The organism is Bradyrhizobium sp. 23AC (assembly GCF_054863025.1).
The window spans coordinates 1-198380 of sequence record NZ_JAVAYN010000018.1 but is presented as its reverse complement, the minus strand read 5'-3'; the positions used below and the strand labels follow the sequence as shown (position 1 = coordinate 198380).

Here is a 198380-nt window from a genome sequence, read left to right as displayed (position 1 = left end):
CCTCGTTCAACGCACCGATCTACGCGAACCTGTTCAACGACGAGGACGGCGACGGCTTCAGCCTGATCTGGTCCCGGCCCCGTAAGAACGGCGACTGAGGTCGCCAAAAAGCCCCGTCCGGTCTGCCGGGCGGGGCTTCTCTCAGGTGCGCATCAAAGCATTGTTGAGGCCACTGCGCTTCGGCGCCTCTCACTGGTCGCCTTTCGCGGTCATTTCCGTGAACGTCGTCCGGCATACGTCGTCGGGATTTTAGCTATCGTCGCGGTTGGCTCCAGCGGGAATCTATTCAGCGCCCGGAGGGGTAGCCACGCCCAGTGTGCGATGTCTGCCTTTCAACGCAATTCGACTGGATCGAAGCATCCGGGGAAACGTCCATAGCTGGACGCGAACGCATCCTGCCTTCCTGCCAGTTTTCAATCCAGACCTCCCCCTATGTTCTGGTCACGGTCGATCTTGAAGAAGGACCCCGCATGAACGCGCGCCTACGTTGCGATGGACAAGACCCTGCGATCGGCACTCGTTGTCTGTCGATTTGAGGTGCATGAGGAAAGCTGGACGTTTCCGATTTTCGTTCTGGCTTAGCGTCAACGCCGGCTGTCGATACAACGTCCATCTGGGGATCCCTGCGATTCCATTCCGCATGGGATCGAAACTTGATTCCGAAATTCTCCTGCAGTCGGTTGTAGAGGTGAGCAGAAACTCACGCAGTACAACGCGGTCAGAATCATTCAAGCCTGAACCGCTTGCCGCATCCTCGTTGGATTCAACATTGCTGCATCGAAGTGCGACTTCGAATCATTTGGTAGTTGGGAGATGCTTGTCCCAGCAATGGGCTTATTCGCCGAGTCCAGATTATCGATGCCAGTCGCCACTACCGAGACACGGACGAGACCCTGCAGCCGTTCATCGAAAGTGGCGCCGACGATGACGTTAGCGTCCGGGTCGGCTCCTTCGCGAATGCGGCTAGCAGCTTCGTCGACCTCGAATAGCGTCAGGTCCTTGCCGCCGGTGATCGAGATTATGAGGCCACTGGCGCGCTTGATCGAGGGGGCCTCGATCAATGGATTGGAGATCGCGGCCATAGCGGCGGTGAGCACGCGCTTCTCGCCAGAAGCCTCACCCCCGCCCATCATGGCTTTGCCCTTCTCGCGCATGACGGAGAGAACGTCGGCAAAATCGAGATTGATCAAACCTTCTTTGACTATAAGGTCGCTGATGCAGGCCACACCCGAATAGAGAACTTGATCGGCGATGGCGAAGGCATCGTTAAATGTGGTCTTCTCATTGGCCACTCGGAGCAGATTCTGGTTTGGGATGATCAGCAGGGTGTCAACCGCGTTCAGCAGTTCCGCAATGCCCGCTTCAGCAACGCGCATACGGCGCTGGCCCTCGAAGTCGAAGGGCTTGCTGACGACGCCGATGGTGAGAATGCCAAGTTCACGCGCGATCCTGGCTATAACAGGCGCCGCCCCAGTTCCCGTACCGCCGCCCATGCCAGCGGTAACGAACACCATGTTTGCGCCGGTCAAATGATCCTGGATCGCATGAACTGCCTCTTCGGCCGCGGCGCACCCTACTTTGGAGTTCGAGCCGGCGCCAAGGCCTTCGGTCACCTTTGTGCCTAACTGGATGAGGCGCTTGGCCTTGGACATGCTGAGTGCTTGTGCGTCGGTATTGGCGACGACGAAGTCGACGCCTTCCAGCCCGGCCGCGATCATGTTGTTGACGGCATTGCCTCCGGCGCCACCGACTCCAAACACAATAATACGCGCTTTCATCTCGCGAATGTCGCTGATGTCGGTCACTTTTACCTCACGATTTCTTCGGCACGTTGGGATAGCGGACCCGGATTGCTACCGACGAACCTTGTGGTCTGTCTCTACCAGGAGCGCAGCTAGATAGCCTAGTCGACGTGCGGCCTGTCCGTGGCTGTCGATCGAGGCGCCAACTCGGTCACCGGTCCGTAGAGCCGCTGCCTCGTCCTCAAGCCGCGCTGTCGCCTCTCTAGCGGCATGGTCTTTGCGGTCGCCTGCAGCACTTCAACCATCAGGCGTTCGGCGCGCTCGCGTTTGCGCTCGAAATCCGCGCCGTAACCGGCCGCCCTTGCGTCGAGCTGCACAATTTCCGTCTGCGACGCCTCAATGTTTTCCACTAATGGGACAATGTCGCCCGCGCGACGACCACCTCGTGGGCAGGGAGTATGCCTGACTTCAGCGAGATCAACGCTCACTAGCGCTTTGCTATTATCCGAAAGCGAGCGCGGCAATCTGAGTCGCTTGGCAACCGATCGGGCGGCCTCAGGTGAGATTTTCGGCCGGGCACCAAGTGCGACATATGTCTGGGCCTCAATGGGCATCGACTGTTCTCCTAGAACGAACCGGGAGGCAATCGGCTGTTAACCGAAAAGTAACCGCAAGGTAGGCTGCGTTGGTTAACAAGTCGTTAACAGCTCCGGCGAAGAAACAGGTCGCGTATCCATGCGGACTGACTTTTCAAAGCAGGTGTTCCGCAACGAGTCGTGATCTGATCAAAAGGCTATTGCGGACCATTTTCGCGTACCTTCTTTCCGCGGCTGGGTTTCATGTTTCGCCAGTGATGCGTCGTTCCAAGCCGAGCGGCACGATCCAGCCGCCTGCGCGGTCGTACCGGGCAAATTCATCAGGATGTACCGCAGCCAGGCGATTGCGCACGGCGTTTGGGTCTTCGTCGATGGCTGCGCGAATGAGATCGCGCTCGATCCCGACAAAGACCGGCCGGAGGTTGAGGCGAGCGAGCGCTTCCTGGTCGACGGGGGTGACATCGGCGTCGGTGACTGGTCCCGCGCGGGTAACGATGCCGCCGACAAGCCCTCCGATGGCGCCTGTCTTTTCCACTTCCCTTACCGCGGCGGCGTCGAGCAGCGCTCGCGGGCGTGCGAGATCGTCCTAGAGCCTTCGGGCAAAAGGTTGATGCGTGAGACGATGGAGAACGCCCGCCAATTCGGCATGTCCGAGCGGCTTGATCAAGTTGGCGACATGCAGCCGAAGAAGGCCGATGAAGAGCGCGTTTTTCTCTTCGGAAGCGATGGGCTCGCCTTCATCGACGGGATCGCGGACCGAGAGATGGACATCGGCTGGACCAGCTACAGCCATTCCCCAGCGCGTTGCGATCGCGATGCGCTTCAACGTGACTTTGCGGCCTTGGGCCGTGACATCGATCCGTGCAGCTTGCGTCCATGCGCGATCCAGGGCCTTCGCGGGTCCTCCCACATCATGGCAGCCTTTCGCCTCGGCGACCGTCAGGGAGGATAGGTCAGAGGCGCAGGCGATCCAATCGGGCAGGTCGCCGCGAAAAAGGCGCTTGACCTTGAGCTGCCTGCGGCGGTCCAGGTCGATGGTTCGGCTACCGAGATGCGCAAAGATCGAAAGATTGAAGTGTCGCTCGAGATAGGCGCGGGCGACGAAGCGTCCAAACAGGCCTGAGAGCGCGACTTTGACTTCGCGCGCCTGCCCAAGCGGCTCCCTGAAGATGAAAGGCGTTCCCGCGCCGGTCGGCGCCAGCAGCGCGTCGAGAATAGACCACGCGCCATGGGCGGCGCCGGGTGTCTGCAGCACCTCCCGAATGCCGGCATCCTCGATATCGGAGACTTCAAGGTCGACGGTCGGGCCGGCGATGGGGCTCTCCGCCGCAGGATCGAAGCTATGAAGGAATGTCCGTGTCAAAGCGCCAGCGCTCGTTTGAGATCATCGTGCTCGAAAGCGCTGGCCATGCGATTGATCTCGGCCGCGTGGGTGCCGACTGCTTTGGCCGTGTCGCGCCAGGTCGCGGTCGCTGTCGCGACTTCCTTAATGATCGCGCGGGCCTGCGGCAGCGTAAGCCCAAAATATTCCGACGCGGCCTCAAGCAGGTCGAGCGAGCAGGTGCCTTCGTCGAGGTCGATGTTCGTCGTCAGCACCCGCGCCTTCACATCGGTAGGCACGGGATTGAGATCGTAAGCCGGAGAGAGCGACCATCCCGCCTTTCCCAACCACAGGAAACCGTGGTTGCGCAGATGATCATCGACATTGGAGATCAGCACATTGAAGACGACGCGCCTGTAGAGGGCATGGGCGTCCGTCTTTCCTTGCGCACCATGTTGCGAGAGAGCGTCGACAATCTCCGGGTAGCTGCCGCGCTCGCCGTCTTTGGCGCCCATCATCGCCATGGCGGACAGGAACGGGATGCGGACGGCGTCATTGCGATCGAAGCGGCGCGACAGCATGACGGCCTTGCCGGCCACCTCGATCAGTTCGTGTTGCGGGGTGGCGATGCCGGCCTTGCTGGCGAGCCGCAGCGCAATCTCCTCCCAGGTCTCCATGCTGTAGTCGTCGGTCTCCTTTGGAAACTTGGCGATCGAGAGATTGCCGTGTTGATCGATGACCGAGGCCTTCGGCCGCCCGCCACCGAGGGAGGAGCCGGGCGCGAAGATGAGCTGAAGATCTTCGTCCGTTTCCTCGTCGCGGAGAATGCGCTCGGTGATCTGGAGCAGCCGCCCGAGTTCGATGAGGGCCGGTACATCAGCGCGGGTCGGCGTCTGGAAAGTTTCGTCGCCGACCCAGCGGAAGCGAAGTGCGCCAAGTCGCGTTTCGTCGGCAACACCCAGCAAATAGTCGCTTTCTGCAAGCGTGCGAACAGCGCGGCCTTCGCGGTCGGCGAGGCGGCGTTCGGCGCGCTGCATGAGGCGGCGGCCCCAGGTGTCAGGCGCGGAGTCGCCAATGGAACCGAAAGTCGCCAGTCCGGCAGGAGGAGCAAAGGCGCCGCGCGTCAGGGCGAGGGCGGGTTCCAGAACCGGTCCGAGTCATTAAGCCATGCGCCATCGTACTCGAAGAGGATGGTCTCCGAGCCTCGAGCACGGTTGCTCCTCGCCAGTCCGATGCGGCGCGTGCGGCCGCCGAGATCGATATGCACCTCGAAGTCAGCCATCACGTGAGGCCCCGGTCTTGCGTTTGAGGTGGATATGTTTGGGCAGCTCGGCGCTGGCGAGCGCTTGGCCGACGCTGTCGTTGCTGATGTCGGCGAGCTTGATCAGGCCGTCGAGCAGGCCGAGCGCCTGGAGGACGCCGGCATAGATGCCGATGCTGACGTTGGTGTCGCCGGCTTCGACTCTCTGCAGCGTCGAGCGGGACGTGAAGGCGCGCTCGGCGACGACTGCCATCGGCAGCCGCCGACGCCGACGGGCATCGTGGATGTCCGCGCCGAGCTTGCGCAGGGCCCGCCGAACAGCGGCAGGGGGATTGTGGGGGGTAGGCATTTGTGGCCTTCATACTACATATTTGACGAATATGTAGCACGAAGATTACAAATTTTCTAGCACATTAGGGTCGGTACCTCAGTATGGGGGACGGCTAAGCCTTCACCCGAGTCCCCGAAGAATGCGCGCAAGACCCCGCACAGTGAGGCGGCGATCGAAGCTTATGCGAGCGTCGACGCCAAGTTATCTTACAGAATCTGGTGGTCGAACCGGAGTTGGACAGAGAAGGGCGGCCACGGGGTTTTCAGACGGCCTGCCCGGCTTCTGAGAATGAAGGAGATCAACAAGACCGAGCCGAACCGCAGCATCATCGATACTGCGAACGATCCGCACGAAATCAGCCTAGACGAGAATGTCACGCGGGAAAATGTGGATCCCGCCGATCAGTTCGAGGCCTTCAAGAAGCTAGCGGAAAAGCGCGGTTTTGGTGCGGAAGAATTGCCGCCCGCTTCGGCATGACGTCGCATGTTGTCATGCGGCTCGGCGCGGTCTCCCCGAAACTGATGCAGGTCTATCGCGATGGCGATCTGACCCTTGAACATCGTCGAAACCGTTTTGGGCGAAGCACATCGCAAGCCGGAAAGCAGTTTTGATTTCGTGCAAGGCACGCGCCTTGACCTGGAAGGCAAAGCAAAGCGCTTGATGGACTGTCTGAACTTGGGCCGCGTAGCTGGGGCGCCGGTTGCGCGGCCTTGAATCCGGGCCGCATGCGCCGCCGCCGATCCGGCTTGCCGGCAGCGACGCGCGGTCCGCGTCCGGCGCTCGCCGGGCCATTGGCCCGGCTCGCGGATTGTGCCGCGCTATTTGGCGCGACCTTTCTTTGCCGTCCGTTTTAGGAACTCATCAGGCTCGACTTCGAGCTTGTCGGCAAGGCGGCCAATGACCTTTATGCTGACGTAGTACACGCCCTTCTCGAGCTGGCTCAGATAGCTCCGGCTTATCTCAGCCTCCAAGGCAAGTTCATCTTGAGACCATCCCCTCGCATTGCGTAGACGACGCAAGTTAGTGGCGAATGTCTCCCGCAAATCCATGCGGGCAAAGATGCCGCTTGTTCAGTATATTGCACCTCGATATACTTAACAAAGTGCGGCCCATGAACCGTTAGACAGTAAACTCCGCGACCGTGAGATCATGCAAATGCCGCCGCTCGATCCTAACGTGGTTGACCTTGCTCCCAGCGGGCCAGTGTTGACATCCTACGACGAGGAGCACGTTGTCACGTACATTCGCCTTTTGCAGGCGGAGGGTCAGGGAGCGGACTGGCAGGAGGTCGCTCGAATCGTCTTGCACATCGATCCGGATCGAGAGCCGGACCGTGCGCGGACTGCATACCAGAGTCATCTTGCGCGCGCAAAATGGGTGACCGAGCAGGGGCGCCTCTTACGCGGCGCCAGCTCAAAATAGACGAAAATCGCCGACTAGAGACCTGCAGCTAAAACGATTTTCTCCCGCGAACCGGTGGTCATTCTCATGCACCACGTTGTGCCAAACTAGAGGCTTCCTACAACCGCTTCATTCATAACTATTGCGCCGCAATCATTGTTGGCTGCGTGCAATGGGATGGAAGCAATGCCTGAATTCGACTGGCGATCGCCAGATTCGTTTAAGAGCCTGGAGAACGCTGAGATCACTCACATCGCCTGGGAAGGCCTTCGTATGAACGTGGACTATCAACGCGACTACGAAGCGATGATTGCGAATAGCCCAGATGGCGAAGTGACCGAGGAATTCAGGAGGAGGTGGGGTATCTGCTTTCGCCCATGACCCGCAAAAGTCCTCCAAACAGCAGGCAATCTTTTGGACACCTGAGGTTCTGGCGTCCGTTGTCCCCGTGACAAGTGCGCCGGCGGTTTCTCACAGGTCAGCGTCTTCGGCACTGCTCGACTTCACTGCCGGACAGGTGTGCCGCGCCCCCGACGGTTGGCACGCGGTGCTGCACATCGGCTCGGTGGAGCATCGCATCTGGTCAAAACAGCCGCTGACCGCAGGCACTTACTATGCGGCCGAGTTGCCGCTTGACCGCGATTTCGAAGCGCGCGCGCACGCTGCCACGCGGCTATGGCGCACGATGAATGGACGCGCGCCAGGACCTGCCTTCCGTCGCTTGTCAAAACAGCGGCGCGAACGAATATGCGCAGCCCTTCGCGCAGTCGCCGCGTATTTCGCCGGCGCGACCTATCGCAGCATCGCAGAGGCTCTGTTCGGCGAAAAGCGCATGCCGGATCGCGTCTGGAAAACGCACGATTTGCGCAGCCGAACAATCCGCCTCGTACAAAGCGGCCTTGCGCTCGTGCGCGGAGGCTATCGCAAACTTCTGCGGCCCGGGCGCAGGGACAAGTAGCGCTGCCACCGGGGGTGCCGAAAATCCGCCCCCCGATATTCGGCATCCTCCTCCGAGAACTTGCTTCTCCATGATGACCGCACACACGCCGGTGCCGCCATCCGCAGTTCGCTGTCCTCTTGGAGTTCTCAAATGCCCGATCCGATGGCCGGTCTGCCCCCGCGCTTCCTGCGTACATCGGAGGCCGCGCGTTATCTTGGCCTTTCCGGTCGCACGCTGGAGAAGCACCGCACGTACGGCACCGGGCCGACGTATCGGAAGATTGGCGGGCGTGTCGTCTACGCCGTAGATGACCTGAAAGCATGGGCTGATCTCGGCGCCAAAACCTCGACCTCCGATCCCGGCAAAGGGACTGTGCTGCCCGCAAAGAAGCACCCGACGCTGCGCCCCTATGCGGGCCAGGAACGTCGCTGATCCCTGTTTGAGAGCGATGGTCATGCGACGCAAACACCATTCCGAGCGCAACCAGCTTGAGCTCTTCCGCGCACTGCCCGGTGATCTGGCGCCCCGCGACGCGCAGGATCTGATGGCTTATCCATTCTTCTCGCTCGCGAAAACAAAGCGCATTGTGCCGATCGATTTTCGTACCGGTGCGATCACAATTCGCGTCGAAGCGGTGCCGGAACACGGCATGGCGACCATTTGGGATGCGGACGTCTTGATCTGGGCCGCTTCCCAGATCGTCGAGGCCCGTGACGCTGGCTTGAAGACGTCCCGCTTGATGGCTGCAACGCCTTACGAGATTCTGACGTTCGTCGGCCGCGGCACCAGCTCGCGCGACTATGACCGCCTGAAGGCGGGGCTCGACAGGTTGCAATCGACGACCGTGTTGACGTCAATTCGCCAGATTGCAGAACGACGGCGGCATCGCTTCTCCTGGATCAACGAATGGAAGGAGACGGCTGACGCAAACGGGCGCCCGTTCGGGCTCGAACTGATCCTGCCCGATTGGTTCTATTCCGGCGTGATCGATGACGCGCTCGTGCTCACGATTGATCGCGCGTATTTCGATCTGACGGGCGGACTTGAGCGCTGGCTTTACCGGCTCGTGCGCAAGCATGGCGGCCGGCAGCAGGGCGGCTGGAGTTTCGATCTTGTGCATCTCCATGCCAAGTCCGGCAGTCTCTCGCCTCTCAAGCATTTTGCATACGACGTGCGTCAGATTGTCCAGCGCCAGGCATTGCCTGGCTACCAACTCGTGCTCACGCGCGATCGCGATGGCGCCGAGCGGTTGAAGTTCGCGCCCGCGCTCATCAATCCATTCACCGAGAGACTTCGCAAGCGCGGTCTCCTTCCGAAATCGGGAGGCAACCTGTGAATCAGCTCGTGCTATCGGGGACCGCAACCCTCGTGCCATCAGGGACCCGACCCTCGTGCTATCGGGGACCGGAATCGGATCGAAGTCCTTGTTCTTTAGCGCTTTTCAGCCGCCGTAACTCTTCTAACCAGAAATCCTTCGGATTTCTTCTAACGGACCACGCCTTCGGGCCTGATGAGGATAACCACCACGGTCCGCCTGTTCTGCCTCGCCACAGTGAAGGCGAGAGCGAGGACGCGCTGTCGCAATTCCGCTCCCGCCAGGCAACCAGAACCTTTCTGTACTCGGAGCGCACCATGAACAATTTCACTGAAGTCGAACTCCTTTGGCTCGAGAAGCGCATTGAGAACCGCATCCGGTTCGGCCACTCCGTCGAGGAGAGAATCCTCGATCGCCGCCGACGCGTGCTGTCCTTTGCGCCCGGCAGCATCTTCGCGTTCGTACGCTGGACATCAAACGACTTCGGAACGGCAATCTCACGGATCGATATTCTGCGCGCGGTCGTACCGGGACAACGATGCTCCACGGTGCCCTATGTGAAGCCCGGCGGGGACATTCTCCTGCGCCTATCCGGCTGGCCCAAGGTCGAACGGGTGCTTCAGTTGATCGACGCTGTCGAGGCACTCGACATCGATCCCGCGGACGCTGCGCCCGATTACTGGCATCATGTTCATAACCGCATGTCGGTCAATGAAAACCCCCGCCCCTACACGAAAGCGAGACACCAGGCGTGGCTTCAACGGCAGAGGACCATGCGATGACAGGTCGGTGGAAGACCTTGGTCACGATGTTCGGCGGCGCTGCTGCTCTTCTCGTACCGATAGTTCTCGACCTGACACCACTCTACGTCTGGAATGCATCTGACAGCGTGCCAATCGGCCTGTATCGCTTGCAACCTGCGGAAAAGCTGTTCGTGACCGAGTTGCTCGCCGTTCAGCCGCCGGAGCCGCTTGCAACCTTCCTTGACGCGAGCGGCTATCTGCCGGCCGGGATACCAATGCTCAAGCGCGTGCTGGCGCTTCCGGGGCAGACCGTCTGTAGAACCGGGCTCGCAGTTACCGTCGACGCGATCGAAATGGGCGAGGCAAGGGATCGCGATGGCCGCGGCCGTCCCCTCCCGAAATGGCAGGGTTGCCGCGTCGTCGGCGAGGGCGAACTCTTTGTCATGAACTGGCAATCCGCCGACTCGCTGGACGGAAGATACTTCGGCTTTCTGCCGGCATCCGCCGTCCTTGGGCGTGCGCTCCCCGTGTGGACCTGGGAGGACTGAGCGTGCGGGTGTTGGGATTCCGATCTGCTATTTCGCTGTTCGACCGAATGTCGCCCCATTCCTCCGTCCCGGCCAACGATCGCGGAGCCCTCGCGCGCAGGGCCGGTCCAGCGCCCGCCCCGGACTTCGTCCGTGGGCGGCCGATGGGCCGGCGCCAGGCGACCTTAGCCCGGAGGAGCACGAACACAAGGGCATGCTGGCGTTCAGTCGAAACAAGCCTTCGCTCCGTCGTGCCGTTGTTCCTTGCGCTGACGATCAGTGATGCTGCGGCTTTCGCCGAGACACGATCGGCAGAGCATACAGCGAACTCTCAAACCAGCGAAGCGTTTGCACCGATCATTGACGAGGCCTCGCGCCGCTTCGGCTTACCAGTGTACTGGATACGCGCCGTCTTGGAAGTCGAGAGCGCTGGAGACGTGTGCGCCAAATCCCCGAAAGGTGCCATGGGGCTGATGCAGATCATGCCGCAGACTTGGGCCGAGCTTCGCCTGCGATACCAGCTTGGCAACGATCCCTACGATCCCCACGACAACATCCTTGCTGGTGCGGCCTATCTCCGGGAACTGCAGGACCGATACGGTTCGCCGGGCTTCCTCGCAGCCTACAATGCGGGACCTGGTCGCTACGAAGAACATCTCGCTGGTCGAGCATTGCCAGCTGAAACCCGAGCTTATTTGCAGAAGCTTGCACCAACGATCGGCAGCGATATTTCCGTTCCTGGGGCGGTCGCCAGGTTGCAGCCGTCGGGAACGACGCTATTCGCTGTGCGGTCCGAAAGCCTCAAGAGCACCACGTCGGCGCAGCGCGGCCTCATGCTGGATCACACTCCGATCGCGGGCGTTGCACACGACATTTCAGCCATCGTACCCCAAGCAACCGGGCTTTTTTCCGCGAGCTTTGTTGCGGGAGGTCGGCGATGAGCGAATGCATAAGCGCGCATGCATTAGCGTTCCGTAGAGAGAAATGGGCGGAAAGGAGGGGACGGTCGGAAGACACGAGTAAGCGTTCGGCGGCTGCACATCGGGCAGCTCGTGATATCAGTCGTCAGTTTCCACGTCGCGGGCGCCCCGTGACGGACATTCGGTTTACATTCGAAACGCCGCAACACGATCATGACGCTAAGACGTTCGGGTTTGCTACTGAAGGACCCTCGCTCACGCGGCAAGAGTTCGCTGAGGAGTGCGATAATAACGTGCTGATGGCATACGGGCGATGCCTTCGGCCCGCGCTCTACTCGTCGCTTCGCTCCTCACCGAGCCACCCTACGGGTGTCTCGGCCCTTCGGGTAACGATCGCTATCGCAAACGCTCGCAAACAGTGGGGGCTTCGCAAGTCAACTGCGAAGTCGCGGCGGCTCTTTCGCAATGAATCGGCCACCAGCCGAGGTGTTCGGGCAGGCGCTATTAGAGGATCCACCGCAACGACCCGAACTGCATTTTGTCGCAAACCGCCGCGAGCACCGACAGCCTGTTGGCTTGGAAGTTGGGCCCTGGGAATCAGGGACCGGGAGAACATGAGCATGACGGCAGGACGGCCGCCCGTAATCGGTCTGCGCCGGGAATTCCGGCTGCTGACGTGGCCGGCCGGCCGAATAACCCGCACACTGCGCCGCCTCAGCAACGCGGGAGGCGTGTGATGGAATTCTTCTGTGGTCTGGATGTCGGCATGGACGAGACAGCGATCTGTGTGGTGGACGCCGCCGGCAAGGTGATGCTGGAGACGGTGGTGGTGACCGATCCGGAGGCGATCAAGGCGGCGCTTGCGCCGTATCTTGGCCGCTTGCGGCGGCTCGGCCACGAGGCGGGCTCGCTGTCGCCCTGGCTGCACCCGGAACTGTTGCAACGCGGTCTGCCGGCGGTCTGCCTGGAGACCCTGCACGTGCGCGCGGCGCTGAAGGCGCAGCGCAACAAGACCGACAAGGCGGACGCGCTCGGCATTGCCCACATCATGCGCACCGGCTGGTTCCGAAAGGCCCACATCAAGAGCGCGGCGTGCTACCGGCTGCGGCTGTTGTTGACGCACCGGCGCAATCTGAAGCGCAAGTTCCTGGATCTCGAGAACGCGATCCGGCATTCGCTGAAGGTGTTCGGCATCCGGCTGAACCGGGTCGGCCGCGGCGGTTTTGCGCAAGCCGTGCGCGAGGCGGTGGCCAGCGATGCGCTGGTCAGCGAGCTGATCGACGCCATGCTGAACGCGCGCGCGGCGCTGTGGAAGGAGTATGGCCGGCTGCACGATCTGGTGGTGCGCCTGGTTGCCGGGCACGAGCTGTGCCGGCGCTTCATGCAGATTCCAGGCGTCGGTCCGATCGCAGCCTTGAGCTTCATGACCGCGGTCGATGATCCGTCGCGCTTCAAGCGCTCGCGCGACGTCGCGGCGTATTTTGGCCTGACCTCGCGGCGCTGGCAGTCCGGCTCCTCGGTCGACGTCAAGGGGCGGATCAGCAAGGCGGGCGACGGCGACGTGCGGCGGGCGCTGTACGAGGCGGCGAGCGCGCTGCTGACCCGCTACAAGAAGAAAGACAAGGTCAAGAGCTGGGGGCTGGCGCTGGCCAGGCGCTCCTCGCACCGCAAGGCGACGGTCGCGGTGGCGCGCAAGCTCGCCGTGATCATGCACGCGATGTGGACCAGCGGCACGTTCTACTGCGGCGATCCGGACGTCGCGGCGGCCGACGTCAGCGCGCGGGCCGCGGCCAAGGATCACCGGCTGCTGGGAGCCTGGGCATGACCAGCGCAAGGGATTTGCACGTCGGCGGCACGATGATCGCCACGTATTGAACACGGAGCTCCGCGCGAGCGGATGAGGACTGGTGCAGCACAACGACGACGGAACGCACGTTATCTTGCCTGCGACGGTGCATCTTCGGATGGCCGATCGCGCCGGATTGCCTGTGATGTGGCTCCGTCATCCCGATGGAAAGATGCGCCGCGACGGCGTCCGCGCTGCCTTGCTGCAGCGACCTTGTGCCGTCGATGAGCGCGGAAGACTGCACGGCGCATCAGGACTCATGACCATTGCGGCGCATCGTGTCATGGCGTGGATCAGAGCGGCTTGTCGCAAACGAGAAAGGAAGCGAGAATGGCTGAGACGAGAGAGACGACACGACCGATTAAGACGGCTAGATAAAAGGGGCTCGCCGGTCGAACCGCAAGCCATTGACATGGCTTGGGTTCTGGCGTGCCGGTCGGTCGGGGCGCGTGCCGCGCCGTACATTTTGAACAGCGCAATCAAGCAGATTTTCGGCACTGTAGCTGCCTTGGCGCCTTTCGAGGTCCGGCAATGACCCTGCGTGACAGCGATCTGCGCATTCGGCCCGGGCGCATCCGCAGCACCCGCGCGCCCAAGCCGAAGAGCTTCATCAACCAGGTGCTACGTGCCGCGAAGAAAGCCGGACACACGTCGGGTCAGGGCAGGTTTGGCAGGCGTTCTGCGGCCTATGGGCGCTCGACGTTTGGCCGCGGCCGGCTGTCCTTTGGTCGCAGCCGGTTGTTCAGTCCGACGCGGCGCGTTGTGGTGAAGGCGCGCATCGTGCGTCACAAGGGACGTTCGTTCCGCTCGGCGCCGCTGACGGCTCATCTTTCATACCTCAAGCGCGACGGAGTAACCCGGAACGGCGAGCGGGCCGAGATGTTTGATGCTGGCAGCGATCGAGCTGACGGTGCGGCCTTCGCAGAACGCTGCGAGGGCGACCGCCATCATTTTCGATTCATTGTCTCGCCCGAGGATGCCGCCGACATGACTGACCTCAAGGCCTTCACCCGTGATCTGGCCAAGCAGATGGAGATCGATCTCGGAACGCAGCTCGAATGGGTGGCCGTCGATCACTGGAATACGGACAACCCTCACATCCATCTTCTCGTTCGGGGAGTCGATGAGACAGGCGCAGACCTCGTGATCTCCCGCGACTACGTCAGCCGCGGCCTGCGCTCACGCGCCGAGGAGTTGGTCGGCATCGAACTGGGTCCAAGACCTGAGCATGAAATCCGCAATGCGCTGGAGAGAGAAGTCACGGCAGAGCGATGGACGCGGCTCGACCGGGAGATCTGGCAGGTCGCCGACGAAACCGGCTATATCGATCTTCGCCCCGACAATCCCGGCAGCTCCGATCCCGAAATCCGGCGCCTGATGGTCGGCCGCCTTCAGCACCTGGAGAAGATGGGCCTTGCTGCGTCAGCTGCGCCAGGGGAGTGGATGGTCGGGCTCGAGGCTGAACGTAATCTCCGCGACCTCGGCATGCGCGGCGACATCATCAAGACCATGCATCGCGCCTTCAGCGAGCGTGGGGAAGCGCGTGGCGTGTCCGACTACGTCATCGAAGGTGGACAGCCAAGCTCCCAGATTATCGGACGACTGGTCGATCATGGATTGCATGACGAGCTCACCGGCGAGGCCTACGCCCTGATCGACGGAACAGACGGGCGCGCGCACCACGTCCGGTTCCGAGGAATCGAAGCTTTCGAACATGCGCCATCCGTCGGCGGTATGGTCGAGGTCCGGCGCTTCGGTCCGGCCGATGATCCGCGCCCGACATTGGTCCTTGCGGCCCGTTCTGATCTCGATCTTGGCGAGCAGGTCGCCGCGAAAGGCGCCACCTGGCTCGACCACCGGCTGGTTGAATCCAACCCCATGCCGCTCGCCATGGGCGGCTTCGGTCGCCAGACGCGCGACGCTCTCGAAGCTCGCACAGAGCATCTGGTTCGGGAAGGTCTGGCGCGACGGCAGGGCCAGCGCATCACATTCCAGCGTGATCTCCTGAACACGTTGCGCCGACGCGAGCTGGACGAGGTGGCGGCAAGAATCTCGGCGCAGACCGGCCTGCCTCACGTGAAGGGCGCCTCGGGCGAGCACGTAGCGGGCACGTATCGTCAGCGGTTGACGCTCGCCTCGGGGCGTTTCGCCATGATCGACGACGGGCTCGGATTTCAGCTGGTGCCCTGGTCGCGCGAGCTTGAGAAAAGGTTGGGCCAGCACGTTGCCGGCACCACGAAGGAGGGCGGCGGGATCGAATGGAGCTTCGGCCGGAAGCGCGACCTCAGCCTGTAGCTATCTTGTCAATTGCTCGAAAGGTGTTCGGGATGACCGGAACCAAAATCCTATGGGGACAGGTGATTGTCGTCGGCCTGATCGTCTTGCTCGCCATATGGGGTGCGACCGAGTGGACAGCCTGGCGCCTCGCCTATCAGCCGGAGCTTGGGCAGCCGTGGTTCGAGTTGTCGGGCTTCAAGATCTACTACCCGCCCGTCTTCTTCTGGTGGTGGTTCGTCTACGACGCCTATGCCCCTCAGGTCTTTGTCGAAGGTGCATTCATCGTGGCCTCGGGGACCTTTGTTTCGATCGCGGTCGCGATCGGCATGTCGGTCTGGCGGGCGCGCGAGGCCAAGAATGTCCAGACCTACGGCTCGGCGCGGTGGGCCGATCCGCGGGAGGTGCAGGCGGCCGGACTTTTGGGTGGGGACGGGGTCGTGCTTGGCAGGCTGGCGGAGGATTACCTCCGCCACAACGGACCGGAGCATGTGCTCTGCTTTGCGCCGACCCGGTCCGGCAAGGGCGTTGGCCTTGTTGTTCCTTCCCTCCTCACGTGGCCAGACTCGGCAATCGTGCACGACATCAAGGGCGAGAACTGGCAGCTCACGGCCGGGTTTCGGTCCCGACATGGCCGGGTGTTGCTGTTCGATCCGACCAATCCAAAATCGTCTGCCTACAACCCACTTCTCGAAGTACGCCGCGGCGAATGGGAGGTTCGGGACGTCCAGAATGTTGCGGACGTGCTGGTCGATCCGGAAGGGTCGCTCGACAAGCGGAACCACTGGGAGAAGACCAGCCATTCGCTGCTTGTCGGTGCCATCCTGCACGTCCTCTATGCAGAACTTGACAAGACGCTCGCCGGGGTCGCGGCCTTTTTGTCGGACCCGAAGCGCCCAATCGAAGTCACGCTGAAGGCAATGATGACAAGCTCGCACCTTGGTGAGCAGGGTCCACATCCCGTTGTCGCCTCAACCGCGCGAGAACTGCTGAATAAGTCTGAGAACGAACGCTCTGGCGTGCTCTCGACCGCGATGTCGTTCCTTGGACTCTATCGGGATCCGGTGGTGGCGCAGGTGACAAGCCGATGTGACTGGCGGATCGCGGACCTGATTGCCGAAGCTCGTCCGACGACGCTCTATCTTGTCGTGCCTCCGTCCGACATCTCCCGGACGAAGCCGCTCATACGTCTCGTGCTCAATCAAATTGGCCGTCGCATCACCGAAGATCTGCAAGCCAACAACCGCCGCCACCGCGTCCTGATGATGCTGGACGAGTTCCCGGCACTGGGACGTCTCGATTTTTTCGAGTCGGCGCTCGCGTTCATGGCCGGATACGGGATCAAGGCCTTCCTGATTGCACAGTCGTTGAACCAGATCGAGAAGGCCTACGGCCCCAACAATGCGATTTTGGACAATTGCCATGTCCGCGTGAGCTTCGCAACAAACGACGAGCGGACCGCAAGACGCGTTTCGGACGCGCTTGGGACTGCGACCGAGATGCGAGCCATGAAGAACTATGCCGGCCATCGGCTGAACCCGTGGCTTGGCCATCTGATGGTCTCGCGGCAGGAGACCGCACGCGCCTTGCTCACGCCCGGCGAGGTGATGCAGCTTCCTCCCACCGACGAAATCGTGATGGTGGCCGGGACGGCGCCGATCCGAGCCAGGAAGGTGCGCTACTACGAAGACAGACGGCTTACCGAGCGCATTCTCTCACCGCCAGAGCCGGCCAGGCTGGGGCGGTCTTCCCGGGAAGATAGTTGGTCCAGCCTCAAGCTCCCCGCGCGGAATGGCGCAACCGTCCAGACCGAAGACTCCGAAACCGATGCCGCCAACAGCGGTCTGCGCCGGGAACCCGAACTTCCTGACCACGTCGCCATCGTCAAAGAGACAACCGATGTGACGCCGACAGAAGAGTTTGCCGTCCTGGACGACGACGATGAGGCCGTGCGTCAAGCCCGGCTTCTTCGCCAGCAGATGCGGGGCGTGGCCCGCCAGGCGGCGCTTGACCCGAACGATGGCATTGATCTCTGAGGTCCCATGCGCAACCGCATGAACGTGTATTTCCCCCCGGAGCTTCTGAAGCAGATTTCCGACCTTGCCGATCGCAAAAAGCTCTCGCGATCGGCCATCGTCGAGGCGGCCGTCATCTCGTTTCTGTCACCGGATGGAGTCGATCGCAGAGAGGCGGCGTTCGCCCGCCGGCTGGACCGGTTGTCCCGGCAAGTGCAGAGACTTGAGCGGGATGTCGGGCTGACAGCCGAGACCCTGGCCCTGTTTGTTCGGTTTTGGCTGACGATCACGCCTCCCTTGCCGAACGAAGCCCAGGCCGCCGCTCAGATCAAGGGACGTGAGCGCTTTGAAGGCTTCGTCGAGACATTGGGCCGCCGCCTGCAAAAGGGCCAAAGCTTCTTGCGGGAGATTCCGGACGATGTCGTTCATGGAGCGCCCGAGGATTCCACCAAATGATTGCGCCGGCCTTGCTGGTTGCTCCGGCCTTTCTCTTTCTACGCCAGACTACGACGGAGATGATCGCCTGGTTGCAGGAAGGTCGTTGGTGGTTTTTCTAATCATCCCCATCCGAGGGCGCTGCTTTAGCCCTCGATCGGTGGGGGGCAGGCAGTGGCAATCCATTCTCTTCAGTCGGAGGCGATCTCGCGTGGCGCGCGGATGCTCCGCAGCGCGCTGGGGCTCGCCATCGCGCGCTACCTCGAAGACGATGCGATCGTCGAGGTCATGCTGAACCCTGACGGCCGGTTGTGGATCGACCGGCTCTCCAGCGGACTGACTGATACAGGTGAACAACTCTCCGCCGCCGATGGCGAGCGCATCATTCGCCTGGTGGCACATCATGTGGGGGCCGAGGTCCACGCCGCCGCGCCCCGTATTTCTGCTGAATTACCCGAGACCGGAGAGCGCTTCGAAGGCCTATTGCCTCCTGTCGTCGCGGCACCAGCGTTCGCCATTCGCAAGCCCGCCGTCGCCGTCTTCACGCTCGACGACTATGCCAAGGCGGGCATCATGACGGCCGATCACGCCATGGCACTGCGCCAGGCCGTCGCCTCGCGCAAAAACATCCTGGTCGCTGGCGGCACATCAACGGGCAAGACCACGCTCACAAACGCATTGCTTGCCGAGGTCGCGAAGACCAGTGACCGGGTCGTGCTGATCGAGGACACCCGCGAGTTGCAATGCAAAGCACCGAATCTGGTCGCGCTGCGCACCAAGGATGGCGTGGTCTCGCTCTCGGATCTCGTGCGCTCCTCACTTCGACTGCGTCCAGACCGCATTCCCATTGGCGAGGTGCGGGGCACTGAGGCGCTTGATCTGCTCAAGGCCTGGGGAACCGGTCACCCCGGCGGTATCGGCACCATCCATGCGGGCACTGCGCTCGGCGCTTTACGCCGGCTGGAGCAGCTCATCCAGGAAGCCGTGATGACCGTGCCGCGCGCCCTGATTGCCGACACCATCAACGTCGTTGCGGTCCTGTCCGGGCGCGGTGCCGAGCGCCGGCTTGCCGAACTCGCGCGCGTCAACGGCCTCGGAGCGGCCGGGGATTACAGCCTTTCACCAGCAGGAGACCTCACATGAGCAATCGAAACATGAGCAATCGAAACCGAGTTCCGCATTGGAGCGTTTCCCTCGCCGCGCTGGGTGCGGTCCTGCTCATAAGTCCGCCCGCCTGGGCCGCCGGCTCCAACATGCCATGGGAGCAGCCGCTCAATCAGATCCTGCAGTCGGTTGAAGGACCGGTCGCCAAAATCATCGCCGTCATCATCATCGTCGTCACGGGCCTGACGCTTGCCTTTGGCGATTCCTCGGGCGGCTTTCGCAGGCTGATCCAGATCGTGTTCGGGCTTTCGATCGCGTTCGCAGCTTCGAGCTTCTTCCTGTCGTTCTTTTCGTTCGGCGGCGGCGTGGTGGTGTGATGGACGAGCCCGTCGCAGGATTTATCGCGCCGGTGCATCGGGCTCTGACTGAGCCGATCCTGATGGGCGGAGCACCCCGGTCGGTCGCCATCGTTAACGGGACGCTCGCCGCAGCCCTTGGGCTGGGATTGCGCTTGTGGATCGCCGGTCTCCTGCTCTGGGCCATTGGGCACGCGGCGGCTGTATGGGCTGCCAAGCGAGACCCCGCATTCGTCGAAGTGGTGCGCCGTCACCTGCGCGTCCCAGCCCATCTCAACATCTAGAGCTCTTTCCATGATGAATCTCGCGGAATACCGCCGATCGAGCACGCGGCTTGCCGATTTCCTGCCTTGGGTGGCCCTGGTCGACGCGGGCATCGTCCTGAACAAGGACGGCTCATTCCAGCGAACGGCCAGATTCCGCGGACCAGACCTCGACAGTGCCGTTCCGGCCGAGCTCGTGGCCGTGGCCGGTCGTCTCAACAACGCTCTGCGCCGCCTGGGATCCGGCTGGGCCGTCTTCGTGGAGGCGCAGCGCCATTCCGCAGGAGCGTATCCGCCCAACGCTTTTCCGGACGTCGCATCCGCGCTGGTTGATGCCGAGCGCCGGGCGCAGTTCGAGGAAGAGGGCGCCCATTACGACTCGAGCTATTATCTGACTTTCGCTTACCTGCCGCCGGCCGAGGATGCGGCCAGGGCGGAGCGGCTTCTTTATGAAGGCAGCAGTCGCACGCCAAGTGCCGACGCGCGCGAGGTGCTCAGCGGCTTTGTCGACCGAACCGACCGCGTGCTGCAGCTTGTCGAGGGCTTTATGCCTGAATGCGCCTGGCTCGACGACGAGGAGACGCTGACTTACCTGCATTCGACGATCTCGACCAAACGGCATCGGGTTCGTGTGCCCGAGATCCCCATGTATCTCGACGCGCTGCTCGCTGACCAGCCGTTGACCGGCGGTCTCGAGCCGATGTTGGGCACAGCGTACCTGCGCGTTCTGACCGTCGTCGGATTTCCGACAGCGACCACGCCCGGAATTCTCGATGACCTCAATCGTCTCGCTTTCCCGTACCGCTGGTCGACCCGGGCGATCATGCTCGACAAAACGGATGCGACAAAGCTCCTGACGAGAATCCGGCGGCAGTGGTTCGCCAAGCGGAAGTCAATCGCCGCGATCCTGAAGGAAGTGATGACCAACGAGGCCTCCACGCTTCTCGATACCGACGCTCACAACAAGGCGATGGATGCGGACGCGGCGCTTCAGGAGCTTGGTTCGGACCAGATCGGAGAGGCCTTCGTGACGGCGAGCGTAACCGTTTGGGGCCGGGATGCGCGCTCGGCCGACGAGAGATTGCGACACGTCGAGAAGGTCATTCAGGGGCGCGACTTCACCTGCATGATCGAGACGGTGAATGCCGTCGAAGCTTGGCTCGGCAGCCTGCCTGGACATGTGTACGCCAACATCCGGCAGCCGCCCCTCTCGACCCTCAACCTTGCTCACATGATTCCGCTGTCGGCGGTATGGTCCGGAGAGGCGCGTGATCATCATTTCAACGCTCCGCCCCTGTTCTTTGGCAAGACGGAAGGGTCAACCCCCTTCCGTTTCGCGCTTCACGTCGGCGACGTCGGACACACGCTTGTGGTTGGCCCGACCGGTGCGGGCAAGTCGGTGTTGCTGGCGCTGATGGCGCTCCAGTTCCGCCGCTATCCCCGGTCTCAGGTTTTCGCCTTTGATTTTGGAGGCTCAATCCGGGCGGCAGCCCTCGCGATGGGCGGCGATTGGCACGATCTTGGCGGCGCGCTTTCGCAAGACGCGTCCGAACCGGTCGCGTTGCAGCCATTGGCCTGGATCGACGACACGGCGGAACGGGCCTGGGCTACCGACTGGGTTGCCTCGATCCTTGCCCGCGAGAAGATCGAGATCACGCCGGAGGTGAAGGATCATTTATGGTCCGCGCTGACCTCCCTTGCCTCAGCGCGCCTCCCGGAGCGGACCCTGACAGGGCTGTCCGTTCTGCTCCAGTCGACGACCCTGAAACGCGCGTTGCAACCCTATTGCCTCGGTGGGCCCTATGGGCGGCTGCTCGATGCAGAATTCGAACGAATTGGCGAGGGGGCGGTCCAGGCGTTCGAGACCGAAGGACTGATTGGAACGGATGCGGCGCCCGCGGTGCTGGCCTATCTGTTCCACCGCATTGGCGACCGCCTCGATGGCAGGCCGACGCTCATGATCGTCGACGAAGGCTGGCTTGCGCTTGATGACGCGGATTTTGCCGGCCAGCTCCGCGAATGGTTGAAGACGCTGCGCAAGAAGAATGCGTCTGTGGTTTTCGCCACACAGTCTTTGTCGGACATCGATGGATCTGACATCGCTCCTGCCATCATCGAGAGTTGCCCGACGCGATTGCTTCTTCCGAACGAGCGGGCGATCGAGCCTCAGATCACCGCGATCTATCGCCGTTTTGGGCTCAACGATCGCCAGATCGAGCTCTTGAGCCGCGCGACGCCGAAAAGGGACTACTACTGCCAATCCCGCCGCGGCAACCGCATGTTCGAGCTCGGGCTCGGTGAAGTCGCGCTCGCCTTTGCGGCTGCATCATCCAAGACAGACCAGGCCGCAATCGACCGATTGGTCACAGAGCACGGCCGCGAGGCCTTTGTGCCTGCTTGGCTCCAGCACCGCGGAGCCGGTTGGGCCGTGGACCTCATTCCCAATCTTGGCAATCTGGAGAAGTCGCAATGAGCCGTCGTCGTCTCGGTCTGGCGATCAGCATCGTTGCTGTCTCGCTTCTGGCAACCGCGCCCAGCCGGGCGCAATGGATCGTCTTTGATCCCAACAACTACGTCCAGAATGTCCTGACGGCGGCACGAGAGCTGCAGCAGATCAACAATCAGATCACCTCGTTGCAGAACGAGGCGCAAATGTTGATCAACCAGGCGAAGAACCTGGCAAGCTTGCCATATTCCTCGCTGCAGCAGCTTCAGAGCTCGATTCAACGCACCCAGCAGCTTCTCAGCCAGGCCCAGCGCATCGGCTATGACGTGCAGCAGATCGATCGGGCCTTCGCCACCAGCTACGGACCGGCAACCGCCAGCCAATCCGATTCAGCGTTGATCGCAGGTGCGCAATCGCGCTGGCAGGACTCAGTCGCGGGATTTCAGGACGCGCTTCGTGTGCAAGCCGGCGTTGTCGGAAATCTCGACACAAACCGCATTCAGACCTCAGCACTGGTGAGCTCAAGCCAGGGTGCAAGCGGGGCCCTGCAGGCCACGCAAGCCGGGAACCAGATCCTCGCACTCCAGGCGCAGCAGCTCGCCGACTTGACCGCTTCCGTGGCGGCGCAAGGCAGGGCTCAATCGCTCGAATCTGCGCGACGCGCCGCTGCTCAGGACCAAGGTCGCGAGCAGCTTCGCCGCTTTCTGACGGGTGGTCAGGGCTATCAATCCTCCAACGTGCAGATGTTTCATTGATGAGCAATCAAAAGGCTTTCCAAGCATTGTCGCTCGCCATCACGGCGATTGGCGGAACGGCGCTCATCGTCGCATGCACGATCCAGCTACGCGGTCCGGACAGAGTCACGGGTCCGAAGCCATCGAGCGCAACAGCCAGCAGCCCAATGGAATCCGATCTCACCCGCTGCCGTACTGTGACGTCAGAGCATTCTCCGGCGTATCAGGATTGCCAAAGGATCTGGGCCGAGAACCGGCGCCGGTTCTTCGGCCAAGGGGTGAGCTCGACCAGTCCCGCTGTCAATGATCCAGGCAGTTCACCATTCATGTCAGCGCCGAAAGATCAGAGCCGAATACCTCAAGGCTATCCCTCCGTCGCGTCACCCGAGGGAGGTGACCAATGAGCGGCACGGGAATTATCGATCAGTTCCTCGAGACCTTCACCCGCTACATCGACAATGGCTTTGGGCTTCTTGGCAGCGAGGTGGGCTATCTTGCGACAACGCTGGCTGCGATCGATATCACCCTGGCCGCCCTGTTCTGGAGCTGGGGCACGGATGAGGACATCGTCGCGCGGCTCGTCAAGAAAACCCTGTTCGTCGGTGTCTTCGCCTACCTGATCGGCAATTGGAATAATCTCGCCCGTATCGTCTTCGAAAGCTTCGCCGGTCTCGGATTGAAGGCCTCAGGTACGAGCCTTTCGGCAGGCGATTTCGTTCACCCTGGAAAAATTGCACAAGTCGGGCTCGATGCCGGCCGGCCGATCCTGGATTCGATCTCAAACCTGATGGGCTACATCAGCTTTTTTGAGAACTTTGTCCAGATCGTGGTCCTGCTGTTCGCCTGGGCCGTCGTCCTGCTCGCCTTTTTCATTCTGGCGATCCAGCTCTTCGTCACACTGATAGAGTTCAAGCTGACGACGCTGGCAGGGTTCGTGCTGCTTCCGTTCGGGCTGTTCGGCAAGACGGCGTTTGCGGCCGAACGCGTCCTTGGCAATGTCGTGTCGTCCGGCATCAAGGTGCTGGTGCTGGCCGTGATCGTCGGTATCGGCTCGACCTTGTTTTCCCAGTTCACCGCCGGCTTCAATGGCGGTCAGCCGACGATCGAAGATGCCATGACTCTGGTCTTGGCCGCATTGTCGCTTCTGGGTCTTGGAATCTTTGGACCCGGAATCGCGAACGGTCTGGTATCCGGTGGTCCGCAACTCGGAGCGGGCAGCGCGGTCGGTACGGGACTTGCGGCCGGCGGGATGGCGGCAGCAGGAGCCGGTCTGGCTGCCGGCGGTGTCGGCCTCGCCGGCGGAGCGATCGCAGGTGCGGCGCGGGGCGGCAGCGCGATCGCAAGCGGCGCGGCGGCCGCGTACCGGAGCGGCGGCATAGGTGGTGTTGCCGAGGCAGCTGCTTCAGCTTCTGTCAGTCCGCTCCGCAGAGCCTCCGCGGCGATCCACAGCGGCAGCCGGTCCACCAGCACGACCTCTGCCAGCTCGGGCGAAGGTCCGCCGGATTGGGCGCAGCGCATGAAGCGCGCGCAGACAATCAGCCATGGAGTTTCGGCGGCAACTCATGCCGTCCGGTCGGGAGATCATGGTGGAAGTGGCAGTTCGATCGATCTGTCTGACGGAGGGCGCTAGATGTCAAAGTGCCCGTTCGCTGAGAAGCCGCGCGAATACGCCCACAGGACTGACCAGCCAAGTTCAAGCGCGCGCCCTGGTCGGCGCACCTGGCATGGTCCGGCTTGGCAAGCTCTGGTGCTGGTTTCTCAAGCCCTCTCGTTGAGCCTTACGCCCGCGCTTCTCTGGCAGGCCACGCATGACCCGTCCGCGTCGCTGAGAGCGCCACTGCACGAGAGCCAACAAGTGTTCGAGATGTCGGCCATGCAAGATCGGCCGGACGCCTTCGTTACGCTGCCTCTCGTGCATTTGCTGCCTGACCTCCGGGGTTTGAGCTCAAGCGTTCGCAGACGGCAATGCAGGGCCTGCCGTGTCTCGCGCTGCCTTTGCGTGTTCAGACACCTCGTCCGCGTCGAGCAAGCAACGTGATTGCAACCCTCCGCACTCGCCGCCTGGCCATCGAGCAAAATGCAAGTCTCAATTTTGGTTTCTTGGGGAAATGACTGATGTTCAAGAGGTCTTCGGTTCACTACGGGCGAACGCCCGCGCCCGTGACGCCCTATCAGAAGGCGGCGCAAGCGTGGGACGAGCGCATCGGCTCAGCACGTGTGCAGGCCAGAAATTGGCGGCTGATGGCATTCAGCTGCCTGACGCTCTCGTGCGGCCTCGCAGGAGGGCTGGTCTGGCAATCAACGCAAGGAACAATCACGCCGTGGGTCGTCGAAGTCGATCGTCTCGGCCAGGCCCAAAGAATAGCTCCCGCGACCTCCGATTTCGAACCCAGCGATGCTCAGATTGCCTATCACTTGGCTCGCTTTATCGAGGACGTCCGCGGTCTGCCGGCAGATGGCATTGTCCTGCGCCAGAACTGGCTCAGGGCGTACGACTTCACCACTGACCGCGGGGCCGCCGCTCTGAACGAATACGCCAGGAGCAATGATCCCTTCGCAAGGCTCGGAAAGACGCAAGTCTCAGTCGAGGTCTCGAGCGTGATCCGCGCCTCAACCGAAAGCTTCCGCGTCGCCTGGGTTGAGCGCGGCTACGAGAACGGATCGCTTGGTTCAACGGAGCGCTGGACCGCCATTCTGACGATCGTCATCCAGGCCCCTCGCGATGCCGATCGGTTGCGCAAGAATCCTCTCGGCGTCTACGTCAATGCAATCAGCTGGTCGAAGGAGCTCGGGCAATGAAGCCGCAATCCTCTCAACGCGTGACCGGCATCTCTCCAGGGTTATCGGGCAGGGCGGCCGTTTCAGTGCTCGCGGTCCTCGCGTGCATGCTTGGCGCCTGCTCGACCTATATTCCGCCCCAAATCATCTACGACTCCGACGTGCCGCCACTGCCGCCGCTACCCGCCGATGTCGATGATCGGAGCCGTCCACTCCACGTCCCGCCCGCCTGGAAGGCGGCGCTCGGCGGCAAATCGGGGGCAAAGGAGGAGGCCGAGCCGGTCGACAGGGTCGAAGCGGCCAATAGCGCAGCTCGCGTCCAGCCACGCAAACGCGGGTATTTCAACGCCGCGCAGATCTACAGCTTCAGTCCCGGTGCCCTGTACCAGGTCTATGCAGCGCCGGGTCAAATCACGGACATCGCGCTGGAGGAGGGCGAACAGCTGGTCGGGTCCGGCCCGATCGCGGCTGGCGACACGGTGCGTTGGGTCGTAGGGGATACCGAGAACGGAAGCGGCGACACCCGCCGCGTCCATGTCCTGGTGAAGCCGACGCGCGCGTCGATCGAGACGAACCTCGTCATCAACACGGATCGGCGCACCTATCTGATTGAGCTTCGCGCGCGCGAAAAGCCCTACATGCCGTTGGTTGCGTGGTACTACCCGCAAGATCGGCAGGGGAAAAGACAATCGGCACCTTTGACACCTGCTTTGCCGGACATCACGCAGCGCAGGTTCCGTTACCGAATCGAAGGTGACAACGCTCCCTGGCGTCCCATTGCGGTCTATGATGATGGTCGCAAGGTCTACATCGAATTCCCGCAAGGCATCGTACAGGGGGAAATGCCGCCCCTGTTTGCCCTCGGTGCTGACGGCAAGACCGAGATCGTCAACTATCGGGCCTATGGCAATCTGCTGATTGTCGATCGGCTGTTCGCAGCCGCCGAACTCCGCCTGGGCGGAGAGCACCAGCAGAAGGTCAGAATTGTCCGGACCGACGGGAGCTCGACATGACCGATCGTCAGGATGAAGAACAACCGGCCGGCACGCAGCGACCGCCTCAGGAGCAGACAGAGCCGTTTCGGCTCCGCCCAGAATACCCGCGCGTGACTCGCCTTTCGCGCAAGGTCCTGTTGACCGGAAGCTCGCTGGCAGTATTCCTTGTTGCTGGTGCGACCTTCTGGGCGCTGCAGAAAAATCAGGCACGCGGTCCACGGCCAGAAGAGCTCTACAGCACGGATCACCACAATGTTGCGGAGAGTATCACTGCGCTTCCGCAGGATTACACGATGGTGCCACGCCAGGTGCCGCAGTTGGGGCCGCCGCTTCCAGGCGATCTTGGTCGCCCGATCCTCGCTGCTCAGGGGCAGCCGGCCGGTCCCGCGACAGGTTCGGCCGATCAGGAGCGGCAACGCGAGAGCCAGGAGGCTGAGGCGGCGCGTATCAGCCGTCTGTTTGCCTCCACGAATACGCGAGAGGCCTCAAATCGGATAGGCGCCGGGCAAGCAGTTGATCGCGCGAACATGGCTGCGCCGGGGGTCAACAACGATGAGGGAACTGCGCAGAATGCGCAGGACCGGAAGCTTGCGTTCGTGAATGCTGCCGTGGACAGGCGCACCACGAGTCCGGATCGGATCACGAAAGCTGCTTCACCTTATGTGGTGCAGGCAGGAACGGTCATTCCCGGAGCTCTGATCACGGGCATCCGCTCCGACCTGCCGGGACAGATCACGGCTCAAGTCACCGAGCACGTGTATGACTCGCCGACGGGGCGCTTCCTGCTAATTCCGCAGGGTGCGCGTCTCATAGGGGTCTATGACAGCCAGATCAGCTTCGGCCAGTCACGCGTGTTGCTTGTCTGGACGCGGCTGATCATGCCCAACGGGCGCTCCATTGTCCTCGAGCGGCAACCCGGTGCGGATCCATCGGGGTATGCAGGGCTTGAAGACGATGTCGACAACCACTGGGGCGAACTCTTCAAGGCAGCCGCACTCTCAACCTTGCTGGCCGTCGGCACAGAACTGGGAGCTGGCTCCGACACAAACAGCAACGATAGTGCGATCATTCAGGCGTTGCGACATGGCGCATCGGATTCGCTCAACCAAACTGGACAGCAAGTGGTTCGGCGCAGTCTCAACATCCAGCCCACACTCACTGTCCGGCCAGGGTTTCCGATCCGCGTCAACATCAATCGTGACCTCGTTCTGGAGCCATATAAAGGGTGATTACACATGTCAAAACTCAAAATCGGAGCGATACCAGATGAAAAACCCGTCAAGATCAGTCTTGATCTGCCGGCGTCCGTGCATCGCGATCTTGTCGCCTATGCCGAGACCCTTTCGCGTGAATCGAGCCAATCTGTAGATCCCGCCAAGCTGATTGCGCCGATGCTGGCACGGTTTATGGCCACCGATCGCGGTTTCAGAAAGCTTAGGCGTTCAAGTCATCCCTCTGCTGTTGAAGGCGGTGAAGGATAGCGTTCGGCCAAGAGATCAAGGAAGCGCGTCAGCGCCGGGTTCTCATTGTCCTTACGCCAGTACGCGTTAAAGCCCATACGGCTTGGTCCAGAACCGTCCTGGATTTCCCGATAGACCACGCCGGTGAAGTTGGCTCCCACGTCAGCTTCAAGGACCAGACTTATTCCAAGCCCCAAACTGACGAGGCTCTTGATGATGCCTCGGCTGACATCATGCCGCTCGATCTTTGGCCGCCTCTCATTGGCAACCAGCTTTGAAACCAGCAGCTCCTTTAAATCGCTTCCAGGATCACGTTGGCTTAGCAGAACTGTCTCGTTGTGAAGGTCGGTCCAGTGGATAGCGTTGCGGCTGAGCAGAGGATGATCCTTTGGAAGCACAATGAGAATGCGTTCGCTCCAAACCGGCAGACTCTTCTGACCAGATAGCGTACGTCCTCCAGGCACGACGGCGACATCGGTCGTGCCACTGCGAACAGAATCCATCAGACGTGTGCGCGACTGTTCGGCTGTGGTGAGTGCGACCATGGGAGTTCGCTTCCTGAACTCCGCGAGGGTGGCACGTAGATTGCCTGCAGATATTGAGGTGCAGAAACCCACGGAAAGGTGGCCTGCCTCGCCGCGGCCGCTGGAGCGGCCCGTTGCGACCAGTGTGTCGACCTGCTCAAGGATCATTCGCGACATTTGCAGGATCGTTCGTCCGGCGGGCGTTGGCGCGACTCCGCCGGTCGAACGGTCAAAGAGAGCCACTCCGACCAGGTGCTCAAACTGACTGATCGAGCGACTGAGCACCGAATGCTGCACAGCCAGCGATTCGGCCGCCTGTCGAAAGCTTCCGCAGTCCGCCGCAGCGACCGCCGATCGCAAATGATGAAGACTGATATTGGTTGATTGAACAGGGCGAGACATGTCTCTTGAGATCGAGGCCGCCAATTTTGGGGAGGTTGAGGGGTTGAACATGCGAGATCTCTACGCAGCTTTCAGCGCCGGTTCCCAGAGCACAGGTGAGCGAAGTGTTCCGGTGTCGCGGACCCGGGACAGTGCGGCCGCGGAAATCTCGAGATAACCAGCGACTGCTTGGGTGTTTCCCAATATCCTTGCCTGGCCCGCCCGTCGCAAGGGCCACCCAGCGCGTCGCAAGATGCGCTCCATCCGGGCGTCGGTCACCGTAATAATTTCTGTTAGCCGCCTCGAAAGGCCGAATTCGATCATGCCAGCGAAGAGCTCGTAGGTCGCGCTGGTCAGCCCGCGCATCGTTCCGCGCGCTCCAGCGTCAACATCCAGCGCAAAACGGCTGCTTTCCCAGACCGAAGGAGCCGCTTTAAAGGGTTGTCCATCGAGCAGCACAGGGAAGGTATCGCGCAACATCGTCGGTCCGGTAGATGGAAGCAGTCGTACGCAGCCCTGAACACTATAGTTGCTCGATCGCTGAATCAGGTAGACGGGACCGAGTGCATCAAATTCATCGATTTCCATGTCCCCGCTGGTCTGAACGTCCCATGCGAGTCGTTCCTTGAAAACCCTGTATCTAAGTCGGTGCATCTCACAAAGGTCTTCAGCAAAGGCTCCATAGAACTCCTGTGTGATGATCTGCATCATTGATTGTGCCTCCAAGCCGCAGGGCGGGTATTGAAGGGGAATTGCTGGGGATGTGCAGCCTCCTCAGTTAAGGAGGGTGCGATACCGAAATCCGACGCACGCATCCGGCGACCCCGGAATAGCAGGATGGTGCCGCGCGAGCATATTTATTCGGTCTTCGCCCGTGGTGTCGCCGCCGAACATCCTCAGAGCACTATCGACGAGTTTTTCCTGCCGGCCTATATGGAGTGGCTAGAACCGGGAACGAGACCTAGAGTTTTGAGGGGACACTCTATCGAGGATGACACACACCATGTCAGAAATCTCATGGCGACAGGATGGGGTCGATCCTGGCTGGTTCATCGCTGAGGGCATCGGATCAGTCCGAAGCACGGCCAGCTACGGACGACCATGAGGCTGGTGTTCCTTCCTGCCTGGTTGCCTGACACTGAAGAGAACGACATCGGACCATTCAGGACAAAAGCTGCAGCATTAAAAGAAGCCGAACGTCTGGCTGCCGCCCAAGATCAAATCGCCGGGAATTAGTCGCGGTTTGCAGCTCGGGGGTGATGCCGGAACATCGTTTACCCTCGTTAGCTCATCTTGGTCGGCAAGCTGATGAGCTCAAGAGCTGATGGACTCAAGCCGCATGGGCGACGCTCTGAGGGCGCGAATTCCAAGGTCGAAGTGCTGGATGCGCTTGGGGGGATGACCCGGCAGACGGGCCAGCATGCGTGCGAGCCAGGCCTGGGGATCGATGTCGTTGAGCTTGGCGGAAGCGATGACGGTGTAGATGGCCGCGGCGCGCCGGCCGCCCGCATCTAGGTCTTTCGGCCAGCGGCAACAAAACGCGCGACGGCCTGGATCGTCGATCGAACGCCCAGCTTGGTCCTGGCGTTGTCCAGGTGAAATGCGACCGTATAGTGAGAGATGCCCATGATGCGGCCAATTTCCCAGGAAGACTTGCCCTGAGCGGCCCAATTCAGGCATTGGATCTCCCGCCGAGAAAGCGAGACACCATCAATCTGATCGCAGGCACGCAGCTTACGTTGTGCATGTGCATGGAAAACCGTTGCCATAAAAGGAAGTATACGAGCATGCCGCCGTAGGGAACGTCCGAAGGACGCAGCTCGTTCGCTGGCGGCAAATGTGACCGTGGCAACAGCGACGCCGCTCTCGTGAATCGGAACGGTGAAGCCGCAGCGAATGCCAAATCGGGCGGCCTCCTCGAAAACCTGGCGGGCATGCTCCGAATGTACTTCTGGTCCAAGACCAAGGCCCCACTCAAAGGCCTTGTCCCGGCGAAGGGATTGGATAATCACGGGGTCGAACCGATGATACTGCTGCTGGACGTAATGCGAAGTCCAACTTGATGGATAGGTCGAAATCAGAAGCGGCTGCGCGTCTGGTCTGGAAGGTAAAGCGAGGTAGGCGAAACAACACAGATCGAGCGCGGCAGCAGTTTCGGCCATCCCCAGCCTAAGGTCGTCGACGTCAGTACTTTCGATGAGTTGATCGATGAAAGCTTGGAAAACGTAACGCATTGTCCTTCTCGCTGCAGGCACTCGAAAAATCACACGTTTGACTTTCGCCTCAATCGGTAAACTCAGACATAGGGCTCTTACGCCTTATCGCTTCATGCCGCACGGACAACGCCTGGATGCAACCCGGATAATGCGCGATTGCGGTGAAATCTGAGCGCTTGCCTCCAATGATGAGATCAAGTCGTACAAGGTCAAGTCGTGCTTGATATCTTGTGATTGTTTTGATGCGGCGTCCCATAGCCGCGCGATCGCAGTGGCAAACAGTTTCCGCTCGACACGAGAATTCGGTCTGGTCATTCGCCACTTACGCCGGCTCATCGACGATTGCCATGTCGGTCTCGTTCGCTTCTTTGAAATCCTGCGTGATTGCACAAAGAATCGCGGAATTTCAGCGTGACTTGGCTCCACTTTCGCAAGTTTGGACCGCGATTCCCACTAGAAGGGAGGCCGTCCAAGAGGAGATTCCAAATGAAGGTCGGTGTTCCCAAGGAGATCAAGACGCACGAATACCGCGTGGGCCTGACTCCTGGGGCTGTCCGCGAATATGTGGCCGCAGGCCACAGCGTGCTGATCGAGACCACGGCTGGCGCTGGCATCGGCGCAACAGACGACCAGTACCGCAAGGCTGGCGCGACGATTCTCGGGTCCGCTCACGATGTATTCGCATCGAGCGAGATGATCATCAAGGTCAAGGAGCCCCAGCCTTCGGAATGGACCCAGCTGCGAGAGAACCAGATCCTCTTCACATATCTGCATCTGGCGCCGGACCCGGAGCAGGCTAAGGGCCTCATAAAGTCCGGATGTACCGCCATTGCCTACGAGACCGTGACTGGTCCGGCTGGCGGGCTTCCGCTGCTTGCGCCGATGAGCGAAGTTGCGGGCAGGCTTGCGATCGAGGCCGCGGGTGCGGCGCTGAGGCGGTACGCAGGCGGGCGGGGGCTGTTGATCGGCGGCGTGCCCGGTGTGCAGCCGGCCCGTATCGTTGTGATCGGAGGCGGGGTTGTTGGTGCACATGCCGCACGGATGGCGGCGGGACTGGGTGCCGAGGTCACGATCCTCGATCGTTCGATTCCCCGGCTTCGCGAACTGGACGAACTATTCGAGGGGCGCGTTCGCACCAGGTTCTCGACCATAGAAGCCGTCGAGGAGGAAGTCTTTGCAGCGGACGTTGTCATTGGGGCGGTGCTGGTTCCCGGCGCCAGCGCGCCGAAGCTGGTCAGTCGCGGCATGTTGAGCTCGATGCGCAAGGGCTCCGTCATCGTGGACGTCGCTATCGATCAGGGCGGATGCTTCGAGACCTCGCGCCCGACGACGCATGCGGATCCAACCTTCGAGGTGGACGGCGTCATTCATTACTGCGTCGCCAATATGCCCGGAGCTGTCCCGCTCACCTCAAGCCAGGCATTAAACAATGCCACGCTGCCCTTTGGTTTGGCTCTCGCCAACAAGGGATTTGCAGCCGTGCTCGAGAATCCGCATCTGCGCGCAGGCCTCAATGTCTATCGGGGCCGGCTAACTTATAAGGCCGTGGCCGAGAGTCTTGGCCTACCCTTCTCACCGATCGAACAGGCCGCGGCCTGATCCCCAGAGGCTCCTTAGGGGGCGTTTTCCTCCCTCACTTGGGCCACTCCTTCGGAGTGGCCCTTTTTTGAGGGAGGAATGGCACAAGTCTACGCAAAGCAGTGTGACATGTCCTCCGAAGGCAAAGGTCACACGTTCGAATCGTGTCGGGTGCGCCAGCGTTTCTCTCGATGTACCAACGTCTTAGAGCGTTGGTGGTAGCTCCTCAAACGCTCTTCAGACCGGCCGGTCACAAGCTGGTCACACACGAGGAGCTTTTTGAATGGCGAGCCTACGGTTCAGAAACGGCAAGTGGCAGGTCCAAGTCAGACGCCACGGACACTCACCACAAGCCAAGTCCTTCCAATCCAAATCCGATGCACAATGTTGGGCGCGGCAGATCGAAGCCGAGCTAGACCGGACGTTGATCCCCAACGACGTACGATCTCTCAATACAATCACCGTTGCACAGCTTCTCACGCGCAATCGCGACAACGTCACCCATAAGAAGCGTGGGCTTATTCCTGAGCGCAAACGGATCGAAGTGTTCCTTCGTCAACGATGGAGCGCCTTACCGCTCGCAAAAATCGATGCAGCGCTCTTCAGCAGGTACCGCGACACGCGTTTGAAACACTGCAGCCTGGTACCGTGATCAGGGAGTTGGGGCTGTTACGCTCCATCTTCGAGATGGCGCGCCGGGAATGGGGCTAAGCCACACCGCCTAATTGCTCTTAATTGCCCAGCGCTAGCCTCGCAACTTTACGCCGCGTAGTTTATAGGTACTCTTTTCTGATGGCCTCATTACGCGATAGTGAAACCAGATTTAGCCGGGGGGATAACGGTGATTGGGGCGATAAGCCGGAGATTGTGGTCGCGTCTCGGAGTAATATGGGTTTTATCTCACACCATCATGGTCCTGCTAGGAGCTCTCTTTCTAGGGACATGGTCGCGCTCCTGGATGGGAACTGGGCTCGCGGAGGGCATAGGTGGCTCCTTGATAGCCTCGGGCATAGCCGGAGTGTCGCTATTCCTCTACGTATCATTTACCGATACTCTGCGGGCGCAACTTGAAACGCTTAGTAAGGCCGGTCTTTTTGCTATTTATCCGGGCCGTTCCGTTCAAATTCGAGATGCATATCAGCATCGGCTCAATGTCGCCCGAAAGATTGACCTGATCGGATACGGGCTATCCTCCTTCAGACAAGATTTCCTTGAACATTTTGTCGATTGGTCACGACGTGCTCAAGTGCGTGTTTTGCTAATTGACCCCGATTTTCCGACTTCAGAACACAGCCTCGTAGATCAGCGTGATCGCGAAGAGCACCATTCTCCGGGAAAAACCCGGAGCGACATTCTTGCATTTGAAGACGCGGTCTCGAAGCTCCCCGGTCTAAGGCGCGGCCAGTTTAAAGTGCACAGGGTGGCCTGCATCCCTGCGATCAACGTACTTCGTATAGATGATGAGATTTTTTGGGGACCGTATTTGCTGCACCAACAGAGCCGTAACACCCCGACGCTCCTGGTGTCGCGTGGTGGCTTTCTATTTGATTCTCTTGATAAGCACTTTGAGGCGCTATGGAGTTTAAGCACGCCCTCACCTCTGCGATGAAGCACGTTATTGCACGTCCTCGTGTCCATATCGGCTTGGCCGATATGGGGCATGCATCGCTCCGTTCATTTGGCGGAGTGGGCTTCTCGCTCGACTGCGAACCGACCGTCATTGAGTTTGAGGGCTGTCAGACAGTCAAGATTGGCGGAGCAGAAGCGCTTGATACAAGAGCACAGCTTGAACTCTTGGAGCTTATTGAGAGATTGAAGTCTGTTCGAAAAAACGTGGGCTTTAGGGCTACGATCCGACGCGTTCCTCGGCAGCACGTTGGCTTGGGCAGTAAGACGTCGCTAGCGCTCTCGATCATTGCCGGCGCCAATGCAATCAATGATCTTGGTTTCTCAACCGACGAAATGCAGCAGCTTAGCGGTCGAGGAGCGGCTTCAGGTGTGGGACTTCATGCGTTCTTTCAGGGTGGTCTAGTTTGGGATGCCGGACACCGCTTTGCGCCCGGAATGCACCTGTTGCCCTCGAGCGCGAAGATCGCGACGGATATTCCGCCGCTGCTGGCACGAATACCGTTTCCGACAACGTGGCGCGTTGCTCTCCTTCTACCTGACGAGCCAACGATGTCGGGAGACGATGAAGCCACATTCTTCAGCCAGAATGCTCCCGTGCCAAAGGGCGAAGCGCTTGAAACGATGGCTATACTTTATCACGGCGTGCTCCCATCGTTCACGCTTATCGATTACGACGCGCTCGGCTCGGCATTGCGAAGTCTCCATCACGTGGGTTTCAAGATGCGGGAATTGCAGAGGTGTAGCGCGCGAACTCGGTCTTGCTTGATGGCACTTTTTGATCGCGGCCTTGCGGCTGGGATGAGCAGCGTTGGACCTTTGCTGTACATCATCCTGCCCTCGTCGGACCGCGAACGCCTGGATCAGGTTCGATCAGTTGGATCAGATTGTGGCATTCCGATACTAGGCGTGGCTTCCGGCTGGAATACTGGTTACGAGGTACGGGCAGGGACATGGTCATGAGGCCGCAATACGGAAACGCCTTGCGATTTGATCGCGTGCTTACCGTCTATTTCTACACGTCGAACGCCGACAAGCTGCTTCAGGCGAAGCTGATGTTCATGCGGCATGGATATGCACTCCGGCATTATACCGGTCGTAGAGAGCCATATGATGAGGACTACTCGCTTGAAACAAGACAGCTGCTAGACCGCGCCATAGAGCAAGTAAATGCGGAGTTCGGCGTACGCTCCATATTCTTCGTTGAAGACACCTCTCTAAGGATTGAAGCTCTAAGCGAGGGCGCGGCTGATTATCCGGGGTTGGCAGTGAAAGAGTGGTTTTCCTCAGCTTCATTTGAAGCGCTGGATCGTGAACTTAGGGGAAAGGGCAATAACAGAAGGGTCGTAGTCAAATCCGATATCGCTCTCTACTTGCCAGCTCTTTCTCGCAAGATTTTCTTTCATGGAGAAACGGAAGGGGCAATCGCCACCTCTCCGCCCGAATTTTCACCCTCGGCTCAGTATCCCTGGTTGACGCCCGATACTTTTAATGGATGGTTCATTCCTCAAGGCGCCACAAAGCGGTTAGGAGAGATGGAATTTGAAGAATCTTTGACCTTCGATTTCAGAGCAAAATCCTTGTCTGCTCTCGTCTCTCGTCTTGAGGAGCTTAACTCGGCGCTGAACATTGCGCCCAACTTTTACGTCGTTCGGCGGCCCGCATCGCCGCCCGTTGCCGAGCAGCAATTGTTGTTCAAAGAGCTACTGATGTTAGAAGATAAGCCCTCCCAGGTATTGGTCGTCATCGGTAATAAGTGCGCTGGAAAGACCACGCTGAGTGATTACCTTATCGCAAGAGACGATGTCATGGTCTTTGAGGCGAGCTCTGTGTTGCGGAGCCTTGCGAGTGAGGCGGACGAACAGGTCGAAACAGCTGACGACGCATACAGGTTCTTGTGTGCGCACGGCTTGGATTGTGTCGCGCATACGATCGCAAAATACATTGAGCGCAGTCCAGCAATTCTAAATGTGGTAACCGGCCTGCGAACAGTCGAAGAAGTCTCGCTGCTAGTTGAGCGCTTTCCCCGCGCGCGCATTGTATTTGTTGATGCCGACGTTCGGACTCGATTTGAGCGCCACGTCCGCCGTGCGAGAGATAAGGACGTGAAAGCGTTCGTTGATTTTGAGAAGCAGGACGAACAACAGGCGCGCTTTGGCGTGCTGAGGGTCCCTACAGAAATAGCAACCGATGTCGTTCGCAACGACGGCACGCTTGAGCTCTATAAAGAGAGGATCGATTCGCTTATCGCGACTATGACTGATAAGGATGAGGCGCCCCCTCAGTCGCGCGGTCATAAGAGCGAACTTCATCGCACATTAAATGCGCTTAGAGCGATCGGCTCGGCCGCGACGTGCGCTGCAATCTCGGAGAAGGCAGCAGAACTGGGAACTCCGGTTCGCAAGTACAATACTAACCGCGCGCTCAAGGCCGTCCCGGAGTTTGCGGAAAGAGTAAAGCGATCAGAGCAACTGCTGAGCTACAAGTTGACCGCACGAGGGGAAGCGCTTCTTCAGCTATTGGAGAAGGTTGATCATTTCCAAAGTGACGAGGACCGCACTTGAAGCCTCGCCAGGAACATCTTGTAGACGAATAAGACGCTCCCACTGGGCTACCAGAGCCTTAGAGGCGAAAAGCTTGTCGATTTTATCGATGAGCAGATACGCAGCGAAAAGACATCCGCAGTACGGAAACTGCTATGTTGCTTCATTCTGCTCGAAGTTGAAGCGCCGCTGGCTATATCGAGGATTACCGAGTTCTATGGTCGGCAGGTACGCCAAGATGGGTAACAGCCGTTATCACTCAACGGATGTATAGCTACTACCAGCAACGACCGTTGGCTGGAATGATGCGCACGAACTTCGAGGATCTTGTCGTGAAACTCGAAGTGAGGTTGGCGGGTGAATCTCGGCCGAAAGCGAGAGGAAACTATCTTTCCGCCCTCAAGAAGAAGGCATTCAAAGAACCAACATTCTGAGTCTCGAATTGAATTTTACCGCGCAAGGCGCGAACGGCATCTCAGTGAGCGGCAACGGCTCATGGATAGTAATATTTCAGGAGCACGGAGCGGCTACCTTCCTACCTTCCTACCTTCCATCGCACGCTCGGTCCAACCTTGGATTCGCTCTCCGTAGCGTTGCGGCGAGCATGGCTCAGGGGGTCACACCCTGGTCACAGCTAGACTAAGCAATAGAAGGAATTGCGTAGCTCAGAAAAGGTCGTAAGCTGCGTAAGCAGTTGATGGTCGCGACCGATCGAGCGAGCGAAGCCGGGCGTCTGGATAGAGCGGTTGCCCCAGGCTGCTATTTCACACACCCATCATCGCTGATGGGGCCGCCGGGCGTTGGCGTCAGGCCAGAAGCGGTGGACCCGTTCGCGCCCGAGCGTCATTGCTTGCGACGAGATCGAACCGCTGCCGAGCCAGTCACACCGGTCCGGCAGGTGGCTCGATCTTGGCCCAGGAAGCCTCCGTCAGGCGCAAGAAGTTCATGAGCAGCACGTGCCCTTGTTCCGTGAGTATCGATTCCGGATGAAACTGCAAGCCAAATGTTGGTTGGAAGCGATGTGCAAGCGCCATGACCTCGCCTTCGTCCGAACGCGCTGTCACCGCAAGATGCGGGGCGCGAGCCTCATCGAGCTCAACAACAAGAGAATGGTAGCGCCCAACGCGAAGTGGGGATGGGAGCTCCTTGAACAGCCCTCGACCATCATGCGTGACATACGAGGACCGACCATGCATAGGGCGACGTGCACGCGCCACGCCTCCGCCGAAAGCGCTTCCGATACATTGATGTCCGAGGCAAATGCCGAGAAGTGGTACGCGACCGGAAAGCTCGCGAACGACGGCCGTGGATATTCCGGCCTCAAGTGGAGTGCAGGGACCCGGTGAGATGACCACTGCGCGCGGCTTCAAGCCAACAAGGTCCCTGACGCTGATCTCGTCGTTCCGGACTACCTCCGTTGCCTCACCAAGGTTGCGGAAATAGCGGGCAATGTTGAAGACGAAGGAATCGTAGTTGTCGATGATGACAATCAAACAGCACCGGATCGTTCAGCACGAAACGCATCGAAGATGCGCTTCGCCTTGGCCAGCGTCTCCTCGCATTCGGCCTCCGGGTCCGACATCGCCGTTATCCCGCTGCCTGCATGAAAGACAGCCACATCGCTGGCGATCGTTACGGTGCGAATCGCAATGTTTGTGTCCATGTGCCCGTTAAAGCCGATGAAGCCGATCGCTCCGCAATAGACCTCGCGTGCCACGCGCTCGATTTCCGCTATGATTTCCATCGAGCGCACCTTTGGCGCTCCGGTAATGGACCCGCCGGGAAAGCAAGCGCGAAGTAAGGTAACGGCGTCCTGGTCTCCTGCAAGTTCACCCGTAACGACCGACACGAGGTGGTGCACCGAGGCATAGGATTCGAGGTTGCACAGTGCTGGAACTTCGATCGAACGCGCAGTGCAGACACGTGACAGATCGTTGCGTAGGAGGTCGACGATCATTACGTTCTCTGCGCGGTCCTTTTCAGACGCAACGAGGATTTCAGCCCGGCGTTGGTCTTCCTTCCAATCAGCGGAGCGCGCGATCGTGCCCTTGATGGGGCGTGTTTCGATCCGACCTCCACCAAGCTTCAGGAAACGCTCCGGCGAGCTCGATGCGACGGTCAGCTTGCCATAGCGCAGGAGCGCCCCAAAGGGTGCGGGGTTCGATGATCGTAGCTGGCTGTAGAAGGTGAGGGGGTCGAAGGAAGTCGGCACCCTGGCGCTGAAGCGCTGCGCAATGTTGGCTTGGAAGACGTCTCCGGCCAGAATTAAGCCGACGACGCGCTTGACCGCCGCAACATAGTCCTCGCGGCTGAAGTTCGAATGCCAGGCGCCCACGTTGCCGGAGGATGTATCCCGCGGCGTCTCTGGGTTGGCAAGCAGTGCTGCAAATTCGTCGGCTCGACGGCGTGCACGCTCTACGCGACGTACAGGATCCTGCTCCGGCCATCCTGTGGAAATAATCCAGCATTTGTTGTGCCGGTGATCATAGCTCACGACTACGTCATAGAAATGCAGGAGCGATTGGGGCAATCCCTGACCGGGAATTGCGGGCGTCGGCAAGTGCTCTAACGTCCTGTTTAGATCGTAAGCAAGGAAGCCGGCTGCGCCTCCCTGGAACGGGGGGAGATCGGAGCGATGCTCTTGCGAATAGTTGGCGAGAAGGGCGCGAAGAGCTTCCCACGGGTCGCCTTCAAGAGGCTCTCCGTTCCAACTTGCCTGTCCGTCCGCGACCATAAAGGTACTGAACGGATCGCAGCTCAGATATGAATAGCGGCCGAGCAATTCATGCTTGGCCGCGCTATCGAGAAACGTAAGCTGCGGGCGATGCGCCAGACATCGCATCGCCATGACGGGCTCGATCCACGGCAGCTCGCGGACGTGCACTGGGCTGTCAGTCACCGATGACTTGCCTGCTGTGAGATGTGTTCAGATTGTGATCCCGAGTCGACCGAGAGCGCTGGTCTGGGACCCGGGGACCCTTGAGGCCGACTGTCAGGTTAGCCCCCGCCAGTCGGCTCGAGGCGCCGAGCAACTTGACCTGTTGCAGCCGTTGAGGCCAAGCGCGCATCCGTCGATACGGTGTAATCGGCCGCAAACCGCAGCTCGCGGAGCGGTCGCACCCGGCTAATCGATTCCTGGTATAGGTCGTGAGCCCTGTAGGCTGCGAGTTCCCTCTCATTGTCGAACTCACCGTAGACCACTACGTCGATATCGTTGCCGAACTGGTCGGTCTTGCGATTGCGACCAACCTCGAGCAGGCGTGCATGTGGGATTGTGGTGAGAACTGACAGGCCTTCGATCATTTCGTCGATCTGGGCCTTATCCTTGGCGGTAAATAAAACGATGTGACGAATCATGATGGACCTGGGGTGATAGGGAAGTAGGCGCATAACTATCTTGGCCTTGAGCGCGCTGCAACATTACCGCAGCGGGGCGCAATCGCCGCAACGGCCTTGCTGCTAGAGCTTCTGCCCGCGGTCAAGCGGGGCGCCATTTGCGGCAGGCCCAGCGCAAGCCAGATCCCGCGACGTGAGGCGCCGGCACTCGGGCGGTCATCGTTGCCTCGGTGTCAGGGTGAAACCGCCCTCAAACCCAGCCACACGTCATCGGTGTTGCAGGTTTTTTGTCGGGATCTCCGTAGACGAAGGTGCCCCGTGAATTCGTCGTTCGTCCATGCCCGTAGCGGTAGTCAACAGCACAATCGGCTCTCCCGGGAGGCATGTGGTGCAACTCACATCGGCGTTTTGAGGCGGTTGATGGTCGCGGCATGTGAGCGCTCCAGCTTTGTCGAGACGGCGTCGCGATCGGGCCGGCCACGACCTAGGCGACACGCTCAAGACGTCGTCCTCAATAGGCCCGTCACGCGCAGCCTCTCTAGGGGGTGCAGAAGCACCTTTGGGCGACCGATTTACGATCGGGCTGAGCTGGTCGGATGTCAGCCGATCGTCCCTCTGCGGTAAGGCCGCTATGCCGGACCAATAGTCGATTTCTGCGATGAATTTCTGCGCTAAATAGAGAAACGTCGCATGACGTATGCGCTGGCAGGAAGGAGATTGGCGAATTTCTTCTAGAACAAAGAGATAAACTTCGCGCTTATCGACGGTGCCCGATCGAACGGTGGGCAGGTCAAGGTCAAAGCAACGAGTGCAGGCGGAAATGGATACCGCAGCGCGACGCGGATTGAGCTACGTCGCGCCCCGCCGCTCGTCGCAAGCCTGAGCCCTCCAACGCGCAATGGGAGATGCAGGAATTGGAGACGGACATGTCCAAAGACCATCAAAAACTTCAGCGCAACACCGTCAAACGGTGCGCCATTTGCGCCGGAAAGTTTGGCCTTATTCGTTACTACTCTTCGCGAACCGCCCTCTGCTCAAAGAGGTGCGTTGAACACTTCAAGTCGCGTTGCGAAGCGGACAGCAATTGGTTACGGCGATTACCAGCCGCCTGAGCGGTCATCGGCGGCTGAGACGGCGCCCGACTCGGAGTACGCCTCCTACTGCGGTCCGGAGTGCCGCAAGTTTACTGCTGCGCCGAAATCGTTGACGTCGAACAGCGCGCGACAATCTCGCAAACTGCGCACCGACCGCAGGGAAGGCGTGGATCTCCATCATGAAGTTTGTATTGGTCAATCACAGGGCCCCGCTCAAGAGGGCGGTCTGCACCGCATGCGCGGACGTTCTCGGCACCGGATACCTGCGGGACGTGTCGACGCAGAGGCCGTACTGTGGTTACGATTGCTACCTTCGCTACGAAGCCAGGAGCCTGCTGATGCCCTGGCTGAAAACGTCATGTGCCGAAGCGGATGCCTCGAAGCGCCACGCTTCGCCGCTCGAACTCATGACGTCGTTTGTCGCAGCATCCTACTGGTATTCGATGTCACTTGCAGCCTTGCGGGTGGGGGAGCTGATGGCCGCAGAGGTGTCCAACACTGTGCGCGAGGGAACATGGACGTTTGGTTCGTCCCCGTGGCGCGGCTACGGAGGTGGCCCCAGCCCACCGCAATGAGGTCCGCCGAGCTTGATGCGTCGACACAGATACCAAGAAGCAGCTCCGTTATTGCAAGCTGGTTTCAGGAATACCAAAAATGGCGGAGCATAGCTTCTGGCGCTTCTCGCGAACGTTGCATCGCGCGATCAATGACCGGCATTTTGAGGACATCGAGGCCCTCCTCGACGAGGAGGTCGACTGGGCGCTCTATGGTCCGATCGACATGTTTCCATTTCTCGGCGCTCGGCATGGCAAGCACGCCGTGCTCGACGTCATCCGGGAGATCTCTGACAATGTCCAGATTCGCCGTTTCGACCGCGAGAGGACTATGCTCGGCGTCGATTCCGCAGCCTCCATGCTGCGCTGTTCCCTGGCGGCGCGCAAATCCGACAAGTCCATCTCGCTGCGCGCGGCGCAGTTCGCTCAGTTCAAGGCCGGCGGCCTCATCAGCATGCGTGTGCTCGTCGACACCTTTGATCTCGTCGAGCAGGCACTTGGCCGGAAAATTCATCTTCCGAAAATGGCAAACTGAGGTGAGGGGCGCCTGTGGGTCTCTCCCTCCCTTGGGGTCGACGATGGCGCGTGCGCGATGCTTACGCTGGACGCGATCGCGTCTTCACGGTGATGATGGCGATCGGCGTCAACGTAGACAACTTCGTCGACGGACCGGAAGCCTCTTCCAGTCAAGAGGCGGGAAGGGCAAGGCGCTCAATGGTTTGAATGTGACGCACGAGCAGGTTGCAGGCTTGATCGACGTTGCGGGCCCGCAGGGCCTGCAGAATCAGCCGGTGATCCTGGTTGGACCGCGGTCGCCAGCCGGCACTTCGCGCCATTGCGAACACCAACCGCGAATTTGCAAGCTGCAGTCCATCGAGACTAGCGAGCAGGCGCGGCATTGCGCAGGGCGAAACCAGCGCGTGGTGAAAGGCGCGGTTGGCCATTTCAAACTCCTCAATTGTCTCGGCATTGTCTCCTTCAATAAGGGCGAGCTCGATCCGTGCCAAATGAGCCGATGTCAGCTTTGGAGCCGCATTGCGCAATGCGACCACTTCGAGCGCGGCGCGCATCTCGGCGATCTCCTTCACCGCCTTGGTGTCGAGAGGAGCAACCCGTACGCCGCGACGGGGCCGAGCTACGACAAGGTGTTGGGCTTCCAGCTGCCGAAAGGCCTCGCGGACCGGAACGTGACTGGAATTGAACTGCCGCGCGACATGATCCTGCCGGAGTGGAGCGTCTGGCTGCAGCACGCCGGAGATAATGCGTTCGCCGATCGAGTCAGCGATGCGGCCGGCAACCGTCGTGTTCTCGTCCATCACCATAGATTATCTACCAGAAAAACGAATGCGTTCACTTAGAACATCCTCTAGCATTCGTCGAGGCTCGTTATCATAGATAATCGCTCACATTATCTATGACTGATCGCAAATGGGGGCGCGGCTCTTATGGTTGCTGCTGTGGACGTGAAGCGAAGCGACGGAGGCAATAGCGCACAGGTCCGTCGAGACTGGAAGCCGGCCGAGGCTGAAGCACTCTATGGCCTGCCGTTTGCCGAGTTGATGTTTGAGGCGCAGAGCGTTCATCGCGCCAATTTCGATCCAAACCACGTCGAAACCGCAAGCCTGCTCAGCATCAAGACCGGCGGCTGTCCGGAGGACTGCGGCTACTGCTCGCAGAGCGCGCACTACGACACCGGTCTGAAAGCCACCCGCCTGATGAGCCGCGCGGATGTGATCGCGACCGCGCAGCGTGCCAAGGACGCCGGAGCGACCCGCTTCTGCATGGCCGCGGCCTGGCGCAGTCCAAAAGACCGCGATCTTGATCAGGTCTGCGACATGGTGAGTGCGGTCAAGGGGCTCGGCATGGAGACCTGCGTCACGCTCGGTATGCTGACGCCGAAGCAGGCTACGCGCCTCTCAGAGGCCGGGCTCGACTTCTACAACCACAACGTCGATACCTCGCCGGACTTCTACGGCAAGATCATCACCACGCGCACCTTGCAGGACCGCATCGACACGCTTGCACATGTGCGCGAGGCTGGCATCAAGGTCTGCTGCGGCGGCATTATCGGCATGGGCGAGGGCGTCGAGGACCGCCTTTCCATGCTCGTCCTGCTCGCCAATCTCTCCCGTCATCCGGAAAGCGTGCCAATCAACCTGTGGAACCAGGTCAAGGGCGTGCCGGTCGATGAAATGGCAGAGCGTCCCGATCCGATCGCGCTGGTGCGTCTGGTCGCAACGGCCCGCATCATGATGCCGAAGAGCGTGATACGTCTGTCGGCCGGACGGCAGTATATGACGGACGAACTGCAGGCGCTGTGCTTTTTGGCTGGCGCGAATTCAATCTTCCTCGGCGACGTGCTGTTGACCACGAAGAATCCGAAAGTCGACCGCGACGCCAATTTGCTGCGCCGGCTCGGCATTGCATCCGGGCTGTCTTGAGTGAAACGGTTCGGCGAGCGCGGCTGAGCAAAATTAAAATGTAGGTGAGACGCATGCAGATTACGTTGATGAAAGGAAAAATCCATCGCGCCTCGGTCACTGAAGCCGATCTGCACTATGAAGGATCGATTTCGATCGATCGCGCGCTGTTGGACGCTGCGGGACTCCTGATCAACGAGCGCGTCGAGATCTTTAACATCGACACCGGCGCACGCTTTGCCACCTATGTGATCGAGGCACCCAAGGGGTCCGGCATGATAGGCCTCAATGGTGCGGCCGCGCGACTTGCGTTGCCTGGAGATAAGGTCATCATCGTTGCCTATACCTCCCTTGATGAGGTGGAAGCAAAGACGTTCAGGCCACGCGTTGTGCTGGTTGACCGGGAGAACCGCATCTTACCGGGTTGAAAGGAGACGGGCCGATGCCGGAGCCATTGTCCTGGCGGCCGATGAAATTTGCATGATTTATGGCGACCCTGGGAGGGGTGAATGAGCTCAATCCATACGGCCAAAGTCGCCGACTATGTCGCGGCGTTGCATGCCCTGAAAGAGGATGACCGGCTGCGCCGCCTTAGGCCCCGCGAAGGCATCGATTTTGTATCGAACGACTATCTTGCGCTTGCGAGCGCACCGCGCATGAAAAAGGCAGTTCTTGCGGCGATCGAGGCCGGCACTCCGATCGGAGCGGGTGGGTCGCGGCTTCTGCGCGGCAATTGCGAGGAGCATGAACGTCTGGAAGCAGAAGCGGCTCGGTTCTTTCGGGCGGAGACGGCGCTCTTCTTTGGCGGCGGTTATGTCGCAAATTTTGCGGTTTTGACAACGTTGCCGCAGCGCGGCGATCTGCTCGTTCTCGATGCTCTCGTACACGCAAGCATCCATGAAGGTGCGCGGGCTGGCCGGGCCGACTTTCGCATAAGTGCCCATAACGACCCTCAGTCGGTCGAAAGCACAATCCGCGACTGGCGTACCGAGGGCGGAATGGGCCGTGTCTGGATCGTGGTTGAAAGTCTCTACAGCATGGATGGCGACTTTGCGCCGCTCGAAGACCTCGTCGCGATCGCGGACCGGCACGACGGGTTCCTGATGGTCGATGAGGCCCATGCCACAGGCGTCTACGGGGAGCTGGGACGAGGACTCGCCGCCTCCTATGAGGGGCGAGGAAATCTGTTGGTCGTTCATACCTGCGGCAAGGCGCTGGGCGCTGCAGGCGCGCTCGTCACTGCCTCAATGGCCATGCGCGACTTCATGGTCAATCGCTGCCGCCCGTTTATCTTCGCCACAGCGCCCTCACCATTGATGGCCGTTGCCGTGCGGGAGGCCCTGTTCATCCTGCAGCAGGAACCCGAGCGGCAGCAGCGTCTGGCCAAGCTTGTCGCGTTCACGCATCGGGAGATCGGCGTGCGCGGCGGGCAAATTCCTTCGGCCTCGCAGATCGTGCCCTATATCGTTGGCGACAACGCGCGGGCGATGCGGCTCGCATCGAGACTGCAGGCGCGCGGTTTCGATATCCGCGGAATCCGGCCGCCAACCGTTCCCGCGGGCACGGCCCGTTTGCGAATTTCACTGACACTCAACGTCGGGGAGGATGACGTGCGTGCAATGCTCGATGCGCTGTTCGAGGAGACGAGAGGTGAAGTCCGATGAGCCAGCAGATCGTCGTGACAGGCACAGATACCGGCATCGGAAAGACGGTCTTTTCCGCGGGCCTCGCCAATCTCCTCGGCGCGAATTACTGGAAGCCGATCCAGGCCGGCCTCGAGGGAGAGACCGATACGGAGGTCGTAACCCGGCTGGGCAGTATCTCAGCCGATCGCATCGTGCCGGAGGTTTACCGCCTTCGGACGCCGGCTTCTCCGCACTATTCCGCCGAAATCGACGGAGTTCGCATCGACACAGATTCGCTCCATGTGCCGCAGACTGGCGAGCGACCGCTTGTGATCGAGGGTGCCGGCGGGCTAATGGTGCCACTGAACGGCAGTACACTTTATATTGACATCTTCGAGCATTGGCGGCTCCCTGTCCTGCTTTGCGCCAGCACGCGACTAGGGACGATCAATCACTCGCTGCTCTCGATCGAGGCTCTGCGAAAACGCCAGATCCATATTCTTGGGATAGCATTCATTGGCGAAAGAAATGCAGAAACTCAGAGTGCAATTCGCGAGATGGGTCGGATGCGTTGGTTGGGGCGACTGCCCTGGCTTTCGCCGCTCACACCAGACACGCTGCAGGACGCGTTCAAGAGCTCATTCCGGGCCGACGATTTCAGGCCATGATGCCAATCAACATGACCTCAACCCAAGAAGTCGTCGATCTGGCATCGGTTCACGCAGTACTGGATGACAGCTTGGTTTCAAAGAAGCTGGTCTGAGTCTCGGCTCATGGTCATAGACCCTGCAAATGGTGAAGCTCGTCGCGTCCCCTTCAATCCGCCGCTCGAAGCAAGGTACATGTCGGTTGACGACTGCTTCGCAGGCAACTGCCTCGTTCTGAACACGGGCGAGGATGGCGCTCTCCTTGAGAATATTCCACCAACGCTGGATGAGTTCTTTTTGATCTTCACTTCAGCGGCTAGGCCGGTTTTCCGACGATGCAAGAGAGCATGGGTTCGGGGCAGCAAGATGAACGTCGATTATCAGCGCTAGCTTCGCAAGGCATATGTAGGAAGCAAGTAGAGGAGCAACAATGCGCCGCATCTACGACGACCAGATCAATGCCTTCATGGTGGAAGCGATGAATGAGCACGATTTGCGAGAGCGATCGGGTGTGCGTTGGCGAGGGGCGAGTGCCCGGGCTGTCCCCTCTCATTGCAAACACACCAAGGCCCGCGTCCAAGGCCTCATTCCGTGCTGATGATTTCAAGCCATGACGCTAAAGAAGAGGTCGGCGATCTGGCATCCGTTCACGCAACATGCGCTTCAGGGCGAGATGACAAAGATTCTGCGTGGCGATGGTGCTTATCTCTACACCGCGGATGGCCGCCGTATCATCGATGCAATCTCGTCCTGGTGGGTCGTCACCCACGGTCATTGCCAACCGCACATTGTCAGTGCGATTCAGGAACAGGCGGGCAAGCTCAACCAGATCATCTTCGCCGGCTATACCCACGATCCGGCTGAGGAGGTTGCGGCGCTACTCTTGAAGCTCGGACCCCCTGGGCTCGACCATGTCTTCTTCTCCGACAGCGGCTCTACCAGCGTGGAAGTCGCCTTGAAAATGGCGATCGGCTATTGGAATAATATCGGCGAGCCGCGGACACGCGTTGTCGTGATGCAACATTCCTATCACGGCGATACAATTGGCGCGATGTCGGTGGGAGCCCGGGGCGTGTTTAATGAGGCATACGGGCCCTTGCTGTTCGACGTTACCGCAATTCCGTTCCCTGCGGAAAGCCGTGAGCAGGCAACCCTCGATGCGCTCGCCTCCGCATGCCGAAACGAAAGTCCCGCAGCCTTTATTGTGGAGCCTTTGATCTTGGGGGCGGGTGGGATGCTGATGTACCCCGCTTGGGTGCTAAGACAAATGAAGCGGATCTGCGAGGCCTCTCGGGTCCTGTTCATTGCCGACGAGGTCATGACGGGCTGGGGCCGTACCGGAACACTATTCGCCTGCGAGCAAGCCAATATCACTCCAGATATCGCCTGCTATTCGAAGGGCCTCACCGGAGGGGCGCTCCCACTGGCAGTGACGCTCTGCCGCGCGGATATATTCGATGCGCATTACTCAAAAGATCGTACGCGTACGTTCTTTCATTCGAGTTCATATACAGCGAATCCGGTAGCCTGCGCCGCCGCGAAAGCGAATCTGGATCTGTGGCAAGATCAGGAATCTCGCCGGCGCGTCGCCGCTGTCGCCACGATGCAAGCGCATGCAATCGAGCCATTCCGCGCCGACCCGCGCTTTGCGAACGTCCGTCGGACCGGCACCATCACAGCGCTTGATCTGAAAACGAGCGATCCGGGGTATCTGGCAAACATCGGTCCGAAGCTTCAGGCCTTCTTCGAGCGCCGAAATCTCCTGCTGCGACCACTCGGCAACACGATCTACGTGATGCCACCTTATTGCGTCACGGCGGTAGATCTTGATCAGATCTACGCTGGTGTCAGGGATGCTGCCGATGCGCTGGCTTGAAAGTGCGGCTCGAGCGCGAGCTAATGGAACCCAGCTGCTGCCGTAAGATGAATATGCTGGCCGAACCTGAACCTGCCGGTAGCTTTGGCAAAGCATCCGAGCCGCTGTCGCAGATATGCCAATGCTGGGCCCGGCAGCAACTCGCCAGATGTGAGAAGAGTCGGTAGCGCGCTGTCGCGGTGGGGGCCGGCGCGATGCAAAGTCGCTCCGCATAAATGTGGTGGTTGAAAAGCCTCCGCTTCTGATGATTGCGCAATCATTAGACGTTTCTATCTGTCCGCCGCTAGCTTTGGAAATGTGCTTTTCCGTTTCGCCTCCACCATTGACAGTGTTCTCTCAGCTTCCGTAGGTAGCCCCGAGTCCGGGGATGCGGGCGGTGGAGCGATCGGGATCTAAAGATGAGCCACATTTCAGAGCAGCCTGTTGAACGTGTCACGATTCCAGTTCTGCAGCGATGCAAGGAGGAGGGGCGCCGTATCGTCATGACCACCGCTTACGACGCGGTTACGGCGCGCATCGCCGATCCCATCGTCGATGTCATCCTCATCGGGGACAGTGTTGGCAACGTCTGCCTCGGATTTGACAACACGCTGCCGGTCAGTATGGCCATGATGAACCATCACCTGGATGCTGTTGCGCGCACGAGAGCTCGTGCCTTGCTCGTTGCCGATATGCCCTTTCTCAGTTTTCACCTCAGCATTGAGGAGACGATACGCAACGCCGGGGGCTTTCTGCAGCGAGGCGCGGCAGCGGTTAAGCTCGAAGGCGGAGCGAAGCGCATCGAAATGGTCCGTGCCCTGGTCGATTGCGAAATTCCCGTGATGGGTCATCTGGGCCTCACTCCGCAGAGCGTCAATGTCATGGGTGGTTTCAAGGTGCAGGGACGGAAGGCCGACGACGCTCTACGCCTGCTCGACGACGCCCACCGACTGCAAGAGGCCGGATGCTTCGCTCTGGTTCTGGAGGGCGTCCCGGCGGAGCTCGCCGCGCGCGCGACGGAATTCCTGACGATACCGACCATTGGAATTGGCGCGGGTCCCAGTTGCTCGGGCCAGGTGCTCGTGTTCCATGATGTGCTCGGATTGACTGAAAGTCATCGGCCTAAATTCGTTCGCGCCTATACAGAGGGCTTTCAGCTGTTGCAGGAGGCGCTGTCGCGCTGGGCCGCAGATGTCCGCAGCGGTGCGTTCCCGGGACCGCAGGAATCCTACGGGCTTCCCCAAGGTCTTGGCGAAACCATCGCAAACTGGGCTCCCACCTAACCTGATGTGCAGCAAAGCAATGCAGACAATCACGACAGTCGCCGAACTTCGTCGCGCTCTTTCAAACGCCCGCAGGGCCAGTAAACGCATCGGATTCGTGCCGACCATGGGCTATCTGCACGACGGCCATCTAGCGCTGGTCGAGGCAAGCCGGGCGCAATCTGACGTCACCGTTCTCAGCATCTTCGTGAATCCCACTCAATTCGGACCGAACGAGGATCTCAGCACCTATCCGCGGGACTTCACGCGCGATGAGAGGCTGTGCCGCGATGCCGATGTTGCCATCGTCTTTGCGCCGGATGCCGGCGAAGTCTATCCGCCCCAATTTGAGACCTTCGTCGAGCCGGGCGACCTGGCAAAGCCACTCTGCGGAGCGTTCAGGCCTGGGCACTTTCGCGGTGTCGCGACGGTCGTCTGCAAACTGTTCAACATGGTGCAGCCGGATGTCGCGTTTTTCGGGCAGAAGGATTTTCAGCAATGCGCGGTCGTGCGTCACATGGCACGCGATCTCGATCTTCCGATCGCGATCGTTACCGTGCCGACGGTCCGGGAAGCGGACGGGCTCGCGATGAGCAGTCGCAACCGCTATCTCAGCGAGGAAGAACGTCGGCGGGCTCGTGCCATCAGCCGTGGACTGTTCGCCGCAGCGGACAAGTGTCGCTCAGGAGAACGCGACGTCGAAAAGCTGCTTGCAATCGCAAAAGGGCATTTGAATGAGATCGATCGGCTACAATACCTTGAGCTTGTCGACTATGACACGCTCAAGGCCGCCGAAAGTCCGCTACTCCGCCCGGCGGCACTATGCGCCGCAGCCTATGTAGGCTCGACGCGGCTGATCGACAATGTGATACTGGCGTGACCGACCTCCTAGCACCAGCAGAGCGGATTAGGTGCGCTGAAATCCGTCGGTAAATTCGCGCGAACGCGGAATTTAAGCGCCGAGTCGAGATAAGTTGCATTAATCAGCATCCAGATGTCCTTACCATGCAGGGTTAGGCGCAACCCCGTTTTACGAGCCGACGTTTGGCGGGCCGGCAACAATGACGTGGTCAAATCCCTCTCAATTCCGGTGACGCGGCATAGGAGCAGGACATGGCAAGCCATTTCTACCGGTTCCGCATGGGCGCGTATGCCGAGACATTGTTTCAGCGCAGCAAGCGCGAGAAGCAACAAATGATGTACAGCTTGATGCGGCTCGGGAGTGAAGTCGTGCGATCCGAGCACTGGTCCATCGCGGCGGAGCAGCCAGTTCGGCATGAACAGGGCGCGGCCAAAATCGCCCGTAGAGGTGAGACGACCCTCGACGACCTCAAACAAATCGGCCGCGAAGCGCTTCCCGAAGCGCCGACCATATGGCGGCAGGCGTGAACGATAGCAAGTTGTCGTTCTCTGAACATCCTGATGAGCGGTCCACTGGGCCAAACTCCAACGTCTTCATGTTCTCCGACACAAACCGATCATGCAGAGAGTTGTAACGCGACCGGCTGCGTCGTGCCCGTGCTGCTGGAAGAAAAGTGTGTGTCTATAAACGCGAATTCAGAATTCCGAAATCAATCTAAATTAGCAAGCCACTCATCGACGAGCAGAGCACGCCAGCTCTAATTCTGCTCGATACTGAATAATCGCTCATCGGATCAGCGGCAACCAGCACCCTACCGGGCGCATAAAACTCATCACGGGGTACAATGACCGGAGCAGCGAGCAGACTTATCGGGCAGTTGAGGAGTTGCCGGGGCTTCCGCATTGGGTTGCGCGGCCAAATGGCACTGCTCGGGATTTCGGGAGTTCTTGTCACGGGTGCACTCTGCGCTGCCGCCCTGAAGTACGCGAGCCTGGTCCAGAGCGATGCGAATGACAGCAATACGTTCAAAGCTCATGTCGCATCGTTGTCACAAAGCTTCCTGGAGTCACGACAATTTACGAGCGACTTTCTGCGCAAGCCCGGCGAAATGGCGATCGCGAAGTATGCGAAGAGTCATGAGGAGCAGCTAGCAGACCTGAGCTGGGTCGAAGCTTTTGTGTCGGCTCTGCCCGACGACGACCCACGGAAGGAAGCGACCGCGTTGCGATCTGTGATCAATCTCTATGCGACGCGCTTTCGAAACGTGGTCGCGGCGCAACGCAACCTCGGCTTCAACGAAGATGATGGATTCCAGGGCAAGCTGCGCAAGGCCGTGCACGCCGTCGAGGAACTTCTAGCCGACCTGAACCAGCCACGCCTCACGATCTTGATGCTGACGATGCGCCGGCACGAGAAAGACTTCATTCTCCGTGGCGAAGACAAATATGGCGATCAACTGGCCGAACGGGAGGCGGGATTCGAGACCGCGCTTGCGCAGGCGAGCCTACCCGCGGAGATAAAATCCCAGATCCTCGAACTGATCCGCGCATATAAGTCGAGCTTTGTGTCCTTCATGGTGACGCAGCAGGCGCTGAGCGATCAGGCCGACGATCTCGGACAAATTTACGACCGCATCAGCCCGGCGCTCGCGAAGATTATGGCCGCCGCTGACATGCGCTCGCGGGCTGCGGAAATGCAAGCTGAACAAATTCAGCGGAGGCTGATTTGGCTGATCGGGTTTGCAACGTTGCTCGTTGGCCTGCTCGCGTTGCTGTTCGGCCGGCGGGTCGCAAAGACAGTTACTTCGATGACGGCGGCCATGCGCCAGCTCGGCGACGGCCGGTTCGACGTCGTTCTCCCAGGCCTTGGCCGTAAGGATGAACTTGGCGAGATGGCCGAAGCGGTCGAACTGTTCAAGCTGAAGGCGCGCGAGAAGGCGCAAGCCGAAATCGATGCAAAGACCGAACAGGATCGTGCCGCCGCCGAGCAGCGGAAGGCCGATGTCGCTCGGATCGCCGGCGAATTCGAAACCGCAGTGGGCAAGGTTATCGATACGGTCTCCTCTGCCTCCTCAGACCTTGAAGCCTCCGCCCGTAGCCTTACCTGCACGGCTGATCACAGCCGGCAGCTCTCGGTCGAAGTCGCCAGCTCATCGGAACAAGCATCTGGCAATGTTCAGCTTGTCGCGACAGCGACGGACGAAATGGCGGCAACGATCGCCAACATCGGCCGGCAGGTCGAAGAGGCCGCCGATATCGCGCGCGAAGCGGTTCGCAGGGCCGAACTCAGCGACCAGCGCATGGTCGGTCTGGCGGCTGCGGCGGAGCGGATCGGCAGCGTGGTCCAGCTGATCGCCACGATTGCGCGGCAGACCAAATTGCTCGCGCTGAACGCGACAATTGAAGCGGCGCGCGCCGGCGATCTCGGCAGAGGTTTCGCGGTTGTCGCTGATGAAGTGAAGTCTCTCGCAACGCAAACGGCGCACGCGACTGTCGAGATCAGCGAGCACATTCACGGCATTCAGGCGGCAACAACTGACTCGGTCGGCGCAATTGCCGACATCGGCGTCATTATCGGTCGCATTTCGAACATCGCCGTGACCGTGGTCAACTCCATCGCAGAGCAAGGGGCGACGAGCAGGAATATCGCGTCCAATTTGCAGGAAGCGGCAGCCAGAACCAGCCAGGTGGCGGCGAGCGCCATTGAAGTGACCAACGGCGCAAAGGAGACAGGAGGGGCTTCGATGCAGGTGCTGATGTCTGCCGAACTGTTGTCTGGGGAAAGCGCGCGGCTGAGGCGCGAGCTCGGCAGTTTCCTCGGGAGGGTCCAGGCGGCTTAAGCTGGCATCACGAGCCGCCGGAGCCGGAACATCGATGCGGTTTCGAAGATTGCTTCAGTTGCTTAAGGCAATGGCGCGAGCGAAAGCGTCGTCACGTGCGCGGCCAAAGCCGTCGCACGTCGTGTCCTTCGATAACCGCCTGCGCAGGAGATGACCCGTAGCTCCTCTCATCGTGGTCCATGTTCCATGTTTGATCGCTCCTGCTGCAGAGCTTCCATACCGTTTCGATGCAGCCAAAGAAGCGCTCTTGCGAGCTGACGGAGATCGTTTCGGCTCGCACCAACGGGCAGTCGTCGTGCCCGACGAAGAGCATCCGCAGCTTGCTTCTCCAATCGCGATAATTCCCGCTCTGTCATCGTCACTTGACCGATCTACACTCAATCATGCCGCACGCTGCTGGGTTGGCCCAACGGCACTTATGCCCGGACTCGGACGAGCCTCAGATCTCAAGTATGCCGGCAGTCCAATCTGCGCCCGTGCCATTTCGCAGGCTAGGGGACGTTGACGGCTGGCATGGGCGTGGTCGGCCCCGGCACGAAACCATCCTGGTGTCGGCCATGGACCGCGAGCGCAATTGCAAAGGTCACAAGGAGAATGATGAGCCCACGCATGGCAAAAAGCTTACTCTGGTAGCAGTATCGGATTTATGAAACACCTCGCACTCCGGGATGCTTGAGGATCGGCGTGCAAACCCCGTGACCTCTAAATCAGACGAGCATGTCGGGCCGCAGTGACAGACCGGCTTAGGCTCGACCTTCCGGATTCTCAACGCCTTCTTGTTGCAAAACGGCGCGCGATCACCTCAGCGCGCTGGAAAAAAGCATGTCTTCCTGACAACAGCAGGAATAGTGCACGCGATTCGCATAATCATTTATGCGTTCGCCGGTCAAACCGCGAAGGCAGCAATGGGGCTCATGGTCTTCGCCGCAACTGAAAGCGATGTATGCCCAATCACGACTTCGTCTCGGGTAGCCTCCTAGCACTGACCGCGGCCGGCGTTGCGCTGCTCTGCTCGAGCCTGCTTGCCTTGGTCTTGATCTAAAGCCAGTGCGCCGGCTTTGGTTTCGTGCCTTTGCGCATGCGGCGTCGTGATCGGACGTCTTTCGATGCGAATCTGTTGGTGAACTCGGCCGGTCAGCTGCGAATGACTAAGGTTATAACGAGACAACAAGTTCGTTGAATGTATACGGCGGAGGAAAAATGATCAGATCAGTATTCGCTGCGTGTTTGTTGACGTGGTCCGTTGGTGCGGCGCAAGCGCAATACCTCGGTACGGGTTCTAACCCAAACAGCCACGGCGTCTCAGGTTACACTCGCAGCAATGGGACTTATGTGCAGCCATACACGGCGACAAATCCGAAAGCACTCAGCGCGACAACTACGGCACCAGGGGCAACTATAATCCGAACACTGGCACATTTGGCCATCGCTCGGCGCGCTACTGACGAAAGTCGCCGCGATGGCCAAGTCATCGCGTAACACCGGCAAGCCTTGGCGGCGCCAGGACCATCCGGCAGCTCAAAGAGCTGGCAAAAGGCAACGCACCCACGCGCGTTATCGGGCTCAAGCTCGGCCCGACCGAGACCGCAATCTACGGGAAGGCGTCATCCGAGGGCATCTCCCTCAGTCCCACAAACCAAAACCCCTACAATCGCAAGAAATGATGGACTTCGCCGGTATGCTCCAGTGAGCGCATTCAGCCTTGAAGCACTTGGGCCGAGCGCAATGGCAAAGTTGCGCCTGCACAAGGCGGCTTCACGGCTCGTCGGCGCTACGACGGCGCTGCTCACTGGGATTGCCGTGGCAAACGCGGCCGATTGCTCACGCAAGGATGCGCTTGGCACTTCGCGTGTGCTCGCTGTCGATGCAAAAACCTATCCCCGCGTCGGCTTGAAGAGCTTTCCGCAGACCTTGCCGTTAGCCGATCATGAGGTCGTGCTCACGTTCGATGACGGGCCGAGGCCCCCAAACACGCAGAAGGTGCTGGCCGCGCTCGCGCAAGAGTGCGTACGAGCCACCTTCTTTCTCGTCGGCAAGTCCTCCGCCGAACTTCCCGAACTTGTCCGGCGGATCGCCGCTGAGGGTCACACCGTCGCGCACCATAGTTGGTCGCATCCGATGATGTCTCAGATCAGCTTCGAGCAGGCGAAGGAAGACATCGAGCGAGGAATCGCGGCCGATGAGATGGCGCTCAACGGCGTGTCGACCCAAGTGCCCTCGACGCCGTTTTTTCGCTTTCCCTATTTCGACTCGACGCCTGCGACGCTCGATCTTCTGCAGTCACGTGGCATCCTCGTCTTTAGCGCCGATCTTTGGGCGGCCGACTGGGAAAACATGACCCCGGAGCAGGAATTGAAGAAGCTGATCGAGCAACTCGAGATCACCAAAAAGGGGATCATTCTGTTGCACGATCCGCAGGCGTGGACGGCAGCTATGATGCCCGCGTTTCTGCGCTACCTGCACGACAATGGCTATCGGATCGTACACTTAGTGCCGGCTGCTGCCTCGGCCCAGACGCGCGCCGACGGAGCTCATTGATGGTACGCGAGCGGCTCTGAGTTCCGCTCCGGAACCGCGGACTACGTAGAGTGCGGCTGCGTCCGCCTGCAAAGAGGCGATCTCTTCGCACTAGCCGCCCTCGAAATCACCCATCGCCCCCCGATAATCGCCAGTCGCACCTGCCAGGCGCCGTCCTCAATTAGGACACGCGCAATTCAAATTGGAACACAGCCATTTGCCTAGCTGAGCATGTTTCGACGCTCTGATGCAACGGCCAGAAGGAGGGGGCCGAGCTTTCCTCCGGACTATTTCGGACAGTTGAGCCCCTCAGGAAACAACAACGCCGCTCGCTTGAAATGAGTGCGAGCGGCGTCGCTCCAGCCCCGGGAGGATGATGCAAAATCCCGGTCGCCACTAAACTAGCATAACCTGTGCCAAAATACATGTTCCGAGACGGGACACACGCGGCGGCAGATGAGAACGTAACATAATAATCCGCGACCATAGTCGGCGCTCTGCGCCGAGGTTTCCTCGCGTGTCAGGGAACGTTTGGAGCGGCATGGGGCCAGATGCGGAAGTGCTATCGTGCCCTCAGTGCACTGGCGAGGCGGTCAACACCGTGTCGGATCTCTCGTGCTTCAAGTGCGGCGTAGCCGAAAACAAACCCAGCTCGCCGTTTCGCGCTTCCCGGCCCATTTTCGTATAGTCCGGAAACAGGATAAATGCCGACGCCTCTGTGCCGGGCGTTTCGTGCGGTTGCGTCCTCCTGCGCCGCATCGAGTTTCTTGAACCAGGCCACCACATGGAGCCCGGCCTCGGAACCCTGCACTTCGATAGCGTCTCCAAAATGTTCAACGAATGCCTCAAGCAAGGCTGAGCGGCGCTGCGCGTTCTTTCGCCGCAGCTTTCTCACGTGCCGCTCGTAGGCGCCCGAGTGTAGGAAGTTGGCCAGCGCCGCTTGCTCAAGCGCCGGCGAGTGCCGATCGGTAAGGCGCTTGGCCGTGCGGAAAGCGTGGATGAGCTCTGGCGGAACCACGACATACCCTAGACGCAGCAAGGGCGAGAGCGTCTTTGAGAGCGTTCCGAGATAGATGACGTGAGCCGCCTCATCGAGGACATGCAAGGGCTGAATGGGACCAATATCGTATCGGTACTCGCCGTCATAGTCGTCCTCGATGACATAGGCTCCCACCTTGTCGGCCCACTGCAGCAATTGAGCACGACGCTGTGCTGAGAGAACGTGACCTAACGGAAATTGATGTGAAGGCGTCACGTAGCAAAGCCGAGCCTTTTTGACATCCTTAAGGGCTTGTGTCTGCAAGCCTTCTTCATCGACCGGGACGAATTGAGGCGTAGCCCCCGCACTCTCAAAAACATGCCGGGCGGCCCAATAGCACGGCGTCTCAATCACGAAGCGATCGCCGGGATCGAGCAATATCCGCGAGCACAGATCGAGACCCTGCTGTGATCCGTTGACGACAATGATCTGGTCGACGCCGCAGCGCAGGCTGCGCGCACGCCACGGATAAGCTTGCAGCGCTGTTCGCAGCTCCATTGATCCCTGCGGGTCCTGATAGCGCAGACTGCGCGGACCAGGCGTCGTCAGGACTTTCGTCAGAGCGCGGCGCCAGGCCAGACTCGGGAAATCGGCAGTCGCAACATCGCCATAGCGAAAGTCGATCCGCAGGGGCTCGGTCGCGATCGGCGGGCCGGACAATTCGAAGAGCCGTCGCCCGAACGCCGATAGACGAGCGGTTCTTGGCGCCCGCTTGCCGCCTGCCTGCGACAGGCTCCCCGATCGAAGCGCAGGCGCAACGCAGGCCCGGCGACCCTGCCGCGTCTCGATGAAGCCTTCCGCGAGAAGCTGCTCGTAGGCGGCCGTAATCGTGGTTCGAGAGACTCCAAATTCGGCCGCGAGGGCGCGGGTCGAAGGAAGCTGGTCGCGCGGTCTGTAGACGCCATCCTCGATCTGCGCCTTCAATGCTTCATAAATTTGCCGCGCCCCATTTGGCTTATGGCACCGCTTTCCTGTCTCGGACTGGCCCACCAATATCGCTCCAAACTGGCCCTTCAAAGCGGCCTGTGTGCGGCCTAGATCATCGGGCCTCAAGATCCGATCGAGGTGTTCGGATGCGGAGGAGTTCTAGCAATGTATATGCCGCCAGCCTTTCGCGTCGAGGACATCGCCGAGATTCATCGGACCATGCGTGAGGCCCGCTCGGCAACCCTTGTCACTGCAACCGAAGAGGGGCTGATCGGAACGCTAGCTCCGATGCTTCTCGACGAGACGGAGGGTCCGAATGGCACGCTTTACGCGCACGTGGCAAGGTCTAATCCACAGTGGAAGCTGCAGCCTTCCTGTGAGGCGATGGCCATCTTTGGGGGGCCTGAAGCCTATGTCACTCCGTCCTGGTACGTGACGAAGCAGGAGACGCACAAGGTCGTGCCAACGTGGAACTGCGTTGCGGTACATGCCTACGGTACGATCGAGTTTTTCGATGATGCGGATCGGTTACTCGACCTCGTGAGACGACTGACGGACCTGCACGAGCAATCGCAAAAGGACCCCTGGGCAGTCGCGGATGCTCCGGCTGATTTCATCCAAGCGCAGCTCAAGGCGATCATCGGCCTGCGCATGCCGATCACAAGGTGCGACGCCAAGCGGAAGATGAGTCAGAACCGCAACGCAGCGGATCGCGCCGGCGTCATCGATGGATTGTCGAGGAGCGATCGCCCTGAAGACCATATTGTGGCCGCGCTGATACCTAGAGGATGACGCTGGGCCCTGCCGGGACGAGGTGAATGATAGTCGATTTTCAACCGTTCTTGCTGTTCTTGGGAGCTGCGCTCCTGGTGGCGATCACATCAGGACCCGGGATATTCTACGTTGCGGCACGAACGTTCGCAGGTGGCCGTCCGCGTGGTCTGGCATCGAGCTTTGGTACCGGTGTTGGCGGTCTTGTGCATTTTAATGCCGGGGCGGTCGGCATTTCTGCGCTCGTGATGGCGAGTGCGGAAGCCTTCACTATGCTCAAGCTCGCCGGAGCCTTCTATCTGATCTGGCTTGGCTTCAAGACACGGAAGCCGAGATCGTCGACCCGGTCGGGCTGGAGACAGTCGGTGTCGGACGGGCATTTCGGCAAGGCATCATTGTTGAGGCGCTGAATCCGAAGACGGCTGCATTTTTTCTCGCCTTCATCCCGCAATTTATCGACCCAACCGCCGATGTCGCCCGGCAGTTCGTCGTCCTTGGGACAATTTCAGTTGCGCTCAACACTGCTGCCGATGTGGTCGTGACCCATTGGGCCGCCAAAGCAAAAGCGGGACTCGCCAAGCGACCATCGGCCCTCGCCAAAATGCGACAGCTATCCGGTGCAGCTATGTGCACGCTGGGAGCTTCACTCCTTGTTGCGCGGCGGGCTGGTTGATCACCGCTGGGCATCCATTCTGCCAGCTACCGCCTGTGTCTGACGTTGCTGCGCAATCTTTCAGCTTACTGCTCAGGAAAGATGGCGCCATCTATGAAGACCACAGCGTGCATACCGTCGTTCGCCTCGGGTCGCGCTAGTCTGACGAGACTGGATGTGCTGCATGTGGGTGATCGGTTCGCTCCGTCGCTGTAACGGCCGGCCGCCAACCTTCACATCCCGAACAGCTCGGACATGAGTCATGAATCAGCCGAACGGCAAGCCGTTTTAGAGTTTTTGGATTTGTTTCGCCGCCCGCGGCTAGATTCAGAATCTTTTCGGCGAGGCATGCTTTTAAGGAAGACGTCCGCGCCGGTTCCGGCACCATTTGGACAGCATCGTCCAGGACGCGTCTCAACACGGCACGCAGGTGAGCATCTGAATTTGCAGCTGTCATTGGGCTAATCCAACGGATAAAATCTGTGCGGGTTGGCTTCGGCTCTCAGCCAGTGTTCCGAAGATTCGTCGAAGCCCACCGTTCGATAGTCCCGTGTCGTCTAGTGATTGGTGCCGTCGGCTTGGTTGCCGTCACACCCGACACATACAAGAAACATGTTTAGCGGAGGTGACACTGAAGCTTGGAATGCAAATTCTTTGTTGGGTTTGCTTTGTCCAGAACGAAGTCGCGAGGGAGTTGTGTAACGACCGACCGAATCCCAGCAGATCGTGCGGCCTGCAGCTCCGTTCAAGAGCACGTGGTAGAGGTGATCAATGAATCTCCCTGCGGCGACATTTTTCTGCGTAAATTATCCGAACCGGCCGAGTAACGTCGAATGCAAGCAGCTCGTTTGGGTAAGGGCGACATCATGCGGGCGCTTATTCGGCAGCAGAGTCGTTTCCCAAGAACTGCTCAGAACCTTGTCGACTGGAGCAGCAAAGGCCAGGGCGTACCTATCCCACGTGGCGCGATGCGGCGCGCCGGGCCGGCAGGCCGCCCGTTCTTCGACAACGCCGTCTGAACCAGATACGAGCCTGTGTGGGTAAAGGTAATGCCGGAGACGAACTCGACCACACCACAAAGGGGTCCTTCACAAGAGTGACCGTAGTCAGCTGCTCGTCGATGCCCCGACTGACGCAGGAACGGATGACATTACCCACAGAAGCCAAACCAAGCGCGCGCCGCGTTCGACCGAGCCTTTCACGATTGAGAACGTCGGGCCAGTCTAGACCGATCCGAGCTCGCTGCGACTTAGGGCCCGCAAAACTGGACGTCGCCGGATGGTGCAGGAGTTCGGCATCATGTGACGGCGTGGCATTTGGTCCGATCCGCCAGATCAGGTTGGAGGTGAGAAATGCCAGTCCCTCGGCAAACAGCTCCGACAGCCCAGCCGGCTAGTTCTCCGTCCGGTTGGCCGGCACGATGATCCCTCGTGTGGCCAGGCAGTTTAGCACCGTATCGGCCAAGCGCTCCGGCTGCTGGTTCAGTGTTGTCAAATGGATCTCCGGCGCGCTCGGCGCCTCGTACGGCGCATCGATGCCGGTAAAATTCCTGATCGTGCCTGATTTCGCCTTGGCGTAGAGCCCCTTCGGATCGCGCCGCACGCATTCGCCGATCGGCGTGTCCACAAAGACCTCGATGAATTCGCCGTCGTCCACGAGATCGCGAACCATGTCTCGCTCGGCCTTGTAGGGTGAGATGAACGAGCAGATCACGAGCAAGCCGCTATCGGCCATCAGTTTGGCCACCTCGCCGACGCGGCGGATGTTTTCAACCCGATCGGATTCGGTGAAGCCGAGATCTCGATTGAGACCGTGCCTGAGATTGTCGCCGTCCAAGAGCATGGTGTGATACGACATCGCAAATAGCTTCTGGTCGACGAGGTTGGCGATGGTCGATTTGCCCGCGCCGGAAAACCCGGTAAACCAGATGATGCAGGGTCTTTGGTGCTTGAGAGCGGCGCGCTCCTTCTTGCCGAGTGAGAGCGGCTGCCAGGCTATGTTGGCGGCACGCCGCAAGGGGAAGGCAATCATGCCAGCGCCGACGGTCCGGTTGGTGTCGCGGTCGATCACGATGAAGGAACCGGTGCGCCGATTCGCTTCATAGGCATCGAAGGCTGCCGGCTGTACGGTTGCAATATTGCAGAAGCCGATTTCATTGAGGCTCAAAGTGCGGGCTGCCACGTGCGCGCCGGTGTTGACGTCGATCCGGTATTTCATCGCCGTGATGCTGCCGGACGCAATCGATTGCGTGCCGATCCGGAGGGCATAGGACCGGCCCGGGACCATGGGCTCCTGGTCCATCCAGATCAGGTGGGCGGCAAACTGATCAGCGACCTCCGGTCGTTCCGTCGGCTTAGCGATGATATCTCCGCGGCCGATGTCGATCTCGTCGGTCAGCGTAATGGTCACCGCATCACCGGCTTCGGCGCGCACAAGGTCGCCATCGTACGTCACGATCTGCTTGACGCGCGAATTGCGTCCCGATGCCGGAATAACGATTTCGTCGCCGACCGCAATGCTGCCGGAGACCACCGTTCCAGCGTAGCCGCGGAAATCCAAATTCGGCCGGTTCACCCATTGTACCGGGAAACGGAAGGGCAAGCCGGCCGTCTCGGACTGGATGTCGATATTCTCGAGATAGTCCAATAGGCAAGGGCCGTGAAACCAGTCGGTATTGCGGGACAGGCGGATGATGTTGTCGCCGTATCGTGCGGAGATCGGGATAGCCGCGATCGACGTGAAGCCGAGGTTCGAAGCGAAATCGACATAGTCGTCCACGATGCGATCAAACACTTCCTTGCGGTAATCGACCAGATCCATCTTGTTCAGGGCCACGACCACGTGCCGGATGCCCAGGAGCGAGCAAATGTAGGAGTGGCGCTTGGTCTGCACTAGGACGCTTTTGCGCGCATCGATCAGGATGACCGCGAGCTGGGCATTGGAGGCGCCGGTCGCCATGTTACGCGTATACTGTTCGTGACCGGGCGTATCGGCCACCATGAACGATCGGCGCGGCGTGGTGAAGAAGCGATAGGCGACATCGATGGTGATGCCCTGTTCGCGTTCGGCCTCGAGTCCATCGACCAGCAGGGCAAAGTCGATATCATCTCCGGTTGTGCCGTGCTTGACGCTGTCGCGCGCAAGCGCCTGCAGCTGATCCTCATAGATCGCCTTGCTGTCGTGCAGAAACCGGCCGATTAGCGTCGACTTTCCATCGTCCACCGAGCCGCAGGTGATGAAGCGAAGCTGATCCTTGCTGTCGGTGAAGGTGAGCTCTCGCAGCGCATCAGTATCCATTCAGAAGTAGCCTTCCCGCTTCTTTTTCTCCATCGATGCCACCTCATCGGTATCGATCAGCCGTCCCTGACGCTCGGAGAGCGTCGCAACCTGCATTTCCGCGACGATGTCCTTGATGGTGGCGGCGTCAGACTCGATGGCGCCGCTCAGCGGATAGCAACCAAGCGTGCGGAAACGCATCATCTTGAGCTCGGGCGTCTCGTCAGGAGCCAAGGGCAGGCGCTCATCATCCACCATGATCAGCGTGCCATTGCGATGGACCACCCACCGCTGTTTTGCGAAATAAAGCGGAACAACCGGAATGTTCTCCAGCATGATGTATTCCCATACGTCGAGTTCCGTCCAATTCGAAATGGCAAACACGCGCATTGTCTCGCCGTTCCGGCTGCGAGTGTTGAAGAGATTCCACAGCTCCGGCCTCTGGTTGCGCGGGTCCCAGACATGTCCCTGCGAACGGAAGGAGAAGATGCGCTCCTTCGCCCGGCTTTTTTCCTCATCGCGCCGGGCGCCCCCGAACGCCGCGTCAAAGCCGTAAAGGTCGAGCGCCTGCTTGAGCGCATCTGTCTTCATCACCTGCGTGTGCAGCGTCGATCCGGACTCTATTGGGTTAATGCCGCGCTCGATCCCGTCCTGGTTCACATGAACGATCAGGTTGATGCCGAGACGCTGGGCCGTCCCGTCGCGAAAGCTGATCATCTCGCGAAACTTCCAGGTCGTGTCGACATGCAACAGCGGAAACGGGACCTTCGCCGGATAGAACGCCTTCTGCGCCAGGTGCAGCATGACGCTCGAATCCTTGCCGATCGAATAGAGCATTACGGGCTTACTAAATTCGGCAACGACTTCGCGCATGATCTCGATGGACTCGGCCTCCAGCCGCCGCAGATGCCGCGGCAGCGTGCGCGTCTGTGGTTCAGTGATATTTTGTGCGTTCATTCTGAGCATCTGCGGTTCCCCGCGCGGCAAGTCGCCGTTTCGATAATCTAACTTGCCATAGCTCATGGGGCCGCTCTCAGGGTCCGTAACGTTGAACAGCAATCACGCCGATTATCCGCGAGCTTTCGAAACTCATCCGGATCAATTGTCTTGCTTACGTGTAGCTTTCGTTTCCGTGCCACGCCGAACGATCGAGAACGGAAAAGTAGAATAGGTGGCACCAGGAACGAAGCATCTGACCTGAGTGCTCGAAGCCATTGGTTATGAGATGAGGAGATCAAGATCAACACCTGAAGCGGTTGTCTCTATTCAAATTCTGGATGTCCTCCATCGACACAATCGATTTTACCAGTCGTACGAAATGGCGGATAACAAACGCTCAGTCGGAGAAATAGACCATCAGGCCGGTTTGCCTCGTATCCATGTGAGCGCCGTCTCAGATAGCGGTCGTCGGTTCTTGACGCGCCTGTCATCGCGCCGCTTTTCGACGAACGTCATCCGGCGAACGGCATTCATTTGACGTTTTGCAGAAGGCTTCGTGAAGAAATATAGACGCCGCTGTCGACTTGCCTACGCGCAAGTGTTGGGCCGAATTGCTTGAAGCGCATTTTCCATAGAGCAGTCAGCCGCGACAGCACGTTGTGTTCGTCATGGATATCAGCCTGCTCGTGGCCAAGGTTAACGGCGAATGCCCTCGCCGTAAATGAACCGCCGGTGTCCTCCCTCTGCCGACGGAAGCTGGTGCGATGTCTTGTACATCGCTCCTCCCAGACTAAACTTCGCCCGGCCCCAAAAGGGTCGGGCCCTTTTTAGTGCGGCCGGATCCATCTAGCCCTCAGTGGGGCAGGGCTCGCAAGCGAGCTCAACGCCTTTCGGCGTGCCCTTGGGACGCATCTGGCCATTCAAGCCAAGACCAGACTATCTATGGCTTCGTATAGCGATCCGCCTTTATATCGATGCCGTGGATACATTCGATCATAACAATCGATTTTACCGATCGACTTAAACGCTGGATACTCATCGCGCCGGTGAATTTCGAGCTGAGACGCCGCAGGTCGTCTAGGTCGATTGTCGATTGATGAGGCAGTCGGGCAGCCCTACGCAATCGGCTGGTCGGCTAGTCTCTATCTTTTAATTCGCGTGCCAGAAGGGTGCATGAGGCAGTCATGAGTATGAGTGGGGACGGGTCTACCGAAGCGGCCAGTCGGGCGCCTGAAACGAGCGTATCGAGCGACGGTGCTTTGTGCGCTACCCCTTCGACTTCTCTCGTTTCACCTGCGCAGACGCGTCAAAGGTTTTTCGTCGTCCCGGTGAGGACAAGTCCAGTAGAGCCGCGCGCTGTAGAACGCATCGTGCATAGTCCTCGTTGCAACTCGCGTGTCCAGGACCTTAAGCGGAGCATCGAGCTCCAAATCGAAGAGCTGGCAGGGCTAATAAATGACGGCAAAAACGGGCAAGAGGCGACCCAACTGCTGAATGAGCTCACAATCGAGCTCATAACCGCAGCGCTCGGTCTATGGGTAAACCGCGACGAGCGAGCCGGCGGCGCGGTCATAAGTAGTGGAGCTGGGCGAGTCATACAGGACTACCGCAGCGTATGCGAACCAGAACAGCTATCGGTTTTGGCACGAATCTTTGATGATGCAGTTGCCGCACTACCGGAAGAAATGCGAACCGCTGCTAACCGAAGGCAGATCGCCGCGCTCATTCTGGGACGTGCAGCCATAGCTGAGTTCGAGCTGGGCTTACTCATCAGGTTTGTAGTCGCCGTTGCTTCTGTCGTTTGATCAAATCTTGCTGCGTCCCATGTGGGTTGGATCGAGGTCGGTCTCGTTGTTTAGAAGGTGATATATGTAAAAATGCACGCAGCGTTGCCGACAGGACAGTCACGTAAGAGAAGTCTTAATTGAGGTTCGATACGACCACTTGCGCCGGATTCAATTGGGGAATTAGAAATATGTGGCACAGTCGGATATCAAGTCTCGCTCTGGCATTGTCTGTCCCGGCAGCGACGGTTGCGGCTAATGCAGACTTGCTATCACCGCACTTCTGGGGCGCGCTCGTTCTTGGCGGATTTATGTTGGTCCTTTCCGTCGTGACGTCGAGGAGAGGAGAGGCGCCCGCAGTGACCTTGGACGAAGCGATGGCGATCAAGGCTTTCGAAACGATCAAGGATGGTATCACGGTCTATGATGCGGACAAGTGTGTGCTCGCCAACGACGCTGCAGCCAACATGCTCGGGTGTTCCAGTGGAGAAGAGTTGAAAGGGTTGAGTATCGCCTCGCTTTCGCTGGATCCTCAACCGAACGGCAAGACTGTTGCGCAGATGTTCGAGCAGACCAATGAGGTTGTGACGCGGTCGGGACACGTGGCGATCGAATGGTGGCTTCAGCGCAAAGATCAATCCTCCATTCCGGTCAGGATAAGTCTTGTTGTTTCGGAATTCACCGGCCGTCCGGTAGTCGTGTGTGTATGGCAGGATATAACCGACCTGGTTCGGATGCGGGAAGAGAGGCTGAGTCTTGCGAAGAGATTTGATAGCGATGTGTCGCGGGTCGTCAACGTTGTGGCGAGCTCAATGCAGGACATGCACGCGGTCGCATCGGAAATTACAGCTTCAACGGGCGATGTCTGTCTTCGCACTGAAGCCATGACAGAGATGGTGAAAAAGACCGAAGGAAACTCGACCGCCGTTGCTTCGGCCGCTCAGGAGTTCTCGGCTTCGATTGCGGAAATCAGCCGACAAGTTTCGACGGCCGCGAACATTTCGCAAACCGCGCGCGACAAGACCGGACACGCTGAAGCAACGTTAGGTGAGCTCGTTGCTTCGGTGGCGAAGATCAGCAGCGTCGTCCAAATGATCGAGGGCATAGCCTCGCAAACCAATTTGCTGGCGCTCAACGCAACCATCGAGGCAGCGCGAGCCGGCGAAGCGGGGCGAGGCTTTGCAGTGGTGGCTGGGGAAGTGAAGAACCTTGCCGCGCAGGCTGCAAAAGCGACGAGCGAGGTTGATGCTCAAATTCTTGCCATTCAACAAAGGACGGAACTGGCGACTGCGTCGATGAGTGACATCGCCGGCATCATCGACAAGTTGCAGGAGATATCCAACAGCATATCGGCGGCGATCGAGGAGCAGTCGATCGTAACGAACGACATCTCGCGAAGCATTACCAACATCAGTGCAGATATGCGCGAAGCGTCCCGAGATATTGACCAACTCAACGATGCCTCGCGTGCCTCTGGCTCATCGGCGGGGCAGGCCGTTGGGAAGATGGAGAATTTGAGCAGCAATATCGTTTCATTGCAGGGGCAGGTCAGCGACTTCTTGATCAAGATCTCGGCGTAACGTGGAGCGCTCAGTTCAGGTGCAGGTCAAGCAACCAAGTCGCCGCGACGTCTGCTGAGTGGAACGTTGGTCGGCCAGGCGGAACTCTATAATCGGATCGATAACCGTTGTCGGTTCATCCGGGCACGGTTCGTAGGCCAGTTCGGATGCTGATTCGATAGAGTTGCGATCGAGCGGTGCTGTTGTAAACCTCTGTTTCGACCGTAAGCTGGCACTCAGCGAGTGGTACAGAGTTTGATTGTCTAGCTCTGAGGGGCGACCGGTTGGCGACCTTGCTTTGCAGGTTGCGATGAACGGATGGCGCGCCATCATGCGGCCGTCCGCATCCACGCCAGTACGTCGGCTTCGCGGTAGTGCCAATCATTCATGCTGATCTCACTCGCGATCCGAGGTCCCTAGTCATCCGCTTCCAACGCCCTCGCGAGTTCAGTGCGTTCGTCATCCACCGAGACGGTTCCGCGAAGGCGGATGTAGAAAAAGCATCGCCTCGACATGAATCGCCTCCCGCATGGCCGCCGCCGTTCGGACAAATAAGGTGACCTGCTACTGCTGAAACGGAGTCAGGTTTAAGTTTGGGCCCAGTTCGCCAGAGGAGACAGACGACGAGGGGAGAGTTCCGGAAGAGCAGTCCATCTAGGTCTTGATGGAACACGCTGCCGGTCGGCTACGCCAGTCGAGCGTCCCGCTTGATCCGGGCTGCGGCAGTAAGTGAACCTTGCAGAAGGGCCGTAAAGGGGAAGAAGGATTGAGCAGGGGGAACACCAGGAGCGCCAAAGGTGATTGACCATCGATCTTCGTGGGAATCATGGTCACAAACGATGGAAGTCTTGCTTTCAAGTTCTACCCATGGCGCGGTGGATGCGCGCTATTTAATTCAAGAGAGTAGCCGATGCTGCGCGCGGACCTGATCCGTAGCGTCGCGGCGGATCGCCTCAAATGTCCGCGCAAGCGATAGATTGCCGCCTCAAGCGCATTGGTCGAGACCTCACGGTCGAATGAATAGATGCTATCCTCCAGTGAGGCGCGCGGCACCGTGCGCCCAGCATGGCTGAGCAGATACTCAAGAACGCACAGTTCACGATGCGCGATGCGGAGCGGCCGTCCGTCCACCCAGGCTTGCCGGGCAATCGGGTCGAATTCGACATTCCCAAATATGATGAGCGGGGCCGTCATTTGCTTCGATCGCCGCAGAATGGCTCGCATCCGGGCGATGAGCTCAACAGTAGACAGCGGCTTTGGCAGGAAATCGTCCGCCCCACCGTTGAAGCTTGCAATTCGGAGATCGAGATCGTTGAGCCCGCTTATCACCATCGCGGGCATCGATTTTCCGTTCCGCCTCAATTGCTTCAGCCAGTCCAAGCCGTCTCCATCCGGTAGAGCCAGTTCGAGAAGAAGAATGTCATAGCATGCGCAATCAAGAGCTGCCGCCGCTTCGTCCAGAGTGCGTGTCACATCGACGGCGAACCCACACTCCACGAGTGCTCCTTGGACAGCGCGCGCAAAGGCGGTTTGATGATCAACAAGTAGCGTTCGCATTTCATCGTCTTTCGCCAATCTACGACGGGATGATTGAGCGGCTCATCGTCGACCGTGAGGCCACGCGGTTCTTGTAAAGCTCTCCCTTTGGAGTAAACGCCGGAAGCCGGAACTGACGCAGAACAACAGTCGTCAACGACCAATCTATCCGATCCGTCCATCGGCCTATTGGTACCTTCGGCCGTCCGCTGCGGACGCTCGTGGTGATCTTGGCGTCAGCAGGTAGGGTCCGAATCATTGAAGGGATCGAGGGCCGTGACGATACCCTCGCGCATTTGCCCGCCAACGCTCCCAACGCGACAATATACGTCTTTCGAAAACACATGCCGAACCCTGGCGATCCCCAAAACCGAGTCACGTGCGCTCCCGACGCTGCAGCCTATCGAGAGACCGTGAACATTGGCCGGTGCATCCCGGCATTGGCACCAGTCACGCATGTGGTGCGAGCCAGCGTGGTCTGCATTCACCTCGCCTAACGAATACCGGCGTAGCCTCGGATGTGGAACCTGAATTCTGATCGTTCTCCCATCCGGCAGGGGCGAGGCGAAGACGGCCATCCCTGCTCTCCGAGTGACCGACTTGCTCCCGGCGAAGGCGGGCGGCGATGGTTCTCCCGCCTGGCGCATCGGCCATTTCAACAACGTGCCGCCGCAAGACGCGTGATGAGTTTGCAGCGCAACCTTAAGAGCTTCAGACATTCGCAATTCTTGCTCGCTGTCAGGATGGTTTGGCGCGGCCGAGAGAGTCTCGCAGCCCGTGTCGGAAAACCTACAATCTGACGCTACGTACGATTCAAGTCCATCCGCGGGCCCGGGTCAGAAATTTCCTGACATTCGAAGGCCCGCTTAAGCAGCGAGAGCAGGATATTGACCGGCGCAAGGCGTCGAGCGTCGGCAGAATTGGCTTGGAGCGCCCAGATATCGCCTCTCCGTCGGTTATCAGGATAACGGGCTTCGAGGTTGCGCTTCAGCAGGAGCAAATCAAAAAGACAGTCAAGATGCCTCGTTAGGGGCGGGCCTTCCGAAAGCGTCGGAGCGTGCTGCCATTCGAGATCAAGCCCGTGCCTCGAGTGTCGGGGTTGGGACACACTGCTCGGCCGCATACACCCCGCTAGACCCAAAGATACGCCAACCATGGCGCGTTGGCATTGGCACGAGCCTTGAAGGGGAGAAGGCGTCCGGCATCGCATTTTCAGGAAATCACCATTATGGCGTACAAGATAGTCGCGTCCCAGTGCACCGCCTGTGGCGCATGTGAGTTTGATTGCCCCAACGGGGCAGTCAACCTCAAGCGCGACGTATATGTGATCGATCCGAAGACGTGCACCGAATGCGAGGGGCATTTCGGCACGCCGCAATGCGCTGCTGTCTGCCCGGTTCCCAACACGTGTGTCCCGGCTTAGCGGAGCGGCGATGCGCATGGTCGGCACCAGCAGCACGGTCGAGACACAGTTGAGCCCTGCGGCCTTCCTTGTTGGTGACCTGGTTAGAGTGACGGTCCGTTCCGCGTTAGGCCAGATTGAGTCGCTGGCCTATACGGTCGAGGGGGGACGCCATAACCGTTGCCGGACGTGGCCGGAATGGTCTCTGCGCGTGCGGAGGCGCCAATGGTAGCCGTACAAGAGACGATCGCGTGCGTGAAGCGCATCGACGTCGACCAGTATCGTTATGGGTTTGAGACCTTGATCGACTCCGAAAGGCTCCAAAGAGGTTGTCGGAAGATACCGTCAAATTCATCTCGCAGAAGACAGAACGAACCGGCCTGGATGCTCCTGTGGCGGCTCGAAGCCTGTCGCCGCCGGCTGACCATGATCGCGCCGACCTGGGCGCGCTCCAGCGCGGCCTCACCCAGGAGGAGGCAGTCGGCCCCGTCGTCAACGGCTTGGTCAAGGACGGCTCCAGCAGCTGCCGATGGAATTCGCAGTGGCGGCGCAGAAGCTGATCTCGATCCTGCTGGAAGGGGCGGTCGGCTAGCTCTGGCCCCATCCTGAGGAGGCCGCGCAAGCCGCCGTCTCGAAGGATGGATACCGGATTGATTGTTGGCCTCATCCTTCGAGACGCGCCTTCGGTACCCCTCAGGAGGAGACGGAACAACACAATGGCATTGCTTGAAGTGAAAGGCCTGAAGGTTCGTGTCAAGGAGCGTGAGATCCTCCACGGGCTGACCCTGACCGTGAACGAGGGCGAGATTCACGCGATCATGGGGCCGAACGGCTCCGGCAAATCGACGCTCTCCCATGTGATCGCCGGCAAGCCCGGTTATGAGGTCACCGACGGCCAGATCGTGTTCAAGGGCGAGGACCTCCGGAAGAGCGCGTCGCGAAGGGGGTGTTCCTGGCTTTCCAGTATCCGGTCGAAATCCCCGGCGTTGCCATCATGACCTTCCTGCGCACCGCGCTGAACGCGCAGCGTAAAGCGCGCGGCGAGAGCGAATTTACGACTCCGGACTTTCTCAAGAAGGTTCGCGAGGTCTCCAAGTCGCTGAACATCCCGCAGGACATGCTCAAGCGCGGCGTCAATGTCGGCTTCTCCGGCGGCGAGAAGAAGCGCAACGAGGTGCTGCAGATGGCGCTGTTCGAGCCGAGCCTGTGCATCCTCGACGAGATGGATTCCGGCCTCGATATCGACGCGCTGCGCATTGCGGCCGACTGCGTCAACGCGCTGCGTTCGCCGGGGCGCGCCATGGTCGTCATCACCCATTATCAGCGGCTCCTCAATTACATCGTGCCTGACGTCGTGCACGTGATGTCGAAGGGCCGTGTCGTGAAGAGCGGCGGCAAGGAACTGGCGCTGGAGCTGGAAGCGTCCGGCTATGCGAATTTCCGAAGACGCGGCTTGGCCGTGTTGCGGATATTCCGATGACCCTGGCTCTGGCGAATACCAATCCCGAATGCCCGGCGAGAGACGTTTTTAACGCCGCGCGCGGACGGTTACCTGGCGGGAGCTGTTGCCGATGCTCGCGCCCGCGCTTTCGACGCATTCGAGCGCGCTGGCCTGCCGCACCAGCGCCTTGAGGAGTGGACATACACTGACCTTCGCGTGCTGATGCGCGCGGTCCTGCCGCTAGCGCCGTTACCGGACGTTGCCGCGCTGGTGCGCGCAAAAGCGGCAGTTGCACAGACGGCACTCGAAGGCGCGGCTAAGCTGGTGCTGGTCGACGGAGTGTTCGCGCCTGACCTGTCGGACCTGGCGGCGTTCGGCGAGGGCGTCGATGTCAAGACGGTGCCTGAGTTTCTGGAGTATCCGCCGGGGCCGATCTGCTGATAACCTTCACGACGGATCCGATGATCTCACTGAATGCCGCGATGGTGACTGACGGTGTCGTGGTCACGCTTGGCGATGGTGTCGCGCTGAGCCGTCCGATCCAGATCATTCACGTCGCGACTCAGGCTTTATCGTCTGCGTTCACACGCTCGCATCTGAAACTTGGCAAGAGCGCACAGGCGCCCCTGGTCGAAAGCTTTGTTGCTGCCGATGGCGCGAGCGCCTATCAGGTTCACGACGCGGTGATCGCCCAGATTGGGGAAGGAGCGAATCTTTCGCATTTGCGCGTGGTGGCTGATGCAGCTGGCGCCACGAACATCTCGTCAAGCATGATCACAGTCCATGAGAAAGCGACGGTCAATTCCTTCAACATGACCTATGGCGGAACTGTCACTCGCTACCAAGGCTTCATTACATTGGCGGGTGCGCGGTCCGATCTCTCCCTCAACTGCGTCAACCTGCTCAAGGATACCCAGCACGGGGACACCACGCTGGTGATTGATCATGCCGCACCTCGTTGCACGAGCGAAGAGAATTTCCGCTGCGTGGTGGACGATCGCGGCCATTCCGTGTTCCAGGGACGCATCATCCTCAACGCGCAGAAATCGCAGGGCACGATGATGACGCGGGCGCTGCTCCTGTCTGACGAAGCCAAGGCCGATAACAAGCCGGACCTGCAAATCTTCGCGGATGATGTCACCTGCGGCCATGCCGCGACATCAGGCGCGCTCGACGACAGCCTCTTGTTCTATCTGCGTGCGCGCGGCCTGCCCGAGAAGGAGGCGCAGGCGCTTTTGATCCAGGCGTTTCTCGGCGAGGCGATCGAGGAGATCGCAGACTGTGCTCTGCGGGAGTTCGTGAGCGCGCGGGTCGCGCGCTGGCTGGAGACGCGGCGATGAGCACGCATCCGGCCGTTCGCGGTTCCACTTATGACGTGATGCGCGTTCGTGAGGAGTTTCCGGCGCTTGCCATTCGGGTGTACGGCAAGCCGCTCGTCTATCTCGACAATGCTGCCTCGGCCCAGAAACCCAGGGCGGTGCTCGACCGCCTCATGTGGGCCTATACAAGTGAATATGCCAATGTGCATCGCGGCCTGCATTACCTCGCCAATGTCGCGACCGAAGCCTATGAGGGGGCGCGGACCAAGGTGGCGCAGTTCGTCAACGCCCGCCGTTCGGAAGAGATTATCTTCACCCGCAATGCCACCGAGGCGATCAACCTCGTGGCCTCTTCCTATGGGCAGCTGAATATCGGCACTGGCGACGAGATCGTGCTCTCGATCATGGAGCACCACTCCAACATCGTGCCTTGGCATTTTCTGCGGGAACGTCACGGCGCCGTGATCAAATGGACCCCGGTTGACGACGATGGCGATTTTCTGATCGAGGACTTCGAAAAGCTCCTCACCCCCCGCACCAAGCTGGTCGCGATCACGCACATGTCGAACGCGCTTGGGACCATCGTGCCGGTCAAGGATGTGGTCAAGCTGGCGCACGCCCGCGGCATCAAAGTGCTGGTCGACGGTGCGCAGGGCGCCGTGCACCTGCCGGCGGACGTGCAGGACATCGGTTGCGATTTCTACGTCCTTACCGGTCACAAGCTCTACGGGCCGACCGGGATCGGTGTGCTCTACGGCAGGCATGAGCTGCTTGCTGCGATGCGGCCCTTCAATGGCGGGGGCGAGATGATACGTGATGTGGCGCAGGACCGGGTCACGTATGGTGATCCTCCGCACAAGTTCGAGGCCGGCACGCCGCCGATGGTCCAGGCGATCGGACTGGGGGCCGCCATCGACTATGTCAACTCGATCGGTAAGGCGCGCATCGCCGCCCATGAGCAGGATCTTGCCGAGTACGCGCACGAGCGCTTGGGTGAAATCAAGTCGCTGCGGCTGATCGGCATGGCGAAGGACAAAGGGCCGCTGATCTCCTTCGAGCTGAAGGGCGTCCATCCCCACGATGTCGCGACGATCATCGATCGGCAGGGGATTGCAGTGCGCGCCGGCACGCATTGCGCGATGCCGTTGATCAAGCGGTTCGGTGTGCCAGCAACGTGCCGTGCGTCATTGGCGCTCTACAACACGCATGCAGACGTTGATGCACTCGCGCAGGCCGTTATTGCGGCCGATGAATTGCTCGCATGAACAGGCGACGCCGCCCCAAGCGATAAGGGATGGCTCCGTCGCATCGCCGCTCCGATACGTGAAATCCTCATAGCGTGTGGCCTCTGCCGGCGCGGGTGAGGCGGTTCTTTGGCGCGACCAGAAACGAGGGCAAGCGTGCTGGTGGACAATGGCGCGGCATTGGCCGATGCGAGCGAAATCGAAATCCGGCGGTAGAGGTTCAGCTTCACAATCATCCCTGCCAAGTCACGTTTCAATCCGCAGGCCGTGCTCGCGGTCATGCGCGCTGGCTATCGACATGGTGGGTCTTGGCCCGGCAAGGGAGATTTTGGGCCCCCTTAGTTGATGCCATAACGATTTGATTTCACCGCATAAAACTGTTTTCAAGAGGGTGGAATGGATGATTGAGATCCGGGAAGGGCAAGAAGGTCATCGCGGCGCTGCAGAGGGCGGTCGTGAACCACGAGGCAGAGAACTATTCCTCTTCACCGATCCGGATTGCCACACCTTGAAGGACTATACGATGCGCGGGATCAAGACCGGCTTTCGCCCTTGCTGCTGTCGGGGTGAAGAGGTGGCCGCTATTTTGCCACCACAACCGACCGAACCGGAATCCCGGACTGCGCTTTCGTGCCCTTCGACGTGAAGTGTACTTCGGCTTCGGTGAAATCATCCTGATCTCGGACAGAGGCGAAAAGGTCAACTGACGACAGCAAACTCGTTGATTGGAATTGGGGTGTTTTCCCGACGCGCTTCAGGAGGATCGGGTCTGCGGCCAGCGCGCGAGGCACAGCTTCATCAAGCTGAACACGCTGTGCCTGCCACTGCCCTGGCAAGCAGCGGAAAGGGAAAGCGCCCGCCGGTGGGGGCGGGCGCAGGGTTCAGCACGGGTTTTGGAGTCAGTGAAATGTGAAGTTTCCTGCGGTCAGGCCCAAGCTGGCCAAGCCGTCCACGCTGTGCACATTGCTCAGGTGGGCGAGCTCGTCAACGTGGTTCGCGGAGGTGACGTAGGCCAGATTCGCAGTCATGCTCTTGTATCCAAAGTAGACGATCATGTCGCCGGGGGCCGCGGAAATGGCACTGGCTGCGTCAGAGCCGTTGGAGAAACCCCGATCGGTGATCACCACGACATGTTCCCCATGAGCACCTGAGGCTGGGCCACTGTAGAAGGTGTCCACCTGATTGCCAGACCGCATGCTGACGTGATTGATGAAGTTCGCGTTAAGACCGTCGCTGCCAAAGCCGACCGCGTCGAATGCGAAGGTGTCCTGTGCCGGGTCGAAATCCACGATAGTGGTGTGGTCGGGGTCCGACCCGTACCGTGGGTCGGATCCGGGGATCGGGTTGTGGAACTGGAACGCAAAGGTGTCGTTGCCGGTGCCTCCCGTCAGGGAATCCCTGCCGTCACCGGCGAAGAGGACGTCGTCGCCGGGACCGCCGTAGAGTTTATCATTGCCCTCATTGACGATTCGCGGTTTGTCGGGGCCGTTGTCGCCATAGAGGAAGTCGTTACCCTCCTCGCCGAAGACGTTGTCATTGCCCGCGCCACCGAAGACTCGGTCATTGCCCTCGCCGGCCGAGATGACGTCGTTTCCGGCACGACCGTCGATCCAGTCATCGCCCTTGGGGTCGGTGATTATATCGTCACCGTCGCCGCCAAAGAGACTATTGCTGCCCGGACCGCCAAGAATTGGTTTGTCCATCGCGAATACTCCTTGTTAGACAGCCCCGCCACGCCACCTGGCCCGTTCATATTGCTCATCGGCCAATTGGAATAATTCATTGTTTTGATAGAACGCATCGGCATGGCGGATACATCCACGTGCGCTTCTCTGGCGCACCTCAGCGCATCGGCTGGTGCGACCCGGTTTGAGCGGTTGGCCGCCGGGCTATGACGCAGTCGCCAGCGGGCGCGCCAAGCCCACCCCAAGGCTACCGTTTTGCAGCCGAATATCAGCGGTGCAATGCCACGCCCGCTGCTCGTTGTTTTCTATCGAACAGGCGCAAGCGAGTCTGTCCATGGAGAAGTCCCGATGTCGGCTTTGCAACACAGTCCGGCCGGGCTCGCCGACAACGCTATGTTCTTCCAACTCCGCTCGTTTTTGCATTTGCACGTGGCTGGCACGGTCGTTGCTAAACTCTTCGCTGAGCGCCGTCTCGCTAACTCTCAAAGGATATCAGCATGAGCTTCGCTACGACCGAAAGCATTGAGGAGATCAAGGCCCGCAATAAGGAACTCATCCAGGAAGTGTTGACGGTCTATCCCGACAAGACCGCGAAACGGCGCGCCAAGCACCTGAACGTTCATGAGGCCGGGAAGGCGGATTGCGGAGTTAAGTCCAATCTCAAATCCATTCCCGGCGTGATGACGATCCGCGGCTGCGCCTATGCGGGCTCCAAGGGCGTGGTCTGGGGACCGATCAAGGACATGATCCATATCAGCCATGGTCCGGTCGGGTGTGGCCAGTACTCCTGGGGGTCGCGGCGCAACTACTACGCCGGTACGACCGGTATCGATACGTTCGTGACCTTGCAGTTCACGTCCGACTTCCAGGAAAAGGATATCGTGTTTGGCGGCGACAAGAAACTCGTCAAACTCATTGATGAGCTGCAGGAGCTGTTTCCACTCAACAACGGCATCACCATCCAGTCGGAATGCCCGATCGGCCTGATCGGCGACGACATCGAGGCGGTATCGAAAGCCAAGTCGAAGGAATATGACGGCAAGACGATCGTGCCGGTTCGCTGCGAGGGCTTCCGCGGCGTCTCGCAGTCGCTCGGGCACCATATTGCTAACGATGCCGTGCGCGACTGGGTCTTCGACAGGCTCACGCCCGAGAAGTCCCGCTTCGAGTCAACGCCCTACGACGTTGCGATCATCGGAGACTACAATATCGGCGGTGATGCCTGGTCGTCTCGAATCCTGCTGGAAGAAATGGGGCTGCGCGTGATCGCCCAGTGGTCCGGAGACGGGTCGCTGGCCGAGCTGGAGGCCACGCCGAAGGCGAAGCTCAACATCCTGCATTGCTACCGCTCGATGAACTACATCTCCCGTCACATGGAGGAGAAGTTCGGGATTCCGTGGTGCGAATACAATTTCTTCGGTCCCTCAAAAATCGCGGAGTCACTGCGCAAGATCGCGGGCTATTTCGACGACGGGATCAAGGAGGGAGCCGAACGGGTGATCGCGAAATATCAGCCGCTTGTTGATGCGGTGGTCGCAAAATACCGCCCCCGCCTGGAAGGCAAGACCGTGATGCTGTTCGTCGGCGGATTGCGTCCACGCCATGTGATTGGAGCCTACGAGGACCTCGGCATGGAAGTCATCGGCACTGGCTATGAGTTCGGCCACAACGATGACTATCAGCGAACCGCCCAGCATTACGTCAAAGACGGCACGCTTATCTACGATGATGTCAATGGCTATGAGTTCGAGCGCTTCGTTGAGAAGATGCAGCCAGACTTGGTCGGCTCGGGCATCAAGGAAAAATATGTGTTTCAGAAGATGGGTGTGCCATTCCGGCAGATGCACTCCTGGGATTATTCGGGTCCGTACCACGGCTATGACGGCTTTCCGATCTTCGCGCGCGACATGGACATGGCTATCAACTCGCCAATCTGGGGAAAGACCAAAGCGCCCTGGAAGGCTGTTGCAGAACCGAGGCTTCTGGCTGCGGAATAAGCGGCCTTTTCGCCTCTCGTCCGAGGCGTCGAGCCGACATTGACCACGATTTTCAAGAGGATTCCCACGAAATGGCGCAGAATGCAGAACACGTGCTCGATCATGTCGAGCTGTTCCGCGGTCCGGAATACCAGCAGATGCTGGCCAACAAGAAGATGTTCGAGAATGCTCGAGATCCCGCGGAGGTCGAACGCATCAGGGAATGGTCGAAGACGTCCGAATATCGCGAAAAGAACTTTGCCCGGGAAGCGCTGACGATAAACCCTGCCAAGGCTTGCCAGCCGCTCGGTGCGGTCTTCGCCTCCGTTGGATTCGAGGGCACGCTACCCTTCGTGCACGGTTCCCAGGGATGCGTCGCTTATTACCGCAGCCATCTGTCGCGGCACTTCAAGGAGCCGAGTTCCTGTGTCTCCTCGTCGATGACGGAAGATGCTGCAGTCTTCGGCGGCCTGAACAACATGGCCGATGGGCTCGCCAATAGCTATAACATGTATAAGCCCAAGATGATCGCGGTCTCCACGACCTGTATGGCGGAGGTGATCGGGGATGACCTCAACGCCTTTATCAAGACCTCCAAGGAGAGAGGGTCTGTCCCAGAGCATTTCGACGTGCCGTTCGCGCACACGCCAGCCTTCGTCGGCAGCCACATCACCGGCTATGACAATGCGCTGAAGGGTATCCTCGAGCATTTCTGGGACGGAAAAGCCGGGACAGCACCGAAGCTCGATCGCATCCCCAACGAGAAGATCAACTTTATCGGCGGCTTTGACGGCTACACTGTTGGCAATACCCGCGAAATCAAGCGCATCTTCGACTTGATGGACGTTCAGTACACCATCCTCGCCGACAATTCCGATGTGTTCGATACGCCGACCGACGGCGAGTTCAGGATGTATGACGGCGGCACCACGCTGGAAGACGCCGCGAACGCGGTTCACGCGAAGGCGACGATATCTGCGCAGCAATGGTGCACGGAAAAAACGCTTGCGTTCATCGCCGGCCATGGCCAGGAGGTCCTGGCTTTCAACCATCCGGTCGGCGTCTCCGCGACCGACGAGCTGCTCATGGCGTTATCGCGCATCAGCGGCAAGGACATCCCCGAGGCGCTGGCGCGAGAGCGCGGCCGCCTGGTCGACGCGATGGCTGACTCCAGCGCGCATATCCATGGCAAGAAATTTGCGATCTACGGCGACCCAGACCTATGTTATGGTCTGACTGACTTCCTGCTCGAATTGGGCGCCGAACCGGTCCATGTGCTGTCCACGAATGGCAACAAGGCCTGGCACGATAAAATGCAGGCCTTGTTTGCGAGCTCGCCGTTCGGCCAGAACTGCCATGCCTATCCAGGGCGAGACCTCTGGCACATGCGCTCGCTGCTCTTCACGGAGCCGGTCGACTTCCTGATCGGCAATACGCATGGCAAATATCTGGAGCGCGATACCGGCACCCCGCTGATCCGCATCGGTTTCCCCATTTTTGATCGGCATCACCATCACCGCTCTCCGGTGTGGGGCTATCAAGGCGGCATGAACGTTTTGGTGAAGATCCTCGACAAGATCTTTGACGAGATCGACAGGAAGACCAGCGTCGCAGGTACCGACTATAGCTTTGACATCATTCGTTGATGACGAAAGACGCTTAAGTCATCGCAGGAAAACATCGGCGATGGCTAAACGCGCGATGGCTGATCTCATTAATCGCGATTGAGAGGAGAAACCGATGAGTTCGCTTTCGGCCAGAATCCTGGATGTCTTCAACGAGCCGGGCTGCGCCAAAAACGCCAACAAATCGGAGGCTGACCGCAAAAAGGGCTGCACCAAGCAACCTAAGCCGGGCAGTGCGGCGGGCGGGTGCGCCTTCGACGGCGCCAAGATCGCGCTGCAGCCCTTCACCGATGTGGCCCACCTGGTGCACGGCCCGATCGCTTGTGAGGGCAATTCCTGGGACAACCGCGGTTCAGCTTCGTCCGGTGCCAGCATCTGGCGCACCGGTTTCACGACTGACATGAACGAAACCGACATCGTGTTCGGCGGCGAGAAGCGTCTTTACAAGGCGATCAGGGAGATCTTGGAGAAATACAATCCGGCGGCGATCTTTGTCTATCAGACCTGCATTCCGGCCATGATCGGCGACGACATCAATGCCGTCTGCAAGGCGGCTTCTCAGAAATTCGGTAAGCCGGTGATTCCGGTCAATTCGCCCGGCTTCGTGGGTTCGAAAAACCTCGGCAACAAGCTGGCCGGGCAAGCGTTGCTTGATCATGTCATCGGCACCGAAGAGCCGGACCACACCACGCCGTGCGACATCAACCTGATCGGCGAATACAACCTGTCGGGCGAATTGTGGCAGGTCAAGCCGCTGTTTGACGAACTCGGCATCCGCATCCTGTCCTGCATTTCCGGGGATGGGAAATATCGTGAAGTGGCCTCATCGCATCGCGCGCGCGCCGCCATGCTGGTGTGCTCGAAGTCGATGATCCATGTCGCGCGCAAAATGAAAGAGCGCTACGGCATCCCGTTCTTCGAAGGCTCGTTCTACGGCATCCAGGATTCCAGCGACGCGCTGCGCAACGTTGCGCGCGTTTTGGTCGGGCGCGGGGCCCCGGAAGACCTGATCGGCCGGACCGAGGCGGTGATAGCGCGGGAGGAGGCGCGTGCGTGGGCGAAAATCGGATCCTACAGGTCCCGCCTGGCCGGAAAGAGGGTCCTTCTCATCACAGGTGGCGTGAAATCCTGGTCCGTGCCGGCCGCGTTGCAGGAGGCCGGCCTTGAGCTGGTCGGCACCAGCGTCAAAAAATCCACGGACGAAGACAAGGAGCGCATCAAGCAGCGGATGGGGCAGGACGTCCACATGATCGACGACATGGCGCCACGCGACATGTACAAGATGCTGAAGGGCGCAAAAGCGGACGTCATGCTCTCCGGCGGCAAGTCGCAATTCGTCGCGCTGAAGGCGGCGATGCCCTGGCTCGACATCAACCAGGAGCGCTCTCATGCCTATATGGGCTATTTGGGGATCGTGAAGCTGGTCGAGGAGATCGACAAGGCGCTGTACAACCCGATGTGGGAGCAGCTGCGCCGGCCGGCCCCATGGGACGATACCGCCAGGGATGGCCACCCCATGGCCCTTGCGCGGACGGACGGGCAGGCCGCCAAGACCCCTGCGCTTTTGGAGGCGAGCCGCCGCGCGACAGAGGTTTGCGTCTGTAAGAGAGTGGATCGCGGGACGATCGAGGATGCGATCCGCTTGCACGGTCTGACCAGCGTCGAGGCTGTCAGAGAGCACACCGACGCATACGGGGGATGCTGCAGGCGCCGCATCCAGGACATCCTGACAGCGATGTCGGTCTGCCTGCCGCCTGCCATGCGGCAGGCCGCAGAATAGGACGGCGCCATGGCTATCGTCAGCACACCGAGCAAGGCCTGCACGGTCAACCCGCTGAAGATGAGCCAGCCCATCGGCGCGGCATTCGCGTTCATGGGCCTGCGCGGAGCGATGCCGGTTCTCCACGGCTCGCAAGGCTGCACATCCTTTGGGCTCACGCTGTTCGTGCGGCATTTCAAGGAGGCGGTCCCGCTGCAGACTACCGCGATGAGCGAGGTGACAACCGTGCTCGGCGGCTATGAAAATATCGAGCAAGCCATCCTCAACATTCACAGTCGAACCAAGCCGGAGATCATCGGGATCTGCTCGACCGGGGTGACCGAAACCAATGGCGACGACATCGACGGCTACATCAAGCTGATCCGCAAGAAGCATCCGCAACTCGCCAATTTTCCTCTGGTCCATGTCTCGACGCCCGATTTCAAGGATGCGTTTCAGGACGGCTGGGAAAAGGCAGTGGTGCGCATGGTCGAGGTGCTCGTAAAGGGGCCGACGATCGAGGCAGAGCGCGATCCCACGCGGGTGAACGTCCTTTCCGGATGTCACATGACGCCAGCTGACCTCGATGAGATCAGGACGATTCTGGAGGATTTCGGGCTAAAGCCAAGCTTCCTGCCTGACCTTGCGGGATCGCTGGACGGGCATATCCCTGAGGAGTTTACGTCGACGACCATCGGCGGCATCGGCATTGAGGAAATTGCCAGCATGGGCCAGTCCGCCTGGACCATTGCTATCGGTGCGCAGATGCGGCGGGCGGCAGAAGCCATGCAGACCAGGACCGGGGTGCCATTTCGCCTGTTTGAGCGATTGTGTGGCCTCATCCCCAACGATGAATTCATCGCGTTCTTGAGCGAGATCTCCGGCCGCCCCGTGCCAACCAAATACCGGCGCCAGCGCGGGCAGCTCGCCGATGCGATGCTGGATGCCCATTTCCAGATCGGCGGCCGTAAGCTCGCGATCGGTGCAGAGCCTGACCTCCTGTTCGACCTGTCTAGCATGCTGCATGACATGGGCGCGCAGGTCGCGGCGGCCGTGACGACCACGCCCTCGCCGGTGCTGGAGCGGATAAGCACCGACGAGGTGCTGATCGGTGATCTCGAGGATCTCGAAGAGCGAGCTCGGAGACAGAATTGCGATCTATTGATCACGCATTCGCACGGCCGCCAAGCGGCGGAACGGTTAAAGATCCCGTTTCATCGCGCGGGATTTCCGATGTTCGACCGGGTTGGCGCAGGACACCAGGTGTCCGTTGGCTATCGCGGCACGCGGGATCTGATCTTCCATATCGCCAACCTCCTCATCGCCGACCGCGAGGAAAATCATCAGCCTCAGCCCGATAGCTGGTGGACCTCGATGCCGCCTCTAAACTCCGGCCGCAGCTTCATCGACGCAACAGAGAGTTCGATTCCATGAAGGTCGCATTCGCTACCCAGGATTTAAGCCGCGTCGATGCTCATTTCGGCTGGGCCAAGAACATTGTCATCTATGACGTCGGGCCGGACGGGCACGTCTTTCTGAAGGCGGTGCAGTTTGACGGCGATCTCAGGGAAGACGGCAACGAGGATAAGCTCGCGCCCAAGATCGAGGCGATCAGGGATTGCGCCATCCTCTATGTCGTTGCGATCGGCGGCTCCGGTGCGGCGCGGGTGGTGGCGAATAAAATCCACCCCATCAAAGTGGACAAACCCGAGAACATCCTGGAGCTGCTGCAAAAGCTCCAAAGGATGCTGAGGGGAACGCCGCCCCCCTGGATCCGCAAAGCCCTGGCCAAAGCCAAGGAGCGGACGCTTGATTTCGAGGAATGAGGATCACATGTCTGAGGCCGCAGAAGTGGGGCAAACCGATACTGCGCTTGATGCGCCGTTCCTCAAGCAGCTGGTCACGATCTGGCGTGCTGAGGACAGCCATGGGACGTGGGAGGGCAAGAGCGATCTCGACTTGCTCGAACCCTATATCTTGGACAAGGAGAAGCGGCACGCGCTGCCGATCGTGGGTGATCCTGATCCGGACACGGTGTGGCGCCTGGAGTTGTTCTTCAATGCGGTCGCGCTCTCGATCGAGAAGGCGACCGGCGTGATGGTTCAGCCGATGCTGAAGATGCATCATGAAGGCTTTGGCCGCATGGTGCTGATCGCAGGCCGCCTGATCGTCGTCAATAAGCAGCTGCGCGATGTGCATCGCTTCGGGTTCGACGGTCTTGCGAAGCTCGCCACCGAGGGCGAAAAGTATGTCGCGGACGGGATCGGCATGATCCGGAAATTCCCAGACGCGGCGAACTATTGAGGGCGGGACATGAGCGAACTTGAAACGCTGAAGGCAGACATCAAAAAGCTGTCGGCCAAGGCGACGCAGGCCAAGATGGACCTGCACGACCTGTCAGAGGAGCTGCCGCTCAACTGGCGTTCGATCATGGCGGTGGCGCAAAGAGCGCATGAGGCGTTTGCCGAACTCGAGAAAAAGCGCGAGGATCTCAAGGCGCAGGAAAGGGCGTAAAGGTATACAAGCATGTCATTTGCAACGCGCGACGGCCGCGACTGGGTGCCCGATTATCTCGCATCGATCGATCCCGGCAAATGCATCGGCTGCGGGCGCTGCTTCAAGGTCTGTGGTCGAAAGGTTATGACATTAAAAGGCATCAACGAGGAGGGCGATCTTGTCGACCTTGGCAGCGACGAGGACGATGAGATCGAGAAAAAGATCATGGTGATAAATGATGAGGGCGCCTGTATCGGTTGCGGCGCCTGCGCCCGGGTCTGTCCGGCCAACTGCCAGACCCACGCGCCCGCCGTGGCAGAAGGGGCTTGAGGCCCGCCTCCGTCGTCTGTGCAGGAAGGAGACTTGGTGCGAGGGCGCGGTTGAGAGAATTCCAGCGGTCGCAACTTCACGCTGCCTGTTCGGTGGCGCAACTTAGCGCCAGCCGCGGACGATAGCTGGGCCGCGACGACGAGCATCCGAATTCGCGAACATGCCCGTCTCCTCTAACGGAGACCTGATGCCCGGTCCGCAAAGGTACGCTCACTTCAGGTTGGAGCGATCAATGGGCGGGCGAAAAAGACCGGCGAGGACTGACCTCAACGAAGGGCTTACTAAGCGAATGGGACAATGGAGATTGTCTCCGCGCGCGGCGTGAACGGCATTGCCGCCGTGGTCGCCATCTCGCCTCGTAGAGTAGCGGATTCCCCCGATGTTCGGGCTGAACCTCGCGGTGGCCGTGCAACGGCAGAGTTCTTGCGCAGCTCGCGCTCAGGACACGGCAGCTGCCTCTCGCGTGGTACTCGCGGCAGAATCCACCCACGGACTTAGAAGAATACTGACGTCGAGACCAAGACGTTCAGGGCATGTCCGGTTTGGCGTGTGTATGTAATGGTTGACGGGTGATTGATGTATAGCAGGCCCAGGGTTGCATAAACCCCTGGCGCGAGCCGCGCAGTGTATCTTCCCCAGATCGCCGTACTATCGCGATGGACGAGATCGCCTTTGGCCAAGGCCGCGTCGACTGCAAAGTGGCTCCAAGCGATATTGGTGGCAGCAATGGCAATCCGATCACCCGGCCGGCTGCTAAATAGTCCTTTCGCATAAAGACGAAGCTCGAGATAGCGGCTGACCTTGTTGACGTCAGACGGAGCGTACATTGCGGAGAACCCACCATAGATACCCCGAGCTGGCGAACCTTGTGGGTCGGCTTGCCAAAACTGCCGGTCCGCGGCCACGTAGTAGGCGCTGTTCGCGTTGGCTCTCGGTTGGAGCGGATACGCCAAGTGCGGATAGCGGCTGTCATTGAAACCGATTCCGGCCCGCAGCCAGGTCTCGGGCAATCCTGGAGCCGCCTTGTTCTTAAATCCAGTTTCATCAAGCAATAGAATGCTGGCGTCGGCCGTGCGCCAGTCCAAGCCGCTGGGATTTTCGGTTATGTGCACCAATTGTCCATCCGGACTGACTGAGCGCTGGATCGAAAACTTGGTGTAGAGGCGATCATCAAAATTGTACTTCACGTTGAGAGCCGGCGTCGGCGCGGAATTGTTGCTCATTCCAGCTTGGGACAAGATGACCGGCGTCGGCCCAAATGGATTCATTCCCAAGAACTCGTCATGATTTCTGAGGTAACCCATTTTGAGTTCGAGCGTCCTGTCGAAGAACGTCTGGTAATAGGCAAATGTATTGATTCCCACCCGATCGGGCCCGGCGGGCTTCCAGGTCCAATATTGTTGCTCGGCTCCCACGCTTATCTGACCATCCGGAATTCCAAATCGGCTGAGATCGTAGGTCACGATCATGAAATTGACGGTACCGAATGTCGGACTCTCGCCAACATACCGCTGATTGAAGATGGTGCTTTTGGATGCATGCGGCAGCCGGTTGTCGATCAAGGTGTTTTGCGTCCACCCCACATAGCCGATCCCTAAATCCGCCAGCGCAGATCTAACTCCGCCCTTGTCCTGATCGATCGTATCCGCAGGCCCAGGTATATTGAGCCAAGTGCCTTTTTCACGCAGGTTATCGAACTTCGCGAACGGGTCGATTTTCTCTGGGGGCTTGGTCTCAGCAACTTTGTCTGGACGATCGTGCCTCGAGTCGGGGGCATTGGTCGCTTGTGCCGGCGCCGAGCGGGCGGCGAGAGGCGCTGTTCGCTTGAGCTGACGGCGTCGGACACTGACGGCCGCGCCGCTCTGCTTTTGAATTGTTGGTCCAGGAGCCTCATCCGGCGTCTCGTTCGTGGTGTCTGATGCTTTCTCAGCTCCCGCCAACGCTGGACTGCAGACGAGGCTCGCCGCAAAGGATACGGCGATGGCAAACCCGGTTTGCGTCAGAGTAGATCGAGCGCTGAAGACCGGAGCCGCAGTCGAGCGAGTGCGAACCGACATAGCAACGCTCGCATGCGGCGTGAGTTTCCCCTCCTTGTTGCTAGCCTTGATAGATTGTGCGCCGACCAGATCGGCCCGGAGCTTACTCGCAACGTCCGGAAGCTGCTGCGTCAGTAAGCGCGTCATGGACGTCCATGAGCAAGGGGAGATCGCGGTCGGAGGAGATATCATCGCTCAAGGCGCCGGGACTGGACATTGTTCGATGCCGACAGCGGACCACGCTCGTGGATGCTGTAAGAGGAAACGAGCGGAAGAGACTGCGTCGGCGGGATCTTTGACGTCTCTGGGGAGCCTTAAGCGACCTACGCGGGCGGCTCCTTGGCGGCCTTTATGCGCATCGAGCTCAATCGACCATCGGTGCTGACGGGCACCTCGCCAGCGACGGTGGCACGGCGAACGACACGACGCTGGTCGCCGTAATCCCTGACCGCATAATGTTGCGTGGCGCGGTTGTCCCAGATCGCCACATCACCCACCTTCCAACTCCACCGCACGGTGTTTTCGGGCGCGGTGATATGGGACTGGAAAAGGGTGAATAGCCTCTGGCCGTCGTATTTCGGGATGCCAACCAAGCCTTGCACCACGTCGCCGAGCACCAGCGCGCGTTCTCCGGTTTCGGGATGGACACGCACGACGGGATGCTCGGTCTCATAGACCGTCCTGGCGAACACCTCGTCGAGATGCTTTTTGTCAGCCTCGCTGTTGGCCATGACGGAGTAGTCGAACGCATTGCTGTGAACCGCCCAGAGTTCGTCGGCAAGCCGTTGCAGCGGCGCGGAGAGGTCCAGATAGGCGGTCGCGGTGTTTGACCAGATCGTATCGCCGCCAAATTGTGGGATCACAACGCCTCGCAGGACCGCGATTTTAGGATAAGCCTCGAAGAAGGTCCCGTCGCTGTGCCAGAGGTCGGCTCGGCGAGGGGGGCGCGCGGAATCAAGCTCGATCATCGATACCGTTCCCTCGATGACAGCGAGTATCGGATACGCCATAAGCGTTCCGAAGCGAAGGGCAACGCGCTCCTGCTCTGCGTTGTCGAGATGGCCCTGATCGCGAAAGAAGAGAACCTTGTGCTCGAGCAGCAGGCTGTTGATCGCGGTAATCGTCTCCGCCGGCAAATCCCCCGACAGCTTGATATTCCTGATTTCAGCGCCGATCCGCGCCGCGCGCTTTGCGATATCGGCTTGCGGAATGATACTGTCGATCGAGGATCTCTTGGTCATGCTGTCATTCTCCTGAAAACGCGTCTGTTCGCAAAACGAACCTTTTGGGCTGGACGCGAATGAGTAAGTCGCAGAATCGGACGGCCCATGCAGGCGGCATCAAATTCCGCTGCGATGGACCGATTGCTGCGCGTTTTTCGCGATATCAACGAGATCACGGTTGACCTGCACGACACTCATTTTCCGGTCGTTTGACATGCCGGGTCACCTCGAACAATTGCGAAGATTGGTAGTTGACCGAGACCCAAGCCTATCCACGTTCATGCGGGATCGACGAGGGAGTGCTGCCGTCAGGTTCTTTGTATCTCTATGGCCACGACTCAGCAGGCGGGGCAGTAGAAGAGCTGATGATCTCGTTGTATTGCGTGGCCGCAGGTGTTTGACGATGTGCCATTGGCGCAAGCGGCGATACAGCGCGCCATTCGTTAGCGACTATGGCTTCATTGCGCGCGTGTGGCGCGGGTGCCCCGCGCAAGCATTGCCGACGCCGGGCTGTTTCCCGATCGCGTGCTATTCGTGGGCGAGAAGGTCAAATCTATGCGGCGGTGAGCCGGATCATGGAGACGCTACAAAGAACGGCAGATCCAGCTCTTGGCGGTCCGAATGTTCTTCTGCCTGCGTTATGTCCTTCTGGCCCCTGCGTTGGATGATGTTCAACACCAGCCAAAGTTAGGGCGGTTTGGAACGTCACGGGCGCGACTTGCGACAAACCGGTCGTGGACCGCCGTAACCGGCCGCTTGTGTGAGCGAAATCGAATTGCGATGTGATTTCTATTGGGCGACGTGGCCCATACCGCCGCTCGCGAATGACGCCGGCCACACCTGAGGATAAAAGGCCCGCACGGCGGAGCCCCCGTGCGGGCCTTCCTGGAATCGGTCAATCTGGTTACCTCCGCCAGTCTAGACCGATCCAAGCTCGCTACCATGTAAGGCTCGCAAAGCTGGAAGTTTGCAAGCGGCTTGGGAGTTCAACGGTTTTCTGTGCTTGAAACCGAGAGAGTAGCTGAGGACGGGCGGCGATTTAGCCGGCCGCCTGACAATGCATGTCTAGGTTATGAGTCGTATGGGATGAAGGAGATGAATGGGCTCCCATGACAGGCGCAGATCGAACGGATAAGTGAGAAGAGAGCGCCCCAGCATCGCAAACGGGGCCTCCGTCTCGATGGTCGGTGTTTGCTTGACCGAGCACTTCGGCGGCGGCGTCTCGTTCGCGACCTACAGTCGATCGTCACCTGCCGTGTGCCTCGAAGCGCTTGGCCTTGTGGTTCCGCGTTCGGATGGGGCGTTTGGCCGAGCGCTCCGTGCTCTAACGGTGTCGCCGCGATGTTCTTGACCGTCGTCATGTGAATACTCCCTCAAGCTAGACACGCGCCTGTCACTTCGGTGGCGCGATACGCAATGCAAATCGCTTGCCGAAGGCAATGCGGTGCTTGAGCGGCGAATCCAAAAAGGGTGGCAGGGTGTCGCAACGCCCCACAAGCCCTCCGTCAGCAACTCTGCAGCGTACCCTGGGGTAACCGAGGCGAGACTGAGAAGCGTACGCATTGCGACATGCGAGGAGAGTTTGCACGGCCGCCTCTTGTCTGAGAGGGGTTATGACTTTTAGACTTAACCCTCAGACAAGAGGCGTTCCGATGGCTCTCAGCGTCCTCCGACGCTTGATCGAGGAGACGACCGTCCGCAATTCGCCACCGCCGACTCCGTGCCAATCAGGATGCCCAGGGTTCGGACGCTAAGACGTGCTCACCCAGAGCTTGTAACAACCGCGTTACGTGCACCCGCAGGAACGCCTTGCGCACCAGTCAACTACTAACCTTGGCAATTGATGGTTTCGGCGCACACATGGCAATCGTGGGGGCATGGCGCTGCGCATGTCATGCGTCGAGGAAATCGGAATGCAATTGATGTCTGTGCGCGCGAACGAGCCTGATGGACATGTCGACTGGTCGTCTGCAACGACAAGGGGTACTCCAAGCGCTATCTCTTCTTTCTCACGGAAAGCCATGATGGACGTTTGGTCGCGGCCGCCGGGCAGGTGCGCGACGCCCTGCTTTCCGATGACTGCAATCCCTCAAAGGAGAAGTCTTCTCGCGAGCGGGATGCTATGGAAGAGAAAAGGCCGAAGACGTATGGTGGAAGAGGCGGGGCGTTCCCGGTCGTCTCAGAATGCCAGGCTTCCAGGTCCGACCAACTTGGGCCGTTGGCGTCGAGCGTCTCGCTCGGCGGAGGGGGCCGATCGAGGACCGGAGATCTCTCGCGCCTTTGCGACGCTGCGGTTTGAGTCAGTTAGAGCCGGCTTGCCCGATGAGCGTGGCTGATTGCGCCATGATCCCTCCAGCTGATAAACCTTCTACCGCGATGCGGGTCGTGTTGCCCTTCGTGTTCCGGCACTGGCTGAAGCAGCCGGGGCATACCCTTGTCGTGGCCGGCGGACTGCTCGGTGCGACCATCGCCGATCTTTTCATGCCGGTGTTCTCGGGGCACCTGATCGATGGGCTGACGCGCGGCCCGTCAGATCCCGACGCGCGCCATGCGACATTGGTCGCATTCGGCGCCATCGTTGCGCTGGGCGCAGCGTCGATGGTGCTGCGGCTCGCAGGCCTGCAGGCGATCGTGCCGTTCACGCTCAGGACGATGTCCGATGTCGCGCAGGACGCCTTCATGCGCGTGCAGCGCTTCTCGACCGATTGGCACGCCAACTCCTTTGCGGGCTCGACGGTGCGCAAGATCACCCGCGGCATGTGGGCGCTCGACCTGTTGAACCATACCATCCTGACGGCGCTGGCGCCTTCAGTGCTGGTGCTGATCGGATCGACAATCCTGCTCGGTGTGTATTGGGCCTCGCTCAGCCTCGTGGTCGCGCTCGGTGCGGCTGCCTATGTCACGATGACGGTGCTGTTCTCGACGCGCTACATCGCGCCGGCCGCGCGCATCTCCAATGCTTGGGATACCAAGGTCGGAGGCGCGCTGGCGGATGCGGTAACCTGCAACGCGTTGGTAAAATCGTTCGGCGCCGAAATACGTGAGGAAGCGCGGCTCGCGCGCGTCATCAAGCGCTGGCGTGTGCGGGTACAACGGACCTGGCTGCGCCACAATTGCGCCGCCCTGTCGCAGCTGTTGCTGCTGTTGTGCCTGCGCGGCTCGGTGATCGGCGGCTCGGTGCTGCTGTGGATGGCGGGGAACGCCACGCCCGGCGACGTCACCTATGTGCTGACCAGCTACTACGTCATCCACGCCTATTTGCGTGACGTTGGCTTCCACATCAACAACCTCCAGCGCTCGGTCAACGACATGGACGAGTTGGTCGCCATCCACGACGAGCCGATCGGCATCGCCGATGCTGCTGGCGCGCGACCCATCGCGATCGAGGGCGGCGAGATCGTGTTCGACGATGTCACGTTCCACTATGGCGGCCATATCGCGCCGCTCTACGACGGGCTGTCGGTGACGATCCGCGCCGGCGAGCGGGTCGGTCTCGTCGGCCGCTCCGGCGCTGGCAAGACGACCTTCGTCAAGCTGGTGCAGCGGCTCTACGACGTCTCCGATGGTCGCGTTCTGATCGACGGCCAGGACATCGCGCTGGCCACGCAGCAATCGCTGCGCAGCCAGATCGCGATCGTGCAGCAGGATCCGATCCTGTTCCACCGCTCGCTTACCGAGAACATCGCCTATGGCCGGCCAGGGGCCAGCCGGGAGGCGATCGAGCAGGCGGCGCGGTTCGCAAACGCGCACGACTTCATCCTGCGGCTGCCGAGGGGCTACGACACGCTGGTTGGCGAGCGCGGCGTCAAGCTCTCGGGCGGCGAACGGCAGCGCGTGGCGCTGGCGCGTGCCTTCCTGGCGGACGCACCGGTGCTGATCCTGGACGAGGCGACCTCGAGCCTGGATTCGGAATCGGAGGCGCTGATCCAGCAGGCGATGGAGCGGCTGATGAAGGGGCGCACCTCGATCGTGATCGCACACCGCCTGTCGACGGTGCGCAGCCTCGATCGCATCCTGGTGTTTGATCACGGCGGTATCGTCGAGCAGGGCACACATGTTGCCCTGACCAAGCGGCCCGGCGGCATCTATCGCGGGCTGTTCGAGAGGCAGGTCACCGACTTCGGCCATATTTCGGCGGCAGGCTAGCCGTCGGCATCATTGCATTTGAGATCTCTCGGTCGTTTGAGACGAGATCGCTGGTTCGCTCAGCGGAACCTCAAACGCCGCGATGCTGTTGGGATTGTCTGTTCAAATTGAGCTTTGCGCAGCTCGCGCATTTCGCCAGAGAGACAGCTTTTGCGCTGGTTGTGAGCGTTAGTCCATCTGGCTGAGTTGCTGGGGATGTCCAGATCGCGGTTTGATGATGAAAGCTCGTCGCCGGAATGGGAAGCATGCGGGCATGGCGAAACTGCTGTCGATGGATCTTCGCGAACGGGTGCTTGTCTATATCTGGAGTGGTGTTTCAGGTCGGGAGGTGACGGAGCGTTTTGGCGTCAGCGCGGCGCGTGTAAGTCACTGGCAAACGCGCGAGCGGGAGCAAGGCGAAGTCCAGCCGCCAGAGCTCGGGGCGGTGATCGCTGGTCTCGCCGGATTGATGACACAGCCGAATTTCAAGGCAGCCCACTTGCATCAGGCAACCCATCACGCCGACCCTTCCCGGCGGTTGCCTTCCACAAACGTCATCCGCATCGGACTAGTAGGGCGAGCGGTCGAGATAGGCGTCGAATGCGCCAGCGACAGTGCGGAGCAAGAAGCGGTACTCCCGCCTCACGCGGATGAAGCCGCTTTCGATATCCACGACCCCGTCCTCGGCGAGCATCGCCAAGCGTTCAGCTGAATCGAGCAGGGGAACCGGATCAAAATCAAAGGCCGCACAGATTGCCGGAACATCAGCCTCCAGGTCGCACATCAGCCGCTCGATGATCGCGGCCCGGACGCGGTCTACGTCGCAGAGAGGATAGCCCTTTGACGTCGCCAGACGGCCAGCGCGGATGTGTTGCGTGTAGGAACCCGTTGCAACCTCGTTCAGGACATAGCCGTGGCCGACACGGCCGATGGCCGAGGCACCGAGGCCGATAACGGTTTGACACGTATCAGCCGAGTACCCCAACGAGTTACGTCGCAAGCGACCGGTCTTCTGCGCCAGCGCGAGTTCGTCGTCCGGCAAGGCGAAATGGTCCAGCCCGATTTGGCAGTACCCGGCAGCAACCAGCGTGTCGCCCACCGCCGCAGCCTGTTCGGCACGGGCAACCGTGTCCGGCAGCAGGGCCTCATCGATCAGACGCTGATTTTTCTTGTAGGAGGGAACATGCGCGTAACCGGACACAGCAAGGCGGTCGGGGCGCATCGCCACCACCGTCTCCGCGGTCCGGACGCAGGACTGCACTGTCTGATTTGGCAGACCATAGATGAGGTCGAAGTTGATGCGGGTTATTCCATTCCTGCGAAGATTTTCGACGGCACCCGCCGTCTCCGCTTCACTCTGGATCCGGTTGACGGCCTTTTGAACGACGGGATCGAAGCTCTGCACACCCAGGCTTGCGCGGTTGACGCCGGCCGCTCCGAGAGTTTCGGCCATTTCGACCGTGAAGGTGCGCGGGTCGATCTCGACGGCGACCGCAGCCCCTTCCCTGAAGGTGAAGCGGCGGCGCAGGACGTCCATCAGGGCCGGGAACTCGGATGGCGGGATGAGGGTCGGGGTTCCGCCGCCGAAATGCACATCGCTCACGGGCAGCGCAGGCGGCGCTTGCGCCGCGACCAGACGGGTTTCCTCATGCAGGACCGCCAGATAGTCGAGGATCGGCGCATCCCGGCCAGTGCTGGTCCTCGGAAAGCCGCAATACCAGCAGATCGACCGGCAAAATGGAACGTGGATATAGAGCGACACGGCGTCGTCGGTCGGCAGGCGCCTCAGCCATTCCTCACAATCCTTGGGGCCGACCGCTGCCGAGAACTCCGGCACTGTTGGATAGATGGTGTACCAAGGCAGGCGGGCATCGTAATGCCTTTTGAGGATTGAGGTCTGCAACGTTACTGTCCCATGCTGGCTCGGCCCGCCCGCTGCGGGGCGGGTTTGTCGATCTGTCCAAAAGGCAAAGTGACGCGCTCCAGGCGCCTGGTGCGGCGGCGCGTCACGCGTGTCCCGACATCTCAGGTTGAACGACCAGGCCGAACCGCTGCGCCGCACCTCGAAGGACCGCACTTAGCGCCGCGTTGGCGATTGCCCGGCCGCGGTCGTCGATACCGGTCCATTGCGCCAGTACGCCGCGCGGGTCGATCTCGAGCAGTTTGACGCCGGAAGGAACCTCGGTCCCGTCACGGATGATGCCGCGCAAGACGCCATCGCGCGGCGCCATGACGGGCGCGCCGGAAAGATGGCCGAGCACGAGATCCTTCTCGACATGCGTTCCAATTGCGACTGACGCTCGCCAGGTGCCATCAAGGCCGGAATAAACGAAACGTTCGGCGCCGAGATCACCGAGTCGGCTCGCAACTCCGTCAGCCGCATCCGTCCAGCCGTCTCGCTGGACCAGGCCGATTCTGCCGGGCCGGGTTTCGATCGCGACATCGCAATTCGAGCTCTTGGAGAAGCCTGGGCCCAGACCTATGGTCAGTCCCGCGAGCCGCCGCAGGTCGGGCCTGATCTGGCGCTTCTGCAGACGCGCGTCGATCAGCACATCAATGCGGCGGATCGGAAGGAGGTCGACAAGACCGAGACTGGAGACGATGACCCGTCTTCGTCGGCTGGCGTCCCCGCGGATCGCCCTGAGCACCTGCATGGCGTCGTCGAGGCGTTCACCCACAATATCTTCGACCTGTGCCGTCCCGGCGAACAGCGCGTCATGGAACGCCATCCTGCGCCGCATCACAGGCGGATCGGGATCGTGCGACAGCACCACGCAAGTTCCGCCGCGCGCAAGATGGACGGCGATCGCAGACGCAATCTCATTGGTGCCGAGGATAATCACGAACAGTCGATCCTGACGATCAGTTTCTAAAGACATTCAGACCTCAAATCGAAGTGTCCTCGCTTCTGCAAACGCTGCCGACAAAGCAGCTGCGCTGGATGATTGCGTCGAACACCTGAGCAAGAGCCGCGCCAATTGACAGATGCCTTGGTTCTCTTGCCGCGAACGATTGCAGGACCGTTCAGCATGAGTTCTGTCCCAAAGCAACGAACGGCTTGTTGAAGAATCGCGAACCTGTTTGGAAACCCACATCGCGCAGAAAGCCAGAGCATCCACGTCGGTTCTGGGTCCGAAAGCGTTCAGTGCGCTAGCCCCGTGGGTTTCATCTCGCGATCGTTGACGAGGACGACAGCCGCGGGCCATTGGTTGCCTTGTAGGGTGCCGGGGACTCTGTTCGTTGCACCGCAAGGGTGGGATCGCCGTCAATTTGAATTCCAGCGCAAGAAGTTCCTGGCCGCACCGGCATCTGTCCGATCGAGTCGCCGCGGATCGGCTCCGCGCGTCGAGCGGCCGCCGCGTTGATCGCGTCGCAACGCGAGCGGCTCGCGCTCATCACTCCGATGGAAATGGACCGCGACATCTGCTGACGGCGCGACCTGGAGGCCGCTTCGACGAGATCCAAAGTCAGCGCTCAGACCGGGCGATTCTGGTTGCGGTTTTTCACGGGCCCCATCCGCTTCAGCCCGTCTTCGTAAGGGATTTCCTCATAGGAGGCATCGAGAGCTGTGGCTGCGTCGAGCAGGTAGTCCAGCTTGCCGCCTGCATCGAATTTCTTGAAGTCGTTCTTATCGAGCCCGGCCAGGTCCATCATCTCTTTCCAGACCGTCGATTCATCGCACGGGAGGATGTGAAAGGTGATGTCGCCGACCTTGGTCCGGTATTTCGCCAACAGATCTATATTGTTGCAGAACATGAAGTAGCGCCCGTCGGGCCTCAGCGCGCCGTCCAGAACGCTGCTGACGTCGGTCAGATAGGCCAATGAATGCAGATAACCGGCCAGCACCGGGATTGTGCTTTCGCCCTCCTGCGCGACCGTCAGGACCTGCTCGATTGAATAATCCGGCGGCCGCTTCTCGTCCGCGAGCTGGGCCTGGAACTTCAACGCGATATCGCCACGAAAACCGAATCGGCCCGGCCTGGTCGTCTCGCCCTTGAGAACGGCATTGAGAAGTCGCCCCTCCTTGTCCAGCCCGCCGAGCGCGGTGTTCTCGATTGCAGTCATGAAAATCGTCCTCGATCTAAGCTCATCGCCGGCCCACGACCGGCGCAGCACGGAAATGCAAATTGCTTGCCGACCCATGCACCGCATTTCATCTGTGTAAACGCCTGAAGAAACTCGCAAGCGCGCTTAAATCCCGAAATCGCCGCGTCGGGAAGCCGACACGAGTCGCAAAGCCAACAGGCGAGAGTTGAAAAACGGAAGCCTTATCAGGCGCGCGTGCGCTGGCATGCGAATTGCCAACTTGCAGTCAGCCGAGCCACGCGAGGTGAAAGAGTGAGCATGATCAAATTGACAGATAACGCACTGAATGCGGTCAGGGGGGTGATTTCAACATCGGGAGCAAGCGGCTTGCGCATTACGGTTGAGTCCGGCGGCTGTGCCGGGTTCAAATACATCATGGGCTTGGCCAATGAGACGACGTCGGACGATAAGGTGATCGAGCGCGACGGGGTCAAGTTGTTCGTCGACAACGACAGCCACAAATATCTCGCCGGCACCACCATCGATTTCGTGTTGGCGCAGGAGGGCTCCGGATTCACTTTCGACAACCCGAACGCCAACGCGGGCTGCTCGTGCGGTAAATCCTTCAGCTGATGAACGAGGTCGCAAGCATGCTGGCCGAATCCAAGCAACTGAAGCAAACGACGGCCGCCGAGATGGACCGGGAGCAAGTGATTTGCGCCGTGCTCGAGGAGGTCCGCCCCAATCTGAAGCGCGACGGTGGTGACTGTCAGCTGGTTGCGATCGACGGGACCAAGATCATGGTCAAGCTGACGGGGGCCTGCGTGCTCTGCAAGCTGTCAGCTGCGACGCTGGAGGGCATTCAGGCGCGGCTGATCGAAAAGCTCGGCGAATTCGTTCGCCTGATCCCGGTTGCCGGCGCGCCGACGGCGCCATATTGAGCAGGGTTTCAGTGGCTATTTATCTCGACAACAATGCGACGACCCGAACGGATCCGTCGGTCGTGCAGGCCATGTTGCCGTTTTTCGCCGAGCGGTTCGGCAATGCCTCCTCAGCCCATGCCTTTGGCAGGCAGGTCGCGGGCGCCATGCGGCAGGCACGCCGCAGCGTGCAGGCGCTCGTAGGGGCTGCCCATGATGACGAGATCGTCTTTACTTCCGGCGGGACGGAATCCAACAATGCCGCCATTCTCTCAGCGCTGGCGACGCAGGAGGGCCGGGACGAGATCGTCACCACCTCGGTCGAGCATCAGGCGATCCTGGCGCTGGTCGAACAGGTGGCCCAAAGCGGGGCCAAGGTTCATCTGATCGCGGTGGATTCGCGCGGCCGGCTCGACCTTGAGGCGTTTCGATCGGCGCTTGGACCACGTACGGCGATTGCATCGGTGATGTGGGCCAACAACGAGACCGGCACCATCTTCCCGGTGGAACGTCTGGCTGGATGGGCGCGCGCCTCCGGCGCGCTGTTTCATACCGATGCCGTGCAGGCGGTCGGCAGGGTACCCATTGACCTGAAGGCCAGCGTTATCGACATGCTGTCGCTGTCCGGGCACAAGCTGCATGGACCCAAGGGGATCGGCGCGCTTTACTTACGCAAAGGCTCGACATTCAGGCCGCTGATCCGGGGCGGAGGACAAGAACGCCGGCGCCGCGGGGGAACCGAGAACATCCCCGGCATCGTCGGTCTCGGAAAAGCGGCAGAGCTTGCTGCAGAGCGGCTCGACCGAGCGCACGTTCGTGTTGCTGTGCTGCGCGATCGTCTGGAGCAGTCGATCTTACAGAACGGCCGCTGCACGGTTCTTGGCGACCACTGTAACCGGCTGCCGAATACAACCAATATCGCCTTCGAGGATCTCGAAGGCGAAGCGATCGTCCATCACCTCAATCGCGCCGGCATTGCCGCGTCGCTCGGGTCGGCCTGTAGCTCAGGCGCGATGGAGCCATCGCATGTACTACGCGCCATGCATGTGCCGGCGAGCAGCCTGCCCGGCGCGGTTCGCTTTTCGCTGTCCCATGAAACCACCGCTGAAGAAATCGATCAGGTCGTGCGTGCACTGTCCGACATCCTGGTTCGTCTGCGTGGCATGTCCCGAGAGCTCGCCCCGCTAGCAATCCGTAATTCCTGGAGTTGATCGCATGAAAGTCATGATCCGCCGCTCTCCCGAGGCGGGCCTGTCGATTTATGTGCCCAAGAAGGATCTTGAAGAGCGGATCGTCGAATCCGAGCACGAGACACTGTGGGGCGGTTGGATCAGATTAACGAATGGATGGGTGCTCGACCTGCCCGAGATGGCGAGCGATACGCCGCTGCCGATCACGGTCAATGCCAAAAGGATTGGCGGGGACGGCGATGAACGATGAGCGCAATGCCGCAAATCAACTGTCTCAAAGGGACGGATGCAGAGGCGCTGCTCGCCAACGTTGCGACCAGACTGCATGCCGGCAGCATTGTTCCCTATCTCGGGCCCGGGTTCGCCGAGTTGTCCAAGCCTGACGTGCCAGTGACACCTGATGCGCTGGCGATCTTCTTCGGCACCAAGGTCGCGCTGCCGCGCCGGGCCCGCGGCAATGCCTGGGCTGCAGCACAGCATATCGAGAGCGACAAGCATCGGTCTACCGTGACAGGGTTGATGGCTCAGGCGTTCGCCGCACCGGTCGAGCCGACAGCCTTGCATCGTCATCTTGCTGCGTTACGCTTACCGATGATCGTCGATAGCTGGTATGATGGCGCGATGCGCGCAGCACTTGGCAAGCGTGAGGGATGGGGCGAAGTGCAAGGGATTACCCGCGCTGGCATCGGCGAGGTTCGCTGGTACCGTTTCTATGATGCCGATGGCGTAGAGGTCGAGTCCCCGGCTGCCGGCGCCTGGACCACGGTCCTCTACAAGCCGCATGGCGGCGTGCTGCCGGCAAGAAACTTCCTGATCTCCGACGCCGACTATGTCGAGGTCCTGACCGAGATCGATATCCAGACGCCGATTCCGGAGATCGTCAAGCAGCGGCGGCTTGGGCGGAGCTTTCTTTTCATCGGCTGTCGGTTCGACGATCAACTGCTACGCATTTATGCGCGGCAGATCACGAAGCGCTCGGCAGACGTTCATTATGCCATTGTCGAGCCGGATGCGCTCTCGCGCAATGAGCTGCGGTTCCTGCTCGACCAGGGCTTGACCCCGCTGGCGATTGCGATCCCGCGCGCCGTGGAGATCTTGCTGGCCAATTAGAGGCGCTGGCAAAGCGAAGTCCGCCCACCTCGGTCCAGCCGCGGCAGCCATCCGATCACAGTGAAATGTGCCGGTGCCGCTGAGCGGGAGCGTCGACGGACAGGTGCCGTGATCGCTCCCCGGATCCCACCGTCTGTCGCATTTCCAACACGCCGCAGGCTCGCTGTCGGCTGCACAACAGCGCGGATCGCTCTGTCTAACTAATTGGCGGAGATGAGAAAATCCGTCGCCTGCCGCGATGGCATGTGAGTTGCTAACCCACGTTCAAAGGCTCGCTCAGGAGTGGCTCCGGGAAGCCTGTTTGGCTTGGAGAAAGAACTGGACATGGACGCAGTGGAGCGCGGCAGCAGCGCTAGAAATGCACGAGAAGGCGGCGGGACCATGCTGGCCGCCGAGCCCAAGAGCTGCGGCATCTCGGTCGGCGGCAGCAAAGCGCGCTGCGGGGCACACAGCGGCCAAGGCGATCTGCCGCCGGCGATCTGGGACAAGGTGAAGAAGCACCCCTGCTACAGTGTCGAGGCGCATCACCACTACGCGCGCATGCATGTTGCGGTTGCGCCAGCTTGCAACATGCAATGCAACTACTGCAATCGTAAATATGACTGCGCCAATGAATCGCGCCCGGGCGTGACCAGCGAGAAGCTCACGCCCGAGCAGGCGGCCAAAAAGGTGCTCGCGGTCGCCTCCCGCATTCCGCAGATGACTGTGCTTGGCATTGCCGGTCCCGGCGATCCCCTGGCCAATCCAGACAAGACCTTCAGAACTTTCGAGCTCGTAGCCAAAGCTGCGCCCGACATCAAACTGTGTCTATCGACCAACGGGCTCGCCTTGCCCGATCACGTCGATACCATCGCCCGATTGAACATCGAGCATGTCACCATCACAATCAATATGATCGATCCCGAGATCGGCGCCCGGATCTATCCGTGGATCTTCTATAATCACAAACGCTACAGCGGGCTCGAGGCAGCGAAAATCCTGACCAGGCGTCAGCTCAGTGGTCTCGAAATGCTCTCCGCGCGAGGCATTCTCTGCAAGGTCAATTCAGTCATGATCCCGGGCATCAACGAGCGGCACCTGGTTGAGGTCAACAAAGCCGTGAAGTCGCGTGGCGCTTTCCTGCACAACATCATGCCGCTGATCGCAGCCCCCGAGCACGGCACCATGTTCGGTCTCAAGGGCCAGCGCGCGCCGAGGACAAGCGAATTGAAGGCACTGCAGGACGCATGCGAAGGCGAGATGAACATGATGCGCCATTGCCGCCAATGCCGCGCCGACGCGGTCGGACTGCTCGGCGAGGATCGAAGCGCGGAGTTTACGAAGGAGAAGATTGTGACCATGACCGTCAACTATGACCCTGAGGCGCGCAAGGCCACCCAGGCTGGAATCGAGGCGGAACGCCGCGCCAGGATAATGCCAAGGCAGGAGGAAGTGCAGGAGCATGCAGGCGGGACAAGCGATATCAAAGTGCTGATCGCGGTCGCAACCAAGGGTGCTGGCCTGATCAATGAGCATTTTGGGCATGCCAACGAGTTCCAGGTGTATGAAGTATCGCAATCCGGCGCCAAATTCGTCGGTCACCGCCGCGTCGATCACTACTGCCAGGGCGGTCATGGCGCGCCGGATGACCTTGCGGCCATCATCCGCTCCATCAATGACTGCCATGCCGTGTTCGTCGCCAGGATCGGTGGTCGGCCGACAAGCGAACTCCACAAGGATGGCATCGAGCCGGTCGATAAATACGCGCACGAGTTCATCGAGACGTCCGCGATCGCATGGTTCAGCTCTTATCTTGAGAAGGTGAAGAGCGGCGAGATCCAGCATGTCGACCGGGGTGACGGAGCGATCCGGCAGGACCCGATGATGTCGGTGGCGTGAAGAGGACATCGGATGCCGTTCAAGATCATTTCTTCGCAATGCACAGGCTGCTCCGCTTGTGAGACCGAATGTCCCAACGTGGCAATCTTCGAGAAGGGCGGAACGTTCGTGATTGACCCGAAAAAATGTACCGAATGCATCGGTCACTTCGAGGAGCCGCAATGTGTTGCGGTCTGCCCGGTCGACAAGACCTGCGTCATCGACACCTCATTGCCGCGATACCAGCCGCCGGCCTGAACGAGCGTAAGCGTCATGGAGTTCACGTTGACGGTCGCTGCAGAGAACATCGCCCGCTTCATCCCGGCAATCGCGGCCACGGCGGCCAGCGAGCTCGCAGAATGCGGCCCGATCAAGTTCACGACGCAGTGATGCATGAGCAACATCGTCCGCGACAGTGACGTCATAGAGCTGGATGGACCGCCGGTCTTCAACCTTGGTGAAAAGGTGAAGGCCAATCGCACCGTTCGCAATGACGGGACCTACGCCGGCAAAGAGATCGGGGACATGCTGGCCAAGAAAGGCGAGGTCGGTTACGTCGTTTCCATCGGGACGTTCCTGCAGCAATTCTACGTCTACGGTGTCGAGTTTCTTGAAACCGGCAACCGCGTCGGAATGAAATGCAAGGAACTTGATTCGGTGGACGCGGACTCTGAGCTCGACAGTCGGCCATTGCGGGAAGGGCCCCCATCATGATCGCGCCCCTTCATTCGACATCCGAATGGCGCCCGCGGCTCAAATCCGTCGGCGATCTCATCAACGGCGGCTTGTTTCACGCCTGCGCGCCCTTGACGGCTCTTGTAGGCACTGGCCGCATCGGTGAGATCGTGCGCTTGAGAGCGAGCACGCAAGCGAACATAGGGACCTTAGTTTTGCCGGGCGGCCGGTCGGCTGTCCTGAAGCGCAAAGAACGCGGCTTTAAGGGGCTTTCGCAATGAATGCAGCGGTCATGAAAAGGGCAGTCATCGGCCTGAACGCTCACCCGAACGAGGTCGATCGCAAGCGGATCGAATGCGCATTGGGCTCCCGCAGACGCTATCGTTATGTCTCACCCAGTGTGAAGCCGGTTAAGGGGGGATATCTCATCGAGAGCCCTTGCTGCTCACGCGACATCGACAAGGATGGCGGCGTGATCGAGGTCGCGTTGATCCATCATGACGCCGTGTGCGGACTGTGGAAGATGTTTTGGAAAGACCATGCGCGAGGAATTTGGCAATTCCACAGCGTCCATCAGCGGCTGAGCGCAGCGACAGATGAGCTAAATGCCGATCTCGACCGAGTGTTCTGGCGGTAACGCTACTGTTTACACACACAAACGATAAAGTTGGTCATGGCACTGGACGAAAACGAACTGATCGAACTTGAACAACTGATCACGGCGGCAGAAGGGCGCGCGAGCCCCTTGACCGAGCTGCGGCGGCGTTTTCCCCATCTCGCCCTGGTGCGATGCGATGCGTCTGATGTCACCGAGCCGCCCTTTCGCAGCTTTCCTCATTATGACCTGCACTTGATCGACCGGTCCGAACACTGCGTCCAGATCACAGCCGATCCGCTGCTGGCGATTGGCATTGTTTTGGCGGCAAGGGACCCTTCGGGGTGACTGGGGTTGCATTCGCAGACGTTCACGGCCCTTTCGCGGGTGCGGTCATAGCGCATCACCGTTGCCGCCGTGACGAGTTCCGGGACGTGGAAAAGATCGCCGATGTTGGGGTGCGCTGCCGCTTTCGCACCGATGAGGATCGAATTCGCGGAAACGATGACTGGCGCGTCCATCAACATGGGCGCGCGCAGTTCTCTGCGAGGAACCTCTGGAACTTGATCGAAGGCAGCCGATCCGGGGGCGGCCATTTGGGTCAGCCGTTGATGTCTCGATCGCGATCTCCCCGTCGATTGTCGTGAAGAAGCCGCATGCGAGCGGCCTGAGTCAGGCTCTCGATGATCGATCAGCGCCCGCTCATGCGTCGTCGCGCTCGTGAGGACCCCCGCCAGCACAGTAGAATTCGAGCCAATCGACATCATCCCTGCGCGCTGGCACTCGGAAGCGTCTCGGTTTCGATGTCGTGATGCTGCGCGAACGGGAAGACCAACCGGTCATCACATCTTCATCAAGCGCGAGCACCTGTCTTTGGTCTGCAGCGCTCAAGTTTCGACGCTGGTCGGAGCATCATTTCTGAAAAGCGTACCGAGAGGCTCGACCGCAGTTGCATTTCAAACCATCCGCAGTTCCGTCTGGCGCACGAATGCGCCGCAATCAATCTTATGTTTCGTCAAAAATTGTGAGCGCTGTCAGATTACACACAGCCGCACAGCTGCTGTCAGGTTCGAAACATCCAGCGCGATGAGAAATCTCGCGAAGTTGTAGTGCATCATCAGAAGCTTAAACAGGCCGCCGGCGTTGGCACGGCAGTTGCTACTGCGATGCAGCAACACTGAGTAAGGGCTGAGTGCACGCCGACGCGCAAGACGAGCGATGCTCTCCTACCCTTGGACCCGTGTGCCCCGTTTCTCGAAAGAGAAACAAGCTCGCGTGCAAAACAGCACGCAATCTTTGGCAAATCGGTTGATGGAGAGAGCAACATGGCTTCACTGAGACAAATCGCGTTCTACGGCAAGGGTGGTATCGGAAAGTCGACCACGTCCCAGAACACCCTGGCGGCGCTGGCGGAGATGGGTCACAAGATCCTGATCGTGGGCTGCGATCCCAAAGCGGACTCCACTCGCCTTATTCTGCACGCCAAGGCGCAGGACACGATCCTGAGCCTGGCCGCCAATGCCGGCAGCGTCGAGGACCTCGAACTCGAGGACGTGATGAAGATCGGCTATAAGGACATCCGCTGCGTCGAGTCGGGTGGCCCGGAGCCCGGGGTCGGCTGCGCAGGCCGCGGCGTCATCACCTCGATCAACTTCCTGGAGGAGAACGGCGCCTATGAGGAGCGCGACTACGTTTCCTATGACGTGCTCGGCGACGTCGTCTGCGGCGGCTTTGCGATGCCGATCCGCGAGAACAAGGCGCAGGAAATCTACATCGTGATGTCCGGCGAGATGATGGCCATGTATGCCGCCAACAACATCTCCAAGGGCATTCTGAAATATGCGAGCTCCGGCGGCGTGCGGCTCGGTGGCCTCATCTGCAACGAGCGGCAGACCGACAAGGAGCTGGAGCTCGCGGAAGCGCTCGCCAAAAAGCTCGGCACTGAGCTGATTTATTTCGTGCCGCGCGACAACATCGTGCAGCATGCGGAGCTGCGGCGCATGACCGTGTTGGAATACGCGCCGGACTCCAAGCAGGCGGATCACTATCGCAACCTCGCGGGCAGGATCCACAACAATGGCGGCAAGGGCATCATCCCGACTCCGATCACCATGGACGAGCTCGAGGACATGCTGATGGAGCACGGCATCATGAAGGCCGTTGATGAGTCCATCGTCGGGAAAAGCGCTGCCGAACTTGCAGCATCGTAAAAGGACGCAGCGCGACAGCACCGGCCCTCCCAATCCAAAACGGAGGGCCGGCAGTCGGGCGAAAGGGTGGCTCCCAAGGGCCGACGCGGTGATGCCAACTTGACCAATGTGGAAAGGGTAGCGGACGCCCATGTTCGAAGAGCAGTTCTATCCCGTTATGGTTGTCGAGACGAATGATGGGAGCGTCCAGGGACGTGGCGCAATTGCCAGCTATCGCCTTCTGACCGGGATGCTCCCCGCAGATGCCGACACAAGCAATGACATCAGTTTCGACCGCCACGTGCTGGCGTCCATTCTGGCTGCCGGTGCGATGGATGGTGGTCTTTTGTCCGAGAAGGTCGGCCTGTCCAGCGATCAGTTGGCGGCGTTGCTCAAGCAACGCTTTCCATCGGTTCGGATCAAAGAGGAGGAGTTGCCGCGGGATTTCGAGCACGTCGACAACGACGAGGTCACAATGGTACGTGATCTCTTGCTGGCGCAACGATCGACGGAAGGGGACACCAGCCGTTGGCTGGCCGCGATGATCGCGCGCCGCGTCATGGAGCCGAATCATCTGTGGGCAGATCTCGGATTGCGCAATCGTGGTGAACTGTTGCGTCTCCTCAACCGCCATTTCGGGCCGCTCGCCAGGCGCAACGTCAACAACATGCGCTGGAAGCGCTTCTTTTATCGCAGGCTATGCGAGGACGAGGGGCTCATCTTGTGTACGACGCCGGTGTGCACAGAGTGCAAGGACTTCAACTACTGCTTTGGCGATGAAAGCGGTGAGAGCCGCATGGCCGAGCGCCGGCGTGACGTTCTGTTGGCGCCGGCCGCTCCGGTCGCGGGCGGCAACTGACCCGTATTCCCGCCTCCCGATAGGTAGTTCTTTGGCGCAACTGCCGCCCGACGGTCGCGCAGCTGGCCGACGAGGTGCAGGTGACGCGGCCAAATCTGGTGCAGCGGATTACGGCGCCAACCAGCGGGACGCTCTTCTGCTCAGGCCAGCTTGCGCCTACGCCGCAAGCCCTGTGGTCCGAAGGGAACTGTGCTTTGCCGGCGCTGACACAGAATGCGGCTGCGGCGATGTGTTCAGGAGAGGCTGCTAAACTCCCTCGTTGCGGGGCCGGTCGGCCGGCGTCCATAAGACCGTGGATCAGTCGCGCAAGCGGTCCTGTTGCGTTTGGTTGATGCCTGATCTCTCACGACCGTTTTCGACACCGATACCAGCCCGCATCCGTCACGTTGTTTACGGCGGCGTCGTCCTGGTCACTATAACCGAAGCAAATCTCCTGATGCGATGTGCTCGGGTTAGCGAACCGATGAACCCTGACGCGTCGGTCTGACAGTCGATCCGCGCCGTAACCCGAACTGATCAGGCAGAATGGTGAGAGCTCAACTGGCGCGTCTGTTTTGCGACACCGTCGTTCTGGTGACATCCGACTGCGGGCGAAAAATGATGGATCTTCAATAGTGTGGGATCCTGCGGGCGTGGCATGCGGTTTGCCAAAGCAGTCCTTGCCAAGCACAATCAGGAGGCTTCGTTGATTGACGCCAACGCCATCGCTGCCAAGCCGGCATGGTCCGATTCGCTGTGGAACCAGCGGACCGTGCTCAATGACACCACGCTGCGCGATGGCGAGCAGGCGCCTGGTGTTGCGTTCACCACAGCTGAAAAGGTGGCCATCGCGCATGCGCTGGCGCGGGCCGGCATCACGGAGATCGAGGCGGGGACCCCCGCCATGGGCGATGATGAGATCGCGGCCATCCGTGCCATTGTCGAGGAGGGGCTGCCGCTCACCCCTATTGCGTGGTGCCGCATGCGTGAGCCCGATGTCGACGCGGCGATCGAGGCCAAGGTGTCGATGGTCAATGTTTCGATCCCGGCTTCAGACGTACAGATCGCGGCCAAGCTGGGCGGGAATCGCGACCAGGCCTTGCAGCAGGTGAAGCGGGTAGTGGGCTACGCCCGCGAGCGAGGGCTCGATGTCGCCGTCGGAGGCGAGGACTCCTCCCGCGCCGATGTCGACTTTCTCATCAGTCTCATCGCGGCTGCGGAAGCCGCGGGCGCGCGCCGGTTTCGTGTCGCCGACACGCTCAGCGTCCTCGATCCCGACTCCGCCTATGCGCTGATCGCGCGCCTGCGCGCCAGTAGCGATCTCGAGCTCGAATTTCACGGCCATGACGATCTTGGGCTCGCGACCGCCAACACGCTCGCTGCCATCAGGGGCGGCGCGAGCCACGCTTCCGTCACTGTCATCGGGCTCGGCGAACGGGCCGGCAATGCGCCGCTCGAGGAAGTTGCGGTCGCACTCAAACAGCTCTACGGGCGTGACACCGGCATCGTGCTGCCGGAGCTCATAGAGGTCGCCGCACTCGTCGCGGCCGCGGCCACACGTGCGATTCCTCTCAACAAGGCGATCGTCGGGGAGCATGTGTTCACGCACGAATCCGGCATTCACGCCGATGGACTGTTGAAGGACGAACGCACCTATCAAGCGCTCGACCCGCACTTGCTGGGTCGCTCCAATCGGATCGTGATCGGTAAGCATTCCGGGCTTTCGGCCATCACCAAGCTGCTCGGGGAATTGCAACTCGCCGCCACCACCGAGCAGAGCAGACATATCCTGTTCCGGGTGCGAAAATACGCCATCGAGCACAAGCGGCTGGTCGCGCGCGAGACGGTGGCGGCGATCTGGCGCGATGTTTGCGAATGCTCGTCCGACCGCACGTGAGTGAGCTTTCGAGTTCTACTTGGCCGGCCACGAAATCGATCGGAACTCGACCGAAGCGCTCGCAGATCGCGTCGAAGTCCGAGGACATGGGCTGTGTGGCCATCTCCAACAGTACACACGTGAAACGGCCGCTTCTGCGAACTAACCAGGAGCTGCCGGATCTCGACCGAGACGGGTGAGCCAATCCAGGGAAAATTTCGATGAGCAATAAATTTCAGCAGACCGGCGTCCTCGACCGGCTCAACAAGGCCTCCTCGGCTGAGGAGATTTTTGCGCTGCTTGGCGTCGACTACGATCCCAAGATCGTCAATGTCGCGCGCCTGCATATCCTAAAGCGCATGGGACAACATCTCGCCAAGGAGCAATTCGCCGGTGTCGCGGAAGGGGAGGTCGTTGCGCGCTGCAAGGCGATGCTGGAGCAGGCCTATGCCGATTTCGTGGCGTCTTCGCCAATCGACCAGCGGGTCTTCAAAGTCTTGAAGGATGCGGTCGCGGAACCCAAAAAGCCAGCCGCCTTCGTGCCGCTCAATACGTTGAAATAGCGTTCTCTTGAATGCCGTCTGCCGCAGATAGCTGCGGCGCGCCTCTTCGTTCGGTCGAGTCTGTGGAGCGACGCGGGAGACGCCCTGTCGCGTTTCCGACGTATGTCGCGGCCCTGTTGTCCCCGTTGCCAAGAACCAAGTTAGCAACTGCGCCCAATACATTTCTTTGGTGCATGACCTCGCGGTGTTCTCAGTTGGTATGACACTTGCTGCTCTGCACCTAGGTCCGCGCAACAACGAATCGAGCTTGTCCTGGAGAAGCGCATGCATAGCGTCGTCCGCATCAAACAGGTCCCCGCCGCGCCAGCGAAAATCCGTGCGCGGTTCCTGTCAAACACGATCGTGCAGCGGGGTGTGCCGACCAACTGTCACGCACCCGCAACCGCGGAGATAGCCGTTAGTTCCGTGACCAGACGGCCGGCGAGACCGACGTGCACGCTATGGAACCGTATTCACCTGAGCCCTGACTGCGGAAGGTGCGCACCTTGGGTGCCGAAGCTGCGGTGCTGTTTACCGAATGCTCCTTTGTTGATGACGCGACGCTACCCACGACGTACGCGCGCACGACCGCGATCTCGAAGACCAGGGAGCTATCTGGTGGGACCGCTGTCGTATTCATTGGCAAGTCGGCCATTGACAGCGATCCGGCCCAGGTCGACCCCTGGATCGCAACGTAGTCCTGTTTATTGCAAGCTCAACCACCTCGCCAGAACCGTCGGTCTCGATCTCCGCGTCCGACGCTTCTGATGCGGAGCACCGAGGGTACCGTCCTCCGCGAAGAAGGCCCTTGCTGTGAACCGCGAGCAACCGGCGAACGCGCTCATCAGGACCATGTTCAACCGACAGTCGAAGCCAGAGCCCGTGTCGCGCAGGCGCGTGGATCGGAAGGAGAATGCAAAACCATGAGCAACGTCATCAAGGCTCCCACATCAGCCGCAGCGGGCCGCGCAGCAACCAAGAAGCAGTTGCCGGACCGATTCAAAGCCTACAAACATGTCTGGGTGTTCGTCGAGCAGGAGCGCGGGCAGGTCCATCCCGTCTCATGGGAGCTTATGGGGGCGGGCCGCAAGCTTGCCGACAGGCTGAAGGTTAAGCTTGCGGCTGTTGTCGTCGGCCCTGAGGGCGAGGCCACACGCAACGCCGCGCTCGAAGCTTTCTGTTACGGCGCCGATTTGACTTATCTCGTGGCCGACAATGTGCTCTCGGATTATCGTAACGAGTCCTACACCAAGGCGTTGTCCGATCTCGTTGAGATCTACAAGCCCGAGATCCTGCTGTTAGGGGCAACAACGCTCGGCCGCGATCTTGCCGGCTCCGTCGCCACGACTGTCCTCACAGGGCTCACCGCCGACTGCACCGACCTCGACGTTGACGCGGATGGATCGCTTGCAGCCACCCGTCCGACCTTTGGCGGCTCGCTGCTCTGCACGATCTACACGCTGAATTACCGGCCACAGATGGCAACCGTCCGCCCGCGCGTGATGGCGATGCCGGAGCGTGTCGCGCGCGATCCCGGCCGCATCATCGTCCATCCGCTCGGCCTGGTGGAAGACGATATCGTGACCAAGGTGCTGTCGTTCATCCCCGACCGTGATTCTGCCAAATCCAATCTCGCCTATGCCGACGTCGTGGTCGCCGGCGGGCTTGGGCTCGGTTCTCAAGAAAACTTTCAGCTTGTGCGCCAGCTCGCTGGCGTGCTCGGCGCCGAATATGGCTGTTCCCGTCCGCTCGTGCAAAAGGGATGGGTCACCTACGACCGACAGATCGGCCAGACGGGTAAGACGATCCGGCCAAAGCTCTATATCGCCGCGGGCGTTTCCGGCGCGATCCAGCATCGGGTTGGCGTCGAGGGCGCCGATCTGATCGTCGCCATCAATACCGACAAGAACGCGCCGATCTTCGACTTTGCCCACATCGCGATTGTCAGCGACGCCATGCATCTTTTACCGGCGCTGACGGACGCATTTCGGGCGCGGCTCTCGCCGCACTCGCGCGACCGGATAGCGAGCTAAAGGAGGTTATCATGATCGAGGAAAGATTCGATGCAATCGTTGTCGGCGCCGGTATGGCGGGCAACGCGGCGGCGTTGACCATGGCCAGGAAAGGCATGAAGGTGCTACAGCTCGAGCGCGGCGAGTATGCCGGATCAAAAAACGTTCAGGGCGCAATACTCTATGCCGACATGCTGGAAAAGCTGATCCCAGAGTTCCGGGAGGACGCACCGCTTGAGCGACATTTGGTCGAACAACGGTTCTGGATCATGGATGATCGCTCCCATGTCGGGCTGCATTACCGCTCAGAGGACTTCAATGAGGAGCGGGCTAACCGGTACACGATTATCCGGGCCCAGTTCGATCGATGGTTCTCCTCAAAAGTGCGCGAGGCAGGCGCGACCGTGCTGTGCGAGACCACCGTCACCGATCTTGCGCAGGATGCCTATGGCAGAGTCATCGGTGTTCGTACAGATCGGCAGGACGGCGAAATCCATGCAGATGTCGTGGTGCTGGCCGAGGGCGTGAACGGACTGCTTGGCACGCGGGCGCGCCTGCGCGAGCGCCCCAAGCCGAACAAGGTGGCCCTCGCGGTGAAGGAAATGCACTTTTTGCCGCGCGAGACCATCGAAGCGCGTTTCAATCTGAGCGGCGACGAAGGCGTTGTCATCGAAGCTGCGGGCACGATTTCCGGCGGCATGACGGGAATGGGCTTCATCTACGCCAATAAGGAGTGCATTTCGCTCGGCATCGGGTGTCTTGTCGCAGACTTCCAGCGCACTGGTCGGACGCCCTACGAGCTGCTCGACCACTTCAAGCGCCACCCGTCGGTCGCGCCTCTGATAGAGGGGTCTGAGGTCAAGGAATATTCCGCGCACCTCATCCCCGAGGGCGGCTACAAAGCCATCCCGCAGCTCTACGGAGACGGTTGGGTCGTGGTCGGTGACGCGGCGCAGCTCAACAACGCCATTCATCGCGAGGGGTCCAATCTTGCGATGACGTCCGGACGGATCGCGGCCGAAGCAATCTTCCAGATGAAATCGCGCCGGCTTGGCATGACCGCGGAAAATCTCGCGCTCTACAAGAGGATGCTGGATCGCTCCTTCGTCTTGAAGGACATGAAGAAGTACAAGGACATGCCGAGGCTGATGCATACCAACTCGCAAAACTTCTTCCTCACCTACCCCCAGCTCATCTCCAAGGCGATGCAGACCTACCTTCGGGTTGACGGTACGCCGAAGTCTGAGAAGCAGAAGTCGACGCTGAAATCCTTCGTTAATGCGCGGTCCTGGATAGGGCTGTTCGGCGATGCATTCCGCTTCGCCCGCGCTTGGCGCTAATTCGAAACGCGCACCCGAAACCAATGAGGCTGACTATGGTCGAGAGATCAGTGCGTGTCGAAGACAAGTTGTTTTGCAACCGCTACCTTGTGGACGCCGGACGGCCCCACATCAAGGTGCGCGCACACACCAAGCCCTCGCCGCAGCTCCTTGCGCTTTTGAAAGCCTGTCCAGCGCGTTGCTATGACCTCAATGACAAGGGCCAGGTCGAGGTCACCGTCGACGGCTGCATGGAGTGCGGCACCTGCCGCGTCATCGGCGAGCCCACGGGCGACATCGAATGGAGCTATCCGCGGGGCGGATATGGGGTGTTATTCAAATTCGGGTGAGCGGACTACGATTGCCTCCGCGCTATCGGTGAGGCGGAGAAGATCTCACGGCGGAGTCATTTCGCCGTACCTTAGGTGCGTGCAACAGGCCGAAAATCGACCGAGGCTCAAATATTCGGATGCAAGGGCACACTCGGCGAACTCAACTCGTGAATAATAGGCGTCCACCCCGAGCCTGCCCCGGGAGGGGCGAGGCGAAGGGTGCGGGGAGGGCGGATTACTCCGCCGCTTGTGGCGTGCAACGCCCTGCCGCCTCGATCGCAACCGCAACTGACTGCACGATCGCGGCAAAGCGCACGGCCGTTTGAATTGCATCCGAGCTGACGCCGGCCTGCCGCAGCGCCTTCTCATGGGCGTCCATGCAGGCACCGCACCCGTTGATCGCGCTGACTGCGAGTGCCCACAACTCAAAATCGGCTCTGTCCACGCGCGGATTTCCAAGCCAATTCATCCGCAGCCGAGCGGGCATTGTCTTGTATTCCGGGTTTGAGGCGAGATGAACGAAGCGGTAGTAGACGTTGTTCATCGCCATGACGGATGCTGCGGATTTCGCCGCCTCGACCGCCGCTGGCGTCATCACCACGCTTGCGGCGGTTTCCATTGCGGCCGTCACGATCGGATTGCGGGACGCGATCGCGCTCGCCAGCAACAGCCCGTATTTGCTTTGTGATGACAGTGTTTCGTCCGCCATCATCGACGCAAGGTTGAGCCTGACGTCCTTGGCGAAATCCGGAATCCGGTCTTTCAACTGATCGATCGACATATCCCCTCAAGCGACTTTCAGTGTCTCCCCGCCGACCTCGCGGTTGCAGGGGCAGAGCTCGTCAGTTTGCAGGGCGTCCAAGACGCGCAGCGTGTCCTTCGGGCTGCGGCCGACATTGGGATTCGTGGCATAGACATGCTGGATTGTATTCTCAGGATCGACAATGAAGGTCGTGCGATGGGCAACGCCATCGGCCGAGCGGCCGCCAAGACCGTCGACGAGCGCGCCGTCCGTGTCGGCAAACTGCCAAATCGGCAGATGGTGCAGGTCCTTGTGCTCGCGCCGCCAGGCAAGCTTGCAGAACTCGTTGTCAGTCGAGCCGCCTAGCACGACCGCATCGCGGTCTGCGAAATCCTTGGCCAGGCGGGCGAATTCGGCGATCTCGGTCGGGCAGACAAAGGTGAAATCCTTAGGGTAGAAGAAGATGATTTTCCATTTCCCAGGAAAGCTCTTTTCGGTCAGCGCCTCGAAGGCGCTCTGTCCCTTCTCTTCGTGCAAGTGAAAGCCGGGCTTTACCCCGATGATTTGGAACGACGGCAACTTACTTCCAATTCCAAGCATTTTGTCCCCACTCGTGTGCTTAGGGCGAACCCAGTGAACTGCATCAGCGAAGCAAGCGATGTGCCATGAGATCGTTCGGCTTAACTGTCGCGACTACAACATTCCCTTCGTGCTTATGACGGGTTCAAGCCATGCTGTGACATCAAAGACTGTGCCTCCCGAATTCAAACTGTCCTGGACCGGGAGATCCGAAGAACGAAGATCTATCGCGAGCTCCGTCGACAGAACGCGACCAACAGGACAGGCGCCCGGCCCCGATCCGTGAGCAGGCCCGCGAAGATGTCCACGGCGAGAAACAGAATGAGGCTAGAGGCAAGGCCCTGAGCTTGTCGGCAGCAAGCACTACGGCTCGAGTTGCAGCCCAGGGCAGGGAGTTGTGACCGCCAATAATCCGCGGCGCGGTCGAGGTCTCTCGACGCTGGGCACCTGCGGTTTTTGGCTGCAACGACATCCTCAAGTTGCGCGGTTGAATGAAGCGGTGCCATCTTCGTCTGCTTGGCCTGCAAATCACCACCAAGCGATTTTTCAATGAGCCTTTCCTCCGGACTGTCTGGGCGGAAACCTGAGCATACCGGAGGATGATTCCGTTCCTGTGGGAACATGGAAGTGCTACCGACTAAGCTCAGGCCAATAGGCATACCGTTTGCTATTGACGATGAGCGATACGCGTCGAGTCCACTGGGATGAGGGCGCATTGTATCTCATTCATCATTCTCGCTGGGCAATGCACTTAGCCTGGATCCGATGAGCCTGCCCATATCCCAGCCCAAACCCAATGCCGCGCAGTGAGCAGCATAGGAATCAGGAGACCAGATGATCAAGGCCAGGATGGAAAGAGTCCGCGAACTAATTCGGTCACTTGAATCGGTCCAAGTGCGAAGTCAGTCTCTCGACAAAGAACAGAGTAAGCTCGAAGGCAGGTCGTCCTCCTTGACCGAGACCGGGGTTGGTAAGAACAATGCAGCGCATTCCCGGCGCGAAGCTAGCGGCGACATCCAGAGTGCCATCGATCACATGAGGGTCGCTGTCGGTGATGACGGCCATGTCGGAACCTAAGGCAGCACCAAGCCGCCCAATCATTGCCGCGCTGTCAGGCTCACGCCGATACGCTTCTCATGAAACACTGGTGAGCAGCCTTGGCTAGAATGGCGCGCTCCGGCGCCCAGCGCGGCTGGTTGACGCTATGGGCGACAGGCGCTCGATCTGCCGCCAGGTTGTTTGCCCGTACAGTGCACACTGCCAGAGAACAGCAGAGAAAGACGTATTGACCCACCTGTTGACGGCGGTTCCTTTTGAGGCGCGACAAGTTCTTCAGGAGAAAGCGATCGAAGAAAGCCCGTTTGATGTGGGTAAATCACTCTTTATAGCCGCGCGATAGTCCGCGAGTTCCACCGCGAACGAACGGCAGCGCACGTGCGGTACTAGGCCGATCGAAGCCGAGATCACATTGGCTATCGTTCGGCTATCAACGATGTGGCCGACCCGCAACTCACCATGTTCGGAGTCGTAACAAAGACTTGGCCGCAAGGGAGTATAACCTGCCGCTGCGGGCGGCTGACAACGCTCGATGGACACTGGCGCTGGCGCCGGCTGTTGTGAAGCACTGTAGGGAAAGGGAGGTTACCGGAAGCCCTGTGGCGCCAACGACTATGGGGTTACTCTTCTCGTCGCCGTGCTCACCGCCGTACCTTTAAGCGGAATGACTTGCTGATTAGCCGCCAGAATCCCGAGGGGTCCGCCAGCTGACCGTTTTTCTTGAGAACGGTCCAGATCTTGCGGATCCGTGAATTGCCGAACTCGTCATTGTGTCTTCCAGAACCCCAGGGTGACCTGAAGCAATCTAGGCGAAACGTAAATATATATATGAGTTGTGAGCCCCTCGCATTCCCGGTTCGACGATGAAGTCCACGGATTGAGGTGCGTGCGTGACCAGTCTGATATCTTCGCGGCTCATGATCTGCAGGCGCAGCAGCGAGTCGATCAGATCGGCCAGTGCCGTACCCGCAATGCGCATTAGGCGGGCGACGGCACCCCAGTGCGTCGATAATCGCCGTGGCGGTGTTCAGTAGCTCGGAGCAACTACATGCTGTCCTCAATCGGGGGCGGCTTTTATTGAAGAATGGCCTCGTCCACACAGAAGACGGCTTGGCCCGCCTTTCCTCCGATCTGGTTGTCGGGGCGCGCCAGTGGAAATCACTAGTCTGGCTCAAAGCTTGCAATAGGTGAGACGAAGCAGGAGACATGGTAGGGGCGCTTGGCGCTCAGTCCCGCCGGTCACGGCGTCGGCCGTCTGCCGTTCATGCAAGTTCGAGTCTGAGTACTGTTGGAGATTGTGAAAGTGGCGATCGGCTTTGTGAAGTGGTTCAATCCTGAAAAGGGGTACGGATTTATCAGGCCTGAGGACGGCAGCGCTGACGTCTTCGTTCATATATCGGCGGTCGAAAAAGCGGGGTATAAAACTTTGGCTGAGGGCTCGCGCGTGAACTACGAACTCGTCCCCGGCCGCTCCGGCAAGATGTCGGCTGAAAACCTTAGTGTTGGCTGAAGCCGACCTCTGTCGTGGTTAGGCCGGCGGATCGGGAGGAGGCCTGTGTGCCACCCGTTCAGTTCAACTGACGTGTACGTCTGCCCCCTACGACCATCTGACGCTGCTCGATGACCCATCCTCCTTCATGAAATTCCCGGAGCCTCAGCCCGTCCATTACGAGGTGATCGGCGAGATGTTCAATCTCAGCAATGTCATGACTGATGTAGATCATCGGCACGGCGAGCTTATCATTCAAGCGTTTAAGACATGGCAAAATCTCACGCTTGGCGCGATCCAAGGTTGCAAGTGGTTCGTCCATCAGAAGAACTCTTGGCTGAGACAATGGGGCGCGGCCGATGGCGACGCGCTGCCGCTCGCCGGCGGAGAGGTGCGCTGGCGGAGCGCAATCGTGATATCGGCCAATTCTCCTCGCCGACGCGCAACAATCGCGCCGGTCAATTCTGCGCTGATCTATCCGGCCATGCGCTTCGTACCTGCGCCCCCCGGATTGGCACAAATATTGAGCTCGATTTCATGCGACATCTCGACGATGAATTCTGGATGATGGCCATTCTCGCACAGCGCGTACTTGAATGCTTGGGCGCGGTTCACGAACAGGCCGCCAAAAATGCCGTTCTGTTCGCAGGCAACCCAGTGACCGCGACGATTCCTGCCAATCAATACAGTTGGTGCTGTGGGGCTGCACGAAGAAGGTTCGACGAGCTTCATGACCACGATCCTTCGCTAAGCTCGAATGGGGGCGCCTCAGTCGACCTCTGCCAATCCATACCGCTCAAAGGTCGTTGGCGCAGGATCGTTGGGTCACACAGGCGCTCGAACATCTGCCTCTCGCAGTCCGCTTGGCCTTTACCGTTTGCAAGCGATCACGACCAGGATAGTTAGAGCGAATTCCATTAGCGGCTCCGAAATGAAGGCGCCGTATTGGCAGCGGCTCCTCCTTTCACCCTTCAGCAATCGGCGTGCCACTCGCGGAATCTGTCGCGTCTCGCCTGACGAAGAAAATTCGCGCGTTTGACACCGTCTCGGTAAACGCACCGACAAGGTCAACGATTGCACGAAGTCCGAGAGCAATGGAATGTGCGTCTCGCGTCAAGCATATAGGACTACTGGAGTACGAGGACACCCAGGGTTGCTGCTCGACAACGCACACTCTCGTAAGGGAAATGAATGCTCATCGCTGGCCATGCCGTGGCTGATAACGCCCGATGTGAGCTGGATGGCCGGTCGGGAGCGCGCAGACCGGCTTGGCACCGAAGGGCGTGCGCTCGTCTGTCTGAAGCCAAACGGACTTTTGTCCAGAATCTACGAGGCTGTTTGGAGCACGACATTGCGCTCTCGAAAAACGCGGAGGTCTCGCCCCGACGTGCTAAGAGAGATCCTGCTCCAACCTCGCTGGAGAAAGCCAGAAGGACCCCATGCCAGTCAAAAGTCCGCTTCCCATTGTCTTCAGCCAAGCGAATCAACGTATCGTTTTCCTGCAAACTTTGTTGCGAGCACTGCTACGTTCCCGAGGAATATCGAGATCAATCCAACGCGGCTCTTGAAGCCATCACAACGATCTGTCGCGGAGATGACAAATATCGTCGACCTTTCGTCGACATGTATTCTCCCTGAGAAAGGTGTAATTGACAGGAGGCGAGCCGCCTCTGCGCTCCCCAGTCGTGATGACCCGCGCGAACAAGCGGGCTTTCACGTCCAATTGAACACAGGGGACTCGGTCAGTTGCCAATTCCCGATGTGGTCTCAATCTTTGACAGTCTCGAGAAACTGGCGCTCCAATTCAGCTTTTTGACGGTGCAAGGACACCGTGGACCGCATCCGGGCAAAGCAGGTGTTTATGAATCCCCACTAGAAACGGAGGCGGTCGGTTGCGGGGTCCTGGTGCAGGCCAAGATGACCGCCAACCGGCGCAACATCGATGAGGCGTTTGATGCCTATCGGCTACTGTCGCTGATTGGCGTCGACTCCTTCGGAGTCAAGCCGATGTTCGCCTCAGGTGTACTCCTCGGCAATGGGGACGTGTTCTTGGGTTCATCTGAGGAGATTAGAGAACGGCAGAGAGTGCTGATCGGGCTCCGCAGCCGAGATCAGCACGCCCCGACCTGTCACCGCTGATTTCGTGGATATGTTTGCAGTGGCGGCCAAATTTCAAATGCTGAATGCGACCTGATTTGGTGGGCCACTTCTTCGGGAGTGGTGCATTTTTGGTCCTCCGTTAGATCGGGGCATTGTGAGATCATGGCAAAGGGAATCGAGGCATTCTCTCTGAGGAAATCGGTCGCCATCCGCGACGCATTCGTAGTATCGGAACGACTTCGCATGTTTTTCAATAGCCTTATCGCCTCCCTCCACCGGCAGTACTATGGCTGAAAAAAGCTGGAGTGCACCAACTGACTGGCTAGAGCGCCGCCGATCCTTTCTCTCGGAAATCTCCCTCTCGGCGGCGGCGCCTTCGCGCTGCCCGTGCTTACTTGCTGCGCAACTCGTGGTCCGCAGCACGATCGGGCGCGTCTTCCTTCCAGCGTACGGATCCAAACGGGCGCTCGAGCATGCGCCGGACACGCACAGGCTCCGGTCCAATGTGGAAGGCCGATGCTTGCCGATCCAGCGCGCGCTCCAATTGCGTCGCGCGGTTGCGCTGGCGCAAATAGTCGAGCCACGTTGGACAGTGATAACGCTCTGTCCACAGTTTCGGGTCCGCAATGTCCCGGGCAATCGACCAACCATAGGCTCCGTTCCGCTGGCGGAAGAGTTGCACGTCCTGCATCAAATTATGGAATGCGCGTGCGTTCTCCTGGGCGACTCGATATTCGATCTCTACGACAAGCGGACCGCTGCGTCCGGTGAGTGCCAGTTGCACTTCGGGATCCTCAAGCATCTCAGGTTCTTCGCCCCGCCCGCTGATGCGTGGCATGGGCAGCCAAAACCCGAGCAGCGGGGAGGCAATCAGCAAGACGGCGGCCAATAGGAGCGCAACATTTACTCCGGCGACGTCAGTCACATGGCCCCAGGCCCAGCTTCCGACAGCGATCCCGCCGGAACTGGCCGCCTGGTAGGCCGCAAGCGCTCGCCCCGTCACCCAGCGTGGCGCCGACAGTTGCACACCAATGCTGAAAAGTACCCACGCCATCATCCATACCGCCCCAGCCAGGACCAGCGCGACGGCGGTCAGAAGTGGCTCGCGACTCATCGCTACCGCCACAAGAGCACCGCCCATCGAAAGGGCGCAGGCCCGAATCGCAGCCTCCCCCGTCATGCGCTTGCGTACCTCTGTGATGTTGAGCGCGCCTATCACCGCGCCCAGACCAAAGGCGCTGAGAATGATGCCGTAGGTTTCGGCGCCTCCGTGCAGGAGATCGCGGGCGACTAGCGGCATCAGCGCAATGATTGCGCCCCCGAACACGCCCATGGCCATGGCGCGAGCCAACACAATCCTAATCGATGGCGCATTCATGATGTAGCGAACGCCCGAAACAATAGCGCGATGGAGGCTTTCGGGCGGCAAACGCGATGGCTCAGCGGCGCGCTTCCACGAAAACAGAGCGAGCATCAATGGCAGATACAACAGAGCGTTAATTGCGAACGCAGCCACTACGCCAGCGGCTGCGACGACGATCCCACCGAGCGCCGGCCCTACGCTTCGCGCGAGGTTGTAGCTGATGCCGTTTAACGCTACCGCCGCGGGCAGAGCTTCAGAGGGCACTTGCTCGCTCACGGAGGACTGCCAGGCGGGGTCCAATAGCGCCACACCGCTACCCACCAGAAAGCACAGTACCAGCAAGAGATTTGGTGTAACCAGATCGAGCCAGGCGAGCGTTGTCAACGCGGTCGCGCCTGTCAACGAGATACCAAGCGAAAACAGGATAATCCTGCGCCGGTCGTACATGTCGGCAATCGCTCCGGCCGGCATCGAGATCAGCATAACCGGCAGCATCAGCGCGGTCTGCACAAGTGCCACCATGTCCGCCGACGATGTCATCTGCGTCATCGCCCAAGCTGCACCGACTCCGCGGATCAAGGCGCCAAGATTGGACAGCAAGCTTGCCAGCCAGATACGACGGAAGGTGGCATGTCGGAATGGCGCGGTGATACCGTCAGCGTTGAACGTCTGCGGCTTGGGCATGTCCGTCATATCGTTTTTGCCTTACCTCCCAAGTGTCCAGGCCAAGATGAATCGCCATCTTCTGGCGTTGGCAGCCTGTGGAGTTCGAACGCGTCTGCCCCGCGCACAGTCCAGATCGTCGATGCTGGTATTTCGTAATGTGCCCGGAAATTGGCTATTCCTAGCTCGTGCGCGAACCGCCGCTTCTCGGACCAGCGACCAACGAGCGGCGATGCGCCGCGCCTCACTAACTTGATAAAGGTAAATGCGTTGCCCAGTCGATCGGACGCGAGGGCTCGAATTAAATGAATAGAATTCGCCGCTGTGAAATCTGACATAACTCGCTCAGTGGCGATAATTCAGCGACTAAAACCGGTCACGTACTGCGTCAACATTGAATGATAATCAGACGAGGTGGAATTCATCAGCCAACCCTCAGGTGAACCTCTTGAGACCGGCGTTACCGCACATCGGCTCGTCTCGTCAGAAAGGAACATTCGCACGATCGAGCAATAGAATGTTCGTTGTCGCAACGCTCTTTCGACGAATGCTCGGATAGACGTCGTTTAACGCCTCAAGTATGGACAGCACCGCAGAGTAACGAGATGAAGCGCCGATTTTGCGCGTTATCTGCGAGTGAGCGATGAAAAACCGCGCGAACGCAGATTTGGAGAGTGAGCACGGGATCACTGTTCGGCCGGCGCCTCTCCTTGGGACCACAAAGGCGATCTCCAACCGTTCCATCGGTCATCCTCTTGACCTCAGGAGGTCGGCATCTGGATTGGAGTGGAGCGCCCGATATCGTATCCGGAAACGTGTCCCTGTGTTCGGCCGTGCCGTGGTGGAACCGAGCGGAGCGGCCCACGAATAAGGGATCGAGTGTCATAGCCCAGGCCGTACCAACACTTGGGACCAATATTCCAGGGTTGGACAATATGCCTACCAGCCACATGCGCTAGAACGTGGAATAGGGCAGCGGCGATTGTCGATGCTGAGTTCTCCGACCTGGACGGCTTGGTCATATCGATCCCGCATTGCCTGCGACGATCGAATCGTCGTTCAGCCCGACGGTTATCGAAGCTTGATCTCTGGCGATTTGGAAGGTGCAGCCAGCCCGTTCCGTCTAGTGCATTTTAGATGCGAGGCCCTAACCCTCGAGGAGGCGAGTTGCGCTTCGCCAGCGGAACATGTTAGCCGCACAAGGTTAGCGGCCTTGTCTGCGGTCTAAAGCCGAAGGACTAACGCAGGCACACTTTACGCTCGGATGACGTGCAATAGATCGACCATCTAAGCGGACTTCATTGCCGTCAGGTGCGATATGTCCCACTCAGCCAGAGACTCGGTGCGATACTGCTGCCCAGCCGGGAGTACGGCGTGACTCTGTCGTATCGTCGAGCAGTCCGCAAAGCGGCTCGGTGATTTAACTGTTTCTTGGAGCTCCAAACAACGTCATGAAAGAGAACTGGAGTGAGAATGCGGATCTGTCGATGCGAGTGAACTAAGAAAATGAGCGCAAATGCGGATGATCGCGTCGAGAGGTGGCAGAGCCTGTCCTGTCACTCCTCGTCGGGAATTTCGACTGGAATCGCAAAACCCGACTTGACGCGGTCTATCACCACCATTGTCTTGAACCCCTTGATATCCGAGTTCTCATAGAAGAAGCGGCGGGTGAACTGCTCGTAGTCTTCCATCGTGCGCGCAGTGACGTATAGGACAAAGTCCGCGTCGCCTGTAATGTAGAAACCATTGACGACTTCAGCTGAACCTTTGATGGCCTTTTTGAACTTGTCGATGATGTCCGAACGCTCGCGTTCCAGAGTCACCATGACCAGCATCTGTATGGGCCTTCCCACCGCTTTCGCCGAAACGATCGATACATCGGCCTCGATGATGCCTTCCGAACGAAGTCTCTTCAGTCGTCGTTGACACGCTGTTGCAGAAAGGCCGGCCATTTCGCCGATCACCTCGGAAGTCAGGCGATTGTTCTTTTGGACGATCTCAAGGATGCGGGCGTCCGTTCGGTCGTATTGCATATCGCGGCTCCGGATGAATTTCGTCATAGAATGCCGCGGTGGTGCAGGAAACACAACGAGCCGCGGCAAAATGCGACGCAAATCGGTTGGCAACATTAGTATCCTGAATGCTTGGTGGATTTCAACAAGCGACCGCGCGGGACTTTCAAATGCCCTTTCAAACTGCCCGAACCAAAAGTCCGGATATGGTCGGGATCGCTGCAACACACCTTCGGGCGCTGCGCCGTCGTGATTTTATTGCCGGGGCCGCGTTCATCGATGGTCGCTGGATTGCGAGTAGCCAAAGAGACGTAGTGGTGGATCCGGCTACGGGGGAAGAAATTGCGGACGTGGCTCGCTGCAGTGCCGCGAACGTGACGCTCGCAATAGAGGCGGCTGAGCGAGCCTTTCCCGCTTGGCGAGGCTTATTGCCGACAAGGCGCGGAGCTATTCTCAGGGGGTGGGCATCATTGATGCGCGACCATTCCGAAGACCTTGCCATCTTGGTGACGAGCGAACAGGGCAAGCCGCTGGCAGAAGCGCGGTACGAGATTGAATACGGTGCCGCTTTTGTCGAGTGGTTCGCCGCGGAAGGGGAGCGAGCATACGGAGAGACGATTCCCAGCCATAAGGTTGATAGTTTACTTCAGGTGCGGATGCAGCCAATCGGCGTCGCGGCAGCCGTAACTCCATGGAATTTCCCCATCGCAATGATCACACGAAAGGCAGGAGCGGCTCTTGCGGCAGGCTGCCCGATCATTGTGAAGCCGGCGCCGGAGACGCCGCTCTCTGCTCTTGCTCTGGCCAGGTTGGCTGAGGAGGCCGGCGTTCCCGCCGGCGTGTTTCAGACACTCGTGGGTGACCCCATCGACCTATCAGCGCCCCTGTTGCGCGACACCAGAATACGAGCTCTCTCGTTCACGGGATCGACCCAGGTTGGCCGCCTGCTTCTGGGGGGCTCGGCCCAGACCGTAAAGAAGGTCTCGCTCGAACTGGGAGGACATGCTCCCTTCCTGATCTTTGATGACGTCGACCTTGATAAGGCTGTCAAAGGCGTGATGGCCGCAAAGTTTGCTACCTCGGGTCAGGATTGTCTCGCAGCGAATCGCATTTACGTACAAAGGGGTATCCACGATACTTTCGTTGAAGCGTTTAGCGCAGCAATGGCTAAGCTCAAGGTCGGCCACGGCTTGAATCCTGCTACGGATATCGGGCCAATGACGAAACTATCCGTGGCCGACAAGTGCAGAGCGCAAATCGTCGACGCGGTCGAAAGGGGTGCGCGAGTCATCACCGCGAAGAAAGATGAAAGCCTGGGCGCGAACTTCGTTATTCCGACTCTGCTCAGTCAAGTCACCGACGACATGCTCATCGCGCATGAAGAAACATTTGGGCCTGTAGCTGCGGTACTTCCATTCGACTCTGAAGAAGAGGTCGTCACTCGAGCCAACTCGAGCGAAATGGGGTTGGCCGGGTACGTGTACACGGACAACCTACGTCGAGCGCTCCGGCTTTCTGAGAGAATCGAGTGTGGCATGCTCGGTATCAATACCGCCTCCTTTACGGGGCCGCCTATTCCGTTCGGTGGATGGAAGCAATCAGGACTGGGACGCGAAGGCTCTCGGCACGGTTTATCGGAATACATGGAACTGAAGTACGTGTGCTTCGGCGACTTGGCGGCTTAGGAGAAAATGAATGACTGATATAAAGACTATCGCTGAACAAGATCGCTTGACCGTTCTCCATCCTTTCACCCAACTCAAGGACTTCGCAACCGGTAAGATTGGCGATCCTACAATCGTCACTGGAGGAAAAGGCATCCGCATCGAAGATGCGCAGGGGCACAGCTATATCGATGGCTTTGCGGGACTCTACTGCGTAAACATCGGATACGGCCGGACCGAAGTGGCTGAAGCCATTGCACGGCAGGCTTACCAATTGGCCTACTACCACACATATGCGGCGCATACGACCGAGGAGCTCGCCACTTTGTCGCACCGTCTTGTGCGGATGGCCCCCGGTAAGCCAAGCAAGGTATTCTACGGACTGTCCGGATCGGATGCGAACGAAACGCAGGCGAAGCTTGTCTGGTACTACAACAATCTTCGTGGCCAACCAAAGAAGAAAAAGATCATCTCACGCGAGCGGGGCTATCACGGTTGCTCGGTCATTTCCGGCTCAATGACTGGCATGTCGTTTTACCACGATCATATGGATCTTCCCTTTCCTGGTATTCTGCACACAGGCGCGCCCCACCACTACTGGGGAGCCGAGCCGGGCGAGACGGAAGAGTCGTTTTCTCGTCGGCGGGCGGCGGAGCTTGAAGAGCTAATCGTTAAGGAGGGGCCAGAAACGATCGGGGCGTTTATTGCCGAGCCAGTGCTTGGTACAGGCGGGATCACGCCCCCGCCTGTCGGCTACTGGCGCGAAATTCAGGCCGTGCTGAGGCGCTATGACGTTCTTCTGATCGCAGATGAGGTCATTTGCGGATTCGGTCGAACCGGCGCTGATTTCGGCAGCACGCTTTACGAGATGGAGCCGGATCTGGTCACGGTCGCGAAAGGCCTAACATCCGGCTACGTTCCGCTCTCGGCTGCCATTGTTGGCGAGAAGGTATATGCCGTGATGGAGGAGGCGGCGGATCGGGTGGGAGCATTTTCTCATGGCTACACTTATTCCGGCCATCCGATCGCGGCAGCTGCTGCCAATGCGGTCCTCGATATTGTCGAGCGGGAGCGTCTCAGCGACCGCGCCAAGACTGTCGGCGCGCATTTCCAAAAGCGGCTCAAGGAAAAATTTGCACAGCTGGAGATTGTCGGCGAAGTCCGAGGTGTGGGCTTGCTCGGCGCGATCGAGTTTGTCGCCGATCGTCAGACGAAGCGCCGATTTGATCCAGAACTCAAGGTGGGAGCGCGGATTTCTAAGGCCGCTCGCGATCGGGGGCTCATTGCACGAGCTATGCCGCACGGAGACATCCTTGGATTTGCTCCTCCACTTGTCGTATCCGAAGCTGAAATCGATGAGATTGTTGATCTGGCTTACAAGGCTACCAAGCAAGTGATGGATGAGCTCGCAAAGTAAGCCGGCGCGCAACTAGAAAACGTGCTCCTATGTGGCGCCCCGAAGGTCTGTTTGCTCTTAGACAGGCCGGTCGGTCCCGCGCCCACATAGCGATGCGCGATAGACGGTCATATTGCCTTGGCGTGGGAACTCACGCGGTTCTCGTTTGCGACACGAAGTGTGTCCCGCTCGCCACCGCACTTCTGTTAGCTCTTAGCTCAAACGGTGTCTCGCGCAAAAGAGCCCTACGAAAAAATGCAAGTTCTCGCCATCGGGCGCAGTATTTCAAATTTGCAACGGGCGACATTGAGGAACTTCGACTTTAGTCGTCCCGTAATATTTTCGAAAAATTGGGATGAGCAAAGCCGCCTCTGTGCCGATACAGTCGTTGTGGCTCCAGTCTCTCCATCTGGGAATGAATTAGCTGACGAACCTCGCGCGAATGTGGGGGGCAGCGCCGAGGGGGACCAATTGCATGGAGTACGCTGCTTGCAGTCATAAAGGGGGCGGCCTCTCGTCAGTAAGGCGACGCGCCGCAGCGTTTCTAGACAATTTAACGGGAGAAGAAAACCCGGGAACTATAGCTCGCCAGAACTCGATCACCAAGTGGACAAACATCGGCGATGAACAATGTCTCGTCGGTGATTTTAAGGCAAGGAAAGGCGACAGCAACGAGGCGGCCGAGGCGCGACTATGTGCGCTAACTGCTTTTGAAGTGGCTAGGCGACTGCTTGATGAGAACGATCCTCAATGCGAGGAAGTGGCAGCCAGGATTGAAGCTGGAATCCAATGCCTTGAAGTGGCCCCGGCAAACATAGAGCGAGTAAAGATTGCAAGCTGCGATTGCACCGAACTTCTAGCCTATTATGTTCCTGCGGGTAATCATGATCTGCCGACCCCCGCAGTCATTTGCATCAGCATGGAAGACGAATCAGAAGCCACTCTGCTTGCAAGGCTTCTGCCCGCGGCAACTAATCGTGACATGTCGCTCCTCGTCGTATCTCACCGGGATGTCTCAAATCCCGCGCGAGGTCTTTCGCAGGCTTTGTTGTCGTCCTGCTTAGACTACCTCTCTGCTCGGCCCGACGTCGACGCCGCTCGGATCGGCGTCTATGGAGAAGGAATGTCCGCTGCTCTGGCTACCGACTTCGCCGCCTCTGACCGCCGTCTTGCTGCGGCGGTTTGCGATGGTGGCCTTTGGCATTGGACCCGCATGCGAGCGTCTGTCGTCTGGATGTCTAGAATTGCAGACGAACCGGAGGATGGAATGGTCTCGGCACATCGCTCACAATTGATGCGACGCTTGAGATGCCCAGTTCTCGTGGTCACGGGCGGGCGGGGCGTTGTTAGTGTGTCGGAGGCGATGAAGCTGCAGACCGAGTGTATTGAGGAGCGCATAGATCTGGATCTGGCCATGCCACGGATGATCAAAAGCTCTGGCGGATCCATCGAAAATTTCGTGACTTCCGACGATTGCATCCTCGGTTGGTTGAAGCAGAAGCTCGCGTTCAATGCAGCTCCGTCATCACAACAAACAGATCTGCCGGATATAAATGCGCAGGTTCTTGGTCCCTGATCGGCAGCGTCCGAGCGATCCGTTGTGTTGGGGCCCCTCGGTATGCATTGTGCGTCCGAAATCATTTAGTTCGCTATGTGCCCCGCTGGGCATTCTTTTCGACCGAGCTTGGCCGCCCAGGAAATACTTAATTCAGTCCGCACACGCAGCGGATTGCGTCACAGGGGGCATAATTGCGCATGAAAACATCGCGTGGAGCGGGATTATTGCAGAATCTGTGCGCGTCCGCGCGTCGATTCGCAGATTTTCATACCAAAACTTCCGTATGCTCAATAGAACTTTGGCATATGCTTGCATGGAGCGGCGGATATGAGGTGGGCATCAAGGACGCGGCAAATGCAGCGCTTTGCGCGCCTTCCAGAACCCGATACCGCGCTCATTTGCGAAGTGCGCGCCGGCATCCCATTCGCTTCGGGGGGTGGGCAAGCAAGCGCTCTCGTAGCCTACTTTGACCGAAGGCAGAGGTTCGCTCCCGAAGGCGGATCTGTTCCCTCGTAGCGCATTCCCAGAACGTAACTAGGAAGGGGAAGCTATGAGCCACTTATTCAAACATCAACCGTCCGGCTTTAGCCGACGGAGCATGCTTCGTGCTGCCGCCGCCGCAATGGCTATTCCCGCACTCGCGCGATCGACGGTTGCCTTTGCGCAGGACAAGCTCGCCGGTAGTGGCCAAGTCATCGCGTTCACGTGGGGCGGTCTGTTTACCAAAGGCATTCGAAGATATGTCTATGAGCCCTTTACCGAAGCAACCGGGATCAAAGTGGTCGACGTCGTTGCCGATGTTGCCGAGCCTCAGGTCAAGGCGATGAACCAGGCCGGACGTGTCGATTGGGATACGGCCTTCATACAGGCATCGACCCTTCCATCGATGGACGAAGCTGGCATGTTTCTCCCGATCAATTATAGCCTTTGGGACGCTGAAGCCATAAAGGGGACACAGCAATCAGTTCGTCTCAAAAGCTCAGTCCCGGTGATCGCATCTGCCATGACGCTGGCCTACGATAAGCGGGCGTTTGGAAACAATGGCCCAAAAAACTGGAGCGACTTCTGGAACGTCAAGGCCTTTCCTGGCCCCCGCGGCCTCACTCAGTTGCCAGCAAATGCAAAAAACAACATCGTGTTCGCGTTGCTCGCCGATGGGATGCCGCGATCTGATATTTGGCCGCTGACCGACGACAAGATCGATAGAGCCCTTAAGAAGTTCGACGAAATCAGGCCGCACATCAGCAAATGGTGGAGTGCGGGCAGCGAAGCGCCTCAATTGCTTCTCAACCGCGAGATCGCAATGTCCAGTTGCTTCGACGGCCGTGCGATCAGCGCAATTCGTCAAGGCGCCCCCATTCAGATGATTTGGGATGGGGCGTACGTGAACTACACGTTTTGGACAGTTCTGAAAGGTGGCCCGAACAGTGAGAACGCGCAGAAGCTGATTGCATTCGTAAATCGAGCTGCAGTCGCTGCCGACTTCACGATAGGAACAGGGTATCCTGGCCCGAACATAAATCAGCTCGACCATTTGCCCTCTGATCAGGTTCCGTTGCTCAGCATCAATCCTGAAAATTCCTCCAAAGTGTTGCATGAGGATTCTGCTTGGCTTGCGGCCAAGCGTCCCGACGGCAAAACCAATCTTGAGCACATCGGAGATCGGTGGCTGGCATGGCGCGTACAGTGATCCTCCCGACAGGCAAGGTCACGCCAGAGTCCTCGGCGACTGCGCACTCGGCCGGGCCCACGCCATGGGCTTGGCTCCTGCTGCCGGGCGGCATCTTCCTTGCGCTGCTCTTTCTCGTGCCGCTCGCCGGGCTCCTGATGCTTTCGCTCGGAATGCCCAACTGGACCCTCGCGCGCTTTGTACGAATCGGTGGGGATCCGGTTTACCTGGCCGTATTGCGCACCACGTTACAGATAAGCCTATCCGTCACCGCGCTGGCCTTGGTGCTTGGCTACCCGATCGCATACTCGTTGACCACGAGCAGATCATCGAGCCTACGCACATTCCTTCTCATCGCGGTTGTGTTGCCGTACTTCACCAGCGTTTTGGTTCGGACTTTCGCGTGGATCGTTCTCTTGGGGCGCGGCGGGATTGTCAACGATCTCCTGCTCAAGTTCGGTCTAATCTCCCAACCAATTTCAATGCTCTACAACCGCGCAAGCGTGATCATTGGTATGACCCAAATAGTCATGCCGCTGATGATCCTTCCTATGTACACTGTCATGTCGAGCATTGACCAAAAGCTGCTGCGCGCCGCCAGATCGAACGGTGCGAGCCCGATCGCTGCTTTCCTCACGGTTTTCCTGCCGCTCAGCTTACCGGGCGTGATGGCCGCAGTACTGCTCGTGTTTGTCAACTGCCTTGGCTTTTACATCACGCCGGCACTGCTCGGTAGCTTGTCTGATTTCACGATCACGATGCAAATCTATAGCGAGGTGGTTGATCATCTTAATTGGGGCTCCGGATCCGCGCTATCAATCGTACTTCTCGTCTCGGTGCTGGCGACACTGTGGGTCGGATCCCGCTTCTTTCCAGTCAATCAGCTTTTAGGATTGTCCGACGACAAAGACGGTCAGGTTACCGTTGCCAATCCCCGCATGCGAAAGCAGTGGCTGATGCATATTGGCTCCGCGGCTAATGTTCTCGACCGCTGGCTGCCCTCTCTGGGAGGCTGTGGTGTATCCATCGTTTCGACCCTACTAGGAGCGCTTCTTCTGTTACCGATACTGGTCGTGGTATATCTCTCGTTCAGCTCGTCCGCCTTTTTTGAGTTCCCCGCGCCAGGTTATTCGCTCCACAATTATCAAGCGTTTATCTCCGATGCTGGATGGATAAATGCAACATTTACAAGCATACGCGTCGCGCTGATGGCGACCTCCATGGCAATTGTCCTCGGGGCGACACTTGCTTTCGGTCTTGCGCGCGGCCGCATACCGGGTCGCGGAGTAATGGTCACTCTCGTGCTTTCCCCTATCATTTTGCCGACCATCGTGGTGGCGATTGCCACCTATTTCCTGCTCGCTCGGGTAGGACTTCAGGGCACCGAGTTCGGACTGGCTCTTGGCGAAGCAGTCTACTCGATTCCCTACGTGGTGGTCCTTATTGTCGCTAATCTTCGTGACCTCAACCCTGCCTACGAGCGGGCGGCTCGTAGCCTTGGCGCAGGACCCGCGGCCACATTCCGCACGATCATCATTCCACTGACAACGCCAGCCTTCATCGTGGCTGCATTCTTTGCTTTTCTACACTCTTTCGACGATGTCGTGTACGTGCTGTTCCTGGGCATCGGAGTGATTACCACTTTGCCTATGCTTATGTGGCAAAGCATCTCGCAGGGCGTCGATCCCACCATTTCGGCGGTGGCCACGCTGCAGGTATTATTGGCCGCGACTGTCATCATCGTCAGCGCCCTGCTACGACGCAAAAAGAGCGTCTGAGGCTAAGAGAGCACGTCAACAGCGAACAGAGCACAAATTGGAGCCCAAATGCTGATGAGAGCCGGGTCGACCAGCACTGATGTGAAGACCGGAGGCATTGTGCTGCGTAGCCTGCACAAACGGTACGGTCGCGCAACAGCTGTTGATAGTGTCAGCCTTTCGATATCGCCTGGAGAGTTCATCTCGTTGCTGGGCCCGAGCGGATCGGGAAAGACGACAACTCTGATGATGATCGCCGGTTTCGAGACGCCGGACAGCGGTCAGATTTTGTTGGATGACAAGGATATCACGCGACTGCCGCCCCACCGTCGCGAACTCGGCGTGATCTTCCAGAACTACGCTCTCTTCCCCCATATGACGGTCGCCGAGAATATCGCATATCCGCTTCGTATGCGACGTATGCCCAAGGCGGAGATCGAGACCCGCGTGCACCGCGTGCTTGACCAGGTGCACCTAAGTGCCTTGGCCTCGCGATACCCACACCAAATGTCCGGCGGTCAACAGCAGAGAGTGGCGATTGCCAGAGCAATGGTTTTCGAGCCACCCGTCCTGCTTCTCGACGAACCCCTCGGTGCGCTGGATAGAAAGCTGCGCCAGCATCTCAGGAATGAGATCAAGACCTTGCATAAGGAAGTCGGCAAGACGATGATTTACGTCACTCATGATCAGGATGAGGCGCTCGCCATGTCCGATCGGATCGCGGTAATGCATGAGGGGCGGATAAGGCAAGTTTCCGCACCGCAGGATATCTATCGCAGACCAGCTGATTTATTTGTGGCCAGTTTTGTGGGTGAGGTGAATCTCATCCCCGTCAAGCTCAAGTCCGGCGTCCTTCGCGGTCCTGGCGGTGAGAACTTGGCTGCCGCGCAGCGGCCTGATGCGGATACGGATGCGACGCTTTGTGTACGACCTGAACATTTGCGCCTCGACAAAGCCGTTGGGAGTGCAAGCGGAGTGCAGGGGCGCATCGTCGACATGACGTTCGTTGGTGATGCGACCATCGTCGAGTTCCGCACTGACTATGGGTTGCAACTGACGTCGAAAGTTCTCAACGTTTCGGCTGAAGCACTGCCCCGCATCGGCGATGCGTGTGCCGCCTCCTGGACCGCGAGCGACGCAAGCGTTCTGAAGGAGTAGCTTGTCGATATCGCTTTGCGACGTTGACGAAAAGTGCGTGGCGCCGGCCTAAACACGCCGACTACTGCGTGTCGCTTGGCAATAACTGCGCATCAGCCCCCAATCGTCGAGTTTCGGAGATCAATATGGCCGACACAGGTCCAGCACTTACCATCCTGCTCAACCATCCTGCCGCGGAAACCTACGCACGACTGATAGGAGAGCGTTTCCCGCAGGTTCGCGCAATCAACGCTCCCGATCCCGAACGGCTGGAGCGGCATATCGGTGAAGCAGATGCACTGCTTGCGTCTCGCTTCCCTGTCGAGTTGTTCGACAAGGCGAAGAAATTGCGCTGGTTTCAATGCACTAATGCCGGTGTCGATTCTATGTTGCCGATCCGCGATAGGGCAGGTCATATCACGGTCACCAATGCGCGCGGAATTCACGGTGAGATCATCACGGACTTCGTCATGGCCGGCGTAACGATGCTGCATTGGGATTTCCGGAGGTTCTTGCAAGAGCAGGCCGAGCGAAAGTGGAACCCGCGGTATGTGGCGCCGCTGGCCGATAAGACGCTCGGAGTGGTCGGACTGGGCTCCATTGGAGCGACCATTGCACGCCGCGCCAAGAGTGCTGGGATGACGGTCGTAGGCTCGAAACGAGATATTTCCGTACCAGTTGAGGGTGTCGACCATTTGTTCGCTTCCGACGCGCTCGCAGATTTGCTTCCGCTATGCGACTTTGTGGTTCTGGCTGTGCCGGCGACCGTAGACACGATTGGTCTCATCGGCGCAGCGGAACTCGCGCGCATGCGGCGTGACGCCTTTTTGATTAATATCGCGCGGGGTAACGTCGTGGTGGAAGCAGAACTGATCCAAGCCCTGCAGACGCGAGCAATCGCCGGAGCGATGCTCGACGTCTTCGAGCGGGAACCGCTGTCTCAGGACAGCCCGCTATGGGACATGCCTAACGTGATTGCGACACCTCACGTGGCGGGAAGTCCAACGAACTATACGGAGCGGGTGTTCTCCATCTTTGGCGACAACATCGGCCACTTCCTGAAGAACGAGCCGATGAGGAACGCCGTGGACATGGGGCGCGGCTATTGAGGGACGCTGGATGCCGAGAAGCGGCCTAATGCGACTATTGTGCAGTTCGGGCCGTCGCTGAATTTGTGCGCGATTTCACCGGCTGTGTGCGGGTTTTTCGACAAGCGTCCGCTGATGGCGCTAAGCCGGCTCGTCCCCAACATTGAGGCGACGGGGAGTGCCGCGCGGCCGGCGTGGGCGGAAAAGCGCTTAAGCGGAAAGAGGCTAGAACCAAAGGCTTCTAACCTCCGTCGCCCCTCCCAGGTTAGAATTTCCTTGTGCTCTACTTCATCGGTGCAGTGGCACAGGCGGACAACTTGCCGGCCGAATCCATTCCCACTCATTCGTCAAACGCCGCATTTCGGCAATTTGCGCTGTTGCCGACACCTGTACGTGTCGGTGCCGCTTCGAAGGAAACAGTCGTGACTATCAGCAGGTCTCCCGCAGCGCCGCTTTTGCCAGAGTTGATCAAGAAATTCCGCGCCATCGTCGGCGCCAAGTACGCGCTGACCGATCCGGCCGACATCGAGCCTTACCTTACCGAGGAGCGCAATCTGTTCCACGGCCGCTCGCCCCTGGTGCTGCGGCCGGGCTCGACCGCGGAGGTCGCCGCGATCTGCGAGCTCGCCTCTGAGCTTCGCATCGCGCTGGTGCCGCAGGGCGGCAACACCGGCCTCGTCGGCGGCCAGACGCCGCACATTGGCGAGGTGGTCGTGTCGCTGCGCCGGCTGGACAAGATCCGCGAGGTCGACACCGCCTCGAACACCATGACCTGCGAGGCCGGCGTTGTGCTGCAAGTCGCGCAGCAGAAGGCAGCCGAGGTTGACCGGTTGTTTCCGCTCTCTTTGGGGGCTGAAGGAAGTTGCACCATCGGTGGCAATCTCTCGACCAATGCCGGCGGCACCGCCGCACTCGCCTATGGCGTCGCGCGAGAGATGGCGCTGGGGCTCGAGGTGGTTCTGGCCGACGGGCGCGTGTTCAACGTGCTGTCGAAGCTGAAGAAGGACAACACCGGCTACAATTTGCATAATCTCTTCATCGGCGCCGAGGGCACCCTTGGTATCATCACGGCAGCGACCTTGAAACTGTTTCCAAAGCCGCGGGCGATGGAGACCGCGTTCGTCGGGCTGAAGTCGCCGGCGGAAGCGCTAAAGCTGCTGACGATCGCGCAAGGCGAGGCCGGGGGCACGCTGACGAGCTTCGAGATACTGAGCGAGATCGCGGTCGATTTCTCGATAAGCCACGGCATCGACGTTCGCGATCCCCTTCAAGAGAAGCATCCCTGGTACGTGCTGCTGGAACTGTCCTCGCCGCGCGACGATGCGCGCGCCACGCTGGAAGCGATCCTCACCCGCGCGATGGAGGAGGAGATCATCGACGACGCCGTGATCGCCGCGAACCTCACCCAGCGCGCGGGCTTCTGGAAGCTGCGCGACGAGATATCGTCGGCGCAGAAGCCGGAGGGCGGCTCGATCAAGCACGACATCTCCGTGCCAGTTGCCGCGGTGCCGGCCTTCATCGCGGAGGCTGACGCTGAAGTGATCAAGCTAATCCCGGGCGCACGGCCGGTGCCATTCGGCCATCTCGGCGACGGCAACCTGCATTATAATGTCAGCCAGCCAGTCGGCGCTGACGCCGCCGACTTCCTCGCCCGCTGGCACGACATCAATGCGGTCGTGTTCGAGATCGTGCTGCGGATGGGCGGCTCGATCTCGGCCGAGCACGGCATCGGCGCGCTCAAACGCGCTGAATTGCCTGACGTGAAAGACAAGACTGCGATCGAACTGATGCGGCAGGTCAAGGCGATGCTTGACCCGCTCGGCATCATGAACCCCGGAAAAGTGCTGTGAACGATCCCGTCTCGTCTCTATCGTTCGACTGCGGACAGCGACGTCGAACTGGTGTGGTGACGCCATGGTCGCGGATCGTGAAGCGACAACGACAACTCCCGATCCAAGGCGAGAAGAATCAGCAGGTGATAGAAATCCCGAGTCACCGCGGACGATGACGTAACAGCGGCGCGTTTGCTGTTCTGAGCTCAATTTACCTCGGGTATAGTGATCGCCTCACTACAACAAAACCCTAAGAGGCATGAGGAATTGAGCTGCTGAATTAGGTGGTACGCACCGTATGGCGGATTTCCTTCGCCGCGTTGGCGATTGCATCCATTCGCATGAGCGGACCCAGTCTTGCTTGGTAATGCGGCTTCATATTTGCCGATACTTGGTGTGGAGCGATCATCCGATCGGCTGATCAGACACAGATGGGCGTGAATCCGCTGAAGAAGTGCGCCTTGAGGCTGGATTAGAGCGTCAGCATGCGTTTTATCGCATGAATCAGTCTTCTAGCGCCACTACATTTAGCCACGACTTCTCTACCGTACACGTAAACACAGCTGTTTCTCAGCCGAATTCGGCGCGTGTCGCGTCCGCTGCTCGAAATTGACCATCATAGGCGGAAACAACGCCTGCCCGGACGACAAGCGAAGATTCCACCGGAGCCACAATGCAAACCATACGAGAGATAAAGGCTGCGGAAGAAGAAACGAGGGCATTGCGGCGCTGGTTCCATGCTCATCCGGAGCTCGCTTTCGAGGAGACAGAAACCTCGGATCTCATTGCCAAGACATTGAGAGGATATGGCATCGAGGTGCACCGCGGACTCGGTCGCACGGGTGTGGTTGGAGTGTTACGGGCCGGTGACGGAAAACGCTCGATCGGACTGCGTGCGGATATGGATGCCCTGCCTATGCAAGAACTCAACACATTCGCGCACCGATCGCAGTATCCGGGAAAAATGCATGCTTGCGGTCATGACGGGCACATGGCGATGTTGCTGGGCGCCGCCCGCCATTTGGCACGTACGCGAGATATCGATGGCACAATCGTGTTCATCTTCTCTCCGGCAGAGGAAAATGGGTCGGGCGCGAAGGTGATGGTGGATGAGGGCGTCTTCAGGCAATTTCCGGTCGACGCAGTATTCGGTTTGCATAATTGGCCTGGCCTACCCGTGAACAGCTTCGGCCTTAGGCCAGGTCCGATTTTAGCGGGATGCACCAACTTTGACATTCGGATCATTGGTGTCGGCGCACACGCCGCCTTTCCGCATGACGGAAAGGACCCCATCTTGACGGGTTCACAGATCGTCGCGGCGCTCCAGGGCATCATCACCCGCAACAAGAATCCGATGGATACGGCGGTACTGTCTGTCACTCAGTTCAATGGGGGCGAGGCCAGAAACATAGTTCCAGATACAGCTACGCTTGCCGGCACCATAAGAGCATTCAACGAGAAGACCTTGGACCTAATTGAGTCCAGGATGCATACGATCGTCCAAAATATTGCCGCGGCGCAGGAATGCAGGGCCGAGCTAGTGATCAAGCGCTATCCACCCACGGTGAACACGTCGGCTGAAACACGCTTTGCGGCGGAAGTGATGAAATCGATCGTTGACGACGAAGCGAGGGTAGACGCAGACGTTGTACCGACAATGGGTTCCGAGGATTTCGCGTATATGCTACAGGCGCGCCCCGGCGCCTTCGCATTTTTGGGAGCTGGAGATGGGGAGCACCGCGAGCAGGGCCACGGGCCGGGCCCCTGCGCTCTTCACAATACCAGTTACGATTTCAATGACGAAATACTCGCGCTGGGATCCACATACTGGGTGGAATTGTCGCGGCGCTGGTTGAGAGGACGACCAGCCCGGTTGTAGATGCGGACCTTGTCGCGCTGCGAACAAGGTGAACGCGGAGCGCGAGCCGGCGAATTCGCAAGAAAGATAAAATAGCTGAGGCGGGCTCGAATTGTGTTCGCGATCGATCACATGAAAGCTGACCACAGATGCAAGATAGCCTGCCGCGGTCCTGTTTATAGGACAAGGGTACTCGGAACGGGAGGCCATTGTTTTATGTCAATTTGGATCGATTTCGCCGCCTTGCAAGTGCAGTTCGCGGCCAAACTGAACTCGGCCGAGAAGCAAGGCTTGGTGGCGATGCTTTCTGCTGGTGGCTACTACCAATCCATCCACCGGGCGTGTGCATCTCCGAGCTATTCGAAATGGACTGGGTGATGAGAGAACCGTGGTGAGGAGCGAGCGCCCACCTAAAAATGTGACATGGTCTGAATGCGGCCTAATCGTCCAAATCGAACTGGCCACCTCGGCACGAACGAAATTAAATTCGCTCAAGGTTCGAGTGAGACGCGTTGCCCCAAATCGCAGGGAAGGATCGCGTTTGCCGCATTTTCGCAGAATTTCGGCTGCGGGAGGGGCTCAGATTTGAATTTGGGTTCAGAACCGAGGTAGGTTTAATCCATGACTTTAGAAACTCCACACGCCTTGGGAATTCTTAAACTCGAGCGAGGGGTCCCACTCGGCGCGACGCCGCCGACTCCGCCGCGTGGCTCGATGCTGAATCCAGCTAGCTTCGACTTTCCCGTGGTTTATGAAACAGTCGAGGGTGCTTGGGTCGAGAACGTCGTGCGCGGTGATCCAGCGCTCGAGTCGGCTTTCATAGCTGCCGCACGGCGTTTGGTTGAGCGGGGAGCGGTCGCGATAAGCTCGACTTGCGGCTTCTCTATCCGTCATCAGGCAGCAGTGGCGGCCTCCGTGAATGTGCCTGTGGGAATGTCTAGCCTGCTGTTGCTGCCGGCTTTGCTCCGGCAGTTGCCGCCGCTGGCCAAGCTTGCTGTTCTAACCTACGACTCCAACTTCTGCGGCGAAGACCTGCTCGGACTCGACGACCCGAACGAGCGGGCGAGAGTTGTGATCGGTGGCATTGAAGGCGGCAAGTTTTGGCATGACGAGCTAAAGCGTCCGGCGCCCCCAACCGATGTGGCTGCCGTCGAGGCAGATGTAGCCAGTTGCCTTGCGCGACTTCGAGATGCACACCCGCAGATCGCAGTCATTCTATTCGAATGTGCTGCATTCCCGATCGTTGCTCCAGCAATTCGTCGTATCGCGAGGCTGCCGGTCTACGACATCGTGGGGCTCTGCCGGCAGATGATGGCGTCTGTTCCTTGAGGCGTAGCTGGCTAAAAGAGTTTCTATGGTCGACATCCCGGAACGAGGTGCATCATGCCTAACGGCTGGTTCGCCGGCTTTGCAGTGTGAAATTATACGCTAAGCCCACGAAATTGGTCGAAACATGCGTGATTGAGCCAAAACTGGTCGATTTCCTTCGTCACGACAGGCTAGGTTTTTCCTCCGTGAATTTACGGGCCCGAAGGCGCGAATAAGAGAGCAGAGCGAAATGATAGCGCGCACCAACAGCTTTTTATCGGATTCCGAGCGCGATGCAGTGATCGAACTACGGCATGCGATGCATCGTGAGCCCGAACTCTCGAATGCCGAATGGAAAACGCAGGAGCGGATTCGCAACGTGCTCCAGCAATTTGGTCTCAACCAGACCAATACCTTCCACAAGACCGGCCTGTATATCGATATTGAAGGTACGGCCTCCGGCCCAAAACGCTCCATCGCAGTACGCGGCGATATCGACGCACTGCCGATCCAGGAGACACGCGACGACCTCTCCTATCAGTCACAGGTCAAGGGTGTTATGCATGCCTGCGGCCATGACATGCACGGCTCGATCGCGCTCGGCGCTGCACTCGCCTTCCATCGAATGCGCAACAACTTCGCGGGTAAGGTGCGCGTCTTCTTCCAGCCAGCCGAGGAGGCCGAGCCGCTCGGGGGGCGCAGTGTGCAGGACGAGAAACTCCTGGACGGCTTCGACCATGCCGTCGGATTCCACGTCGCTCCGGAGATTCCCACTGGCAAGTTTGGTGCGCGCGAGGGCGCAGTAACTAAGTCCGCCGACCAGTTCAGACTTACCATCACGGGTAAGATGGCCCATGGCGCGGCGCCCCATAAGGGCGTCGACGCGATCGCGATCGCCGCCGCCTTCGTCAACGAGGTGCAGAAGGTGGTCTCGCGCGAAATGCCAGCCGATGACGGGGCAGTCGTCACAATCGGTACCATTCACGGAGGGGAGGCGACCAACATCATTTGCCCTTCCGTGGTTATGGAGGGGACGATCAGAACTCGCAGCCCAGAACGTAGGGGGCAGCTGTGCCAGCGTGTGCGGGAGGTGGCCGAAGGCGCCGCCGTGATGCACCGTGGGCAAGCCGATTGCATCATCCGCTCGGGTGAGCCCCCTGTCGTCAACGATGCCGAGTTGGTGAGGCGCTTCCGCCAACTCGTTGAGGACACGGTCGGCCCCGACGGCTTCAATGCCAGCAAGGAGGTAACGGGTAGCGACGATTTCGGCTTCTACGCGGCATGTGTGCCCTCGATCTATTTCTGGTTCGGTAGTCGCGCGGCCGCCAACGAATCGCCCGTGCATACGCCGACTTTCGGAGCTTCGGATGAGCTCATCATTCCGGCGACGGAACTTGCCGTCAAATACATCCTCGATTTGCTGAACACCTGAGATCGGTCGCACCGAACGCCGAGGCAAAACGCCTCGCTACTCATATGTGAGCTGTGATCCGTTCAGCACCTATATAGTCTCGGGTGGACCCAGTTGGTCGGTTTTGAGATTGCGAGCAACCTCGAGCCGACGTGCATGGGGGATTCTGTCGAGCAACTGTCGAATATCGGTGTCAAACTTCAGACATTCTTCAACAATCGAGACCTGTTGGTTCGACCGCTCGGCAACACAATCTACGTGATGCCGCCATACTGCGTTACAGAGTCGGACCTTGATGCTATTCCGGCATTCTGGTTGCGGTCGGTGAGTTGACCTGAACGTGGTCGCGGCATGCCTAATCGACCATAGCGTGGCGTCGCTGCATCGATCGCGTGATCATTGCGCGATTTGCCCAGTCTGTATCACCTTTCCTCTTTTGAACTGCCGTGCAGGGCTTCCGTCGGAAGTGTCGATTTTCTATCACTGCTGGGTTGCTCCAACGATCGCGCGAAAGCGCCACGTTCTGCCTTCACGCGCAGATTTTCTGCTGCGAGAAGCCCATCATTGGTGAAATACCGATCGAGAACTTCATAATCTTCAGGCAAGGAATCGGAAGCGCGTGTCGAATGCTAGGGGATGATACGTTGCAAGGGCGCCGAAATTTGCAGTGCAGCGATCTCGCCCGCCGTTCAGCGACGCGAGTTCTTGACTGCTTTCACCTAGAGCCGTTCCTCAAGTCTGACACTTGCCAGCCATCTGTGGCGAGGAAAAGTGCTGATGGGGGAAGATCCATCAGCAGGATCGGTCCAGCTGTCGCCACATGAGAATTGCCTCCCCAACCTATGCACTTATGTCGTCGCCTCGCCGTGCGGCGAGGAATCGGATTGCCGATCCAAGCGCCTGGCTGAGGACGGCGAGAGAGCATTGCGCTTGGTTGCGTTCTCAAGTGCGTTTTCACGAGCCCGGTGTCCGTATGTCGTCGTAACTGATTGGCGACGCCTCCGGGTGGCGCCTATGAGAGCGACGCCTCGCTGAGCCGCCGCTCGACAACTGGATGGCTGTCTAGATTGCAGGCTTGCAATGCATGCTGTAGATCTACCTTAAGCTTCACTTTATGGGCTGGCAACCAGAATAGTCGTCGTCTTCACATGAAGCGGGAGAGGTAGATAAAATGAAAAGACGAACATTCCTGAAAGCCGCAGCAACGGCTGCAGCCGGCGCGCTAGCCGCGCCCTACGTCCATGCGCAGTCAAAGAAATTTTCCGGCATCACATTGCGCGTAAACGGCTATGGCGGCCTTTACGACGAGGCCCTCAAAAAGGGCGTGGCCGCGCCGCTTGAGGAGAAGTACGGGCTCAAGATTCAGTTCATCCCCGGTACGACATCAGCGGACTTTGTCAAACTGATCGCCAATAAAGACAATCCACCTTACGACCTGTTCATGGGTGATAGCCCAAACATGGTCGAGCTCACCAAGGCAGGCATGATCGAGGAGATCAAGGCGTCGCAGGTTCCGAACGTCAAACGGATCCTCCCAGGATTTCGCGAATTTGGCGATTATGGAGTGCCATTCAGCGTCGCCTCCGTTATCCCAGTCTACAATTCAAAGTACATCAAGCAGCCGATTACCTCGTATTCGGATATTGCGCGAACTGATCTGGCAGGGCGGGCGGTTATTATGGCTTCCGCCACATACGGCAGCCTTCTCACCCTTCTCGGCTTGGCCGACGAAAACGGAGGCTCGATCTCAAACGTGGAGCCCGCGTTCAAAGTGATGAGCGCCGCGAAGCCGAATATTGTTGCACTCGCGCAGACAAATGTCGCCGAGATACAGATGTTTCAAAACGAAGAGGTGTTTGCTGGCATATTCTGGGATGGTCGCGCTCACGAACTAAGGACCAAGGGCCTTCCTATTGTGACCGTTGTCCCGCCTAAGGGCGTCTACTCGGTCATTAGCTACATCAACGTCGTCAAGGGCATTAAATATCCAGAAGCCGCATACGCGTATGCTGAGCAGTTGCTCTCCGATCAGGGCGTCCTCGGTGTACCTCAGGCGCTCCGGTACGGAGTAACAACTGACGTCATTTTGCCAGAGGAGCTTCGCAATGACCTCTTGTTCAACTCGCCGGAGCGTATTGCCCTGAAAAAGAAGGTCGATTGGGAAAAACTTATAGCGAACCGCAGTGCGTGGATCGAAGAGTTGAACAAGATAATTCGAACGTAGCTGGTTGCTATCGCTGTGATGAGCGGCGGATCCGGCAACGCGCAGCGTCATGACTGAGTCGCTACCAATCGCGAAGGATCTGGTATGGAAGAGCCTCTTGCCAACCGCAGGGTCGTAACCCTTGCGCTTCTGTTGGCGCCAATGATCTTGCTTCTCGTGATATTCTTGATCATGCCCACCCTTGGATTGCTGAGGGCGAGCTTTCTACCTGGCAGTCACCTTCTTGATGGAGGCGGCTTTAGCCTGAACCAATACATCCGGTTCTTTTCGGATTCCTATTATTCTTCAGTGCTGTTCGAGACCTTTGTCGACGGGATCATTGTCAGCTTGATTTGCTTGGGAATTGGATTCCCAACCGGTTACTCGCTAGCGCGGCTCCCGCCTCTCGCAAGACGGTGGCGCACCATCATCGTGATTATGCCGCTGACACTCAGTCTTGTGGTCATTGTATTTGGCTGGTTGATCATTCTTGGACGCAATGGAGTAGTCAATTCACTCCTTGTAAGTTTAGGCGTTTCTTCGTCGCCGAAACAACTTCTCTTTAGTCGGCCAGCGGTGTTAACTGTCCTGGTGCAGCAGTTCCTTCCATTCATGATTCTATCGGTCATGGGTGTGGTCGCTCAAATTGATCCAGTACTTGAACACGCGGCTGCAAATCTTCGTGCAAATCGGTTCGCCACCTTTCGCAAAGTTGTCATTCCGCTCGCGATTCCGGGGATACTTGCCGGCTTCAACCTCGTATTCGTGCTCTCGATCTCGGCGTTTATCACTCCCCGTCTCATCGGCGGAAGTCGCGTCGCCATGCTCGGTAGCCTGATCTATGAGCGCATCATGGCCGAACTGAATTGGCCCTCCGGCGCGGCAATGGCATTCATCCTGTTCGTGAGCGGTCTCGGTGTTACAGCGGCGCTGAATGCCCTCGCTGCGTCGCGTCTCATTTCGAAAGGGCGGCGCTATGCGCGTTGATCTTATTGACCGTGCAATGGCCGCGTCGGGCGCGGTCATCCGCGCAATCGTGTACGTGATGCTTGCGCTACCAGCGCTTCTGGTGATTGTTTCGTCGTTCACCAGCGGGGACACGTTGAATTTTCCGCCCGCAGGCTTTTCCGTGCGCTGGTATCGAGAGGCGTGGCAGAACGAACTGTTCATGACTGCGCTCTGGACGAGTACTTACGTTGCCGTGCTCGTTGCCGCGATGGCGCTAGCGATAGGCTTCACTGCCGCATTTGCAGTAGATCGTTTCTCATTCCCGGGCAAGGGGTTCCTGCAAGCACTCGCCTTCTCGCCACTGATAATTCCAGCGGTTGTTCTCGGGATCGGGCTGTTGCAACTCTTCGCCGCGCTGAACCTTACCCAAACGATCTATCCCTTGCTCTTGGGTCATCTGGTACTTGCCATCCCATACGTGATGCGCACCATTCTAGCGAGCCTTAGCTTGCACAATCGAGTGATCGAGGAAGCGGCGATGAATCTGCGTGCCCCGCCTTTGAAAGTCATTCGGCGCATCACCCTGCCTCTCATGCTGCCTGGTCTTTTGTCCGCTGCGATCTTCGCCTTTGTTACATCTTTCGGAAACGTTACGGTTTCCGCGTTTTTGACTTACGGGGGCAAGGTCACGTTACCAGTACAGATATTCACTTATGTCGACACTAGCTATGACCCGCTGGTTGCCGCCGTATCGAGCTTAATGATCCTGGTAACGTTGGTCGTCATCCTAATGGTCGAGCGTTTGATCGGCGCGGAACGGTTCGCGTAATAGGAGGAGAGATGCTCGTCTTGTCTGAGAAGGATGAAAACGTCGTTCGGGAAAGCAACGACCTTGTCGTGGAGTTGCGCTCTATTTCCAAGCTCTATGGCGATACGGCCGCAGTCGCCGACATTTCGCTCAAGGCGCGGCGTGGGGAACTTCTTTGCCTGCTTGGTCCATCGGGATGCGGCAAGACAACGACCCTGCGCATGGTAGCGGGATTTGTGGAGCCCTCTTCTGGCAGCATATGCATAAATAACATTGATATGACGCATCAGCCGCCTTATCGGCGCGATACCGGCATGGTGTTCCAGAGTTACGCGCTCTTTCCGCATATGACCGTTGCTGAAAACATCGCGTTCGGTCTGGAAAATTTGAGGTGGCCGCGCCAGAAGCGTGAGAAGCGCGTTGAGGAAATGCTCAAGCTTGTCGAGTTGCCTCATTTAGCTCAGCGCCTGCCGAGCCAGCTCTCCGGCGGTCAACAGCAACGCATTGCGCTCGCTCGCGCGCTCGCAATCAAACCTGCAGTACTGCTTCTCGATGAGCCATTTTCGAATTTAGACGCACAGTTGCGAGTCCGTATGCGGGAAGAACTCCAGGAGGTGGTCAGATCCGTCAACGTTACCACGTTGTTCGTAACACACGACCAAGAGGAGGCGTTGACAATGTCAGATCGGATCATGGTCATGAACGCCGGCAAGGTTGAGCAGATTGGAACTCCTGGCGAAATCTACGAAACTCCCGCAACACCTTTCGTCGCAAAGTTTATCGGCTGGTGTTCGTTGTTAAAGGGGGCCGTGGACAATACTGGCGCTTTCACGTCCACTGCTGGCCTTCGGATCAAGGGAAACTGGAGTGCTGGACCTGCTACAGTGGTAATCCGGCCGGAACAAGTTAAGTTGTCGACCGATCGCGCTGCTGGCCAAAGCCAGCAGGCGCGCGTCCTCCATTCGCGCTATTGTGGGGGTGCAACACGGGTTGTGCTTGATGTCAATGGAGAGCAACTCACAATGCAGGAGCGTTTTTCATTTGGACGTCATCCAAAGCCCGGCGACGTCCTTGGCATTACTATCAGCACGGACAACCTCCGCTTGATTCCGATGCAGGAACAGCATGCTTCGAAGGGGCCTGTCGCATTCTAAGAGGAGCGTCCATATACAAGGCCGTGGAATTCGGTGGTCGGCGGCAGTAGGACCCGCGGCGACGGTTCGACTCATGCGTCCCTTTATCGGCTGGAGCGTTTATTGCTCGCAGACGGCAAGGTGGTGGGACTCGACACGCTTTGGCTTCCGAGGGCGCTGGCGGATAAGCTGAAGGACCATTTGCACGGCGAATTCATTATTCCGTTGCTGCCGCAATACGGCATCATTGTCGACCATACCAAATACCAAATAGAGGCGACGAGCGCGACGGAAGTTCAGGCGCAGATGCTGGATGTGGTGTCAGGGTATCCACTCTTGGTCATGCGCTACTTTCCGACCGCGGCGGACGGCCGACCGATTTTGGCCGGGCAAAATGTAACCCGTGCGGACCGTTTCACCTGTAATTTTACGAGCCGTGCCGAATAGACACAATTGCAGAACTCCCCTCCGTTTCGCACGCGAGAGCGAGCTAGAAGAAGAACGAGCCATCCGCAAACTCTGCGAGCGTGAGTTCGGATTGACGCAGTTGTTGACCGCGCCGCAACTATCGGGAGATTAACCAAGCAAACGGGACATGCAGGGGGCCGTTAAGCCCGCCACGCTGCCCCAGAACTCTGCTCGGCCGTCTCAGCCCGCCGCCGATGCCGCAGGCAGGCGAATGCATGATTTGCGGCGTTTGCACATAGAGCGCCCCTCCCCCGGGCGAGCTCGCTACATCGTTCGCAATAGGGTAGGGAATTTCTTGGGCCTGACGCGCGATATCCAAAAATGGCGAACTCGCCCCTGACGTTCTGGACCTCGCCTCGTGACACGACCAGAGCGATTAGAATGCCGTCCGCTGTGCTGCGAGGCGCCAGTTCGCGCTGGACGCGGGCTTTCGGCCTCGCATGCGGCGCATCCGCGGCGCGACGAGAAAGCTGAACTGGAGACGACCAGCATCCGCGGATTTACCAGTTCTGCAAATTGCCGGGGACCGCGCTTGGACAGTCGTGCCAAGTGAGCGTAGCGACCGACCTTGCGTGAGCCCTTGATCAGCACTCTCGAAACTGTGTCCTTCTATTTTATGACCAATTGTCGCGGGAATGTTGTCAGATCTTCCCGGCCTGTTTCAGTCACAATGAAAGACTGAGTAATCGTGACGCCGTTCTCGCCGAGCCATAGCCCCGGCATCATGTGAAATGCCATTCCGGGCTCTAGCACAGTGAGGTCACTGCTTCGGAGACTCGCGGTGCGTTCCCCCCAAGTCGGCGAGAAGCCGATTCCTATCGAGTAACCGAGCCTAGCTTCCTTGTGAAAGCCGTGCCGAGCAATCGTACCTTGCCAGGTGCGTTCGATATCGGCGCAAGTGACGCCTGGTTTCACCTCCGTCAATGCCGCCTCGATTCCTTCGACTACCGCGTTGGAAAGACGAAGATACGAGTCCGGTGGCGAACCGAGGAATATCGTGCGACTGATGGGGGCGTGATAGCGTCGACGACATCCAGACGTCTCCACGTTCACCGGAACGGTTTTGCCGATTAGGCGGTCCGACCAAGGCGCATGCGGTTCGCCTGATCGCGAGCCCGTGAGCAAGTAGGTCGGGCTCGAGGGTAGAACACCGCCGTATTCCGGCGTGCCGGCGATCATGCGCTGGTAAATCACTGACGCAAGGTCGCACTCGCGCATGCCAGGCTTTGCTGCCTCGATAGCGTCGCTAATCATCGCGTTTGAAATCTTGCCCGCCTCCCGCATGATCGCGAGTTCGGCTGGACTCTTGCGAATGCGGATCCAATTGATGAGGAGTTCGGCGTCAACGAAGCGCACGTTCGGGAGAGAGCCAAGGAGCTTGGTATGGGCCCTTGCCGTGTAATAGAACGAGCCCGTCTCAGTGCCGATAGCTTTAAGGCTTGGACAAATCTCTCTGAGTTGTGCAACGAGGAAATCAACTGGATCCCGTTCTGAGGATTGCACATATTCGTCCGTATAGGGGCGGATGGCCTTCTCTGAAAGATGTGTCATTCGCCGCACCGACACTGCATCCATGAACCGGCCTATCCAGACGGGTTCATCAAGGTCGCGGTGGACAACCAGCATTTGAAAGACGTAATAGGAGTAGGCCTCGTATCCTGTGAGATAGTAGATGTTTGATGGCTCGCTGATGAGCAGCGTATCCATCTCCCGCCGTTCCATTTCCTTCTTGACCAAGGCCAAGCGGCGAGAAAATTCCGGTTTTTCGAATGGTATTCCGTCTCCAGTCGGGCTCATAACATAGTTCCTTTTTCTACTAAGACATTGCCGCCGATCATGTCTGAACGGCCATTGATTAAGACGCCCTTGGGCGGAAAGCGGCAGTTTTGCATCCTCGTGAGCTTCAGCGCGAGGCCCATCTGGAACGGATCGAGGGGAGGCCCGGATCGCTTCAAAGGACTGTACGCGGATCAATCGTGGTGCATGTGGCTCTGGCCGCTTGTCGCCTATCCTGCTGCCATTTGCGCCCTTTGATGAAGCGCGTCAAAACGAAATTCTCGTTGTCATTTTGGACAGTAACGATGTCTCGATACCATATAGTGCAATCACTTCCCCGCTCACGCTTAAATCCCGCACTCGGAGGCCGTTGTCGACGGATTTCAACGGCTGGGCTGGTTATAAGGGCGAAGGCCAACGCCTTGACCGCTAGCTAGAAAGTGGACAGGTGGGCTGCCTGCGGGGAACTTGTGCGATCGTTCGATTTCGCAACTGAAGAAGGCAACGCTTAAATCGGCTTGGCGGGCCCGCCGTAGCAGCAATTCTGCCGCCTTCCGTCAGCCTAGATCGACGCAATGAAATCCATCAAATAGAAGCAATCGAACGCGGAAAAAAGCTCTGAAGCGCAACAGATTGCATCAATCAACTTCGATACATCGCCAATATGCAGTTGGGGTTATTTCAGGAGCGGCCGATTTGCCCTCTGGCCAAGGCATCAACTGACCAGCGCAATTCGGCGCAACGGCACTCCAGCGCGAAAAGACGACACTCATTTGCTCGCTGTCTCTTGTTGCCGGCTGCTTGCTGGACCGATCGACTGCTCAAGTCGTCCGTCCACGTGAACCAGAGCTTTAGGGCTAGCAACTGAATATCTGTTGCGGCTCGCAATCTTGCCGACGCGGATTAGACGACGTGCGCGACCTCTGTTGAACATCCAAGCAAGTGCCGAAATCCTGCCGGCTGGTTCTTTCCTTCCGCCATAAACTTCTAGTGATCCACCCAAGCTTTTGCGCGCTCGTCATGAAGTCGTAGAACTTCATCGATAGTGAAGTTTGAGAAAGCCGTTCTCTGAGGCAGCCACCACTATGCGATCAGCCAACTTGCATCAGGCACCATACGGTAGTGAGGAGATAAGCAAGCGGAGTCGCGCGGGAAGTCAGCAAAAAATCTTATAGGCTAATCGTCGATGAAGGATATGCACTCACATCGACCGGCAAACACAAGCGTCAAACGGTGTCGTGTGTTGATTGCTTGTCCGCTACGCGTTGCGGGCGTGTGAAACGATCGGCTGAACGTTCGTGCACATATTCCAGAATATCCGTTGGACGTGATGCAATCATTGCTCAGAGCCGAAAATAAACGCGGATTTCGTTTCATTGACTGTGCATCGTTCGCGGTTACATTTTGGGACTTCAACGCGAGGCCATTCATCATCAAGTTGCGGTCGAGCATCCGCTGCTGACCGGAATGATCTTGCATAGTTTCCGCCGTCGCTCTCGCGACCAGCGCACGACGGAATTTCGTTCAAGGGATCGCGCTTCCGAAAGAAATCATGAGCAGTACGACGAACATGGACAATGTCATATCAAGCGCAGACGTCATTAAGCGCGCGGTCCGACTTGGTGCCGAGGTCCGCAACATTAGGCTGTCGGGAGACTTGTCTGACGATGCCCTGCGAGCGATCAGCCGACTGCTACTCGAGCACAAGGTGATCTTCTTCCGTGTCCAACAACATTTGGATAATGCCGAACAGCAGCGCTTTGCTGTTCGACTAGGTGGGTTGATCCCGTCTCCTCAAGTCGGTGTGACCGATCGGACGTCCTCCATTTTGGAGCCATCTTCGGGCCGCAGCGGTGGCACCGTCCAGGGGCGTGCGGATGTCATATTTGACGACTTCCGAAATATCTCCGTGCTGCGCGCCGTGATGACTACGCCTTATGGCGGTGACACCATTTGGTCGAATACGGCGGCTGCGTATCTTGATCTTCCGTTATCGCTGCGCATGCTCGCTGACGAGCTCTGGGCGGTTCATACCAATTCCAATCCTTACGCCGTGAACGAGCAATCGACCGAGGCGAACGAGATGCAGTTTCAGGAGGGGATCACCGGAACGATCTACGAAACCAAGCTTCCGGTGGTTCGGACTCATCCCGAAACGGGCGAGCGCACGCTCATGCTTGGCAACGTGCAGCGCTTTATTGGCCTACAGAAACATACCGGTCAAAAGTTGCTCGATTTGTTCCAATCTTACATCACGGCGCCACACAATACGGTGCGCTGGAGGTGGAGGGAAGGCGACGTTGCGATCTGGGATAAACGCCTCACGCAGTCGGCCAATGATCATCCCATGGTGGGCGACCGCGATTTGTTCGGCCTCGCCCGCCCCGACGCCAAGACGCAAAAGCCGCAGGCAGACAAGGCTCGAGCAGCTTAAGCCAGAGTCGCTCGCCGAAACGCCTACCAGCAGGCCATGTCGCAGCAATACGTCGGCTCCGACGCTAAATCTGCTTGAAATGTGCGGTGTTGGGCGGAAACAGCAGGAATAATGCGTCCAATTTGACTAAATCATTCATCCGTTGATCGGCGGCCCGAGGCGGTGAGTAGTTGCTTTCTTCAGGATGCCGGTCCAATGGAGGATGCCTCATGCCCCATTGCGATCTTGTGAGCGGTAGCCTTCTGGCGTTGATGGCGGCCGGTCTCGCGGTGCTCTGCTCGAGCCTGCTCGCCTTGGCCTTCATTTGACGCCGACGCGCTGACCCATGGCGTATCTACGGAAGCGGATCGACCCTGGAGCGCCACAACACGCTTGATGTGTTTTGCACCAGGGACAGCCAGGACTTCGATGGCAGTGTGGTCGCCTGAGCGCTGTACTACCTCGATCGGGTCTGCAGCTATCATTGATAATCAATTCCGGTCGGCCATCAGGTGAGTCATTCATGAACAAGGTCTATCCCGACGCCAAGTCGGCTCTTTAGCACCATGAGAATGGGTTTGATCACCCGGTACCGAAGATGCGCCGCGACGGAGCTTGAGGACGGGTCGACGACAACCCCTGCTAGGGCGATCGTATGCCGCGTCGGTCGTTAGTTTGATCCTAATCGGCGTATCCTATAGCGCGACAATCTGGGTGGGAAGCCGCTTCCATCCTGATTGCCGCGCGGCCAGTATCCGCCGTCTATCTCGTTTAAGCAGGATCGCGCCGGTTGGAATGGCGCCCTGGTCGCGGCGGGAGCCGGACTCGCGCAAGGATACGGACCGCAAAGAAGTTGACGGCCCCTTTGTTCTCGCGCAGTCATACAGGGCATTCCGGTTACGACCTTACGGCTCCAGGTTGCACGAACGAGATGCGAACAAATACGACGCGTACCTGAGGCGGTAGCGGTGGCGGTAGTCCGACGCGACAACGCAGATATTGTGAAAGTAATAAATAATAACCCATTTCATTGGTGGGCCCGGCAGGACTCGAACCTGCAACCAGACCGTTATGAGCTTATGAGCGGCCTGCTCTATCCATTGAGCTACAGGCCCCCGCCGCGGGCCACCGCTAGAAGGCGGCTGACGGTGTGCGTGGAGCGTTTACAGGCCGGCCGGTATCTCGGCAACCCAGAAGGCAAAATTTTTGAAGTCCCGCTCGCCGAACAGTCAGATCTTCAGTCTGACCTGGGATCGGACGACGCAGTTTCGGCGTCGGGACTCTGGCTTGGAAGCCATCTCATTTGTGATCATCAATGGACATGGCAGTGACGCTGTTGATGACGGCATGTCAAGATCATCGCGTTTCCATGCGACGGGATGCAGAAAATCTTCGGCGAAGTGCGATAATTCGACGGAAAAGCGTTAGCTACGGCCGGTATGATCGCAGTAACGTTTTGACCGTGCCGTTTATTTCCGGCGAGGTTTCGACACCGTTGGTTCGTGTGCTTGTACTTGAGAGCCATTTTGCTCTGATAAATTGCCCAATTTCTTAGATTGCATTTTGAAGGCGCCGCTGATCGGCGTTCGGCCGATGAGTTGGGACAAGAGAAAAGCTAAGCGCGTTCGCTTTGAACGTGAATACAGGGCGACACTGGTGGGCTCTGATGGCGCGTGGCGGCGGGACTGCATTATCCTCGACATTTCTGAAACAGGGGCACGCCTCAGCATGGAGGAATCGCCAGACGTCCTCAAGACGCGAGAGTTTTTCTTGTTGTTTTCAATGACGGGACCGGTCTTCCGCCGGTGTGAGTTGGTCCGGTTAGCAGGCACGGAAGTGGGCGTGCGCTTTAAGACGAGCAGGACCGTTCGCGCATAAGCAGCACTCGGCCGGAACAGGTCTGTCCAGCCGCAAAGCATCGGGGCGTCTATCGGGTGAAGGTCACTCAACTCGTCCACGTGCCCCGTTGAGACATGTCGGCGGATCCGCGTGCTCCCAGATCGGTGCGTCGCCACCGGGACGCCGGGACTTTGCCCAGTTGCTTGCAACTGGCTGCCAAATCCGGACCTATATTGGCAGACTTACGACTTTTGCTGGACTGGCTTAGGCCTTCGACTCGCGTATAAGAAACAAAAGGATACGCAGCGCACGGAGGAATTGTGTTCGTACGTGTTAGGGAGGGCGAGGGGGCATCTCTCGGCATCGGAAAAAAGCTTAGTACCAACGGGCAACGTTGCTCCGTCGAGTATTTTGATGCTCCAGTCTCTAAGCCGATCGTCCTCGACTTGGAGGTCGGCGCTATTGAAGCCGTGACCCTACCCGAGCAGACTCGCATTTACCATTTCAATGACGTGTTGGGTGCTTGGGAGATCGGCCGCCTTCTCGACGATCATGGCGACAAGCAATTTATCCGATTCCCCAATGGCGTTTCCAGATATCTCAAGGTCTCGGACGTCTTCGTGCGGTGTCGCCGTGCGATCGAGGACCCGACGGCATTTCTCGGCGCCAAGATCAGCGAAACGCCGAGGTTTGTCGAAGGCCGGAGAAGGTTTGTCCGGACCGCGATCGCTCAGCGCGCAACTGCTATGGGGATGTCGGCGCTGGCCTCGTCCTCCGTGGAGCTTGAAGCACATCAGATCGAAGTGGTCCGGCGCATTTTGCAAGATCCGGTACAGCGATACCTACTTGCTGACGAGGTCGGCCTCGGCAAGACGGTCGAAGCGGGGATTTTGATCCGTCAGTGCATCCTAGATTCAGGCGACCTCACGCTGGTTCTGGTGATCGTGCCCGAAGCGCTCGTTCCGCAATGGCGATCAGAACTCCAGTCGAAGTTCTTCCTAGGGGGCTTTCTCGGCAGAACAATACATGTCTTGGGGTTCAACGAGAGGGACAGAATACAGCCTCTTCTTGGCAAGGCCGCCATGCTAGTCATCGATGAGGCTCATCACCTGACCGGCCATCGTCCAACGATTGATCTGGGTGGCCTGTATGACGACATTGCTGCCGCGGCCCCGAAGATCGAACGTGTTCTCCTGCTCTCGGCCACACCAGCGCTCCATAATGAGCGCGGCTTTCTTGAGATGCTTCATCTCCTGGATCCCGACACTTACAAGCTAACCGATCAGGGGGGATTTCGGCTTCGGGTCGAAAATCGGCAGGCGCTCGCCGGCATCGTCGCGGGTCTCACACCCGAGAACGTGCTTTATCTTGATCACCCGCTCGATTGTTTGGCGGAGATGTTTCCCGAGGACACGTTGCTGCAGGAGCAATCGCGAGTTCTCCGCGCGATCAGCGATAAGATGCCTGCCGAGGATGATCCCGCCTTGATCGAGGCCATAGGCCGGGTCAGGGCTCATCTCAGCGAGGCGTATCGCCTTCATCGACGAATTCTGCGGCATAGGCGCCGCAGCGTTGCCGGGTTAACGCCTGATCGCTCGGGTTTGACGATCGTGAACTATGCGTCTTCCGAAGTGAATCGGTTGTTCGAAGCATTCGAAGACTGGCGCATCGGAGAAGTGAGGAGCGCAGACGGCGCCGAGAACGATTTGGTCAGCGGGAATCGGGTGCGCGTCTTCAGTGGAATCCTCAATCAAATACTTGAGTATGCCCAGAACAGCAGGGGCGCAGTCGAATCGCTTAGGGGAGACGCGCACATCACCTCCCGACCCGATCTCTTTGGACGAGTCCTGTTGCGCTTAGGAAGCGACGACTATTTTGAGGCGCGCACCTCGGCACTGGTGGAGAAGTTGCAAGCGCTTCTCGCGCCGAGACAGCAATTTGTCATTTTCTGTTCGGACGCAAGCACCGCTGATGCACTCGCTCTGGCATTGGCAAATCGGTTGAAAGTCGTGGTCGATCGCCACGATCCGGGAGACGATAACTGGCTGGCCTTCAATCTTGATCCGAGCCGTCCAATTCTAGTCGCCGATCATCGCGCTGAAGAGGGGCTCAACCTCCAAGGTGGTCGCAAGATCGTCGTTCATTACGATTTGCCTCTGAATCCTAACCGGATCGAGCAACGGCTTGGCCGCGCCGATCGCTACGGTTCAGGTGATGCGGTCATGTCGATCGTTCTGAACTGCTGTGACAATCCAATCGAGGGGGCCTGGATTGACTATCTCAATGCCGGCCTGCACGTCTTCGACCGCTCTGTCGCGAGCCTGCAATATCTTATCGAAGACACGACTCGTTGCCTCGCGGGATCGCTTTTCGCCGAAGGTACAGAAACACTCGTGGATCTCACGGCGCAAAGTGCTGGCAAAGACGGTGTCATCGAGCGCGAGATTCGCAATATCGATGAACAAGACGCTCTGGATGCGCTTGGTACTCCACCAAGTGGCATGTTGGAAACGCTGACCGACGTCGACGATAATTGGCAGGCGATCGAGGGTGATGCCTCGTCTTGGATTGAGGGGACGCTGCAGTTTGCTCGAATACCAGAACCTACAGAGGGCAAAGGTGTCGAGCTCTTCCGCTATCGGTACCTTACGTCGAATCGCCACACACTCGTTCCGCTCGAGACGTTCTATGAAAGCTGTCAGTCTTCCATAGATGTCTCGCCAGCTGCGCATCTCGCCCGCATGGTGCGGACGGTACCATTTACCTATCGCAGGAGAACGGCGCTTAGTCGGCAGGGTCGTGCGGTCGCCACGCGCCTGCTGCGCTATGGGGACCCTTTCTTCACTGGGATGTGGGAGGTGGCGCAAGCGGACGATCGTGGCCGCTCGACTGGCCTTTGGCGGCAGATGTCGGACTACCGGAGCTCCGGAATCGCCGACCTCTTCTTTCGGTTCGACTTCATTGTGGAGGCCGATGTTGAAGGATCATGCAATGTTCTCGCTGATGCAGATCGGCTGACGGATGCCTCCACTGCTTCCATCGTTCGTCGCGGAGACATGCTTCTCCCACCCTTCTTTCAAACCGTCTGGCTTGATCAAGAGCTTAACCCCGTTCAGGATGTGGCGACGCTTGAGCGACTTGGTTTAGCCTATCGCCCCGAGGTCGATAAAAAGGGCGAACGCGACTTCAACCTTAATTCCACGCGTTGGCGACAGATGGGCAAGCTCGACGTACCGCAACTGGAGCACTGGGCCGACCTATGCGCCAAGGCTCGCGTATGCGCGGAGGCCTATTTGCGGGGCCTTCCGTCTCTTACCGAGAGTCTCGACATCGCCGTTGGCAATGCCATGGAGGTCGACCGGGGCCGCCTCGGTCAACTGCGCGTCCGTGCCGAACGAGGCGACAGCACCGCGGACAGCTTCGAATGGACGCTCGAACGATCGCTTTCGCAAAGCCTGATCGGCGGCATCCGCGAACCAAGTATTCGCGTCGATGCAATTCTTGCCTGTTTCCTTTCAGGTGACAGGGCAGCCAGCGCCGTCCTTGATGCCGCACGTGAGTCCAATGCTCACCTTTGATACGCTCTACGATATCCTCGCCGCTTGGCCATCCCGAGCCATGCCCGCCGTAGGTTCGGACGGGGTGTTCGATCGCATTCGCCAGATACTCGTGCGTGCGATCTCTGACGGCGAGCGAATTCAGATGGGGGACCTCATGCCGCTGCTCCGGCATGTGCTGCGCCGCCACTCGATCCAGACGATGACCATGGCTAGGCTACGCGTCCCTTCGACTGGCGAATGGCCGAGCCGCGATCGCTGGGCAGAATTCGGAATTCGTGCGCAAGCCGTCGCAACCGGCCAGTTCTTAATCGAAGCGCTGCCTTGGTCACCCGCTTGGATGGCTGAGACTGACACCCCATTGTTCGAGGACGCTTTCGGCGAGGGCGACGTGCGGCTCGATTGGCGAAGGCCGATCGACCCGTTTCTCGCCGAAGCGAGTGGATTTGGAACATACGTCTCACCAGGTCAGCGCGAAGCGGTGCGTAGCGCCTTCCTGCTGCCTTCTGGCGAGACGCTCATCGTCTCACTGCCGACAGGATCGGGAAAAAGCTTAGTTGCACAGGCCCCAGTGCTCGTTCGCGGCCTTGAAGGCGGCCTGACCATTTGCGTCGTGCCGACCACAGCGCTTGTTCTCGATCAAGCGCGTCAGATGGCCGAACTGCTTAGGGCGCGCCATCCCCGAGGTGAGATTCCCGCGCTTGCTTGGCATGCCAATCTCACTCCCGACGCGCGTTTGAGCATCAAATCGGCAATCCGCGAGGGTCGGCAGGGCATTCTTTATTGCTCACCAGAGGCTATGACAGGCGCGCTGCTTCCTGCGCTCTACGATGCCGCGAGAGACGGACTGCTTTCCTACCTCGTCTTGGACGAAGCTCATCTCGTGAGCCAGTGGGGCGACGGCTTCCGGCCCGCCTTCCAGATGCTTGCAGGCGTCCGGCGCGGCTTGCTGAGTGCCTGCGAGGGTCCCGGCTTCCGAACTATCCTCATGTCGGCTACGCTGACCCCCGACACCGTTGAGACCATTGACGCGCTGTTCGGCCCGTCTCACACGATCCAGATGGTGGCCTCCATTCATTTGCGTCCCGAGCCGCAATATTGGGTCCACCGCGAGAATGTCGATGCGATCAAGGACCGCAAGGTCCTTGAGGCAATCCGTCACGCACCACGTCCTTTCATTCTCTACGTGACCAAGCGCGACGATGCGCGTCGGTGGCTGACGATTCTGCGACGTGAAGGTTTTTCGCGGACCGAATGCTTTCATGGCGAGACCGGCGACACCGACCGCCGGCAAATCATCGATCAGTGGTCACGCAACGCAATCGACGGGATCGTCGCTACTTCTGCATTTGGCGTGGGCATCGACAAGCGCGACGTGCGCACGATCATCCATGCCGCCGTGCCCGAAACCGTCGACCGTTTTTACCAAGAAGTGGGCCGCGGTGGGCGCGACGGCCGGCCATCGGCATCCATCCTGCTTTGTTCAGAAGCTGACCGGGAGATAGCAGACCATTTGAGCGCTCCCGCTCTGATCAGTGAGGAGTTGGCATTCGAACGATGGTCGACGATGTTCGCTCACGCCAAACGCCTCGACGCCATGGGCAGTCTCCTGGAGCTTGATCTCGATGTCGTGCCTCCAAAACTGCGCCAGCAATCGGACTACAATGCCTCCTGGAATATGCGAACCTTGATCATGATGGCGAGGGCTAAGATGATCGAGTTGGAATCGCGCCCGCCCGAGATGATATCCCGCGCTGAAGATGAGACCGAGGCCGCCTTTGACCTCCGCAATGAGGAACATTGGGCGCGATACTTCAGGCAAACAGTCGTGAGCGTGCTAAAGTCGGGTCACCGCAACAAGTCGGTCTTTGATCAGCAAATTCGTGATGAACGCTCTCGCTCATTCGATGCAGCCGCTCTGAACCGCAAACTTCTCGACGATCTGCTTGGCGGCAAGATCGAAATATCGCATCTGCTCGACCAGCTTTATCGCAACCATACGCCGGGGCGAACTCTGATCGTTTCTACGGCTTGTGGTGGATGCCCAGTGCACCGCGAAGTGGGAAGAAAGGATCTAAATTACACGGAGCCGTTGGCTTATGGCATCGAAAGAGTCGGGCCTTGCGACATCGGTTTTTTCCGCGAGCAATTCCCACACCTCAATATTGCTGCGCCTGTTATTCTGACGGTCCCAGAACCTATGGATTCATCGTCGATGGTCAAAATCCTCGGCGATCTCGTTGCGACTTTCGGAGTCCGCGAGATCGCCGCACCCGACGCTTTCAGAACAGGCACCCCTGAACTTGGATCGCTCCACACAAGAGCCAGCGATGGAATGCTGTTCATGCAGTCGATCGAGGAGGAAGCCTCTCGCCCATCCTCGTATGGGGTTCCACGCGCAACCCTCTTGTGCGGCGGCTCAGTTCCGCCGCACATCCTTCTCCTTGATCGGCCATTGCATGTCATATTGGCGCCCGCGTCTACGCCAGATCCCTTACACGCCAGTCGCAAACTTGCTGAGACCGGCACCAATGTCATTTCTTTGGACCAATTCAAGCTAGGGGCGCGAACGTGAGCATACTTAATATGCCGAGCGACGGACTGTTCAACGTCTTGATTGTTCTGACGCGCGCGCTGGTGCGACTCGGCCCCAAATCTCGAAGCGAGCTCCTCAATGCGTGCGGGGCCGAACTGGATGGGGTGGATCCCAAGCACCTAAGCCAGTCGCTAACGAGGTGGACCGAACTTGGGCTGTTTGCTGTCGACGACGGCGTCATTGCGCTACGTGAACCGTATCGATCGTTGCTCGGCAGGAACGCCGATATCGCAGAGGCGCGGCTTCCAAAAGTCGCGCGCGAAATAGCTCTTGCGCCCGACAACAACGCTCGCTTCTGGGAGGCCGAAGAAAATAGGAGCGCGGATTTCAGTCGTGGCCTTTCCTGGATTTTGGCACAAGACGTCTACGCGCTGGACACGAGTTCTCACCAAAGGGTTGCTACGCTCGAGAGCACGCAAGTTGCTGATGACGCCAAGCGCATGCTGCAGAACGACACGCGCTGGAACGGGCTTCGCACCTGGATGCTTTATCTGGGTTTCGCCCGCGGCGGAGCACAGGTTACGATCGATCCGACGGATGCTGTCCGTGACATGCTTCCTAGCATATTCGGACGAGACGAATCGTTGCCAGCGCCTATTTTTGTTGAGCGCGCCGCAACTGCGCTGCCTGTATTGGACGGCGGTGCATACCGGTTAAAGATCGAAGAGGTACTAAAGGACTCGAACTGGACGCGCCCGAGCGAGGGTCATCTGTCGACTGCATTCTCACGCGCCATCCAGCGCTTGGACCGGGAAGGTCTCATTGCAGCTGAGAAGAAGAGCGACAGCGAGGAGGGCATCATGCTGACAGGTGCAGATCAGCGGCCCTGGCGCGGCATGACGCATATCCGCCGGATTCAAGCAAAAAAGGGCAAATGATGCTCAAGAACTATTGGCCTCAAGCTGCCGCAGTCAATGCTTGCATCAAGAATGAGGCTGAGACCGCAGACATCTCGGTATTGCTAGCGGTCCATCAACCCTCACCGCTAGTCCAACGCAATGCTGGCACCAATCTCACGACTCCGGCAACCGAGAAAGACCTGCTCGACGCCTTTCTGACGAATGATGTGCCTGGGGGCGCCCTGATAGTGCCGATAACCGGACCCTCCGGTGTCGGTAAGTCGCATATCATCCGCTGGCTTGACGCCCAGTTGCATCGCTCCCCCAAAAGCAGGCAGTTGCATATCATCCGGATTCCGAAGAGCGCTAGTCTGCGTACCGTAGTTGAGCTGATCCTAGCACCGCTTGCCAACGATCCTCGTTATGCCAAACCGAGTGCGGACCTGAACCGCGCGGTAGCTGAGGTCAACGTTAAGGACGCGGTCATCACTTTCCGCGCGCATCTCGAGAACGCGCTCAGCGCGCGGCGCGAACGAATGATCGCCGAACTTCGGGAACACCCGAACCGTACGCATCTCAAGGCGCTGATCGGTCATGCGGAAAAACTGCCCCGTCTCTTCTCCGATGCGGCCCTCGATCAACATTTCATAACCAACGTTCTAACTCGCGTTGTAGCTCGGGCGATTGGCGGTCGCTCCGAGAGCGACGATGAGACGTTGTCTCAATTCGCCGCCGAAGATCTGATGCTGCCACGGGAGATCGATCTCAACCAAGCAGCGAGGCAGGTTCGAGAATACTATCAGGTGCAAATCGCGATTGCGCCGGCCGAGCGCCTGAAGCCAATCGTTGACCTCCTGAACGATGCGGTGGACCCAGCGATTGCCAATGTGTTCCAACTCGAGCAGAGCACCGGGGGGATGACGCTTCAGGACATCATCCTGGCGGTTCGAAAGATCCTGTTCGAGGACGGCAAAGATCTCGTGTTGCTGATTGAGGATTTTCAAGCGCTCGCAGGCATTCAGGATGTTCTTCTTAAAGTCTGCATTCAGGAAGGTGAATATGAAGGAAAGAAGGTGCGTGCGACGATGCGAACTGCAATCGCTCTCACGGATGGCTACCTCGCTTTCCGGGACACGATTTTAACCCGCGCTCAGAGAGAATGGGTCATCGGCAGTCACGCGCAGAGCGATGAGCAAATCAAAGCTGGCGTGATCGAAATGATCGGCGCTTACTTGAATGCCGCGCGCTGGGGCGAACAGGAGTTGCGGCGGCTATTCAAGCAACGCGACTCCGAACAATCGATGGCCGATTGGATTCCCGTATGGCGTGATGAAGACCTAGGCGAGGAGGGCAGCGAGGCTGTCCCCGCATTCGGCTTCGACGCCAAAGGCGTTTCCCTGTTTCCTTTCAATAGGAATGCCATAGAACAACTCGCAGAGCGACATTTGTCTGAAGGCGCCAGGCTGATCTTCAATCCGCGGCGTGTCATCAACGAGATTCTACGGCACACGCTGTTGATGCGTCAGTCCTATGAGGCAGGTCAGTTTCCGCCCTCGGACTTCCAAGATTGCCGTCCTAATGCCACCATTGCTAACTGGATTCGCCAGAGCCACCAAGCCGAGCAGACCAGCCGGCGCCTTGCTACCTTGCTGGCGGTCTGGGGTGGAAATCCTGTAGACGTCGCGGCGATCGGTCATATTCCGCCGGCAGTCTTTACGACTTTCAGACTGCCAACACCGGCCGAAATTGCCAATATTCCGTTTGTACCCGAGCCACCTCGAGTCAAGGTGCCGGGGTCCAATCCGATTAAACCCTTGGAAACGGAACGTGACGATTGGACAAGTCCGGTTGTCCCAACCGTCGATCCCGAAATGGAGAAATGGCGGACTAGGCTCGAGGCTTGGGCCGTGGGTACACAACTCCCGCAGAAGGAGGCTAATGATGTTCGTAGCGCTCTCTTCGCGATGATGAAGGACGCGCTGAACTGGCCCAGTCTGCGCATGCGCGAGCCGCATCTGCGGGTAAGCTGGATCACAATTCCCAATGCCCGGGGTAACCCGCAATCCGGTCGCCAACTCAAGCTGTGCGACGATCATCTCGACGAGAATGGCACGGTTCGTGCGGGAATTCTTGGAGCTGTCCGGTTCGCCAAGGAGAAGCGTTGGACTTATCAAGGAGCTGATGACGACTATGTCGCAAGTGCGGCTCTCGTGGATCATCTCCTCGCACAAATGACGCCGCTAATCGTTGAGGACGCCAAAGCGGAAGCCGCTGCCCTTGCGCGATCACTTGTTACTCAATCGCGCATCGCTGGGCTCGCACCACCTATTCGTCCTTCAGGCGCCGATGCCACGCTCGCGGCTCTGTTTGCAAAGCCGGAGCCAAAGGAAAGGCAAGCCTTCGAAGACAATTGGGACAAGATGCGTGACACGGCACTCGGCTATATCGGTACAAAGTCTGCCCGCGATGTCCTTCAATCCGAGTTGCTGGAGCGCGTCGCAACCTTCCAGGGTTCCGGCGGCAAGGCCTTTGCGGTTGATATCGCGCGTCTTCTCGACGTCATTGCCGAAGACGCAGTTCCGGAGGCTGTCGATCGTCTACCTGATGAAGTCAAGGCCTTCATCCGACCACTTGGTGAGGCTCGGCTTTGGGGACAATTGACCCAAATCGTTGCAAAGTTGCGCGACTTTCGAACTCACATTAACGAGTTCCTCGACGAAAAGTTTGACAAAACAGGTTTCGTTTCGGACCTTCAGGAAATTATCCGATTGCTCAGCGCGACAGGAAGCTTCCCGTCCGACTGGCGGACTAACTTGCGTGATTTCGAACGGCGCCTCGTCGAGTTTCAGGCGAGCCCGATCGTTGATCTCGTTACCAAGGCCGCCACAATTGTTGACGAGGCCGATCGCGAGCAAATTCCTAAATTGCTGAACGCGCTTGGCTCGCTCGATCTCGGGCTTATCGGCCGCACCATGGAATTTCTCGCTTCCACCAACACGCTCATTGCCGCCGCCGAAAAAAGCGTCGCTCGCGAGGAGGCCGATCGTAGTCAGGCTGACCCCGAGACGCTTTGCGGTGAAATTACAACCCTGCTCGAAATTGTCGGCGGTTCTGTTCAGACTGCGGAGGCCGCCCAATGACAACTACGCTACCGGCGCGGGCAACAGCGCTCCGCGAGCGACTTGCTCGCCTTGATAAGTTGGGTTCAAGCGTAGCCGAAGCCGGTGATCTTGAGGGTCTGCGCGGCGATCTCGCTGGACGAGCTGAGAAGCTGGGTACTCACTTAACGAACCAGGTCAGGCTAGTCGATGCGGCTATTGCAGTGCCGCCGCCGGCTTCGTTGCTCGCCGCCCGTAAACGCGCCGGAGGCATCCTTGAGAGATTTCGCGCGCAGCCCAAGGCTTCAACGCTGAAGAGAGCGCAGGCGTGGAGGTCGATGCTGGACGAAATTGATACCGCATCGCGCGATCTCGCTTCGGCAGTCATGGCCGCTTGGCGGGCATACCGTCAGCATGTTTTCGCCGGCGACGCCCCGGCAGTCATCAGGTCGCGTCTTGCCCGGACAAAGGCGAACGACGCCGCTTTCAACGAGTATCAGAGACTTTTTGATCGGCTTAAGGCAGCTTTCGAAACACTGCCTGCTGATCGAGCAGCTATCGACCGCGTCAAAGAATTGGCCGCGGATCTTGAAGCAGTTGCGCAAAACTTTGATTTTGCGGTGCCCGCCGCGGTAAAGCAGTTTCTCGAGGCTGTACTTTCGGTCAGCGGAGCACCGCTTGCGCTGCTCACCCCTGAAGTTGTGAACTGGCTCAAGGAAAACGATAGTTTCGACAATTATCGCGTAAGTGCGAAGGGGCGCGGCTGATGAGCGATGAGACCATCATCCTCGTGGCGCTCGATCAGATAGAACAGCGAGAGGCGCGCCTCCTCACCTGGGGGCTGGTCGACGGATTCTTAACGTCTGAGGAAATCGCCGACCTCATAGATTCCCTGCTCGACGATCCTCGATACGCTGACGGGTCGAGCTTGGTTCGCGCCTCTCAAGTGATCGACGTGCTCAAAGCCCGAGCATTGCTATTCGATATTGGTGAGGCGCCCGGCACGCGATACCGCTCGCGTATGGCAGAGGCTGTACGACTGTTTTTTCGCTTGCGACAGCTCTTCCCAAAGCACAGTGGGTTGATCGGATGGCAAAACGCACCCACGCTGGTAGCAGATTTTCGCTTTATCTGGCGCCGCCGTCGGTATCCAAAACGCTCGATCAATGCCCTCGAGGCTTTAGCTGCGATCAGTGCGGTCACGTCCGATGGCTACGCCCGCCAGGCGATCGCTTCACTTATTGAGAGCTACGGGGTCAAATTTACGCTTGCTCGGTTTCAGGTCGCGGCTGCTGCACGCATCCTTGGAGGTTTCGAAAGTTCTCGCTCGATCGCGACGCTGGTGAGTGCGGGAACGGGCAGCGGAAAGACACTCGCGTTCTATCTGCCTGGGCTCGCTCGCATCGCTTCGCATATCCTGCGAGACGCGGCGACTAGTCGTTGGGTCAAAATCCTTGCGCTCTATCCGCGCAACGAATTGCTGAAGGATCAGTTTGCGGAGGTTTATGCGCAGGCCAGGCGGCTTGATGTCTCTCTCTCCGGGCGCGGACTTCGCAAAATTCTGATCGGTACATTCTTCGGACCAACGCCCTACAGCGCCGCCACCGCCCATGAGGCAAAGGGATGGCGGTCGCACGCAGATGGTATTGTCTGTGAGTATCTGCGTTGTCCCCGCGACGGTTGCGACGGCGAAATGGTTTGGGGCGAAGCCGACCGTCGCATGGGAACCGAGCGGCTATCTTGTCTCGAATGCGGAAAGCGAATTGAGAGCGACGAAATCATCCTGACGCGTAGCAGGCTTGAGCGGGAAAGCCCCGACATTCTGTTCACGACGACGGAGATGCTTAACCAGCGCATGGGAGACGACCGGGTTCGTCATCTATTTGGGCTGGGCGACCTTTGCCGACGACCGGTCGAGATGATGCTCCTCGACGAAGTTCATACATATTCCGGAGGCTCTGGCGCGCAGGTTGCCTTCTTACTTCGCCGTTGGCGTCACCTGCTCGGCAAACCGGTGAGCTTTGTTGGCCTTTCAGCGACGCTTACCGATGGCGCGCGCTTCTTTGGACGGCTGACAGGTTTAAACGAACATGCCTCCATTGAGGTCGCGCCGAGCGTTGGCGATATGATCGCCGAAGGTGCCGAATACCTGATCGCGCTGCGCGGCGATCCGGTTTCGCGCACAGCGCTCCTGTCGACCACGATCCAAGCCGCGATGCTGCTTTCGCGTATACTCGATGCACCCGACGTGCTTAAGAGCGAGGGTATTTTCGGCGAACGCCTGTTCCTGTTTGCCGACAACATCGACGTCATCAATCGAATGTATTTCGCGATGCTCGACGCAGAAGGCCGGCGGAGCACTGGTGCGGTTGACATGAGGCGCCACCCCAATGGCGGACTTGCTGTTCTGAGAAGACCAATGTCGAGCCAACAGCGCAAGCTTCATGGGCAGGACTGGGAAGTGCCAGTCGAAATCGGCCATAGCCTTCAGTCGAACGATCGCAAGTCCGTTGGACGGGTCATGGCGATGGATCCAGGGGTGGGCAACAATCTCGACATTATCGTCGCCACCGCGTCCCTGGAAGTCGGCTTCAACGATCCTCGCGTCGGCGGCGTCATCCAGCACAAGGCGCCTGTCGACGTCGCTCAGTTTCTGCAACGAAAAGGTCGCGCTGGCCGATCGCGGCGCATGCGGCCGTGGACTGTCGCGGTTCTTTCCGATTACGGTCGCGACCGTATTGCATACCAAGGCTATGACCTTCTATTTGATCCCCAAGTGCCTGTTCGGTCGCTTCCGATTGGTAATCGCTATGTCGAGCGGATCCAAGGTGTCTACGTAACGCTTGACTATCTCAGTCAGATGATCGGTCCAGGCACAAGGGGGAGTGTTTGGACAAATCTGGTCGGGCCGGCGTCAGCACCGAACCAACGCGAGCGGCAGGCGCGCCTGGCGAGCATAATGCGGCGTTTGCTGATCGACGCTTCCGAGCAGGACCGATATGCGACCTTCATATCTAACGCGTTGCGTCTCGGCACGGACGAGGTGCAATCATTGCTATGGGAACATCCACGGCCGCTGCTAACGCAAGTGCTACCAACGGCGCTTCGTCGGCTCGAGACCGGGTGGCGCGCCAACGGCCAGGCCGGCGGCGACTACCAGATCCGAAATTCACCGCTTCCCGAGTTTGTGCCGGCCAATCTCTTTAGCGAATTGAATCTTCCCGAGGTCGAGATCGTCTTGCCCCGAGCAGGAGGTGTGCCCCCGGATCCTGTTACAATGCCCATCGCACAGGCGATGCGTGAGTTTGCGGCAGGCCGCGTGTCTCGCCGGTTCGGGCTTAGCCATGGACGCGAACGTCACTGGCTGTGCCCGCAACCAGATCAGAATCGTGCCCAAAAATTTGCGCTCGATTCTTGCGTGCAGGCGGATCCACTCGGCGATTGGTTAATTCAATCATTTGCGGGCCCACGACGTGTTCCGGTGTACCGGCCGCGGGTCATCACGGTGCAGTTGCCTCCTCCCAATATTGTCGATACTTCCAACGCCAGACTGCGGTGGCGTACCCAGATCGTCGCACGTCAATCAGGACTTGTGCTTGAGCCGCCGCAGAGCAGCCATTGGGCTCGCCATGTTGCGGACGTGCGATTCCATACGCACCAGGGCCTCAGTCCGGTCGAACTAAGGCGCATGGCGCTCGTTAGCGACGCCACAATCAACTTTCAAGACGGGACCGCCCTTGTAAAAGAATTCAGCTTCGAAATGGGGGAGTCTCCGGCTGCACTGGGCTTTAGCTTGGCGGTTGATGCCATGACCATCAGACTGCGCTTTCCACAAGCCATGTGGTCTGATCTCGGTGACGAATCGGATATTCGCTACCGAGCAATGCGCACGGCTCGTTTTCACGACCAAGCCTTGCGCGGCGAATACCTCGTAATGGTGGACAGTCCGTTCGCCCGAGAATGGCTGGCGCACCTGCTGCTGGCCTCACTGAGCAACGAGGCAATCGCCAGGTCGATCAGCCTGCAAGGGGCTGCGGCTAATCTGGCGGGAGGCACTGCTGACCTGAGCTTACAGCAAACGCTCGATGTACTCTTTCAGTCGGCCGTGGTCGACGACATCAATGCGCAAGCCAATGTTCAGGACCGATTGCGGCAGGATCTTGCAGCCCTTCTTGCCGACCCAAGGGTCCATGCAGGCCTATTTGATCTAGCCGCGATTCTATGGACTCCGATCACCGCCGATTGGGAGCCGTGGCTCCGCGAGCGTTTCACTGCCACGGCGGGAGCGGCCGCCTTTAGCGCGGTCCTAAGCTTGTGCCCAGAGATTGACGGTGATGCTCTGGTCGTCGACATCGACGCGGGGCCTCGGGAGGAGGATGACGTCTTCGCGGGCGAGCCAAGCGCGGAAGTGTGGATCACCGAGTTGGCGCCGGGAGGCAACGGGCACATCGAGGAGGCTCTTCGTCAATATGCTGAGGATCCGCGCCGGTTCTTCAACTTGATGACCGCGGCTCTGCGCGATAACGACTTCTCGCTAAGCGACTTTCAACTTCAGCGGTACCTGGAGACTGTTGTCGAAAATGATACTGACGGCGGGGTGTCGTTGGCCGCGCAGGCCTTTCGCAGTGCCTACGGCGCGTACGAAAGCTACAGCGCCTTCTCCGTGCTACGTCAGTCTCTCGCTGAGGAAGGCTTTGCGACTTTTCATGCGTTCATCGTGGCGCTTGCCAACAGAGTGCTCCGGCCGGGGTCGAGTTCTGAGAGTGACGCGTTCTTTCTTGAAGCCATACGGCAGTGGAATGCGCAGGAGCAACGCCTGGGCGTCGAACTGGACGCGCGTGTCATCGCGTACCGACTTGCTCGACGGGGTGATATCGATGCCGCGCTCGCCTTTGCAGGTATAGATGCACCGACCATAAACCCTGACCAATGGCGCTTCGGCGTCATATACGGATTGCTTTGGCCTCGCGGAGCGCAGATTCGGCAATCAGGCCTTAGGCTCTACTCCCCCTACGTAGACCTCCCATTACCCGAACCGTTGTTGCTAAGATCCTACTTTGAAGAAGGTCTGTATTCGATCGATGTTAGCGAGGTCGATTGGAAAGAAAAATGCCTCGAACGACTCGCCGATGTCGGTGCCGTGACCTTATCTTGCCCCATGGCGTCTTCAGTCCTTCTCGCTGACGCCTTGAGCTTCATTGCAACCAATCCGGTTCAGGCCAACTATCTATCAGTCTTCGCGCGCGTCCAGGCGGTTCGACGCGTGGCGGATAGCCTTCAGGTCGACCTCGATGTCGCGGAGGCGCTTCAATGAGTTTCGAGACCCGCCGCATCTTCAAGAGTGCGGTGACCAGTCAGAACCTTATCCGCGAACTGTTACAACTGATGTTTCTCGGCGAATTGCTCGCACCGCATCGCGATAGGGCATGGCTGGTCAGTCCCTGGATCAGCAACGTTGTGCTGTTTGATAATCGCGCCGGGGGCTTTGACGCAGTCAATCCCGATTGGGGTAGCCGTGAAATCCGACTTGTCGAAATTGCTGTGGACTTGATGGCGCGCGGGTCACGTTTAGGCATTGCAACGAGTTTCGACCAGCATAATGACGCACTAATCGCCGCGATCTCCGATGCCGCGGCTGAAGCAGGCCTGAGGGACAAGCTCACGATTGTGCGCCGTCAGCATCTGCATACGAAGGGTGTGCTTCTCAAGCGCGGTCTGTTGTCGGGCTCGATGAATTTGACCTACAACGGACTTGAACTAAATGACGAGATGGTCATCTACGACACCAGTTTGAAGACACTAGCTGAAGCGCGGCTGAACTTTGAATCGTATGCCGAGGGCGGCGCATGATCGATGGGTTGTCTACAAGCGATCTCGGATGGCTCCGCACGTTTTTCACCTCACCGAATGGGCTTGATTGGGAGGCTCTTCGGACCGGCGTTGTTGCGGTAGCCATTGCCAATCACATTCGACCATGGCTTCAAAAACTCGCAAGTCATGATCAGCGCGCGCCGATTCTCCTGCCCTTCATTCGTGATGGTAGAATTGCTGGTTGGTACGCGACAACCCAAACAGCAGAAGGTGGCCTCGAATTGGGGGCGGAACTAAAAGCTTGGCTCGGGCCGACGTTTTTAAGCACCTTCGATGTCGTACCGGTCAAATCGAACGACGCAATGGCGAAAGCGATGCGAAGTCGATCCGGCGGCATGGTCTATAGGTTTGCCGGGGCCGATCCTGAGAGCAACGAGAGAATTGCAGCACGGATCGCCGATTATAACGAAACGCTAAAGTTGCGCCCGCAGACGGTAAGCCAGACCGTTCGCCCAATCGGCAGCATCCGCGCAGAGTTCGACCGTGCTCTGCTTGCACAGGATGAATCGCGGGCGGAGTTGATGATCGCCGAACTTCGGGGAACCGGGCGGCTCAACGAAGAAAATATGCGCTATCTCGATGTCCGGCTCAAGGCAGGTCTTGGGTATTGGCCACAGATCGCGCGTGATCACTGGCTGGTTTCGACGATGTCGGACCTCGCTTTGCCGCCTCAGGTTCTCGCTGATATTATTGAGGCGCTTTACCGCACCTATATTGAGGAAGTGGAGGCGGGTGGCTCGCTGGTGCAGGTACTCCAGGCGTTCGAACTGCACATCGCTTGTCGCTATCCGCGACTGTTCGCGTCCCGCCGCGGCATCCGGACGCCGCGGGTTATCAAGGCCTTTCTACTGTACGAGCGCCTGCAAACCCGATCCGACATCAACATCCTCCACAATCTCTCATCTCTTCTCCCTGACATCGAGCGAGAAGGTGTCTGGGCGCAGGCGTTGTCGTCAGCATCAGAGGCACCTGCGGATACTGGGATCAGCGAGGCCGATGCTGAGGAGGCATTCGATGACGCGCAGTATGACCGAGCTTTCGAGTTCTTTCTCGCCCTGCCTCTCAGTCGAAAATCGGTGAGCCGGCTTCTCTTCTGTGTCTCTTTCATAGATACTGAAGAGGCAAAGAGCCGATTACTGGGCGTCATCGACGCTGCTCCAGCCATTGTCAGCAATCTCGCTCCTGCCGTTCAGGCCAAGCTAGAGGCCCTTCGCTCGAGAAAATCGCAGACCGCAGCGGCCGATGAACATCCGATTGCTTGGATGCGCTGGGCGAAACACGTCGCCGCCGGCCGTGATCTGGAGGCGGCTGAACTCCAGGCCCGTGATGCCGTGAGCGGTTGGGACATAGCGCCATTTCGCGAAAACGAAAAGCTCTCGAACTCGTTTGCGGAATTGATAGGCGGTGCTAGTGGGGATGCGGCCGCGCTGGTCCGCCGGTCTGTGCCGGATCTCATGGCTGCATTCTTTTCTGAGGAAAGTACGCCAACGCCTGCTTTGCGTTCGATCGCCAACATTTTGTTTCTTTTTATCGCCATGGAGGAGGTCCTCAGTCGCACAGATCTGGACTTGCTCGCTCAATTGTTCGGCCGGCTTCTCGAAATGGGCCTATCTGACGCCGACTATCAGTCACTCATCAGCGACTTGGAGGATGTGCAACGACGTGTCGGCTCGTATGCACATCTCCCTTGGAGCCTTGATATTTGCGAGGCATTGGCGATAGCGCCGAGCCCATCGGCATCCGCACGCGAGGCGAGGCTCCGCTTCTTTGTCCAGATTCTTGCACAGGCGCGCGGTTTCTCCCATAGACTTCGTCCGCAGGATTTACTGCCGATGGAGTTCCTCGCCAAAGATTATGGTATCGAGACAGCAACGCTTGATGCCCTTCGGCGCTCCAGCGAAACTCAAGAAGTCGCCTCTCGACCGCCCGATCTCGCGGGCAAGACGCTTGGCATCTACACCCTTTCTGAGAGTGCAGGCAGCCGCGCAAAGGATGCGCTCGAACGAATGTTCCCTGGCTGCAGAGTTGAAGTCAATTCAGACTTGGTTTGCACCCCAAGGCTTGCGAATCTAGCGAAAGCCTCGGACATGTTCGTGTTCGCTTGGAAAAGCAGCAGTCACCAAGCGTTCTATTGCGTGAAGGACGCCTTACCTGAGGGTGAGCCGATCTGGGCTGTGGGCAAAGGAACTGCCAGCATCTTAAGAGCAGTGTTGGATAATCTAGAGTAGTTAGGCGATCTTGACCTCAGCCCAACAGTCGTCGTTCTCATAAACTCTGACGCTTTGGCAGCCTGTGATGCGCTGCAAAAACCAAGTTGCAATGATCTCAGCGGTCGGATTTTCAAGGCCTTCGACGTCGTTCAACAACCGGTGATCGACCTTTCTTATGAGTGGCAAAATCTCGGCGTCGATTTCAGCGAAATCCATCACGAAACCGCGTGCGTCCAAAGCGCCAGATACGATCACTTCAACGCGATAGTTGTGGCCGTGAACGTTCTTGCATTTGTGCCCCTCCGGCAGGAGCGGGAGGTGATGGGCTGACTCGAAACGATAGGTACGGCCAATGCGGGTGACCGATTTGGAAGCCTGCGATGTTGGTTCAGTGCTGGCCGGCGTGCTCGACTCGAGATGAGCAGGCTTGACATGTGTTGTCATCCGCAGTGCTCCTAGATTAGGATGGACCGAAAGTTCGGTTTTGGCTCGCGCACCGGAGTGCTAATGAACCGGCGAATCGGCAAACTCTTTATATCCACGTTCTCGTAGCTTGCAGGCCGGGCATTCGCCACATCCGCGTCCCCATTCATGCACCGTCGCGATGTCTCCGTGATAGCAGGTCACGGTGCTCTTGCGAATGAGATCGACAAGGGGGGAGCCTCCCAATTCATGGGCAAGCATCCAAGTCTGCGCCTTGTTTATCCACATTAGCGGCGTCTCGAGAACAAAACGGGTCTCCATTCCAAGGTTGAGCGCAACTTGCAGGGCTTTGACCGTGTCGTCGCGACAGTCTGGATAGCCGGAGAAGTCGGTTTCGCACACACCGGTCACAATGTGCTTTAGCCCTCTTCGGTAGGCGACGGCCGCAGCCAATGTGAGGAATAAGATGTTTCGGCCGGGAACAAAAGTGTTCGGAAGTCCGGATGCTTCCGCGACGATCTCGACGTCTCGCGTCAGTGCGGTCTCGCTAATCTCCCCGAGCACGGAAAGATCCAAAACGCGGTCGGTGCCAAGTTTCGTAGCCCAGGAGGGAAACTTCGCTTCCAACTCGTGGCGGAAATCGTCTCTCGCGTCTAGTTCGGCGCGATGGCGCTGGCGGTAGTCGAAGCCGATCGTCTCTACATGATCGAAACGGTCGAGAGCCCAAGCCAGGCAAGTCGCAGAGTCCTGTCCCCCCGAAAAGAGGACCAAGGCAGTTTTGTCGGGCATCAGGCGGCCTCCCGCTCGAACACGCTACAGGCGCCGGCATCGCTGTCCCGTCGGACGGTGACACGCCAAAGGTTGGGACAAATGGGCTTCACCTTACGCCAGATCCAGGCGGCCAGATTCTCCATGGTGGCAGGCCCAAGATCGTTGATCTCGTCCAGGAACCGGTGATCCAAGCCATTGCGTGCTTCCTCAAGACTTCGCTCGAACAGAGAAAGATCCATCAGCATTCCTGTGCTCGCGTCGGGTAGTCCGCGCAAAACGACCTCGGCCCGATAGGAGTGTCCGTGGATCCTAAGGCTAGGCTCCACATCGACGGTGCGATGCAACGTGTGCGCTGAGTCGAACCGGAATTCCTTGCTGAGTTCGTAGATCATCTGATGCTCATATATTTATGCGTTTGGAGCGACAGTTTCCACTTCGGACGTTCGAGGCAGTAGGCGATGGCTCTCGCCATGTTGGAGTCACGGTGAGGACCGTCCATCGGTTGCAACAGGAAGTGCTCAAATGCGAGGCTTTCGAAAGAGGCGGGATCGACGTTCTGTTGCGGAAACACAAGTTTGAGCTCGTTCCCGGACTTCTGAGCGAGTTTCGTCGTGCCCTTCGGGCTTACAGTGATCCAATCGATGGGCGACTGCACTGGAAGCGTCCCGTTGGTCTCGATCGCGATCTCGAAATCGGCCTCGTGCAAAGCGGACACGAGAGCGTCGTCGACCTGGAGGAGTGGTTCTCCACCCGTCAAAACGACGAAGCGCTTGCCGCCGACCCCCGCCCACATGCGCTCGATTGCGTCAGCCAGAGCGGCGGCCCCATCGAAGCGGCCGCCGCCCAAACCGTCCGTTCCGACGAAGTCCGTGTCGCAGAAGTTGCATGCGGCACTCCCGCGGTCATGTTCGCGTCCGTTCCACAGGTTGCAGCCTGCAAACCGGCAGAACACCGCGGGCCGCCCCGCATGGCGTCCCTCGCCTTGGAGTGAATAGAATATCTCCTTGACGGCGTAACTCATGTCGTCACGCCGCCCTGACCGACCCCGCAAGGCGCCGCTTCAACACCTGCGTGAGATACAGGGTAAGTTGACGCACGTCTGCCGGTACGTTTTGCAGCCCGTTCCATCTGCGGCGCTCGCTGCCGAAATCCCATTCGCCCGAACTCCAAGCGGTCTTTCCCCTGAGCAACTTCAGACCGCGGGCGAATTCGTCGCGCGATTCGGCCCCCGTCGCGCCGCTCAGGTAGTCCATCACGTAGCCCAGCGCGATGATGCCCGTACCGTGAACCAGGCGCGAAGTCTTGGGCGTCTTGCCGATCCAGTCGTCTGCGAAAACGTGCTGCACGGCATGGTAGAATTCGCTCATCATGGTGACGCCGTGCTTGAGCAGCATTTGATCGTCGCTGGCGTAAAGCCGCAGCGCGCCGTCGCTCAGGGAATTCATGATCACGCGCTGAAGAATGGTGTCGCGGATAGAGCCCTTGGGATTGGTCTGCTGCTTGATCAGGCCTTTGAGCGACGAGCCAGAGCGATAGTTCAGCGCCTCTGTGACGAGCGCAGCTTGCGAACGACCGGACATGCGGGGCGGCAGATCGCCCACCTTCGGAAGAAGCTCGTAGACCAACGCCTTCGGCAGAGGACGGGTGTTGTTGACCAGAATGAATTGCTTCTGAAGCTCCTCTTCCGTTTCGCAAAGAAAGCCGGACACCAAGACTTCGAAATCACGGCCGCGGAGTTCTGAGAGCGCAGTGAAGCGCTGCTGACCGTCGACGATCCAGCCCGGCGGTCCGTTGGCGGTATCGACGACGAGTTCGCGACGACGGTCGCCGGCTGATCCGCCTTTGAGCTTGGCGTTTCCCATGAAGGCGACAACGATGGGGTTAGGAAGAATGGCGCTCGGCTTCTCCAGATAGTCGCGGATCTCACGAATATGCCCGGCGATCTGTGGTCGCTGGAAGCCTTGAAGAGCTCCGCCTTCGTCTCGACCGGCACGCTCGATACGCGCGATTCTGGATATTTCATCGGCTCGCGCTACGAAGGTGAAGACTTTGAAGTTCGGGCTCTGGATCGGCGCGAGGGCGTCGAAGTGGAGATATCTCTGCTTGCTCATGCGAGTTCCTCGCGGAATTGGTTCAGATGGGTGTGGAATACGTGGAGGTTGTGGATACCGCGGCGCTTGTTGCGGTTCGAAGTTCGGAAGATCACGGCCTCGACACCTGCTTCGCGGCAGACGCGGCAGCCGCAACTCTCCCATGGTCGCTCGGAAAGAGTGCGCGAATAGACCTCGCGCTGCCGCAGGGCGGCCTGAGACCGTCTCGTCATTGACGGATCCGCATCCCAGTTGAGGGTTACCCAATACTCCATCACCGCGTCGAGACATTCCTCGAGACCTGCCTTGCGTGCGGCGTAGTCACGGACGCCTTCGAGCGCCGCGCTTTCCAGACGCCTGGCCAGTTCCTGATTGAGGCTGCCTTCGCAGGCCTTCCGCTTGAGCTTGTTATTCTCGGTCGCCTGCGGGATGCGTATTGCGGTGTAGTAGGAAAGCTCACCGGAAGAGTTGCGGACCCAGTAATTCTTCTTCGCATCCTTGAACGCGCGCAACAGCGGTGACGTTGTGTCGAAGCTGCTCACTCTGTTCTGTTCGAGGACCGCGAGATCCTCGATCTTGCCGAAACCAAGCAGATGGAGATGTATGCGTGAGGGGATCGCACTCCTCAAGGTGGAAAGAACCCGTTGGATCTGGTCGATCTTGAGGGGCACGGTGCCCCCGATCGCCAGATAGCGATACCCCATCTTGACGAGGTTCAGCGCTGCGTCGGCCATGCTCTCCGCCGACCAGCCCTGGATAACCCCCATCGGTGTAAAGCCCTTGCCGATCTTCTTGGCTACCTTCAGAAATTCGACGGCGTTCTGCTGCGTGATCTCGAACCGTCGCCGTACGTCGACCGGCACGTCGCGGAACCGGCGAACGAGGCCGACCTCGTCGAAATCGAAGATGACGTGGTCCGGAGAGCAGCCGTGAGTAAAGCCGGCGTCGGCGTAGAACTCGACGGTATCGTCCGCGTGGTAGGGCGGTTCCGGGAGATTTCTGTAATTGAACGCTCCGCAATCGCCCACCAGCATGCTGTCGGGAAACTTGGCGAGCGGATACCGCAGGAATTTTCTCGCCCCCTCCCGCCGGAAGCGCATCATCTGGGCTTCCGAATATTTTCCGGGAAACGCCGCGTCGCCCACAATCGCGCGCGAGATCAGAATTCCGTCGTACGGAGCCTTCTCCAGGAATTCGTGCGGGTATTGGTCGTCGCGATGTACCAGGCGGCCGAGGCCATTGCGATCGGCAACGAAGTCGTACAGGGGATCGATGGTATCGATACTATCGGCAAATACGAAGCGCATCACGCCACCTTAGAGAATGCGTGAGCGTGATCGAGACGGACCAAATACCCCGCCAGCATGCGGATATCCTTGCTGATGTTCTGGATCTCATTCCAGTCGCGTTGAAGCTCATTCCAGCGACCCGAGGTCCAGCGGCACTGCGGAGCAAGCCGCGCAAGCGCCTCGGCAGCATGCCGACGCAGATCCGCGCCGGGGGCCGCGCGGGACATCACACGATCCATCAGTACGCTCATGGCGGCGATGCCTGCAGAATGCATCAACCGGCTCTCGGTTGCCGGCCGTCCCCAGGCGTTAGGGAATACATCTCGCACGGCGCACCAAAATCCGACGAGGAGACGGAACATAGCATCGACATCCGCCGGAGTGCCGCCGGAGGCCTTATAGGGCGCCAAGGTGCCAAGCGCCCCGTTGATGCTATTGCGGATCGCTTTCACCAGAGCGGTGTCTGTTACCACGGCTTCGGACGAGTCTTCGGATATCCGCTTGATGAGACCTTTGAACGGCGAGTTCTGCGAGGTCTGCAGCAGATGTACCAGTTCGCTCGGGATCTTTCGCGCCGACAGGTCGCGCGGAAACACGACGTCCAGTTCTGGCAGCAGTTCGTTAATCAGCCGAGGATCGAGCGGTCTCGCCTTGTTCACCAGAATGAACTGTTCGCGATGCACAGACAGTTCTTCCGAGACGAACGCGACGACCGGCACCGGGAAGGCTTTGTTCTGGGCCTGGGACAGGGCAATCGAGCGCTGCTGACCATCGACAATCCAAGCGCACTTGGTGCCATCGCGCGGCATCGGAATTCTCAGCGTACCTGACTCGCAAATCCGGGTGTCGCCGTCTGGACGCTCTCCACGGGACTGGATGAAACGTGCGGACGGCGCTATGGCCAGGATGATCGCGTTCGGAAAGAGGACCGGGCCCTGATCCAGAAAATCTGTGATGGCCTGCACGTGGCTCCTGATTCCCCTGCGTTGAAAGCCGTGTAACGAACCCTCGCTGTCGCGATGCACGCGGCTGATCTCCGCGATCTTCAAGAGGTCCGCACCCGCCATGAAGAAGGCATACACCGGCTTGTCGGCTTGCCGGGTCCTAACCGCGCGTACCGCAAGCACTGGATCGTCACTCTTCTTCGGGCGCGTCATCACATCCCCTTCTTTGCGGCGGCGATGCGGTACAGTCGCCCGAACCGGGACTGCTCGCAGGCAACCCCCTCTTCGTGCCGGAGAGCCACCAGCATCCGCGCAGCGCCCGATTGCGTCCGCAACCGTCTCTTGATCACTGCGACAATCTCCTCGTCCGTCAATCGCGGACGCTGGACCTTGCGCGGCAACTTCAGACTCTTAAGCGAGGATCTCACGGCTGCGAAGTCGTCTTCGCGCCCCTTGCTCGGCCTTGTCGCTACCGACCTGGCGAAATGGAGCATCGCTCGTTGCGCGAAGTCCGTACGCGTGCCGGGAAAGATTGCGTTGAGGCGGTCATCATAGGGAGCGATGGCCGCGTGCAAATTTGCCGGCAATGCGGTCTCAAGCGAAGTGCCAAAAATCCTAAGCCTTTCGAGCATTCTCCGTGGCGCATCGGCGAGACTGGCCCCGACCATCTCCGCGTAGGGCCGTGAAAGCGCCATGAGAATGCGCCCCGACTTCCCGCCAGCGACATCGCTCCATTCGTCGGAATGAGCCGTGGTCAAAAGACTCGAAAACCACTCCGCGGCATCGAAGTCTCCGAGGATTTTTGGAAGGACCGACTGTTCGTGCCGCGGCGAAACCGTCAATCCGTACGCCGGAATCGACCGGGAGGCCGGCACGATGCCAAGGCCAGCCGAAAGAATGTAGAAGCGCGCGGCAGAGAAATTAGCGGCTTCTTTAGCCACCCCGAAGGCGCGGCCCACGTAAAAAGTGTCTGCTGACTTGCACCTTGGGAGGCCGTCGACCTTGGCGATCCAATGTGCAGCGACGGTCGACTGATTTCCGCGTGACAGTGAAGATGGCGTCGCAGCGCGGGTGGGCTTCGCTGACTTCCGATGGGAGCAAGTCGTAACCACGACATCGGTAGGTATTATGGAACCGTCGCCTTCCGAGCGGCGTTTTGCTCTCATTGGCATGATTAACTGCGCCCCACTAACCCCGTGAATGGCCCGGTTTCGAGTGGCTGACGAAACCGGCGGACTCTTGCGGCACAGGATAAAAGCGTCGAACGGCCGCATGATTCGCAACATATTAGCTTCGTCGCAACTTAGCTAGCCCGCCACCCTAGAAATTGCAAACTGCGATTTGTGGAAAGAGGAAGTGATCAACTGCAAAAAGAAGGGGCGCAGTTATTTGCAGGAATGTGCGCGACGATCCGTCCGATCAGTTGCTTTTCTGCGGCAGACCGACTTGTGCCATCGGTGACCCCAACCGGAACTGTAGGGTGGCAGACCTTTTGCAAGACGTCGCCCGGAAGCGGCCGAAAGGTCCAAGTGGGGCTGCTTCTCGAAATGATGGCGATGCGCGCGCCGCGGCCGCAGCCTCGATGTGGCAAACGCAGCGAACGCGGTTTTGAACTCGTCACGCCCTGCACAATGTCGAGCAGACGAAGCAGGTGCAGAGTAAGGCCGTATGTCCGCCTCTTCCGGTGGGGTGGCTCGCCCTACATTGCGCGTCCGAGGTTGCCCGGGCGGACAGACCTCATAACAGTAATGCACACGTAAGTTCAACACTGTCTGTACAAGCTATAAGTTCGGGTAGTTTTCGGAAGGTCGCTCGTGCGTTAGCGTTCGCATCTATTCTTGAGGGACTCGGGGCGTTTCAACATTGCCGTCGCATTCTGAACTTCAACAGCAGTACGTTGCCTCAGTTCACCGCACAACAGATCTGCTACGAACGCGCATAAAGCGCCGACCCCGGGGGACTCGTCTCTCACGATTTGTGGGCGAAAAACGACGATTGCGACCCGAAGAGAACTCAGGTGGCGTTGGTCGGGTCACCTAACCGCGTGAAAACGCTATTGATCAGGTAGCTCGTCGGTCAAGGAGAATTCGGCGGTCATAGTGCGAATCGCGTTCTCTTTAGATGGCAAATCTGGTGTATCGCCGCGTCATGCCGGATCCCGATATTGCGCGAGATTGAAGGACATCAAATGCGGTACGAACTGCGCCGGCTGCAAACAGGTGACCTACCCGAAGTAACAGACATCTATAACGCCGCATGTCGGCATAGGGAAGCGACGCAAGGAATACGTGCTTGGAGGAGCGCGGAAATAAATGAGTTTCTCTTCGCACTTCGTCCCTCATTTGTGTCGCACACGTGTATCAGAAAAGGTGACGTGATCGGGTGGACCGCACTTACTCGGCACCATGTCAATGAGGGGGTGCGGCAGACAGCGGAAATGTCGCTCCATGTTCAAGGATCGTCTCGTCGAAGAAGTTGGGTCAGCGCTTGCGCACGCTCTTCTACCCGAAATGACTATCGTCATGTTTCTCGGGGAGGTGTCGGGCCTCATGAATCGATCATTAGTGCGGGGACAGCTACGTGCGTCCGGAAATTCATCACATATCGAGACCTAGCCGAAGTGTCTCTCCGCAGGAGTGAGCCTCTCGAAAGTAAGGTAGCGTCATTGGGAAACGGATTGGCCGGATATCTGTTTGGGCTTCGGCGCAACAAACCAAGCAGTAGGTCTACGCCACTCGGGTGCCGGCGTCCCACCACGTTCAACCGAGCAAGAGCTACAGGAGCATACTTGGAGCCGTCGCAATTATCTTTCGAGAAGCCACCCAATGTTATCGGCGTCGAAAGCCCCGAGAGATGTGGCTTCGCTCGAAATCGATTCCGGATGTCTAGGTTGGACTGCGTAGTTCTTGGGGCCGACAGTCCATCAGGGCCACGGTAAAACAATCGAAAAAGCTGTTGTAAAATGACGGCAACTTCACGACGCGGTATCAGTCGCCGCAAACTGCTTTCGATGGGCGGCGGCGCCATATTGGCACCCTACGGCGCTTCCCTGTCCCCCGCGTCCCCTTCCATGGACGAACAAGGCTACGCGACCGTTGCCGAGGGAACCAGCATCTCTGTTGCCGTTTCGCCGGACGGGCGAACGGTGGCATTCGACCTGGCCGGGAGCCTGTGGCTTGTGGGCATCGGCGGCGGAGTTGCGCGACGGCTGACTGACGAATTCGGCGACGTCGCGCAACCGCACTGGTGTCCAGACGGGAAGGAGATCGTTTTCCAATGCTATCGGGACGGAAATTTTCATCTTTGGACAATCTCTGCTGATGGCACCGGGTTGATGCAACTGACGCGCGGTCCTCACGATCATCGCGAACCAAGCTACTCTCCAGATGGTCGACGCATCGCATTCTCGTCGGACCGCGGCATGGGTTACGGCATCTACGCTTTTGACCGGAACACGGGCGCCGTGGAATCGTTGGTAGATACCACGGCCGACGAGACCCAGCCGGCCTGGTCGCCAGACGGACGAAAGATTGCGTTCGTGACCAACAGGTCGTCGCTCGATGTGGTGGACGAGTTGGGTAACCGGACCACCGTCGCTTCTGTTCACAACTCAAGAAACATCGCTAATGAGAAGGAGATTCACGGGCCGTCTTGGTCTCCCGACGGGGATCTCACTTACGTCATCCTGAACAACGGGGCGGCACAGTTGCATGGGCCCCGCGGCATTATCGTGCAAGGCGAAGACATCTTTCCGTTTCGGGCATCTTGGTTGCCGACCGGCGAGTTCGTATACACATCGGGCGGTAAGATCCAGCGGCGCGGCCTGGAAACGACGCAGTCCTCCATTGTTGAATTCTCTGCGCGACTTCCAATCATCAAGCCGAAGTACAAGAAAGTGCGCCGAGATTTCAATTCGGTCGTGCCACGTCCGGTCCTCGGTATCGGCAGCCCGGCCTTGTCGCCCGATGGCTGCAATATCGCTTTCCGCGCTCTCAACGATATCTGGACGATGACCATCGGAGAGCTGCCGCGCCGGGTCTGCCGCGACGGGTTTTATAAATCGGACCCGGCATGGTCGCCTGACGGGCACTGGCTATCTTACTCAAGTGACCGCGGCGGTAAGCTAGATATCTGGTTGCGCGACCTGCGCACGGGCGAGGATCGCCAACTCACGCACTTGTCCGATGCTGCGCTCTCCGGTTCATGGTCGCAGGACGGCAGAATGATCGCTTTTTTGGATCAGTCCGGCAGTCTTTACACGATTGAGATCGAGAGTGGTACTGTTCAGAAAGTCTATGGTCCTTTATGGGAACCAGGCAGGCCGAGTTGGGGGCCTGATGGACGGACGATAGCCCTGGCAGCATTCAAACCTTACTCGGCTAGCTATCGCGAGGGGCTGAGTGAAATCCTTACCGTCGATCGGACGACCGGCAACGTCGAATATCAATCTCCTCTTCCCGATCGATCGCTCAGCACACGCGGCGACGACGGCCCTGTGTGGTCACCTGACGGGACGAAGATCGCTTTCGTGCTGGCCAGTCTGCTATGGGTCGCTCCGGTCGATGACCGATGCAGGCTGACCGGCCCGGCACGTGTGATCAATGCGGAGGTTACGGACGCGCCGAGTTGGAGCGGTGACTCCAAAACGTTGCTTTATCTTTGTAATGGAAGTTTGCGGTTGCTTGCGGCCGACGGGGGAGAGTCGCAAAACGTGCCGCTTTCGTTGCATTGGGCAATGGCCAAACCCACGGGCCGAACTGTGCTCCGCGTTGGGCGCTTATGGGATGGCCGCAGTCCGGACCTTCGCGAGAATGTCGATATTCTCATCGACTCCAATAAAATCGCCGGTATCGTGTCCCAAGACGGCAATGCTTATGGCGACGCCAAAATCGTCGATGCTCCTCAGTCGACAGCCATGCCGGGATTGATGGACATGCACACCCATCGCCAAATGCAGGGATATTCATATGGCGACCGGCAAGGCCGATTGTGGCTCTCGCTGGGGATCACGACGACCCGCTCGGTCGGCTCACCCGCATATCACATGGTGGAGGACAGGGAATCCATCGAGTCCGGGGCACGGGTGGGCCCCCGTCATTTCGCGACAGGGGAAGCCATCGACGGGGCTAGGATATTCTATAATTTCATGCGTCCCGTCACCGAGCAAGGACAGTTGGCGCTCGAGTTGCAACGCGCGGAAGCCCTGTCGTACGACCTCGTCAAGACCTATGTCCGACTGGCGCCCGAGACGCAACGCGATGTCATTGCTTGGGCGCATGCCCGCGGTCTCCACGTCACGTCACATTATCAATATCCGGCCGTGGCGTTCGGGGTGGACGCGATGGAGCATCTCGGCGGCACCAATCGGCTCGGTTACTCGCGAACCATGAGTCGACTCGGCGCCGCCTATCAGGATGTCCTCGAGGTGTTCGTCCAAAGCGGCATCACGTGTACGCCCACCATCTTCACCGCTAATGCATTGCTGGGCGAGGATCGTTCGTGGATGGACGACATCCGGATAAAAACATTCTATCCCGCGTGGGAGTATGCACGACTCGAAGAACGCGCCAGACTGATGGCTGGGCCGAATCGGTTGGTCACGCTGGCCGAACTCGAACGTAATGTCGCGCAAGTCAAAGAGTTGTTGCGCGTTGGGGGCCGCATCATCACTGGCACAGACGCACCGATAGATTTCCCAGCCATCAGCTTACATCTCAATCTGCGGGCGATGGTTCGCTATGGTGTGACTCCATATGAAGCGCTGTTGACGGCAACGCGGTATCCCGGCGAATTTCTCGGCGCCCCGTTAGGGACGATTACCGAGGGGGCGCTTGCCGACGTCGTTCTCGTCGAGGGAAACCCGCTGCTGCGTATCGAGGATGCCGCAAATGTCGACCTTGTGGTCAAGAACGGCCAGGTTTGGAGCGTCAAGGATCTGCTGGCTCCCTTCGTCGCAACGCAAGTTCATCAGCACGGAAGGAACAAGATGTTGCCACCAGTTCGGAGCACCGTGAACCACGCTCGATTCTGGTGGCACGGAAAGGAATTCGTTGAAAGCAGCAGGGCCTGCTGCTGCTGTACGGTGACACCGCGGCTGCGCTGCACGGGCTAGGGTTGCGGAATTGATCATTCGATGCGGTAAGTCGGTTTGGAGCCACCTGAAATCACCGTGCTGCGGTAGGCCGACGGCGTTGCGTTCCTTGCAACGAGTTTCCCACGACTGCAACGATTGATGGGGTCTTCGCAGCATGTGTCGTGATCACCGTTCCGGTAGCGAACGCATCCGAAGAGGTTGGTCTCTCTCGACCGTGCAGCTCGCGGCGGTCGTCGTCGACCAGCTTGCGCTTCGGCCAGGGCTGATAACTACTGGGATAGTCCGCCCTATCTCTCCTGAGGCTGGGAGAGGGCCTGTTCATGCCGGAACAAACCGCGAGCGCAGTCTTCGGAATTAGATATGAGAAAGTACCTTTTCCGCATATGGCTCTGCCGGAAATCGTTCAGCGTGCGGAAATTTTTTGACAAAGACGCTGCTGCCGTCTTGGAAAGAGCGTTTCGAGCACTGGTGGGAATGGAGGCCCGTACATTTTGGCCGATCACGTCCTGCGGCACTCCTTGTCGAGCGAATTCCTCCCAGCTTTCTCAGCTTGCTGTTCTTCTGCTCGAGCCGGCATAACATCTCCGTCGGCAAGGCGAAGGCGACCTGCAGATTTGTGAGTTTCGGCTTTTTCATCGTCTAACATCACTTTCCACGGCGATCATAGTCGGAAAGCTTTTCACTCAGACTGGCTTAAGATTCCGGAAGCAGGCCAGGTCACTAGCCGCCGCAAAGTTGGGCCGCCACCCCGCGGTAAAGATGCTCGAAGTCCAAGCTCAAATCGTAACTGCCGAGGTCGCCGGACGATCGATCCTGAACGGCTTTCCCCGAGTTGGGTTGTACGCGAAAGTGGCACGTTGGATCTTGTCGAAGTTTCCGAAGGAGGCCTCTATGAGCGGCATGAACAGTATGCAACAAACGATGCCATCCACAATCCGCTCGGATAACTGGTCAACCACTTCCCGAAGAACGCCAGTTGGCAGCCTTCCGACAACCCGCCCAAAGTGGGGCAGGGAGAACCTCGTTTTGGTTATCGTTATCTTGCACCTTCACCTTCGCGCCGCTTGCACGTCACTCGCCATGACTGCATCTGGGTAGCTGTTTCCGAAATGCGTGCGCAGGTAGTTCACGACTGCAGCGATCTGGTCGTCGCTCATCATGTCGCCGAAGGAGGGCATGCCGCGGCGGCCGTTGAGGACGACATCGATCACATAAGAACTCGCTTCGAGATTGCGATTGGCGACTAACGATGGATAGCTGGGTACGGCGCGTGTCCCCATCGCATCGTCCATGTGGCAACCGCGGCATACATTGATATACAGGAGGTCGCCACTCGTCTCGACAAAGCGAAAGTTGGAGGAAAAATGGCGGCTCTTTAGCGCCTTCGGATTGTTCTGCCCGAGCACGGGATACGACGACCGCAACAACAGCGTCGCTATAGCTGCGAAGGTGACGTACTTGATACCGCCGATCCATCTTCGCCTCATGTCTTGATCACCCGCTCATGCAGCCGCGCGATGGCATCCAGTGAAGAGAGGATTGCGCCCTCCTGCCAGGCCGGCAGTGCCGACGCATGCTCGCCGGCGAGCAAAATGCGCCCGTCGATCCCACATAGATTGCGATAGTGCAGCTTACGAGCCTCGTCAGCCCAGTGGCCGCTACAGCCAAGCGCGAACGGTACCCGGTGCCAAGCGACCGCGATGCCGTTCTCAAACTCCGTCCTGTACTGAGGATGGATGGCTGCGCCAAACTCTACCGCGCGCGCCACGCGCTCATCCGGCGGCATTGCGGTGAACTCGAAGGAATTGGGGCCCTCGAACAGATAAGCGCCCAGCAGGATGCCGCGTCCGCTCTTGTTGTAGTCGGTATTGGGATAGCCGATCTCGCTGATCGGCAGATCCGTGAAGCTGATGCCGCCATAGATTGCGTCGTCCTCCTCCCAGAAGCGGCGTTTGAACTGCAGCCCGACTTTCACCGACGCCGTATAAGGCACGGCATCTATCGCCGCCTTCATTGCGGCGCCGACATTGATCGGCAACTGGCTCAGGATCGATAACGGGATGGTGCACAGGCACCAATCGGCAGTGACCTTTTGCGACTGCCCGGGATCTTTGGCGTCCACATAGGTCACGGTAACGCCGCTATCATTCTGCCAAATTTCGGTGACCTTTGAGTTATAGCGGATGAGCCCGCCGAGTTCGCGCCCGAAGGCCTTGCCGATCATATCCATGCCGCCGACCGGCTGGAACATCGTGGTCTGCAATTCGTACCTGGCGAAATTCCAAAAGTAGCGCCACAATTGCGACTTCAGGATATCCGAGAGCGCTAGCGGCTCGCTCGGCAGAGGAGCCGCGGATAGCCCACCGCCGGGCGGCTTGGCATAGCCGCGATATCCGGAGGCAATCAGGCCCTCTTTGTATTTGTAGTTGTGATCAAGCGCGCCCCAGGATTTCAGTGCAAGCAGCAGTATTTCCTTGTCCTCCCTGGAGAGGCCCTGATCCAATTCGCCCTGGTTTGCGACTTTCGCAAGCAGTTCCGAAATCTGGCCTTGGAAGTCGGCCTTTACCGCACGGATCCGCTGCGGCGTGCCTCCGAAAGCGCGCGAAGCGTGTAGATACGCGTTGTGATTGACCTGAATGAAGGGCTCGAGCGCAACGCCAAGCCGTTTGCAATAATCCAACAGCGCGCGATGATGATAGGGAATCCGCCACGGCCCCGGATCGAGATGAAGTCCGTCCTCGAAGGCGCAGGTCTGCTTGAAGCCGCCGAGTTCAACAAAAATATCGCCACCGCGCAGTGTCCAGTTTCGCCCTCCGGGGCGGTCGTTGAACTCCAGCACCAGCACCTTGTAGCCGGCCTTGCGTAACTCCAGCGCCGCCGTCATGCCGGCGAGGCCCGCACCAAGAATGAGCACGAAAGCGCCTTTGGCATCACCATCCAGCCGGATCGGCCCCGTGTAACGAGATTCAGAGGCAAAGCCGAGCGCCGTCATCGTGTGGTACATCGCGGCGCTGCCGGCCACGGTACCGATCAGCGAGAGCAGATCGCGGCGCCGCACTGTGAGGGGTTCGTACTGCATTGGCATTTGATCCCCGAAACCGCTCAGGCTGCATCTGCCAAAGAAACGTGAGGCTGCTGTGCATTACATGTGATGCTGTTGGGAAGGACTTGCCAAAGCTGATTCGCAGCTTGTACCTTGCCCAGCAAACGCACGTCGGTCTGGCAGGCGGCTGCTGCAGGAAGATCGGGGGCGCGGCAGAGCTGACTGCAATGAAGGTAGTGCGACAAAAGCGTATCCGGCTTGTTGAGTGTGACGCCTGGTGGCAAACATCGGCTTGATGCCGAAGGGGTCGATGCCAATTGATGAGAGCCCCAGATAGGCATCCGGAGCCTCACTGAGGTTGCGCCGATTGACCGTCATCCTGGCCTGCACCGACGCCAGGCCGTTGACTGCCCCCGCCTTCCGGCGGAGTACCAAGGCCCAAACGCTCGGCCAGCCGCGGAAGCGGTCCAGAGTCTCCCCCTCTGCACGATCAAAGCTGAGTAGGAATGTGAGCCTCTCGCGATCGTCGAAGATCGAGGTGACATCCGCAATCGGCAGCGGACCGAGCCCGCCTGGGTTCTGGACCTGAAGGCCTTGCTTGTTGGCATGTGCTATTGCGACTACACGTAGAAATACGATGTTGAAGGCCTGGTCATCACCGGTCACTGGGACGTTTCTCAGGCAAGACCTGCAGGTAAGAGCCGTCATCTCCTCTAGAGAAAATTGCGATAGCCCCATGAGCCTCTTGAATTGATCTCGATATATGAATTGATCTCGATATACTTCGGGAATATGGCAGCGTGCGCAGTGGAGGTCGCGGTAAAAGGACACGCGCATTCTCACGTTGTCGAAGACAATGAGAAGAAGGTTGTCGCGTGGCATAGCGTCCTCCTGGTTTGTCTCACCGAAGACAAAGCAGGATTTGGGCCAGCGTCGCGCGCGGCAGCCGGAAGGCTCTTTATGAGTCACGTCGCGCGGTTCAAACAGTTTGGCGTGTTCCAGACGTCAGCGGCATCTACCCATCAACGACTTGCGGTGCGTGCGAATGCGATCCGCCCCTTTTGCACATCGGCTGGTTCTAAGCCGCTTGTGCGCAGCTCAATCTGTTTGGCGAATTGGACGAAGCAAAGCGGGCGGCACATGGAAATTATATTGTCTCTCTCGTCCCGATGAACTGCTGGGAGCTTGGCGATGATTGCCATGCCGGCGCTAGCCACAGGTTCCTATTCGGCCATATGAACGCTGGCTGCGCCGCCTCTCCAGCACCTCTCGCGTTCGCACAATAATGGCAGCTGAACTGCGCTGTCGTGGGCTAACAGCCTCACAAATTGCTTCTGCACCTACGGCATCCGTCTTGTTCGCTTGGGTAGAGTCGAGGGGAGGCGCGTTCAACTATGGTTCGAGTCCTGACGCTTCGATCTGCTCGAAAGTTGCTCCATCCACGCTCGGGTACCTGCGTTGGCGCGAGCTAGTTCTTGGGCAGGCCCAAGATATCCTCACGGCAGAGTTTGTCGTGCAGCACATAAAGGCGGAAGGCGGCTCCGCCTTCGTCTTATGAAGCTTCCTCTGAAGGCTCTTGATGTTATCGAGTGTTTTGGGCTCATGATCAATCGATCCATTCCCTCGCCATGTTCAAAAGCGTACTTGAAGCCAGGGACCGTTTCTTCCTGCTGAATTACCCGGTTTGATCACTGTCAGGCCCAGAGGAGGCGCCGTTTGAAGAGGCTTCCTCCGCCCGCCACACAAACTGAACGTACAGCCTTCCCGTTTCCGGCTTTCCTGAAACAGCTTTCGCAATCTGCGACGATGGTATCACCGAGACGAAGCCGACCAGTTTGAACTCCGTGCGCAACTTTTGGGTGGGATATTCCCTCATGCCGCATTACGCCGTCGCTTGGTGTGGTGTGACCACTGAACCAACTCCAGTGAATTGATGGACAGTTGAGCGAGGAGGTGTTCATCAATTCGGAGGAGGCCCATGATCATTGTCGGGTTCCTGACAGCGCTGCGACGGCTGTCGGCTTCAAGACACCCGCCGCCGTTTGCGGCCGTCGAAATACGTATCAAATTCGCTTAAACGGCGTTGGCATGACCGTTGCTTCTGAGAGTATCAACACTGACTGAGGTCGAGTGTTGTTAAATGTAGACCCGCAGTCATCGAACTCAACGGCGTTATCCTTCTTGATGGCAAACGCGACATCACATTTCATAAGCTGGTGCCTGTCGCGATCAGCGTGACCAGGATGCGCGAGCGCGGTGTGTACGACAAGGGCAAAGAGAAAGAGAATGGCGAGTTGATAAGAATGTCAGCACCGGTTCCTCGACCTTTGCGTGAGCCGAGGGTGTGCTTGGCGGACCATCAGAGGGATTGCCCGAGCCGAACGAAGTACCCACCACGCGCGCCGGACAGGTTAGTCGATATGTCGATCTGACCCACCAGGCACTGATCTATTGTCTACCGGGGCGAAATCCGTTTCGTCGCGACGCGGAATTCGCGCGTCGCGCCGGCTTTCCGATGTCCATTCGCCATGGCATATGCGCCACTTCACAAAGACGAACAAGGTTAGAAGTACGACGGGGATCGGAAAGTTATGAATAGATGGTCACCGTTTTCCTTGCGCGACAAGACGATCTCGGATCAATTGACCCGAGCAGAGAATCGGCCATCCGGTTTCGATTATCTTCGGCTTTTTCTGTCGATCATCGTCATCGCGGTCCACAGCATATCAATATGCTACGGGATGCAGATTCATTTGCGGATGTGGGATGGTCCGTTGCACCCGGTGTTGAAATTTGTCGTTCCAAGCTTCTTTGCCATGAGCGGATTCCTGGTCGCGGGAAGTCTGGAACGCAACACAATCCCTGCATTTCTGACCCTCAGGTTTTTGCGAATTGTTCCACCCCTTTCCGTTTCGACGCTAATTTCCGCACTCTTGTTGGGCGCGTTCTTAACGTCGCTCTCTCTAACCGACTATTTTTCCCATGCAGAGTTCTGGCGCTACATGGGCAGTATAGTAGGCTGGGTGCACATCTACCTTCCCGGCGTGTTCGAGAACCGATCTCCTCCGAACTATGTGAACGGATCAATTTGGACTATTCCCTTTGAACTAGAATGCTATGTAGCAATTGCAGTTTTGGGAATAGCTGGGCTCCCCAAGAGGCCGATCCTTTTCACGAGCGTAGCCATCCTGGCGATGCTCTCTTTTTCAGCGAAGGGAATCACTTCCCCCAGTTACGGCGTTAGCCACGGAGAGATGGTTCTCCCGTTCATGTTCGGAGTTGCAATCTATCTACTCCGGAACATGCTGCCGTTCTCGTTTCCGCTATTCGTTCTGAGCTTCACACTTTCCTTAGTGCTCTTCTACTCCAGAGCGATATCTTACCTCGAGGCGCCCTTCGTCGCCTACTCAACAACGTACCTGGGTTTACTGAATCCAAGGCGAATACTTCTGGTGCGCGGCGCCGATTACTCATACGGTATCTACATCTATGCCTTCCCGTTCCAACAGGCAGCCTTTCAATTGCTTCCAGGCGGGACTTTCTGGCTTTCGAACATCGCCTATGGCGTCGTCTCTTCAGGTGCAGCCGCGTATCTCTCCTGGACTTTTGTCGAGAAACGAGTTGTGGAACAGCGCTCGGCCGCACTATCGGGCGTCGCAAAGTTCATAGAATGGCTTCGTTTACTTTTTAGGCGTCTGTGAATGTCCTTGAAAGCTTATCTGGTAGGCGGGCTAAGCCAAGCCTACGTCACTTTGGTTTGCCGCCGGAGTCTCCGGCCGAGCCGGCAGCCCCACCAACTCTAAAAAAGTGAGCCCTGTGGCAAACCGCGCTCATCTCTTTACCGATGCCGATAACACGCTTTGGGATACCGACGCCGTGTTTGCGACTGCTCAATTGGAGATGTTGCGAGAAATGGAACGGAGTCACGGGCTACGACGCGCCAGACGACGAAGATCGAGGGCTTGCTTTCCTGCGTATCGTCGATCAACGAATCGCTGCGGTTCATCCGGACCATTTGCGATATCCTCCGGGTCTGTTGGCGCAAGGCTTGGCCCTGGTGCTTGCGGGGAAGGATATCGCGGAGGTGGTGGAACTTGTCACCCGTCCAGATGCCAAGATCGCTGGGGAATTCGCGCGGGTGCAAGCACAATTTCTAGACTCGGTGAAGCGAATACCGTCTCTTCGCGAGGGGAGGCGCGCGGGGCTACAGGCCATTTCGGCAGTTCTTATTCCTATAACCATCGTGACGCAGGAGCGACCCGAGCGATGTCATCGCTCCTCGCAGAGCATGGGCTCGATAGCCTGATCACTGAGGTGATTTCGGTACGCAAGAGCGTGGAGGTCTACCTCGACTTGAAGCGAAAAGCTGGATGCGTGAGCGATGCTTCATGGTCGGGGACCAGTTTGACCGCGACGTGCAGTCGGCAATGGCGGCCGGTTTTTTGGCATTCTATTTTCCCGGGACTTTGAGCCTTATTGGGTGACGGGAATTGATGCAAGCAGCACACGGCAGATTGCTCGCTTCGACGAAATCGTTGCAGAGGTCGTCGCGAACTGAGCCTGGAGGAGGTCGATGGACCGGACCTCAAGGGGGCTAATACCAACTGCGGCTCGCTCGCCAGCAGCGGATCACAGGTGAACTCGCACTTGCCGGCTGAGCAACTGAATTTAATCCGCAGTCTTCGCAGCAGATCGCCGGTCGTCCAACGTTGGCTGAATTCGCGTCCCCTCGATAAAGTACGAAGAACGATGCATTCCATGTCGAGAAATGCAGGCAAATACTACAGCATTGGAAGCTTCGGCCTCCGCTTGATCCGGAGAGGCGAGGACACCAGGTCGGCGCCGTCGGGCCTGCTGTGCGATGGTCCAGACGTACGCGCCTGCCTTGTACCAAAAAATGAGAAGCCGGTGGGCCCGGCCTCTCTTTACATCTCGTCCTACGCCCGCTTCTTGGTCGCCTTCTTGACCTTCTTCTTCGGGGCGTGTGGCCGATCATATTGGTCTGTTAGGTCTCCGGGATCAACGAGTGCGACACGGTCGTACCACGGACGGCCATAACGAGCGTTTGAATCGATGGTCTTCAATGCTTCCAGCAAGACATCGCGCCCGGCGCCGGTGTCGAGTTCTTTCTGCTGCCATTCGACTGTCCAGAACTCGAGTGGAATGCGCTTCAGAACGCGATCGACCGAACTCGCAAAAATCTCCTCGTTGGCGAAGTCCAGCGGCTGATCGGACATCCGCTGTGCTGCCTCAAGGCTGTCTAAGACATATATGGTCAGGACAATAATGGAGACTTTTTGCAAAAGGTGACTGGGCTTGTCCGGCGTGTTCGCCCGCCAGGCGGGGCCGAACCGCTCTTTTATTCGCATCCAGATCGCGAGAAAGAAGTCGCGCTCCAGGTCTTCGATACCTAGCAACGTCGCTCGGTCCCGTGTCTCGGCCAAGGCACTCTCGATCGCGTTCGGCGCGATATAGCCATGCTTGTTGGTCGGCCAGTCCAAAAGCCCCTTGAACGGCGGGATGCTATCTACGAACGTGTAATCTTCGAATTTAGCATCCTTCATTCCCAACGTGACGCCAGCACTCTGCACCAGTCGATCGTTCAGCGTGTCCTTATCGAACGCGAGATTGAGTGCCCTGATGTGATCTCTGGAAACGCGCGTTGCGCTATTGTTGATCACGACAAACTGGAATGCGCGTTCGGCATCATCTCCGCCGATGAATGCAATCACGTTCAGTTGAAGCATCGCGCTGTGCTTTGCCACGCCAAAGGCGCGGTGCTGACCATCAATGATGAGGCCCGGCTTCTCCGTACCCTTGAGTGAAATGACGAGTTTACCGCATTGCCCGCGATCCTTCTTGTCGGCATTTCCAGTAAAGCTGACCGCATCAGCATCGAGAGCGACCACAACAGCGGTCGGAATGGTGTTACGTGGGTCTGCGTCGAGAAATTTTGCGACCTTCTTAACTTTCAGATCTCGAAGAGGGCGCTGCGCTCCGGTGAGGTTGTCTGGCTTTAGCCGATCAACATCAGCCCATTCGATAATCTCAGCCGCTGGCGCGTGAAACATGATGAACTTTGGAGAGTTCTTTGTTCCTCGTTGCGAGTAGCTGAGAGCGAAATAATCAAATGTCTTGGTCTTTGACGGACTTTTCATCCGGCTTTCCTCACTTCATCTAATAATTCGAAATAGACCCGATGCCGGCCATCTTTGATGTCGAGATTGGGAAATAGCGGAGCGAGCCGCAGCGCCGCTTCCTTCAGCGAACAACGACCACCCCGACGCTCTCCGGAGGCTTCCAGCATCAGTTTGGCCATGGCCAATGAGATGCGTAGTTGAACGTCCGGATTGATTTTCGGATCATGTCGATAGTCGGTGGACTGTACCGGCCCCCAAGCCCAGGTTATGGAATTCGCGCGCTTGGTGTTGCAATCGTGGCAGGCGGCTATGAGGTTTTCCTCAATCGACTCGCCGCCCAGGCTCAAAGGCCACAAGTGCTCCACGGTTGGTTTGGAATGCTGTGGCCCGGTCTTCGCCAGCTTGATTCCGCATAGATAGCATCGTGAGGTCTCATGTTTGATATCCTTGGCGACGGCAGGCGGAGCGTCTTTTGCCTCGAAGCTGACTATTGCGGTCTGCTTGAGCAATTCACAAAATCGGCGGTCGGACGAAAGCCTGCGAGGTACGTAGTCGCGCTTGCCCAGTTGTTTGCCGTAGTCGGTTGGCGCAAGGTGGCCGATTTCCGGCTGGAGATAGACCGCCGCCCGCATGCATCTGATGAATGTTTCAATCGTCGCATGAAGCTTCGCGAATTCCTGGAACGATCGCTCGTTCACCAGAAAGTCCAGCGTTGCGCCGAATGATGCATCGACGCTCACGTGGCGACCTAGCGCCTCGTAGATATGTAGAAATGCGCGCTCGCCGTAAGTCGTAGGCCGCCAGAGCATTGACTTTGCACCTCTTCGAAGCGGCCGGTTGAGCTTTGCATTGATCTCAGGCCCCCAAACCCAATTGGCTCGAGGTCTCCGTTCTCCCCGAACCGGCAGACTTGTACGTTATACAAGCAGGAGTAGTAAAGAGAGCGATCAGCGGTGAAATGCGATGATCCTTAATGCCCTCACCAGCCTTCGTCCTGTCTGGCGCGATTGGTTGGTGCCGGCATGGAGCGCGGCTGCTGCTTTGCTGGCCACGCGGATCTGGGCCGTGCCGCGGGGCCTTGCTCGCTCATGCCTTCTGGCGCGATGGAGAGCAGCAGAAACGAGAGTGGTTGGCGTGCATCGAGAAGAGCAAAGCGGCTGAGATGATCTCCCGACCTCGCCCCCTTCCACGGCTCGGGTTCAACTGATGTCGATGTCTGGACAAGCGACGTCTTCCCGGCTGCGCAAATGCGGTACTTGCTTTATCCTCAAGGCGCGCACCTGGTGCGCCGGATGACGTGCGCTGCTCATCTGGCCGGCCGGCATGGCCCTGGCGCGCTTGGTGATGGATGCGGTGGCCATCTGGAAATGGATGCGGCTAAGCCTTCATGACGCTTGTTTTCGCTAGCTTATCGCCCGAGGCGATAAAAGCTTCATTTTCTGCAGATAATGCGCAGAATTTCGGCTTGTAACCGACCACATTGGTCAATTTCCGATCCCTCAGCAGACTAAAACTTTCCCGACAAATTTTATCGCCGAGCCCGGATCGGGAACAGGTCGGGCTTCCAACGACAGGAGAAGGTGCATTGATTTCCGAGGTGTTCATCACCTGTGCAGCTGAGGGAAGAGCAGGGCACGATAGTGCTCAAGAATCGTTTCGGTTTACTCGAGTAACAAGGACGAATTGGTGATGACATCCTCCACATCTTCGGCCAGCGATGCCGTCACTGTCTTGGTCCATGGTTCCGAGGTTGCTCGCCTCGCCCGTGAACGCTTTCCCGCGTTGCGCGTCTTGAGCGCCAAGGATACTGCGTCGTTAGAATCCCAAGTGGCGGATGCGGATGTCATTGTGGGTTCCGGCATCAATTTTCCTCCCCATGTCTTGGACAAGGCCCGTCGGCTGCGCTGGTTCCAGTCAACCGACGCAGGGATCGACGCGATCTTGCCGACTTGCAGCCGTATCCGCGATCTCATGGTCACCAATGCTCGAGGCGTCCATGGTGAATCCATCGCGGATTTTGTAATGACGGGCATTGGGATGATGCACTGGGACTTCCCGCGGTTCATGCAGGAGCAGTCTCGCAAGGAATGGCACACGCGACCGGTGCCGCCGATTTCGCAGAAGACGCTTGGCGTGGTCGGGCTCGGGTCGATCGGGGCCGCCATCGCCCGCCGCGGCAAAGGCGCGGGGATGACAGTGCTCGGCACGAAGTGCGACGTCAGCACGCCAGTGGAGGGCGTCGACCGGCTCCTCCCGCCCGATGGCCTTGCAGAGCTTTTGCAACTCTCCGACTTCGTTGTGCTTGCCGTTCCCCTCGTTCCCGAAACGACCAAGCTAATCGGCCGTGAACAGCTTCGTCTTATGCGGCGCAGTTCATTTCTGGTTAACATTGCTCGCGGGTCTGTCGTTGCGGAGAGCGAGCTTGTGAAGGAACTGCAAGCAGGGACCATAGCAGGGGCCCTTCTCGATGTATTTGAGCAAGAACCGCTCCCGGCTGACAGTCCGCTCTGGACAATGCCTAATGTTCTCGTCGCTCCCCACGTTTCAGGGTATCCGAGCGACTACTCCGCGCGCCTGTTCGAGATATTCGCCGCTAATCTGCAACGGTTCATCGAGAAGAAGCCATTGCAGAATGTGATCGATCTGACGCGAGGGTACTGACTATAGAGATTCAAGGCGAGTGCTCGCTCTGCATCTCGCCGTTTGACCAGGCTGCGGCCTGATTTCAGCGGTTCTCGCGCGGGGGCGTTCCTCCCAAACTTGCGGGCCACTCCTTCGGGAGTGGCCCGTTTCTTCGGCCCGGTCGATTCTTCCGTCGCCAAGTCGCTAGCCGATGAGTTTCATCGGACAGGCCAGTTCGCGCAAATGGAAGCAGTGCATCGTCATGCGAAGATGACGCTGGACTTATTCACGCTGGCTCGGTGTTTGGCGCTGGCGTTGACGCGCTACTGCTTCGATGAGGCATGGGAGGCCTCCAATCTGGACATACGCAACCAGCCTCTCGCGTCGACGGATCATTGCGCGCTCCCTGCCAGTGCTGTTTGGTGCTTAAGATGGGCGAGCACGCGCTTCGGCTCGAGAAACCCATCGCAGAGATCCCCACTGTCCTTTGATCTTACATCGGCCAAGTCCGATCGATAGGCGGTTGCTTCCTTGCATCAGCCTCGGGACCTGCGCGACAAAACTTCATCCTTTGTCGATAGAGCGCAGAATTTCTGCTTGGCGCGCAGCTTTATTAGTCAAATCCAGATCGAGGGCCGGGGTACGTTTTCTTTCGATAAAACCCTATCGCCGCCGGGCTTTGGACAGCCCAGATCTTTAGCGACGGGAGAGGGCGGGAATGACTTCCGAGGTGTTCATCACCTGCGCTGTTGTGGGGGCTGGGGAGGCGGTGGAGCATCGCCCGCATGTGACGGCGGTCCCTGAGCAGATTGCGGACTCGGCGATCGAGGCGCCGCTCGAACAGGCAGCCGTAGTGCACATTCATGTCGGTGATCACAAAACCCGCCCAGGCACCCGCAATCCGGCGCTCCATCGCGAGGTGGTGCGGCGCATCCGAGGGTCGGATTTAGATCCCGAGATCAACCTAACGAGACGATTAGGCGGAGACGTCGTGCTGGGTGGGCCTGAATTCCCCCAGTTCGCGGACGCCAGGCGGACGGACATGGCGGGCGCGCTCGTACGCGAGAAGCTCGCGCTCAAAGTCCATCTTTGAAGAGGCCAGGGACCATGTTTGAAAAGCGGCCGCGAACGGTGGGGCTGTTGGGGGGCGGAGTGATCGGGGGCGGGTGGGCCGCACGCTTTATCCTTAATGGAGTGAGCGTGCGCCTGCATGACCCTGCGCCTGGCGCTGTTGAAAAAGTGCAGCAGCAGATATCCAATGCGCGGCGTGCATATCGGCGATTGACGCGCCTCCCGCTGCCGCCGGAAGGTGTTCTGTCGGTTGTGGATTCGGTTGCGGACGCGGTGCGCGACGTCGAACTCGTACAGGAGTCTGCGCCGGAACGGCTGGAGTTGAAGCAGCAGCTACTCGCGGCTGCCAGCCGAGCCGCTGCACCGGAGACCCTGATCTGCTCGTCGACGTCAGGTCTGCGTCCCTCCTTACTGCAGGTCGAGATGGATCGGCCGGAGCGCTTCCTCGTCGCGCACCCTTTCAACCCAGTGTACTTGCTGCCGCTGGTCGAGTTGTGCGCCGGACGGCGCACGCCACCTGACGCGCTGACGCGGGCCGCGGAGATTTACCGCGGGCTCGGAATGCACCCGCTCGTCGTGCGCAAGGAGGTGGACGGGTTTATCGCAAACAGGCTCCAGGAAGCAATGTGGCGCGAGGCGATGTGGCTGGTGAACGATGATCTGGCCACTGTGCAGGAGGTCGATGACGCCGTCCGCTACTCCTTCGGGCTACGCCGAGCGATTACGGGTCCCTTCAGCATTGCCGGCGGGGGAGGCGGCATGCGCCGCTTTATGGAGCAATGGGGGGGTACGCTGAAGTGCCCGTGGTCGAAGCTCACTGACGTACCAGAGCTCACAAACGCCCTCTTTGATAAGCTCGCTGAGCAAGCGGACGCGAGAGGCGAGAAGCTTGCTAGTCTCGAGTTCGAACAGAAACGCGACGATTGCTATGTGGCCATACTGCAGGGCTTGCGTACACAGGGACAGGGTGCTGGAAAGACACTTGCGCTTTGGGAGCATGGACTACGCGATCACAATGTCCAGATCGACAGCGGCTCAGGACCACTGCGGATGCCGCCCGTTCAGATGCCCTCTGATTGGCTCGACAGCAACGGACATGTCAATGAAAGTCGCTACCTCCAACTCTGCAGCGAGGCCACCGGTATCCTAGAACGTTACGTCGGGGTGGATAGCGAGTATCGGTCCAAGTGCGGAGCCTTTTATACAGTCGAGACGCACCTCTTCCATCTCGGGGAACTGCGTGCTGGTGACTGCGCTCAGGTGCTCACGCAGGTGCTCGGCGCCCAAGACAAGCGCCTTCATGTCTTTCATGTTGTCATTCGCGAGCATGACGACAAGCCGGTCGCCATGGCCGAGCAAATGCTCATTCATGTCGATGCCACCAGCCGACGTAGCGCGCCGGTGCGGGCTGTTGTGCGCGAGCGATTGTTGGAGCTTGCCGAGCGGCACGCCAAGTTGCCTCGTCCGGAGCGCGTGGGCGCCAGCATCCGGCAGCGCTGAAATCAAAGCTAATCTGCTCACCGGAAAGATCAATGGATATCGCGTTCACAGCAGAAGAGCGGGCGTTCCGCGAAGAAGTGCGCCAGCTTTTGCGGGTTAACATGCCGCCGAAGCTACGGCGCAAGCTGGCTGAAGGGCGTAAGCTTTCGAAACACGAAAAGGCCGCCGGAGTGCGCATCCTCTACAGGAAGGGCGTCCCCACCTGGCCAAAAGAATACGGAGGAGCAGGCTGGACCCCTGTGCAATACTACATTTTTACAGAGGAGGTGCGAGCGTTTCCCGCCTGGACGCAGTTTGGCTACGGCGAGTCTCTGGTCGGCCCCGTAATCTACACCTTCGGAAACGAGGCGCAGAAAAAGTACTATCTGCCACGTATCGCCAATGCTGAGGATTGGTGGTGCCAAGGCTTCTCAGAGCCGGGTGCCGGCTCCGACCTCGCCTCACTCAGAACGCGAGCCGTGCGTGAGGGCGACCACTATATCGTCAATGGTCAGAAGACCTGGACGACCTGGGCGCAATACGCTGATTGGATCTTCTGCTTGGTGAGGACAAATCCCGAAGCGAAGAAGCAGCAGGGAATTTCTTTCCTCCTGGTCGACGTGAAGACACCTGGCGTTACAGTGCGCCCGATCGAGTTGATCAGCGGTGGTCACGAAGTCAACGAGATATTCTTCGACAACGTTCGTGTTCCGGTCGAGAATTTGGTCGGCGAGGAGAACAAGGGCTGGGGCTACGCAAAGTTTCTTCTCGCCAACGAGCGGTTTTCCGATGCCGGCGTAACTTCTTCCAAGGAAAGCATCCATCGCATCAAGGACCTTGCCGCGCGATCTTGCGCCGGCGGGGCGCCATTAATAGACCAAGCCTCGTTTCGGGAGAAGATCGCCGCTGTTGAAGTCCAGTTGAAGGCCCTCGAAATGACGCAGCTTCGCGTGTTAGCGAACGCTTCGAAGGAGCAGAAAGGTGCGCAGGATCCCGCAAGCTCCATCCTAAAGCTCAAGGGCGCCGAAATCGAGCAGACGATTGCGGAGCTTCTGATGGATGTGGTCGGTCCTTACGCCCTTCCTTATCGTTCGGAAGATCAACTCGAAAGTAACGAGCCGCCAATCGGCCCCGATTGGGCCGCGACGATCGCGCCCGGCTATTTCTACAGCCGAGCGGCGTCAATCTATTCGGGCTCCAGAGAAATTCAGAAGAATATCATCGCCAAAGCAATCCTCGGCCTCTGATGCTCGAAGAAACTGGCGCCTCTCATTCAGGAGAATTTCGACCGTGAATTTTGATCTATCGGAGGAACAGCAACTCCTGAAAAACAGCATCGAGCGCCTGTTGGCGGACAGCTACGGCTTTGAGAAGCGCCGCATCTATCAGACGGACGCGAAAGGCTATAGCGACGCAATGTGGGCGCGGTACGCCGAAATCGGGCTGCTTGCATTGCCATTTTCGGAAAAGCATGGCGGCTTCGGCGGCGGCGCCGTCGAGACCATGATTGCGATGGAGGCGTTCGGGAAGTCGCTGATCCTCGAGCCTTATTTCGCGACGGTTGTCCTGGCCGGGGGGCTACTTCGGCTTGGAGCGAGCAAAGCGCAGAAGGCGGACCTGATCCCCGGTATCGCGGAAGGTCGATTGAAGCTCGCCTTCGGCTATGCCGAGCCGCAGTCGCGCTACGATCTTTTCGACGTCGAAACGCAGGCGAAGAAAGACGGCGACGAATGGATACTGAACGGCACCAAGTGCCTCGTCCTCCACGGCGATACTGCCGATAAGATTGTCGTCTCTGCGCGTACGTCCGGAGATACACGACAGAAGAATGGGATCGGTCTCTTCCTTGTCGACGCCGATGCACATGGGCTTAGCCGCCGTGGCTATCCGACCCAGGATGCTCTGCGTGCGGCCGAGATCACGCTTGAGAATGTACGCGTTAAGAATGTTGACGTCATAGGCGATCCGGAAGGGGCTTTTCCAATCATCTCCCGGGTAGTGGACGAGGCGGTTGCAGCGCTCTGCGCGGAAGCTGTCGGCTGTTTTGAAAGAATGCAGCAGATCACGCTCGACTATCTGAAAGCGCGAGAGCAGTTCGGCAAGAAGATCGGTACTTTCCAGGTGCTGCAGCATCGTGCGGTCGACATGTTTGTCGAATTGGAGCAGTCGCGCTCGATGGCCATGTATGCTGCGATGATGGTGGGCGAGGACGACGCGACGGAACGCGAGCGTGCAACTTCGGCCGCAAAGGTGCAGGTCGGCCGATCTGCGAAGGCCATCGGCCATCAATCGATCCAGCTCCATGGCGGCATTGGAATGACGATGGAGTACAGCATCGGCCACTATTTCAAGCATGTGACCATGCTCGACATGCTTTTTGGCGATGCCGATCATCATCTGAAGCGACTTGCCAGCCTGGGAGGGCTCAGCGCCGAGCAAGTCAATTGAAGAACAACTCCGGTAACCTCTTGAATTCGAATGTCGTGCTTAGCCCTCCCGTCTGCGCAATCACACCTTCCGGCCGGGCGCATGCGCCGCATCGAAGAACAATCGGGAGCAGCATCGAAACTGCCTCTATCTCGTTTCGCTGGCGATGTCGCGCAAAGGGGCTGACCAATGAACAAGCTTGAGCGTCTTCTGCGACCTAAATCGGTCGCCGTATTCGGCGGCAAGCAGGCGGCCACTGTCGTCGCGCAATCGATCAAGATGGGTTTTGCTGGCGAGATCTGGCCCGTCCACCCCACTAAAGACGAGGTTGCCGGCCGCAAAGCGTATCGTTCCGTTGCCGAGTTGCCTGGCTCTCCAGACGCTGCTTGGGTCGGCGTCAACCGACACATCACCATCGAGGTGATCAGGGCGCTGGCTGAGCGTAATGCCGGAGGTGTTGTCTGCTTTGCCGCCGGCTTCCTTGAGGCCAAAGCCGATGATGCGGACGGCGAGAGACTGCAGGCCGAACTGGTCGCAGCAGCCGGCAACATGCCGATCATCGGTCCAAACTGCTACGGCTTGATCAATTACGCCGACGGCGCGCTTTTGTGGCCCGATCAGCACGGCGGTATCAGACTTGCCGAGGGGGGACGTGGCGTCGGCATCATCACGCAGTCCTCCAGCATCGCCATCAGCATGACGATGCAAAAGCGCGGTTTACCTATTGCGTTTCTAATGACTGCTGGAAATCAGGCGCAGACCGGCCTTTCTGAAATTGCGCTCGGCCTCATCGAAGACACGCGCGTAACCGCGCTCGGCCTGCACATCGAAGGCTTCGACTCAGTGGCCGGTTTCGAAAGGCTAGCGGCACGGGCGCGAGAGTTAAGAAAGCCGATCATCGCGATGAAGGCCGGCCGTTCGGAGCAGGCGCGCCAAGCGACAATTTCGCATACTGCGTCGCTTGCTGGATCCGACGCCGCATCCGGTGCGTTCCTGAAGCGGCTCGGAATCGCCCGGGTCGATTCCCTTCCCACTTTTATTGAGACGCTCAAACTGTTGCACGTCACCGGACCGTTGTCGGGATACCGCCTGTCGTCGATGAGCTACTCGGGTGGCGAAGCCTCAATAATGGCCGACACTGTGGAAGATCGCCTGGTGCGTTTCCCTGGCCTCACCGAGGAGCACCGCGCACGTGTCCGATCAACGCTCGGGCCCCTGGTGGCGGTGGCCAACCCTCTCGACTACAACACATTCGCGTGGAACGACGAGCCGGCGTTGACCACGACCTTCACCGCAATGGTGTCGGGAGGCTTCGACCTGAACATGGCGGTGCTCGACTTCCAGCGCCCTGACCGCTGTTCGAACGCTGGTCCCTATTGGACGATCGTGCGCGCATTCGAAGCCGCGCTGAAGACCAACAAGGCGAACGGAGCAATCGTCACGTCGCTGCACGAGAACATGCCTGAGGACTATGCCGCCGAACTGATGACGCGGGGCATCACACCATTGTTCGGCGTTCCGGAAGCCTTGGATGCCGCCCAAGCGGCCGCTTTCGTTGGTTCTGCTTGGCGTGAGCCAGAGGCCCAACCGGTTAACACCAAGGGTTCGGGCACACATGTAGTCAACCGTACCACGCTTAATGAAGCAGAGGCGAAGGCGCGGCTGATCGAGGCCGGACTGCCAGTGCCCAAAGGCCTGCGCGCCGGTAGTACGGCCGAGGCGGTAAACTCATCCCAGGCGCTTGGAGTCCCAGTCGCACTGAAGGCGCTCGGCGTCAGCCATAAGTCTGAGGTCGGGGCGGTGCGGCTCAACCTCACGGACGCTGAAAGCATCAACGGCGCGGCATGCGATCTGCTGCCTCTCGCCAGTGAGCTATATGTTGAGCGCATGGTGCGCGATGGTGTCGCCGAGCTTATCGTCGGATTCACTCGTGATCCCATCTTTGGCGAGGTCATGACGTTAGGCTCAGGCGGTGTGTTAGTCGAGCTTTTGCGCGATACTGCCACGCTGATGTTGCCCGCAACACACAATGACATCGAGGCAGCGCTGCGCAGCCTTAAGCTTTACCCTTTGCTCGAAGGGTACCGTGGCCGGCCCAAGGCCGACGTGACGGCAGCAATCGAGGCCATAGCGGGCATCGCTGCCTTCGTGCAGCAGAATGCCAAGATCGAGGAACTCGACATCAACCCGCTGATCGTTTGTGCCGAAGGCAACGGTGCCTGGATTGCGGATGCATTGCTTGTGTACGGAGAAAACAAAAATGTCTGATGCGATCAGGACCCATCGCGAAGGCTCGATTCTCGAGGTCACGCTGGACCGGCCCAAGGCCAACGCCATCAATCCCAAGACGTCGCGGTTGATGGGCGACACATTCAAGGCGTTTCGCGACGATCCGGACTTGCGCGTCGCAATTCTCAAGACCGCCGGTGACAAATTTTTCTGTGCGGGGATGGACCTCAAGGCGAGGGCCGAGGGCGAGACGGCGGACGGCGACTGGGGCATCGGCGGATTCGGCGGGGTGCAGGAACTGCGTGACCTCGACAAACCTGTGATCGCTTGCGTCAACGGTATGGCGGTTGGCGGCGGCTTTGAGATGGCGCTTTCCTGCGACCTTATCTACGCTTCCGATCATTCCTCCTTTGCGCTACCGGAGATCCGCGCAGGAACGCTCGCGGATGCGGCATCAATCAGGTTGCCGAAGCGCATGCCCTATCACATTGCAATGGAGCTTCTGCTCACGGGGCGCTGGATGGATGTTGCTGAGGCGCATCGCTGGGGCCTGGTGAACGAGGTGCTGCCCAAGGAAGAACTCGAAGCGCGGGTCTGGGAGGTCGCACGCCTGCTAGCTAACGGCCCGCCCTTGGTTTTTGCGGCTATCAAGGAAACGGCGCGCATATCTGAAGCGCTCTCGTTTCAGGACGCCATGAACCGGTTGACACGCCGTCAGCTCGCGACCGTCGACGTACTCTACGGGTCGGAGGACAGCCTTGAAGGAGCTCGGGCCTTTGCGGAAAAGCGCCCCCCCGTTTGGAAGGGTAGATAGTGCGGGAGACGACCACCGCAATGGTTTGAAACCAGGTTTAGTCACGTGAAACTCCAATCGATTTCACCCGGCGGCGCGGCCCGGCCGAAGCCTAGTCAACAGGGTCAACGTAAACTCCCAATGAGAGAGAAGGATCAACCGATGAGGATTTATAACCGCAAGCTCAACCGAGGCGAGGCCAAGCTATGAGCACTTT

Annotated in this window: 158 protein-coding genes, 1 tRNA gene and 7 pseudogenes; 120 read left to right on the top strand and 46 right to left on the bottom strand. The window is 58.9% G+C overall.

Translation table 11 applies throughout. The annotated features are described in order from the left end of the window. Positions 1 to 98 (top strand): DUF736 family protein (locus tag RAD10_RS32090; RefSeq protein ID WP_461620550.1); only part of this gene is annotated, 98 nt, incomplete at its 5' end. A gap of 216 nt (positions 99 to 314) precedes the next feature. After that, on the top strand, positions 315 to 536 hold the full coding sequence (locus RAD10_RS32085) for a Zn-ribbon domain-containing OB-fold protein (RefSeq protein WP_370691914.1): 222 nt from the start codon (positions 315 to 317) through the stop codon (positions 534 to 536). A gap of 192 nt (positions 537 to 728) precedes the next feature. Here RAD10_RS32085 and ftsZ read toward each other — a convergent pair whose 3' ends face one another. The 6 genes and pseudogenes from ftsZ to RAD10_RS32055 form a co-directional block, all read right to left on the bottom strand. Continuing rightward, positions 729 to 1805 (bottom strand): cell division protein FtsZ, encoded by a 1077-nt coding sequence (ftsZ, locus tag RAD10_RS32080; protein WP_458176542.1) that lies wholly within the window; start codon positions 1803 to 1805, stop codon positions 729 to 731. Between the two features lie 98 nt (positions 1806 to 1903). Continuing rightward, a complete protein-coding gene (locus tag RAD10_RS32075) occupies positions 1904 to 2356 on the bottom strand; it encodes a hypothetical protein (protein WP_270163331.1) in 453 nt (150 codons plus the stop codon). A 223-nt stretch (positions 2357 to 2579) separates the two neighbouring features. Beyond that, positions 2580 to 2873 (bottom strand): hypothetical protein, encoded by a 294-nt coding sequence (locus tag RAD10_RS32070; RefSeq protein WP_461620546.1) that lies wholly within the window; start codon positions 2871 to 2873, stop codon positions 2580 to 2582. Between the two features lie 51 nt (positions 2874 to 2924). After that, on the bottom strand, positions 2925 to 3593 hold the full coding sequence (locus tag RAD10_RS32065; RefSeq protein WP_461620545.1) for a hypothetical protein: 669 nt from the start codon (positions 3591 to 3593) through the stop codon (positions 2925 to 2927). 104 nt (positions 3594 to 3697) lie between these two features. After that, positions 3698 to 4941, bottom strand: a pseudogene (locus RAD10_RS32060) (type II toxin-antitoxin system HipA family toxin). After that, positions 4934 to 5269 (bottom strand): helix-turn-helix domain-containing protein, encoded by a 336-nt coding sequence (locus RAD10_RS32055; RefSeq protein ID WP_027545516.1) that lies wholly within the window; start codon positions 5267 to 5269, stop codon positions 4934 to 4936. The pseudogene RAD10_RS32060 and the gene RAD10_RS32055 overlap by 8 nt, the downstream one beginning before the upstream one ends. A gap of 63 nt (positions 5270 to 5332) precedes the next feature. On the opposite strand from RAD10_RS32055, the pseudogene RAD10_RS32050 reads away from it, so the two are divergent. Both RAD10_RS32050 and RAD10_RS32045 read left to right on the top strand, forming a co-directional pair. Continuing rightward, positions 5333 to 5808, top strand: a pseudogene (locus RAD10_RS32050) (ParB/RepB/Spo0J family partition protein); the annotation flags it as partial. Beyond that, positions 5804 to 5965, top strand: coding sequence for a hypothetical protein (locus tag RAD10_RS32045; protein ID WP_270173039.1), 162 nt, complete (start codon positions 5804 to 5806; stop codon positions 5963 to 5965). The pseudogene RAD10_RS32050 and the gene RAD10_RS32045, both read left to right, overlap by 5 nt. A gap of 104 nt (positions 5966 to 6069) precedes the next feature. Here RAD10_RS32045 and RAD10_RS32040 read toward each other — a convergent pair whose 3' ends face one another. Then, on the bottom strand, positions 6070 to 6300 hold the full coding sequence (locus tag RAD10_RS32040; RefSeq protein ID WP_270163328.1) for a helix-turn-helix domain-containing protein: 231 nt from the start codon (positions 6298 to 6300) through the stop codon (positions 6070 to 6072). A gap of 100 nt (positions 6301 to 6400) precedes the next feature. Between RAD10_RS32040 and RAD10_RS32035 the strand changes: the two genes are divergently transcribed. The 23 genes from RAD10_RS32035 to RAD10_RS31925 all read left to right on the top strand — a co-directional run bounded on the left by RAD10_RS32035 (position 6401) and on the right by RAD10_RS31925 (position 27824). Next, positions 6401 to 6673, top strand: a complete 273-nt coding sequence (locus tag RAD10_RS32035; RefSeq protein ID WP_270163327.1) for a DUF2285 domain-containing protein — start codon at positions 6401 to 6403, stop codon at positions 6671 to 6673. A 165-nt stretch (positions 6674 to 6838) separates the two neighbouring features. Next, positions 6839 to 7033, top strand: coding sequence for a transcriptional regulator domain-containing protein (locus tag RAD10_RS32030; RefSeq protein ID WP_200471987.1), 195 nt, complete (start codon positions 6839 to 6841; stop codon positions 7031 to 7033). Between the two features lie 166 nt (positions 7034 to 7199). After that, a complete protein-coding gene (locus tag RAD10_RS32025; protein WP_270163326.1) occupies positions 7200 to 7610 on the top strand; it encodes a DUF2285 domain-containing protein in 411 nt (136 codons plus the stop codon). Positions 7611 to 7742: 132 nt separating this feature from the next. Beyond that, on the top strand, positions 7743 to 8024 hold the full coding sequence (locus RAD10_RS32020; RefSeq protein ID WP_027534820.1) for a helix-turn-helix transcriptional regulator: 282 nt from the start codon (positions 7743 to 7745) through the stop codon (positions 8022 to 8024). A gap of 22 nt (positions 8025 to 8046) precedes the next feature. After that, complete coding sequence (locus tag RAD10_RS32015) at positions 8047 to 8928, top strand: replication initiator protein A (RefSeq protein WP_270163325.1); 882 nt, start codon at positions 8047 to 8049, stop codon at positions 8926 to 8928. A gap of 296 nt (positions 8929 to 9224) precedes the next feature. Next, a complete protein-coding gene (locus tag RAD10_RS32010; protein ID WP_270163323.1) occupies positions 9225 to 9689 on the top strand; it encodes a DUF2840 domain-containing protein in 465 nt (154 codons plus the stop codon). Further along, complete coding sequence (locus RAD10_RS32005) at positions 9686 to 10198, top strand: S26 family signal peptidase (RefSeq protein ID WP_270163322.1); 513 nt, start codon at positions 9686 to 9688, stop codon at positions 10196 to 10198. Before RAD10_RS32010 ends, RAD10_RS32005 begins: the two co-directional genes overlap by 4 nt. Positions 10199 to 10341: 143 nt before the next feature. Next, positions 10342 to 11118 (top strand): lytic transglycosylase domain-containing protein, encoded by a 777-nt coding sequence (locus tag RAD10_RS32000; RefSeq protein ID WP_370691913.1) that lies wholly within the window; start codon positions 10342 to 10344, stop codon positions 11116 to 11118. 715 nt (positions 11119 to 11833) lie between these two features. Further along, a complete protein-coding gene (locus tag RAD10_RS31995; RefSeq protein WP_270163320.1) occupies positions 11834 to 12922 on the top strand; it encodes an IS110 family RNA-guided transposase in 1089 nt (362 codons plus the stop codon). Positions 12923 to 13474: 552 nt separating this feature from the next. Then, positions 13475 to 15238: a relaxase/mobilization nuclease domain-containing protein gene (locus RAD10_RS31990; RefSeq protein ID WP_270163319.1), complete on the top strand. Its 1764-nt coding sequence runs from the start codon at positions 13475 to 13477 to the stop codon at positions 15236 to 15238. Between the two features lie 32 nt (positions 15239 to 15270). Further along, the gene (locus RAD10_RS31985; RefSeq protein ID WP_270163318.1) at positions 15271 to 17253 is read left to right on the top strand and encodes a conjugal transfer protein TraG; all 1983 of its coding nucleotides are present in this window, start codon (positions 15271 to 15273) and stop codon (positions 17251 to 17253) included. Between the two features lie 6 nt (positions 17254 to 17259). Continuing rightward, positions 17260 to 17688, top strand: coding sequence for a ribbon-helix-helix domain-containing protein (locus RAD10_RS31980; protein WP_270163317.1), 429 nt, complete (start codon positions 17260 to 17262; stop codon positions 17686 to 17688). A gap of 201 nt (positions 17689 to 17889) precedes the next feature. Beyond that, positions 17890 to 18810 carry a P-type conjugative transfer ATPase TrbB gene (gene trbB / locus RAD10_RS31975; RefSeq protein WP_370691996.1) on the top strand — a complete coding sequence of 307 codons (921 nt, stop codon included), beginning with the start codon at positions 17890 to 17892 and terminating at the stop codon, positions 18808 to 18810. Positions 18811 to 18821: 11 nt separating this feature from the next. Next, positions 18822 to 19148: a TrbC/VirB2 family type IV secretion system protein gene (locus RAD10_RS31970; protein ID WP_270172963.1), complete on the top strand. Its 327-nt coding sequence runs from the start codon at positions 18822 to 18824 to the stop codon at positions 19146 to 19148. Then, complete coding sequence (locus RAD10_RS31965) at positions 19148 to 19411, top strand: VirB3 family type IV secretion system protein (RefSeq protein WP_027534830.1); 264 nt, start codon at positions 19148 to 19150, stop codon at positions 19409 to 19411. The genes RAD10_RS31970 and RAD10_RS31965 overlap by 1 nt, the downstream gene beginning before the upstream one ends. A 10-nt stretch (positions 19412 to 19421) precedes the next feature. Next, a complete protein-coding gene (trbE, locus tag RAD10_RS31960) occupies positions 19422 to 21863 on the top strand; it encodes a conjugal transfer protein TrbE (RefSeq protein WP_270163315.1) in 2442 nt (813 codons plus the stop codon). Next, positions 21860 to 22591 (top strand): P-type conjugative transfer protein TrbJ, encoded by a 732-nt coding sequence (trbJ, locus tag RAD10_RS31955; protein WP_270163314.1) that lies wholly within the window; start codon positions 21860 to 21862, stop codon positions 22589 to 22591. Before trbE ends, trbJ begins: the two co-directional genes overlap by 4 nt. After that, a complete protein-coding gene (gene trbK-alt, locus RAD10_RS31950) occupies positions 22591 to 22974 on the top strand; it encodes a putative entry exclusion protein TrbK-alt (RefSeq protein ID WP_270163313.1) in 384 nt (127 codons plus the stop codon). The genes trbJ and trbK-alt overlap by 1 nt, the downstream gene beginning before the upstream one ends. Continuing rightward, positions 22971 to 24200, top strand: coding sequence for a P-type conjugative transfer protein TrbL (trbL, locus tag RAD10_RS31945; RefSeq protein WP_270163312.1), 1230 nt, complete (start codon positions 22971 to 22973; stop codon positions 24198 to 24200). Before trbK-alt ends, trbL begins: the two co-directional genes overlap by 4 nt. A 485-nt stretch (positions 24201 to 24685) precedes the next feature. Continuing rightward, positions 24686 to 25369 (top strand): conjugal transfer protein TrbF, encoded by a 684-nt coding sequence (gene trbF / locus RAD10_RS31940; protein WP_027545494.1) that lies wholly within the window; start codon positions 24686 to 24688, stop codon positions 25367 to 25369. Between the two features lie 86 nt (positions 25370 to 25455). Then, positions 25456 to 26361, top strand: coding sequence for a P-type conjugative transfer protein TrbG (gene trbG / locus RAD10_RS31935; RefSeq protein ID WP_270172962.1), 906 nt, complete (start codon positions 25456 to 25458; stop codon positions 26359 to 26361). After that, positions 26358 to 27572: a TraB/TrbI/VirB10 family type IV secretion system protein gene (locus tag RAD10_RS31930; protein ID WP_270163311.1), complete on the top strand. Its 1215-nt coding sequence runs from the start codon at positions 26358 to 26360 to the stop codon at positions 27570 to 27572. The genes trbG and RAD10_RS31930 overlap by 4 nt, the downstream gene beginning before the upstream one ends. A gap of 6 nt (positions 27573 to 27578) precedes the next feature. Next, positions 27579 to 27824, top strand: coding sequence for a DUF2274 domain-containing protein (locus RAD10_RS31925; protein ID WP_084302325.1), 246 nt, complete (start codon positions 27579 to 27581; stop codon positions 27822 to 27824). Here RAD10_RS31925 and RAD10_RS31920 read toward each other — a convergent pair. Together RAD10_RS31920 and RAD10_RS31915 are read right to left on the bottom strand one after the other, a co-directional pair. Then, positions 27791 to 28780 (bottom strand): LysR family transcriptional regulator, encoded by a 990-nt coding sequence (locus tag RAD10_RS31920; protein ID WP_306417043.1) that lies wholly within the window; start codon positions 28778 to 28780, stop codon positions 27791 to 27793. The two genes, RAD10_RS31925 and RAD10_RS31920, sit on opposite strands and share 34 nt — an antisense overlap. Before the next feature lie 9 nt (positions 28781 to 28789). Then, the gene (locus tag RAD10_RS31915; protein ID WP_270163310.1) at positions 28790 to 29419 is read right to left on the bottom strand and encodes an acyl-homoserine-lactone synthase; all 630 of its coding nucleotides are present in this window, start codon (positions 29417 to 29419) and stop codon (positions 28790 to 28792) included. Positions 29420 to 29809: 390 nt separating this feature from the next. Here RAD10_RS31915 and RAD10_RS31910 point away from each other — a divergent pair, with 390 nt between their 5' ends. Then, positions 29810 to 29944, top strand: coding sequence for a hypothetical protein (locus tag RAD10_RS31910; RefSeq protein ID WP_461620544.1), 135 nt, complete (start codon positions 29810 to 29812; stop codon positions 29942 to 29944). 94 nt (positions 29945 to 30038) lie between these two features. Here the strand turns inward: RAD10_RS31910 and RAD10_RS31905 are convergent. Beyond that, a pseudogene (locus RAD10_RS31905) lies at positions 30039 to 30220 on the bottom strand (transposase domain-containing protein); the annotation flags it as partial. After that, positions 30220 to 30942, bottom strand: coding sequence for a LuxR family transcriptional regulator (locus tag RAD10_RS31900; protein ID WP_270163309.1), 723 nt, complete (start codon positions 30940 to 30942; stop codon positions 30220 to 30222). The pseudogene RAD10_RS31905 and the gene RAD10_RS31900, both read right to left, overlap by 1 nt. A 468-nt stretch (positions 30943 to 31410) precedes the next feature. On the opposite strand from RAD10_RS31900, the gene ald reads away from it, so the two are divergent. From ald to RAD10_RS31875, 5 genes are all read left to right on the top strand, one after another. After that, the gene (gene ald / locus RAD10_RS31895; RefSeq protein WP_270163308.1) at positions 31411 to 32523 is read left to right on the top strand and encodes an alanine dehydrogenase; all 1113 of its coding nucleotides are present in this window, start codon (positions 31411 to 31413) and stop codon (positions 32521 to 32523) included. Positions 32524 to 32785: 262 nt separating this feature from the next. After that, positions 32786 to 33154, top strand: a complete 369-nt coding sequence (locus RAD10_RS31890) for a hypothetical protein (protein ID WP_270163307.1) — start codon at positions 32786 to 32788, stop codon at positions 33152 to 33154. A 366-nt stretch (positions 33155 to 33520) separates the two neighbouring features. Next, entirely contained in the window at positions 33521 to 34111 is a 591-nt protein-coding gene (locus RAD10_RS31885) for a hypothetical protein (protein ID WP_375848212.1), read from the top strand. After that, entirely contained in the window at positions 34078 to 35091 is a 1014-nt protein-coding gene (locus RAD10_RS31880) for a beta-ribofuranosylaminobenzene 5'-phosphate synthase family protein (RefSeq protein ID WP_375848213.1), read from the top strand. Before RAD10_RS31885 ends, RAD10_RS31880 begins: the two co-directional genes overlap by 34 nt. 20 nt (positions 35092 to 35111) lie before the next feature. After that, complete coding sequence (locus RAD10_RS31875) at positions 35112 to 36692, top strand: non-canonical purine NTP pyrophosphatase (protein WP_375848214.1); 1581 nt, start codon at positions 35112 to 35114, stop codon at positions 36690 to 36692. Between the two features lie 860 nt (positions 36693 to 37552). On the opposite strand, the gene RAD10_RS31870 is transcribed toward RAD10_RS31875, so the two are convergent. The 3 genes from RAD10_RS31870 to RAD10_RS31860 all read right to left on the bottom strand — a co-directional run bounded on the left by RAD10_RS31870 (position 37553) and on the right by RAD10_RS31860 (position 40028). Then, positions 37553 to 38164, bottom strand: coding sequence for an anthranilate synthase component II (locus tag RAD10_RS31870; protein ID WP_270163305.1), 612 nt, complete (start codon positions 38162 to 38164; stop codon positions 37553 to 37555). Next, complete coding sequence (gene pabB / locus RAD10_RS31865) at positions 38161 to 39570, bottom strand: aminodeoxychorismate synthase component I (protein ID WP_270163304.1); 1410 nt, start codon at positions 39568 to 39570, stop codon at positions 38161 to 38163. The genes RAD10_RS31870 and pabB overlap by 4 nt, the downstream gene beginning before the upstream one ends. Before the next feature lie 98 nt (positions 39571 to 39668). Then, the gene (locus RAD10_RS31860; RefSeq protein ID WP_270163303.1) at positions 39669 to 40028 is read right to left on the bottom strand and encodes a Dabb family protein; all 360 of its coding nucleotides are present in this window, start codon (positions 40026 to 40028) and stop codon (positions 39669 to 39671) included. A gap of 1252 nt (positions 40029 to 41280) precedes the next feature. On the opposite strand from RAD10_RS31860, the gene RAD10_RS31855 reads away from it, so the two are divergent. Both RAD10_RS31855 and RAD10_RS31850 read left to right on the top strand, forming a co-directional pair. After that, entirely contained in the window at positions 41281 to 41676 is a 396-nt protein-coding gene (locus RAD10_RS31855; RefSeq protein WP_375848216.1) for a hypothetical protein, read from the top strand. Between the two features lie 79 nt (positions 41677 to 41755). Next, a complete protein-coding gene (locus RAD10_RS31850) occupies positions 41756 to 42190 on the top strand; it encodes a nuclear transport factor 2 family protein (protein ID WP_270163301.1) in 435 nt (144 codons plus the stop codon). A 151-nt stretch (positions 42191 to 42341) separates the two neighbouring features. On the opposite strand, the gene RAD10_RS31845 is transcribed toward RAD10_RS31850, so the two are convergent. Beyond that, positions 42342 to 42977, bottom strand: a complete 636-nt coding sequence (locus RAD10_RS31845; RefSeq protein WP_270163300.1) for a GntR family transcriptional regulator — start codon at positions 42975 to 42977, stop codon at positions 42342 to 42344. 123 nt (positions 42978 to 43100) lie between these two features. Between RAD10_RS31845 and bioB the strand changes: the two genes are divergently transcribed. The 10 genes from bioB to RAD10_RS31795 all read left to right on the top strand — a co-directional run bounded on the left by bioB (position 43101) and on the right by RAD10_RS31795 (position 55703). Then, positions 43101 to 44096 (top strand): biotin synthase BioB, encoded by a 996-nt coding sequence (bioB, locus tag RAD10_RS31840; protein WP_270163299.1) that lies wholly within the window; start codon positions 43101 to 43103, stop codon positions 44094 to 44096. Positions 44097 to 44149: 53 nt separating this feature from the next. Continuing rightward, positions 44150 to 44503, top strand: coding sequence for an aspartate 1-decarboxylase (panD, locus tag RAD10_RS31835; protein WP_270163298.1), 354 nt, complete (start codon positions 44150 to 44152; stop codon positions 44501 to 44503). A gap of 81 nt (positions 44504 to 44584) precedes the next feature. Continuing rightward, on the top strand, positions 44585 to 45739 hold the full coding sequence (locus RAD10_RS31830; RefSeq protein WP_461620543.1) for an 8-amino-7-oxononanoate synthase: 1155 nt from the start codon (positions 44585 to 44587) through the stop codon (positions 45737 to 45739). Further along, positions 45736 to 46368 carry a dethiobiotin synthase gene (gene bioD / locus RAD10_RS31825; protein ID WP_270163296.1) on the top strand — a complete coding sequence of 211 codons (633 nt, stop codon included), beginning with the start codon at positions 45736 to 45738 and terminating at the stop codon, positions 46366 to 46368. The genes RAD10_RS31830 and bioD overlap by 4 nt, the downstream gene beginning before the upstream one ends. Positions 46369 to 46957: 589 nt before the next feature. Next, a complete protein-coding gene (locus RAD10_RS31820) occupies positions 46958 to 48223 on the top strand; it encodes an adenosylmethionine--8-amino-7-oxononanoate transaminase (protein ID WP_270163294.1) in 1266 nt (421 codons plus the stop codon). Positions 48224 to 48621: 398 nt separating this feature from the next. Further along, positions 48622 to 49485: a 3-methyl-2-oxobutanoate hydroxymethyltransferase gene (gene panB / locus RAD10_RS31815; protein ID WP_270163293.1), complete on the top strand. Its 864-nt coding sequence runs from the start codon at positions 48622 to 48624 to the stop codon at positions 49483 to 49485. Positions 49486 to 49504: 19 nt separating this feature from the next. Further along, positions 49505 to 50344, top strand: a complete 840-nt coding sequence (gene panC, locus RAD10_RS31810; protein ID WP_270163292.1) for a pantoate--beta-alanine ligase — start codon at positions 49505 to 49507, stop codon at positions 50342 to 50344. Positions 50345 to 50577: 233 nt separating this feature from the next. Then, positions 50578 to 50853 (top strand): hypothetical protein, encoded by a 276-nt coding sequence (locus tag RAD10_RS31805; RefSeq protein ID WP_270163291.1) that lies wholly within the window; start codon positions 50578 to 50580, stop codon positions 50851 to 50853. 392 nt (positions 50854 to 51245) lie between these two features. Further along, positions 51246 to 53165 (top strand): methyl-accepting chemotaxis protein, encoded by a 1920-nt coding sequence (locus RAD10_RS31800; protein WP_461620542.1) that lies wholly within the window; start codon positions 51246 to 51248, stop codon positions 53163 to 53165. Between the two features lie 1725 nt (positions 53166 to 54890). Next, positions 54891 to 55703, top strand: coding sequence for a polysaccharide deacetylase family protein (locus RAD10_RS31795; RefSeq protein WP_270172959.1), 813 nt, complete (start codon positions 54891 to 54893; stop codon positions 55701 to 55703). A 541-nt stretch (positions 55704 to 56244) separates the two neighbouring features. Here the strand turns inward: RAD10_RS31795 and pdxR are convergent. Beyond that, positions 56245 to 57711, bottom strand: coding sequence for a MocR-like pyridoxine biosynthesis transcription factor PdxR (gene pdxR / locus RAD10_RS31790; protein WP_270163288.1), 1467 nt, complete (start codon positions 57709 to 57711; stop codon positions 56245 to 56247). A gap of 102 nt (positions 57712 to 57813) precedes the next feature. Here pdxR and RAD10_RS31785 point away from each other — a divergent pair, with 102 nt between their 5' ends. From RAD10_RS31785 to RAD10_RS31775, 3 genes are read left to right on the top strand one after another with little or no spacing between them, the layout of a single operon-like run. Continuing rightward, positions 57814 to 58440 (top strand): FMN-binding negative transcriptional regulator, encoded by a 627-nt coding sequence (locus RAD10_RS31785; protein WP_461620541.1) that lies wholly within the window; start codon positions 57814 to 57816, stop codon positions 58438 to 58440. Positions 58441 to 58466: 26 nt separating this feature from the next. After that, a complete protein-coding gene (locus tag RAD10_RS31780; protein WP_306417042.1) occupies positions 58467 to 58829 on the top strand; it encodes a LysE family translocator in 363 nt (120 codons plus the stop codon). After that, the gene (locus tag RAD10_RS31775) at positions 58724 to 59092 is read left to right on the top strand and encodes a LysE family translocator (protein WP_306417078.1); all 369 of its coding nucleotides are present in this window, start codon (positions 58724 to 58726) and stop codon (positions 59090 to 59092) included. Before RAD10_RS31780 ends, RAD10_RS31775 begins: the two co-directional genes overlap by 106 nt. Positions 59093 to 60463: 1371 nt before the next feature. Here RAD10_RS31775 and cysN read toward each other — a convergent pair. Then, the gene (gene cysN, locus RAD10_RS31770; protein ID WP_270163286.1) at positions 60464 to 62368 is read right to left on the bottom strand and encodes a sulfate adenylyltransferase subunit CysN; all 1905 of its coding nucleotides are present in this window, start codon (positions 62366 to 62368) and stop codon (positions 60464 to 60466) included. Beyond that, positions 62369 to 63304, bottom strand: a complete 936-nt coding sequence (gene cysD / locus RAD10_RS31765; RefSeq protein WP_270172958.1) for a sulfate adenylyltransferase subunit CysD — start codon at positions 63302 to 63304, stop codon at positions 62369 to 62371. Positions 63305 to 65429: 2125 nt separating this feature from the next. On the opposite strand from cysD, the gene RAD10_RS31760 reads away from it, so the two are divergent. After that, the gene (locus RAD10_RS31760; protein ID WP_270163285.1) at positions 65430 to 66650 is read left to right on the top strand and encodes a methyl-accepting chemotaxis protein; all 1221 of its coding nucleotides are present in this window, start codon (positions 65430 to 65432) and stop codon (positions 66648 to 66650) included. A gap of 840 nt (positions 66651 to 67490) precedes the next feature. On the opposite strand, the gene RAD10_RS31755 is transcribed toward RAD10_RS31760, so the two are convergent. Further along, the gene (locus RAD10_RS31755; RefSeq protein WP_270163284.1) at positions 67491 to 68186 is read right to left on the bottom strand and encodes a response regulator; all 696 of its coding nucleotides are present in this window, start codon (positions 68184 to 68186) and stop codon (positions 67491 to 67493) included. Between the two features lie 1207 nt (positions 68187 to 69393). Here RAD10_RS31755 and RAD10_RS31750 point away from each other — a divergent pair. From RAD10_RS31750 to RAD10_RS31730, 5 genes and pseudogenes are all read left to right on the top strand, one after another. Further along, entirely contained in the window at positions 69394 to 69588 is a 195-nt protein-coding gene (locus RAD10_RS31750) for a 4Fe-4S dicluster domain-containing protein (protein WP_270163283.1), read from the top strand. A gap of 204 nt (positions 69589 to 69792) precedes the next feature. After that, a pseudogene (locus tag RAD10_RS31745) lies at positions 69793 to 70021 on the top strand (Fe-S cluster assembly protein SufB); the annotation flags it as partial. Positions 70022 to 70283: 262 nt separating this feature from the next. Further along, positions 70284 to 71047: pseudogene (gene sufC / locus RAD10_RS31740) on the top strand (Fe-S cluster assembly ATPase SufC). Continuing rightward, a pseudogene (gene sufD / locus RAD10_RS31735) lies at positions 71044 to 72348 on the top strand (Fe-S cluster assembly protein SufD). Before sufC ends, sufD begins: the two co-directional pseudogenes overlap by 4 nt. Further along, positions 72345 to 73592: a cysteine desulfurase gene (locus tag RAD10_RS31730; protein ID WP_375848225.1), complete on the top strand. Its 1248-nt coding sequence runs from the start codon at positions 72345 to 72347 to the stop codon at positions 73590 to 73592. The pseudogene sufD and the gene RAD10_RS31730 overlap by 4 nt, the downstream one beginning before the upstream one ends. Positions 73593 to 74470: 878 nt before the next feature. Here the strand turns inward: RAD10_RS31730 and RAD10_RS31725 are convergent. Further along, positions 74471 to 75274, bottom strand: coding sequence for a calcium-binding protein (locus RAD10_RS31725; RefSeq protein ID WP_270163282.1), 804 nt, complete (start codon positions 75272 to 75274; stop codon positions 74471 to 74473). Between the two features lie 479 nt (positions 75275 to 75753). On the opposite strand from RAD10_RS31725, the gene nifD reads away from it, so the two are divergent. The 8 genes from nifD (at position 75754) to fdxB (ending at position 83442) form a co-directional block, all read left to right on the top strand. Beyond that, complete coding sequence (nifD, locus tag RAD10_RS31720; RefSeq protein WP_270163281.1) at positions 75754 to 77253, top strand: nitrogenase molybdenum-iron protein alpha chain; 1500 nt, start codon at positions 75754 to 75756, stop codon at positions 77251 to 77253. Positions 77254 to 77324: 71 nt separating this feature from the next. After that, on the top strand, positions 77325 to 78878 hold the full coding sequence (gene nifK, locus RAD10_RS31715; RefSeq protein ID WP_461620540.1) for a nitrogenase molybdenum-iron protein subunit beta: 1554 nt from the start codon (positions 77325 to 77327) through the stop codon (positions 78876 to 78878). A 94-nt stretch (positions 78879 to 78972) separates the two neighbouring features. Beyond that, positions 78973 to 80637: a nitrogenase iron-molybdenum cofactor biosynthesis protein NifE gene (gene nifE, locus RAD10_RS31710; RefSeq protein ID WP_270163279.1), complete on the top strand. Its 1665-nt coding sequence runs from the start codon at positions 78973 to 78975 to the stop codon at positions 80635 to 80637. Between the two features lie 9 nt (positions 80638 to 80646). Further along, entirely contained in the window at positions 80647 to 82050 is a 1404-nt protein-coding gene (gene nifN / locus RAD10_RS31705) for a nitrogenase iron-molybdenum cofactor biosynthesis protein NifN (RefSeq protein WP_270163278.1), read from the top strand. Beyond that, positions 82047 to 82442: a nitrogen fixation protein NifX gene (gene nifX / locus RAD10_RS31700; RefSeq protein WP_461620539.1), complete on the top strand. Its 396-nt coding sequence runs from the start codon at positions 82047 to 82049 to the stop codon at positions 82440 to 82442. Before nifN ends, nifX begins: the two co-directional genes overlap by 4 nt. Before the next feature lie 7 nt (positions 82443 to 82449). Further along, positions 82450 to 82920, top strand: coding sequence for a NifX-associated nitrogen fixation protein (locus RAD10_RS31695; RefSeq protein WP_270163276.1), 471 nt, complete (start codon positions 82450 to 82452; stop codon positions 82918 to 82920). Between the two features lie 9 nt (positions 82921 to 82929). Continuing rightward, on the top strand, positions 82930 to 83130 hold the full coding sequence (locus RAD10_RS31690) for a CCE_0567 family metalloprotein (protein ID WP_270163275.1): 201 nt from the start codon (positions 82930 to 82932) through the stop codon (positions 83128 to 83130). 12 nt (positions 83131 to 83142) lie between these two features. Continuing rightward, complete coding sequence (fdxB, locus tag RAD10_RS31685) at positions 83143 to 83442, top strand: ferredoxin III, nif-specific (protein ID WP_270163274.1); 300 nt, start codon at positions 83143 to 83145, stop codon at positions 83440 to 83442. Positions 83443 to 83936: 494 nt separating this feature from the next. Here fdxB and RAD10_RS31680 read toward each other — a convergent pair whose 3' ends face one another. Together RAD10_RS31680 and RAD10_RS31675 are read right to left on the bottom strand one after the other, a co-directional pair. Continuing rightward, positions 83937 to 85625 carry a carbohydrate porin gene (locus RAD10_RS31680; RefSeq protein WP_270163273.1) on the bottom strand — a complete coding sequence of 563 codons (1689 nt, stop codon included), beginning with the start codon at positions 85623 to 85625 and terminating at the stop codon, positions 83937 to 83939. Positions 85626 to 85801: 176 nt separating this feature from the next. Beyond that, complete coding sequence (locus RAD10_RS31675) at positions 85802 to 86719, bottom strand: TauD/TfdA dioxygenase family protein (protein WP_270163272.1); 918 nt, start codon at positions 86717 to 86719, stop codon at positions 85802 to 85804. Between the two features lie 2325 nt (positions 86720 to 89044). Between RAD10_RS31675 and RAD10_RS31670 the strand changes: the two genes are divergently transcribed. Next, the gene (locus RAD10_RS31670; RefSeq protein WP_270163271.1) at positions 89045 to 90847 is read left to right on the top strand and encodes an ABC transporter ATP-binding protein; all 1803 of its coding nucleotides are present in this window, start codon (positions 89045 to 89047) and stop codon (positions 90845 to 90847) included. A 547-nt stretch (positions 90848 to 91394) separates the two neighbouring features. Here the strand turns inward: RAD10_RS31670 and hemN are convergent. From hemN to RAD10_RS31655, 3 genes are all read right to left on the bottom strand, one after another. Continuing rightward, positions 91395 to 92729 carry an oxygen-independent coproporphyrinogen III oxidase gene (gene hemN / locus RAD10_RS31665; protein ID WP_270163270.1) on the bottom strand — a complete coding sequence of 445 codons (1335 nt, stop codon included), beginning with the start codon at positions 92727 to 92729 and terminating at the stop codon, positions 91395 to 91397. A 103-nt stretch (positions 92730 to 92832) separates the two neighbouring features. After that, the gene (locus RAD10_RS31660) at positions 92833 to 93705 is read right to left on the bottom strand and encodes a xanthine dehydrogenase (RefSeq protein ID WP_270163269.1); all 873 of its coding nucleotides are present in this window, start codon (positions 93703 to 93705) and stop codon (positions 92833 to 92835) included. 595 nt (positions 93706 to 94300) lie between these two features. Beyond that, entirely contained in the window at positions 94301 to 94891 is a 591-nt protein-coding gene (locus RAD10_RS31655; RefSeq protein WP_270163268.1) for a hypothetical protein, read from the bottom strand. Positions 94892 to 95170: 279 nt separating this feature from the next. On the opposite strand from RAD10_RS31655, the gene RAD10_RS31650 reads away from it, so the two are divergent. The 19 genes from RAD10_RS31650 (at position 95171) to RAD10_RS31560 (ending at position 110325) form a co-directional block, all read left to right on the top strand. Continuing rightward, positions 95171 to 95485 carry a HesB/IscA family protein gene (locus tag RAD10_RS31650; RefSeq protein ID WP_270163267.1) on the top strand — a complete coding sequence of 105 codons (315 nt, stop codon included), beginning with the start codon at positions 95171 to 95173 and terminating at the stop codon, positions 95483 to 95485. Positions 95486 to 95502: 17 nt separating this feature from the next. Then, positions 95503 to 95793, top strand: coding sequence for a NifU family protein (locus RAD10_RS31645; RefSeq protein ID WP_270163266.1), 291 nt, complete (start codon positions 95503 to 95505; stop codon positions 95791 to 95793). Then, positions 95790 to 96983, top strand: coding sequence for a cysteine desulfurase NifS (gene nifS / locus RAD10_RS31640; protein WP_461620538.1), 1194 nt, complete (start codon positions 95790 to 95792; stop codon positions 96981 to 96983). The genes RAD10_RS31645 and nifS overlap by 4 nt, the downstream gene beginning before the upstream one ends. A gap of 4 nt (positions 96984 to 96987) precedes the next feature. After that, positions 96988 to 97212 carry a putative nitrogen fixation protein NifT gene (gene nifT / locus RAD10_RS31635; RefSeq protein ID WP_027545445.1) on the top strand — a complete coding sequence of 75 codons (225 nt, stop codon included), beginning with the start codon at positions 96988 to 96990 and terminating at the stop codon, positions 97210 to 97212. Then, on the top strand, positions 97209 to 98072 hold the full coding sequence (locus tag RAD10_RS31630) for an SIR2 family NAD-dependent protein deacylase (RefSeq protein WP_461620537.1): 864 nt from the start codon (positions 97209 to 97211) through the stop codon (positions 98070 to 98072). The genes nifT and RAD10_RS31630 overlap by 4 nt, the downstream gene beginning before the upstream one ends. A gap of 381 nt (positions 98073 to 98453) precedes the next feature. Beyond that, positions 98454 to 99950 (top strand): nitrogenase cofactor biosynthesis protein NifB, encoded by a 1497-nt coding sequence (gene nifB, locus RAD10_RS31625; protein ID WP_461620549.1) that lies wholly within the window; start codon positions 98454 to 98456, stop codon positions 99948 to 99950. A 12-nt stretch (positions 99951 to 99962) separates the two neighbouring features. Beyond that, on the top strand, positions 99963 to 100187 hold the full coding sequence (locus tag RAD10_RS31620) for a 4Fe-4S binding protein (RefSeq protein ID WP_027545442.1): 225 nt from the start codon (positions 99963 to 99965) through the stop codon (positions 100185 to 100187). A gap of 135 nt (positions 100188 to 100322) precedes the next feature. Continuing rightward, positions 100323 to 100643 carry a nitrogen fixation protein NifZ gene (locus tag RAD10_RS31615; protein WP_270163264.1) on the top strand — a complete coding sequence of 107 codons (321 nt, stop codon included), beginning with the start codon at positions 100323 to 100325 and terminating at the stop codon, positions 100641 to 100643. After that, entirely contained in the window at positions 100640 to 100885 is a 246-nt protein-coding gene (locus RAD10_RS31610) for a hypothetical protein (RefSeq protein ID WP_270163263.1), read from the top strand. Before RAD10_RS31615 ends, RAD10_RS31610 begins: the two co-directional genes overlap by 4 nt. Next, a complete protein-coding gene (locus RAD10_RS31605; RefSeq protein WP_270163262.1) occupies positions 100882 to 101241 on the top strand; it encodes a DUF3024 domain-containing protein in 360 nt (119 codons plus the stop codon). Before RAD10_RS31610 ends, RAD10_RS31605 begins: the two co-directional genes overlap by 4 nt. 36 nt (positions 101242 to 101277) lie before the next feature. After that, positions 101278 to 101547: a hypothetical protein gene (locus tag RAD10_RS31600; RefSeq protein WP_270163261.1), complete on the top strand. Its 270-nt coding sequence runs from the start codon at positions 101278 to 101280 to the stop codon at positions 101545 to 101547. A gap of 977 nt (positions 101548 to 102524) precedes the next feature. After that, positions 102525 to 103409 (top strand): nitrogenase iron protein, encoded by an 885-nt coding sequence (gene nifH / locus RAD10_RS31595; protein ID WP_027545437.1) that lies wholly within the window; start codon positions 102525 to 102527, stop codon positions 103407 to 103409. Between the two features lie 157 nt (positions 103410 to 103566). After that, positions 103567 to 104247, top strand: coding sequence for a nitrogen fixation protein NifQ (locus RAD10_RS31590; protein ID WP_270172955.1), 681 nt, complete (start codon positions 103567 to 103569; stop codon positions 104245 to 104247). A 688-nt stretch (positions 104248 to 104935) separates the two neighbouring features. After that, positions 104936 to 106123 (top strand): homocitrate synthase, encoded by a 1188-nt coding sequence (gene nifV, locus RAD10_RS31585; protein WP_461620548.1) that lies wholly within the window; start codon positions 104936 to 104938, stop codon positions 106121 to 106123. Between the two features lie 200 nt (positions 106124 to 106323). After that, positions 106324 to 106665, top strand: a complete 342-nt coding sequence (gene nifW / locus RAD10_RS31580; RefSeq protein WP_270163260.1) for a nitrogenase stabilizing/protective protein NifW — start codon at positions 106324 to 106326, stop codon at positions 106663 to 106665. A 485-nt stretch (positions 106666 to 107150) separates the two neighbouring features. Then, positions 107151 to 107342, top strand: a complete 192-nt coding sequence (locus tag RAD10_RS31575) for an adenine nucleotide alpha hydrolase family protein (RefSeq protein WP_270163259.1) — start codon at positions 107151 to 107153, stop codon at positions 107340 to 107342. A gap of 225 nt (positions 107343 to 107567) precedes the next feature. Next, complete coding sequence (locus tag RAD10_RS31570; RefSeq protein WP_270172953.1) at positions 107568 to 108677, top strand: electron transfer flavoprotein subunit alpha/FixB family protein; 1110 nt, start codon at positions 107568 to 107570, stop codon at positions 108675 to 108677. Between the two features lie 11 nt (positions 108678 to 108688). Then, positions 108689 to 109996 (top strand): FAD-dependent oxidoreductase, encoded by a 1308-nt coding sequence (locus RAD10_RS31565; RefSeq protein WP_270163258.1) that lies wholly within the window; start codon positions 108689 to 108691, stop codon positions 109994 to 109996. A 35-nt stretch (positions 109997 to 110031) separates the two neighbouring features. After that, positions 110032 to 110325 carry a ferredoxin family protein gene (locus RAD10_RS31560; RefSeq protein WP_270163257.1) on the top strand — a complete coding sequence of 98 codons (294 nt, stop codon included), beginning with the start codon at positions 110032 to 110034 and terminating at the stop codon, positions 110323 to 110325. Positions 110326 to 110542: 217 nt separating this feature from the next. Here the strand turns inward: RAD10_RS31560 and RAD10_RS31555 are convergent, their stop codons facing one another. Next, positions 110543 to 111088 (bottom strand): carboxymuconolactone decarboxylase family protein, encoded by a 546-nt coding sequence (locus tag RAD10_RS31555; protein WP_270163256.1) that lies wholly within the window; start codon positions 111086 to 111088, stop codon positions 110543 to 110545. A gap of 6 nt (positions 111089 to 111094) precedes the next feature. Then, positions 111095 to 111649, bottom strand: a complete 555-nt coding sequence (locus RAD10_RS31550) for a peroxiredoxin (RefSeq protein ID WP_270163255.1) — start codon at positions 111647 to 111649, stop codon at positions 111095 to 111097. 2338 nt (positions 111650 to 113987) lie between these two features. Between RAD10_RS31550 and RAD10_RS31545 the strand changes: the two genes are divergently transcribed. Further along, a complete protein-coding gene (locus RAD10_RS31545) occupies positions 113988 to 114194 on the top strand; it encodes a cold-shock protein (protein ID WP_270163254.1) in 207 nt (68 codons plus the stop codon). Positions 114195 to 114348: 154 nt separating this feature from the next. Here RAD10_RS31545 and RAD10_RS31540 read toward each other — a convergent pair. Both RAD10_RS31540 and RAD10_RS31535 read right to left on the bottom strand, forming a co-directional pair. Continuing rightward, positions 114349 to 114573: pseudogene (locus RAD10_RS31540) on the bottom strand (ATP-binding cassette domain-containing protein); the annotation flags it as partial. Between the two features lie 74 nt (positions 114574 to 114647). Continuing rightward, complete coding sequence (locus tag RAD10_RS31535) at positions 114648 to 114905, bottom strand: hypothetical protein (RefSeq protein WP_270163253.1); 258 nt, start codon at positions 114903 to 114905, stop codon at positions 114648 to 114650. Positions 114906 to 115919: 1014 nt separating this feature from the next. On the opposite strand from RAD10_RS31535, the gene RAD10_RS31530 reads away from it, so the two are divergent. After that, positions 115920 to 116312: a hypothetical protein gene (locus RAD10_RS31530; RefSeq protein WP_270163252.1), complete on the top strand. Its 393-nt coding sequence runs from the start codon at positions 115920 to 115922 to the stop codon at positions 116310 to 116312. 352 nt (positions 116313 to 116664) lie between these two features. Here RAD10_RS31530 and RAD10_RS31525 read toward each other — a convergent pair whose 3' ends face one another. Both RAD10_RS31525 and RAD10_RS31520 read right to left on the bottom strand, forming a co-directional pair. After that, complete coding sequence (locus tag RAD10_RS31525) at positions 116665 to 118329, bottom strand: MFS transporter (protein ID WP_270163251.1); 1665 nt, start codon at positions 118327 to 118329, stop codon at positions 116665 to 116667. A gap of 1526 nt (positions 118330 to 119855) precedes the next feature. Further along, positions 119856 to 120332: an Lrp/AsnC family transcriptional regulator gene (locus RAD10_RS31520; RefSeq protein WP_085348642.1), complete on the bottom strand. Its 477-nt coding sequence runs from the start codon at positions 120330 to 120332 to the stop codon at positions 119856 to 119858. Positions 120333 to 120517: 185 nt separating this feature from the next. Here RAD10_RS31520 and RAD10_RS31515 point away from each other — a divergent pair, with 185 nt between their 5' ends. The 16 genes from RAD10_RS31515 to RAD10_RS31440 all read left to right on the top strand — a co-directional run bounded on the left by RAD10_RS31515 (position 120518) and on the right by RAD10_RS31440 (position 142528). Beyond that, positions 120518 to 121996 carry an NAD-dependent succinate-semialdehyde dehydrogenase gene (locus RAD10_RS31515; RefSeq protein WP_461620547.1) on the top strand — a complete coding sequence of 493 codons (1479 nt, stop codon included), beginning with the start codon at positions 120518 to 120520 and terminating at the stop codon, positions 121994 to 121996. A gap of 10 nt (positions 121997 to 122006) precedes the next feature. Next, positions 122007 to 123392 carry an aminotransferase gene (locus tag RAD10_RS31510; protein ID WP_270163249.1) on the top strand — a complete coding sequence of 462 codons (1386 nt, stop codon included), beginning with the start codon at positions 122007 to 122009 and terminating at the stop codon, positions 123390 to 123392. A 454-nt stretch (positions 123393 to 123846) separates the two neighbouring features. Further along, the gene (locus RAD10_RS31505) at positions 123847 to 124947 is read left to right on the top strand and encodes an alpha/beta hydrolase family protein (RefSeq protein WP_270163248.1); all 1101 of its coding nucleotides are present in this window, start codon (positions 123847 to 123849) and stop codon (positions 124945 to 124947) included. 532 nt (positions 124948 to 125479) lie between these two features. Beyond that, entirely contained in the window at positions 125480 to 126619 is a 1140-nt protein-coding gene (locus RAD10_RS31500) for an ABC transporter substrate-binding protein (RefSeq protein ID WP_461620536.1), read from the top strand. Continuing rightward, the gene (locus tag RAD10_RS31495) at positions 126604 to 128376 is read left to right on the top strand and encodes an ABC transporter permease subunit (RefSeq protein WP_270163246.1); all 1773 of its coding nucleotides are present in this window, start codon (positions 126604 to 126606) and stop codon (positions 128374 to 128376) included. The genes RAD10_RS31500 and RAD10_RS31495 overlap by 16 nt, the downstream gene beginning before the upstream one ends. A gap of 48 nt (positions 128377 to 128424) precedes the next feature. Next, positions 128425 to 129513, top strand: coding sequence for an ABC transporter ATP-binding protein (locus RAD10_RS31490; RefSeq protein ID WP_270163245.1), 1089 nt, complete (start codon positions 128425 to 128427; stop codon positions 129511 to 129513). A 125-nt stretch (positions 129514 to 129638) separates the two neighbouring features. Then, positions 129639 to 130601 carry a D-2-hydroxyacid dehydrogenase gene (locus RAD10_RS31485; RefSeq protein WP_461620535.1) on the top strand — a complete coding sequence of 321 codons (963 nt, stop codon included), beginning with the start codon at positions 129639 to 129641 and terminating at the stop codon, positions 130599 to 130601. Between the two features lie 401 nt (positions 130602 to 131002). Continuing rightward, positions 131003 to 132430 carry an FAD-binding oxidoreductase gene (locus RAD10_RS31480; protein ID WP_461620534.1) on the top strand — a complete coding sequence of 476 codons (1428 nt, stop codon included), beginning with the start codon at positions 131003 to 131005 and terminating at the stop codon, positions 132428 to 132430. A gap of 655 nt (positions 132431 to 133085) precedes the next feature. Next, complete coding sequence (locus tag RAD10_RS31475; RefSeq protein WP_461620533.1) at positions 133086 to 134291, top strand: M20 aminoacylase family protein; 1206 nt, start codon at positions 133086 to 133088, stop codon at positions 134289 to 134291. Positions 134292 to 134891: 600 nt separating this feature from the next. Continuing rightward, complete coding sequence (locus RAD10_RS31470; protein WP_270163241.1) at positions 134892 to 135599, top strand: aspartate/glutamate racemase family protein; 708 nt, start codon at positions 134892 to 134894, stop codon at positions 135597 to 135599. Positions 135600 to 135828: 229 nt separating this feature from the next. Then, a complete protein-coding gene (locus tag RAD10_RS31465) occupies positions 135829 to 137010 on the top strand; it encodes a M20 metallopeptidase family protein (protein WP_270163240.1) in 1182 nt (393 codons plus the stop codon). A 1150-nt stretch (positions 137011 to 138160) separates the two neighbouring features. Then, positions 138161 to 139213, top strand: coding sequence for an extracellular solute-binding protein (locus RAD10_RS31460; protein ID WP_270163239.1), 1053 nt, complete (start codon positions 138161 to 138163; stop codon positions 139211 to 139213). A gap of 84 nt (positions 139214 to 139297) precedes the next feature. After that, entirely contained in the window at positions 139298 to 140179 is an 882-nt protein-coding gene (locus RAD10_RS31455; RefSeq protein ID WP_461620532.1) for an ABC transporter permease, read from the top strand. Continuing rightward, positions 140169 to 140969 (top strand): ABC transporter permease, encoded by an 801-nt coding sequence (locus RAD10_RS31450; RefSeq protein ID WP_461620531.1) that lies wholly within the window; start codon positions 140169 to 140171, stop codon positions 140967 to 140969. The genes RAD10_RS31455 and RAD10_RS31450 overlap by 11 nt, the downstream gene beginning before the upstream one ends. An 11-nt stretch (positions 140970 to 140980) precedes the next feature. Continuing rightward, complete coding sequence (locus tag RAD10_RS31445; protein WP_461620530.1) at positions 140981 to 142102, top strand: ABC transporter ATP-binding protein; 1122 nt, start codon at positions 140981 to 140983, stop codon at positions 142100 to 142102. Positions 142103 to 142135: 33 nt separating this feature from the next. After that, the gene (locus RAD10_RS31440) at positions 142136 to 142528 is read left to right on the top strand and encodes a UTRA domain-containing protein (protein ID WP_461620529.1); all 393 of its coding nucleotides are present in this window, start codon (positions 142136 to 142138) and stop codon (positions 142526 to 142528) included. A 630-nt stretch (positions 142529 to 143158) separates the two neighbouring features. On the opposite strand, the gene RAD10_RS31435 is transcribed toward RAD10_RS31440, so the two are convergent. Then, positions 143159 to 144346: a M24 family metallopeptidase gene (locus tag RAD10_RS31435; protein WP_461620528.1), complete on the bottom strand. Its 1188-nt coding sequence runs from the start codon at positions 144344 to 144346 to the stop codon at positions 143159 to 143161. Between the two features lie 1531 nt (positions 144347 to 145877). Between RAD10_RS31435 and RAD10_RS31430 the strand changes: the two genes are divergently transcribed. Next, entirely contained in the window at positions 145878 to 146759 is an 882-nt protein-coding gene (locus RAD10_RS31430; RefSeq protein ID WP_461620527.1) for a TauD/TfdA dioxygenase family protein, read from the top strand. A gap of 1010 nt (positions 146760 to 147769) precedes the next feature. Here RAD10_RS31430 and RAD10_RS31425 read toward each other — a convergent pair. Continuing rightward, a tRNA-OTHER gene (locus tag RAD10_RS31425) sits at positions 147770 to 147853 on the bottom strand. A gap of 478 nt (positions 147854 to 148331) precedes the next feature. On the opposite strand from RAD10_RS31425, the gene RAD10_RS31420 reads away from it, so the two are divergent. The 9 genes from RAD10_RS31420 to dpdD all read left to right on the top strand — a co-directional run bounded on the left by RAD10_RS31420 (position 148332) and on the right by dpdD (position 166766). Further along, the gene (locus RAD10_RS31420) at positions 148332 to 148616 is read left to right on the top strand and encodes a PilZ domain-containing protein (RefSeq protein WP_270172952.1); all 285 of its coding nucleotides are present in this window, start codon (positions 148332 to 148334) and stop codon (positions 148614 to 148616) included. 281 nt (positions 148617 to 148897) lie between these two features. Then, complete coding sequence (gene dpdE, locus RAD10_RS31415) at positions 148898 to 152155, top strand: protein DpdE (RefSeq protein WP_270163232.1); 3258 nt, start codon at positions 148898 to 148900, stop codon at positions 152153 to 152155. Further along, the gene (dpdF, locus tag RAD10_RS31410; protein ID WP_270163231.1) at positions 152142 to 154709 is read left to right on the top strand and encodes a protein DpdF; all 2568 of its coding nucleotides are present in this window, start codon (positions 152142 to 152144) and stop codon (positions 154707 to 154709) included. Before dpdE ends, dpdF begins: the two co-directional genes overlap by 14 nt. Beyond that, positions 154706 to 155608 (top strand): protein DpdG, encoded by a 903-nt coding sequence (gene dpdG / locus RAD10_RS31405; protein WP_461620526.1) that lies wholly within the window; start codon positions 154706 to 154708, stop codon positions 155606 to 155608. Before dpdF ends, dpdG begins: the two co-directional genes overlap by 4 nt. Next, positions 155605 to 158709 (top strand): protein DpdH, encoded by a 3105-nt coding sequence (gene dpdH / locus RAD10_RS31400; protein ID WP_270163229.1) that lies wholly within the window; start codon positions 155605 to 155607, stop codon positions 158707 to 158709. The genes dpdG and dpdH overlap by 4 nt, the downstream gene beginning before the upstream one ends. Next, on the top strand, positions 158706 to 159434 hold the full coding sequence (locus RAD10_RS31395; RefSeq protein WP_270163228.1) for a hypothetical protein: 729 nt from the start codon (positions 158706 to 158708) through the stop codon (positions 159432 to 159434). The genes dpdH and RAD10_RS31395 overlap by 4 nt, the downstream gene beginning before the upstream one ends. Next, on the top strand, positions 159434 to 163981 hold the full coding sequence (gene dpdJ / locus RAD10_RS31390; protein WP_461620525.1) for a protein DpdJ: 4548 nt from the start codon (positions 159434 to 159436) through the stop codon (positions 163979 to 163981). Before RAD10_RS31395 ends, dpdJ begins: the two co-directional genes overlap by 1 nt. Next, positions 163978 to 164517 (top strand): phospholipase D-like domain-containing protein DpdK, encoded by a 540-nt coding sequence (gene dpdK, locus RAD10_RS31385; RefSeq protein ID WP_270163226.1) that lies wholly within the window; start codon positions 163978 to 163980, stop codon positions 164515 to 164517. Before dpdJ ends, dpdK begins: the two co-directional genes overlap by 4 nt. Further along, positions 164514 to 166766 (top strand): protein DpdD, encoded by a 2253-nt coding sequence (gene dpdD, locus RAD10_RS31380; protein WP_270163225.1) that lies wholly within the window; start codon positions 164514 to 164516, stop codon positions 166764 to 166766. The genes dpdK and dpdD overlap by 4 nt, the downstream gene beginning before the upstream one ends. Here dpdD and queD read toward each other — a convergent pair whose 3' ends face one another. The 8 genes from queD to RAD10_RS31340 are packed head-to-tail and all read right to left on the bottom strand — an operon-like array spanning position 166767 to position 173224. After that, complete coding sequence (queD, locus tag RAD10_RS31375; protein ID WP_270163224.1) at positions 166767 to 167192, bottom strand: 6-carboxytetrahydropterin synthase QueD; 426 nt, start codon at positions 167190 to 167192, stop codon at positions 166767 to 166769. A 60-nt stretch (positions 167193 to 167252) separates the two neighbouring features. After that, entirely contained in the window at positions 167253 to 167960 is a 708-nt protein-coding gene (gene queC, locus RAD10_RS31370) for a 7-cyano-7-deazaguanine synthase QueC (protein ID WP_270163223.1), read from the bottom strand. Beyond that, entirely contained in the window at positions 167960 to 168334 is a 375-nt protein-coding gene (locus RAD10_RS31365) for a 6-carboxytetrahydropterin synthase (protein ID WP_270163222.1), read from the bottom strand. The genes queC and RAD10_RS31365 overlap by 1 nt, the downstream gene beginning before the upstream one ends. Then, positions 168331 to 168963: a 7-carboxy-7-deazaguanine synthase gene (gene queE, locus RAD10_RS31360; RefSeq protein ID WP_270163221.1), complete on the bottom strand. Its 633-nt coding sequence runs from the start codon at positions 168961 to 168963 to the stop codon at positions 168331 to 168333. The genes RAD10_RS31365 and queE overlap by 4 nt, the downstream gene beginning before the upstream one ends. A 4-nt stretch (positions 168964 to 168967) precedes the next feature. Continuing rightward, positions 168968 to 170053 carry a DGQHR domain-containing protein DpdB gene (dbpB, locus tag RAD10_RS31355; RefSeq protein ID WP_270163220.1) on the bottom strand — a complete coding sequence of 362 codons (1086 nt, stop codon included), beginning with the start codon at positions 170051 to 170053 and terminating at the stop codon, positions 168968 to 168970. Then, complete coding sequence (gene dpdA, locus RAD10_RS31350; RefSeq protein ID WP_270163219.1) at positions 170050 to 171339, bottom strand: tRNA-guanine transglycosylase DpdA; 1290 nt, start codon at positions 171337 to 171339, stop codon at positions 170050 to 170052. Before dpdA ends, dbpB (RAD10_RS31355) begins: the two co-directional genes overlap by 4 nt. Further along, complete coding sequence (gene dbpB, locus RAD10_RS31345; protein ID WP_270163218.1) at positions 171339 to 172478, bottom strand: DGQHR domain-containing protein DpdB; 1140 nt, start codon at positions 172476 to 172478, stop codon at positions 171339 to 171341. The genes dpdA and dbpB (RAD10_RS31345) overlap by 1 nt, the downstream gene beginning before the upstream one ends. Then, on the bottom strand, positions 172478 to 173224 hold the full coding sequence (locus RAD10_RS31340; protein ID WP_270163217.1) for a hypothetical protein: 747 nt from the start codon (positions 173222 to 173224) through the stop codon (positions 172478 to 172480). Before RAD10_RS31340 ends, dbpB (RAD10_RS31345) begins: the two co-directional genes overlap by 1 nt. 2111 nt (positions 173225 to 175335) lie before the next feature. Here RAD10_RS31340 and RAD10_RS31335 point away from each other — a divergent pair. Then, positions 175336 to 178377 (top strand): amidohydrolase family protein, encoded by a 3042-nt coding sequence (locus RAD10_RS31335; protein WP_461620524.1) that lies wholly within the window; start codon positions 175336 to 175338, stop codon positions 178375 to 178377. Between the two features lie 1031 nt (positions 178378 to 179408). Here RAD10_RS31335 and RAD10_RS31330 read toward each other — a convergent pair. The 3 genes from RAD10_RS31330 to RAD10_RS31320 form a co-directional block, all read right to left on the bottom strand. Next, complete coding sequence (locus tag RAD10_RS31330) at positions 179409 to 179846, bottom strand: c-type cytochrome (RefSeq protein WP_270163215.1); 438 nt, start codon at positions 179844 to 179846, stop codon at positions 179409 to 179411. Then, positions 179843 to 181438, bottom strand: coding sequence for a flavin monoamine oxidase family protein (locus RAD10_RS31325; RefSeq protein ID WP_461620523.1), 1596 nt, complete (start codon positions 181436 to 181438; stop codon positions 179843 to 179845). Before RAD10_RS31325 ends, RAD10_RS31330 begins: the two co-directional genes overlap by 4 nt. Positions 181439 to 181501: 63 nt before the next feature. Further along, complete coding sequence (locus RAD10_RS31320; protein WP_461620522.1) at positions 181502 to 182284, bottom strand: hypothetical protein; 783 nt, start codon at positions 182282 to 182284, stop codon at positions 181502 to 181504. 1733 nt (positions 182285 to 184017) lie between these two features. Between RAD10_RS31320 and RAD10_RS31315 the strand changes: the two genes are divergently transcribed. After that, positions 184018 to 185103, top strand: a complete 1086-nt coding sequence (locus tag RAD10_RS31315; protein WP_461620521.1) for an acyltransferase family protein — start codon at positions 184018 to 184020, stop codon at positions 185101 to 185103. 669 nt (positions 185104 to 185772) lie between these two features. Further along, entirely contained in the window at positions 185773 to 185886 is a 114-nt protein-coding gene (locus RAD10_RS31310) for an HAD hydrolase-like protein (RefSeq protein WP_370691908.1), read from the top strand. 453 nt (positions 185887 to 186339) lie between these two features. Here the strand turns inward: RAD10_RS31310 and RAD10_RS31305 are convergent, their stop codons facing one another. After that, complete coding sequence (locus RAD10_RS31305) at positions 186340 to 187560, bottom strand: DGQHR domain-containing protein (protein WP_270163211.1); 1221 nt, start codon at positions 187558 to 187560, stop codon at positions 186340 to 186342. Continuing rightward, positions 187557 to 188282: an HNH endonuclease gene (locus RAD10_RS31300; RefSeq protein WP_461620520.1), complete on the bottom strand. Its 726-nt coding sequence runs from the start codon at positions 188280 to 188282 to the stop codon at positions 187557 to 187559. Before RAD10_RS31300 ends, RAD10_RS31305 begins: the two co-directional genes overlap by 4 nt. Positions 188283 to 189231: 949 nt before the next feature. On the opposite strand from RAD10_RS31300, the gene RAD10_RS31295 reads away from it, so the two are divergent. The 7 genes from RAD10_RS31295 (at position 189232) to RAD10_RS31265 (ending at position 198184) form a co-directional block, all read left to right on the top strand. Beyond that, complete coding sequence (locus RAD10_RS31295) at positions 189232 to 190203, top strand: D-2-hydroxyacid dehydrogenase (protein WP_461620519.1); 972 nt, start codon at positions 189232 to 189234, stop codon at positions 190201 to 190203. 679 nt (positions 190204 to 190882) lie between these two features. Then, on the top strand, positions 190883 to 191257 hold the full coding sequence (locus RAD10_RS31290; RefSeq protein WP_461620518.1) for a 3-keto-5-aminohexanoate cleavage protein: 375 nt from the start codon (positions 190883 to 190885) through the stop codon (positions 191255 to 191257). Positions 191258 to 191271: 14 nt separating this feature from the next. Beyond that, positions 191272 to 192735 (top strand): 3-hydroxyacyl-CoA dehydrogenase NAD-binding domain-containing protein, encoded by a 1464-nt coding sequence (locus RAD10_RS31285; RefSeq protein ID WP_461620517.1) that lies wholly within the window; start codon positions 191272 to 191274, stop codon positions 192733 to 192735. 32 nt (positions 192736 to 192767) lie between these two features. Further along, entirely contained in the window at positions 192768 to 193961 is a 1194-nt protein-coding gene (locus RAD10_RS31280; protein WP_461620516.1) for an acyl-CoA dehydrogenase family protein, read from the top strand. Between the two features lie 43 nt (positions 193962 to 194004). Beyond that, the gene (locus RAD10_RS31275; RefSeq protein ID WP_461620515.1) at positions 194005 to 195162 is read left to right on the top strand and encodes an acyl-CoA dehydrogenase family protein; all 1158 of its coding nucleotides are present in this window, start codon (positions 194005 to 194007) and stop codon (positions 195160 to 195162) included. A 168-nt stretch (positions 195163 to 195330) separates the two neighbouring features. Next, on the top strand, positions 195331 to 197409 hold the full coding sequence (locus tag RAD10_RS31270) for an acetate--CoA ligase family protein (RefSeq protein ID WP_461620514.1): 2079 nt from the start codon (positions 195331 to 195333) through the stop codon (positions 197407 to 197409). Further along, positions 197402 to 198184: a carnitinyl-CoA dehydratase gene (locus RAD10_RS31265; RefSeq protein WP_461620513.1), complete on the top strand. Its 783-nt coding sequence runs from the start codon at positions 197402 to 197404 to the stop codon at positions 198182 to 198184. Before RAD10_RS31270 ends, RAD10_RS31265 begins: the two co-directional genes overlap by 8 nt. The last annotated feature ends 196 nt before the right edge of the window (positions 198185 to 198380 follow it).

Excerpts from the sequence above, each read along its gene's own strand:
- RAD10_RS32075 (WP_270163331.1), bottom strand. The coding sequence starts at position 2,356 with ATGCCCATTGAGGCCCAGACATATGTCGCACTTGGTGCCCGGCCGAAA.
- RAD10_RS32055 (WP_027545516.1), bottom strand. The coding sequence starts at position 5,269 with ATGCCTACCCCCCACAATCCCCCTGCCGCTGTTCGGCGGGCCCTGCGC.
- RAD10_RS32040 (WP_270163328.1), bottom strand. The coding sequence starts at position 6,300 with ATGGATTTGCGGGAGACATTCGCCACTAACTTGCGTCGTCTACGCAAT.
- RAD10_RS32035 (WP_270163327.1), top strand. The coding sequence starts at position 6,401 with ATGCAAATGCCGCCGCTCGATCCTAACGTGGTTGACCTTGCTCCCAGC.
- RAD10_RS32030 (WP_200471987.1), top strand. The coding sequence starts at position 6,839 with ATGCCTGAATTCGACTGGCGATCGCCAGATTCGTTTAAGAGCCTGGAG.
- RAD10_RS32020 (WP_027534820.1), top strand. The coding sequence starts at position 7,743 with ATGCCCGATCCGATGGCCGGTCTGCCCCCGCGCTTCCTGCGTACATCG.
- RAD10_RS32015 (WP_270163325.1), top strand. The coding sequence starts at position 8,047 with ATGCGACGCAAACACCATTCCGAGCGCAACCAGCTTGAGCTCTTCCGC.
- RAD10_RS32010 (WP_270163323.1), top strand. The coding sequence starts at position 9,225 with ATGAACAATTTCACTGAAGTCGAACTCCTTTGGCTCGAGAAGCGCATT.
- RAD10_RS32005 (WP_270163322.1), top strand. The coding sequence starts at position 9,686 with ATGACAGGTCGGTGGAAGACCTTGGTCACGATGTTCGGCGGCGCTGCT.
- RAD10_RS32000 (WP_370691913.1), top strand. The coding sequence starts at position 10,342 with ATGGGCCGGCGCCAGGCGACCTTAGCCCGGAGGAGCACGAACACAAGG.
- RAD10_RS31995 (WP_270163320.1), top strand. The coding sequence starts at position 11,834 with ATGGAATTCTTCTGTGGTCTGGATGTCGGCATGGACGAGACAGCGATC.
- RAD10_RS31990 (WP_270163319.1), top strand. The coding sequence starts at position 13,475 with ATGACCCTGCGTGACAGCGATCTGCGCATTCGGCCCGGGCGCATCCGC.
- RAD10_RS31985 (WP_270163318.1), top strand. The coding sequence starts at position 15,271 with ATGACCGGAACCAAAATCCTATGGGGACAGGTGATTGTCGTCGGCCTG.
- RAD10_RS31980 (WP_270163317.1), top strand. The coding sequence starts at position 17,260 with ATGCGCAACCGCATGAACGTGTATTTCCCCCCGGAGCTTCTGAAGCAG.
- trbB (WP_370691996.1), top strand. The coding sequence starts at position 17,890 with ATGCTCCGCAGCGCGCTGGGGCTCGCCATCGCGCGCTACCTCGAAGAC.
- RAD10_RS31970 (WP_270172963.1), top strand. The coding sequence starts at position 18,822 with ATGAGCAATCGAAACCGAGTTCCGCATTGGAGCGTTTCCCTCGCCGCG.
- RAD10_RS31965 (WP_027534830.1), top strand. The coding sequence starts at position 19,148 with ATGGACGAGCCCGTCGCAGGATTTATCGCGCCGGTGCATCGGGCTCTG.
- trbE (WP_270163315.1), top strand. The coding sequence starts at position 19,422 with ATGATGAATCTCGCGGAATACCGCCGATCGAGCACGCGGCTTGCCGAT.
- trbJ (WP_270163314.1), top strand. The coding sequence starts at position 21,860 with ATGAGCCGTCGTCGTCTCGGTCTGGCGATCAGCATCGTTGCTGTCTCG.
- trbK-alt (WP_270163313.1), top strand. The coding sequence starts at position 22,591 with ATGAGCAATCAAAAGGCTTTCCAAGCATTGTCGCTCGCCATCACGGCG.
- trbL (WP_270163312.1), top strand. The coding sequence starts at position 22,971 with ATGAGCGGCACGGGAATTATCGATCAGTTCCTCGAGACCTTCACCCGC.
- trbF (WP_027545494.1), top strand. The coding sequence starts at position 24,686 with ATGTTCAAGAGGTCTTCGGTTCACTACGGGCGAACGCCCGCGCCCGTG.
- trbG (WP_270172962.1), top strand. The coding sequence starts at position 25,456 with ATGCTTGGCGCCTGCTCGACCTATATTCCGCCCCAAATCATCTACGAC.
- RAD10_RS31930 (WP_270163311.1), top strand. The coding sequence starts at position 26,358 with ATGACCGATCGTCAGGATGAAGAACAACCGGCCGGCACGCAGCGACCG.
- RAD10_RS31925 (WP_084302325.1), top strand. The coding sequence starts at position 27,579 with ATGTCAAAACTCAAAATCGGAGCGATACCAGATGAAAAACCCGTCAAG.
- RAD10_RS31920 (WP_306417043.1), bottom strand. The coding sequence starts at position 28,780 with ATGTTCAACCCCTCAACCTCCCCAAAATTGGCGGCCTCGATCTCAAGA.
- RAD10_RS31915 (WP_270163310.1), bottom strand. The coding sequence starts at position 29,419 with ATGATGCAGATCATCACACAGGAGTTCTATGGAGCCTTTGCTGAAGAC.
- RAD10_RS31910 (WP_461620544.1), top strand. The coding sequence starts at position 29,810 with ATGAGGCTGGTGTTCCTTCCTGCCTGGTTGCCTGACACTGAAGAGAAC.
- RAD10_RS31900 (WP_270163309.1), bottom strand. The coding sequence starts at position 30,942 with ATGCGTTACGTTTTCCAAGCTTTCATCGATCAACTCATCGAAAGTACT.
- ald (WP_270163308.1), top strand. The coding sequence starts at position 31,411 with ATGAAGGTCGGTGTTCCCAAGGAGATCAAGACGCACGAATACCGCGTG.
- RAD10_RS31890 (WP_270163307.1), top strand. The coding sequence starts at position 32,786 with ATGGCGAGCCTACGGTTCAGAAACGGCAAGTGGCAGGTCCAAGTCAGA.
- RAD10_RS31880 (WP_375848213.1), top strand. The coding sequence starts at position 34,078 with ATGGAGTTTAAGCACGCCCTCACCTCTGCGATGAAGCACGTTATTGCA.
- RAD10_RS31860 (WP_270163303.1), bottom strand. The coding sequence starts at position 40,028 with ATGATTCGTCACATCGTTTTATTTACCGCCAAGGATAAGGCCCAGATC.
- RAD10_RS31855 (WP_375848216.1), top strand. The coding sequence starts at position 41,281 with ATGAAGTTTGTATTGGTCAATCACAGGGCCCCGCTCAAGAGGGCGGTC.
- RAD10_RS31850 (WP_270163301.1), top strand. The coding sequence starts at position 41,756 with ATGGCGGAGCATAGCTTCTGGCGCTTCTCGCGAACGTTGCATCGCGCG.
- RAD10_RS31845 (WP_270163300.1), bottom strand. The coding sequence starts at position 42,977 with ATGGTGATGGACGAGAACACGACGGTTGCCGGCCGCATCGCTGACTCG.
- bioB (WP_270163299.1), top strand. The coding sequence starts at position 43,101 with ATGGTTGCTGCTGTGGACGTGAAGCGAAGCGACGGAGGCAATAGCGCA.
- panD (WP_270163298.1), top strand. The coding sequence starts at position 44,150 with ATGCAGATTACGTTGATGAAAGGAAAAATCCATCGCGCCTCGGTCACT.
- RAD10_RS31830 (WP_461620543.1), top strand. The coding sequence starts at position 44,585 with ATGAGCTCAATCCATACGGCCAAAGTCGCCGACTATGTCGCGGCGTTG.
- bioD (WP_270163296.1), top strand. The coding sequence starts at position 45,736 with ATGAGCCAGCAGATCGTCGTGACAGGCACAGATACCGGCATCGGAAAG.
- RAD10_RS31820 (WP_270163294.1), top strand. The coding sequence starts at position 46,958 with ATGACGCTAAAGAAGAGGTCGGCGATCTGGCATCCGTTCACGCAACAT.
- panB (WP_270163293.1), top strand. The coding sequence starts at position 48,622 with ATGAGCCACATTTCAGAGCAGCCTGTTGAACGTGTCACGATTCCAGTT.
- panC (WP_270163292.1), top strand. The coding sequence starts at position 49,505 with ATGCAGACAATCACGACAGTCGCCGAACTTCGTCGCGCTCTTTCAAAC.
- RAD10_RS31805 (WP_270163291.1), top strand. The coding sequence starts at position 50,578 with ATGGCAAGCCATTTCTACCGGTTCCGCATGGGCGCGTATGCCGAGACA.
- RAD10_RS31800 (WP_461620542.1), top strand. The coding sequence starts at position 51,246 with ATGGCACTGCTCGGGATTTCGGGAGTTCTTGTCACGGGTGCACTCTGC.
- RAD10_RS31795 (WP_270172959.1), top strand. The coding sequence starts at position 54,891 with ATGGCAAAGTTGCGCCTGCACAAGGCGGCTTCACGGCTCGTCGGCGCT.
- RAD10_RS31785 (WP_461620541.1), top strand. The coding sequence starts at position 57,814 with ATGTATATGCCGCCAGCCTTTCGCGTCGAGGACATCGCCGAGATTCAT.
- RAD10_RS31780 (WP_306417042.1), top strand. The coding sequence starts at position 58,467 with ATGATAGTCGATTTTCAACCGTTCTTGCTGTTCTTGGGAGCTGCGCTC.
- cysN (WP_270163286.1), bottom strand. The coding sequence starts at position 62,368 with ATGGATACTGATGCGCTGCGAGAGCTCACCTTCACCGACAGCAAGGAT.
- cysD (WP_270172958.1), bottom strand. The coding sequence starts at position 63,304 with ATGAACGCACAAAATATCACTGAACCACAGACGCGCACGCTGCCGCGG.
- RAD10_RS31755 (WP_270163284.1), bottom strand. The coding sequence starts at position 68,186 with ATGCGAACGCTACTTGTTGATCATCAAACCGCCTTTGCGCGCGCTGTC.
- RAD10_RS31750 (WP_270163283.1), top strand. The coding sequence starts at position 69,394 with ATGGCGTACAAGATAGTCGCGTCCCAGTGCACCGCCTGTGGCGCATGT.
- RAD10_RS31730 (WP_375848225.1), top strand. The coding sequence starts at position 72,345 with ATGAGCACGCATCCGGCCGTTCGCGGTTCCACTTATGACGTGATGCGC.
- RAD10_RS31725 (WP_270163282.1), bottom strand. The coding sequence starts at position 75,274 with ATGGACAAACCAATTCTTGGCGGTCCGGGCAGCAATAGTCTCTTTGGC.
- nifD (WP_270163281.1), top strand. The coding sequence starts at position 75,754 with ATGAGCTTCGCTACGACCGAAAGCATTGAGGAGATCAAGGCCCGCAAT.
- nifK (WP_461620540.1), top strand. The coding sequence starts at position 77,325 with ATGGCGCAGAATGCAGAACACGTGCTCGATCATGTCGAGCTGTTCCGC.
- nifE (WP_270163279.1), top strand. The coding sequence starts at position 78,973 with ATGAGTTCGCTTTCGGCCAGAATCCTGGATGTCTTCAACGAGCCGGGC.
- nifN (WP_270163278.1), top strand. The coding sequence starts at position 80,647 with ATGGCTATCGTCAGCACACCGAGCAAGGCCTGCACGGTCAACCCGCTG.
- nifX (WP_461620539.1), top strand. The coding sequence starts at position 82,047 with ATGAAGGTCGCATTCGCTACCCAGGATTTAAGCCGCGTCGATGCTCAT.
- RAD10_RS31695 (WP_270163276.1), top strand. The coding sequence starts at position 82,450 with ATGTCTGAGGCCGCAGAAGTGGGGCAAACCGATACTGCGCTTGATGCG.
- RAD10_RS31690 (WP_270163275.1), top strand. The coding sequence starts at position 82,930 with ATGAGCGAACTTGAAACGCTGAAGGCAGACATCAAAAAGCTGTCGGCC.
- fdxB (WP_270163274.1), top strand. The coding sequence starts at position 83,143 with ATGTCATTTGCAACGCGCGACGGCCGCGACTGGGTGCCCGATTATCTC.
- RAD10_RS31680 (WP_270163273.1), bottom strand. The coding sequence starts at position 85,625 with ATGACGCGCTTACTGACGCAGCAGCTTCCGGACGTTGCGAGTAAGCTC.
- RAD10_RS31675 (WP_270163272.1), bottom strand. The coding sequence starts at position 86,719 with ATGACCAAGAGATCCTCGATCGACAGTATCATTCCGCAAGCCGATATC.
- RAD10_RS31670 (WP_270163271.1), top strand. The coding sequence starts at position 89,045 with ATGATCCCTCCAGCTGATAAACCTTCTACCGCGATGCGGGTCGTGTTG.
- RAD10_RS31660 (WP_270163269.1), bottom strand. The coding sequence starts at position 93,705 with ATGTCTTTAGAAACTGATCGTCAGGATCGACTGTTCGTGATTATCCTC.
- RAD10_RS31655 (WP_270163268.1), bottom strand. The coding sequence starts at position 94,891 with ATGACTGCAATCGAGAACACCGCGCTCGGCGGGCTGGACAAGGAGGGG.
- RAD10_RS31650 (WP_270163267.1), top strand. The coding sequence starts at position 95,171 with ATGATCAAATTGACAGATAACGCACTGAATGCGGTCAGGGGGGTGATT.
- RAD10_RS31645 (WP_270163266.1), top strand. The coding sequence starts at position 95,503 with ATGCTGGCCGAATCCAAGCAACTGAAGCAAACGACGGCCGCCGAGATG.
- nifT (WP_027545445.1), top strand. The coding sequence starts at position 96,988 with ATGAAAGTCATGATCCGCCGCTCTCCCGAGGCGGGCCTGTCGATTTAT.
- RAD10_RS31630 (WP_461620537.1), top strand. The coding sequence starts at position 97,209 with ATGAGCGCAATGCCGCAAATCAACTGTCTCAAAGGGACGGATGCAGAG.
- nifB (WP_461620549.1), top strand. The coding sequence starts at position 98,454 with ATGCTGGCCGCCGAGCCCAAGAGCTGCGGCATCTCGGTCGGCGGCAGC.
- RAD10_RS31620 (WP_027545442.1), top strand. The coding sequence starts at position 99,963 with ATGCCGTTCAAGATCATTTCTTCGCAATGCACAGGCTGCTCCGCTTGT.
- RAD10_RS31615 (WP_270163264.1), top strand. The coding sequence starts at position 100,323 with ATGAGCAACATCGTCCGCGACAGTGACGTCATAGAGCTGGATGGACCG.
- RAD10_RS31610 (WP_270163263.1), top strand. The coding sequence starts at position 100,640 with ATGATCGCGCCCCTTCATTCGACATCCGAATGGCGCCCGCGGCTCAAA.
- RAD10_RS31605 (WP_270163262.1), top strand. The coding sequence starts at position 100,882 with ATGAATGCAGCGGTCATGAAAAGGGCAGTCATCGGCCTGAACGCTCAC.
- RAD10_RS31600 (WP_270163261.1), top strand. The coding sequence starts at position 101,278 with ATGGCACTGGACGAAAACGAACTGATCGAACTTGAACAACTGATCACG.
- nifH (WP_027545437.1), top strand. The coding sequence starts at position 102,525 with ATGGCTTCACTGAGACAAATCGCGTTCTACGGCAAGGGTGGTATCGGA.
- RAD10_RS31590 (WP_270172955.1), top strand. The coding sequence starts at position 103,567 with ATGGTTGTCGAGACGAATGATGGGAGCGTCCAGGGACGTGGCGCAATT.
- nifW (WP_270163260.1), top strand. The coding sequence starts at position 106,324 with ATGAGCAATAAATTTCAGCAGACCGGCGTCCTCGACCGGCTCAACAAG.
- RAD10_RS31570 (WP_270172953.1), top strand. The coding sequence starts at position 107,568 with ATGAGCAACGTCATCAAGGCTCCCACATCAGCCGCAGCGGGCCGCGCA.
- RAD10_RS31565 (WP_270163258.1), top strand. The coding sequence starts at position 108,689 with ATGATCGAGGAAAGATTCGATGCAATCGTTGTCGGCGCCGGTATGGCG.
- RAD10_RS31560 (WP_270163257.1), top strand. The coding sequence starts at position 110,032 with ATGGTCGAGAGATCAGTGCGTGTCGAAGACAAGTTGTTTTGCAACCGC.
- RAD10_RS31555 (WP_270163256.1), bottom strand. The coding sequence starts at position 111,088 with ATGTCGATCGATCAGTTGAAAGACCGGATTCCGGATTTCGCCAAGGAC.
- RAD10_RS31550 (WP_270163255.1), bottom strand. The coding sequence starts at position 111,649 with ATGCTTGGAATTGGAAGTAAGTTGCCGTCGTTCCAAATCATCGGGGTA.
- RAD10_RS31535 (WP_270163253.1), bottom strand. The coding sequence starts at position 114,905 with ATGAAGCTCGTCGAACCTTCTTCGTGCAGCCCCACAGCACCAACTGTA.
- RAD10_RS31525 (WP_270163251.1), bottom strand. The coding sequence starts at position 118,329 with ATGACGGACATGCCCAAGCCGCAGACGTTCAACGCTGACGGTATCACC.
- RAD10_RS31520 (WP_085348642.1), bottom strand. The coding sequence starts at position 120,332 with ATGCAATACGACCGAACGGACGCCCGCATCCTTGAGATCGTCCAAAAG.
- RAD10_RS31515 (WP_461620547.1), top strand. The coding sequence starts at position 120,518 with ATGGTCGGGATCGCTGCAACACACCTTCGGGCGCTGCGCCGTCGTGAT.
- RAD10_RS31510 (WP_270163249.1), top strand. The coding sequence starts at position 122,007 with ATGACTGATATAAAGACTATCGCTGAACAAGATCGCTTGACCGTTCTC.
- RAD10_RS31505 (WP_270163248.1), top strand. The coding sequence starts at position 123,847 with ATGGAGTACGCTGCTTGCAGTCATAAAGGGGGCGGCCTCTCGTCAGTA.
- RAD10_RS31500 (WP_461620536.1), top strand. The coding sequence starts at position 125,480 with ATGAGCCACTTATTCAAACATCAACCGTCCGGCTTTAGCCGACGGAGC.
- RAD10_RS31495 (WP_270163246.1), top strand. The coding sequence starts at position 126,604 with ATGGCGCGTACAGTGATCCTCCCGACAGGCAAGGTCACGCCAGAGTCC.
- RAD10_RS31490 (WP_270163245.1), top strand. The coding sequence starts at position 128,425 with ATGCTGATGAGAGCCGGGTCGACCAGCACTGATGTGAAGACCGGAGGC.
- RAD10_RS31485 (WP_461620535.1), top strand. The coding sequence starts at position 129,639 with ATGGCCGACACAGGTCCAGCACTTACCATCCTGCTCAACCATCCTGCC.
- RAD10_RS31475 (WP_461620533.1), top strand. The coding sequence starts at position 133,086 with ATGCAAACCATACGAGAGATAAAGGCTGCGGAAGAAGAAACGAGGGCA.
- RAD10_RS31470 (WP_270163241.1), top strand. The coding sequence starts at position 134,892 with ATGACTTTAGAAACTCCACACGCCTTGGGAATTCTTAAACTCGAGCGA.
- RAD10_RS31465 (WP_270163240.1), top strand. The coding sequence starts at position 135,829 with ATGATAGCGCGCACCAACAGCTTTTTATCGGATTCCGAGCGCGATGCA.
- RAD10_RS31460 (WP_270163239.1), top strand. The coding sequence starts at position 138,161 with ATGAAAAGACGAACATTCCTGAAAGCCGCAGCAACGGCTGCAGCCGGC.
- RAD10_RS31455 (WP_461620532.1), top strand. The coding sequence starts at position 139,298 with ATGGAAGAGCCTCTTGCCAACCGCAGGGTCGTAACCCTTGCGCTTCTG.
- RAD10_RS31450 (WP_461620531.1), top strand. The coding sequence starts at position 140,169 with ATGCGCGTTGATCTTATTGACCGTGCAATGGCCGCGTCGGGCGCGGTC.
- RAD10_RS31445 (WP_461620530.1), top strand. The coding sequence starts at position 140,981 with ATGCTCGTCTTGTCTGAGAAGGATGAAAACGTCGTTCGGGAAAGCAAC.
- RAD10_RS31435 (WP_461620528.1), bottom strand. The coding sequence starts at position 144,346 with ATGAGCCCGACTGGAGACGGAATACCATTCGAAAAACCGGAATTTTCT.
- RAD10_RS31430 (WP_461620527.1), top strand. The coding sequence starts at position 145,878 with ATGAGCAGTACGACGAACATGGACAATGTCATATCAAGCGCAGACGTC.
- RAD10_RS31420 (WP_270172952.1), top strand. The coding sequence starts at position 148,332 with ATGAGTTGGGACAAGAGAAAAGCTAAGCGCGTTCGCTTTGAACGTGAA.
- dpdF (WP_270163231.1), top strand. The coding sequence starts at position 152,142 with ATGCTCACCTTTGATACGCTCTACGATATCCTCGCCGCTTGGCCATCC.
- dpdH (WP_270163229.1), top strand. The coding sequence starts at position 155,605 with ATGATGCTCAAGAACTATTGGCCTCAAGCTGCCGCAGTCAATGCTTGC.
- RAD10_RS31395 (WP_270163228.1), top strand. The coding sequence starts at position 158,706 with ATGACAACTACGCTACCGGCGCGGGCAACAGCGCTCCGCGAGCGACTT.
- dpdJ (WP_461620525.1), top strand. The coding sequence starts at position 159,434 with ATGAGCGATGAGACCATCATCCTCGTGGCGCTCGATCAGATAGAACAG.
- dpdK (WP_270163226.1), top strand. The coding sequence starts at position 163,978 with ATGAGTTTCGAGACCCGCCGCATCTTCAAGAGTGCGGTGACCAGTCAG.
- dpdD (WP_270163225.1), top strand. The coding sequence starts at position 164,514 with ATGATCGATGGGTTGTCTACAAGCGATCTCGGATGGCTCCGCACGTTT.
- queD (WP_270163224.1), bottom strand. The coding sequence starts at position 167,192 with ATGACAACACATGTCAAGCCTGCTCATCTCGAGTCGAGCACGCCGGCC.
- queC (WP_270163223.1), bottom strand. The coding sequence starts at position 167,960 with ATGCCCGACAAAACTGCCTTGGTCCTCTTTTCGGGGGGACAGGACTCT.
- RAD10_RS31365 (WP_270163222.1), bottom strand. The coding sequence starts at position 168,334 with ATGATCTACGAACTCAGCAAGGAATTCCGGTTCGACTCAGCGCACACG.
- queE (WP_270163221.1), bottom strand. The coding sequence starts at position 168,963 with ATGAGTTACGCCGTCAAGGAGATATTCTATTCACTCCAAGGCGAGGGA.
- dbpB (WP_270163220.1), bottom strand. The coding sequence starts at position 170,053 with ATGAGCAAGCAGAGATATCTCCACTTCGACGCCCTCGCGCCGATCCAG.
- dpdA (WP_270163219.1), bottom strand. The coding sequence starts at position 171,339 with ATGCGCTTCGTATTTGCCGATAGTATCGATACCATCGATCCCCTGTAC.
- dbpB (WP_270163218.1), bottom strand. The coding sequence starts at position 172,478 with ATGACGCGCCCGAAGAAGAGTGACGATCCAGTGCTTGCGGTACGCGCG.
- RAD10_RS31335 (WP_461620524.1), top strand. The coding sequence starts at position 175,336 with ATGGACGAACAAGGCTACGCGACCGTTGCCGAGGGAACCAGCATCTCT.
- RAD10_RS31330 (WP_270163215.1), bottom strand. The coding sequence starts at position 179,846 with ATGAGGCGAAGATGGATCGGCGGTATCAAGTACGTCACCTTCGCAGCT.
- RAD10_RS31325 (WP_461620523.1), bottom strand. The coding sequence starts at position 181,438 with ATGCAGTACGAACCCCTCACAGTGCGGCGCCGCGATCTGCTCTCGCTG.
- RAD10_RS31320 (WP_461620522.1), bottom strand. The coding sequence starts at position 182,284 with ATGCCACGCGACAACCTTCTTCTCATTGTCTTCGACAACGTGAGAATG.
- RAD10_RS31310 (WP_370691908.1), top strand. The coding sequence starts at position 185,773 with ATGCGTGAGCGATGCTTCATGGTCGGGGACCAGTTTGACCGCGACGTG.
- RAD10_RS31305 (WP_270163211.1), bottom strand. The coding sequence starts at position 187,560 with ATGAAAAGTCCGTCAAAGACCAAGACATTTGATTATTTCGCTCTCAGC.
- RAD10_RS31295 (WP_461620519.1), top strand. The coding sequence starts at position 189,232 with ATGACATCCTCCACATCTTCGGCCAGCGATGCCGTCACTGTCTTGGTC.
- RAD10_RS31290 (WP_461620518.1), top strand. The coding sequence starts at position 190,883 with ATGACTTCCGAGGTGTTCATCACCTGCGCTGTTGTGGGGGCTGGGGAG.
- RAD10_RS31285 (WP_461620517.1), top strand. The coding sequence starts at position 191,272 with ATGTTTGAAAAGCGGCCGCGAACGGTGGGGCTGTTGGGGGGCGGAGTG.
- RAD10_RS31280 (WP_461620516.1), top strand. The coding sequence starts at position 192,768 with ATGGATATCGCGTTCACAGCAGAAGAGCGGGCGTTCCGCGAAGAAGTG.
- RAD10_RS31270 (WP_461620514.1), top strand. The coding sequence starts at position 195,331 with ATGAACAAGCTTGAGCGTCTTCTGCGACCTAAATCGGTCGCCGTATTC.
- RAD10_RS31265 (WP_461620513.1), top strand. The coding sequence starts at position 197,402 with ATGTCTGATGCGATCAGGACCCATCGCGAAGGCTCGATTCTCGAGGTC.